Origin of the sequence: Bradyrhizobium cosmicum (assembly GCF_007290395.2) — a bacterium.
GTDB classification, from domain to species: Bacteria; Pseudomonadota; Alphaproteobacteria; order Rhizobiales; family Xanthobacteraceae; genus Bradyrhizobium; species Bradyrhizobium cosmicum.
This window is the reverse complement of sequence record NZ_CP041656.2, coordinates 3,274,337-3,500,167: the sequence shown is the minus strand read 5'-3', so window position 1 is coordinate 3,500,167 and position 225,831 is coordinate 3,274,337. Positions and strand designations below refer to the sequence as shown.

At 64.6% G+C, this 225,831-nt stretch carries 220 protein-coding genes and 4 tRNA genes (1 of these 224 running past the window's edge); 80 read left to right on the top strand and 144 right to left on the bottom strand.

The features are described 5' to 3' along the window. Positions 1–191: 191 nt before the first annotated feature. Genes FNV92_RS16850 through moaC form a run of 4 tightly spaced genes read left to right on the top strand, consistent with a single transcriptional unit; the run spans position 192 to position 4,464 of the window. On the top strand, positions 192–2,087 hold the full coding sequence (locus FNV92_RS16850; RefSeq protein ID WP_143845618.1) for a SurA N-terminal domain-containing protein: 1,896 nt from the start codon (positions 192–194) through the stop codon (positions 2,085–2,087). 14 nt (positions 2,088–2,101) lie between these two features. Next, positions 2,102–3,115, top strand: a complete 1,014-nt coding sequence (gene trpD / locus FNV92_RS16845) for an anthranilate phosphoribosyltransferase (protein WP_143845619.1) — start codon at positions 2,102–2,104, stop codon at positions 3,113–3,115. 7 nt (positions 3,116–3,122) lie between these two features. Next, the gene (gene trpC / locus FNV92_RS16840) at positions 3,123–3,941 is read left to right on the top strand and encodes an indole-3-glycerol phosphate synthase TrpC (RefSeq protein ID WP_143845620.1); all 819 of its coding nucleotides are present in this window, start codon (positions 3,123–3,125) and stop codon (positions 3,939–3,941) included. A 1-nt stretch (position 3,942) separates the two neighbouring features. Continuing rightward, positions 3,943–4,464, top strand: coding sequence for a cyclic pyranopterin monophosphate synthase MoaC (moaC, locus tag FNV92_RS16835; RefSeq protein WP_143845621.1), 522 nt, complete (start codon positions 3,943–3,945; stop codon positions 4,462–4,464). Between the two features lie 7 nt (positions 4,465–4,471). Here the strand turns inward: moaC and FNV92_RS16830 are convergent, their stop codons facing one another. After that, entirely contained in the window at positions 4,472–4,636 is a 165-nt protein-coding gene (locus FNV92_RS16830; protein ID WP_015685852.1) for a Flp family type IVb pilin, read from the bottom strand. Between the two features lie 314 nt (positions 4,637–4,950). Here FNV92_RS16830 and FNV92_RS16825 point away from each other — a divergent pair, with 314 nt between their 5' ends. Next, complete coding sequence (locus FNV92_RS16825; RefSeq protein ID WP_168213684.1) at positions 4,951–7,680, top strand: bifunctional diguanylate cyclase/phosphodiesterase; 2,730 nt, start codon at positions 4,951–4,953, stop codon at positions 7,678–7,680. Between the two features lie 135 nt (positions 7,681–7,815). On the opposite strand, the gene FNV92_RS16820 is transcribed toward FNV92_RS16825, so the two are convergent. Continuing rightward, positions 7,816–9,153: a S41 family peptidase gene (locus FNV92_RS16820; RefSeq protein WP_143845623.1), complete on the bottom strand. Its 1,338-nt coding sequence runs from the start codon at positions 9,151–9,153 to the stop codon at positions 7,816–7,818. Positions 9,154–9,506: 353 nt separating this feature from the next. Here FNV92_RS16820 and FNV92_RS16815 point away from each other — a divergent pair, with 353 nt between their 5' ends. The 8 genes from FNV92_RS16815 (at position 9,507) to FNV92_RS16780 (ending at position 16,155) form a co-directional block, all read left to right on the top strand. Next, a complete protein-coding gene (locus FNV92_RS16815) occupies positions 9,507–10,640 on the top strand; it encodes an alpha-hydroxy acid oxidase (protein WP_143845624.1) in 1,134 nt (377 codons plus the stop codon). An 8-nt stretch (positions 10,641–10,648) separates the two neighbouring features. Continuing rightward, positions 10,649–11,278, top strand: coding sequence for an HAD family hydrolase (locus FNV92_RS16810; protein ID WP_168213685.1), 630 nt, complete (start codon positions 10,649–10,651; stop codon positions 11,276–11,278). A 148-nt stretch (positions 11,279–11,426) separates the two neighbouring features. Continuing rightward, positions 11,427–11,621, top strand: coding sequence for a hypothetical protein (locus FNV92_RS16805; RefSeq protein ID WP_015685847.1), 195 nt, complete (start codon positions 11,427–11,429; stop codon positions 11,619–11,621). Between the two features lie 260 nt (positions 11,622–11,881). Next, the gene (locus FNV92_RS16800) at positions 11,882–13,093 is read left to right on the top strand and encodes a molybdopterin molybdotransferase MoeA (protein WP_143845626.1); all 1,212 of its coding nucleotides are present in this window, start codon (positions 11,882–11,884) and stop codon (positions 13,091–13,093) included. A gap of 176 nt (positions 13,094–13,269) precedes the next feature. Then, positions 13,270–13,971: a transcriptional repressor LexA gene (gene lexA, locus FNV92_RS16795; protein ID WP_014494969.1), complete on the top strand. Its 702-nt coding sequence runs from the start codon at positions 13,270–13,272 to the stop codon at positions 13,969–13,971. A gap of 174 nt (positions 13,972–14,145) precedes the next feature. Beyond that, positions 14,146–14,346 (top strand): hypothetical protein, encoded by a 201-nt coding sequence (locus FNV92_RS16790; RefSeq protein ID WP_143845627.1) that lies wholly within the window; start codon positions 14,146–14,148, stop codon positions 14,344–14,346. Between the two features lie 189 nt (positions 14,347–14,535). Further along, a complete protein-coding gene (locus FNV92_RS16785) occupies positions 14,536–14,964 on the top strand; it encodes a hypothetical protein (RefSeq protein WP_015685844.1) in 429 nt (142 codons plus the stop codon). Between the two features lie 249 nt (positions 14,965–15,213). Beyond that, positions 15,214–16,155, top strand: coding sequence for a GAF domain-containing protein (locus tag FNV92_RS16780; protein WP_143845628.1), 942 nt, complete (start codon positions 15,214–15,216; stop codon positions 16,153–16,155). 9 nt (positions 16,156–16,164) lie between these two features. Here the strand turns inward: FNV92_RS16780 and FNV92_RS16775 are convergent, their stop codons facing one another. The 4 genes from FNV92_RS16775 to FNV92_RS16760 form a co-directional block, all read right to left on the bottom strand. Next, positions 16,165–18,444, bottom strand: coding sequence for a ComEC/Rec2 family competence protein (locus tag FNV92_RS16775; protein WP_168213686.1), 2,280 nt, complete (start codon positions 18,442–18,444; stop codon positions 16,165–16,167). A 95-nt stretch (positions 18,445–18,539) separates the two neighbouring features. Beyond that, complete coding sequence (locus FNV92_RS16770; RefSeq protein ID WP_097668909.1) at positions 18,540–18,773, bottom strand: DUF2171 domain-containing protein; 234 nt, start codon at positions 18,771–18,773, stop codon at positions 18,540–18,542. A gap of 83 nt (positions 18,774–18,856) precedes the next feature. Next, positions 18,857–19,243 (bottom strand): nuclear transport factor 2 family protein, encoded by a 387-nt coding sequence (locus tag FNV92_RS16765; RefSeq protein WP_143845630.1) that lies wholly within the window; start codon positions 19,241–19,243, stop codon positions 18,857–18,859. 9 nt (positions 19,244–19,252) lie between these two features. Further along, positions 19,253–20,932, bottom strand: coding sequence for a glutamine--tRNA ligase/YqeY domain fusion protein (locus FNV92_RS16760; RefSeq protein WP_143845631.1), 1,680 nt, complete (start codon positions 20,930–20,932; stop codon positions 19,253–19,255). Between the two features lie 154 nt (positions 20,933–21,086). Between FNV92_RS16760 and gltX the strand changes: the two genes are divergently transcribed. Both gltX and gltA read left to right on the top strand, forming a co-directional pair. After that, positions 21,087–22,514 (top strand): glutamate--tRNA ligase, encoded by a 1,428-nt coding sequence (gene gltX, locus FNV92_RS16755; RefSeq protein WP_143845632.1) that lies wholly within the window; start codon positions 21,087–21,089, stop codon positions 22,512–22,514. Positions 22,515–22,660: 146 nt separating this feature from the next. Then, entirely contained in the window at positions 22,661–23,965 is a 1,305-nt protein-coding gene (gltA, locus tag FNV92_RS16750; protein ID WP_015685836.1) for a citrate synthase, read from the top strand. 118 nt (positions 23,966–24,083) lie between these two features. Here gltA and lpxB read toward each other — a convergent pair whose 3' ends face one another. Genes lpxB through lpxA form a run of 3 tightly spaced genes read right to left on the bottom strand, consistent with a single transcriptional unit; the run spans position 24,084 to position 26,927 of the window. Continuing rightward, positions 24,084–25,262 carry a lipid-A-disaccharide synthase gene (lpxB, locus tag FNV92_RS16745; protein ID WP_143845633.1) on the bottom strand — a complete coding sequence of 393 codons (1,179 nt, stop codon included), beginning with the start codon at positions 25,260–25,262 and terminating at the stop codon, positions 24,084–24,086. Further along, entirely contained in the window at positions 25,259–26,128 is an 870-nt protein-coding gene (locus FNV92_RS16740) for an LpxI family protein (RefSeq protein WP_143845634.1), read from the bottom strand. Before FNV92_RS16740 ends, lpxB begins: the two co-directional genes overlap by 4 nt. Before the next feature lie 7 nt (positions 26,129–26,135). Next, positions 26,136–26,927, bottom strand: coding sequence for an acyl-ACP--UDP-N-acetylglucosamine O-acyltransferase (lpxA, locus tag FNV92_RS16735; RefSeq protein ID WP_143845635.1), 792 nt, complete (start codon positions 26,925–26,927; stop codon positions 26,136–26,138). 176 nt (positions 26,928–27,103) lie between these two features. On the opposite strand from lpxA, the gene FNV92_RS16730 reads away from it, so the two are divergent. After that, positions 27,104–27,427 carry a KTSC domain-containing protein gene (locus FNV92_RS16730; protein WP_143845636.1) on the top strand — a complete coding sequence of 108 codons (324 nt, stop codon included), beginning with the start codon at positions 27,104–27,106 and terminating at the stop codon, positions 27,425–27,427. A gap of 9 nt (positions 27,428–27,436) precedes the next feature. On the opposite strand, the gene fabZ is transcribed toward FNV92_RS16730, so the two are convergent. From fabZ to FNV92_RS16655, 15 genes are all read right to left on the bottom strand, one after another. Further along, positions 27,437–27,898 carry a 3-hydroxyacyl-ACP dehydratase FabZ gene (gene fabZ, locus FNV92_RS16725; protein WP_008131325.1) on the bottom strand — a complete coding sequence of 154 codons (462 nt, stop codon included), beginning with the start codon at positions 27,896–27,898 and terminating at the stop codon, positions 27,437–27,439. Continuing rightward, on the bottom strand, positions 27,895–28,962 hold the full coding sequence (lpxD, locus tag FNV92_RS16720; protein WP_143845637.1) for a UDP-3-O-(3-hydroxymyristoyl)glucosamine N-acyltransferase: 1,068 nt from the start codon (positions 28,960–28,962) through the stop codon (positions 27,895–27,897). Before lpxD ends, fabZ begins: the two co-directional genes overlap by 4 nt. Before the next feature lie 125 nt (positions 28,963–29,087). Beyond that, on the bottom strand, positions 29,088–31,646 hold the full coding sequence (gene bamA / locus FNV92_RS16715) for an outer membrane protein assembly factor BamA (protein ID WP_143845638.1): 2,559 nt from the start codon (positions 31,644–31,646) through the stop codon (positions 29,088–29,090). Between the two features lie 174 nt (positions 31,647–31,820). Then, positions 31,821–32,972 carry an RIP metalloprotease RseP gene (gene rseP, locus FNV92_RS16710; RefSeq protein WP_015685829.1) on the bottom strand — a complete coding sequence of 384 codons (1,152 nt, stop codon included), beginning with the start codon at positions 32,970–32,972 and terminating at the stop codon, positions 31,821–31,823. Positions 32,973–33,016: 44 nt separating this feature from the next. Further along, on the bottom strand, positions 33,017–34,240 hold the full coding sequence (dxr, locus tag FNV92_RS16705; RefSeq protein ID WP_143845639.1) for a 1-deoxy-D-xylulose-5-phosphate reductoisomerase: 1,224 nt from the start codon (positions 34,238–34,240) through the stop codon (positions 33,017–33,019). Positions 34,241–34,244: 4 nt separating this feature from the next. Beyond that, positions 34,245–35,087, bottom strand: a complete 843-nt coding sequence (locus FNV92_RS16700) for a phosphatidate cytidylyltransferase (RefSeq protein WP_015685827.1) — start codon at positions 35,085–35,087, stop codon at positions 34,245–34,247. Then, complete coding sequence (locus FNV92_RS16695) at positions 35,084–35,842, bottom strand: isoprenyl transferase (RefSeq protein ID WP_143845640.1); 759 nt, start codon at positions 35,840–35,842, stop codon at positions 35,084–35,086. The genes FNV92_RS16700 and FNV92_RS16695 overlap by 4 nt, the downstream gene beginning before the upstream one ends. Positions 35,843–35,852: 10 nt before the next feature. Further along, positions 35,853–36,416 carry a ribosome recycling factor gene (frr, locus tag FNV92_RS16690; RefSeq protein WP_015685825.1) on the bottom strand — a complete coding sequence of 188 codons (564 nt, stop codon included), beginning with the start codon at positions 36,414–36,416 and terminating at the stop codon, positions 35,853–35,855. A 68-nt stretch (positions 36,417–36,484) separates the two neighbouring features. Then, on the bottom strand, positions 36,485–37,201 hold the full coding sequence (gene pyrH, locus FNV92_RS16685; RefSeq protein ID WP_015685824.1) for a UMP kinase: 717 nt from the start codon (positions 37,199–37,201) through the stop codon (positions 36,485–36,487). 60 nt (positions 37,202–37,261) lie between these two features. Beyond that, positions 37,262–38,185, bottom strand: coding sequence for a translation elongation factor Ts (gene tsf / locus FNV92_RS16680; RefSeq protein ID WP_015685823.1), 924 nt, complete (start codon positions 38,183–38,185; stop codon positions 37,262–37,264). Between the two features lie 133 nt (positions 38,186–38,318). Beyond that, on the bottom strand, positions 38,319–39,314 hold the full coding sequence (locus FNV92_RS16675; RefSeq protein ID WP_015685822.1) for a 30S ribosomal protein S2: 996 nt from the start codon (positions 39,312–39,314) through the stop codon (positions 38,319–38,321). A 207-nt stretch (positions 39,315–39,521) separates the two neighbouring features. Then, positions 39,522–42,062: a caspase family protein gene (locus FNV92_RS16670; protein WP_143845641.1), complete on the bottom strand. Its 2,541-nt coding sequence runs from the start codon at positions 42,060–42,062 to the stop codon at positions 39,522–39,524. 222 nt (positions 42,063–42,284) lie between these two features. Further along, positions 42,285–43,055, bottom strand: a complete 771-nt coding sequence (locus FNV92_RS16665; RefSeq protein WP_143845642.1) for a carbonic anhydrase — start codon at positions 43,053–43,055, stop codon at positions 42,285–42,287. Between the two features lie 167 nt (positions 43,056–43,222). Then, entirely contained in the window at positions 43,223–46,726 is a 3,504-nt protein-coding gene (dnaE, locus tag FNV92_RS16660; RefSeq protein ID WP_143845643.1) for a DNA polymerase III subunit alpha, read from the bottom strand. Positions 46,727–47,224: 498 nt separating this feature from the next. Further along, a complete protein-coding gene (locus tag FNV92_RS16655) occupies positions 47,225–47,944 on the bottom strand; it encodes an outer membrane protein (RefSeq protein ID WP_015685818.1) in 720 nt (239 codons plus the stop codon). Between the two features lie 254 nt (positions 47,945–48,198). Here FNV92_RS16655 and FNV92_RS16650 point away from each other — a divergent pair, with 254 nt between their 5' ends. From FNV92_RS16650 to FNV92_RS16635, 4 genes are all read left to right on the top strand, one after another. Further along, on the top strand, positions 48,199–48,519 hold the full coding sequence (locus FNV92_RS16650) for a DUF3551 domain-containing protein (protein ID WP_015685817.1): 321 nt from the start codon (positions 48,199–48,201) through the stop codon (positions 48,517–48,519). A 1-nt stretch (position 48,520) separates the two neighbouring features. Then, complete coding sequence (locus FNV92_RS16645) at positions 48,521–48,772, top strand: DUF3551 domain-containing protein (protein ID WP_143845644.1); 252 nt, start codon at positions 48,521–48,523, stop codon at positions 48,770–48,772. A 159-nt stretch (positions 48,773–48,931) separates the two neighbouring features. Next, positions 48,932–50,167, top strand: coding sequence for an MFS transporter (locus FNV92_RS16640; protein ID WP_143846294.1), 1,236 nt, complete (start codon positions 48,932–48,934; stop codon positions 50,165–50,167). A gap of 53 nt (positions 50,168–50,220) precedes the next feature. Further along, positions 50,221–50,625: a DUF2177 family protein gene (locus tag FNV92_RS16635; protein WP_143845645.1), complete on the top strand. Its 405-nt coding sequence runs from the start codon at positions 50,221–50,223 to the stop codon at positions 50,623–50,625. A gap of 4 nt (positions 50,626–50,629) precedes the next feature. Here FNV92_RS16635 and FNV92_RS16630 read toward each other — a convergent pair whose 3' ends face one another. Both FNV92_RS16630 and FNV92_RS16625 read right to left on the bottom strand, forming a co-directional pair. Next, positions 50,630–51,664 carry an SAM-dependent methyltransferase gene (locus FNV92_RS16630; RefSeq protein ID WP_143845646.1) on the bottom strand — a complete coding sequence of 345 codons (1,035 nt, stop codon included), beginning with the start codon at positions 51,662–51,664 and terminating at the stop codon, positions 50,630–50,632. A gap of 1 nt (position 51,665) precedes the next feature. Further along, the gene (locus tag FNV92_RS16625) at positions 51,666–52,478 is read right to left on the bottom strand and encodes a DUF1295 domain-containing protein (protein ID WP_015685812.1); all 813 of its coding nucleotides are present in this window, start codon (positions 52,476–52,478) and stop codon (positions 51,666–51,668) included. Between the two features lie 261 nt (positions 52,479–52,739). Between FNV92_RS16625 and FNV92_RS16620 the strand changes: the two genes are divergently transcribed. The 3 genes from FNV92_RS16620 to FNV92_RS16610 are packed head-to-tail and all read left to right on the top strand — an operon-like array spanning position 52,740 to position 56,100. Then, entirely contained in the window at positions 52,740–54,083 is a 1,344-nt protein-coding gene (locus FNV92_RS16620) for an NAD(P)/FAD-dependent oxidoreductase (RefSeq protein ID WP_015685811.1), read from the top strand. Continuing rightward, the gene (locus FNV92_RS16615) at positions 54,080–54,892 is read left to right on the top strand and encodes a DUF1365 domain-containing protein (RefSeq protein WP_143845647.1); all 813 of its coding nucleotides are present in this window, start codon (positions 54,080–54,082) and stop codon (positions 54,890–54,892) included. The genes FNV92_RS16620 and FNV92_RS16615 overlap by 4 nt, the downstream gene beginning before the upstream one ends. 17 nt (positions 54,893–54,909) lie before the next feature. Beyond that, positions 54,910–56,100 carry an SAM-dependent methyltransferase gene (locus FNV92_RS16610; RefSeq protein WP_143845648.1) on the top strand — a complete coding sequence of 397 codons (1,191 nt, stop codon included), beginning with the start codon at positions 54,910–54,912 and terminating at the stop codon, positions 56,098–56,100. A 68-nt stretch (positions 56,101–56,168) separates the two neighbouring features. Here FNV92_RS16610 and FNV92_RS16605 read toward each other — a convergent pair whose 3' ends face one another. Continuing rightward, positions 56,169–56,984: an outer membrane protein gene (locus tag FNV92_RS16605; RefSeq protein ID WP_143845649.1), complete on the bottom strand. Its 816-nt coding sequence runs from the start codon at positions 56,982–56,984 to the stop codon at positions 56,169–56,171. A gap of 279 nt (positions 56,985–57,263) precedes the next feature. Here FNV92_RS16605 and FNV92_RS16600 point away from each other — a divergent pair, with 279 nt between their 5' ends. Further along, positions 57,264–57,779 carry a GNAT family N-acetyltransferase gene (locus FNV92_RS16600; protein WP_143845650.1) on the top strand — a complete coding sequence of 172 codons (516 nt, stop codon included), beginning with the start codon at positions 57,264–57,266 and terminating at the stop codon, positions 57,777–57,779. Positions 57,780–57,888: 109 nt separating this feature from the next. On the opposite strand, the gene FNV92_RS16595 is transcribed toward FNV92_RS16600, so the two are convergent. The 3 genes from FNV92_RS16595 to FNV92_RS16585 form a co-directional block, all read right to left on the bottom strand. After that, positions 57,889–58,545 carry a transglutaminase-like domain-containing protein gene (locus FNV92_RS16595; RefSeq protein ID WP_168213687.1) on the bottom strand — a complete coding sequence of 219 codons (657 nt, stop codon included), beginning with the start codon at positions 58,543–58,545 and terminating at the stop codon, positions 57,889–57,891. A 15-nt stretch (positions 58,546–58,560) separates the two neighbouring features. Further along, positions 58,561–58,707 carry a hypothetical protein gene (locus FNV92_RS16590; protein ID WP_168213688.1) on the bottom strand — a complete coding sequence of 49 codons (147 nt, stop codon included), beginning with the start codon at positions 58,705–58,707 and terminating at the stop codon, positions 58,561–58,563. 113 nt (positions 58,708–58,820) lie between these two features. Further along, positions 58,821–59,594, bottom strand: a complete 774-nt coding sequence (locus tag FNV92_RS16585) for a helix-turn-helix transcriptional regulator (protein WP_143845651.1) — start codon at positions 59,592–59,594, stop codon at positions 58,821–58,823. Between the two features lie 108 nt (positions 59,595–59,702). Here FNV92_RS16585 and FNV92_RS16580 point away from each other — a divergent pair, with 108 nt between their 5' ends. Then, positions 59,703–60,782: a quinone oxidoreductase family protein gene (locus FNV92_RS16580; RefSeq protein WP_143845652.1), complete on the top strand. Its 1,080-nt coding sequence runs from the start codon at positions 59,703–59,705 to the stop codon at positions 60,780–60,782. A gap of 129 nt (positions 60,783–60,911) precedes the next feature. On the opposite strand, the gene FNV92_RS16575 is transcribed toward FNV92_RS16580, so the two are convergent. The 11 genes from FNV92_RS16575 to FNV92_RS16525 form a co-directional block, all read right to left on the bottom strand. Further along, positions 60,912–61,616: an ABC transporter ATP-binding protein gene (locus FNV92_RS16575; RefSeq protein WP_041748277.1), complete on the bottom strand. Its 705-nt coding sequence runs from the start codon at positions 61,614–61,616 to the stop codon at positions 60,912–60,914. Between the two features lie 7 nt (positions 61,617–61,623). After that, positions 61,624–62,904, bottom strand: coding sequence for a lipoprotein-releasing ABC transporter permease subunit (locus tag FNV92_RS16570; RefSeq protein ID WP_143845653.1), 1,281 nt, complete (start codon positions 62,902–62,904; stop codon positions 61,624–61,626). A gap of 72 nt (positions 62,905–62,976) precedes the next feature. Beyond that, positions 62,977–64,296 (bottom strand): proline--tRNA ligase, encoded by a 1,320-nt coding sequence (gene proS / locus FNV92_RS16565; RefSeq protein WP_143845654.1) that lies wholly within the window; start codon positions 64,294–64,296, stop codon positions 62,977–62,979. A gap of 151 nt (positions 64,297–64,447) precedes the next feature. Next, positions 64,448–66,010, bottom strand: coding sequence for a copper resistance CopC/CopD family protein (locus tag FNV92_RS16560; RefSeq protein WP_143845655.1), 1,563 nt, complete (start codon positions 66,008–66,010; stop codon positions 64,448–64,450). Continuing rightward, positions 66,010–66,528, bottom strand: coding sequence for a YcnI family copper-binding membrane protein (locus FNV92_RS16555; RefSeq protein WP_168213689.1), 519 nt, complete (start codon positions 66,526–66,528; stop codon positions 66,010–66,012). Before FNV92_RS16555 ends, FNV92_RS16560 begins: the two co-directional genes overlap by 1 nt. Positions 66,529–66,548: 20 nt before the next feature. Continuing rightward, positions 66,549–66,962, bottom strand: a complete 414-nt coding sequence (locus FNV92_RS16550) for a hypothetical protein (RefSeq protein ID WP_244623686.1) — start codon at positions 66,960–66,962, stop codon at positions 66,549–66,551. A gap of 20 nt (positions 66,963–66,982) precedes the next feature. After that, complete coding sequence (locus FNV92_RS16545) at positions 66,983–67,504, bottom strand: copper chaperone PCu(A)C (RefSeq protein ID WP_143845658.1); 522 nt, start codon at positions 67,502–67,504, stop codon at positions 66,983–66,985. A gap of 28 nt (positions 67,505–67,532) precedes the next feature. Further along, positions 67,533–68,030 (bottom strand): TlpA disulfide reductase family protein, encoded by a 498-nt coding sequence (locus FNV92_RS16540; RefSeq protein WP_143845659.1) that lies wholly within the window; start codon positions 68,028–68,030, stop codon positions 67,533–67,535. Then, a complete protein-coding gene (locus FNV92_RS16535; RefSeq protein ID WP_143845660.1) occupies positions 68,027–69,238 on the bottom strand; it encodes a sialidase family protein in 1,212 nt (403 codons plus the stop codon). Before FNV92_RS16535 ends, FNV92_RS16540 begins: the two co-directional genes overlap by 4 nt. Before the next feature lie 26 nt (positions 69,239–69,264). Further along, positions 69,265–71,670 carry a TonB-dependent receptor domain-containing protein gene (locus FNV92_RS16530; protein ID WP_143845661.1) on the bottom strand — a complete coding sequence of 802 codons (2,406 nt, stop codon included), beginning with the start codon at positions 71,668–71,670 and terminating at the stop codon, positions 69,265–69,267. A gap of 96 nt (positions 71,671–71,766) precedes the next feature. Next, a complete protein-coding gene (locus FNV92_RS16525; protein ID WP_186355488.1) occupies positions 71,767–72,141 on the bottom strand; it encodes a DUF2946 family protein in 375 nt (124 codons plus the stop codon). Positions 72,142–72,622: 481 nt separating this feature from the next. On the opposite strand from FNV92_RS16525, the gene FNV92_RS16520 reads away from it, so the two are divergent. The 4 genes from FNV92_RS16520 (at position 72,623) to FNV92_RS16505 (ending at position 76,741) form a co-directional block, all read left to right on the top strand. Further along, the gene (locus tag FNV92_RS16520) at positions 72,623–73,027 is read left to right on the top strand and encodes a globin (protein ID WP_168213690.1); all 405 of its coding nucleotides are present in this window, start codon (positions 72,623–72,625) and stop codon (positions 73,025–73,027) included. 141 nt (positions 73,028–73,168) lie between these two features. Then, positions 73,169–74,191, top strand: coding sequence for a sugar ABC transporter substrate-binding protein (locus FNV92_RS16515; protein WP_015685792.1), 1,023 nt, complete (start codon positions 73,169–73,171; stop codon positions 74,189–74,191). 6 nt (positions 74,192–74,197) lie between these two features. After that, positions 74,198–75,700: a sugar ABC transporter ATP-binding protein gene (locus FNV92_RS16510; RefSeq protein ID WP_143845664.1), complete on the top strand. Its 1,503-nt coding sequence runs from the start codon at positions 74,198–74,200 to the stop codon at positions 75,698–75,700. 12 nt (positions 75,701–75,712) lie between these two features. Further along, positions 75,713–76,741 carry an ABC transporter permease gene (locus FNV92_RS16505; protein WP_143845665.1) on the top strand — a complete coding sequence of 343 codons (1,029 nt, stop codon included), beginning with the start codon at positions 75,713–75,715 and terminating at the stop codon, positions 76,739–76,741. A 180-nt stretch (positions 76,742–76,921) separates the two neighbouring features. On the opposite strand, the gene FNV92_RS34620 is transcribed toward FNV92_RS16505, so the two are convergent. The 3 genes from FNV92_RS34620 to FNV92_RS16495 are packed head-to-tail and all read right to left on the bottom strand — an operon-like array spanning position 76,922 to position 78,194. Further along, complete coding sequence (locus FNV92_RS34620; RefSeq protein ID WP_416377759.1) at positions 76,922–77,011, bottom strand: hypothetical protein; 90 nt, start codon at positions 77,009–77,011, stop codon at positions 76,922–76,924. Positions 77,012–77,067: 56 nt separating this feature from the next. Continuing rightward, positions 77,068–77,754 (bottom strand): L-2-amino-thiazoline-4-carboxylic acid hydrolase, encoded by a 687-nt coding sequence (locus FNV92_RS16500; protein ID WP_168213691.1) that lies wholly within the window; start codon positions 77,752–77,754, stop codon positions 77,068–77,070. Between the two features lie 47 nt (positions 77,755–77,801). After that, the gene (locus FNV92_RS16495; RefSeq protein WP_143845668.1) at positions 77,802–78,194 is read right to left on the bottom strand and encodes a RidA family protein; all 393 of its coding nucleotides are present in this window, start codon (positions 78,192–78,194) and stop codon (positions 77,802–77,804) included. A gap of 129 nt (positions 78,195–78,323) precedes the next feature. On the opposite strand from FNV92_RS16495, the gene FNV92_RS16490 reads away from it, so the two are divergent. Beyond that, on the top strand, positions 78,324–78,950 hold the full coding sequence (locus tag FNV92_RS16490) for a LysR family transcriptional regulator (RefSeq protein WP_143846295.1): 627 nt from the start codon (positions 78,324–78,326) through the stop codon (positions 78,948–78,950). A 204-nt stretch (positions 78,951–79,154) separates the two neighbouring features. Here the strand turns inward: FNV92_RS16490 and FNV92_RS16485 are convergent, their stop codons facing one another. The 6 genes from FNV92_RS16485 to FNV92_RS16460 all read right to left on the bottom strand — a co-directional run bounded on the left by FNV92_RS16485 (position 79,155) and on the right by FNV92_RS16460 (position 83,668). Beyond that, positions 79,155–80,216 carry an ABC transporter substrate-binding protein gene (locus FNV92_RS16485; protein WP_143845669.1) on the bottom strand — a complete coding sequence of 354 codons (1,062 nt, stop codon included), beginning with the start codon at positions 80,214–80,216 and terminating at the stop codon, positions 79,155–79,157. Positions 80,217–80,221: 5 nt separating this feature from the next. Continuing rightward, a complete protein-coding gene (locus FNV92_RS16480; protein ID WP_041748273.1) occupies positions 80,222–80,545 on the bottom strand; it encodes a hypothetical protein in 324 nt (107 codons plus the stop codon). A 3-nt stretch (positions 80,546–80,548) separates the two neighbouring features. Beyond that, on the bottom strand, positions 80,549–81,307 hold the full coding sequence (locus tag FNV92_RS16475; RefSeq protein WP_015685784.1) for an ABC transporter ATP-binding protein: 759 nt from the start codon (positions 81,305–81,307) through the stop codon (positions 80,549–80,551). Continuing rightward, on the bottom strand, positions 81,304–81,885 hold the full coding sequence (locus FNV92_RS16470) for an ABC transporter permease (protein ID WP_244623687.1): 582 nt from the start codon (positions 81,883–81,885) through the stop codon (positions 81,304–81,306). The genes FNV92_RS16475 and FNV92_RS16470 overlap by 4 nt, the downstream gene beginning before the upstream one ends. Positions 81,886–82,109: 224 nt before the next feature. Beyond that, positions 82,110–82,886: an ABC transporter permease gene (locus FNV92_RS16465; RefSeq protein WP_143845671.1), complete on the bottom strand. Its 777-nt coding sequence runs from the start codon at positions 82,884–82,886 to the stop codon at positions 82,110–82,112. Continuing rightward, complete coding sequence (locus FNV92_RS16460; protein ID WP_143845672.1) at positions 82,883–83,668, bottom strand: FadR/GntR family transcriptional regulator; 786 nt, start codon at positions 83,666–83,668, stop codon at positions 82,883–82,885. Before FNV92_RS16460 ends, FNV92_RS16465 begins: the two co-directional genes overlap by 4 nt. Before the next feature lie 149 nt (positions 83,669–83,817). On the opposite strand from FNV92_RS16460, the gene FNV92_RS16455 reads away from it, so the two are divergent. Both FNV92_RS16455 and FNV92_RS16450 read left to right on the top strand, forming a co-directional pair. Further along, the gene (locus FNV92_RS16455; protein ID WP_168213692.1) at positions 83,818–84,945 is read left to right on the top strand and encodes an iron-containing alcohol dehydrogenase; all 1,128 of its coding nucleotides are present in this window, start codon (positions 83,818–83,820) and stop codon (positions 84,943–84,945) included. Positions 84,946–85,157: 212 nt separating this feature from the next. After that, positions 85,158–85,982, top strand: coding sequence for a hypothetical protein (locus tag FNV92_RS16450; RefSeq protein ID WP_244623688.1), 825 nt, complete (start codon positions 85,158–85,160; stop codon positions 85,980–85,982). Positions 85,983–86,121: 139 nt separating this feature from the next. Here the strand turns inward: FNV92_RS16450 and mtnK are convergent, their stop codons facing one another. The 24 genes from mtnK to FNV92_RS16330 all read right to left on the bottom strand — a co-directional run bounded on the left by mtnK (position 86,122) and on the right by FNV92_RS16330 (position 110,248). Then, the gene (mtnK, locus tag FNV92_RS16445) at positions 86,122–87,411 is read right to left on the bottom strand and encodes an S-methyl-5-thioribose kinase (protein WP_143845675.1); all 1,290 of its coding nucleotides are present in this window, start codon (positions 87,409–87,411) and stop codon (positions 86,122–86,124) included. A 33-nt stretch (positions 87,412–87,444) separates the two neighbouring features. Beyond that, a complete protein-coding gene (locus FNV92_RS16440) occupies positions 87,445–87,792 on the bottom strand; it encodes a hypothetical protein (RefSeq protein WP_143845676.1) in 348 nt (115 codons plus the stop codon). Positions 87,793–87,828: 36 nt separating this feature from the next. Next, positions 87,829–88,104, bottom strand: a complete 276-nt coding sequence (locus FNV92_RS16435) for a DUF1467 family protein (RefSeq protein WP_015685776.1) — start codon at positions 88,102–88,104, stop codon at positions 87,829–87,831. 9 nt (positions 88,105–88,113) lie between these two features. Beyond that, positions 88,114–88,518 (bottom strand): methylmalonyl-CoA epimerase, encoded by a 405-nt coding sequence (gene mce, locus FNV92_RS16430; protein ID WP_143845677.1) that lies wholly within the window; start codon positions 88,516–88,518, stop codon positions 88,114–88,116. A gap of 42 nt (positions 88,519–88,560) precedes the next feature. Then, a complete protein-coding gene (locus tag FNV92_RS16425) occupies positions 88,561–90,231 on the bottom strand; it encodes a ribonuclease J (RefSeq protein ID WP_143845678.1) in 1,671 nt (556 codons plus the stop codon). After that, positions 90,231–91,037 carry a biotin--[acetyl-CoA-carboxylase] ligase gene (locus FNV92_RS16420; protein ID WP_143845679.1) on the bottom strand — a complete coding sequence of 269 codons (807 nt, stop codon included), beginning with the start codon at positions 91,035–91,037 and terminating at the stop codon, positions 90,231–90,233. Before FNV92_RS16420 ends, FNV92_RS16425 begins: the two co-directional genes overlap by 1 nt. A gap of 1 nt (position 91,038) precedes the next feature. Next, positions 91,039–92,475: an NADH-quinone oxidoreductase subunit NuoN gene (gene nuoN / locus FNV92_RS16415; protein ID WP_143845680.1), complete on the bottom strand. Its 1,437-nt coding sequence runs from the start codon at positions 92,473–92,475 to the stop codon at positions 91,039–91,041. A 22-nt stretch (positions 92,476–92,497) separates the two neighbouring features. Next, positions 92,498–94,006, bottom strand: coding sequence for an NADH-quinone oxidoreductase subunit M (locus FNV92_RS16410; protein ID WP_015685771.1), 1,509 nt, complete (start codon positions 94,004–94,006; stop codon positions 92,498–92,500). Further along, positions 94,007–96,079, bottom strand: coding sequence for an NADH-quinone oxidoreductase subunit L (nuoL, locus tag FNV92_RS16405; RefSeq protein ID WP_143845681.1), 2,073 nt, complete (start codon positions 96,077–96,079; stop codon positions 94,007–94,009). Positions 96,080–96,087: 8 nt separating this feature from the next. Next, positions 96,088–96,396: an NADH-quinone oxidoreductase subunit NuoK gene (gene nuoK, locus FNV92_RS16400; protein ID WP_015685769.1), complete on the bottom strand. Its 309-nt coding sequence runs from the start codon at positions 96,394–96,396 to the stop codon at positions 96,088–96,090. Continuing rightward, a complete protein-coding gene (locus tag FNV92_RS16395; protein WP_015685768.1) occupies positions 96,393–97,031 on the bottom strand; it encodes an NADH-quinone oxidoreductase subunit J in 639 nt (212 codons plus the stop codon). Before FNV92_RS16395 ends, nuoK begins: the two co-directional genes overlap by 4 nt. A 9-nt stretch (positions 97,032–97,040) precedes the next feature. Next, positions 97,041–97,529 carry an NADH-quinone oxidoreductase subunit NuoI gene (gene nuoI / locus FNV92_RS16390; RefSeq protein ID WP_026232873.1) on the bottom strand — a complete coding sequence of 163 codons (489 nt, stop codon included), beginning with the start codon at positions 97,527–97,529 and terminating at the stop codon, positions 97,041–97,043. Positions 97,530–97,543: 14 nt separating this feature from the next. Beyond that, on the bottom strand, positions 97,544–98,611 hold the full coding sequence (gene nuoH / locus FNV92_RS16385) for an NADH-quinone oxidoreductase subunit NuoH (protein WP_143845682.1): 1,068 nt from the start codon (positions 98,609–98,611) through the stop codon (positions 97,544–97,546). Between the two features lie 4 nt (positions 98,612–98,615). Then, positions 98,616–100,691, bottom strand: coding sequence for an NADH-quinone oxidoreductase subunit NuoG (nuoG, locus tag FNV92_RS16380; RefSeq protein ID WP_143845683.1), 2,076 nt, complete (start codon positions 100,689–100,691; stop codon positions 98,616–98,618). A 5-nt stretch (positions 100,692–100,696) separates the two neighbouring features. Beyond that, positions 100,697–102,022, bottom strand: coding sequence for an NADH-quinone oxidoreductase subunit NuoF (gene nuoF, locus FNV92_RS16375; protein WP_015685765.1), 1,326 nt, complete (start codon positions 102,020–102,022; stop codon positions 100,697–100,699). A 15-nt stretch (positions 102,023–102,037) separates the two neighbouring features. Beyond that, entirely contained in the window at positions 102,038–102,238 is a 201-nt protein-coding gene (locus FNV92_RS16370) for a hypothetical protein (RefSeq protein ID WP_015685764.1), read from the bottom strand. Further along, a complete protein-coding gene (nuoE, locus tag FNV92_RS16365) occupies positions 102,238–102,849 on the bottom strand; it encodes an NADH-quinone oxidoreductase subunit NuoE (protein ID WP_015685763.1) in 612 nt (203 codons plus the stop codon). The genes FNV92_RS16370 and nuoE overlap by 1 nt, the downstream gene beginning before the upstream one ends. Positions 102,850–102,860: 11 nt before the next feature. Then, entirely contained in the window at positions 102,861–103,826 is a 966-nt protein-coding gene (locus FNV92_RS16360; protein ID WP_143846296.1) for an FkbM family methyltransferase, read from the bottom strand. Then, complete coding sequence (locus FNV92_RS16355; RefSeq protein WP_143845684.1) at positions 103,826–105,022, bottom strand: NADH-quinone oxidoreductase subunit D; 1,197 nt, start codon at positions 105,020–105,022, stop codon at positions 103,826–103,828. The genes FNV92_RS16360 and FNV92_RS16355 overlap by 1 nt, the downstream gene beginning before the upstream one ends. A gap of 2 nt (positions 105,023–105,024) precedes the next feature. Beyond that, on the bottom strand, positions 105,025–105,636 hold the full coding sequence (locus FNV92_RS16350; RefSeq protein ID WP_143845685.1) for an NADH-quinone oxidoreductase subunit C: 612 nt from the start codon (positions 105,634–105,636) through the stop codon (positions 105,025–105,027). A gap of 11 nt (positions 105,637–105,647) precedes the next feature. After that, complete coding sequence (locus FNV92_RS16345) at positions 105,648–106,229, bottom strand: NuoB/complex I 20 kDa subunit family protein (RefSeq protein WP_371090238.1); 582 nt, start codon at positions 106,227–106,229, stop codon at positions 105,648–105,650. Further along, entirely contained in the window at positions 106,226–106,591 is a 366-nt protein-coding gene (locus tag FNV92_RS16340) for an NADH-quinone oxidoreductase subunit A (protein ID WP_007603535.1), read from the bottom strand. The genes FNV92_RS16345 and FNV92_RS16340 overlap by 4 nt, the downstream gene beginning before the upstream one ends. Before the next feature lie 689 nt (positions 106,592–107,280). Further along, complete coding sequence (locus FNV92_RS16335) at positions 107,281–109,545, bottom strand: TonB-dependent siderophore receptor (RefSeq protein ID WP_143845687.1); 2,265 nt, start codon at positions 109,543–109,545, stop codon at positions 107,281–107,283. Between the two features lie 187 nt (positions 109,546–109,732). Beyond that, positions 109,733–110,248: a MarR family winged helix-turn-helix transcriptional regulator gene (locus tag FNV92_RS16330; RefSeq protein ID WP_143845688.1), complete on the bottom strand. Its 516-nt coding sequence runs from the start codon at positions 110,246–110,248 to the stop codon at positions 109,733–109,735. A gap of 181 nt (positions 110,249–110,429) precedes the next feature. Here FNV92_RS16330 and FNV92_RS16325 point away from each other — a divergent pair, with 181 nt between their 5' ends. The 6 genes from FNV92_RS16325 (at position 110,430) to pepT (ending at position 115,472) form a co-directional block, all read left to right on the top strand. Further along, positions 110,430–111,620 (top strand): aromatic ring-hydroxylating dioxygenase subunit alpha, encoded by a 1,191-nt coding sequence (locus tag FNV92_RS16325; RefSeq protein ID WP_143845689.1) that lies wholly within the window; start codon positions 110,430–110,432, stop codon positions 111,618–111,620. Positions 111,621–111,682: 62 nt separating this feature from the next. Further along, on the top strand, positions 111,683–112,978 hold the full coding sequence (locus FNV92_RS16320; RefSeq protein ID WP_143845690.1) for a spinster family MFS transporter: 1,296 nt from the start codon (positions 111,683–111,685) through the stop codon (positions 112,976–112,978). 142 nt (positions 112,979–113,120) lie between these two features. Continuing rightward, positions 113,121–113,324 (top strand): hypothetical protein, encoded by a 204-nt coding sequence (locus FNV92_RS16315; RefSeq protein ID WP_015685754.1) that lies wholly within the window; start codon positions 113,121–113,123, stop codon positions 113,322–113,324. Between the two features lie 159 nt (positions 113,325–113,483). Then, positions 113,484–113,560, top strand: a tRNA-Asp gene (locus tag FNV92_RS16310). A gap of 197 nt (positions 113,561–113,757) precedes the next feature. After that, positions 113,758–114,102: an HU family DNA-binding protein gene (locus FNV92_RS16305; protein ID WP_143845691.1), complete on the top strand. Its 345-nt coding sequence runs from the start codon at positions 113,758–113,760 to the stop codon at positions 114,100–114,102. 119 nt (positions 114,103–114,221) lie between these two features. Continuing rightward, on the top strand, positions 114,222–115,472 hold the full coding sequence (gene pepT, locus FNV92_RS16300) for a peptidase T (protein ID WP_143845692.1): 1,251 nt from the start codon (positions 114,222–114,224) through the stop codon (positions 115,470–115,472). Positions 115,473–115,579: 107 nt separating this feature from the next. Here the strand turns inward: pepT and FNV92_RS16295 are convergent, their stop codons facing one another. After that, positions 115,580–116,830, bottom strand: coding sequence for an acyl-CoA dehydrogenase family protein (locus FNV92_RS16295; protein ID WP_143845693.1), 1,251 nt, complete (start codon positions 116,828–116,830; stop codon positions 115,580–115,582). 230 nt (positions 116,831–117,060) lie between these two features. Here FNV92_RS16295 and FNV92_RS16290 point away from each other — a divergent pair, with 230 nt between their 5' ends. The 6 genes from FNV92_RS16290 (at position 117,061) to FNV92_RS16265 (ending at position 125,010) form a co-directional block, all read left to right on the top strand. Next, complete coding sequence (locus FNV92_RS16290) at positions 117,061–118,026, top strand: helix-turn-helix domain-containing protein (RefSeq protein ID WP_143845694.1); 966 nt, start codon at positions 117,061–117,063, stop codon at positions 118,024–118,026. A gap of 192 nt (positions 118,027–118,218) precedes the next feature. Further along, positions 118,219–118,527, top strand: a complete 309-nt coding sequence (locus tag FNV92_RS16285) for a hypothetical protein (RefSeq protein WP_244623689.1) — start codon at positions 118,219–118,221, stop codon at positions 118,525–118,527. 55 nt (positions 118,528–118,582) lie between these two features. Then, positions 118,583–119,857, top strand: coding sequence for a divalent metal ion exporter subunit IhpA (gene ihpA, locus FNV92_RS16280; RefSeq protein ID WP_143845696.1), 1,275 nt, complete (start codon positions 118,583–118,585; stop codon positions 119,855–119,857). Next, complete coding sequence (gene ihpB, locus FNV92_RS16275) at positions 119,854–120,831, top strand: divalent metal ion exporter adaptor subunit IhpB (RefSeq protein ID WP_143845697.1); 978 nt, start codon at positions 119,854–119,856, stop codon at positions 120,829–120,831. Before ihpA ends, ihpB begins: the two co-directional genes overlap by 4 nt. Then, entirely contained in the window at positions 120,824–124,033 is a 3,210-nt protein-coding gene (locus tag FNV92_RS16270; protein WP_143845698.1) for an efflux RND transporter permease subunit, read from the top strand. The genes ihpB and FNV92_RS16270 overlap by 8 nt, the downstream gene beginning before the upstream one ends. Positions 124,034–124,035: 2 nt before the next feature. Then, on the top strand, positions 124,036–125,010 hold the full coding sequence (locus FNV92_RS16265) for a cation diffusion facilitator family transporter (RefSeq protein ID WP_168213693.1): 975 nt from the start codon (positions 124,036–124,038) through the stop codon (positions 125,008–125,010). A gap of 119 nt (positions 125,011–125,129) precedes the next feature. Here FNV92_RS16265 and FNV92_RS16260 read toward each other — a convergent pair whose 3' ends face one another. After that, positions 125,130–125,990, bottom strand: coding sequence for a class I SAM-dependent methyltransferase (locus FNV92_RS16260; protein ID WP_143845699.1), 861 nt, complete (start codon positions 125,988–125,990; stop codon positions 125,130–125,132). A 128-nt stretch (positions 125,991–126,118) separates the two neighbouring features. Between FNV92_RS16260 and FNV92_RS16255 the strand changes: the two genes are divergently transcribed. Further along, positions 126,119–126,195, top strand: a tRNA-Val gene (locus FNV92_RS16255). A 123-nt stretch (positions 126,196–126,318) separates the two neighbouring features. Here the strand turns inward: FNV92_RS16255 and FNV92_RS16250 are convergent. From FNV92_RS16250 to FNV92_RS16225, 6 genes are all read right to left on the bottom strand, one after another. Beyond that, positions 126,319–126,723, bottom strand: a complete 405-nt coding sequence (locus FNV92_RS16250) for a GFA family protein (RefSeq protein WP_143845700.1) — start codon at positions 126,721–126,723, stop codon at positions 126,319–126,321. Positions 126,724–126,785: 62 nt separating this feature from the next. After that, positions 126,786–129,209, bottom strand: a complete 2,424-nt coding sequence (lon, locus tag FNV92_RS16245; protein ID WP_041748872.1) for an endopeptidase La — start codon at positions 129,207–129,209, stop codon at positions 126,786–126,788. Between the two features lie 322 nt (positions 129,210–129,531). Continuing rightward, positions 129,532–130,803, bottom strand: coding sequence for an ATP-dependent Clp protease ATP-binding subunit ClpX (clpX, locus tag FNV92_RS16240; protein WP_015685740.1), 1,272 nt, complete (start codon positions 130,801–130,803; stop codon positions 129,532–129,534). Positions 130,804–131,249: 446 nt separating this feature from the next. Further along, the gene (locus FNV92_RS16235; protein WP_015685739.1) at positions 131,250–131,885 is read right to left on the bottom strand and encodes an ATP-dependent Clp protease proteolytic subunit; all 636 of its coding nucleotides are present in this window, start codon (positions 131,883–131,885) and stop codon (positions 131,250–131,252) included. A 306-nt stretch (positions 131,886–132,191) separates the two neighbouring features. Then, positions 132,192–133,553 (bottom strand): trigger factor, encoded by a 1,362-nt coding sequence (gene tig, locus FNV92_RS16230; RefSeq protein WP_143845701.1) that lies wholly within the window; start codon positions 133,551–133,553, stop codon positions 132,192–132,194. A gap of 175 nt (positions 133,554–133,728) precedes the next feature. Further along, positions 133,729–133,813, bottom strand: a tRNA-Leu gene (locus FNV92_RS16225). 153 nt (positions 133,814–133,966) lie between these two features. Between FNV92_RS16225 and FNV92_RS16220 the strand changes: the two genes are divergently transcribed. Next, on the top strand, positions 133,967–135,283 hold the full coding sequence (locus FNV92_RS16220) for a multicopper oxidase family protein (RefSeq protein ID WP_143845702.1): 1,317 nt from the start codon (positions 133,967–133,969) through the stop codon (positions 135,281–135,283). Between the two features lies 1 nt (position 135,284). Here the strand turns inward: FNV92_RS16220 and FNV92_RS16215 are convergent, their stop codons facing one another. After that, a complete protein-coding gene (locus FNV92_RS16215; protein WP_143845703.1) occupies positions 135,285–135,728 on the bottom strand; it encodes a GNAT family N-acetyltransferase in 444 nt (147 codons plus the stop codon). Further along, complete coding sequence (locus tag FNV92_RS16210; RefSeq protein WP_168213694.1) at positions 135,729–137,228, bottom strand: NAD(P)H-hydrate dehydratase; 1,500 nt, start codon at positions 137,226–137,228, stop codon at positions 135,729–135,731. A gap of 380 nt (positions 137,229–137,608) precedes the next feature. On the opposite strand from FNV92_RS16210, the gene FNV92_RS16205 reads away from it, so the two are divergent. Together FNV92_RS16205 and glnA are read left to right on the top strand one after the other, a co-directional pair. Then, positions 137,609–137,947, top strand: a complete 339-nt coding sequence (locus FNV92_RS16205; protein ID WP_007603495.1) for a P-II family nitrogen regulator — start codon at positions 137,609–137,611, stop codon at positions 137,945–137,947. A 153-nt stretch (positions 137,948–138,100) separates the two neighbouring features. Further along, positions 138,101–139,510 carry a type I glutamate--ammonia ligase gene (gene glnA / locus FNV92_RS16200; RefSeq protein ID WP_143845705.1) on the top strand — a complete coding sequence of 470 codons (1,410 nt, stop codon included), beginning with the start codon at positions 138,101–138,103 and terminating at the stop codon, positions 139,508–139,510. Between the two features lie 69 nt (positions 139,511–139,579). On the opposite strand, the gene FNV92_RS16195 is transcribed toward glnA, so the two are convergent. Beyond that, positions 139,580–139,843, bottom strand: a complete 264-nt coding sequence (locus FNV92_RS16195; RefSeq protein WP_143845706.1) for a tautomerase family protein — start codon at positions 139,841–139,843, stop codon at positions 139,580–139,582. 152 nt (positions 139,844–139,995) lie between these two features. Here FNV92_RS16195 and FNV92_RS16190 point away from each other — a divergent pair, with 152 nt between their 5' ends. Further along, the gene (locus FNV92_RS16190; RefSeq protein WP_143845707.1) at positions 139,996–140,973 is read left to right on the top strand and encodes a GlxA family transcriptional regulator; all 978 of its coding nucleotides are present in this window, start codon (positions 139,996–139,998) and stop codon (positions 140,971–140,973) included. Positions 140,974–141,169: 196 nt separating this feature from the next. Here the strand turns inward: FNV92_RS16190 and FNV92_RS16185 are convergent, their stop codons facing one another. Further along, positions 141,170–141,943 (bottom strand): gamma-glutamyl-gamma-aminobutyrate hydrolase family protein, encoded by a 774-nt coding sequence (locus FNV92_RS16185; RefSeq protein ID WP_143845709.1) that lies wholly within the window; start codon positions 141,941–141,943, stop codon positions 141,170–141,172. Between the two features lie 89 nt (positions 141,944–142,032). Beyond that, the gene (locus FNV92_RS16180) at positions 142,033–142,737 is read right to left on the bottom strand and encodes a hypothetical protein (protein ID WP_143845710.1); all 705 of its coding nucleotides are present in this window, start codon (positions 142,735–142,737) and stop codon (positions 142,033–142,035) included. A 137-nt stretch (positions 142,738–142,874) separates the two neighbouring features. Here FNV92_RS16180 and FNV92_RS16175 point away from each other — a divergent pair, with 137 nt between their 5' ends. Next, on the top strand, positions 142,875–144,005 hold the full coding sequence (locus tag FNV92_RS16175) for an AI-2E family transporter (protein WP_143845711.1): 1,131 nt from the start codon (positions 142,875–142,877) through the stop codon (positions 144,003–144,005). A gap of 26 nt (positions 144,006–144,031) precedes the next feature. Here FNV92_RS16175 and FNV92_RS16170 read toward each other — a convergent pair whose 3' ends face one another. From FNV92_RS16170 to FNV92_RS16145, 6 genes are all read right to left on the bottom strand, one after another. Further along, positions 144,032–144,328, bottom strand: a complete 297-nt coding sequence (locus FNV92_RS16170; RefSeq protein ID WP_143845712.1) for an antibiotic biosynthesis monooxygenase family protein — start codon at positions 144,326–144,328, stop codon at positions 144,032–144,034. A 102-nt stretch (positions 144,329–144,430) separates the two neighbouring features. Continuing rightward, positions 144,431–144,667 carry a hypothetical protein gene (locus tag FNV92_RS16165; protein WP_143845713.1) on the bottom strand — a complete coding sequence of 79 codons (237 nt, stop codon included), beginning with the start codon at positions 144,665–144,667 and terminating at the stop codon, positions 144,431–144,433. A 58-nt stretch (positions 144,668–144,725) separates the two neighbouring features. Beyond that, positions 144,726–145,946 carry a GGDEF domain-containing protein gene (locus tag FNV92_RS16160; RefSeq protein ID WP_015685726.1) on the bottom strand — a complete coding sequence of 407 codons (1,221 nt, stop codon included), beginning with the start codon at positions 145,944–145,946 and terminating at the stop codon, positions 144,726–144,728. A gap of 229 nt (positions 145,947–146,175) precedes the next feature. After that, on the bottom strand, positions 146,176–146,652 hold the full coding sequence (gene rpsI / locus FNV92_RS16155; protein ID WP_015685725.1) for a 30S ribosomal protein S9: 477 nt from the start codon (positions 146,650–146,652) through the stop codon (positions 146,176–146,178). A 2-nt stretch (positions 146,653–146,654) separates the two neighbouring features. Then, positions 146,655–147,119, bottom strand: coding sequence for a 50S ribosomal protein L13 (gene rplM, locus FNV92_RS16150; RefSeq protein WP_015685724.1), 465 nt, complete (start codon positions 147,117–147,119; stop codon positions 146,655–146,657). Between the two features lie 158 nt (positions 147,120–147,277). After that, positions 147,278–147,706, bottom strand: a complete 429-nt coding sequence (locus FNV92_RS16145; RefSeq protein ID WP_018642441.1) for a PaaI family thioesterase — start codon at positions 147,704–147,706, stop codon at positions 147,278–147,280. Between the two features lie 87 nt (positions 147,707–147,793). Between FNV92_RS16145 and FNV92_RS16140 the strand changes: the two genes are divergently transcribed. From FNV92_RS16140 to FNV92_RS16125, 4 genes are all read left to right on the top strand, one after another. Next, positions 147,794–148,618 (top strand): enoyl-CoA hydratase, encoded by an 825-nt coding sequence (locus FNV92_RS16140; protein WP_143845714.1) that lies wholly within the window; start codon positions 147,794–147,796, stop codon positions 148,616–148,618. Between the two features lie 25 nt (positions 148,619–148,643). After that, a complete protein-coding gene (locus FNV92_RS16135) occupies positions 148,644–149,228 on the top strand; it encodes a CoA-binding protein (protein WP_143845715.1) in 585 nt (194 codons plus the stop codon). A gap of 138 nt (positions 149,229–149,366) precedes the next feature. Beyond that, positions 149,367–150,647, top strand: coding sequence for an O-acetylhomoserine aminocarboxypropyltransferase (locus FNV92_RS16130; RefSeq protein WP_015685720.1), 1,281 nt, complete (start codon positions 149,367–149,369; stop codon positions 150,645–150,647). A 119-nt stretch (positions 150,648–150,766) separates the two neighbouring features. Further along, complete coding sequence (locus FNV92_RS16125) at positions 150,767–151,117, top strand: hypothetical protein (RefSeq protein ID WP_143845716.1); 351 nt, start codon at positions 150,767–150,769, stop codon at positions 151,115–151,117. A gap of 24 nt (positions 151,118–151,141) precedes the next feature. Here the strand turns inward: FNV92_RS16125 and FNV92_RS16120 are convergent, their stop codons facing one another. Further along, positions 151,142–152,224 (bottom strand): COX15/CtaA family protein, encoded by a 1,083-nt coding sequence (locus tag FNV92_RS16120; protein ID WP_143845717.1) that lies wholly within the window; start codon positions 152,222–152,224, stop codon positions 151,142–151,144. A 109-nt stretch (positions 152,225–152,333) separates the two neighbouring features. Here FNV92_RS16120 and FNV92_RS16115 point away from each other — a divergent pair, with 109 nt between their 5' ends. After that, complete coding sequence (locus tag FNV92_RS16115) at positions 152,334–152,555, top strand: DUF2842 domain-containing protein (protein WP_015685717.1); 222 nt, start codon at positions 152,334–152,336, stop codon at positions 152,553–152,555. Here FNV92_RS16115 and FNV92_RS16110 read toward each other — a convergent pair. Further along, on the bottom strand, positions 152,545–153,588 hold the full coding sequence (locus FNV92_RS16110; RefSeq protein ID WP_143845718.1) for a polysaccharide deacetylase family protein: 1,044 nt from the start codon (positions 153,586–153,588) through the stop codon (positions 152,545–152,547). The genes FNV92_RS16115 and FNV92_RS16110 overlap by 11 nt on opposite strands. A gap of 130 nt (positions 153,589–153,718) precedes the next feature. On the opposite strand from FNV92_RS16110, the gene FNV92_RS16105 reads away from it, so the two are divergent. Then, on the top strand, positions 153,719–154,900 hold the full coding sequence (locus tag FNV92_RS16105; protein ID WP_015685715.1) for a GNAT family N-acetyltransferase: 1,182 nt from the start codon (positions 153,719–153,721) through the stop codon (positions 154,898–154,900). Between the two features lie 44 nt (positions 154,901–154,944). Here FNV92_RS16105 and FNV92_RS16100 read toward each other — a convergent pair whose 3' ends face one another. Further along, entirely contained in the window at positions 154,945–157,221 is a 2,277-nt protein-coding gene (locus FNV92_RS16100) for a GumC family protein (RefSeq protein WP_143845719.1), read from the bottom strand. A gap of 201 nt (positions 157,222–157,422) precedes the next feature. Between FNV92_RS16100 and FNV92_RS16095 the strand changes: the two genes are divergently transcribed. The 3 genes from FNV92_RS16095 (at position 157,423) to FNV92_RS16085 (ending at position 161,630) form a co-directional block, all read left to right on the top strand. Next, complete coding sequence (locus FNV92_RS16095) at positions 157,423–158,556, top strand: glycosyltransferase family 4 protein (RefSeq protein WP_143845720.1); 1,134 nt, start codon at positions 157,423–157,425, stop codon at positions 158,554–158,556. A gap of 117 nt (positions 158,557–158,673) precedes the next feature. Further along, on the top strand, positions 158,674–160,221 hold the full coding sequence (locus FNV92_RS16090; RefSeq protein ID WP_143846298.1) for an undecaprenyl-phosphate glucose phosphotransferase: 1,548 nt from the start codon (positions 158,674–158,676) through the stop codon (positions 160,219–160,221). Between the two features lie 155 nt (positions 160,222–160,376). Then, the gene (locus tag FNV92_RS16085) at positions 160,377–161,630 is read left to right on the top strand and encodes an O-antigen ligase family protein (RefSeq protein ID WP_168213695.1); all 1,254 of its coding nucleotides are present in this window, start codon (positions 160,377–160,379) and stop codon (positions 161,628–161,630) included. On the opposite strand, the gene FNV92_RS16080 is transcribed toward FNV92_RS16085, so the two are convergent. Further along, positions 161,605–162,075 (bottom strand): MarR family transcriptional regulator, encoded by a 471-nt coding sequence (locus FNV92_RS16080; RefSeq protein ID WP_015685710.1) that lies wholly within the window; start codon positions 162,073–162,075, stop codon positions 161,605–161,607. The genes FNV92_RS16085 and FNV92_RS16080 overlap by 26 nt on opposite strands. A gap of 147 nt (positions 162,076–162,222) precedes the next feature. Between FNV92_RS16080 and FNV92_RS16075 the strand changes: the two genes are divergently transcribed. Beyond that, positions 162,223–163,419 carry an FAD-dependent monooxygenase gene (locus FNV92_RS16075; protein ID WP_143845723.1) on the top strand — a complete coding sequence of 399 codons (1,197 nt, stop codon included), beginning with the start codon at positions 162,223–162,225 and terminating at the stop codon, positions 163,417–163,419. A gap of 152 nt (positions 163,420–163,571) precedes the next feature. On the opposite strand, the gene FNV92_RS16070 is transcribed toward FNV92_RS16075, so the two are convergent. Genes FNV92_RS16070 through FNV92_RS16060 form a run of 3 tightly spaced genes read right to left on the bottom strand, consistent with a single transcriptional unit; the run spans position 163,572 to position 166,406 of the window. Beyond that, entirely contained in the window at positions 163,572–164,750 is a 1,179-nt protein-coding gene (locus tag FNV92_RS16070) for a saccharopine dehydrogenase family protein (protein WP_143845724.1), read from the bottom strand. Between the two features lie 9 nt (positions 164,751–164,759). Beyond that, complete coding sequence (locus FNV92_RS16065) at positions 164,760–165,542, bottom strand: DUF169 domain-containing protein (RefSeq protein WP_143845725.1); 783 nt, start codon at positions 165,540–165,542, stop codon at positions 164,760–164,762. Between the two features lie 60 nt (positions 165,543–165,602). After that, entirely contained in the window at positions 165,603–166,406 is an 804-nt protein-coding gene (locus FNV92_RS16060; RefSeq protein ID WP_244623833.1) for a YdcF family protein, read from the bottom strand. A gap of 144 nt (positions 166,407–166,550) precedes the next feature. Here FNV92_RS16060 and FNV92_RS16055 point away from each other — a divergent pair, with 144 nt between their 5' ends. The 3 genes from FNV92_RS16055 to FNV92_RS16045 all read left to right on the top strand — a co-directional run bounded on the left by FNV92_RS16055 (position 166,551) and on the right by FNV92_RS16045 (position 168,443). Next, positions 166,551–167,492, top strand: coding sequence for an acetamidase/formamidase family protein (locus tag FNV92_RS16055; RefSeq protein WP_143845726.1), 942 nt, complete (start codon positions 166,551–166,553; stop codon positions 167,490–167,492). Positions 167,493–167,692: 200 nt separating this feature from the next. Then, a complete protein-coding gene (locus tag FNV92_RS16050) occupies positions 167,693–167,890 on the top strand; it encodes a hypothetical protein (protein ID WP_007603456.1) in 198 nt (65 codons plus the stop codon). A 73-nt stretch (positions 167,891–167,963) separates the two neighbouring features. Further along, entirely contained in the window at positions 167,964–168,443 is a 480-nt protein-coding gene (locus FNV92_RS16045) for a GcrA family cell cycle regulator (RefSeq protein ID WP_143845727.1), read from the top strand. Positions 168,444–168,733: 290 nt separating this feature from the next. Here the strand turns inward: FNV92_RS16045 and FNV92_RS16040 are convergent, their stop codons facing one another. After that, a complete protein-coding gene (locus FNV92_RS16040) occupies positions 168,734–170,290 on the bottom strand; it encodes a porin (RefSeq protein ID WP_015685703.1) in 1,557 nt (518 codons plus the stop codon). Between the two features lie 406 nt (positions 170,291–170,696). On the opposite strand from FNV92_RS16040, the gene FNV92_RS16035 reads away from it, so the two are divergent. Beyond that, positions 170,697–171,203 carry a MarR family winged helix-turn-helix transcriptional regulator gene (locus FNV92_RS16035; RefSeq protein WP_041748263.1) on the top strand — a complete coding sequence of 169 codons (507 nt, stop codon included), beginning with the start codon at positions 170,697–170,699 and terminating at the stop codon, positions 171,201–171,203. A 15-nt stretch (positions 171,204–171,218) separates the two neighbouring features. Here FNV92_RS16035 and FNV92_RS16030 read toward each other — a convergent pair whose 3' ends face one another. From FNV92_RS16030 to FNV92_RS16020, 3 genes are all read right to left on the bottom strand, one after another. Further along, the gene (locus FNV92_RS16030) at positions 171,219–172,337 is read right to left on the bottom strand and encodes an alpha/beta hydrolase family protein (RefSeq protein WP_143845729.1); all 1,119 of its coding nucleotides are present in this window, start codon (positions 172,335–172,337) and stop codon (positions 171,219–171,221) included. 288 nt (positions 172,338–172,625) lie between these two features. Next, positions 172,626–173,597, bottom strand: a complete 972-nt coding sequence (locus tag FNV92_RS16025) for an SDR family NAD(P)-dependent oxidoreductase (protein WP_143845730.1) — start codon at positions 173,595–173,597, stop codon at positions 172,626–172,628. A 144-nt stretch (positions 173,598–173,741) separates the two neighbouring features. Beyond that, on the bottom strand, positions 173,742–174,650 hold the full coding sequence (locus FNV92_RS16020; RefSeq protein ID WP_143845731.1) for a dihydrodipicolinate synthase family protein: 909 nt from the start codon (positions 174,648–174,650) through the stop codon (positions 173,742–173,744). Positions 174,651–174,990: 340 nt separating this feature from the next. Between FNV92_RS16020 and FNV92_RS16015 the strand changes: the two genes are divergently transcribed. Together FNV92_RS16015 and FNV92_RS16010 are read left to right on the top strand one after the other, a co-directional pair. Further along, positions 174,991–175,230: a hypothetical protein gene (locus FNV92_RS16015; RefSeq protein ID WP_015685698.1), complete on the top strand. Its 240-nt coding sequence runs from the start codon at positions 174,991–174,993 to the stop codon at positions 175,228–175,230. Positions 175,231–175,583: 353 nt separating this feature from the next. Then, on the top strand, positions 175,584–176,354 hold the full coding sequence (locus FNV92_RS16010; RefSeq protein WP_015685697.1) for an EAL domain-containing protein: 771 nt from the start codon (positions 175,584–175,586) through the stop codon (positions 176,352–176,354). 22 nt (positions 176,355–176,376) lie between these two features. On the opposite strand, the gene FNV92_RS16005 is transcribed toward FNV92_RS16010, so the two are convergent. Further along, on the bottom strand, positions 176,377–176,562 hold the full coding sequence (locus tag FNV92_RS16005) for an alpha/beta hydrolase (RefSeq protein WP_244623690.1): 186 nt from the start codon (positions 176,560–176,562) through the stop codon (positions 176,377–176,379). 100 nt (positions 176,563–176,662) lie between these two features. Between FNV92_RS16005 and FNV92_RS16000 the strand changes: the two genes are divergently transcribed. Both FNV92_RS16000 and FNV92_RS15995 read left to right on the top strand, forming a co-directional pair. Next, positions 176,663–176,905, top strand: a complete 243-nt coding sequence (locus FNV92_RS16000) for a hypothetical protein (protein WP_143845733.1) — start codon at positions 176,663–176,665, stop codon at positions 176,903–176,905. Between the two features lie 12 nt (positions 176,906–176,917). Then, positions 176,918–176,995 (top strand) — tRNA-Pro (locus tag FNV92_RS15995). An 81-nt stretch (positions 176,996–177,076) separates the two neighbouring features. Here FNV92_RS15995 and FNV92_RS15990 read toward each other — a convergent pair. From FNV92_RS15990 to FNV92_RS15965, 6 genes are all read right to left on the bottom strand, one after another. Beyond that, positions 177,077–177,655: a MerR family transcriptional regulator gene (locus FNV92_RS15990; RefSeq protein ID WP_015685695.1), complete on the bottom strand. Its 579-nt coding sequence runs from the start codon at positions 177,653–177,655 to the stop codon at positions 177,077–177,079. 26 nt (positions 177,656–177,681) lie between these two features. Continuing rightward, positions 177,682–178,023: an integration host factor subunit alpha gene (locus FNV92_RS15985; RefSeq protein ID WP_173401556.1), complete on the bottom strand. Its 342-nt coding sequence runs from the start codon at positions 178,021–178,023 to the stop codon at positions 177,682–177,684. A 134-nt stretch (positions 178,024–178,157) separates the two neighbouring features. Then, the gene (locus tag FNV92_RS15980) at positions 178,158–179,138 is read right to left on the bottom strand and encodes a beta-ketoacyl-ACP synthase III (protein WP_143845734.1); all 981 of its coding nucleotides are present in this window, start codon (positions 179,136–179,138) and stop codon (positions 178,158–178,160) included. After that, positions 179,135–180,196, bottom strand: a complete 1,062-nt coding sequence (gene plsX, locus FNV92_RS15975; RefSeq protein WP_015685692.1) for a phosphate acyltransferase PlsX — start codon at positions 180,194–180,196, stop codon at positions 179,135–179,137. The genes FNV92_RS15980 and plsX overlap by 4 nt, the downstream gene beginning before the upstream one ends. Before the next feature lie 300 nt (positions 180,197–180,496). Beyond that, complete coding sequence (locus FNV92_RS15970) at positions 180,497–181,066, bottom strand: YceD family protein (protein WP_143845735.1); 570 nt, start codon at positions 181,064–181,066, stop codon at positions 180,497–180,499. After that, positions 181,063–181,614 (bottom strand): ubiquinol-cytochrome C chaperone family protein, encoded by a 552-nt coding sequence (locus tag FNV92_RS15965; protein WP_143845736.1) that lies wholly within the window; start codon positions 181,612–181,614, stop codon positions 181,063–181,065. The genes FNV92_RS15970 and FNV92_RS15965 overlap by 4 nt, the downstream gene beginning before the upstream one ends. 98 nt (positions 181,615–181,712) lie before the next feature. Here FNV92_RS15965 and FNV92_RS15960 point away from each other — a divergent pair, with 98 nt between their 5' ends. Next, entirely contained in the window at positions 181,713–182,198 is a 486-nt protein-coding gene (locus FNV92_RS15960) for an outer membrane protein assembly factor BamE (RefSeq protein WP_168213696.1), read from the top strand. Positions 182,199–182,315: 117 nt separating this feature from the next. After that, positions 182,316–183,341 carry a Bug family tripartite tricarboxylate transporter substrate binding protein gene (locus FNV92_RS15955; RefSeq protein ID WP_015685688.1) on the top strand — a complete coding sequence of 342 codons (1,026 nt, stop codon included), beginning with the start codon at positions 182,316–182,318 and terminating at the stop codon, positions 183,339–183,341. 174 nt (positions 183,342–183,515) lie between these two features. Here the strand turns inward: FNV92_RS15955 and FNV92_RS15950 are convergent, their stop codons facing one another. The 13 genes from FNV92_RS15950 to FNV92_RS15890 form a co-directional block, all read right to left on the bottom strand. Beyond that, positions 183,516–185,636 carry a sodium-translocating pyrophosphatase gene (locus tag FNV92_RS15950; protein WP_041748262.1) on the bottom strand — a complete coding sequence of 707 codons (2,121 nt, stop codon included), beginning with the start codon at positions 185,634–185,636 and terminating at the stop codon, positions 183,516–183,518. Positions 185,637–185,908: 272 nt separating this feature from the next. Next, entirely contained in the window at positions 185,909–186,517 is a 609-nt protein-coding gene (locus FNV92_RS15945) for a hypothetical protein (protein ID WP_143845738.1), read from the bottom strand. 128 nt (positions 186,518–186,645) lie between these two features. Beyond that, entirely contained in the window at positions 186,646–187,635 is a 990-nt protein-coding gene (thiL, locus tag FNV92_RS15940; protein WP_143845739.1) for a thiamine-phosphate kinase, read from the bottom strand. 182 nt (positions 187,636–187,817) lie between these two features. Next, positions 187,818–188,315 carry a transcription antitermination factor NusB gene (gene nusB / locus FNV92_RS15935; RefSeq protein ID WP_143846301.1) on the bottom strand — a complete coding sequence of 166 codons (498 nt, stop codon included), beginning with the start codon at positions 188,313–188,315 and terminating at the stop codon, positions 187,818–187,820. 2 nt (positions 188,316–188,317) lie between these two features. Beyond that, positions 188,318–188,809 carry a 6,7-dimethyl-8-ribityllumazine synthase gene (gene ribH, locus FNV92_RS15930; protein WP_143845740.1) on the bottom strand — a complete coding sequence of 164 codons (492 nt, stop codon included), beginning with the start codon at positions 188,807–188,809 and terminating at the stop codon, positions 188,318–188,320. 61 nt (positions 188,810–188,870) lie between these two features. Next, positions 188,871–189,482: a riboflavin synthase gene (locus FNV92_RS15925; protein ID WP_143846302.1), complete on the bottom strand. Its 612-nt coding sequence runs from the start codon at positions 189,480–189,482 to the stop codon at positions 188,871–188,873. Between the two features lies 1 nt (position 189,483). Next, on the bottom strand, positions 189,484–190,632 hold the full coding sequence (ribD, locus tag FNV92_RS15920) for a bifunctional diaminohydroxyphosphoribosylaminopyrimidine deaminase/5-amino-6-(5-phosphoribosylamino)uracil reductase RibD (protein ID WP_143845741.1): 1,149 nt from the start codon (positions 190,630–190,632) through the stop codon (positions 189,484–189,486). Continuing rightward, a complete protein-coding gene (nrdR, locus tag FNV92_RS15915) occupies positions 190,629–191,111 on the bottom strand; it encodes a transcriptional regulator NrdR (RefSeq protein WP_007603426.1) in 483 nt (160 codons plus the stop codon). Before nrdR ends, ribD begins: the two co-directional genes overlap by 4 nt. A gap of 29 nt (positions 191,112–191,140) precedes the next feature. Further along, positions 191,141–192,439, bottom strand: coding sequence for a serine hydroxymethyltransferase (glyA, locus tag FNV92_RS15910; RefSeq protein ID WP_015685680.1), 1,299 nt, complete (start codon positions 192,437–192,439; stop codon positions 191,141–191,143). A gap of 253 nt (positions 192,440–192,692) precedes the next feature. Next, a complete protein-coding gene (locus FNV92_RS15905) occupies positions 192,693–192,914 on the bottom strand; it encodes a hypothetical protein (RefSeq protein ID WP_015685679.1) in 222 nt (73 codons plus the stop codon). Between the two features lie 37 nt (positions 192,915–192,951). After that, the gene (locus FNV92_RS15900; protein ID WP_015685678.1) at positions 192,952–193,188 is read right to left on the bottom strand and encodes a hypothetical protein; all 237 of its coding nucleotides are present in this window, start codon (positions 193,186–193,188) and stop codon (positions 192,952–192,954) included. A 209-nt stretch (positions 193,189–193,397) separates the two neighbouring features. After that, positions 193,398–193,916 (bottom strand): transcriptional regulator LdtR, encoded by a 519-nt coding sequence (ldtR, locus tag FNV92_RS15895; protein WP_011087797.1) that lies wholly within the window; start codon positions 193,914–193,916, stop codon positions 193,398–193,400. A 501-nt stretch (positions 193,917–194,417) separates the two neighbouring features. Continuing rightward, the gene (locus FNV92_RS15890; protein WP_143845742.1) at positions 194,418–194,909 is read right to left on the bottom strand and encodes a DUF6163 family protein; all 492 of its coding nucleotides are present in this window, start codon (positions 194,907–194,909) and stop codon (positions 194,418–194,420) included. Positions 194,910–195,047: 138 nt separating this feature from the next. Between FNV92_RS15890 and hemB the strand changes: the two genes are divergently transcribed. The 3 genes from hemB (at position 195,048) to FNV92_RS15875 (ending at position 197,691) form a co-directional block, all read left to right on the top strand. Further along, entirely contained in the window at positions 195,048–196,109 is a 1,062-nt protein-coding gene (gene hemB / locus FNV92_RS15885) for a porphobilinogen synthase (RefSeq protein WP_143845743.1), read from the top strand. Positions 196,110–196,235: 126 nt separating this feature from the next. Next, positions 196,236–196,784 carry an RDD family protein gene (locus FNV92_RS15880; protein ID WP_143845744.1) on the top strand — a complete coding sequence of 183 codons (549 nt, stop codon included), beginning with the start codon at positions 196,236–196,238 and terminating at the stop codon, positions 196,782–196,784. A 130-nt stretch (positions 196,785–196,914) separates the two neighbouring features. Continuing rightward, positions 196,915–197,691 carry an arginyltransferase gene (locus FNV92_RS15875; protein WP_041748261.1) on the top strand — a complete coding sequence of 259 codons (777 nt, stop codon included), beginning with the start codon at positions 196,915–196,917 and terminating at the stop codon, positions 197,689–197,691. A 5-nt stretch (positions 197,692–197,696) separates the two neighbouring features. Here the strand turns inward: FNV92_RS15875 and FNV92_RS15870 are convergent, their stop codons facing one another. Further along, complete coding sequence (locus tag FNV92_RS15870; protein ID WP_143845745.1) at positions 197,697–199,061, bottom strand: Nramp family divalent metal transporter; 1,365 nt, start codon at positions 199,059–199,061, stop codon at positions 197,697–197,699. 165 nt (positions 199,062–199,226) lie between these two features. On the opposite strand from FNV92_RS15870, the gene FNV92_RS15865 reads away from it, so the two are divergent. Continuing rightward, a complete protein-coding gene (locus tag FNV92_RS15865; protein ID WP_143845746.1) occupies positions 199,227–200,471 on the top strand; it encodes an MFS transporter in 1,245 nt (414 codons plus the stop codon). A 26-nt stretch (positions 200,472–200,497) separates the two neighbouring features. Here the strand turns inward: FNV92_RS15865 and FNV92_RS15860 are convergent, their stop codons facing one another. Beyond that, a complete protein-coding gene (locus FNV92_RS15860; protein ID WP_143845747.1) occupies positions 200,498–201,757 on the bottom strand; it encodes an adenylate/guanylate cyclase domain-containing protein in 1,260 nt (419 codons plus the stop codon). A 169-nt stretch (positions 201,758–201,926) separates the two neighbouring features. Here FNV92_RS15860 and FNV92_RS15855 point away from each other — a divergent pair, with 169 nt between their 5' ends. Beyond that, entirely contained in the window at positions 201,927–203,084 is a 1,158-nt protein-coding gene (locus tag FNV92_RS15855) for an MFS transporter (RefSeq protein ID WP_143846303.1), read from the top strand. 31 nt (positions 203,085–203,115) lie between these two features. Then, complete coding sequence (locus tag FNV92_RS15850; RefSeq protein WP_015685669.1) at positions 203,116–203,307, top strand: hypothetical protein; 192 nt, start codon at positions 203,116–203,118, stop codon at positions 203,305–203,307. Here FNV92_RS15850 and FNV92_RS15845 read toward each other — a convergent pair. The 3 genes from FNV92_RS15845 to dmeF all read right to left on the bottom strand — a co-directional run bounded on the left by FNV92_RS15845 (position 203,304) and on the right by dmeF (position 206,142). Further along, the gene (locus tag FNV92_RS15845) at positions 203,304–204,182 is read right to left on the bottom strand and encodes a DMT family transporter (RefSeq protein WP_143845748.1); all 879 of its coding nucleotides are present in this window, start codon (positions 204,180–204,182) and stop codon (positions 203,304–203,306) included. The genes FNV92_RS15850 and FNV92_RS15845 overlap by 4 nt on opposite strands. A gap of 82 nt (positions 204,183–204,264) precedes the next feature. After that, on the bottom strand, positions 204,265–205,104 hold the full coding sequence (locus FNV92_RS15840; RefSeq protein ID WP_168213697.1) for an N-acyl homoserine lactonase family protein: 840 nt from the start codon (positions 205,102–205,104) through the stop codon (positions 204,265–204,267). An 87-nt stretch (positions 205,105–205,191) separates the two neighbouring features. Then, on the bottom strand, positions 205,192–206,142 hold the full coding sequence (dmeF, locus tag FNV92_RS15835; protein ID WP_143845749.1) for a CDF family Co(II)/Ni(II) efflux transporter DmeF: 951 nt from the start codon (positions 206,140–206,142) through the stop codon (positions 205,192–205,194). A 199-nt stretch (positions 206,143–206,341) separates the two neighbouring features. Here dmeF and FNV92_RS15830 point away from each other — a divergent pair, with 199 nt between their 5' ends. Together FNV92_RS15830 and chrA are read left to right on the top strand one after the other, a co-directional pair. Further along, on the top strand, positions 206,342–207,160 hold the full coding sequence (locus tag FNV92_RS15830; RefSeq protein WP_143845750.1) for a chromate resistance protein ChrB domain-containing protein: 819 nt from the start codon (positions 206,342–206,344) through the stop codon (positions 207,158–207,160). Beyond that, complete coding sequence (gene chrA, locus FNV92_RS15825) at positions 207,160–208,545, top strand: chromate efflux transporter (RefSeq protein ID WP_143845751.1); 1,386 nt, start codon at positions 207,160–207,162, stop codon at positions 208,543–208,545. The genes FNV92_RS15830 and chrA overlap by 1 nt, the downstream gene beginning before the upstream one ends. 445 nt (positions 208,546–208,990) lie before the next feature. Here chrA and FNV92_RS15820 read toward each other — a convergent pair whose 3' ends face one another. The 13 genes from FNV92_RS15820 to rpoZ all read right to left on the bottom strand — a co-directional run bounded on the left by FNV92_RS15820 (position 208,991) and on the right by rpoZ (position 223,162). Next, a complete protein-coding gene (locus tag FNV92_RS15820; protein WP_143845752.1) occupies positions 208,991–210,535 on the bottom strand; it encodes a GMC family oxidoreductase in 1,545 nt (514 codons plus the stop codon). Positions 210,536–210,539: 4 nt separating this feature from the next. Beyond that, positions 210,540–212,090: an ABC transporter substrate-binding protein gene (locus FNV92_RS15815; protein ID WP_015685661.1), complete on the bottom strand. Its 1,551-nt coding sequence runs from the start codon at positions 212,088–212,090 to the stop codon at positions 210,540–210,542. Between the two features lie 331 nt (positions 212,091–212,421). After that, positions 212,422–214,680: a DNA topoisomerase IV subunit A gene (gene parC, locus FNV92_RS15810; protein ID WP_143845753.1), complete on the bottom strand. Its 2,259-nt coding sequence runs from the start codon at positions 214,678–214,680 to the stop codon at positions 212,422–212,424. Between the two features lie 60 nt (positions 214,681–214,740). Further along, on the bottom strand, positions 214,741–214,962 hold the full coding sequence (locus FNV92_RS15805) for a hypothetical protein (protein ID WP_143846305.1): 222 nt from the start codon (positions 214,960–214,962) through the stop codon (positions 214,741–214,743). A gap of 158 nt (positions 214,963–215,120) precedes the next feature. Then, positions 215,121–215,873, bottom strand: a complete 753-nt coding sequence (recO, locus tag FNV92_RS15800) for a DNA repair protein RecO (RefSeq protein ID WP_143845754.1) — start codon at positions 215,871–215,873, stop codon at positions 215,121–215,123. 39 nt (positions 215,874–215,912) lie between these two features. After that, positions 215,913–216,293: a hypothetical protein gene (locus tag FNV92_RS15795; protein WP_143845755.1), complete on the bottom strand. Its 381-nt coding sequence runs from the start codon at positions 216,291–216,293 to the stop codon at positions 215,913–215,915. Between the two features lie 21 nt (positions 216,294–216,314). Further along, on the bottom strand, positions 216,315–217,241 hold the full coding sequence (gene era / locus FNV92_RS15790) for a GTPase Era (RefSeq protein WP_143845756.1): 927 nt from the start codon (positions 217,239–217,241) through the stop codon (positions 216,315–216,317). After that, on the bottom strand, positions 217,231–218,052 hold the full coding sequence (gene rnc, locus FNV92_RS15785; protein WP_143845757.1) for a ribonuclease III: 822 nt from the start codon (positions 218,050–218,052) through the stop codon (positions 217,231–217,233). Before rnc ends, era begins: the two co-directional genes overlap by 11 nt. Then, the gene (gene lepB / locus FNV92_RS15780; RefSeq protein WP_015685654.1) at positions 218,049–218,813 is read right to left on the bottom strand and encodes a signal peptidase I; all 765 of its coding nucleotides are present in this window, start codon (positions 218,811–218,813) and stop codon (positions 218,049–218,051) included. Before lepB ends, rnc begins: the two co-directional genes overlap by 4 nt. 248 nt (positions 218,814–219,061) lie before the next feature. Then, the gene (acpS, locus tag FNV92_RS15775; protein WP_015685653.1) at positions 219,062–219,481 is read right to left on the bottom strand and encodes a holo-ACP synthase; all 420 of its coding nucleotides are present in this window, start codon (positions 219,479–219,481) and stop codon (positions 219,062–219,064) included. Then, entirely contained in the window at positions 219,478–220,230 is a 753-nt protein-coding gene (locus FNV92_RS15770; protein WP_015685652.1) for a pyridoxine 5'-phosphate synthase, read from the bottom strand. The genes acpS and FNV92_RS15770 overlap by 4 nt, the downstream gene beginning before the upstream one ends. Positions 220,231–220,275: 45 nt before the next feature. Further along, on the bottom strand, positions 220,276–222,561 hold the full coding sequence (locus FNV92_RS15765; RefSeq protein WP_143845758.1) for a RelA/SpoT family protein: 2,286 nt from the start codon (positions 222,559–222,561) through the stop codon (positions 220,276–220,278). A gap of 208 nt (positions 222,562–222,769) precedes the next feature. Continuing rightward, positions 222,770–223,162, bottom strand: coding sequence for a DNA-directed RNA polymerase subunit omega (rpoZ, locus tag FNV92_RS15760; protein ID WP_008133017.1), 393 nt, complete (start codon positions 223,160–223,162; stop codon positions 222,770–222,772). A gap of 327 nt (positions 223,163–223,489) precedes the next feature. On the opposite strand from rpoZ, the gene FNV92_RS15755 reads away from it, so the two are divergent. Together FNV92_RS15755 and FNV92_RS15750 are read left to right on the top strand one after the other, a co-directional pair. Beyond that, complete coding sequence (locus tag FNV92_RS15755) at positions 223,490–224,137, top strand: LabA-like NYN domain-containing protein (protein WP_015685650.1); 648 nt, start codon at positions 223,490–223,492, stop codon at positions 224,135–224,137. After that, complete coding sequence (locus tag FNV92_RS15750; protein WP_143845759.1) at positions 224,118–224,795, top strand: uracil-DNA glycosylase; 678 nt, start codon at positions 224,118–224,120, stop codon at positions 224,793–224,795. Before FNV92_RS15755 ends, FNV92_RS15750 begins: the two co-directional genes overlap by 20 nt. Here the strand turns inward: FNV92_RS15750 and FNV92_RS15745 are convergent. Next, positions 224,792–225,385, bottom strand: a complete 594-nt coding sequence (locus FNV92_RS15745) for a peroxiredoxin (protein ID WP_015685648.1) — start codon at positions 225,383–225,385, stop codon at positions 224,792–224,794. The two genes, FNV92_RS15750 and FNV92_RS15745, sit on opposite strands and share 4 nt — an antisense overlap. A 4-nt stretch (positions 225,386–225,389) precedes the next feature. Next, positions 225,390–225,831, bottom strand: partial view of an SsrA-binding protein SmpB gene (gene smpB / locus FNV92_RS15740; protein WP_015685647.1) — the 3' portion only. It continues 32 nt past the right edge of the window; the window shows 442 of its 474 coding nt (coding positions 33–474); its start codon lies off the right edge, out of view — the gene reads right to left on this strand; the stop codon is at positions 225,390–225,392.

Below are 225,831 nucleotides of genomic sequence, written 5' to 3'. Positions count from 1 at the left end.
CGCTAGCAGAGCTGCCGCGCCAGTTCCAGAGACCAGAGGCCTTTAACCGCAGCTTGAAGCCGCCACATGACCTGAGGTTGCGGGGGGAAAGCCGCCACTTTATGATGATTGATCAATTTGGTGACGCGCTTTTGCGGAATCTGCATTAAGACGCGCTCCCGTTCCCCTTCCTGCCAAACAAGTTGGACCAAATGCTTCGAGGAATGCGCAAGGCCTCATCAAACTGGGTCGGCAAGACCATCATGGCCATCGTGATGGGCGTGTTGATCATCAGTTTCGGCGTCTGGGGAATCGCCGACATCTTCAAGGGCTTTGGGCAGTCCACGGTGGCCAAGGTGGGCGGCACCGAGATTTCGCTGAACGAGTTCCGCCAGATCTACACCGACCGCCTGCAACAGATCGGCCGCCAGGTCGGCCGTCCGCTGACGCCCGACCAGGCCCGTGCCTTCGGCCTCGACCGTCAGGTGCTGCAGCAGACCATCGCCGAAGCCGCGCTCGATGAAGAAGCGCGCCGGCTCGGGCTCGGCCAGTCCGACGAACAGATCCGCCAGTTCATCATGAACGACCCCAACTTCAAGGGTGTCAGCGGCAACTTCGATGCGAACCGATTCCAGGCGGTGATCCGCAATTTCGGCTACACCGAGCAGCGCTACGTTTCCGAGCAGCGGAAGGTGTCGCTGCGCCGCCAGATCACCGGCACCATCGGCGCCGGCCTGGAGCCGCCGAAGGCCATGCTGGACGTGCTGACGCGCTTCCAGAACGAGCAGCGCGCGATCGAATTCGTCAAGCTCGACGCCGCGCAGGCCGGCGCCATCGACGCGCCTTCGCCCGAGGCGCTCGCCGCTTATTTCGAGGATCACAAGGTCCAGTTCCGCGCGCCCGAATACCGCAAGATCTCCTTCGTCGTGGTCTCGCCGGAAGAGATCGGCAAATGGAGCGAAGTCTCCGACGATGACGCCAAGAAGGTGTTCGAGCAGCGCAAGGACCGGCTCGGCACGCCGGAGAAGCGCCAGATCCAGCAACTCGTCTTCCCAACTCTCGCCGAAGCGCAGACCGCGCGCGAGCGTCTTGCAGGCGGGACATCGTTTGAGGACCTCGGCAAGGAGCGTGGGCTCAGCGCCTCCGATGTCGACCTTGGGCTCGTGACCAAATCGTCGCTGGACTCCACGGTCGGGAGCGCGGCTTTCGCGCTGCCTGCAGGTGAGATCAGCCAGCCGATCCAGGGCCCCCTCGGCATCTCGATCGTGAAGGTCGACAAGATCGAGCCTGGCAAGGAGGCGGATTACGGCAGCCTTGCCGGCGACATCAAGCGCGAGATCGCCACCGAGCGGGCGCGCGCCAAGGTCGCCGATCTCCGTGACAAGATGGAAGACGAGCGCGGCGGCGGCTCCAGCGTGATCGACGCGGCCCAGAAGCTCGGCCTCACCGCCGTGACCATCGATGCCGTCGATCGCTCCGGCCGCGCCCCGAACGGCCAGCCGGTCGCCGGCATCCCGCAGGGCCTCGATGTGGTGTCGCAGGCCTTCAACACCGATGTCGGCGTCGACAACGACTCGATCTCGTTCAAGGGCGGCTACGTCTGGTACGACGTGCTCGCCATCACGCCCTCGCGCGATCGCAACCTCGACGAGGTCCGCGACCAGGTCGAGGCGCGCTGGCGCCAAGATCAGATCGCCGCCAAGCTGAAGGCCAAGGCGACCGAGATGGTGCAGAAGCTCGAACAGGGCGGCAAGCTCGCCGACGAAGCCGCCGCGGTCGGCGCCAAGGTCGAGACCGCCAGCGGCATCAAGCGTGACGACTCGCCCGCCGGCGTGCCCGCGACCGTCGTGACGGCCGCGTTCCGCACCGCCAAGGACGGCGTTGGACAGACCGCGGCGGGCAGCGGCGAAGTCGTCGTCTTCCGCGTCACCGACATCGTCGATCCCTCCGTCGATGCCGCATCCGACGCGGTGAAGAAGCTGAAGGACAGTCTCGACCGCGCGCTCACCGACGAGCAGGTCGCTTCCTATGTCAACAAGCTTCAAACCGACATCGGGACCACCATTAATCAGGCCGCCTTCGCGCAGGTGACCGGCGCGAACCAGTGAGTTGAAAGCACGCGATGGACGACCTGAAATCGATCATTGGAAAAGTGGCGACCGGCGCCAGCCTGTCGCGTGACGAAGCGGTCTCCGCCTTCGACGCCATGATGTCCGGCGAGGCCACTCCCTCGCAGATGGGCGGCCTCCTGATGGCGCTGCGGGTGCGCGGCGAGACCGTGGAGGAGATCACCGGCGCGGTCGCGGCGATGCGCTCCAAGATGCTGACGGTGACGGCGCCGCCCGATGCCGTCGACATCGTCGGCACCGGCGGCGACGGCTCCGGCTCGGTCAACGTCTCGACCTGCGCCTCCTTCATCGTCTCGGGCGCCGGCGTGCCGGTGGCCAAGCACGGCAATCGCGCGCTGTCGTCGCGCTCGGGCGCCGCCGACGTGCTGGCCTCGCTCGGGGTCAAGATCGACCTCAGGCCCGATCAGGTCGGCCGCTGCGTGCGTGAATGCGGCATCGGCTTCATGTTCGCCCCTGCCCACCATCCCGCCATGAAGAACGTCGGCCCGACCCGGGTCGAGCTCGCGACGCGCACCATCTTCAATCTGCTCGGCCCCCTGTCGAACCCTGCCGGCGTGAAGCGGCAGATGGTCGGCGTGTTCTCGCGGCAATGGGTTCAGCCGCTGGCGCAGGTGCTCAAGAACCTCGGCTCGGAATCCGCCTGGGTGGTGCACGGCTCCGACGGGCTCGACGAGATCACCCTCACCGGCCCGACCTTCGTCTCCGCGCTCCACAATGGCGAGATCCGGAGTTTCGAGGTGACACCCGAGGAAGCCGGGCTGTCGCGCTGCGAGCCCGGCGCGCTGAAAGGCGGCGATGCCGACGCCAACGCGATCGCGCTGCAGAGCGTGCTCGACGGCAAGCCGAGCCCCTACCGCGATGTGGCGCTGATCAACGCAGCCGCCGCACTGATCGTGGCGGGACGCGCCAGGGACCTCAAGGAAGGCGTCGCCATTGGCACGAAGTCACTCGACAGCGGCGCGGCGAGCGCGCGGCTGAAACATCTGATCGCGGTCTCGAACGGCTGAGCCTGACATGTCGGACATCCTGACCAAGATCGAAGCGTACAAGCGCGACGAAATCGCCGCCGCCAAGCGTGCGCTGCCGCTGTCGGCGGTCGAAGCGAAAGCCAAGGCGCAAGCCGCCCCGCGCGGCTTCGTGCGCGCGATCAAGGCCAAGCACGCCAAGGGCGACTACGCCCTGATCGCAGAGGTGAAGAAGGCCTCACCGTCGAAGGGGCTGATCCGCGCCGATTTCGATCCGCCGCTGCTCGCCAAGGCCTATGAGGCCGGCGGTGCCGCCTGCCTCTCGGTGCTGACCGACACACCCTCGTTCCAGGGTCATCTCGACTTCATGGTGGCGGCGCGCGCGGCGACATCGCTGCCGGTGCTGCGCAAGGATTTCATGTTCGACACCTATCAGGTGGCCGAGGCGCGCGCCCATGGCGCGGACTGCATCCTGATCATCATGGCCGCGCTCGACGATGCAGTTGCCAAAGATCTCGAGGACGCCGCCCTCGCCTACGGCATGGACGTCCTGATCGAGATCCACGACCGCGCCGAGCTCGATCGCGCGCTAAAACTCCGCTCGCCGATGATCGGCGTCAACAACCGCAATCTACGCACCTTCGAGACCACGCTTGCGACCAGCGAGGCGCTGGCGCCCCTGATCCCTGCGGAACGGCTGATGGTCGGCGAGAGCGGCATTTTCACGCCCGCCGACCTCGCCCGGCTCGAGCGCGTCGGCATGTCGACCTTCCTGGTCGGCGAAAGCCTGATGCGGCAGGCCGACGTCACTGCCGCCACGCGCACGCTGCTCGCGCGCGAGACTGCGCGCGCCACGGACACGCACTGACATGGCGCGCAAGCCAGTCAAGCCCAGGACGAAGGCCAACACAAAGCCCCTGTCTGCCCTCACCCATATCGGCGCCTCCGGAGAGGCGCGCATGGTAGACGTCTCGGACAAGCCCGCGACCGAGCGGCTTGCCGTCGCCGAAGGCCGCGTCGTCATGACCAGGGCGACGCTCGACCTCATCGTGTCGGGCAATGCCAAGAAGGGCGACGTGCTCGGCACCGCGCGCATCGCCGGCATCATGGCCGCCAAGCGCACCTCCGAGCTGATCCCGCTCTGTCATCCCCTCGCGCTGTCGAAGGTGACGGTCGACATCGAGCCCGACGCAAAGCTGCCGGGCTGCCTCGTTCGCGCCAGCGTGAAGGTGACTGGGCCGACCGGCGTCGAGATGGAGGCGCTCACGGCCGTATCGGTCGCCTGCCTCACCATCTACGACATGATCAAGGCGGTGGAGCGCGGCGTGCGTATCGAGGGCATCCACCTCGTCGAGAAGCTCGGCGGCAAGTCCGGCCACTACCGCGCCTGATCTTCCCCTACTTCAGCGACGTGCTGATCGACCCGAATTTCGTGCTGAGCCGGGTGCCCATGCCGTTGATGACGGTGATGATCGCCAGCGCGATGCCGGCGGCGATCAGGCCGTATTCGATCGCGGTCGCCCCGGATTCGTCGGCAATGAACTTCTTCAGAATGTTTCTCATGATCGTATCCTCACTGTGTCGTTGGCAGGCATGGTCGCAAATCGCGTGCCACTGCGCGCTTGAGGATCGCCAACAGGTTAGTTGGTTAAGCCTTGGTTGATCGCGGCGAGACCGGCAGAAAGTGTCCTGCAGCACGACGGCTCCCGGCAAATCCTGCACGCCTCTCGTGCCGCGCATCGAGCGCATTTGCGCGCGGCATTTCATATCGCGTTAACCGCGCTTGCTAACTTTGCCTCCACGTCGTGCCCGTAAACCAACGGATGTTATGGGGATCAAGAATTGATCCTGACGTGTGCACGGCAACGATCAACATCATGACGAACTACGGCAGCCGCCTTTTCGACCAGGCCTTCGTGCGCAGCGGCCCGATCCGCTGGCTCGTTGTGGGCGGCACGCTGCTGATCGCGGCCATCGCCATCGGCTCGGTCCTGATGGCGCAGAATTTCCGCGAGCGCGCCCTGCGCAACAGCGAGCGCGAGCTCGAAAAAACCGTGCTGCTGCTGGCTCATCATTTCGATCAGCAATTGCAGGATTTCGCGGTCATCCAGATGGATTTCATCGATCACGTCCGCGCCACCGGCATCCACACCGCGGAGGATTTCCGCAAGCGTCTCTCGGGTCAGGACGTCCACCGGATGCTGCGCTCGAAGATCGAGGCATTGCCCTACATGGGCGGCGTCAATGTCGTGGATGCCGAGGGCAATGTGGTCAACTCGTCGACGACATGGCCGGTGCCGAAGGTCAATGTCGCCGACCGCGCCTACTTCCTGACCTTCCGTTATGACCCCAATGCTCCCGATGTCCTGATCGAGCCGGTGCACAGCCGCATTTCCGGGGCATGGACGATCCTGATCGTCCGCAAGATCGTGGGACCGGGCGGCGAATTCATGGGCGTCGTCGGGCGCGGAATCGAGCCGGCGAACTTCGAGAGGTTTTTCGAGTCCGCCATGCTCGGCGAAGGCGCCACGATTTCGATGCTGCATCGTGACGGTACGCTGCTCGCGCGCTTTCCCCATTCCAGCGAGCTGATGGGGCGCAATTTCAGGAACGGTCCGTTCGAGCAGCAGCGGGTTTTCGGCCTCGACCAATTCGCCGGCCGCTTCATGAGCCCTGTCGATGGCGAGGACCGGCTGATCTCGGCCCGCGCCCTGCCCCATTTCCCGATCCTGATGATGGCCACGACGACACGCGCCGCGGCGCTGACCGACTGGCGCGAGCAGATCGGCCTCCTGATCTCGGTCGCCGGCGCATCTGCGCTCGCCATCGCCGGCGTGCTGATCGCGATCGTGCGCAAGCTGCTCGAGCAGCATCGCGCCTCCCGCGAACGGCTGACGCTGGAAAAGCTGCGCCTCGATCGCGCCGTCAACAACATGACCCAGGGCCTGCTGCTGTTCGACGCCGAGCTGCGCCTCGTGATATGCAACCAGCGCTACATCGAAATGTACGGCCTGTCGGCCGACGTGGTGAAGCCCGGCTGCGGCTTCCACGACATCATCGCCCATCGCAAGGCGACCGGCTCGTTCACCGGCGACACCGACGACTACGTCGCCCGCGTGCTGCGCGACATCCATGTGCGCAACTCCATGGTGGTCGACACCGCCGACGGCCGCTCGATCCACATCCTCAACGAGCCGCTCGCGGACGGCGGCTGGGTGGCGACGCACGAGGACATTACCGAGCGCCGGCGCATCGAGGAGCGCATCACCCATTTGGCCCACTACGACGCGCTGACTGACCTGCCCAACCGCACCATGTTCCACGAGCATCTGCGCGGGGAGCTTGCCGCCATCGGCGACGGCGAAGAGATTGCGGTGCACTACATCGACATCGACGAATTCAAGGGCGTCAACGACGCGCTCGGCCACCTCGTCGGTGACGAGCTGCTAAAGTCGGTCGCCACAAGCCTGAGCCTTTGCGCAGGCCCGGCGGATTTCGTGGCGCGGCTCGGTGGCGACGAATTCGCCATCGTCCAGAGCGCGGTGACGTCACTCGACCAGGTCAACGACCTCGTCGCGCGGGTCTTCGAGGCGATCCGTACGCCGTTCGACTGCATGGGCCATCATCTCACCACCGATGCCAGCATCGGCATCGCGCTGGCGCCGGGACATGGAACGGCGCTGGACCAGATCCTGAAGAACGCGGACATGGCGATGTACGCCGCCAAGGCCGCGGGACGCCGCACCTATCGGTTCTTCGAGCCGGAGATGGACGCCAAGGTCCACGAGCGGCGGCAGCTCGAGATCGACCTGCGCCACGCGATTGCCCAAGGCGGGCTCGAAGGCGGCCTCGAGGTCTACTACCAGCCCTGCCTCAGCCTGAAGGACGACCGCATCACCGGCTGCGAGGCGCTGGTGCGCTGGCGCCATCCCGAGCGCGGCATGGTCTCGCCCGCGGAATTCATCCCGATCGCCGAAGACACCGGCCTGATCAACGAGATCGGCGAGTGGGTGCTGGCAACCGCCTGCCGCGATGCAGCCACCTGGCCCGACGACATCCGCCTCGCCGTCAACGTCTCGCCGGTGCAGTTCAAGAGCGGCACGCTGGCGCTGAAGATCATGTCGGCGCTGGCCTCGTCCGGTCTGCCGGCGAGCCGGCTCGAACTCGAGATCACCGAGGCCGTGCTGATCCGCGACGACGACACCGCGCTTGCAATCCTGCATCAGCTCCGCGCCATCGGCGTGCGCATCGCGCTCGACGATTTCGGCACCGGTTATTCCTCGCTGAGCTATCTGCACCGCTTCCCGTTCGACAAGATCAAGATCGACCGCTGCTTCGTCAACGACATCGCCGGCCCCGACGGCTCCGCCAGTATCGTGCAGGCCGTCGTCAACCTCGCAGCCGCCCGGCGCATGACCACCACGGCCGAGGGTGTCGAGACCGAGGAACAGCAGCGTCTGCTGCGGACGCTCGGCTGCTCCGAGATGCAGGGGTATCTGTTCAGCGCCGCGAAGCCCGCTGACAAGGTGATGGAGCTGTTCGCGCTGCATCGCAGCCGCCTCGCCGAGCGCGACGGCGCGGAAAGCCGCCGCCGCGAGGCCGGCTAGGTCCTGTCCGGGCGCGACGGCCGCGGTGAAGCGACCTTTGCGGCTATACAACCGAGCCGAGACGGCATCCCAAAACGAACTCGCCCGGGAGCGGTCATCCGCTTCCGGGCGATATCTGAAAATCGTCGATAAGATTTAGTTCGGCACAGCCGCCTTCGGCGCGGGCTTCGCAGCGACCGCATTCGCGGTGACGCCGTGCAGGAAGTCGTAGGCCGCGTGCAGGGCCTTGTCGTCCTTCTCTTCTGGCGGAACGTAGGATTGCGAGCCGGTCTGCTCGGTGCCGTCGGCGGCCTGCAGGTGACCCCGCATCTGCGACTCCGCCATCGTGTCCATCCGGCCCTTCAGCTCGGGCGGCACGTCCTGGAGGATCTCGATGTCCGGCGCGATACCCTGGGCCTGGATCGAACGGCCCGACGGCGTGTAATAGCGCGCCGTGGTCAGCGCCAGCGCGCCGTTGCCGGTGCCGAGCGGAATGATGGTCTGCACCGAGCCCTTGCCGAACGAGCGCGTGCCGATGATGGTGGCGCGCTTGTGGTCGTGCAGCGCGCCGGCCACGATCTCCGAAGCCGAGGCCGAGCCGCCATTGACCAGCACCACCAGCGGCTTGCCCTTGATGAGGTCGCCGCCATGCGCGGTGAAGCGCTGGGTCTCCTCCGGATTGCGGCCACGGGTCGAGACGACTTCGCCGCGCTGCAGGAACGCGCTCGACACCGACACGGCCTGATCGAGCAAGCCGCCCGGGTTGTTCCGCAGGTCCATCACGTAGCCGACGAGCTTCTCCTGGGGGATGTCCTTGGAGATCGCGGCGATCGCCTTCTTCAGGCCATCAGTGGTCTGCTCGTTGAACGAGGTGACACGGATATAGCCGATGTCGCCGTTCTCGACGTGGAAGCGGACCGGGCGAACATGGATAATCTCGCGCTTGATCGCGACGTCGAGAGGGGCGTCGGCGCCCTTGCGCACGATGGTGAGCTTGGTCTGGGTGTCGACCGGGCCCTTCATCTTGTTGACCGCTTGCTCGAGCGTCATGCCCTGCACGGCATCGCCGTCGATTTTGCTGATGAGGTCACCGGACATGATGCCGGCCTTGGAGGCTGGCGTGTCGTCGATCGGCGAGACGACCTTGACCAGGCCCTCTTCCATCGTGACCTCGATGCCGAGCCCGCCGAACTCGCCGGAAGTGGTCTCCTGCATCTCGGTCCAGGCCTTGTCGTTCATGTAGCGCGAATGCGGATCGAGCGAGGTCACCATGCCGGTGATGGCGCCTTCGATCAGCTTGGCGTTGTCGGGCTTCTCGACGTAGCTCGCCTTCACCCGCTCGAACACTTCGCCGAACAGATTGAGCTGGGAGTAGGCATCATCCGCGCTTGCCGCCGCCCGTGCCGCCCAGACGCCGCCGTGCGGACTGGCTACCAGAAGGGTCAGACACGCTCCCGTGAGCGCCCCCAAGGGGAAGAGCAGGGATTTCCGCATGGATCAGGTAGCCTTTTTGCTTCGCCGTTCTGGGGCAGTTCACTGGGAGTCCGGAAAGTCACAGGGGCCTTGGAAGTCTCTTGGGCCCGGAAGCCGCCATGCAAATGGCGATCCAGCCCGCTTCTCACAATACCATTCTGGTTTCTTCAAGGCCGGGATACCACGCTGGCTTGCACACCGTAAAAATCCCTTCGCCCGAACCTGAACTTTTGGCAACGTTCCGGGGCCGTTTCGCAAGGCGGGAATCGGTCGGCCCGCCCTCACCTTGCAGCTATGCGAATTTAGGATGGTTTTGGAGGGCCGGACACGATAGGCGGTGACTATAACGCTTCAAATTCTCGGGAGGACAACAAATGAACGACGCGCCCCGCATCCGGCCGGAAAGGAACGTCGAGCTCGGCTCCAGCAACGAGCCGTTCCAGAACCTGCACGAATTCATCCGCAAGGCGCGCGCCAACCTCAACCAGAACGCCTGGGACTATATCGTCGGCGCCGCCGAAACCGAGACCACGATGCGCCGCAACCGCATGGCGCTGGACGAGATCGCCTTCCGACCGCGCGTGCTGCGCGACGTCAGCAAGGTCGACGGCTCGGTCGAGCAGTTCGGCCGCAGGATGCGGCTGCCGGTGGTACTCGCCCCCGTCGGTGCGCTCGAGATCTTCGATCCGGACGGCGCGGCAAGCGTTGCGCGCGCCGCCGGCACTTTCGGTGCGGCGCATATGCTGAGCTCGGTATCCGAGCCCGGCCTGGAGAAGACCGCCGAAGCCGCCCCGGACGCGCTGCGGCTCTACCAGCTCTATGTGCGCGGCGACGACGCCTTCGTCGCCGATGTCGTCAGCCGCAGCGAGAAGAACGGCTACGCCGCCTTCTGCCTGACGGTCGATACCGCCCATTACAGCCGTCGCGAACGTGACATCGCCAAGCGCTATGTTCGCGAAAGCCGCCTGCGTGCCACCGGCGGGGACTACCAGAAGGCCCTGGAGTGGCGGACCGTGAAGATGGTCAAGGACAGATTCAAAATTCCGCTGATCCTCAAGGGCATCGCCACCGCTGAGGACGCCCGGATCGCGGTCGATCACGGCGTCGAGTGGATCTACGTCTCCAATCATGGCGGCCGCCAGCTCGATCACGGCCGCGGCGCCATGCATGTGCTCCCGGAGATCATCGATGCCGTGAAGGGCCGCGCCAAAATCATGGTCGACGGCGGATTCTGCCGTGGCACCGACATCGTCAAGGCGATCGCGGCGGGTGCCGACGTGGTCGGCATCGGCCGGCTGCAATGCTGGGCCTTGGCGGCCAACGGCGAGGCCGGCGTGACGCGGATGCTGGAACTGCTGGAGGACGAGGTGCTGCGCTGCCTCGGCCTGCTCGGCGCCACCTCGTTCGCCGAAGTCGACAAGTCCTGCCTGCATCAGGCCACCGCAACCAATGCGCCGAGCGTGTTCAGCGCGTTCCCGCTGTTCGACCACGATCCGTATCGCTACTGAGTGAAAGGATGCAGGTGAACTCGCTCTCTCCCGGCAGCGCGGACGCGCTTCTGTTCGATCTCGGGCGCGTCGTGCTGGACATCGACTTCTCCAAGGCGATCGCCTGCTGGGCGGGACATGCCGGCTGCCCGCCCGAAGCGATCGTCGCGCGCTATGTGCGCGACGAAGCCTACCGGCTGCACGAGGTCGGCAAGATCAGCGACGAGGACTACTTCGCCTCGCTGCGCTCGTCGCTCGGGATCGGCATCTCGGATGCGCAGTTCCTCGAGGGCTGGAACGCGATCTTCGCCGGCGAGATGCCTGACATCGCCGAGCTGTTGCCGCGCGCGGCGAAGCAGTTGCCGCTCTACGCCTTCTCCAATACCAACCGGCCGCATGTGGACTATTTCTCGAAAGAGTATGCCGGCCTGCTCGACCATTTCCGCGAAGTGTACCTGTCGTCCAGTATCGGCCTGCGCAAGCCGGATGCGGAGGCCTTCGACCATGTCGTGGCGGCAATGGGCGTGCCGGCGAGCCGGATCGTGTTCTTCGACGATCTCGCCGAGAACATCGAGGGAGCCAGGGCATGCGGCCTGACCGCCGTACACGTCACCTCGGCGACGGATGTCGGCAACGCACTGAGGGCGCTCGGGATCTGACGCAGAAGCAAACGGCCAATTCCCCGAACAATTTCAGCTGGCAATGCGGAACCAAAACCCTCTGTGCAATTTTATACGCAGATCCCGGAACGAATGCCCGCTCGCGGACTCATGAGTCTGTTGGGAATTTGGGATCGGACTTATCATCGTGCTGGGCAAAACCTACCTCACCAAGCAGGCCTCCCTGTTGATGAAATTCGCCAGAACCACCTCGGACTCTGACCTCTCCGCAAAACTGATCAGCAAGGCCGCCGACCTGAAAGCCCAGGCCGACCCGATGCCCGACAGGGACCAGGGCGCCGCCGCGCCGGATGTCAGTCCGCGCAGGCAGCCGGGGACGTGATCGACACTGGCCGTGGCACTCGCCCTTCTCGTGCGTGCGATTCTCGTATTTGCCATCGCCACGCTGGTGCCGCTCTGTCTCGCCTCTCGGATCATGCAGCGGCGGAGCTGACGTCTATCCTTCGTTGACGTTCCCCTTCGCCCGCAAGTCAGACGGCGCAGGATAAGTCATCCTGCGCCATCGCTGTTTTGCCTCCGCGCCTGCACTCAGCTAGAACTCTCGCCGCCGATTTGCAGAACGTGCTCGCAGGAGTCTGACCCGTGGCCTTGATGCCGGTTTCCGATGCGCTTGCGTCCGTGCTGGCGGGTGCAGAGCCTCTGGCCGAGGAAGCGGTCGCCCTCGGCCAGGCCTTTCACCGTGTGCTCGCGCGCGATATCGCCGCGCTGCGGACGCAGCCGCCGCAGGCAATGTCGGCGATGGACGGCTATGCGGTGCGCGCGGCCGATGCGGCGAAGATCGATTCCCAACTGAAAGTGATCGGCGAGGTCGCGGCGGGCCGGCCGTTTGCGGGAACGGTCAGCGCCGGCGAAGCGGTGCGGATCTTCACCGGGGGCGTCGTTCCTGATGGTGCCGACGCCGTCGTGATCCAGGAGGATACGGTTGCCGAGGGCAAGCGCGTCACGATCAGGGAAGCCGCCGTGACCGGGCGTCACATCCGTCCCGCCGGCGTCGACTTCTCGGAAGGAGACGTGCTGTTGCGCAAGGGGGCCCGCCTCACCGAGCGCGACCTCGCGCTCGCCGCCGGCATGAATCACCCGCATTTGCCCGTCCGCCGCCGTCCGAAGGTCGCCATCCTCGCCACCGGCGACGAGCTGGTGATGCCGGGCAGCGCGCCGGGTCCCGGCCAGATCGTCTATTCCAACGGCTACGCCCTGCATGCGCTCGCCCGCAGCGAAGGCGCCGACACAATCGACCTCGGTATTGCCGCCGACACGCTTGCAGCGACCACCGCCGGCATCCGGCGCGCCCGCGAGAGTGGCGCCGATATCCTGATCACGACCGGCGGCGCCTCGGTCGGCGACCATGATCTGGTCCAGCAGGCGCTGCGGGACGAAGGCGTCTCGATGGCGTTCTGGAAGATCGCTATGCGGCCGGGCAAGCCGATGATGAACGGCCGGCTCGGGGCGATGCGCGTGATCGGCCTGCCCGGCAACCCCGTGTCATCCTACGTGTGCGGCTTCCTGTTCATGGTACCGCTGATTCGTGCGCTGTCGGGCCGCTCGGTGATTCATCACCGCCGCGAGCGCGCGGTGCTCGGCCGCGACGTCCGCGCCAATGACCAGCGCGAGGATTATCTGCGCGCACGCCTCGAGCTGCGTGATGACGGCACGCTCGCTGCCATTCCCGTCGATGACCAGGATTCCTCGCTGCTTTCGAATCTCGCTGCAGCACAGGCACTTCTCGTGCGCGCGCCGTTCGCGCCGAAGGCCGAATCCGGCGCGCCCTGCGAGGTGTTGCGACTGCCCGTCTGACCGCCTCGTTCGCATGCGTTCCGCGAACTCTGCGGCGTTCACGGTAAATTAAGCAGTTGCGGAACATGTATCGAACATATAGTGTCCGTTCATGATTTGTTTCGAGCATGTAGCGGCTTACTGCTGAATTCAGCGTCTCGGAATCGGACGACATCAACCGGGGGATTTTGGTCGAGATGTTAACGCGCAAACAATACGAGCTTCTGCGATTCATCAGCGAACGGCTGAAGGAAAGCGGCGTGCCGCCCTCCTTCGACGAGATGAAGGACGCGCTCGATCTGCGCTCGAAATCGGGCATCCATCGCTTGATCACCGCGCTCGAGGAGCGCGGCTTCATCCGCCGGCTGCCGAACCGCGCCCGCGCCATCGAGGTGATCAAGCTTCCCGAGCTTCAGGCCGCCGCCGGCAGCCGCCGCGGCTTCACGCCGAGCGTCATCGAGGGCAATCTCGGCAAGGTACGCACCACCTCCAGCCCGCCCGCCGACGAGGGCGAGCGTCCCGTCGCGGTACCGGTCATGGGCCGGATCGCCGCCGGTACGCCGATAGAGGCGTTGCAGACCCGCAGCCACACCATCAGTGTACCGCCTGACATGCTCGGCTCGGGCGAGCATTACGCGCTGGAAGTGCGCGGCGATTCTATGGTCGAGGCCGGCATCCTCGACGGCGACATGGCGCTGATCCAGCGCAACGAGAGCGCCGACACCGGCGATATCGTCGTGGCATTGATTGACGACGAGGAAGCGACGCTCAAGCGCTTCCGCCGCCGCGGCGCCTCGATCGCTCTCGAGCCCGCCAATGCGGCCTATGAAGTGCGCATCCTGCCGCCCAACCGGGTGAAGATCCAGGGCAAGCTGATCGGGCTTTACCGGAAATACTAGACCCGTCCGCGATCAGCGATCGCGGTCAACGACTGGAGCGGACGATTGTCCGCTCCCGCTGGATAGTCCTTCTGGTTTCGCGCAGATTATCCGCCCCCTCCTCCGGCGCTACATCCTCGACACGCCGCACGAAGCACTCATCGCTGTGCGGCCTTGAAGAGTCGAGGAGAAGTCATGCGCAAGATCATCATAAGCGCAGTCACGGCGGCGCTGGTCGCAGCATCAGCGTCGCAGGCCGTTGCCGCACAAGCGCGGCACCACGTCCGCAAGGACAACGCCGTGAGCGAACAAGTCAGAAATGCACGCAACGCGGTGGAGCAGCCGTCGCAGCCGGGCTGGCAGTATTCGGGCTGGTCGGCGCCTGCGGGGCGCTGACACGCGCGGCCGGAATGCACGGCAACAGGCATTGTTCCCAGCGCGGTCGAAAAAGATAATGTGATCGCGGCCTGCGGCGGCGAGCCGCAGATTTGCCTACAACCGGGCAGACGCTTGGTGCTTCCACTCTGATAGAGGCCTCCGCCTCAGAAGAGGCGCGGGCTGCTATCTTGCATGAGGAGCATCCCGATGTGTGACTACAGCCTGCATGCCGTCGCATCGCGTCCCGCGGAAATCGGCGAGACGATCGTCTCGACAACCTTCCGCGGCACCTCGACGCGCGGCTTTGCCTCCGCAGCTGATCCGACCGTTGCGGTCTGCCTGCTGCCGGGAACGGAGCTCGCCTTCGCCGACAACGTCCGCTACGACAATCGCTGGATCTGGACGCGCACCGTAAACTCCCGCGTCGGCAAGTTCGGCAAGATCGATCCACACATTCCCGACCGTCATCATGACGCGATCGAATTCCCCGACGGCAAATACGTGCTGGTGACGCAGCTCGTCGAAGGCCAGCACGCGACCGTGCTGCAACTGCCGGTGACACAGCCCCCTGGCGAGAACAAGCCGCAGTCCAACGCCAACGGCCGACCGACCATCACCCGCCTGCCGATCGGCTAACGCAGCCATCCCCGGCCTTCGAGTCGGGACACGGGATTGAAATCGCCATCGCCGGCCGAGGCCGGCGACACGGATTGGTTTGCGTCTCCAGAACCCGAAACGGCGAAGCCAGCCCACCATCCCTCTCCGCCGCACGAAGTTTGCGCGGTCCTGCCTGAATTTTGAACGTCCGTTCCGCAAGCAAATGGCCGATGCTGTTCCGGTTGGTGTCCCGGCTGGTGTCTTGGCTCTTGGAGGCGGGCACGTTCGATGAAGACCTTCATTCGCGTCGTTGAACTCTGGGTGCCCGACCGGACGCGCATGCGGCTGAAATTCGGCGGCGGCCTCTACAGCGAAGGGCTATCCGCGTTCAAGGCCGCCAGCGAAGATCTGCGTTTCGGGTATGACGAGGGCCTTCCCGGCAAGGCCTGGGCCTGCGGCCATCCCGTGATCCTCACCAAATTCGCGAATTCCTACTTCAAGCGGACGGATCAGGCGCTCGCAGCCGGCCTCACCTGCGGCGTGGCCGTGCCGGTATTCGCCGGCGAATTCCTGCAAGCCGTCATGGTGCTGTTCTGCGGTGACGACGAGGCACATGTCGGCGCAATCGAGCTTTGGCACAACGACGCTCAAATGTCCCACGAGATGGGGCTGGTCGACGGCTATTACGGCGCGGCGGAGATGTTCGAGTTTAACTCCCGCCACACCCGGTTTCCGCGCGGCTTCGGCCTGCCCGGCCGCACCTGGAAAGCCGACCTGCCGCTGATCATCAAGGATTTGCACGACGCCAAGAGCTTCCTGCGCTGGGAGGACGCCGCCAAGGTCGGGATCAATCTCGGTGTCGGCGTGCCCTACCGGACCGGCACCGATCAGACCTGGGTGCTGACCTTCCTCTCGGCCCAGGCCACGCCGATCGCGCGACGCTTCGAGATCTGGGTCCCGAACGAGGCCCGCTCGGCGCTGGTGTTTCGCGCCGGCGATTGCAGCGCTCAGACCGACCTCGCCGCGCTCTATGCGGATAAATCCATCGCTCACGGCGACGGCAGCATCGGCGGCGCCTGGGCCACCGGCATGCCCGCGCTCAATGACGACCTCGCGCATGACGGCTCGATCGCGGCAGCTCAGGCCCGCACAGCTGGGCTGAGCCAGATGGTGGCCCTGCCGGTGATCGGGAGCACGGGGCTCGATGCCGTGCTGGCTTGGTACCTGTAACCCGTCCGATCAGTCCTCGGCCTGCAAGTCCGCCTCCGACGGCGTCGCGTCCCGGTTGCGGGGAGCTGCCGCCTGCGGCGCGAGGCTCGCGCCGAAATCAGCCTCACCGGCGGTCGCCGGCGACCACGGGCGGTCAGTGCCCCTCGCCTTCATCGCCTGAACCGCAAAACCATCCCCTCGCTGTGTCAGTGCGAGCGCGCCCTGGGCCGAAAGACGCTGCCGATCGACCACCATCGCCGCGCAATCCGGGGGCGCGGGCCGAGCCGTCACCACCAGCGCGGCGCGGCTGCAATCGTCCGCAAGCGCATCGATGCGCAATGCCAGCGCGACCAGCCGGCCGTCGGCAAGCGGCGTCACGCAGCCTGACTCGTCGCAGGACACGCCGTCGCTGAGCGAGGCGCCGCCGGCGCCGCGCGGATCGGCGTCGGCCGCCAGCCACTCCTTCAACAGAAAGCTGTCCTTGCTCGCCCGGATCAGATGCAGGTGTCCGTCCCTGCCCCGCACCGCAACGCTCTGGCCGTCACCGGCGATGAGAATGTCAGGTTGCCGAACGGATAGCCCCCAGGCGATCGCGGCCAACAGCAGCAGCCCGCCCGACCAGCGCAGCGGCGTGCGCAGCAGGCCCATCACAATGATCCCGAGGCTGGCCGCGATCAGCGGCGCAATGCCGAAAGCCGGGATGCGGCCGATCGCGCCCGGCAACGCCGCCACCCAGCGCGACACCGCAATCATCCAGTCGATGCCGATCCCCATCAGCCACCAGAACACACCATCGAGTCCGAACGGCGCCGCAATGAGTCCGAGCAGTCCCGCCGGCATCACCAGCGCCGAGACCACCGGCATTGCCCCGAGATTGGCGAGCACACCGTAGGGAGTGACGCGGTGGAAGTGAAAGGCGGCATAGGGCGTGGTCGCAAGCCCCGCGATCAGCGAGGCCAGGAACAGCATCGCAATCTCGCGGCCGCCCCACATCGCGATGCGCGCCGTCGCCGAATGATCGGGCGAGGCAAACAGGTTCGGCATGCCGATCTGCACCAGCGCCACCAGCCCGAGCGTTGCCGCGAACGACATCTGAAAACTGGGATGAACCAGCGACTCCGGCGCCACCGCCAGCACGATCAACGCGGCCACCGCCAGCGTGCGGAAGGTGATGGCGCGCCTATCGACCATCACCGCGATCAGGACCACAGCCGTCATGAAGAACGAGCGCTGCGTCGCGACCTCCGCCCCCGACAGCAGCAGGTAGAACGCGGCTGCGACGAGCGCCGCAGCCGCCGACCACTTCTTGATGGCAAAGCCGACCGCCAGTCCCGGGATCAAGGCGAGCAGTGCACGCACCGCGAAGAAGACCACGCCGGCGACCACGGCCATGTGGTAGCCGGAGATCGAAAGCACGTGACCGAGCCCCGAGATGAACATCGCATCATTCACGGGCGTGGTGATCGCATCGCGCCGACCGGTCAGCAGCGCGGTCGCGATCGCGCGGTTGTCGCCGTCGAGCGTGGCCCGAATGCGGGCGTCGATCGCATCGCGCAGGCCCTGCATGATCGCGGCATAGCGCAGCCGCAGGCCGCCAGCATCAGGCGGCACGGAGGCCGCGATGGCGCCCATCACGAAGCCGGACGCGCCGATGCCCTGAAAGAACATGTCGCGGGAAAAATCGTAGCTGCCAGGGCGCACCGGCGTGATCGGCGGCATCAGCCGCGCCTTCAATTGCACGAAGCTGCCGACCTCGGGCGCGGTGCCCTTGCGCACCGACAGGCGCACGCGCTCGAGCCTGACGTCGCTGCGCTGCGCCTCCATCGCGGTGACGCGCAGCACGAAACGATCGGTGCGTTCGCGGATGTCGCGGGTCTCGACGAAGCCCGACAGCGACACCGAATAGAGCGGTTTTGCCAGCACGGTGTGCGCGATGCGAGCCGTCTTCCAGGTCGCCGCGGCAAGGCCGGCCGCGACCGCTGCGATCATGATCGCAGGCGCAAACAGCCGGCTTCTCCGCAGCAGAACCGCCCCAAGCGTGAGCGCGATGGCCGTCGCGGCAACGACCCAAAGCACGGGCTCATGATCGGCGGCAAAGTACAGCGCGATGCCGCCGCCGAAGGCGACGGGGACCCACGGCAACAGCCGCCCGGCGCCGGCTTCGGCGCGCCCCCATTCGCGCAGCGTCTCGACGAGGGCAGGCCAAAGGCCTGACCCTGCCGGCGCGAGGCCGCCAACCGACGCAGGTCGGCCGACGGGCCAAGTCCCCGCGACACCCTGGGACCGTACTGGCCGGCCCGACTCCGCCATTCCCTGCACCTTGCGATACGCGACGGGGCCAGAGGCTACCGGAACGTGCAGGCGCGCGAATAGCGGTACGGATCAGGAACGGGCGGGCGCGAGCCCTACTTTTCCTCTTCCATCGTCACGGCGACGTCAGCCTTGGCGGACAGCCGCACCTTGTTGCCTTCGACACCGGCGACGAGGCCCTTGTCGATGAAGTGATGGTGGCCCTTGTGGCTGCCCTCGCCGCTGTCCTTCTTGGTCAGCTTGATGCGGTTGCCCTCGATCTTGTCGACGGTGCCGACGTGGACGCCATCGGCGCCGATGACTTCCATATGCTCTGCGATGTTCTGCATGGTGGGATCCTCTTCTGGACCCACACAACGCACGGGGGCGGAGTTCGTTGCTTCGATTGATATGACGATGCCGTGCGCGCCCGTCAGATCAGCGGCGCCTTCGCCGAGGCGTGGTGATTGACGATCTTCCAGTCGCCGTCCTCGCGGATGATGACCCAGCTCATCTTGACGACGAGATCGGGGCGTTCGCCGGCAAGATCGAACGAGATGGTTGCGCCCATGTTGATCAGGTCAGGGCCGGCCTGCGCGGCCCGCACGTCGGTGAAGGTCGCGCTGGGCTTGCGCCAGCGCGGCAGGCCGTTGAAATAGTCGGCGACGCCGTCCCTGCCCCTGTAGAGCTTTGGGTTGGAGCCGAAGAAGAACGCGTTCTTGGCATAGAGCGACGACAGCGCGGCGGCGTCGAGCGTGGCGAAGCCGGCGCACCATTTCGCGATGATGGCGGAAACGATGGCGTCGGCTTCACTGCCCATTGTGGTCCCTCAGCCTTTGGCGACTTCCTTCGCGAACGTGTCGCGCAGACCGATGGTCCTGGAGAATACCGGCTTGCCCGGCGTCGAGTCCTTGTCGCGCACGAAATAGCCCTGACGCTCGAACTGCATCGGCTCGGTTGAATTGCTCTCCGCAACCGATGCCTCGATCCGGGCGTCCGGCAAAATCTCCAGCGACTGCGGATTGAGGTCGGCGGCGAAATTCGACGCGTCCGGGCTCGGATTGGCGAACAACTGGTTGTAGATGCGGATTTCCGCCGGCTTGGACGTCGCCGCAGGCAGCCAGTGCATGGTCGCCTTGACCTTGCGGCCGTCGGGCGCGTTGCCGCCCTTGGTCGCGGGATCGTAGGTGCAGCGCAGCTCCACCACCTCGCCGGCATCGTTCTTGATCACGCCGGTACACTTGACGAAATAGGCGTAGCGCAGCCGCACCTCGTTGCCCGGCGACAGACGGAAGAACTTCTTGGGCGGGTTCTCCATGAAGTCGTCCTGCTCGATATAGAGCTCGCGGCCGAAGGTGATTTTCCGCGTACCCGCCGACGGATCATCCGGGTGATTGATCGCCTCGAGCTCCTCGGTCTGCCCTTCCGGATAGTTCTCGATCACGACCTTGAGCGGCCGCAGCACGCCCATGCGCCGCTGAGACGTGCGGTTCAGCTCCTCGCGGATGCAGAACTCCAGCATGCCGACATCGACCACGCTGTTGGCTTTCGCGACGCCGATGCGCTTGACGAATTCGCGCAACGCTGCCGGCGGCACGCCGCGGCGGCGCATGCCCGCCATGGTCGGCATCCGCGGATCGTCCCAGCCGGCGACATGGCCGTCGCGCACGAGCTGGGTCAGCACGCGCTTGGACAGCAGCGTGTAGGTCAGGTTGAGCCGCGCGAATTCGTACTGATGTGGCTTCGACGGCACCGGCAGTTTCTCGATGAACCAGTCGTAGAGCGGCCGGTGGTCCTCGAACTCCAGCGTGCAGATCGAATGCGTGATGCCTTCAATGGCGTCGGACTGGCCGTGCGCGTAATCGTAGCTCGGATAGATGCTCCACTTGGTCCCGGTGCGCGGATGGTGCGCATGCAGGATGCGGTACAGCACGGGGTCGCGCAAATTTATGTTGCCCGCCGACATGTCGATCTTGGCTCGCAGCACGCGCGCGCCGTTGGGAAATTCGCCTGATTTCATGCGGCGGAACAGGTCGAGATTCTCGTCCACCGAGCGATCGCGGAACGGCGAGTTCTTGCCGGGCTCGGTCAGCGTGCCGCGCGACGTGCGGATCTCCTCCTGGGTCTGGTCGTCGACATAGGCGAGCCCGTCGCGGATCAGCTTCTCGGCCCATTCGTACAGTCGGTCGAAATAGTCCGAGGCGAAGAACAGGTTCTTGCCCCAGTCGAAGCCGAGCCAGCGCACGTCGGCCTGGATGGAATCGATATATTCCTGCTCTTCCTTGACCGGGTTGGTATCGTCGAAGCGCAGATGGCAGCGGCCCGGAAACTCCTGGGCGATGCCGAAATTGAGCGCGATCGACTTGGCGTGGCCGATATGCAGGTAGCCGTTCGGCTCCGGCGGGAACCGGGTCACGATCTCCTTGTATTTGCCCTGATCAAGGTCTGCCTGGATGATGTCGCGAATGAAATCGCGCCCAACCTCAGTCGCCACCGGTTCTGTGCTCATCCTGGAATCCTGTAGGGAAATCAGCGGTCCTTCTGCCAAATCCGCGTGGCTGAGCCAAGGGCTTAAGCAAGGCTTTGGCAGTCCGCTGCCGGGCTTTAGTTATGCTCCGGTCCTGTTATATACCACCGCCTCCAATGCATAGGCCCTGCCAAGAATGACCGATCCCGTCGTCACCCGCTTTGCTCCCTCCCCGACCGGCTTCCTCCATATCGGGGGCGCCCGCACGGCGCTGTTCAACTGGCTCTATGCGAAGAAGCACGGCGGCAAGATGCTGCTCCGGATCGAGGACACCGACCGGGAGCGCTCCACCGAGGCCGCGATCGGCGCGATTTTGGACGGGCTGAAATGGCTGGAGCTCGGCTGGGATGGCGACGTCATCTACCAGTTCAGCCGCGCCGCCCGTCACCGCGAGGTCGCCGAGCAGTTGCTGGCCGACGGCAAGGCCTATCGCTGCTACGCCACCGCGGAGGAGCTCACGGCCATGCGCGAGAAGGCGCGCGCGGAAGGCCGCACCCGTCTCTATGATGGCCTGTGGCGCGACCGCGATCCCGCGACCGCCCCGTCCGACGTCAAGCCGACCATCCGCCTGCGCGCACCGCAGACCGGCGAGACCGTGATCGAGGACCAGGTCCAGGGCCGCGTGGTCTGGCAGAACGAGAACCTCGACGATCTCGTCCTGCTGCGCGGCGATGGCAACCCGACCTACATGCTCGCGGTGGTGGTGGACGACCACGACATGGGCGTCACCCATGTCATTCGCGGCGACGACCATCTGATCAACGCCGCGCGCCAGAAGCAGATCTACGATGCGATGGGCTGGGCGCTGCCGAGCATGTCCCACATCCCCCTGATCCACGGCCCGGACGGCTCGAAGCTCTCCAAGCGGCACGGCGCGCTCGGCGTCGATGCCTACCGCGCCATGGGGTACCTCCCGGCGGCGCTGCGCAACTACCTCGTCCGCCTCGGCTGGAGTCATGGCGACCAGGAGATCTTCTCGACCGAGGAGATGATCGCCGCGTTCGACCTCGCCTCCGTCGGCCGCGCCGCCGCCCGCTTCGATTTCGCCAAGCTGGAAAACCTCAACGGTCACTACATCCGCCACGCCGACGATCAATCACTCGTGAAGATGTTCGAGGACGTGCTCGACCATTTAGTGCCGAGCCGCGACGAGCTTAAAGCCAAGTTAAACGACGGCACGCGGGCTCAGCTCCTCAAGGCGATGCCGGCCCTGAAGGAGCGCGCCAAGACGCTGATCGAGTTGATCGACAGCGCCTATTTCATCTTCGCCGACCGCCCGCTCGAGCTCGATCCCAAGGCGGCCGCGCTGCTGACGGCGGAAAACCGCAAGCTGATCGGCCAGCTTCATTCCGCGCTGGAGAAAGTCGAGACGTGGAGCGGCGCCACCACAGAGGCCGCGCTGCGTGCTTTCGCCGAGGAAAATAGTCTCAAGCTCGGTGCGGTCGCGCAGCCGTTGCGGGCAGCGCTGACGGGGCGGACGACGTCGCCTGGTATATTCGAGGTTCTGGACGTGCTGGGACGCCAGGAGAGCCTGGGCCGGCTTAAGGATCAGTCTACGACGTAAGTAGACCATGCCTGCCATGATCTTGCAGCGCACACAGCAATAATATACCCATCTCCCCCGTACCTTCTGGAATATCCGGCCTGCCCCACCATGTCTTTTGGGGGCTTCCGGGTCCGGCCCGTTTCACCACACATCGGGGACCTCTGATGGACGCAAAAGCAAGCAATAAGACCGCCACGCTGACGGTCGGAAACAAGAACTACGATCTCCCGATCCACAGCGGCAGCGTCGGGCCTGACGTCATCGACATCGGCAAGCTCTACGGCCAGTCCGGTCTGTTCACCTACGATCCCGGCTTCACCTCGACCGCGAGCTGCCAGTCCAAGATCACCTATATTGATGGTGACGCGGGCGTGCTGGAATACCGCGGCTATCCGATCGAGCAGCTCGCCGAGAACGGCGACTTCCTCGAGACCTGCTATCTCCTGCTGTTCGGGGAATTGCCGACCGCCGCGCAGAAGAAGGATTTCGACGACCGCGTGATCCATCACACGATGGTGCACGAGCAGATGGCCCGCTTCTTCCAGGGCTTCCGCCGCGACGCCCATCCGATGGCGATCATGGTGGCCGCGGTCGGCGCGCTCGCCGCGTTCTATCACGACTCCACCGACATCAACGATCCCAAGCAGCGCATGATCGCTTCCATGCGCATGATCGCGAAGATCCCGACGCTGGCGGCGATGGCCTACAAGTACACCGTCGGCCAGCCCTTCGTGTACCCGAAGAACTCGCTCAAGTTCGCCGAGAACTTCCTGCACATGTGCTTCGCCGTGCCGTGCGAGGACTACAAGATGAATCCGGTGCTCGCTGAAGCGCTGGACAAGATCTTCATCCTGCATGCCGACCACGAACAGAACGCCTCGACCTCGACGGTGCGCATCGCCGGCTCCTCCGGCGCCAACCCGTTCGCCTGCATCGCCGCCGGCATCGCCTGCCTCTGGGGCCCGGCGCATGGCGGCGCCAACGAAGCAGCTCTTGCGATGCTCGCCGAGATCGGCACCGTGGACAAGATCCCCGAGTTCATCGCCAAGGTGAAGGACAAGAACAGCGAAGTCCGCCTGATGGGCTTCGGTCACCGCGTCTACAAGAACTACGATCCGCGCGCCAAGATCATGCAGAAGATGTGTCACGCCGTGCTCAAGGAGACCGGCCATGGCGACGACCCGATGCTGAAGGTGGCGCTCGAGCTCGAGCGGATCGCGCTCAGCGACCAGTACTTCATCGACCGCAAGCTGTACCCGAACGTTGACTTCTATTCGGGCATCACGCTGAAGGCGATGGGCTTCCCGGTCTCGATGTTCACCGTGCTGTTCGCGGTCGCCCGCACCGTCGGCTGGATCAGCCAGTGGAGCGAGATGATCGAGGATCCCCAGCAGAAGATCGGCCGTCCGCGCCAGCTCTACACCGGCGTCACCAAGCGCGACTACGTCGCGATCGGAAACCGGAAGTAAGTTCAGGCCTCAGGGCTTCCGAAGCGGCGCCATCTCGCGATGGCGCCGCTTTCGTTTGTAGGGATTGAAGGTGCGCGAAGCTCAGGCTGCCCACCGTCTCGCAACGATAGCGAAATTCCTACCGCCGCCCCTTCCGCATCGTCGCGAGCACGATGTCGGCGGCGAGCAGGCTCGGCGGCTTGTTGCCGGTGGACATGATCGTGTCGAGCTGCGCAAACGCCTCGACCTGCTGCCGGCGTAGCGGGGAATCCGTCAGCACCTCGGACAGCGCCGGTGCGAGCTTCTCCGGCGTGCAGTCCTCCTGCAGAAACTCCGGAATGACCTCCTTGCCGATCACGAGATTGGCAAGGATCACGGAGGAGACCTTGACCGCACGGCGCAGGATGAAGGCTTCGATCGCGCTGACGCGATAGGCCGTCACCATGGGAATGCCTGCCAGGGCGAGCTCCAGCGTCACCGTGCCGGATTTCGCCAGTGCCGCATGCGCGATCCGGAATGCGGCGCGCTTCTCGGTCTCGCCGACCACGATCTGCGGCTTGACCGGCCAGTTTGCCACGCCCTCTCGAATGGTAGCTTCGAGGTGCGGCATGGTCGGGAGCATCAATTCGAACGCGCGGCCTGCGGCCTGGAGCCGTCCAAGTGTAGCGCCGAACGTTTCGAGGTGATGCCTGATCTCGCTGCGGCGGCTGCCGGGCAGCACCAGCAGCACCGGCGGCTCGGCATCACGGCGCTTCTGCTCCTCGGCATTCGGCCGCAGCGACGGCAGCTGCTCGATCAGGGGATGGCCGACATAGCTGCACCGCGGCCCGCCGAGCTTGCGGTATTCCGCCGGCTCGAACGGCAGCAGGCCGAGCACATGGTCGACATAACCGAGCATGGCGCGCGCCCGGCCCGGCCGCCAGGCCCAGACCGAGGGCGAGACGTAATCGACGACAGGGATCGCGGGATTCGTCGCGCGCACGCGGCGGGCGACGCGATGGGTAAAATCGGGGCTGTCGATGATGACGAGCGCGTCGGGCGCGGCCTCCAGCACGGCGTCCGCGGTCTTGCGGATCAGCCGCAGGATTTTCGGCAGTTGCTGGATCACTGCGGCGAAACCGACGATCGACAGCTCCTCAATCGGAAACAGTGTCTCGAGCCCCTCGCGCGCCATGGTGCGGCCGCCGACGCCGACGAACTGTACGCCGTCGCCGAGGCGCTGGCGCAGCACCTTCATCAGCGCCGAGCCGAGCCGGTCGCCGGACTCCTCCGTCGCGATCAGGAAGATCTTCCGCTTGGGATCGCGCGTCTGCGTCACGCCGGCAGACCGATGACGAAGAGATATTTGGCGTCGGCGAACGCGATCATCGCCTGCGGCTCGGCGGCGATGGTGTTGCCGGCGACGACGGCGATTCCGGCAAGGCCGGCCTTGGCGACGCCCTCGAGCGTGCGCGGGCCGATCGTCGGCAGGTCAAAGCGCAGGTCCTGACCACTCTTCGGCGCTTTCACCAGCACGCCCCGTCCGGTGGCGGCGCGGATGCGCCCCTCCTCGCGCAGGCGTGCCACGCGCGCCAGCAGCGCGTCGGTGCCCTCGATGTCCTCGACCGCCACCACATGGCCGTCGATCACGACCGCGGCCTGACCGATGTCGAACGGGCCGAGCGCGGTCAGCACCGCGCGGCCGCGCTCGATGTCCGCCTTGCTGTTGTCGCTCGGCCACGCGCGGCTGATGCAGCCCTCGGGCATCAACAGATCGGGCGCGACATCCTTGATGCCGACCATGCGAAAGCCGCCCTGCTCGAGGATGCGGCCGACGCCGGACAGCAGATGATCGTCACCGCCGCGGAAGGCTCGGATGACGTTGCCGAGCAGCCGCAGCGTTGTGACGTCGAACCGGATCTCGGTCAGCGAAGGCCGCACCAGGGTGCCGATGAAGACCAAGTCGCGGCAGCCCTCCTCGCGGAACAGCCGCATGGCGCGGCCGAGCTGGCCGACCGAAATCCAGCGATGGCGGAATTCTTCCACCCGCGCCGGATCGCAGGCGCCGCGCAGCGGAAACAGCACCGGCGTGATGCCGTGCGCGGCAAGCGAATCGGCGACCGCGAACGGCATCGCACCGCCGCCGGCAATCACGCCGACCGGCGATGAAATATCAGAAGCCGCCGATGTTGCGTCCGCGGCCATCCCGGACTCACTTTGCGATGGCGGGAAGACAGAGCGGGCGTTTGCCCTTGCCGATGAAGCCGAGGATTTCGGCGATCGCCGGATCCTCGCCGGCGAGCGGCCGCACCGCCTCCAGCCGCTCGGCGAACGTGCCCGCACCGTGGAAGAGCTTCTGGTAGAACGCTCGTACGGTCGCAAGCCGCTGCTTGGTGAACTTGCGCCGCTTCATGCCGATCAGGTTGAGGCTCTCCAGCACCGCATACTGGCCGTTGACGAGGCCATACGGGATGACGTCGTCGCGCACGCCGCAGACCCCGCCGACCATCACGTAGGGGCCAATCCGCGTGAACTGATGCACCGCGGACAAGCCACCGATATAGACGGCATCGCCGATCTCGCAGTGGCCGCCGAGCGTCGCCGAGGTCGCGAAGATCACGTTGTTGCCAACCATACAGTCATGACCGACGTGACTGTTGTTCATGAAGTAGCCGTCATTGCCGACGCGCGTTAGCGCGCCGCCCTTGATGGTGCCGACGTTCATCGTCGCGCCTTCGCGGATGGTGCAACCCGAGCCGATTTCGAGCTTTGTCGGCTCGCCCTTGTAGCTGAGATCCTGGGGCGCACCGCCGAGCACCGCGAATGGCGAGATCACGCAGTTGTCGCCGACCGACGTGTGGCCGATGACCGTGACCTGTCCGATCAGCTTGCAGTTCTTTCCGACCACGACATGCGGGCCGATGATGCAATAGGGCCCGATCACGGTGCCCTCGCCGATGACGGCGCCGTCCGCGACCCGTGCGGTGGGATCAATCTTACTCATCAAGCAATCTGACTCATCAAGAAGGTCTGGTTAGGTGTTGAAGTCGCTTGGTTTTCCGGTGGTTAGCGCGACTATGCCCGATCTGTCCAGTGGCGTATCATCTCGGCGTGTTTCAGACGCCGGGTGAACCGGCCTTCGCATCCATTCAACGCGCTCATGTGGAGGTTTAAGTCATCGTGGTCAGGGCTCTGGCAATCCTGCTCGCACAACTCGCGACCGCACCGATCGTGTCGGAGACGGTCGAGACCGGCGAACGCCGTCTTGTCGATCTCGGGACATTCGAGTGCCGCGACATCACCCGCAGCACGGTGCTGCAGCGGGTCTGCTACGACCCTGCGCAGCAGGACCTCATCGTTGCGGTTGGCGGCACCTATGACCGCTATTGCGGCGTGACGGCGGACATGGTCGAGCGCCTGTTGGACGCTTCGTCCATAGGCCGGTTCTTCAACCAGAATCTCAAGCGCGAGGCTGTGTCCGGCCGCTACGACTGCCGGACGTAAGAGGCCGCCTCAGTCCGTGAGCATGGCGCCGACGTCGGCTTCCGCAACGACCTGGCCGTTGACCTTGGCGTCGCCGTGAAACCACCACATCGCCTTGCGGCGGCCGATCGAACGCATGTGATATTCGATGGTGTCGCCGGGCAGCACCGGCTTGCGGAACTTGCACTTGTCGATGGTGAGGAAATACACCGCGCGCGGCTTCTCCGTGCCCTCGACCGAGGTGATGCCGATCACGCCGGCGGTCTGCGCCATCGCCTCGATCATCATCACGCCGGGATAGACCGGGCGTTCCGGGAAATGCCCCTGGAAGGCCGGCTCGTTGAAGGTGACGTTCTTGATGCCGATGCCACTGTAGTCGGCGCGGATGTTGATCACCCGGTCGATCAGCAACATCGGAAAACGGTGCGGCAACGTCCGGAGGATCGCATTTATATCGACCAGCTCGAACTTGATGGGTGATTCCGCCGTCATTCCCGTCCCTCGTTCTTCGGATCGGCCTTGCTGTCGCGTACCAGGCGCTCCACCGCGATAATTTCCTTGAACCACTGCTTGGTCGGCTTGGCAAAAAAGCCACCCCAGCGACCGTTCGGCGGGATGTCGTCCTTGACGCCGCTCATCGCGGTGACCTGGGCCCCGTCGCCGATCTTGAGGTGATTGTTGATGCCGACCTTTGCTCCCAGCGCCACGTTGTCGCCGATCGTCAGGCTGCCCGCGAGCCCGATCTGGGCCGCCAGCAGGCAATTCCGGCCGATCGTCACATTGTGGCCGATCTGGACCTGATTGTCGATTTTGGTGCCCTCCCCGATCACGGTGTCGCGCAGAGATCCGCGATCGATGGTGGTGCCGGCGCCGACTTCCACATTGTTCTGGATCAGCACGCGGCCGGTCTGAGGCACTTTCAGATGGCCCTCGGGGCCGAAGAAGATGAAGCCGTAGCCGTCCTGGCCGATCGAGCAGCCGGGGTGGATGAGCACGTCATTGCCGATCAGCGCACACTGAATGGCCGTACGGGCGCCGACATTGCAGTCCCGTCCGATCTTGACCCCGGGACCAATGACGGCGCCAGCGCCGATCACGGTGCCGCTGCCGATCTCGACATCCGGGCCGATCACGGCCAGGGGATCGACAATGACGTCGTCTTCCAGCCGCGCCGAGGGGTCGATGATGGCCGAGGGCGCAATGCCGGCATTGCCGACCCAGGACTGCGGGCGCAGGGCATCGCCGTGCCATTGCCGGGCGATCCCGACGAAGGCGCGGAACGGCTGCGCCACCCGTAGCACGGCCACGTGCGCGGGCACCTGGGCCTCGAAGCGCGGGCTCACCAGGCAAGCGCCGGCCTTTGTCGCCTTCAGATCGTCGGCATATTTGAGGTTGTCGAAGAACGCCAGGTGCATCGGGCCGGCCTCGTCGAGCGAAGCCAAACCCGTGATGACGTGGTCGCCCCTCGCGGGATCGACCAGTTGCGCCTTGGTCAGCGCGGCGATGTCAGCCAGCGCTGAGGCAGGCGGTTTCTTGAAGAAGGTCGGCTGCGCCATTCCACCCCGTCGCGGTCCGGCTTCGGCATGAAGCGGTCAGGCCGCATCATGCCTCATCTCTTGAAGTGGCACGATCCCTTTCGGAAACCGGCTCCGCTGGTCCGGATCGTGCTGTGCTGATCGAATTAGAACGAGGTGCCGCCGCCGAACCTGAACTCCTGCGTACGGTCGTTCTTGCCCTTGGTGAGCGGCACGGCGTAGTCAAAGCGCAGCGGTCCAAATGGCGACTGCCAGATCAGACCCACACCCACCGACGACCGGACGACATTGCCGTTGTCATACACGAGGCCGGTACAGGTTCCAGCCGTGGGCGGATTGACCGTGGATGGCGTGCAGTTCGAGTTCTTGGTCGTGGTCATCTCGTTGGTCAGGGACCACGTCGTCGGGCCCTGATAGTCGAACAGGCCGCCGGCGTCGGCATAGACCGCGCCCTTCAGACCCACTTCCTTCGGCAGGAACCAGAACGGCATCTGCAACTCGAGCGATGCGCCCCAATATTTGGTGCCGCCAAGCGCGTCCTGCGTACCGAAGGGGTTCATATCGCGCGGGCCGATGCCGTTGGGGGCAAAGCCGCGCACGAGGTTCGGGCCCATCTGGAAGTGATCGAGCATGCGCAGATCCTGGCTGCCGATCTTGTTCAGCATGCCGCCCTGGAGGCGAGCGAGGCCGACGATGTCGGACACCAGCGGAGCATAGTACTTCGCATCAACAACAGTCTTCAGGTAGGAGACGTCGCCGCCCACGCCCGCGAAATCCTGACGGAAGTCGACGAGCAGACCGTCGGTCGGGTTCTTGTTGTTGTCCAGCGTGTTGTAGGTCAGCGTGTAGCCGAGCGCCGAAGTCAGGGTCTTGCCGTTGGCAAGCTCCTTGCGCACCGGCAGCGAGGCTTCACCGTCGCTGTAGCAGCCGAGGCCGTTAGTCCCCGCATTCAGAGGAATGCCCGTGGCGGCCGAGAAAGCCGGGCTTGGATTGAACGCCGGATTCGCCGTCACGCCGTCTGCCAGGAACTGGTTGTTGTTACAGTTCGCCAGATAGCCCGGCAGCTGGATTTCCTGCTGATAGATCGAGTAGCGCAGCTGGAGCGCCAGATCTTCACGCAAGGAGAAACCGAGGCGCGGCGAGAAGCCGAGCGTCTTGGTGCCATAGGAGATGTAGCTGTTGGAGAGTTGCTGGCGCTGATAGAGGTCGAGGCCGAGCGCGACGCGGTAGTCGAGCAGGTACGGCTCGACGAACGACAGCGAATAGCCGCGGGCATACTGGCCGTAGGTCACCGACGCCTTGGCGAACAGGCCGCGGCCGAGCAGGTTGCGCTCGGAGACCGAGACTTCGGCCAGCGCACCGTCGGTCGTGGAGTAACCGCCCGAGACCGAGAAGTCGCCGGTCGATTTCTCTTCGAGATCGACGATCAGGACCACGCGGTCGCTGGATGAGCCGGGCTCGGTCGTGATCTTCACGGTCTTGAAGTAGTCGAGGTTCTTCAGGCGGCGCTCGGCACGGTCGACCAGCGCACGGTTGTAGGCATCGCCCTCGGAGATGTCGAACTCGCGACGGATCACGTAGTCGCGCGTGCGGGTGTTGCCGCGGATGTTGATGCGCTCGATATAGGTGCGCGGGCCTTCGTCGATGTTGAACACGACGGAAACGGTGTGCGCCTCGAAGTTGCGGTCGCCGCCGGGACGGACCACGGCGAAGGCAAAGCCGCGACGCGACGCCTCGATCTGCATCTCCTCGACCGATTTCTCGACCGATTCGACGTTGTAGAGCGCGCCGACATTGACGCGCGAATAGGCGCGCATCGAGGTCGGGTCGAAGTTCGCAATGCTGGAGCGGAAGTCGACGGTGCCGACGCGGTATTGCGAGCCTTCCTCGATCTTGAAGGTGACGTTGAAGCCCTTCTTCTCCGGATCGTATTCGGTGAGCGCGGCCACGACCTGGACGTCGGCAAAACCGTTCTTGAGATAGAAGCGGCGGATCAGGTCGCGGTCGGATTCGACGCGATCCGGATCATAGATGTCGTTGCTGGCGAGGAAGCTCAGCAGGTTCGATTCGTGGGTCCTGATGACGTCGCGCAGGCGGTAGGACGAGAACGCGTTGTTGCCGACGAACTCGATCGACTTGACGCCGGTCTTGGCGCCCTCCTCGACCGTGAAGATCAGGTCGACGCGGTTGTTCGGCTGCTCGATGATTTCGGGCGTGACGCGCACGTCGTAGCGGCCGGATCGGCGATAGATCTCGGCGATTCGCAGCGTGTCGGACTGCACCATGGCGCGGGAGAACGTGCCGCGCGCCTTGGACTGGACCTCGGAGGTGAGCTGCTCGTCCTTGATCTTCTTGTTGCCCTCGAAGGCAACGCGACCGATCACCGGGTTTTCCACCACGGAGACGATGATCTGGCCACCGGCGCCGCGGTTGATTCGCACGTCCTGGAACAGGCCGGTCTCGATCAACGCCTTGAGGCCGTCATCGATGGCGCCCTGATCCAGGCGGCCACCCGGGCCCGGCTTGAAATAGGAGCGGATCGTCTCGACCTCGACACGGCGATTTCCTTCGACGGAAATCGACTGGACGGTCTGAGCGAGCGCAGACGAAGACACAAAAACAGCCCCAACCGGGGCAACCACCGGCGCGCCGAGCATGATCAGGGTTGCGAGCAAGCCACCCCGGAGTCGCAGTCCAAACTTCATTGCGCAACGCGCCCTTATCAGTACCAGACCCAACCCCAACGCTGGTCCGGGAGATTCCCCAAGTTCGAAGCCGCTTGTAGCCAATTTCCTCGGTGCCGCAAACGGCAGCAGACACCGTAATTTCAATTTCATTCCAAGACGTTGCTGATCAGCAACGCCACAAAAAAGCCCCTATCAGGACGCCGCCATCCGCAGGATGTCGTTATAGGTGGCGAACACCATCAGCATCAGCACCAGACCGAGCCCGATCCGGAATCCCATCTCCTGCGTCCGCTCGGACAACGGGCGGCCGCGGACCAGCTCGGCCGCATAGAACATAAGGTGACCACCATCGAGCAGCGGAATCGGGAACAGGTTCAGCAGGCCGATCGACACCGACAGCACTGCGCACAGATTGATCACGAACTGGAACCCGGCGCTGGCCGCCTGCCCCGACATCTTGGCGATGCCGAGCACGCCGCTGACCTCATTGGGATTGCCCTGTCCGACGAACAGCGAGCCCAGGAACTTGAAGGTGCTGGTGATGATGAACCAGACCTGCTCGACCCCGATCTTGAGCGCCTCGCCGACGCCGACCGGCGTGGTCGAGGCCTCGCCGGCCTGAGCCTTGTGTTCGACGCCGAGCACGCCGAGACGGTGGCTGTTGCCGAAGGGATCCTTGCGCTCGAGCAGCGCCGGCGTCGCGGTCAGCGCCACGATGGCGCCGTCCCGCTTGACCTGGAAGGCAAGCGCCGAACCGGCATTCATCGCAACGATTCGCTGCATGTCGGCAAAGCTCTCGATTGGCTTGCCGTCGATCTGCACCACGACGTCGCCGATCTTGAAGCCGGCCGCAGCCGCCGCGCCGTCGGCCACGACACCATCGACGCGCGCGATCGTGCTCGGCTTGCCGTAATACAGCGCCATGCCGGCGAAGATCAGGGCGCCCAGGATGAAATTGGCGATCGGTCCAGCGGCGACGATGGCGGCACGTGGGCCGACCTTCTTGTGGTGGAAGCTGCCGGCGCGCTCCTCGGCCGTCATGGCCGCGAGCGTCTGGGACGATGGCGTCGAGGCCTCGCTCTCGTCCCCGAAGAACTTGACGTAGCCGCCGAGCGGGATCGCCGAGATCTTCCAGCGGGTGCCATGGCGATCGTTGAAACCGACCAGCTCAGGTCCGAAACCGAGCGAAAAGGTTAAGACACGAACGCCCGCCCAGCGCGCGACCAGGAAATGGCCGAGCTCATGGAAGAACACGACGATCGTCAGGACGAACAGGAAGGGAACTGCGTAGCCGAGGAGCCCATGGCTCAACGTATTGAAACTATGGACGAAAAAGTCGATCATCGAATTCCCTCATCCAGCGCCGCAAGGCCCTGGCCCCGAGCCATCTAGGATGCCTTTAAGGCAATTTGAGGCAATAGGGCGGCAGCTCTATTTCGCGCAACATGGTCAACAGAGATTGCATCGTCGGCTGACGTCAGCGGGGTCTGGTTCCCGCCCCGAATCCAGTCGTCCAGCGTCGCCTCGACCAGCCGCGCGATCGCGCCGAACCGGATCTTGCCGGCAATGAAGGCTGCGACCGCGACCTCGTTGGCGGCGTTGTAGACGGTGGTCGCCCCCTTCCCGGTCCGGAGCGAATCGTAGGCGAGGCGCAGGCCGGGGAAGCGCTCGAAATCCGGCGCCTCGAAGGTCAGCTGGCCGATCTTGGCGAGATCCAGCTTGGCGGCGGGTCCCTTGATCCGGTCCGGCCAGCCCAGGCAGTGCGCGATCGGCGTGCGCATGTCAGGGGCGCCGAGCTGGGCCACGACCGAACAATCCGAGAATTCGACCATGCCGTGGATGATCGACTGCGGATGAACCAGCACGTCGATCTCGTCCGGGCTCAGCGCGAACAGGTAGGACGCCTCGATCACTTCGAGGCCCTTGTTCATCATCGAGGCGGAATCGATCGTGATCTTCTGGCCCATGCTCCAGTTCGGATGCTTCAGCGCCTGGGCCAGCGTGGCCTGCTCGATGTCGGCAGGCTTCCAGGTGCGGAACGGGCCGCCGGATGCCGTGATGATGACGCGAACGAGTTCGTCACGATTACCCGAGGCGAGCGCCTGGAACAGCGCATTGTGCTCGGAATCGGCCGGCAGGATGCAGGCGCCCGCTTTCGCTGCGCGCTGCATGAAGAAGTCGCCGGCGCAAACGAGGCATTCCTTGTTGGCCAGCGCGACATGCGCGCCGCGATCGACCGCGGCGAGTGCGGGCTTCAGTCCGGCAGCGCCGCTGACGGCCGCCATCACCCAGTCGGCCGGCCGCGCGCCGGCTTCGATCACCGCGCTTTCACCGGCGCCGCATTCGGTGCTCGTGCCAGCCAATGCAGCCTTCAGCTCGGCAAGCTTGGATGTGTCGGCAATCGCGACGAAACGCGCGGAAAATTCCCTGGCGAGCTTGGCCAGCGCGTCGACATTGCTGTTCGCCGTGAGGGCTTCGACCCGGTAGCGCTCGGGGGAGGCGCGCAGCAGATCCATCGTGCTGTCGCCGATCGAGCCGGTGGCGCCGAGAACCGTGACGCTGCGGACGGCAGACGCCGCAGCCTTGTTGTTACGCAATGGGACCGCGCTCATATCCTCACCAAACCATAAGACCGCTTCCGGCGCTATGCACACCATGGCGGAGGAAGCCGATAATCCATGCCATCAGGATGGCGGCGACAAAACCGTCCAGACGGTCCATGAGACCGCCATGGCCGGGAATCAAGTGACTGGAATCCTTGACATCGAAGCGCCGCTTGACCGCGGATTCGAACAGGTCGCCCAAGGCCGAGACCACCGACAGGATGGCGCTGACGAGCAGCAGCGGAACCGCCTTCCCGAGCCCGCAGGCCGCAAAGCCGCCCGCCACCGCAAGGCTCGCCACGAAGCCGCCGAGTGCGCCGGCCCAGGTCTTCTTCGGGCTTACGCGCGGCCATAGTTTCGGTCCGCCAATGCTGCGGCCGGCGAAATAGCCGCCGATGTCGGTCGCCCACACCACGAGCAGGACGAACATCAGCGCTGAGAAGCCGTTGACGAGGTCCTTCCGCACCAGGATCGAAGCCAGCAGCGCCGCCGCTGCATAGGCAAACCCCGTCGCGGCCCAGACAAACTTGCCGCGCGCGATCAGCGTCACGATCGCGCCGCCGACGCAGCCAACGATGATCGCGGTCTTGAGCGCGCCGAAGGCGACGCAGGCCCCCATCATGGCAATGGTGATCGTCCCTGCCCCGGTCAGCGCGGCCGAGCCGGCGCCCACCACCATCAGCCATTCCGCGAACAGCCCGATCGACACCAGGGTGACGAGCAGCGCCCAGAGCCATCCACCGACATACGCGACCGCAATGGTCAGCGGCGCAAGCACCAGGGCTGCGAGGACCCGCATCACGAGATTGCTCGGGGCCGGCTGCGAGCCCGCCGGTGCCGCGTCGTGTTCGCTCACGAGGCGGTTTTCGCGACGAGACCGCCGAAACGGCGCTCGCGCCTGGCGAATTCGGCGATCGCGCCTTCCAGCGCCGCCTTGTCGAAATCGGGCCAGTGGATCGGCACGAAGACGAGCTCGCTATAGGCGGCCTGCCACATCAGGAAGTTGGACAGGCGCTGCTCGCCGCTGGTGCGGATGATGAGATCGGGATCCGGAATGTCGGGCGCATCGAGATGGGCCCCAAGAGTCTCGGCATCGATCGTGGCAGGATCGCGCTTGCCCTCGGCGACTTCGCGCGCGAGCTTCTGCGCCGCTTTCGCGATCTCCTGCCGCGAGCCGTAGTTGAAGGCGACGACGAGCGTGAGACGCGTGTTGTCGCGCGTCAGTTCCTCGGCCTCGTTGAGGAGCGCGCAGATGTCGCCCTCCAGCCCGTCGCGCTCGCCGATGATGCGGACCTTGACGCCGTCGCGATGCAGGCTCGCCAGATCGTTGCGGATGAAGCGCTTCAAGAGGCCGAAGAGATCGCCGATCTCGCTCGCCGGGCGCGACCAGTTCTCCGACGAGAAGGAGAAGATGGTGAGGTAGCGGATGCCGAGCTCGTGCGAGGCCCGCACCACGCGGCGCAACGCCTCGACGCCGCGGCGATGCCCCTCCGCACGCGGCAAACCACGCGCAGCCGCCCAACGCCCGTTGCCATCCATGATGATGGCGACATGCGCAGGCGCGTCGGACCGGTCGGGTCCTTCGGTGGCAGGCGCGGCGGCGTTGGACATGGAGGCAGCCTTAGACGGTGAGAATTTCTTTTTCCTTGGCGGCCAGCAACTGGTCGATCTCGGTGATGGTGCCGTCGGTCACCTTCTGCACCTCGTCGGCGTGACGCTTCTGGTCGTCCTCGGACATCTCGTGGTTCTTCTCAAGCTTCTTCAGAACGTCGAGGCCGTCGCGGCGGACGTGACGCGCGGCGACCTTGGCGGCTTCCGCGTATTTGTGTGCGACCTTGACGAGTTCCTTGCGACGCTCCTCGTTGAGTTCGGGAATGCGCAGGCGCAGCACCTGGCCTTCGGTGGCCGGTGACAGGCCGAGATTGGAATCGACGATCGCCTTCTCTACCGCCTTGACCATCGACTTGTCCCAGACCTGCACCGAGATCATGCGCGGCTCCGGCACGCTGACGGTGGCGAGCTGGTTGAGCGGCATGTGGCTGCCGTAAGCCTCGACCTGCACGGGGTCGAGCATCGAGCCGGACGCGCGGCCCGTGCGCAGGCCGCCGAGCTCGTGCTTGAGCGACTGAACGGCGCCCTGCATGCGGCGCTTCACTTCGTTGAGGTCGAAATTAGCCGTAGCCATCACGTTTCTCCTTCAAAATCCCGGCGACCTCTCCCGCGCCCTCCCTTTAGAGCGCGCCAGATGAGCCGTCAGCCGGCGACGATGGTTCCGTGGCCGCCGCCACGCAGAATCGCGCCGATCGAACCCGGCTCCGCGATCGAGAACACGATGATAGGCAGCGACGTCTCGCGGGCAAGTGCGAAGGCGGTCGCATCCATCACCTTGTAGCCGCCCTCGATCGCCTGCGAATGCGTCAGCCGGTCGAACCGCGTCGCGGTCGGATCCTTCTTCGGGTCGGCCGAGTAGACGCCGTCGACATTGGTCGCCTTCAGCACCGCCTGGGCGCCGATCTCGGCGGCGCGCAGCACCGCGGTCGTATCGGTGGTGAAGAACGGATTGCCGGTTCCGCCGCCGAGCAGCACGATCCGGCCCTCGGCAAGGTACTTGTGCGCCGCGGTGCGGGTGAACAGCTCGGAGATCTCGGGCATGACGAAGGCCGACAGCGTGCGCGCCGGCGTGCCCTTGCGCTCGATCGCCGATTCCAGCGCGAGGCAGTTCATCATGGTGGCGAGCATGCCCATGGTGTCGCCGGTCGGACGCGACACGCCGCGGGCCGATACCTCGACACCGCGCACGATATTGCCGCCGCCGATCACCACCGCAACCTCGGTGCCGAGTTGGCGGGCGGCGATCAGATCGTCCGCAACCCGGTCCACGGTCGGCTGATCGATGCCGAACCCCTGCTGTCCCGCGAGATATTCGCCGGACAGCTTGATCACCACGCGACGGTAAGCCGGATCAGTCATGAGCACTTTCCTCGTCCGGGCGCCGCTTCCGGCGGCACGCCGGAAGGAACGTTCCGGCGCTTACTTCTTGCCGCTGGCCGCCGCGACCTCGGCCGCGAAGTCGCTTTCCTGCTTCTCGATTCCCTCGCCGAGAGCATAGCGCACGAAGCCCGCAATCTTGATGGCGCCGCCGACCTTGCCTTCGGCTTCCTTCACCGCCTGTGCCACCGACTTGCCGGTGTCGTGGATGAAGGCCTGCTCGAGCAGGCAGACTTCCTTGTAGTAGGTCTTGAGACCGGACTCGACGATCTTCTCGATCACGTTCTCCGGCTTGCCCTGCTGGCGATATTTGTCGGCGAGCACGTCCTTCTCGCGCTTCACGACCGCCGGATCGAGGCCGGTCGGATCGAGCGCGAGCGGGTTGGTGGCGGCGATATGCATCGCGATCTGGCGGCCGAGCGTCGCGAGCTCGTCGGCCTTGCCGGGCGATTCCAGCGCGACGATCACGCCCATCTTGCCGGCGCCCTCGACGACCGCGCCGTGGACGTAGCTCGACACCACGCCCTGGCTCACTTCGAGGGCAGCAGCGCGGCGCAGCGACATGTTCTCGCCGATGGTGGCGATCGCATCATTGATCGCGGCTTCCACCGTGACGTCGCCGACCTTGGCGGCCTTGATCTTCTCGACATCGGCGCCGACGTCGAACGCGACCTGGGCGATCATCTTGACCAGGCCCTGGAACTGACCGTTGCGCGCGACGAAGTCGGTCTCGGAGTTGACCTCGACCACGACACCCTTGTTGCCCTTGGTGAGCGCGCCGATCAGGCCCTCGGCCGCGACGCGGCCCGACTTCTTGGCTGCCTTGGACAGACCCTTCTTGCGGAGCCAGTCCTGCGCCGCTTCCATGTCGCCAGCGGTCTCCGTGAGCGCGGCCTTGCAGTCCATCATGCCCGCGCCGGTCGACTCGCGCAGGTCCTTGACCATCGCAGCTGTGATCGTTGCCATCGTTGAAAATCCTTTTTGCCTGCCGGTTTGCCGCGGCGTGGCATCAAACTGCCCCGCCGCGGTCCATCTCAGGAATTCGCGTCAACTGAAATGGTGCCCGGAGCTTATCCGGCCAACCCATCGCTCTTTTTGACTATTCCGCTTCCGCGGTCAGCGCCTTGGCCTTGGCGACCCAGGCGTCCGCGCGGCTCGGCAGACCGACTTCTTCGCCGATCTTGTGCGCGGTATCGTGGTCGAGCTCGGCGAGCTGCCAGAAGTGGAAGATACCGAGGTCGTTGAACTTCTTCTCGATCGCGCCCGAGACGCCCGGGAGCTTCTTCAGGTCGTCGGCGGTGCCGCGGGGACCTGCGAGGCCCTGGAAGCCACTCGTGGAGGCCGCCGGGAGCTCTTCGACGAGCGGACGGGCCGAGGCACCGACGTCGATGCCCGAATCGCCCTGGGCGCGCGAGATGCCGTCGATCGCCGCCCGGGCGATCAGGTCGCAATACAGCGAGATGGCGCGGCCGGCGTCGTCATTGCCCGGCACCACATAGGTGATGCCCTTCGGATCGGAATTGGTGTCGACGATCGCGGCGACCGGGATGTTGAGCCGCTGGGCTTCCTGGATCGCGATGTCTTCCTTGTTGGTGTCGATCACGAAGATCAGGTCGGGCAGACCGCCCATGTCCTTGATGCCGCCGAGCGAGCGATCGAGCTTGTCGCGCTCGCGCTGAAGCGTCAGGCGCTCCTTCTTCGTGTAGGAATTGGCTTCGCCGCCCGCCAGCACCTCGTCGAGATGACGCAGGCGCTTGATCGAGGCCGAGATCGTCTTCCAGTTGGTCAGCGTGCCGCCGAGCCAGCGCGAATTGACGAAATACTGCGCGCAGCGCTTGGCAGCGTCCGCGACGCCGTCCTGCGCCTGGCGCTTGGTGCCGACGAACAGGATGCGGCCGCCCTTGGCGACGGTGTCGCTCACCGCCTGCAAGGCGGTGTGCAGCAGCGGCACGGTCTGCGCGAGGTCGACGATGTGGATGTTGTTGCGAGCGCCGAAAATGAACGGAGCCATTTTCGGATTCCAGCGGTGAGACTGGTGACCAAAGTGCACGCCAGCTTCGAGCAGCTGACGCATAGTGAAATCGGGTAGTGCCATCGTTCTAATTCTCCGGTTGGTTCCTCCGGAAACGTGTGAGCAAAACGGAGCGTTCTCGCCCCGGCTGCCACCGGACGGCCTTGTGAGCCATGTTTCCGTGTGAGATGGCGCGCTGTATAGCGCCATTTCGGCCAGAAGCAAGGAAATAAGGGCCTTCAGGGCGGTTTTCGCCCGCCGAAGGCCCCATTCCACGATTGCCGCCCTCCACTAGCACCTCGGCTGGTTGGGCGGGCATTTCTTTGCAGCAGGCGGCGGCCCCGCGGGACGCGGCGGAGGTGGCGCCGGACGCGGCGGGGGCGCGACAGCCATCCGGGGCGGTGGCGGCGGTGCCGGCCGGGCGACCGGCGGCGGCGGTGCGGGCCGGGCCATTGGCGGCGGCGCCGGCCTCGCGACAGCCACCGGGGGGGCCGGTCGTGGCGGCGGGGGCGCGGCCATCCTCGGCGGAGGCGCCGACACGCGTGGCGGAGGTGGCGGCGTGGGCCGCGTTACAGCCTGGGGCCGCGGCGGCGGTGCAACGGGTCTTGCCGCCTGAGGCGGTGCTGACGGCTGAGTCTGCGGCCTGATCTGCTCGCGCACAGCGGACGGCGGTGGCGTGACCGGTCTTCCGGATGCGCCCGGAGGCGTGCCGGCGGCGCCCGGCGGAGTTGAGCCACCCGGTTCACGGGTTGCCGCTCTGGCGCGATCCGCAGGCGCTGTGCCGGACGGCGTCTGTGCCACCGGCGGCTTCGGCAGCTGGCCGGGTGCAACGGCCGGGTTTGTGACAGTGGGCGCAGCCGTCGCCGGAGCGGCAGCCGTTGGCACACCGGGGCGACCGGGCGGTGTCGTGCCCGGCGCCGCAGTGGTCGGCGCACCCGGACGCGGCGGAGGTGCGCCGGGCAAGTTCGCCGTCGGCGCGGGCCGACCGCCCGGCAGAGTCCCTGCCCCCGCTGGCGGCGGCGGGCCGCCATGGGCACCCGGAACCGGCAGCGTGTTGGCTTGGGGCAGCCTGGTCGGCGGCGCAGCGGTCGGCGCCGCGCCAGGGACAGTATTCGGGACGGCACCCGGTCCTGCCCCCGGTCCTGCATTTGGTGCGACATTGGCCGGCGTCACCGGCGGTGCCCCGGGCCTTGCCGTCGGCTGCATCGTTGCGCTCGGCGGCATCGGCGCCTTGCCCTGCTGGATCAGCGCCGCGCGCTGTGCGACCGCCTGCGGCACGGCTGGACCGACCGGGTTGGCGCGGCCGGCAACCGCCGGCGCGAGATTGCCAGGTCCCGGTCCGGGTCCTGCCGGTCCTGGCCCCACGCCCGGCGGCGGCGGCAGCGGCGGCCGGTTGATCACGGTGTTGATGACCGTGGTATTGTGGATGTTCTGGTAGATGATGTTGTTCGGCGGCGGCGCGACATAGAGCGGCGGCCTGACGAACACGGGAATCGGCACGAACATTGGCTGCGGCAGCACGAACAGGCCGACCACCGGCAGCGGCGGCTCGAGCACGACGAAATCCGGCGGCGGCGGCGGCAGATAATAGACCGGCGGAGGCGGTGGTGGCGCGAAGCCGAATACGGGATCGCCGAACAGCAGCACCGGACGGTCGATATAGACGATCTCCTCGGGCGGCGGAGGCGGCACGTCATAGTCGATCATCGCGAAGGTCGGCGGCGGCTCGACGGGCGCGGTCAGGATCGCGAGGCGCCGGCGCGCATCGCCTGCATGGGGGCCACGCGGATAGCGGCGCAGATAGGACCAATAGGCCTCCGGCGTGTCGGTACGATAGGTCCGCCGCCAGGTGATCGCCTCGCGGCGCGCCGCGACGATCGCCATCACGCGCTTCGCCATGGGGTCATTGGGGTAGGCGCTGAGAAATTCCTCATAGGCCGGCAGCGTGTCGCGCTCGAGCACAGCTGCATAGGCATCCTGCGCACCGAGATCGCGGATCGGCTTGTTGCGGGTCGCCGCGACCTGGTCCGGCGCGGTCTGCGGCGGGGCGTCGGGTCCGCGCTCGAAGAACGAGAATGGCGCAGAAATCTTCTGCTCGTTCCACGGCACCTGAGCGCCCTTGCTGGCCTCGTTGACGCGCAGGCGGACGCGCTCGAACACCTCAGCGATCGGCAGGCCGCCGGTGCGGATCATCTCCGCGAGCGACTGCGCATAGATGCCGTAAGGCCCGGGCTCCTCCGGCGCCACGGTGCCCGGCGCGGCGTTGAACGCAATCAGCATGTTCGGATCGGGCTCGACCAGCGCCAGCCCGCTGGCGATCGGTTGGCCGCCTTCGATGAAGGGTTGCGCCCGCGCAGCGTCGAGCACGACGATGTTGGCCTTGAGCGGAATGGCAGCGAGCTGACGCAGATAGTCGCTGACGCGCAGGCCTTCGGTCGGAACATCGGTGTCGCGGGTGATGTTGGAATCGACCGGGATGAAATAGTTCTCGCCGGCAAGCTGTACGCCGTATCCGGCCAGATAGACCATCGCGACCGTGCCGGGTCCCGAGGCCTGCGCCTTCTGGATGAAATCGCGAAAACTCTTGCGCATCGTGTCGCCGTCGAGATCGCGTGCGCCGACGACGTCGAAGCCCGCCGCTTGCAGCGTCTGCGCGATCAGCCCGGCGTCGTTCGCGGTCGTCGCCAGTGGCGACTTGGCATAAGCGCCGTTTCCGACCACGAGCGCGATGCGCTTTTCCTGCTGCTGCGCGCGCGCCGACCCCGGCGCGCCCACAGCCAGCACCATGATCGGCAGAAGAAGGCCGATGAAAACTTTGAGCGTCCCACGCATGGCTTGCCTGCCCGCTTCCGTTGTTGAGGTGCCACCGCGCATCAGACGCCCGGCCAGCTGAACGGCGGTTGAACGAAAGGCTGGGATTGAGGCGGCGGGATGGCGCGCTCGACACGAGCACGCCCGGGCAAATTCAGGACGATCGCATTCGAAAACAGCCGGATGACCGGCCTCCGTGGGAAAGAGGCCGGATCACGTGGCCCGGTGCCCCGGACGCCGGGTTCAGGCCTGGGCAAGCAGCTCGACGGTTCCTGTCCTCAATCGATAGATGCCGCCGAGCACCTTGAGCTTGCCCTGCTCGACCGCCGCGTTGAGAATGGGGGCGGCTGATTTGAGCTTGGCGACGTTGTCGATGACATTCTGGCGGATGGCGTTGTCCAGCGCATTTCCGCTTTGCTGGGCAGCGGCCTTCACCGCTGGCGCGATCGCGGAAACGAGCGAGGGGATGTGCCCCGGCAGCGGCTTGTCGTCCTTCAGCGACTTGATGGTCGCGTCGACGGCGCCACAATTGTCATGGCCGAGCACCATGATCAAAGGCGTGCCGAGCACCGCGACGGTGTATTCCATGCTCGCGACGGTTTCATCCCCGGCAAAGTTTCCGGCGACCCGGCAGACGAAGAGATCGCCGCGACCGGTGTCGAAGGCATATTCCGGCGCGATGCGGGAATCGGCGCAGCTCAAAACGGCAGCATACGGATTTTGCCCACCGACCAGTGCCTCGCGCTCATGCGTGAAGTCGTGGCGGCGCGAAACGCCCGAAACGTAGCGCGCATTGCCCTCCATCAGCCGCTTGAGCGCGGCATCGGGCGAGAGCACGTTATCGGGCTTTGGAGGCTGCTTCGTTTCCTTTGCCAAGGCGCCAGTTGCGAAAGCTCCGCCAGCAATGGCCATGCCAAACGCGGCGGCGCCGAACAACATCGCGGACCGCCGCGACGGCACGATGTCTTGGTGCAGAGATTCTTCGAGCCGATCTCCAGAGCATTTGTCGCACATATGACGTTTCCCGGTGTGGAATGAATGGAAGCGTCGCGATGATAGGTACGCCAATGTGAAAAAATCACAAAAAACGCCCCATGCATCTTATGATTGCTGCGGCACGAGACTGCACCGGCCTGCGCCCGCCTGCACATCTTGACGATTCATCCAGATCTTGTCGCGCTTTAGAGCTGCTGCACGTCCACGACGCCCGCGACCGCCTTGATCGCACCCGCGATCTGCGGCGAGACCTTGAAGCGGCCGGGCAGCTTCATCTCCACCTCGGTCTCGAGGTCGAGCATCATCACCAGCGAGACCTCGCCATCGCCGTTGGAGCGCGGCGCGAGACCGGGACTGGCGGTCTTTGGCGCGGCGCCGTTTGAGGCCGCCATGTCGGGTCCGGCCAATCGCTTGGCGATGGAGTCCAGCGGCTTGGTATCGCGCACGAAGATGCGCAGGCCCTTCTGTGTCTTGGCGGCGGCGTCATCCAGCGGCTCGGCGTGCAGCACGCGGGCGCGGACGTCCTCCCCCTGAAGCTCGGCCCCGAGCTGCAGCAGCACGGCGGCACCGGGCTCCAACACGTCGCGATATTGCGCGAGGCCTTCGGAGAACAGCACCGCCTCGAAATGGCCGGTCGGATCGGACAGGCCCATGATGCCCATCTTGTTGCCGGTCTTGGTGCGCCGTTCCATGCGCGACACCACGGTGGCGGCGACCTTGCCGGCGGTCGCGCCGGTCTTCACCGCCCGCGAGAATTCGGCCCAGCTCTGCACCCGCAGCCGCTTCAGCACGGTGGCGTAATCGTCGAGCGGGTGGCCGGACAGGAAGAAGCCGACGGCGTCGTATTCGCGGCGAAGCTTTTCGGCCGGCAGCCACGGCTCGACCTGCGGCAGCATGATCGTCGGCGCGTCGGCGGCGCCGCCGAACATGTCGTTCTGCCCGACGGTCGCCGCTTCATGGGAGCGCTGACAGGCGGCGAGCACGGCATCCGCACCGGCGAACACGCGGGCACGATTCGGCTCCAGCGTGTCGAAGGCGCCGGCGGCCGCGAGACTCTCGATGATGCGCTTGTTGATCGCACGCGGATTGACCCGCGCGGCGAAGTCGGCGAGCGAGGTGAACAGTCCCCGCTTGGTCCGCTCCTCGATGATCTGGTCGATGGCCTGGATGCCGACGCCCTTCAGTGCGGCGAGCGCATAGTAGATGGTCTTGTCGCCGACCTCGAAGGTCGCGCCGGACCGGTTGATGTTCGGCGGCTCGACCTTGATGCCGAGGCGCTGCGCCTCGGCACGGAATTCGGAGAGCTTGTCGGTATTGTTCAGATCCAGCGTCATCGACGCCGCGATGAACTCGACCGGATAATGCGCCTTCATGTAGGCGGTGTGGTAGGACACCAGCGCATAGGCCGCCGCGTGGCTCTTGTTGAAGCCGTAGTCGGCGAATTTGGCGAGCAGCTCGAAGATGGTCTCGGCCTGCCCCTTCGGCACGCCGTTCTTCACCGCACCCGCGACGAAGATGTCGCGCTGCTTGTCCATCTCGGCGCGGATCTTCTTGCCCATGGCGCGGCGCAACAGGTCGGCGTCGCCGAGCGAATAGCCCGACATCACCTGCGCGATCTGCATCACCTGTTCCTGGTAGATGATGACGCCGAACGTCTCCTTGAGAATCTGCTCCAGCACGGGGTGGAGATATTCCGGTTCCTCGTCGCCGTGCTTGCGCGCGCAATAGGTCGGGATGTTCGCCATCGGGCCCGGGCGATACAGCGCGACCAGCGCGATGATGTCCTCGAAACGGTCGGGGCGCATGTCGATCAGCGCGCGCCGCATGCCCTGGCTTTCAACCTGGAACACGCCGACCACGTCGCCGCGCGCCAGCATCTGGTAGCTCTCGGCATCGTCGATCGGCAGCGTGGCGAGATCGACGTGGATGTTGCGCGGCTTGAGCAGCTTGATCGCGACGTCGAGCACGGTCAGCGTCTTCAGGCCGAGGAAGTCGAACTTCACGAGGCCCGCCGGCTCGACCCATTTCATGTTGAACTGGGTCACCGGCATGTCCGACTTGGGATCGCGGTACATCGGCACGAGTTCGCTCAAGGGGCGATCGCCGATCACGATGCCGGCCGCGTGCGTCGAGGCATGGCGGGTCAGGCCTTCGAGGCGCTGCGCGATGTCGAAGGCACGCGCGACCACCGGGTCTTCGTCGCGAAACGCCTGAAGCTTCGGCTCGCTCTCGATCGCGGCCGCCAGCGTCACCGGTGCGGCGGGATTCTGCGGCACCAGCTTGGTCAGCTTGTCGACCTGGCCGTAGGGCATTTGCAGCACGCGACCGACGTCGCGCAGCACGCCACGCGCCTGCAGCGTTCCGAAGGTGATGATCTGAGCGACCTGATCGCGGCCGTAGCGCTCCTGCACGTACTTGATCACCTCGCCGCGGCGATCCTGGCAGAAGTCGATGTCGAAGTCCGGCATCGAGACGCGTTCCGGATTGAGGAAGCGCTCGAACAGCAGGCCGAACTTGATCGGATCGAGATCGGTGATGGTCAGCGCCCAGGCCACCAGCGAGCCTGCGCCGGAGCCGCGGCCCGGCCCGACCGGGATGCCTTGCGACTTCGCCCATTTGATGAAGTCCGACACGATCAGGAAGTAGCCCGCGTACTTCATGCGCATGATGACGTCGAGCTCGAACGCCAGGCGCTTGCTGTAGTCCTCCTCCGTCGTCCCCTGCGACAGGCCGTGCACGCGCAGGCGGTTGGCAAGCCCCTCCTCCGCCTGCCGCTTCAATTCTGCCGCCTCGACCGCGGCGGCATCCGAGCTCGCAGCGGCGCCGACCGTGAAGAACGGCAGGATCGGCTTGCGCGTCATCGGGCGGAACGAGCAGCGCTCGGCGATCTCCACCGTCGAGGCCAGCGCCTCCGGAATGTCGGCGAACAGCACCGCCATCTCGGCGCGGGTCTTGAAGCGGTGATCGGGCGTGAGCTGCACACGATCGGTCTCGGCGATCAGCCGCCCGCCCGCGATACACAGCAGCGCGTCATGCGCCTCGTAATCGTCGGTCGCGGCGAAATACGGCTCGTTGGTAGCAACCAGCGGCAGGCCCTTGGCGTAGGCGATGTCGATCAGGCCGCTTTCGACGCGCCGCTCCTTGTCGATGTTGTGGCGCTGCAATTCGACGTAGAGGCGATCGCCAAACAGATTTGCCAGACGCTCGCAGCGCATGGCGGCAAGCTCGGCGAGTCCCGCCGACAGCGCCAGCGAGATCGGCCCGTCAGGGCCGCCGGTCAGCACGATCAGGCCTTCGGTCTCGCCTTCCATCCAATCGAATTTGATGAACGGTGCGTGGCTGTCAGGCGATTCGAGGAACGCCCGCGAATTCAGCCGCATCAGGCTGCGATAGCCGCGCTCCTGCGCCGCCAGCAGCACCACGCGCGATGGCGGAAGCGCGTTGCGCGCGCTGGGATCTTGGTCGCCGAAATCGATCGCGAGCTCGCAGCCGACGATCGGCTGGATGCCGGAGCCCGCCATCTTGTCGGAGAACTCCAGCGCGCCGAACATGTTGTCGGTATCGGTCAGCGCCAGCGCCGGCTGGTGATCTTTCTTTGCGAGCTCCGCGAGCTTGCCGATCTTGATCGAGCCCTTGAGCAGCGAATAGGCCGAGTGAACGTGAAGGTGGACAAATCCGGCGCTCGGCATGGTCGCGTGACGGCCTCTGGCAGATGAGATGGAGCGGTCGCCGGCTCCAGGGGATCATGAGAGCATTCTGCACCCGCCCGGCCGACTCGCCTGACAATGGTGGGGCGTCACTGCTTCAGAGTCCACGCCCGAGCGGCCGATCAGCCGCGTCGTCCCGCTTTTCCCCAGGCCCGCGCCGTGAAGGGCCTGAGTCGGGTCCATGGCGCCGGTTTACAGGATTGCCGCCCTAGAGCTGCGGAATCACCTGCGCCCAGATTGCGATCATCCCGACGAACAGCGAGATCGAGGCGAGTGCGGCGGCTTCTTCCACGAAAATCTTGAACATGGCTTACTCCATCACCAGAACGGATGCAGAACATTGTTCTCATTTCGTTCCTTGGAGTCAAGCCGCCTGTGCCATCTCAAAATGGGATGGTTAACTCGCTGAATTTACGCAACAAAAAAGCCCCGGCACAAGGCCGGGGCTTTCGACAATCGCTTCTTGCGAAGCGGCGTGTCTTAGTAGCGGGCGACGAGCGGGCCACCGAACTTGTAGTTCAGGCGGACGAGGCCCATGTCGACGTCCTGCTTGATGCGCTCGGTGCCGGCGAAGCCAGCAAAGGTCACGTCCTTGTCGGACAGGAAGATGTGGTTGTACTCGACGCCAACCGACCAGTTCGGGGCGAAGCCGAACTCGAGGCCGGCACCGACCGTGCCACCCCAACGGGTATCGCTGCTCGAAGCGAGCAGCGCACCGGCGGTGCTGGAGATCTCGTACTTGTCGCTGACCACGGCCGCACCGCCCTTGACGTAGAGCAGCACGTTTTGCCAGGCGTAACCGACCTGGCCGGTGATCAGACCGAACGAATCGATCTTGGTGCGGTTGCGGGTGGCGAACAGCGCGCTGGTGTTGTCGCCCGAGAAGTCGGCCCAGTTGCCCTGGCCTTCAACGCCGAACACCCACTGGCCGGACTGCCAGCGATAGCCGACCTGGCCACCGACCGTGCCGCCCGTTGCGTCGTGCGAACCTTCACGGCCGACGCCAACGAAATCCCAGGTGGCGTGCGACGAACCGCCGCCGCCGTTGATGCCGATGTAGAAGCCGCTCCAGTCATAGATCGTGGCGACCATCGCCGGCGCCTTGGTGTAAGGCCGCGCAGCGAGGTCAGCCGCCATCGCCGGCGCAGTCGCGCTGAGCGCAACGAGGCTGACAGCGGCGAGCAACAAATTCTTGTTCATTTGAATCCCGTTCCAGTTTCTTCAGTAGGCCCCCGGGCCGTGGCGTGGTCATAACAGTGATCGACGGAATTGCTGTAACCGCGACGCAACAGTCCCAGCCAAAGGCCGCCGCTGCGTTAATGGATGTTTAGCAGCGCGCGCAGGAAACCCTTTGAAACAAGAGTTTTCATGAGTTCCAATGTCGACTACACGACTTAAACTGCATGCGCGCGTACACACTGACGCACGCACAATCCCGTGATTGGAGAATCGAAATGCGTGGACGAATTGCGCTCCCCATTGTCGCCACATTTTCGCTTGCAATCGCCACATTTGCATTCGCGATGAGTGCGAGCACGCCGGCACGCGCATTCGGGACGCATCACGCATTCTGCCTCACCGGCGATGAATGGCCGGGGCTGAGCAATTGTACGTTCGACACGTATGCGCAGTGTCAGGCGAGTTCCTCGGGCCGCGCGCTCACCTGCATCGCGAATCCCTATTTCGCCGGCCAGAGCGATGATCCCTACGCCTATCAGAATCGTCCGCGCGCACAGGGGCCGGGCTTTTCACCGGGCTATTACCTGCCGCGCTGAGATGCGCCGCGCTGCTCTCATGCTCGTGACCGGGACGCTCCTCGCGAGCGGGCCCGCCGGCGCGCAGACTTACGATCCGAGCTATCCGGTCTGCATGCAGATCTACGGCCCCGTCGGCTATTTCGATTGCCGCTACGCCTCGCTCCCGCAGTGCAGATATCTCGCCGTCGGCCGCTCGGCGAGCTGCGTGGTGAACCCGTATTTTGCGCAGGGCAAGCCGAAGGCACCTCGCCGGTCGAAGCGCATCGACTGAGTTGGCACGTGCCAATCGGGACGCTGATATGCGGCGGCCCTCGCAAGGGTGCTCCGGTGTTGACGCCGTCCGACCCCGGTTTAAGTACGACGGAGAAATCTTGCAGGGGTGGCGACGTTCGCTGGGCTGGTTCCCGTTGACGCCACCAATGCAGGACATATGACGACCTCGCCTCAAGCGACCGCACCCCGCGCAAGCGCGCCATCGGCTCCCCCTCACCTCGCCGTCGTGCTGTTCTCGCTCGCGATGGGCGGCTTTGCGATCGGCACCACCGAATTCGCATCGATGAGCCTGCTGCCGTTTTTCGCCGCCGACCTCGGAATCGACGAGCCGACCGCGGGACACGCGATCAGTGCCTACGCGCTCGGCGTCGTGCTGGGCGCGCCGCTGATCGCCGTGCTCGGTGCGCGCTTTGCCCGGCGGACGCAGTTGCTGGTCCTGATGATCGTGTTCGCGCTGGGCAACGCGCTCACCGCGCTTGCGCCCGGGTTCGGCTGGATGATCGCGGCCCGCTTCCTCTCGGGGCTGCCGCACGGCGCCTATTTCGGCATCGCGGCTTTGGTCGCAGCCTCGCTCGTTCCGCTTGACCGACGCTCGCGGGCGATCGGCCAGGTCATGCTCGGCTTGACCGGTGCCACCATCATCGGCGTGCCCCTGGCAAATCTGATCGGTCAGGCGGTCGGCTGGCGCGCGAGCTTCGGCCTCGTCTCGGTGCTGGCATTGCTCACGGTGCTGCTTTGCGCGCTGTTCGCGCCGCGCGACCAGGCCGGCCGGTCGGATCCGCTGCGTGAGCTTGGCGCGCTCCGAAGCGGCCGCGTCTGGCTCACGCTCGGCATCGGCGCCATCGGCTTCGGCGGCATGTTCGCGGTCTACACTTATCTGGCGACGACACTGATCGAGGTCACCAGGGTCAGCGCCGCGGTGATTCCGTTCTTCCTCGCCATCTTCGGCGTCGGTGCCACGCTCGGCAATCTGTTCGTGCCGCGCTTTGCCGACCGCGCCTTGATGCCGACGGCGGGCGTGATCCTGCTGTTTGCCGCGGTCGCGCTGCTGGTGTTTCCCCTTGTGGCGCACAATCCGTGGCTGCTGGCGGCCGACATCTTCGCGATCGGCGCCAGCGTCTCGCTCGGCGCCATCCTGCAGACCCGGCTGATGGACGTCGCCGGCGACGCGCAGGCGCTCGCAGCGGCGCTGAACCATTCGGCCTTCAACACCGCCAATGCGCTCGGCCCGTTCCTGGGCGGCCTCGCCATTCGCGAGGGGCTGGGCTGGACCTCCACCGGTCCGGTCGGCGCCGCTCTGGCGCTGCTCGGCTTCCTGATCTGGATCGTCGCCTGGCGGGATTCCGGCCGTGGATCGATCGCGGTCGCCCAGGCGGCAATGCTGCCGCGCTGATCCAGCGACCGTCGGTTGGCGTATAGGTTAGCAAGTCAATCTCGGAGCGCTCGATGACCTATTTGATCGGCTACCTCGCCGTGCTGTTGCCTTTTGGCGCAGTCGACGCCATTTGGCTCAGCCTGATGGGGCCTCGCCTCTACAAGCCGACGCTTGGAGACATTCTGCTGACCGATGTCCGCATCGGCCCGGCGATCGCGTTCTATCTGATCTATCCGGTGGGACTTCTGGTCTTCGCCGTCATGCCCGGGTTGAAGTCCGGCTCGCCCGCCGCGGTCGTCGGATATGGCGCGCTGTTCGGCGCCCTCGCCTACGCCACCTACGACCTGACCAACTTCGCAACGCTGCGAAATTGGACGCTTCAGCTCACCATGCTCGACATCGTCTACGGTGCGGCAGCTTCCGCTTTCGCGGCCTTCGTCAGCTTTCTGGTCGTTGGCACATTTTCGAACGCTTGATGCGTCACGCTGAAGGCGACGGCGACAGCAGGTAGTGGCTGACACCCCACTCGCCGCCGCCGGCGTGACGGAACAGGCCGGCTGTGGCGAGGAAGAACAACCGCCATCGCCGCTGCCAGAGGCGCGCGTCCTTGCCGTAGACCTGTCTCAGCACGTCGAAGATCTCCGTGCGATTTCGATCGAAATTGGCCAGCCAGTCCCTCGCTGTCTTCTCATAGTGCCGGCCGTTCCACTGCCACTCCTGATCCACACTGAAGATGTCGCCAAACTGCCGGATCAACCCATGGCTCGGCATGATGCCGCCGGTGAAGAAATGCTGTGCGATCCAGTCCGCCCGGTTCTCAGGCGAGAACCGGTAAGAGCCGGACTTGTGCGTGAAGATGTGCAGGAACAGTTGGCCGCCCGGGCGCAACGCGGCGCGCATGCGCGTCAGCAGCGGCCGCCAGTTGACCATGTGCTCGAACATCTCCACGGAGACGACACGGTCGAAACTGCCCTGGGGCACGAATTCGTTCATGTCGGCGGTGATGACGGAGAGGTTGCGCAGGTTCGCTGCATCGGCCTGACGAAGGATGAAATCTCGCTGCGACGCCGAATTCGAGACCGACGTGATGCGTGAGTGCGGATAGCGCCGCGCCATCCACAACGACAGCGAACCCCAGCCGCACCCCAATTCGAGAATGTCCTGTCCGTCTGCCAGTTGCGCGTGCCCCGCGGTGAGCTCCAGCGCGCGCTCTTCAGCCCGCGCCAGCGTATCGCGATCGTCGGCATAGAAGCAGCAGGAGTATTTGCGCTGCGGGCCGAGGGTCATCTCGAAGAACCGCGCGGGGATCTCGTAATGCTGGGTGTTGGCTTCGGCGGTGTTGATCGCGATCGGCAACGCCGCGATCGCACGTGCGAAGCCGGCATCCGAACCGCCGGGGGATTGCGCCAGGCTGCGCCGGGTGCGTTCGACCAGGCGGCCGATGACCGCTTCGCTGACGCGATCGGGCCAGGGAAGCGCTTCACCCAAATGGATCGCCGTCTCTGTAAGCGTCAAGTCAGCCTCCCGCTTTTGTCTTAGGCGGCCACGGAAAGAATACATTCGTGCTCATTTGGTATCTCCGGAACGCGTCGCCCCTGGCCGCCAGCATGTGCTCCTCGAGCGGCGGAATGCCGGAGACGTAGACCAGCAGCCAGTACATGCAGAGCGGAGCTGCGAGCGCGACGTAGCCCCAGGGATCGTGTCCACCGAGGTCGATGGCGAGGACGGGATAGGCAAGCCAGCCGAGCCATTCGAAGAAATAGTTGGGATGGCGCGACCAGCTCCATAGCCCGACGTCGCAGATCTTTCCCTTGTTCGCTGCGTCATGGCGAAACCGCCGAAGCTGCTCGTCGGCGATCCCTTCGCCTGCGACGGCCACGACGAAAATCAGGATCGCGATCGCGGTTTGCAACGGAGGCACCGGGCCGGGGGCATTCGCCGCGAGCCACATCGCAAACCCTAGCGGAATGCTGACGATCGCCTGCTTCTGCAATAGCCAGAACATGCCCGACGACGCGTGCGCACCCCAGTCGCGGATGAGCTTGGCATAGCGCGGATCGTCGGTGATGCCCCGGGTGCGGCGCGCGATGTGGGATCCGAGCCGGAGCGCCCAGATCGCCGCCATCGCCGCCACGAGGACGCTGTGAAGATGCATCGGTCTGGCCGTCACAGCGCCGGCAAAGCCCACGAGGCCAAGCCCGAACGTCCAGATGGTATCGACCCACCCCGAATTTCGCGTCGCGCGCCAGACCAGCCAGGCAACGGCCATGATGACGGAGAGTGCCGCCGAAACGCAGGCCAGACCGAGAATGAATGTGGAAGCCGTCATTCAGGCCCCCTGGCGCCGGATCGGGGCCGGGCCGTCATGGCGTCTGGCGGATCGTCCATCGTGGGCGCCCTCTCCCCTGGGACCGGTCGACGCCTGCCGTGGCCTGGCCGCTACACTGGTGGTTTGCATACAACCTGATACGCATGCAGACCGGCTTTGGATCATCGAGGATCGACCTGATCCAAAACCGCTTTTCATCCGTAACTGTCTGTGGACGCAAAGATCGGCGATCCGGCGCAGGTAATCACGAGGACGGGGCAGATGCAGGGTGAAATCGGACCGCGGAAGCGGATCGCGGTCGTTGGAACCGGTATCTCCGGAATGTCCGCAGCGTGGCTCCTCAGCCAAAGCCATGACGTGACGGTCTATGAACAGGACGGCCGGCCCGGCGGTCATTCCAACACCGTCGAGGTCAGCACGCCTGATGGAATGGTCCCGGTTGATACCGGGTTCATTGTTTACAACGAGAAGACCTATCCCAATCTCACGGCGCTGTTCTCCCATCTCGATGTGCCGACGCATCCCTCCGAGATGTCGTTCGCCGTCTCCCTCGAAGAAGGCGAGCTGGAATATTCGGGAAGCAGCCTGAACGGGCTGTTCGCCCAACGCAGCAACGTGTTCCGCCCGCGGTTCTGGTCGATGCTTGGCGATCTCTGGCGCTTCTATCGCGAGGCGCCGCGGGATCTGTCGTCCCTCGACGACCTCTCCTCCCTGGAGCAGTATCTCGATGCCGGCACTTATGGCGAGGTCTTCCGCAGCGACCATCTGTTGCCGATGGCGGCCGCGATCTGGTCGTCCTCGCCGAGCCTGATGCTGCAATATCCTGCTGCCTCGTTCATCCGCTTTCACGACAATCATGGCCTGCTGCGCCTGCGCAACCGGCCGCAATGGCGGACGGTCGTCGGCGGCAGCCGGACTTATGTCGATGCGTTGACGCGTCGCTTCAGGGACCGCATCCGCCTTGCCCAGGGCGTCGCGGCGATCCGCAGGCGCCCGGACGGCGTCGAGGTCAGGGATTGCGGCGGCCATGTGGACCATTTCGACGAGGTGGTGATCGCGGCGCATGCCGACCAGGCGCTTGCGCTGCTGGACGAGCCCACCGCAGAGGAGCGGAGCCTGCTCGGGGCATTCCGCTACAGCCAGAACCGCGCGGTCCTCCATAGCGATCCGGTGCTGATGCCGCAGCGCAAGGCGGCCTGGGCGAGCTGGAACTATATCGGCGGCAGAGGCCCCGCGGACACGCCAACCGTGACCTACTGGATGAACGCGCTGCAGCGCCTGCCGACCGCGCAGAATTTGTTCGTGACGCTCAATCCCCTGGTCGAGCCCAGGCAGGTCTTGCACGAGCAATGCTACGAGCACCCGATCTTCGATGCCGAGGCAATGAGCGCACAGCGCCGCTTGTGGTCCCTGCAAGGCCGGGATCGCCTGTGGTTCTGCGGCTCCTATTTCGGCGCCGGCTTCCACGAGGACGGGCTCCAGTCCGGGCTCGCCGTCGCCGAAACACTCGGCGGCGTCAGGCGACCATGGCGTGTTGAAAACGAGTCCGGACGCATCTACATTGACGATGCGAGCTGTCATCAGAGCGGGCGACTTGCCGCATGACGTCTTCTTCGTGCCTATATACCGGTCAGGTTGTTCACCGTCGCTTTCTGCCCCGGGCGCACCGCCTGCGCTACCGGGTGTTCTGGACGCTGCTCGATCTCTGCGAAGTCGACAGCCTTTCAAAAAAGCTGACCTTCTTTTCCCGCAACCGGTTCAATCTCACCAGCTTCCACGATTCCGACCATGGCGATGGCAGCGACCTCCCGCTTCTGAAGCAGGTTCGCGCCCTCCTCCGGCAGGCCGGATGCCAGTCAGACCAGCTCACCATCAAGCTGCTCTGCATGCCCCGCATCCTTGGCTATGGCTTCAACCCGCTGAGCGTTTATTTTTGCAGCAGGCAGGACGGCTCGCTCGAAGCGATCATCTATGAGGTCCACAATACTTTCGGCGAACGACACAGCTATGTGATGCCCGTTCACGGACCTGCCCAAAGTTCGGTCGATGGTGCCGTGCCGGAGATCGTCGAGCAGCATTGCCCCAAGGGGTTCTACGTCTCGCCGTTTCTCGGCATGGACATGTCCTACGGATTTCGCGTCCGGCCCCCGGCCGCGCACGTGGAGGTTTCCATCCGCGGCAAGGAGAACGACAAGACCATCATCGCCGCATCGCTGTCCGGAGCCCGTCGGGAATTGACCGACGGCACCCTGATCAAGGCTTTTACCAGCCACCCGTTACTGACCTTGAAGGTCATCGCGAGCATTCATTGGCATGCGTTGCGGATGGTGCTGAAGGGCTTTCGCTTCCAGCCGCGCCCGCAGGCCGTTCACGGCGCGGCAGAAACTGTCAACAGTCGAGGTATCCAACCTTGAGCTCCGATTCCTCCTTGATGTCCTCCGAAGCCGCCTCCGGGCCCTCGCGGCTCGCCACCTGGATGGTTGAACGGCTGCTCCCACGGGTTCAGTCGGGCCATTTGCGGCTTACTCTGCCGAATGGCCAGCATCTCGATTTGGGCAGACGCGATTTGGGCAGCGACGTCACCATCACGGTGCATCGCTGGCGCGCCCTGCGGCGCATCGGGCTGTCCGGCGAGGCCGGCTTCTCCGATGGCTATATCGCGGGTGACTGGTCGACCAACAACCTTGTCGGCGTACTGGACTTCCTCATTCGAAACGAGACGGCCTTTGCCGGCGTCGCCAGCTCTCGCCCGGCTCGCTTGCTTGACTGGCTCCGGCACCGCGCCAACGAAAACACCAGGACCGGCAGCAAGAAGAACATCGCGGCCCACTACGACCTTGGCAACGAGTTCTACCGCCATTGGCTCGATCAGGGCATGAACTATTCCTCCGCGATCTATGACTCGGAGCTTTCGCTGGAAGCCGCACAGCGAAACAAGCTCGAACGGGTTTCCCGCTATCTCGGTCTCAAGGGCGGCGAGCGGGTTCTCGAAATCGGCTGCGGGTGGGGATCGCTGGCCGAGCATCTCATTCGCGGCTACGACGCCGCGGTCACCGGCGTTACCCTTTCGAAGTCGCAGCTGGACTACGCGCGCAAGCGCCTGGCGGCGGAAATCGAGGCCGGCAAGGCCGCCTTTCACTTCCAGGACTATCGCGACATCGTCGGACGTTTCGATCGAATCGTCTCGATCGAGATGTTCGAGGCTGTCGGCGAACGCTACTGGCCGCTCTATTTCGAAAAGCTGCGGTCGAGCCTCGTCAAAGGCGGCGTTGCCGTGCTGCAGATCATCACCATCGCGCCGTCGCGCTTCGATGCCTATCGCGCGTGTCCGGATTTCATTCAACGCCACATCTTCCCGGGCGGCATGCTGCCGACCGCGGAGATCGTGGAGGAGCATGCCGCCAACGCCATGCTCACGGTTACGGATCGAGAATCTTTCGGTCTGAGCTACGCCCGCACCCTTCGCGACTGGCGCGATCGCTTCCTGGGAGCCTGGCCTGAAATCGAGTCCCTCGGCTTCGACACGAGGTTTCGCCGAATGTGGGAATACTATCTGGCCTATTGCGAAACCGGGTTTCGACACAGCGCCATCGACGTCAGCATCTTCAAGCTGACGCGGTGATGGTCTCAGACGCTCTTCGCCTCCTCCGGCACCGGCGGGCGATACCGCATAAGTTCACACGCGCGACCTTATCGGAATTGATAGCTCAGCCCGATGCGCGCGGTATTGAGACTGATGCGGCCGAAGGCTGCATTGAAGGACGAGGGCAAGGCGCCCGTGGTATCCCCGAGCACGGTCTCGGTCGTGGAGCCGCCGGCCAGGCTCACATGAAGGTATTCGGCCCTTAGCGTCCAGTCGCGCAGAATAGCATATTCCAGGCCCGCGCCGGCTGTCCAACCCGTGGCGACCCTGCTCGACGATCCGGCAAAGCACGACGGATTTCCACCAAAGCAATTGACGTCATAGGCGCCACCGCCAAAGGCGAACGGCGTATTCGTGTCCCAGCTTCCGCTTTGAACGACGCGACCATAGGCAAATCCTCCGGTGCCGTAGACCAGAAGATTGTTCGTCGGCAGATAGCCCAACCGCGCTCTCAGCGTGCCAAACCAGTCGAGCCGTTGCTGGACCGGCGCGTTGAATGGAGCCGTGTAGTAAGGTGCAAAGACCCCGCTGGTCGAGCCGGAGCCGCTCACGCCGGAGCCATCAAAATCCGTCTCCACTCCGATGAGCCAGGCGCTGCTCCACTGGTGATTATAGCCAAGCTGGACGCCGCCCAGGACACCCGAAAAGTCGAACGCGGCAGGCGGTGGCTTGCCACCTGAGCCAAATAGATTGACGGCCTGTGGATCGTTCGGCGCATAGCCGACGCTATTGCTGCCCCACCCCCCACCGATGTTTGCACCGACGTAGACACCATTCCAGTTGCGGACCGGCGCCTCTCCCGCATAGGCCGGCGCCGCGGCGAGCGCAGCGGCGACGACAACACATTTCATCAGCTTCCTCACGACATCCCCTGGAAAGCCGCATGACCATCGGTCACGCGAATCCTCCCTTCATTGATGCTACGGTGACGACGGCGGCGTCTTGGACAATGGCGACCGGACCAGGACGGTGGCGAACGCCGGAGCACACCGCGTTGCGTCATGACGATACCTCGCGAGGGGACCCGCCCTGTTGGTCCAGGGCGCGTCTACGGAACAGCGCGCCAATTGCTTTCCCGCCGCGACTTCTCTATTTTTCAGATGGCTGTTTCTGAAGCGCCCACCGATCGTAGGGGCTGCCCGATGGCCATCACCGTTCGACCAATGACTTTGCAGGAAACTGCGCTGATCATTGAGTATTTCCACACAGCGACGCCGGAGCATCTGGAAATGCTCGGGGTCGACCCGACACGACTGCCACCGGCATCACAATGGCAGCGACTTTACGAGCAAATGTTCGACCGGCCTGTCGAGCAAAGAGGCGGTTTTCTGGTCAGCTGGCTCTCGGACGACACATTCCTGGGGTTCTCGACCGCCGACAAGATTCGCATTGGCCAGCACGCAAATATGCATCTGCACATCACGGATGCCTCGCTACGCAAGCAGGGGATCGGCGTGGAGTGTGTCCGAAGGACCGTCGAACTCTACTTTCAGATTCTTGAGTTGAAGCAACTCTTCTGTGAGCCCAATGCGTTCAATGTGGCTCCGAACCGCACCCTTCAAAAAGCGGGTTTCACCTACGTCAAGACGCACATGACCGTGCCGGGCCCTCTGAACTTCCACCAGGCGGTCAATCGCTGGATGATCGATCGAGGTTGACGGCAGTAACTCGCCATCTCGCTGAATTCGCGAGTGCGCGGCCATGGTCTTCAGGCCCGAGGCGCTAGAGTGGCTTTCGTGCGCCCGCCGCTATCAATTTCGAGATCGCCTATTGCCAGGGCGGATCGTTCAGCGATCGCGCGATCTCGATGGCCCCCTCCTCATCACGCTGCGCCATCTCATCACAGCGCAACAAGGCGGCCTCATCCAAGCTGCGGTCCGGCTCGCGCGCCGCGCGCCACCTATCCCAGGCCGAGGTCTCGATCTTGGCAAGAGCAAGCAGGTCGCGCGCCAGATTGACGCGTGCAAAGAACAGACCGTTGGTCGATCCGTGACCAAGCTGTGCCGGATCGATGATGCCGGTTCTGCATCGTTTCCACGCTTCGATACCCGTAATATAGGCAGTACGAGGCACATCGGTCGGCTCGAAATCGAACTTGAGGAGGTTGCGGTGCAACTCGTCGAGTTGAGCATCAACGAGGATCCAACGCTGCTCGCCCCAAGCCCAGTATTCGCACACCCAATGATCGTGATAGAGATTCCCGGCAAAGTACCTAGCGAAGCCACAGCGTATGCGTGCGGGGATCCCGTGATGCCGCAGAATGGCACACAACATCAGCGAGAAGTCCCTGCATGTCGTCAACACTCTTGACTCGCCAAGCCGGGCGATTGTCAACGGACTCGGATCAATCGACAGAAATTGCTCCAAACGCTGCGCTACGGGCAACGTGGCGCGACTTTGACTTGAGAAGGCCGCCGGGTCCAAACCCTCCCTCTCGATTCAAGCCTCGTGGATCATGAGGCCATGTAAAGTGCGGCACAGCACTGGAATAACCGGCGGCAACGCACCGATCAAATCAGCGTTGCGACCGGGATTGGTGAACGCGCTGTGGCCGGCGTAAACGTCGAGAGTCGCAAGTTCGGTCATTGAGCGAGCCTGTCGGCAGAAGACCCGAAAATCATAACACTCGGTGGCCGCTGAACAACGGGCGGATTCGGCGACTGCGGCCCCATCTCAAGATGCGCGGCCCTCCTCCCTCCTCACACCGGCGTGTAGATCACCAGCTTCAGCGCGGGATCGTCGTTGGCCTGAAAGCTCGTGTGCTCGAAATGCAGCACGCCGAGCGTCGGATGCGACATCGTCTTCAGGCCCGAGGCGGTCGAGCGGATCTCGTGGGCTTCCCACCATTTGACGAATTCCGGGCTGCCCTGCCGCAGCCGCGCCAGCAACTCGGCAAACGCGGGATCGCCGGCCCATACGTCGTGAGTGGTGCGGAACATCGCGACCATGCGCTTGGCGACCTCCGCCCAGCCGGTGCCGTAGGCCTTGCGCGTCTGCTTGTTGGTCATCATCAGCAGCATCGTGTTGCGATCCTGCTCCGGCAGGCGCCCGAACGCGAAGACCTTCTCGGCAGCCTCGTTCCAGGCCAGCACGTCCCAGCGCCGCCCGGTGATGTAGGCCGGATGCGGCAGGCTCTCGACCAGCCGCTGGATCGGCGGCGGCACGATTTCGCGCGTGAACGCGCGCCTGTCGCCGTCGCGCACCAGGGCCTTCAGATGGGCGTGCTCGGTCTTGCTGAGCCGCAGCGCGCGGGCCAGCGCGTCGACGGTGGTGACGGACGGGCTGACGGTGCGGCCCTGCTCGAGCCGGATGTACCAGTCGACGCCGATGCCGGCGAGCTGCGCGACCTCCTCGCGGCGGAGCCCCGCGGTGCGGCGCCGGGTGCCCGCGGGCAGCCCGACCGTCTTCGGAGTCAGCCTTTCGCGGCGGGACCTGAGGAAGTCGCCGAATTCGACGCGGCGTGGGTCGGCCATGATGTCGCTCCCGCGATGGAGGGCCCAAAGGATACTAGGATAATACCAGGCCTTCTTGCCCCTGCAAGGACGGCGCATATCCGCCTTACCCGACCTTGAGGTGAGATCATGAAAGCTGCCGTACTCAAATCCTTTGGATCGCCGCTCGTCATCGAGGACGTTCCCGAACCGACCATCGGCACCGGCGAGGTCATCGTCGAAATGGTCGCCACGCGCGTGCTGTCCTACATGAACGAGGTCTTCAGCGGGGAGCGCAACTATGCGCTCGATCTACCGATCATTCCGGGACCCGGCGGCATCGGACGTGTGCGTGCGCTCGGTCCTGACGCAACCAGGCTAGCCATCGGCGACTGGGTGTTCTGCGACCCGACGGTGCGCTCGCGCGACGACGCGGCAGCACCCGACATCGCCCTGCAAGGCCTCACGGCCGCTGGTCCGGGCGGCATGCGCCTGCAACAGCATTTCCGCCATGGCTCGTTTGCCCAACAGATGCGGGTGCCGACCGAGAACGTTAAACGACTTGGTGCGATCACATCGGAGGAAGCCACCCGATGGTGCGCACTCGGGACGCTGCTGGTGCCCTATGGCGGATTCCTCGCCGCCAACCTTCGGCCGGGCGAGATCGTGCTGGTGAGCGGGGCCACCGGCAATTTCGGCAGTGCGGCCGTATCGGTCGCGCTGGCGATGGGCGCCGCCTGCGTGGTGGCCCCCGGCCGTAACGAGACAATTTTGGCCGATCTCGTCCGCCGTTTCGGCGATCGGGTGACGCCGGTCAAGCTCACCGGCAAGGAAGACGACGACCGCGAGAGCATGAAGCGCGCAGCGCCCGGGCCTATCGACTGCGTGTTCGACATCATGCCGCCCTCGGTCAGCACCACCGTGGTGCGCGCGGCGATCATGACGGTGCGCCCGTATGGCCGCGTCGTACTGATGGGCGGCGTCGGCATGGCGGGCGGCGCCGGTCTTGAGCTGCCTTATCCCTGGATCATGCGCAATTGCAACAGCATCCACGGCGTCTGGATGTATCCGCCGGATGCAGCCGCGCGTCTGATCGCACTGGTACGATCAGGGCTGCTGCGGCTGGAGGAGTACGAGGCGACGGACTTCGACCTCGACCACGCCAACGATGCCGTGGCGCATGCTGCAGCCAACGGCGGACCGTTCAAACTGACGGTGATCCGGCCGTAGCGGCCCGTCCGCGGCGGCGATGCGCCGTCGCCGCGGGTTTGCGCGACATATCAAAGGGCTGGGAGCTGTGCCCCCGCTCCAAGCCGGTCAAAGCCGGCTACTGTGCATGGGGTTGTTTTCGAGTTTTTGCTATTCGAGCTCGACGACCTGGCCGTTCGACAGCGACACGCGGCGGTCCATGCGGCCGGCGAGCTCCATGTTGTGGGTCGCGATCAGCATCGAGACCTGGGTCGCCTTGACGAGTTGCATCAGCGCCTGGAACACGTGGTCCGCGGTGTGTGGGTCGAGGTTGCCGGTCGGCTCGTCCGCGAACAGCACCCGCGGCGCGTTCGCAACGGCTCTCGCGATCGCGACGCGCTGCTGCTCGCCGCCCGACAGCTCGGCCGGGCGATGGGTGATGCGATCGCCGAGGCCGAGATAGCCGAGGATCTCCTTGGCGCGCTTGACGCTCTCGGACTTCTTCAGGCCCCGGATCATCTGCGGCATCATGACGTTCTCCAGCGCCGAGAACTCCGGCAGCAGCCGGTGCGACTGGTAGACGAAGCCGATGTCGGTGCGGCGAAGCTGGGTGCGCTCGATGTCGGGCAGTTGCGAGGTCGGCGCGCCATTGACGTAGACCTCGCCGGAATCGGGGGCTTCGAGCAGCCCCGCGATGTGCAGCAGCGTCGACTTGCCCGAGCCCGACGGCGCCACCAGCGCGACCGATTGGCCGGCCCACAGCGCGAGCTTGGCGCCGTCGAGGATCGTCAGCGGCACCTCGCCCTGCAAGTACTGCCGCTTTATCTCGTGGAGATAAATGACCGGTACATCTTCCGCCCCCTGCTGCTGCTCCATCAGCCCCTCACTCATACCGCAGCGCTTCGACGGGATCGAGGCGCGCGGCGCGCCACGACGGGTAGAGCGTCGCAAGGAACGACAGCGTCAGCGCCATGATAACGACGGCCGTGGTCTCGCCGATGTCGATCTCGGCGGGCAGTTTCGACAGGAAATAAAGCTCCGGCGAGAACAGCTCGGTGCTGGTCAGCCAGGACAGGAATTGCCGGATCGATTCGATGTTCAGGCAGATCAGGAGGCCGACGACGAAGCCGACCAGCGTGCCGACCACGCCGATCGATGCGCCCGTGATCAGGAAGATGCGCATGATCGAGCCCTGCGAGGCCCCCATGGTGCGCAGGATCGCGATGTCGCTCCCCTTGTCCTTCACCAGCATGATCAGGCCGGACACGATGTTGAGCGCCGCGACCAGCACGATCATGGTCAGGATCAGGAACATCACGTTGCGCTCGACCTGGAGCGCGTTGAAGAAGGTCGAGTTGCGCTGCCGCCAGTCGACCAGGAAAACCGGCCGGCCCGCGGCCTCCGTCACCGCCTTGCGGAAGGCGACGATCTGGTCGGGATTGGTGGTGAACACCTCGATCGAGGTGACATCATTGCTGCGGTTGAAATAGGCCTGCGCCTCCGCAAGCGGCATGAACACGAAGCCGAGATCGTATTCGGACATGCCGATCTCGAACACCGCGACGATCTTGTAGGGCTTGATCCGCGGCGTCGTGCCCATCGGCGTGACCGCGCCCTTCGGCGCCACCAGCGTGATGCTGTCGCCCGCATGCAGCGACAGCTGGTCGGCGAGGCGCCGGCCGATCGCGACCCCCTGCCCGTCGTCGAAGCCTTCCAGCGAGCCCTGCTTGATGTTCTTCGCGATCGAGGTGAGGTTGTTGAGGTCGTCGGAGCGGATGCCCCGCACCAGCACGCCCGAGGCATTCCATGGTGAGGACGCCAGCGCCTGGCCGTCCACGACGGGAGCAGCCAGCCGGATGCCCTGAACCTGGCTGAGGCGGTCGGCGACGTCCTTCCAGTCGGTCAGCGGCGATTCCAGCGGCTGCACCAGGATGTGGCCGTTCAGCCCCAGGATCTTGTCGAGCAGCTCCTTGCGGAAGCCGTTCATGACGGCCATCACAATGATCAGCGTCGCCACGCCCAGCATGATGCCGAGGAACGAGAACCCGGCGATGACCGAGATGAATCCCTCCTTGCGGCGTGCGCGCAGATAACGCGCCGACAGCATCCACTCGAAGGGCGCAAAAGGTGCGGTTGGCTTGGTCTCGGTCATGGTTTCATCCATCGCTTGATAATCCCATGATTCGGGGTCAATTGTGGCCGGATTGCCGGCCCATTATCGCGCGATGAACACTATTCAGGCGACCAGCCGGGCCACGACGTCCGCAGGCGACAAATTCTCGCGTGAGCCGTCGCTACGCCGCTTCAGCTCGATCTTGCCGTCGGCAAGTCCCTTCGGCCCGATCATGATCTGCCAGGGAATGCCGATCAGGTCGGCCGCGGCGAATTTGGCGCCGGCGCGCTGGTCGGTGTCGTCGTAGAGCACATCGACGCCCTTGGCGGTGAGTTCGGCGTAGAGCTTCTCACAGGCCGCATCGACCGCGGCATCGCCCTGCTTGAGGTTCAGCACCACGGCGCGGAACGGGGCCACCGCTTCGGGCCATTTGATGCCGGCATCGTCATGGCAGGCCTCGATGATGGCGCCGAGCAGGCGCGAGACGCCGACGCCATAGGAGCCGCCATGGATCGGCACGTCGACGCCGTCAGGGCCCGCCACCAGTGCCTTCATGGCGTCGGAATATTTGGTACCGAAATAGAAGATCTGGCCGACCTCGATGCCGCGGGTGTTCACCCGCTTGTCTTCGGGCACTTCCTGCTCGAAGCGCGCGGCGTCGTGGACGTCCTCGGTGGCAGCGTAGACCGAGGTCCATTGCTTGATGATCGGCGTCAGATCCGCCTCGTAATCGACGTCCTCGCCCGGCACCGGCAGGTCCAGCACGTCGCGATTGATGAAGACACCGGATTCGCCGGTCTCGGCCAGCACGATGAATTCGTGGCTGAGATCTCCGCCGATCGGGCCGGTCTCGGCGCGCATCGGGATCGCCTTCAGTCCCATCCGCGCGAAAGTGCGCAAATAGGCGACGAACATCTTGTTGTAGGCGACGCGCGCTGCAGCCTCGTTGAGGTCGAAAGAATAGGCGTCCTTCATCAGGAACTCACGGCCGCGCATCACGCCGAAACGCGGACGCTGCTCGTCGCGGAATTTCCATTGGATATGATAGAGATTGAGCGGCAGGCTCTTGTAGGACTTGACGTAGGCGCGGAAGATCTCGGTGATCATTTCCTCGTTGGTCGGCCCGTACAGCAGCTCGCGCTTGTGGCGGTCGGCGATGCGCAGCATCTCCGGACCATAGGCGTCGTAGCGCCCGCTCTCACGCCAGAGGTCGGCGAGTTGGAGCGTCGGCATCAAGAGTTCCAGCGCACCGGCGCGGTCCTGCTCCTCGCGCACGATCTGCTCGATCTTCTTCAGCACCCGAAACCCGAGCGGCAGCCAGGCATAGATGCCGGCCGCCTCCTGGCGGATCATGCCGGCACGGAGCATCAGGCGATGCGAGACGATCTCCGCCTCTTTCGGATTTTCCTTCAGAATGGGCAGAAAGAACCGCGACAACCGCATGGCAATACTCTGGGAATCAGTGATCGCCTGCAGTGAAACCGGATTGAGAGCGAAAACACAAGACCGGGAATGAGGAAAAGCCGCTAAGGCGACGGAATTCCTGTCATTTTTCCGTTGGCTTCAGGTTCAGCTTGAGCCGCGACGACACGCCTCAAGGCACCCCAACCTCAAGCTCGTCCTCCAACGTGATCTTCTCGAAATCGTTCACCAGCGCGTCGATCCGAACATGCCACCGCCCGGCAAAGGGCAGCTCGACCTTGCGCACGTGCCAGTAGCTATCCGGCCCCAGCGAGGCGTCCCGCTCCATCGGCTCGACGCCTCGTTCGGGCAGGCTGAGCGTCAGGGTCACCTCCCTTGCCTTGAGCAGCGCCCCTTCGCCGGTCATGAGCTGGAGCACGAAATCGTCGACGCCTGCCTTGCCCGGCGAGACCAGCACCTGGAACATCGCCTTGTCGCCATGGATGTGGATCGCCAGCGGCGTCTCCGGAACGATGGCTCGTGGCGGCGGCGTAAAGCGCCAGCCGGCGACGACGGCGAAGATCGCCAGCGCGATGGCGCATTCCAGCAGGATCACGCGCCTGAGGATCGACGCAGCCTTTTCCCCCCGCGCTAGGGCCGGCGTCAGCCGGAACCGATTGAGTGCGGCAAGTCCCAGCAGCAGGATGACCAGCGCGAGCTTGACCGAGAGGATCTGGCCGTAGCGGGTCTCGACCAGTGCAGACGGCTTTTCGATCTGGACGAACGCGAGCGCGAGTCCGGTCGCGGCCAGCACGCCGACCGCGAGCGCGGCAAGGCGGGAAAAGCGGTTCACGACCGAAAGCGTCGCGACCGTCGGCCTCGACACCAGCGTGGCCAGCGGCACGAGAGCACCGATCCAGATGGTGACGCCGAGGCCATGAAGAAAGATCGCCGGCCGGGTCAGCGCCTCCGGCGGCGCCGTGGCCGCGTGCCCGGTCATGGCGAGCGACAGGCCCACGCCGACCAAGGCGACGATCGCAAGCGCACGCGCGTACCATGCGCCGCGCAGCGCCAGCAGAGCGCACAGCACCGCGGCCATGGCGACCAGCAATGCGGGACCGGCGCTGGTCGCGAATGCGACTTTCCAGGGCGCGGCCGTCGCGAGTGCCGCCAGCGGCAGGCCGAGGAGATCGAGGCCCAACACACCGAGAGAGGCAATTGCGCAGGGAATTCCGATTACGAGCGCCACGCGCGGGACGATCATGCCGGTCATCGCCCACGCGATCCATCTCGCGAAGAACACACCTCCGACGCCGACGAACAGGCCGAGATAAAGGCCAACCCGCGCCAGCCAGATCAGCGCATTCAACCCGCCGTCGGCATTGGCCGGAGGTTGTGTCCCGGTCGGCCTACCGATCGAGAAGATCACCGATCCGGCGATTGGATGGCCATCCTGCGAGATCACGCGATAGCTCAAGACCGCGGTGCCCTGCGGAAGGTCCGGCGGCATCGCAACCGAGATGGTTTCACCCGATGCGCTGACGCGGGCGTCGTCCCGCGCCTTGCCCGCGCCGTCGATCAGTCGGATCGCGCCAGGCGTCACCTCCTCGTTGAAGCGCAGCTCTACCGCCTTCGGCGCGCTCGCAAGCATGCTGCCGCTCGCCGGCTCGGCCGAGACAAGCGCCGCATGCGCCCACACCCCGGTTGCAAAGCCAACAACGAGGAGCAGCGTCGCAAGGGCGGCGGGCAGACGCATCAAGGCTTTGGCAACAGCTTCAGGCCGGGTGCCGGCGAATTGCCTTCGTGCGAATGCTTTGCCCCCTCCACGGGGATCTCAATCCAGCGGCTGACTCCGGTCTCGCATTCCTGCACGACGGGGAAATACAGCGTCGTGTTCGGCTTCAAGCTGCCTGTGAGGAAGCTGCTGATGACGAACTCGTCGTAATTATGGTCCGGCAGCTTGCCGCCGGACCAGGCGACTTCCTTGACACCGGAGGAAAGCTTGTTGCCGTGATAATCGTATTCACCTGCATATTTGCCCTCAACCACATCGACGCTCCAGCCCGCCTTCGGCATCGGCTTCACCGCGATCACGCCTTCCGGAATCTGCACACGGATCTTCACAGTAGGCGAGCCCTTGCAACCGTGCGGGACGGCGAAGACGGCCTTGTAGTACGAGCCGACCGTCGCCTGCCTGGTCTCGAGGGTGATATGCGCCGCGGCAGGCGATGCGGTGAGCGCGGCGATCAGAAACAGGCAGGATCGCTTCGACATGGTCGTCCTCCTCAACGAGGTCACTTGATCAGGATCGGAGATTCGATGCTGACGTGATCGGCCTCGGAGATCGAAATTCCGAGACCCAGCACCCAGCGTCCCGGCGTCAATTGCGCGACCTTCACGTGCCAGCTGTCCTCGCCGTCCCGCAAGGCTTCGACCGGCGCGAGCTTCCTGCCAGTCTGTGCCTCCACGAGCGTCACCGACACGGCCTTGGCCGTGAGCGGCGCTTCATCCGTCGTCTCGAGCTGGATGGCGATCTCGACCGGGCCGGCGCGGCCCGGCGAGACCGTGACATTGGCCATCGCCTTATCGGTGTGCAGATGGGTGAAGAAGCTGTCGTCGTCGGTCGCCGCCGCAAGCGGCGTCACCGCAACCGACAGCAACGCGGCCGCTCCGAGCACGAGGCCCGTGATGGTTCGACGCGAGGTCATGGGAGCCTTGATCGGTTTCATCACATCTTCATTCCCGAATGATCCGGCATTTTCTTCATCATGTGTCCGCCGTCGCCGGGCGCCTGCGCGCCGACACCCTGCACGTCGAGGGAGACGGCGACCTTGCCGGCCTTCTCGAACTGAAGCGTCACCGGGACCTTGTCGCCCTGCTTGAACGCGCCCTTCAGCTCCTGAAGCATCAGATGATAACCGCCGGGGGCGAGCTTCACCGTCTTGCCGGGATCAATGACGAGGCCCTTGTCGAGCGGACGCATCTTCATGACGCCATTGTCGATCGCCATCTCATGGACTTCGGCCTTCCCCGCGATATCGGCGGAAACACTGACCAGCTTATCAGCCGCCGCTCCCTTGTTCTCGATCGTGAGATAGCCACCGGCAACCTTGGCGCCGCCCGGCGTCGCCCGGCTCCACGCCTGCGAGATGACGAGATCACCCGCCTTGACCTCGTCGGCCACTGCTTGTGCAGCGCAGAGCGCCAGTGCGAACGCCGCGAACATCACATCTTTCAAGATCGTCTTCATATCAGTCTTCCCGTTTGCAGATTGAATGTCAGTGTGTGGCGAGTTGTTGCGCCGACCATTTTTCGAGATCGACCATTTCGGCAGAACCTTCGATCGTCGTGATGGTCCCATCCCGTGAAACCAGCATGGTCCTGGGGATGTCGCCCTGCCAGGCAGGATCGATCTCGAACCTCAAACGCTCGACAAAACCGTCATTGAAGATGAAGTTCTCGGTGGACGACAGCCCAGCCTTGTCGAGCATCGATTGCGTCGCCGCCGGCAGGTTCGGCACGAGATCGGCGCTGATCGTGACCACGTCGATTCCCGGATGGTCCTTCGCAAACTGCCCGAGCAGTGGCAGCTCGACCTTGCAGGGTCCACAGGTCACGCCCCAGAAATGCACGAGCGTCGGACGGCCCGCATGCCCCCTGAGAACGCTCTGCCAGGTGCCGCGCTCGAACGGTTTTAGGGCCGGCGCTGCCCCGAGCGCGGCGACCGATGCGATCAGGATACCCAGACCCAAAATGCCTGCAAATCGACGTGTCATGGTTGGTCCTCGATCGCTGTAAGGCGATAGCCGTCCGCCTTCGTCATCCATGACAGATAGGTCTGTCGGCCATTGGAAATCAGCAAGGGATGGTCGGAGGTGTCGGTCGTGCTCGATATCGTCTTCGGCGGCGACCACGTGTCGCCATCGTCGCGCGAAATCGTCATCTGAACCGAAGTCTTCTCGCCGTCGAACTCCTTCCACACCATCACCGTCCCAGCGGGACCCGCGAGCACAAAGGGACGCGTCGGATTACGGCCCGGCTGTCCGATTCCCACGGGCGCAGAGAATGTGCGGCCTTCGTCGCGCGAGTGCGCGTAGAACAATCCCTTCCGCGCCTTCCCATTCGTATACCAGGCGACGTGATAGATTCCGTTCGGTGCAACGGTGAGGCTCGGCCCGTGGTGCGGGCAGGCGTTGATCTGCCAATCGTCGTTGCTGACCCGACGGATTTCCCCCGCTGTCGAGACATCGGTGAATGTCATGACCGCATGATCACGCACGCCGCCGTCAAAAATGTTCCTGAAGATCACGGCTGGTCGCCCCGGCGCCGCGAACGCCAGCCCCAATCGGCAGCATTCGCAGGTGTTGTCGCTCGCTAGGCTGGCCTCTGCGTAGGTAACGCCGCCATCGCGCGACGAGGCAAAGAACAGCCCTGCTCCGTCGTACTTCCGTCCTGCTTCCTTTGCGGGGACACGATTGCGCTTGTCGAGCCAGGCCGCAAAGATCGTCCCGTCCTGATCGAGCGCAAGCGCCTCAAAACGCTGGCTCTCGTTGTTTGCGGTGATGGGCTTCAGCTCGGCAAAGCTCTTCCCACCATCGCCGGAGTGCGTGTAGAGCACTTGGCCGTTGAACGCCTCGTCCCTGAAGATCGAGAATGCCAGGGCAATGCCGCCCTTGCGATCGACCACGATCTTCGGCCGCGCGTCCGGCCCCCAATCGAGATTCAGCCGCGTGGTGGTGACCTGGACGGGGGCCGAGAAACTGCGCCCAGCATCCTGCGAGCTCGCAACCGATACCTGCCCTCCCGCCATCCAGGCAAGCCACAGCTTTCCGTCCGGACCGAACGCAGGCGTCGCCTTGGTTGCGCAGCGCAACGTCGGCTCGTCGCAGGCCGCTTCGGATGCATGCTGACCGTGCATCTGCGCGAACGCAGCGCCCTGCAGGAATGCGAAAGCGACGATCCCGAGCAAGCCGCTTCGGAGCATGGGCCGACACCCTTCGAGAGCCCGGATCATTTGAACGCCACCTTCATACCTGCAACGAACGTGCGCGGCGAGCCTGCAGAGATCGATCCCGTCGTGTTTGCGAGCGTGCTCGCAGGATTTTGAAGGCCGGCTGTCGTCACTGTGTTGGCGATGTTGTTTGCCGACGCGACATAGGTGCGGTCGAACACGTTCCTGACTTCGAGAAACAGGTTCAGGGATCTGAAGGTGTCGGACACAAGGTCGGTCTTGTAGTGGACGTTCAGGTTGACGAGTTCGTACCCCGGCGCCTTCAGCAAATTCGCATTGTCCATGTAGAAGGAATCCTTCCACTGGACCTCGACGAAACCTCCGAGGCCAGCCAGTTGCCCGGTAACCTCATCGTAGCCGATCCGGGCCGTGAGCTCGTTAGGCGAGATGCCGGGGATCTTGTTGCCGGCCCGGTTGAAGCCGAACACCGCGCCATTGGTGATGTTCTCGACATACTCGGTGTAGACCTCGTCGAGATAGGTGTACGCCGCCATGAAGCGCCAGCCCCGATAGAATTTCCAGTCGGCCGCAAGCTCGATGCCGCGGTGCTCCGATCGCGGGGCGTTGAACGTGTAGGATATGCCGGTAATCGGAGTAGCTTGGCTGACGATCTCGTTGCGGAAGAACTCGTAGAAGCCGGTCGCGCTGAGCTTGAGCGTGTTGTTCGGCGTCCAATCGAAACCAAGATCGTAACCAAGGTTCTTCTGAGTCTGGAGCTGGGTGTTGTTGCCTGACAATCCCGTCGGAAGGATGAAAAGATTCGAGACCTGCGGAGTGCCGTAGCCCGAGGCAACGCGTCCTCGGAACAGCCATTCGTTGTTGAGATTATAGAGCAGCGCCAGCTCCGGTGCGGTATTTTGAAACTGCCGGTCCGCCGTCGTGAGCGTCGTCGTGGTGACGCCCGTTGGACCGGCGTACGAATAGGCCGTGTTTGTTCCTTTCAGAACAGTGGTTTCCCAGCCAACGCCCGCAACCGCCGTCAACGAGGTCGTCAGCTTGAGCTCTTCCCGCGCGCGCACGCCATAATTGGTCGTTTCGCTATGGAGATTGCTGGAAAGCCTGCCGAGCGTGGCATTGGCTCCCGGCATCACGTTTCGGGTGTCACTCGATGCCGTCAGTGTATTGTAGAAAGCGCCGAAGAACGCGGTCGACTCCAATCCAAGGATCTCGCCGCGCTTGGTGAGGTCGCTCATGTAATTGTACGACGGAAAGTCGCCGATCGCGCTGGTCGTGCCGGTCGGCTGGCTGATGTTCCTGTCGTCGAAGACGAACTGGTTGCGCCAGGTCGTGGTGTTGTCGAAATCGTGCTCCCACCGGCCGCCGACGATGGTGCGCCGGTCGTTGCGGCCGAGCCCGGCCTGCACGGCCGTCTCCTTGTCGGTTCCGGCAGTCGGGTTGAAGCCGTTGTTGTTCAGCGTGACCGTGCCGCATCCAGCCGCGGCGGTGACGCCGGTCGCGCATCCCTGCTGGAAGGGATTGGTGTAGTACTGGTTCAGCGACTGCCGGATCGGCAGCCGCGTGCTGAGGTCGTTGTTGATGATCTTGACCGTGAAGCGGTCGTCCGGCGTCGCCTTGAGCGTTCCGAGGAAGTTGACGGTCTGCGTATTGAACCAGCTGTTGCCGATATAGCCGTCGCCGCGCGTGTCGCTTGCGAACAGCGAGCCCTCGAAATTCCCGACCTTCTTGCCGGCCGCCAGATAGTTGTTGAGGTAGCCATAGCTTCCGCCGTCGACACCATATTCAACGCCGTCGATCGTGCCGCCCGGCCGCGTCCGGAAGTTCAGCGCGCCGCCGGTTGCGTAATTGCCGTAGAGCGCTGACGAAGGCCCGCGAACGACGTCGATGGCGCCATAGGCGTGCGGATCGATCAGGTCGCTGCGCGACAGGCCGTCCGGCTGGGTTACTGGGAAGCCGTCCTCGAAGATGACGAGATTGCGGATGCCGAAACCGTTCCGGGCATTGGATCCGCGAATCGAGATGCCGAAATCGCGCGGGCCGTTGCCCTGCTTGATCGAAATGCCCGGACTGTCGCGCAGGACATCGCTGACCGAAAACGACGGGCGGTTGTCGAACTGGCTGCGATCTATGGTCGTGGCGGTCTGGCCGGCAGGCGCCTGATTGAGACCATCTCGGGCTGCGCTGGCGGTCACAGCCCTGTTCTGGGTCGGGACGCTGGCGCTCGCGCTCGCGCTCGGCGTAATAGGCCTCGCCGAACGACCGGCCGAAGCAGAGCGAGGCCTCGACGACCGAATGACTGGCTTGGGACGGGCGGCCTGCGGCGCCTCGATCGTCACCGGGGGGAGCGCCTGCGGGGTCGCCTGGGCGAGCGCGTCGGAGGCGATCGAGGACAGCACCCCGCAAAGCACGGGCAAGCTCGCGCTGCCGATCGCACGAATGCGTAACATCACTTGAATTCCTGACATCCGGCACCTTGGGCCGGTCCATTGAACACGACACCGGCGCAGCCAGATCGCGCGCCAATGGCTCGGTTTGTCGCTAGGTCAGGAGGAGTGCGGCGGCGCGCGCGCCTGGGCGCTTGTGCCCTTATGGGCTACGACAGCGGATGCATCCGCCACATGCCACACCACGCGCTCAGCGTGGCGGAAGGGACTGGGGAGCGCCGTGTGCGGCGGCGAATCGAGCGAGGCGTTGGCCTGGGCCAGACAGCAGAGAGCGCATGCCGCGCCATGTGCGGCCGGCGCGCCCCTCTGGTCGCTCGGGCTGCCCTGCTCGCTCGCGCTGTGACAGATGACGCCGGCAGACAGCGGATCGGCCACGGCCTGGCCGGCCGCCAGACAGGCGGCAATCGGCGCCAGCACCTGCATCGCCAAAGCGAGCAGGACCAGGGGGAGGAATTTTTGCAGCCGTGCGCGCATCCGCCGAACCATTCGTTCGTGCGCTAACTAAACACCGCGCCGGGACCTGAGTCGAGGTCAGTTCCACCGGCTTCTTGGTCCAGCGCAAATTTCTCGAAAATTGTGGCCCGGCCGCCCCGCAAGAGAAGACGTCCGGCATTTGAGGCAGATGGGCAAGCCTGCCTCCTCCACAGATTTCTTATATTTGTCATATGGTTACACCTCGGGCCGCCTGATCATTTCGTTAACTGCTCTAATTTTGAACAATCGTTGCCGAAAATGATGACAAGTGAGAAAAGTTGATCTAGCATCCCTCTTGCTCAGGCTAGCCGCGAGGTCAAAGTCTGGTGGTCCAAGTCTCGGGAGGAGCCCCTGGCGCGCAAAACGCAGCGTCGCCCCGTCAATCAAGAGCAAATCTTAGAATCGGGGATAATAGGGTCGACACAATTTTCGAGCGGGGCTAGGGCCCCGCTCTTTTTTTGTCTGGATGGCCAGAGCGCGGATGAATGCTCCTCCCAATATGATCGAACTGAGCTTTGAACGCGCGGCCTCGCGCTGCGCGGATCTCACGCCGCTCGTCTACCAACGCCTGTTCACAGAGCATCCCGAAACGCAGGCGATGTTCCGCTCGCAAGGAAGCGCGCTCGTAAAGGGCTCGATGCTTGCGCTGACGATCGAGGCAATCCTCGATTTCGCCGGCGAGCGTCGCGGGCAGTTCCGGCTGATCGCCTGCGAGGTTGTCTCGCACGACGGCTACGGCACCCCGCGCGAGCTGTTCATCACGTTCTTCGCCGTGATCAGGGATACGCTACGGGAATTGCTCGGTGAACAATGGTCGCCTGCGATCGGCCAGGCCTGGGATACGTTGCTCATTGAGATCGACGCCCTTGCGGGCATTGCAGCGTAGCGCCTTGCGCCGCACCAACGCGAGATGCGGCGATCTCGCGGTTGATTGCAGATTGAGTGGGAACAACTCTTGTGAGAGACTTTCAAAGATCGGTCGCGCAATCAATGACGCGCCGACGACAAGATATTATGGGAGCGAGCGATGTCCGGGACGAAAGATTTCTCGACGACGAGGCGCGATCTTCTTCAGGCGGCAGCAACCGCCGGCGCCGGGGCTGCCATCCTCGGCAGCATGGGGATAAATCCGGCTCTGGCAGCCGAAGTCGGACGAAGCGAGAAGCCGCTGAAGGCGGCCTTCTCCAATGCAGGCCTCCAAGCCACCTGGTGCGCGCAGGGCAAGCAGGCCGCGGAATTCTGGGGCAAGCTGTTCAATGTCGAAGTCACCTGGTTCGACGGCCAGCTCGACGCGGTGAAGCAGCGCGCGGCGATCGACAACATGGCCTCGCAGAAATGGGATTTCGTCGCGATCCAGGCTTTCGGCATCGGCACCCTCACCCAGCCCGTGCAGAAGATGATCGACGCCGGCACGCCCGTCATCGACATGGACACGCTGATTGCGCCGCTCGACCAGATCAACGTCCACTCCTTCCTCGCCCCCGACAACGAGTTCATGGGCGCCTCGGTGACTCAGGCGCTGTGCAACGCGATGGGCGGCAAGGGCAAGATCATCATGACGCAGGGAGCCCTTGGCCACACCGGCGCGCAGGGCCGCGCGAAGGGCTTCAACAACGTGGTCAAGCAATTCCCCGGCATCGAGGTGCTCGACACCCAGCCCGCCGACTGGGACGTCTCGAAGACCGCGCGGCTTTGGGAAACCTATCTGACCAAGTATCCGCAGATCGACGCGGCGTTCTTCCACAATGACGACATGGCGCTGGCCGCCGCCAACATCATGAAGGCGCGGGGCCGCACCAACATCCTGATCGGCGGCGTCGATGCCATGCCGCCGGCGATCCAGGCGGTGAGCGAAGGCCGCATGTTCGCGACCGTGCGCAACCCGTCCTGCCGCATCCACGGCGGCGCCATCATCGCAGGCGTCTCCGCCGTGGTCGGCGGCGAGAAGAGCGGACAGGGCATCCCCAAGAACGTCGTCACCGACGGCCCGGTCGTGACCAAGGCAAACGCCGCCGGGATGCAATGGATGCAGGATCATTTCCTGATCTGAGCATCCATGCCCGAGGTGCGTTCGCCCATCCTGGAACTGCAGGGCATCACGAAGAGCTTCGGCGGCGTCGAAGCGCTTCGTGGTGTCGACTTCGCGCTCTCCCCCGGCGAGATCCATGGTCTCGTCGGCGAGAACGGCGCCGGCAAAAGCACGCTGATGAAGATCATCGCCGGCGTGCATACCGAATTCTCCGGCCGCTTCCTGATCGACGGAAAGGAAATGCATTTCCGCTCGGCGCGCGATGCGCGCGCCGCCGGCATCGCCATGGTGCATCAGGAGCTCTCGGTCGCGCCCGACCTCACGGTCGCCGAGAACGTGTTCCTCGGCAACCAGCCGACCAACGCCCTCGGCCTCGTGCAATGGCGGCGGATGGCGCGAGAGGCCGGCGAACAGCTTGCCCGGCTTGGTCTCGACGTCGATCCGATGAGCCGGCTCGGCGACCTCTCGATCGGGCTGCAGCAGCTGATCGAAATCGCGCGCGTGCTGTTCTCCGGCGCCCGCATCGTCATCCTGGACGAGCCGACCTCCGCCCTCTCCCCGCCCGAGGTCGAGCGGCTGTTCGCAACACTGCGGCGGCTGCGCGAAGAAGGCACGGCCATCGTCTTCATCTCGCATTTCATCGAGGACATCCTGCGCGTGTCCGACACGGTGACCGTGTTCCGCAACGGCCGCAAGGCCGCCGAAACCGCGGCCTCGGCCACCAGCAAGGGCGCACTGATCGAGGCCATGATCGGCCGCGGCGGCGAGGCCCTCGAGCACAGCTACAGCGACGATTTGATGCTGCCGCAGCCGAGCAATAGCTCGGTCGTCCTGAAGGTCGACCAGCTGTCGCTGGCACGCAGCCTGAAGAACATCTCCTTCGAGGCGCGCGCCGGCGAGGTGCTCGGCATCTACGGCTTCATGGGCTGCGGCCAGCAGGAGCTGTCGCGCATCCTGTTCGGCAAGCTGAAGCCGGATGGCGGCACGCTCGCGGTCGAAGGCAAGCCGAGGAGCTTTGCCAGCACGGCGGCGGCGCGGCGCTCGGGCGTGGCGCTGGTGCCGGAGAGCCGGCGCGACATGCTGTTCCACCAGGAGCCGGTCTACAAGAACATCTCGATCAGCATTCTCGATCGCATCTCGTCCCTGCTGCTCAGGCCGGCGCAGGAGCGCGAGATCGCGAAACGCCAGGTCGAGCAGCTGCAGATCAGGCCGCCGGTGGTCGGGCTCGACCTCGGCATGCTCTCCGGCGGCAACCAGCAGAAGGTCGCGCTGGCAAAATGGCTGACCTATCCGCCCAAGCTTCTGGTGCTGTGCGAGCCGACCCGCGGCATGGATGTCGGCGCCAAGAACGACGTCATCAACATCGTCCGCGACCTTCGCGCCAGGGGGCTCGCCGTCATCGTGCTGTCGACCGAGCCGGAAACGGTGCTGTCGCTGGCCGACCGCATCCTCGTCCTCAAGCGCGGCACGCTGGTGCGGGAGTTCAAGAACGAGCCGGTCAGCAAGGACCGCCTGCTGGAAGCGGCGTGACGGAGAAGCACCATGGCGAGCAGTGAGACGGTTCCAGCGGTGGGTCGGAAAGCGCGGGGTCTCGCGCCTTTCCTGCGCTCGCAGATGCGCAACATCGCGCCGTTCCTGACCTTGATCTTCCTGTCCGGATTCTTCGCGCTAGCGAGCCCCTCCTTCGCGACGCTGGACAATCTCGGCAACATCCTCACGCAAGTGTCGGTGACGGGGATCATCGCCGTCGGCCTCACCTTCGTGATCCTGTGCGCGGAGATCGACCTCTCCATCGCCAGCATCGCCAACGTCACCGGCATCGCGGTCGCCTACTTCACGCTGCAGGAATCCTACGTCAACATCGCCAACATCCCGCTGCCCGGCGCGGTCGCGATCCTCATGTCGATCCTGCTCTGCGCGCTGCTCGGCCTGGTCAATGCGCTGGGGCTGACCGTGATCGGCATCCCCTCCTTCATCATGACGCTGGCGATGATGCAGATCGCGGCCGGCGTCTCGGCCCTGCTGGTGCGCGGCCAGATCGCCTACAAGGTGCCGGGCCTGATTACCACGCTCGGCTCCGGCTCGATCGGCGGCATCCCTTGGATCGTCATTGTCGCAGCCATCATGCTGCTCGGCGGCCATCTGGTGCTGACCTACACGCGCTTCGGCCGCTACGTCTACATGGTCGGCGGCAACCGCGAGGCAGCCGAATATTCGGGCCTCAACGTCAAGCTCATACTCGGCGCGGTGATGGTGATCTCGGCGGTGTGCTCCGGCATCGGCGGCATGCTCGGCGTCGCCCATTTCGGCAGCGCGCAACAGAACGAGTTCGACACCTATCTGCTCGACTCCATCGCCGCCGTCGTGGTCGGCGGCACCAGCCTGTTCGGCGGCCGTGGCGGCATCGGCAACACCATCGCCGGCCTGTTCGTGCTCGGCGTGCTCAACAACGGCCTCGACCACGTCAACATCGACAGTTTCCTGAAGATCCTGATCCGCGGCCTGATCCTGCTGGCGGCGCTGGTCATCAACGTCTACGCGCAGCGGCTGCGGGAGAAAGCGGCGGAGTAGACGAGCCCAAGATGATGAATGCGAAAACAACCCCATGCACAGTAGCCGGGAGCAGCGAAATCAACGGCTTGAGGGCGGCGCCGCGAAATTGCTGATTTTTCGAATCTGACTTGACACGTCGGGCAAAACAGGAGCATGATGGCATCATGGCGGCGGCTTCGACGAACGTGCCTGCCTCCGTCATTGCGAGCGCAGCGAAGCAATCCAGCGTCTTTCCGCTGAGGGATTCTGGATTGCTTCGCTGCGCTCGCAATGACGACGTGGCGGCAGCCGGGCCGTCGCCCTTCGAGGGCCGCTGAAGGGGCGGCCACCTCAGAAGGACGGTTCTATTCCGCCGCCAACCGCGAGAAGCGGAAATTGCAGTGGCTGGCGCCGCCCGCCAACGTTTGTGTCCGATGCAGGCGAATGCCTCGCGTGGCATAGGCGTCGAAATCCAGCCCGCAGATGTTCGGCAGGATGTCCTTGTCTCCATGGCGCGCCGCGAGCTTGCAGAAGCCGCAGGCCTTGTAGTCGATGCCGAACTCGAAACTGTCCTGCGAACCCGGCTCGATGAAATCGTAGACGAAATCCTCAGGAAACTCCTTCTGGTGACTCTCGGTAACGCTCACCGCCGCCTGCTGGCGCAGCAAGGCCTGGTTCTCCGGCGACATGAATTGAAGTCCCGCGGCGAGACGTTCCGCTTTGGGCGCGGTCAGCAATTGCGCCTTGTAGGTGTCCCGCTCGATCTCGCCGATCACAGGAACAGGCACGCCGTGCCGCAGCAGCACGCGGCTGATCGCCATAAACCCCGTCAGGCGCATGAAGAAATCGCTCATGCGGCTTGCCGCGCCGCCGACATAAGGCATCTGGGTGAGCACGATCTCGAATTCGTCCATGACCTCCCGCCTGATCCCGTCGATATCCGACAGATGCGTGCGCTCACGGAGCATCGCCCCGGCAAGATCGAGCCGCTCGCGCATAGCGGCTTCCATGGCGCCCCGATGCGTTTCGTAAAAGGGATGGACTTCGGTCATTGGACACCTGACGTGACGAGCCTGTTGCAACATCGGCCATGCCCTCTTCATTGCGCGGCGATCGCCTCGATCTCCAGCAGCCATTTGCTTTCGACGGTCTCGACGACCACGACCGTCAGGGCGGGCTGGTGGTCACCGAGCATCGCGCGCCGGATGGCGCGATTGGCGACGACCTGGCTGCGCTCGGTCAGAAACGTGGTGACCTTGACCAGATGTGCGACGCCAAGGCCTGCGGCCGCGAGCACCTCCCTGACGTTTCGCCAGGCCTGCTCGCACTGCGCCTCGAAACCTTCGGGCACGGAGCCATCCGCTCGTTCAGGGACCTGGCCGCTGATGAACAGCAAACGGCGATGCTGCGTCAGCTCAAGTCCCATGCTGTAGCCGCCGGCGGGCGGGTGGACCGTAGCGGGATTGTGGCTGACGATGTGAGCTGCGGGCATGTGGCTTCTCCGGATTGCGGACCAAACCTATCCGGCGGCATCGCCACGGCGCAAAGCATCATTCCTGCGGTTCAACGCAAGAAAATCTATTGCAAGGACGGGGACCATCGGTGTCAAACTTACGGTGCGATGACTTATGCCCTTCCCCCGCTCAACGCGCTCCGCGCCTTCGAGGCCGCGGCCCGCCATCTCAGCTTCAAGCTCGCCGCGCACGAACTGCACGTGACGCCCGCCGCCGTGGGACAGCAGGTCAAAGCGCTGGAGGCCCGCCTCGGCGTGCAGCTGTTCGAGCGGCTGCACAAGCAGCTGATTCTGACGCCGGCCGGCCAAGCCTATCTGCCCGGGATATCCGAAGGGTTCCGCCATATTGCGGATGCGACCTCACAATTGAAGCCGGCAGGTACGGTGCTGCTGCAACTGGGCGCGCATGGCAGCTTCGACCTGCGCCGCCTCGATCTGGCGGCGTTTCGCAGCATGCATCCGGAGATCGGCTTGCGGGTGCTGCAACCGGCCGGCCTGCACGAATTGGTCGAGGGCAAGGTGGACCTCTTGATCGCCCGGAGTCTCGGCCACCATCCGGGCTATCGCTGTGACCGGGTCAATGAGGGACCAGGCGTCGGTGATTGGCTGATTGCGCCTGAAGGCACCGCGGATTGCCCCGAGATCGTCAGTTTTCGCGCGTGGCTGCGCAGCCTGCCGGTTGAGAAGGCACTCGCAAGCCGCCACCCTCGCCTCGTCGGCATGGCCGGAAGTTGAGACGGCAGCTTGTTGCTGACCTTACGGCCAACCAACAAGCCCACGTGTCATCGAACGTCTGCTTTTCGAGACGTAACGAACGCGTCGCGAGCGTGTGCACAGAGCGGTTGTGACGTTGTGCACCCTGAAAAACGCGTATCTTGGGATGTAAGCAGGAAGTTTGTTGCCGCGCACCTGCTTCAGGGCGCGCGGCAACACTTGGGTTCAGGGCTTGAACACGAAGCCCGGTTTAATTGCCACATCTGCAGGAATGGGCTGCAGATCGGAAAACAGGTCCGGGTAGGTATTCATCACGTTGAGGATGAATTTGGGTTCGATGTGCTTGTTCACGTCGAACACCGACTTGATGACGCCGAGCCGTTGCAGCGTATCCTGCGCCTTCCAAAGCGCGCGATAGTTGTGCGCGGAAATACGGCGATCCACCTGCTGGATGTTGTACTGCATCGCGGTCTCCGCCACGTCGAGCTTCAACCCAGGAATCCAGCGCGTACCGATGGCTGCGGCCTGCTTGGGGTTCTTGCGCATCCACTGGTCGGCCTCCGATACCGCTGCCAGGAATTTCTCGATTGTCGCCCCGTTCTTCTCCACCCAAGGCCGCAGCGCGATATTGAATCCGAGATAAGAAATGACATCACCGCCGCGGATGACCTCGATAGCCCCCGGAACGTCCTTCATGGCAATGACCGGTGCCGGGTCCCAGCACACAAACCCGTCCACGCCCTTGGCAAGCAGCGCCACGCTCATCTCCGGCGGCGGCGTGTTGATCAGCGTCACGTCGGTCGGCGAGAGGCCGGCCTTTTCGAGCAAGCCGAGAATGTACAGATGGTTGATCGTGCCGAATGAGGTCGCTATTTTTTTGCCCTTGAGACTTTTCAAGTCGCCTTTGACGATCCCTGAGTCGCCGTTGGCAATGAGGGCGAGCGTGGCATCGGATCCGAGCTTCGTGGCATTGCCGCTGAAGTTACCGAGGAAAACCAGATCCATGTTGCGTAGAATCGCGCCGATAGCCGGCACGCCAGCTTGCACCATGTCGGTTTCACCTGCCTGCAAGGCATTGAGCGCATCGACGCCGGTTGCGTAGGGGCGAGCGATGGTGACGTCGAGCCCGTACTTTTCGAAAAAGCCGCGCTCCAGCGCAATCGGCAGCGCCAGCATGTCCACGGCTGCCACCATGCCGACCTTGAGTTTTACGGGATCCTTGGCCTGCGCCATTGCAAGTGACGGCAGCAGCAACAAGGCGCAGAGCAGCATCGCAAGTCGTCGCATTTGGGTCATCCCCCTGGTTGAAGCGGCTCGATGCGCGTAACCCAGTAAGGCCGGGCGACGGTCGTCAAGTCCGCTCGTTTCACTCCCCGAACTTCAACGGATTTTTCTTGTGTTCCGGATACCCGGCCGTACGTCTGCATCAGCTGAACGTGGAAACGTTCAGGTTCGAACGGCAGCACGACGAGGATATTCACCTTTTCCGAGCTGCCGGCGAAGTTCGCGATCTTTTGCGGTGCGGCGATGGTCAGCCAAAGCTGCCAGGCCAGATAACCAACCGCCACCACCAAGAGGATGTGCGCCTTTCGCGATCGAAGGGCATCTTTCAACATGGCTCAGGCCGACCGCACGAGTTGAAGAACACGTCCCGACAATTCCTTGAACCGCGCATCATCGTTCAGCGCGTCCCATGATCGCGGTCGTGGCAAGTCCACGGCGATTTCCTCGAGCACACGTCCCTTCGACAGCGCTATCACCCGGTTGGCGAGAAACACGGCTTCCGGGACGTCATGCGTGATGAAGATGACCGTCGACCGCTTCTCCTGCCAGATGCGCGTCAGCTCTTCCTGGAGGGTCATCCGGGTCTGGGCGTCGACGCTCGCGAACGGCTCATCCATCAGCAACACGTCGGGCTCGTTCGCCAGCGCACGCACCACGCCGACACGCTGCTGCATGCCGCCTGATAATTCGGCGGGATAACGCCCGGCCGCCTCGGTCAGTTTGGCGAGCGCCAGATATTCATGCGCGATCTTCTCGCGTTCGACCTTGCGGACGCCGCGCATCTTGGGACCGAACGCGACATTCTCGAGCACGGTTCGCCACGGGAACAAGGCAAAGGATTGAAAAACCACGCCGCGGTCAGGGCCCGGTCCCTTGACCGGACGGCCGCCGACCAAGATCTCACCGCCCGTGTGCGGGATGAAGCCCGCGATCATGTTGAGGATCGTCGTCTTGCCGCAGCCCGAAGGACCGACGATGCAGACGAACTCTCCCTGCTCTACCTTCAGTGACACGTCATGCACGGCGGTGACGTTTGTGCCGGCATAGGGGTCGAAATACGTCTTCGACAGATTGCGGATAGTCAGATCCTTCATCGCGTCACCAGCCCCCACCGCTGTCCTGTCGCCCGCTCGATCGGTGCCAGTATCCAGCTATCGACGATGTACCAGAGGATTCCCAGGATGATCATGCCGAGCAGGATCTCGACGACAGACCCGGAGCGGCGCGCGTCGAACATGAGAAATCCGATACCGCTGGTGCCGACGATAATCTCGGTTGCGATCAGAGCGCGCCAGCCATAGCCGAGCCCGTTGCGCAGGCCAGTCACGATGTTGGGCAGCGCTCCCGGCAACACCACTTCCCACAACATGCGAATGCGCGAGGCACCCAGACTCTGGGCCGCGCGGTGCAGGGTGATGGGGATCGAGCGCACGCCCAGCACCGTGTTCAGGACAACCGGGAAGATCACTGTATAGACGATGACGACCGTGATGGTCGTGAGGCCATAGCCGAACCAGATCACCAGGATCGGCAGCCAGGCGATATCGCCGATGGCCTGAAAGAACAGAAGCAGCGGCCACAGCGCCGTACGCGCACGCTGATTGAGGCCAACCAGGATTCCGAGAGGAATGCCGAGGGCGACGCCCCAAAACGCACCGACGGCCAAGCGCACGATGCTGTCCTGCAAGTACGCCGGAAGGATACCCGTATAAACCAGCGTCCCGAATGAGCGGACGACGTCCGCGGGTCCAGGCAGAAACGCGCGTGGGAATATTTGCAGCTTTGTGACGATCCACCAGGCCGCGACCACCGGAATGAAAGGAACGATGGAAGCGATCGACGGCCAACGCGCTGTCAGGCGAACGCAGTGGCTCCACATCTTGAGTAGAAACTGCTTCATGCGCGCTGCACCATGCCCCAGCGTTCGATGGTGGCGCGCTCGATTGGCGCCAAGACCAGCCGGTCGAGCAGCAGCCAAAGCACGCCGATTACAATCATGCCAAGCACGATCACTTCTGTTCTGTAGAAGTCTCGCGCCACAAACAGCATGTAACCGAGGCCCACGTTGGTGGCGATCATCTCGGCCGCGATCAGCCCACGCCAGGCAAAGCCCAATCCGGTGCGTATGCCAGTGACGATGTTAGGAAGGGCGCCCGGCAGGAGCACTTCGGTCAACATCGCCCATCGTCCCGCACCGAGCGATGCGGCCGCATTGCGCACCTGCAAGGGAATGGTCGATACTCCGAGCAGCGTGTTGTACGTCACGATGAAGAACACGGCATTGAAGATTACAAACGTGATGGCGCCGAAGCCGTAGCCGAACCATAGCGTCGCGATCGGGATCCACGCGATGCCGGCCAGCACCGAGAAAAACCTGAACAGGGGTGTGAGGAAGCTGGAGATCATCGGGCTGACGCCCATGGCGATGCCCAAGGGAATGGCGATCAATAGCGCGAGCACCGTGCCGACGGCGACGCGTAACAGGCTTGCTCCGACGTGTTGAATAAGGGTGCCATCTTCTATTCCCTCAACTCCAGCCTGAATCACAGAGGAGAGGTGAGGAAACAGCCGGGGATTGACGTCGAAGTACGGGATGAAAACAGCCCATAGGATGAGGAGCACTATAAAGGGAGCGCCAAACCAGAATGCCGAAGAGAGCCTGCGCAGCATCATGCTTGCCTCAGGGTGCGGTTGCCGCCTGGCCTGGCGTTCCGCCGAACGGCGCCTGCACTTTTCCTAGACAATTTAGAGTGGGTATAACCAAGAACTCGCTCCATGGCCTTGCGAGCCTTGTCTGCATCACCTTCCTCGATGGCGCGCGCAACGACGGCGTGGTTGGGAATGTTGTCTTCGAACCAACCAGCGACGCTATCAACGGCGACAAGAAACACTGCACTCAGGATCGTGTCGATCGCGCCGCGAAAGCCCTGCAGCACCGGATTGTGCGTGGCGTCCAGAATAGCGAGATGAAAGGCCTTGTCCGCGGCCGTGGCGGCAGCCTGATTGTCCGATGATTCCATCGCCAACAGGGCTGCATTGATCCGCTGCCGGTCCTGCCTGGTGGCGCGGGTCGCAGCGAGCGCAGCGGCGGCTGGCTCAATGATTGAGCGGACTTCCTGAATGGCAAGCAGCAGCTTGCGGTCGAGTTGATCCTCTCCGACCAGCCAGTTCAACACATCGCGATCGAGAAGACTCCAATCGCGCCGCGGCAGCACGTGAGTGCCGTGGCGCGGTCGCACGCTGACGAGTCCCTTCCCTGAAAGCATTTTGATCGCTTCACGAACCACGCCGCGGCCGACGCCAAAGCGGATCTCGAGTTCGTTTTCGGGCGGCAGCACCGCGCCTGCGGGGATGATCTCTTGAGCGATCTCGCGGCCGAGCGTCGTCAGTACCGCGTGGATGCGGCCCGGCTTCAAACGCTTCTCGGTGGATTTGACGCGTTTAGCGCTCGACAATTTTTCGCTCCCGACCGCCGGCTCTTAGGCTGGCTGGCATGTTCACGCCATACACCGATTTTGTTGATCTCGCAATCATCCGATGTTAAATATCGGATGAATAAAAAGTATTGCGACGCAACAATTTCGTCGCCCGGGAGGAGTTGGCTGTGTCGACCATTGGCTATCTGACGACGACAATTTTCGATTACGGTGCCATCAAGAGTCTGCCGACCGAGTTAGCGGCACTCGGAGTTCGTCGACCGCTGCTCGTCACGGATGCCGGCGTGCAGCAGGCAGGCATTGCAGCGCAAGTACTGGCTCACCTCGATCCGACGACCGTTGCGATATTCGCCCGTACGCCCCCGAATCCGACTGAAGAAGCAGTGCTTGAAGGCGTCGTCGCCTACCGCGAAGGCGGCTGCGATGGCGTGATTGCGCTCGGCGGCGGTTCGCCGATCGATCTTGCCAAAGGCGTCGCTTTGGCCGCCACCCATGAGGGGCCACTGGAGCAATATGCGGCTGTCCTTGGCGGCGTCGGCAAGATCACCGAGAAGGTCGCGCCTGTGATCGCTATTCCGACCACTGCAGGAACTGGCAGCGAGGTCGGCCGTGGCGCTTTGATCAATCTGACCAACGGCTCGAAGCTGGCGTTGATCAGTCCATATCTGATACCGAAAAGGGCGATCTGCGATCCTGAACTCACGCTGGGACTGCCGCCGTTGTTGACGGCGGCGACGGGCATCGATGCGCTCACGCACTGCATCGAAACGTTCCTGTCACCACTGGTCAACCCGCCGGCGGAAGCAATCGCGCTCGACGGTGCAAAGCGTGCATGGCGCTTCATCCAGCGCGCTGTGACAAATGGCGCCGACCGCGAGGCGCGTTGGGAAATGATGATGGCGGCACTCGAAGGTGGGCTGACGTTTCAGAAGGGGCTCGGCGCAGTGCACTCGCTATCTCACGCCGCCGGCGCATTGCGCTCGCCGACCCTGCATCACGGTATGCTGAACGGCGTGTTCCTGCCGCACATCCTGCGCTTCAGCGAGCAAAGCGTCGGAAACAAGTACGAAACGCTTAGCGATATATTTGGCATCTCGCGCGAAACGAACCTCGCTGCTGCGGTGTCCGATCTCGTTCAATCGTTAAAGCTGCCGACAACGCTCGGCCAAATGGGCTTTGAAGCTCGGCACATTCCCCAAACAGTCGTCCGGGCATTAGCTGACCACTCGAACGCGACCGCTCCGCGAAAAGCGTCTGCAGAAGAATTTGAGGGCTTGTTGCGTGCGGCGCTCTGAGAGAGCTTGGCTCTTTGGCGCACATCTTTCCGGCGATGCAAGGCCCCGACTGATGTGGTGCGTCATCGGACGCCCCGAGGCAGTGAACATTTTTCCTGATCAACGCGACTAAGCTCAGGATCGCTATCTCAGCGCCAAGGATCGCGAAACAAATGAAGCGCCGAACAATGGCTGTTGTACTCGTTGGCACGCTGCTGGCCGCGACGGCGGCGATGGCGATCCCCGTCACCCCGGATCCTGCCCGGACCAGCGCCGCGGGAAGCATCCATATCGGCTGGCAGCGTACCGAACGATCAAACGGCATGATCGAGCAAGCCTTATGGGCGGTCAGAGACCGTTGCGCCGCGGACACTCTCGGCGAGCGCCTGCTGTGTGCCGCCATCGGGGTTCTGACGCGGGCCGCAGGCCGGACCTTCGAAGGCAAGCTGTCCGACGACATGGGCCTGCCGCTCCCAGGCAGTTGGGCCCTGGTGACCGCGAAGAACTCGCCCACCATCAGGTTCGCGCACGTCGAGACGCCGCTCGATCTGGCGACCGTGCTCGGCTTCTATCGCGGCGATCTCGAAAACAGGGGCTGGGCCGAAAATGACGGCGCGGTGGTCGCGCCTGATCGGGCCGTGGTCGCGTTCACGACGGCCGATGGACCGGCGCTACTGCGCCTGACCCGTCAGGACGGCAGGACCATCGCCGACCTATCGCTGCGCAAACGAGCGGCCGCGGCGGCCCCCCTCCTGCCGAAGCCTGGCCAAGCGTGCCTGATGATCGGCAACGGAACCGATGAAACGGCTGATCTCACCGTCAACGACCAGATCATCAGGCTCGCAGCTCGCTCCGGCGCGACACTGGTGTCGTCAGAGAATGCCGCGGGCGAATTGCCTGATGATCAGAAGCTCGATCTGCCGCCGGGCAAGTACAAGGTCGCCGTCAAGGTCAAGGGTGGCACCGCGCGGAATGGGGAGTTCGAGGTCGCGGCGAACGAGACCTGGGGCCTTTTGGTCGGCACGGACGGCGTTCTGCTGCCGATCCGTCTGTATTGAGCCCCGCGCCTCTCCGCTCGTCATTGCGAGGAGCGAAGCGACGAAGCAATCCGGACTGCCGCAGCGGAAAGATTCTGGATTCCTTCGCAGCGCTCGCAATGACGGTGTGTGGCGGCAAGCTACTCGCTACAAAACTCTGTCAGCCGGACAGTTCCGGCTGCCAGTCCCGCAGCTTTCGCGCAGCGCCAGTGACGTCAGCGATCGTCCGAAATGTCACCGCCTCCACCATCATCGCCCGCGCCAGCCGCGCGGCGCGGGCTTCGCTGACCGCCCGCCGCTTCGGGTCCTCGATCAGCTCGAAATCGATGTTGTGCGCGAGGCCGAAGATGCGGCGGATGATCTTTGCGGCGGCAAAGCCAACGGTGTCGGTGAAGAGGCGCTGCATATAGGCTAGCCGCTCCGTGTCCAGCCGCGCCTCGCCTTTCTCGCCGGCGAAGAGCGAGACCGGATAGGCGTCACCCGCAGCGCCGGCGCGCCAGAGGTCGAGGAATTTGCGGGCGAACTCGTTCCACACCGCTTCGACCGTCCCCAGCACCCAGGCCTCGAATGTCTGCCGCGCGCCGGGCGAGCGCTCGTGACCGGCGGAAGCAAAATAGGCCATCAAGAGGTTCGCCAGCACGGCGCCGACGTCGAAGCCCATCGGGCCGTAGAACGCGAATTCCGGATCGATCACGCGCGTCTGGCTGTCCGTCACCATGATCGAGCCGGTGTGGAGGTCGCCATGGAGCAGCGCCTCGGGGCTGGCCATGAACTTCAGCTTGAGGCGCGAGATCGCGACATGCAACTCCATGTCGTCGCGCAAGCCAGCGGCCAGAGCGTCGAGATACGGCGCGGTCCAGCGGTTCTGCTCGGCGATACGGTAGGGATCGGTGAAGATCAGATCCTCGGTGATCTTGCAGAGCGCATGGTTGCCGGCGAAGGCGGCGATGGCCTGCTTCTTGTCGGCCGCCGAGAGCGCGAGGTCGGAGGTGAAGAACAGGGTTCGCGCCATGAAGGTGGTGATGTCGTCGACGAAACGGGGATATTGCGTGCCCGCGACCAGCCCCCTGCGCATGATGACGTGGGGCTCGAGCAGCTCCATCACTGTCAGCGCCAGCGTCTCGTTGTGGTGCAGCAGCGCCGGCACGAGACCAGGCGCGAGCTCGGCCTGCCGGGACAAGGCCAGGAATTCGTAATGCGCCCGCGACAGCGGCAGCGGCCAGCTTTCGCCGACGAGACGGACGTAAGGCAGCGCCTGCTTGACGGCGACGCCGCCGCGGTCGCCCTTGACGATGAAGACGAGATTGAGATTGCCGTCGCCGACCTCGGTGATCGACCAGGACACCGGTTCAGCGCCGAGAAGCGCCACGAGGTCCGGCACGCCCGCGAGATAGTCCCGCAAGGCGGCCTCATGCAGAATCCGATAATCCCCTGCCCGGTTCCCGGTCATGACGATTCCATCCCATGAATTTGGGCCGGATCGTTACTCCCGCTCCAGGAAGCTCGAGCCGATCTCGGCCTTTCTTTTGATCGGATCGTAATCGCAATAGACGCCATCCGCCACCAGCGTGTAGCTGGCGCTGACGTTGTATTTGTCCAGCTTGACCGAGTTCAGGCCGATGATCGAGGTGCTCTTGCCCCCGTTCCATTTGAACGGTGTCGAGCTCTTGGCCTGCTCGCAGGCCATCACCGCCTCGTTGAAGACGTAGCCCTCGACGAACGCCTTCATCGTCCGAACCTGCACGGCCATCTTCCACTCGAAATAACCGACGGCACCGAGACCGGCGACGATCAGCACCAGAAGCGCGATGACGATCCTCTGAAAAGTCATTCGTTCCCCCCAAAACAACAAAACAATTTCAAGTATCTAGAATGGCATGCCCATCAATTTCGACAGGCGCTCGATCGAGAGATAGCCGGCATGATAGGCGGCGATGCCGATCCCGTAGATGACCGCCGAGATGATGGTGGTCCAGATCAGCTTGCTTCTCATCCGCGTCAGGATAGGCGCGCCGGGATCGGTGCCGGGTGCGCCGGTGCCGTCCTCGTGCTGGCTGCGCACGCCGAACGGCAGCGTCAGGAACAGCGCGATCCACCAGATGACGAAGTAGATCGCAAGTGCAGTCGATATCTGGATGGCCATGGGGCGGCCTTACGCCTGCTCGATTTCGACCAGCGCGCCGGAAAAGTCCTTCGGGTGCAGGAACAGCACCGGCTTGCTGTGGGCGCCGATCTTCGGCACGCCGTCGCCGAGCACCCGGGCGCCCTCCTTCACCAAGGTGTCGCGCGAGGCGATGATGTCGACCACCTCGTAGCAGATGTGGTGGATGCCGCCGTCGGGATTGCGTTCGACGAATTTTGCGATCGGCGACGCCTCGCCGAGCGGCTCGATGAACTCGATCTTGGTGTTGGGGAGCGTCGCGAACACGGTGATGACGCCGTGCTCGGGCAGCGGCACGGCCTCCGAAATCTGGGCGCCGAACGCCGCACCATAGATCCTGGCGGCCTTGACGGCGTCCTTGGTCGCGATCGCGACATGGTTGAGGCGACCCAGCATGCTTCTTCTCCCTCAGCGCATGATCCGAAGACCACGCTTAGTCTATACCGTCAGGACGTGTACCAGACAGGGGGGCTTTTTGCCCCAATGTTCGTTGATCACGGACCGGACAGCGCGTCGCACCGACTCGGCCAGGGCATCCGGATCGCGGCGACGCGCCTTCGGCAGCCCCTCGATGGTGGAGACCACGGCGTCGAACACGATGTCGTCGAAGGGCTCGCCCGCCCGGTTCTTCTCGGGAATGCCGACCAGATCGACCTCGGGATCGTCGACCAGCTCACCCTGCGCATTCATGGCGAAGGCGACGAAGGCACAGCCGGAGAACGCCATGCGGCGGCGCTCGACCACGGCACGGGACTTGGAATCCTCCAGAATCGTGCCGTCCTTGTAGAGACGGCCCGAGGGCACCTCGCCGATCAGGCCGGGATCGCCGGGGCCGAGCTTGACCAGGTCGCCGTTGCGGATGACCAGCACGCGGGGCACGCCGGCGGCGCGCGCGAGCTTGGCATGCTCGTGCAGATGCAGGGCCTCGCCGTGGACGGGGATCAGCAGCTGCGGCCGGACCCAGGAGATCATGTCGCGCAGCTCGTCGCGGCGCGGATGGCCGGAGACGTGGACCAGATGATCGCGATCGGTGATGACCTCGACACCCTGGAGGATCAGGTTGTTGATGATCGCGCCGACGGCCTTCTCGTTGCCGGGAATGGTACGCGAGGAGAAGATCACGCAGTCGCCGCGGTTCAGCGTGATCTCGGGATGGTCGTCATTGGCGATACGCGCCAGCGCGGCGCGGGCCTCGCCCTGGCTGCCGGTGCAGAGCGCCAGCACCTTGTCCTGCGGCAGATGGCCATAGACGTCGGTCGAGCGGAAGTTCTGCACGCCGTCGAGATAACCGGTCTCGCGCGCGACCTGCGACACGCGCTCCATGGCGCGGCCGACCACGACGACCTCGCGATCGGCAGCCCGCGCCGCATCGGCGACGGCCTTGAGGCGCGCGACGTTGGAAGCAAAGGTCGTGACTGCGACACGGCCTTTGGCGGCCTTCACCAGCTCTGTGATGGTCCTGGCGACCTCGGCTTCGGATGGCGAACGGCCGTCTCGCACGGCGTTGGTGGAATCGCCGATCAGGGCAAGCACGCCCTCCTCCCCCAGTTCGCGCAGCCGCTTTTCGTCGGTCGGCCGGCCGATGATCGGGGTCGGGTCGATCTTCCAGTCGCCGGTGTGCAGCACGATGCCGGCGGAGGTGTGGATCGCCAGCGCATGCGACTCTGGAATCGAATGCGCGACCGGAATGAACTCGACGTTGAACGGGCCGATATCGACGCGCCCGCCCGACGGCACCACCGTCACCGGGATCTTCGGCGCGTTGCGCTCGGCCGCAAGCTTGGCCTCGAACAGCGCCGCGCTGAACTGGGTCGCATAGATCGGGCATTTCAGCTTCGGCCAGAGATCGATGATGGCGCCGAAATGGTCCTCATGGGCGTGGGTCAGCACCAGGCCCATCAGAATCTTGCGTTCCTTCTCCAGGAAGCTGATGTCGGGCATGATCAGGTCGATGCCCGGCAGGTGCTCCTCGTCGCCGAAGGAGACGCCGAGATCGACCGCGAGCCAGGACCGCTGCTGGCGGTTGCCGAGGCCGTAGATCGACAAATTCATGCCGATCTCGCCGACGCCGCCAAGCGGCGCAAATACCAGTTCGTCAGGCTTCGCCATCACGCAGCTCCCACGGAGGCGGCCGAACCGAAGAACACCTCACCGGCCGCCACCGGCAGGCGTCGGCCGTCAGCGGTGTGGACGATCAGGCACCCGGTGTCGTCGATGGTGTCGAAAATGCCTTCCAGCGTCGTCGCTCCCGTGTTGATCGCGACCCGCTCGCCAAGGCCGGCCGCACGTTCGAGCCAGAGCTTGCGGATCTCGGCAAAGCCGCGGCCATTGTCCCAGATGCCGCGGAACTCGACCCAGGCATCGGACAACGCCGAGAACAGCTCTTCCGCGCTGATCTGGACGCCGAGGGCGGCCAGGGATACGGCCGGCGTCGGCGTGCCCTCCGGCGCCCCCACGACGTTGGTGCCGATGCCGACAACGATGGCGAGGCGATCACCGATGGCCTCGGCCTCAAGGCCAATGCCGACGAGCTTCCTGCCGTTCGCGAGAACGTCGTTCGGCCATTTCAGGGCGTATCTGGGTCTTTCAGGACCGAGGCGCAACGCGGCCTCGAGGCTGACCTTCTCGAGCGCGGCCTCTTCCGCCAGCCCCGCCGCAAACCCGATGGTTGCGGCAACCGCCGGCGCGACGTCCAGCACCTCGAGCACGCTGGCCGCGAGATTGCCGCGCGGCGAAATCCAGGCGCGCTGGCGCCGGCCCCGGCCGGCGGTCTGCTCCGTCGTCACGAACCACATCGGGCCGCGTTCGCCGGCCCGCGCACGCTCGATCGCATCGGTGTTGGTCGAGCCGGTCCGGTCGAAAGCTGCGAGCTTGTAGCCCGCCTGGAGTGCGCGAGGACCGAGCGCGAATCCCATCCTAAAACAGCGACTTTGCCGCGGCGGAGGCCACGGTCACGACCGGGCCCGCGAACAGCGCGAACAGGATGTTGAACAGGCCAAACACCGCCAGCACCGCCTTCACCTCGATGCGCACCGGATCGACCTGGCCGGCCGGCGCGTCGAAATACATCGTCTTGACGATGGAGAGATAATAGTAGGCGCCGACCACGCTGGTCAGCACGCCGATGACGGCGAGCGTGAACAGATTGGCCTTGATGGCGGCGACGAAGACGTACCACTTGCCGAAGAAGCCGGCGAGCGGCGGCACGCCCGCAAGCGAGAACAGCAGCATCGCGAACATGAAGGCGAGCAGCGGATTGGTCCGCGACAGGCCGGCGAAGTCGCTGATCTGCTCCACGGCCTGGCCGTTGCGCTTCATGGCGAGGATGATCGAGAACGAACCCAGCGTCATCGCGACATAGATCACGATGTACATCACCACGCCCTGCGCGCCTTCCAGCGTGCCGGAAGCGAGGCCGACCAGGGCGAAGCCCATATGGCCGATCGAGGAATAGGCCATCAGGCGCTTGATATTGGTCTGGCCGATCGCGGCGAAGGAGCCGAGCGCCATCGAGGCGATCGCCACGAAAACCAGGATCTGCTGCCACTGCGAGACGATGCCTGGGAACGCGGTCAGGGTGACGCGGGTGAAAACAGCGAGCGCGGCGACCTTCGGCGCGGACGCGAAGAAGGCGGTGACCGGCGTCGGCGCGCCCTCGTACACGTCAGGCGTCCACATGTGGAACGGCACGGCCGAGACCTTGAAGCAGAGGCCGGCGAGCAGGAAGACGAGGCCGAACACCAGGCCGACATTGGAGACGGTCGCGGCCGCGGCGATGCCGGTGAAGCTGACCGTGCCGGTGAAGCCGTAGATCAGCGAGGAGCCGTAGAGCAGCATGCCCGAGGACAACGCGCCGAGCACGAAATACTTCAGGCCGGCTTCGGTCGACTTGGCGTTGGCGCGGTTCGAAGCCGCCACGACGTAGAGCGCGAGCGACATCAGCTCGAGGCCGAGATAGAGCGAGATCAGGTCGCCGGCCGAGATCAGCACCATCATGCCGAGCGTCGAGAGCAGCACCAGGATGGCGTATTCGAAGATGCGGCGCGACGGGTCGGACAGGAACTCGGTCGACAGGATCAGCGTCACGCCCGATCCGATCAGGGCCAGGATCTTCATGAAGCGGGCGAAGTCGTCGACGATGAAGCTGCCGCCGAAGGTCACCTGCTTGCCCGCGGGCACCATGTATTCGAGCACGCCGACCACGACCAGGAGCAGGACCGCGAGCGTCGTGACCGCCTTGGTGGTCTCCTGCCCGCGATAGGCGCCCAGCATCAGCAGTGCCATGGCGCCGATCGCGAGCACGAGTTCGGGCAGCACCGGCGCCAGTTGATAACCTGCAGTCTCAAAGCTCATGGCGATATCCTGACCTGCCTGCTCACGGGAGCAGCGCGGCGGCCTTCACGGCCGTCACAGCGGTGTTGTAATTGTTGACGAGTTGCTGGACCGAGGCCGCCGACATGTCGAGCACCGGCTTCGGCCAGACGCCGAACAGGATCGTCAGCGCGAGCAGCGGGAACAGCGTCACGCACTCACGGAAGGTGAGATCCTTCATGCTCATCAGCGACGGCTTCACCAGCGCCCCGAACACGACCTTGCGGTAGAGCCAAAGCGCGTAGCACGCCGAGAAGATCACGCCGAAGGTGGCGAAGAACGCGGTCGGGATCGAGACCTTGAAGGTGCCGAGCAACGTCATGAATTCGCCGACGAAGCCGGAGGTGCCGGGCAGACCGACATTGGCCATGGTGAAGACCATGAAGGCCAGCGCGTAGAGCGGCATCCGGTTGACGAGGCCGCCATAAGCCGCGATCTCGCGGGTGTGCATGCGGTCGTAGACGACGCCGACGCAGAGGAACAGCGCGCCGGAGACGATGCCGTGCGAGATCATCTGGAACACGCCGCCGGCGACGCCCTGCATGGTGCCGGCGAAGATGCCCATGGTGACGAAGCCCATATGCGCGACCGACGAGTACGCAATCAGCTTCTTCATGTCCTCCTGCATCAGCGCCACCAGCGAGGTGTAGATGATGGCGATCGCCGAGAGGGTGAACATCAGCGGCGCGAAGTCGTGCGAGGCCAGCGGGAACATCGGCAGCGAGAAGCGCAGGAAGCCGTAGCCGCCCATCTTCAGCATGATCGCGGCCAGGACCACCGAGCCGGCTGTCGGCGCCTCAACGTGCGCATCGGGGAGCCAGGTGTGCACCGGCCACATCGGCATCTTCACCGCGAAGGAGGCGAAGAAGGCCAGCCACGCCCAGGTCTGCAAGCTGCGCGGCACGGCGGTGTGCATCAGGGTCGGGATGTCGGTGGTGCCGCCGTTCCAGTACAGCGCCATGATGGCGAGCAGCATCAGCACCGAGCCGAGGAACGTGTAGAGGAAGAACTTGAACGAGGCGTAGACCCGGCGCGGACCGCCCCAGATGCCGATGATCAGGAACATCGGGATCAGGCCACCCTCGAAGAACAGGTAGAACAGCACGAGATCGAGCGCCGAGAAGGTGCCGATCATCAGCGTTTCCAGGATCAGGAACGCCATCATGTATTCGCGGACCCGGCTCGTGACCGACTTCCAGCTCGCGATGATGCAGAACGGCATGATCGCGGTGGTCAGGATCACCAGCGGCAGCGAGATGCCGTCGACGCCCATGTGGTAAGTGATGCCGGTGGCGAGCCAATTCGCCTTCTCGACGAACTGGAAGTCCGGGTTGGACGGATCGAAGCGCAGCACCAGGAGCACCGACACCGCGAAGGTGATCAGCGTGGTCCAGAGCGCGATCCAGCACGAATTGCGCCGCGCCGCCTCGTCGTCGCCGCGGCTGAGATAGACGATCAGCGCACCGACCAGCGGCAGGAACGTCGTGACCGAAAGAATGGGCCAGGTCGTCATTTACTGGCCTCCAAAGCCGAACATGAACCAGGTGATCAGGCCGGCGGCACCGATCAGCATGGCAAAGGCGTAGTGATAGAGATAGCCGGTCTGGAGCTTGACGACGTTGCGGGTGACGTCCAGCACGCGGGCGGAGACGCCATCGGGGCCGAGACCGTCGATGATGAAGCCGTCGCCCTTCTTCCAGAGCTGGTAGCCGATCCACTTCGCCGGACGGACGAAGATGAGGTCGTACAGCTCGTCGAAGTACCATTTGTTGAGCAGGAACTTGTACAGCATCGGCTGCGTGTTCGCGAGCTCGACCGGCAAGTAAGGCCGGCGGATGTAGAACAGGTACGACACCAGGAAGCCCAGCACCATCATCACAGTTGGCAGGAAGGCGATGTGCTCGGGGATGTGGTGCATATCCTCGATGATGTGCGGGTTCATCTTCACGGACTCGCGGAAGAACTCCTCGATGCCGTGACCGGCGAACAGCTCCTTGAACGGCAGACCCGCAACGAAGGAGCCGACCGCTAGCACGCCGATCGGGATCAGCATCCAGATCGGAGCCTCATGCGCGGCCTCGTAGTGATGCTCGTCATGCGGCTCGCCGTGGAAGGTCTTGAAGATCAGACGCCAGGAGTAGAACGAGGTCAGGCCGGCGGCGACGACCGTCATCAGGAAGCCGTAGATCGCAAACGGATTGTGCGAGGCGTAGGCGGCCTCGATGATCGCGTCCTTGGAGAAGTAGCCGGCGGTCAGCGGGAACCCGGTCAGCGCCAGGGTGCCGACCACCATCACCGCATAGGTATAGGGAATCTTCTTCCAGAGGCCGCCCATGTTGCGGATATCCTGCTCGTGGTGCATCGCGTAGATCACCGAGCCGGAGCCCAAGAACAGCAGCGCCTTGAAGAAGGCATGCGTGAACAGATGGAACATGCCGACCGAATAGGCCCCCGCTCCCATCGCCACGAACATGTAGCCGAGCTGCGAACAGGTCGAGTAGGCGACGATGCGCTTGATGTCGTTCTGGACGAGGCCGACGGTCGCCGCGAAGAACGCGGTGGTGGCGCCGAAGAACATCACGACGGCCTGCGCGTTCGGAGCGAGCTCGAACAGCGGCGACAGGCGCGCCACCATGAAGACGCCGGCGGTGACCATGGTCGCGGCGTGGATCAGCGCCGACACCGGCGTCGGGCCTTCCATCGCGTCCGGCAGCCAGGTGTGCAGCAGGAACTGCGCCGACTTGCCCATCGCGCCCATGAACAGGAACAGGCAGGTCAGCGTCAGCGCGTCGGCATGCCAGCCAAACAGGTTGATGGTCTTGCCGGCGAGGCTCGGCGCGGCGTGGAAGATGGTCTCGAAATCCGTCGAGCTCGTCAGGTAGAAGATGGCGAAGATGCCGAGCGCAAAACCGAAGTCGCCGACGCGGTTGACCACGAAGGCCTTGATCGCCGCGGCGTTCGCCGTGGGCTTCTGGTACCAGAATCCGATCAGCAGGTAGCTCGCCAGACCCACGCCTTCCCAGCCGAAGAACAGCTGCACCAGGTTGTCCGCGGTCACCAGCATCAGCATGGCGAAGGTGAACAGGCTGAGATAGCCGAAGAAGCGCGGCCGGTTCGGGTCCTCGTCCATGTAGCCGATGGAATAGAGGTGCACGAGCGAGGACACGGTCGTCACCACCACCAGCATCACTGCGGTGAGCGTGTCGACCCGCAGCGTCCACCAGACCTGGAGGTCGCCCGAGAAGATCCAGGGCAAAAGCTGGATCCTGACATCGTGGTGCATGAAGCCGACATCGACCAGCGTCATCCAGGACAGCGCGGCCGAGACGAAAAGCAGCGCGGTGGTGATCAGCTCGGCCCCGCGCGAGCCCGCCGCCGGCGGCTCGGAGACGTGATGGTCGTCATGGCCGTGATCGTCGTGCCCGTGATCGTCATGAGCGGCCGCCGCATGGGCGTCGCCATGACCGTGGTCGTCGTGATGCTCGACCGTGTCGCCTGAGGGGTTGCGGGCATGCGCGCCGAACAGCGCAATCAGGCCAGCCAGAACGGCGCCCAGCAGAGGCAGAAAAACGATTGCCTGGACCATGACTGAGCTCAGCCCTTCATCAGATTGACGTCCTCAACCGCGATCGAGCCGCGGTTGCGGAAATAGACCACCAGGATGGCGAGACCGATCGCGGCTTCGGCCGCGGCGACGGTCAGGACCAGCAGCGCAAAGACCTGGCCGACGATGTCGCCGAGGAAGGTCGAGAACGCGACGAGGTTGATGTTGACCGCCAGCAGGATCAGCTCGATCGACATCAGGATGACGATGATGTTCTTGCGGTTGAGGAAGATGCCGAGGATCCCGAGCGTGAACAGGATCGCGCCGACCGCCAGGTAATGTCCGAGCCCGATCGTCATTTCACCCACTCCGCCGCGTCGCTGTCCTGGAGCCCCTGCCCCGGCGCCACCTTGCGCATCGCCATCGCCATCTCAGGCGTGCGCGCGTTCTGAACGTTGATATCCTGCCGCTTCACGCTCGCCTTGTGCCGCAGCGTCAGCACGATGGCGCCGATCATGGCGACCAGCAGCACCATGCCCGAGAGCTGGAAGTAGTGAATGTACTTCGTATAGAGCACCAGCCCGAGCGCTTCGGTGTTGCTGACATTGGTCGGGATCGCCGCCGTGATCGTCTTGGCGACGCCGGGGTTGATGACCCAGAAGCCGACGGTGAGCAGCAGTTCGAACAGGAAGATGCCGCCGATCACGAGGCCGACCGGCAGGTACTCGATGAAGCCCTCGCGCAGCTCGAGGAAGTCGACGTCGAGCATCATGATCACGAACAGGAACAGCACAGCGACGGCGCCGACATAGACGACGATCAGGATCATCGCGAGGAATTCGGCGCCCATCAGCACGAACAGGCCGGAGGCGTTGACGAAGGCCAGGATCAGGTACAGCACGGAGTGCACGGGATTGCGCGAGACAATCACCATCACCGCCGAGGCGACGCAGACGCCGGCGAAGAGATAGAAGAACAGCGCGGGAAGGATCATGCTCTCATCTCACCGGTACGGCGCGTCGAGCTCGATCGCTTTTGCGATCTCGCGTTCCCAGCGGTCGCCATTGGCGAGCAGCTTGGCCTTGTCATAGAACAGTTCCTCGCGGGTCTCGGTCGCGAACTCGAAGTTCGGGCCTTCGACGATGGCGTCGACCGGGCAGGCCTCCTGGCAGAGGCCGCAATAGATGCACTTCACCATGTCGATGTCGTAGCGCACGGTGCGGCGGGTGCCGTCGTTGCGGCGCGGGCCGGCCTCGATGGTGATCGCCTGCGCCGGGCAGACCGCTTCGCACAGCTTGCAGGCGATGCAGCGCTCTTCGCCGTTGGGATAGCGGCGCAGCGCATGCTCGCCGCGGAAGCGCGGCGAGATCGGGCCCTTCTCGAAGGGATAGTTCAGCGTCGGCTTCGGCTGGAAGAAATAGCGCATGGCGAGGAAGAACGCCGAGACGAATTCCGACAGCAGAAGCGAGCGCGCAGTGGCGTTGATGTTGATACCCATGATGGCCCTCACTTCGGCGCGATGTCGGCGAAATGCAGCACGCCGGCTACCACGATCACCATCGCCAGCGACAGCGGCAGGAACACCTTCCAGCCGAGGCGCATCAGTTGATCGTAGCGGTAGCGCGGCACGATCGCCTTTGCCATCGCGAACAGGAAGAACATGAAGAAGACTTTGAGCGAGAACCAGATGATCCCCGGCACCCAGTTGAAGGGCGGCAGGTCCACCGGCGGCAGCCAGCCTCCGAGGAACAGGATCGTGGCCATCGCGCACATCGTGACGATCGCGACATACTCGCCGAGCATGAACAGCAGGTACGGAGTCGAGCCGTATTCGACCATGAAGCCGGCGACGAGTTCGGATTCGGCTTCGACGAGGTCGAATGGCGGACGGTTGGTTTCCGCCAGCGCCGAGACATAGAAGATCACGAACATCGGGAACAGCGGCCAGACATACCAGTTCAGGATGGTCAGCTGCGGCAGCCCGATCAGGCTGGCAAGACCGCGAACGTGCTGGGCCTCGACCACGGCCGACAGGTTCAGCGTACCGGCGCAGAGCAGCACCGTGATGATGACGAAGCCGATCGAGACTTCATAGGACACCATCTGCGCCGCCGAGCGCAGCGCCGCCAGGAACGGGTATTTCGAGTTCGACGACCAGCCGGCCATGATGATGCCGTAGATCGACAGCGACGAGATCGCGAAGATGAAGAGGATGCCGACATTGATGTCGGAGATCACCCAGCCGAGATTGGTCGGGATCACCGCCCAGGCCGCGAGCGCGAGCACGCATGAGACCAGGGGAGCAAGGAGAAACACGCCCTTGTTCGCCCCGGCCGGAATGATCGGCTCCTTGAGCACGAACTTGAGCAGGTCGGCGAAGGATTGCAGCAGACCCCAGGGGCCGACCACGTTCGGGCCGCGGCGGATCTGCACCGCCGCCCAGATCTTGCGGTCGGCGAGCAGGATGTAGGCGATCGCGATCAGCAGGACGACGAGCACGAGAACGCTCTCCGCGACCATGATGATCAGCGGCCAGAGGAACCCGGTCCAGAATGCGCTTTCGAAGAATTCCATCAGCTCACTCCGCTGCGGTCAGCATCTGCCCGGAGGCAAGCCGCGAGCATTCCGCCATCACGGCGGACGCACGCGCGATTGGGTTGGTCAAATAGAAGTCCTCGATAACAGGCTTGAACGGCGCCTTCTCGGGCGCGCCGCCCTTCCCCGCCAGCTTCTTGATCTGGTCGGCGGAGCCTGCCTCGATCTGGTCGAGACGGATCAGATGCGGCACGGCCTTGAAGATCGCCTGGCGCAGCGCGGCAAGCGAGTCGTAGCCGAGCTTCTTGCCGAGCGCCTCCGACAGCGCGCGGACGACCGCCCAGTCCTCGCGGGCTTCGCCCGGCGGGAATGCGGCACGTCCCGTCATCTGCACGCGGCCTTCGGTGTTGACGTAGATCGCAGACTTCTCGGTGTAGGCGGCAGCCGGCAGGATCACGTCGGCGCGGTGCGCGCCGCGATCACCATGGGTGCCGATATAGACGACGAAGGTGCCGTCCGGCGCCTTGATCTCGTCGGCGCCGAGCAGGAACAAGAGGTCCAGCGTGCCGAAGGTCGTCATCTGCGCCGCGTTCAGGCCGCCCGCGGTGGCGGAGAAGCCGATATCGAGCGCGCCGACGCGCGAGGCAGTCTCGTGCAGCACGCCAAAGCCGTTCCAGCCGTCCTTGAGCGCGCCGACGTCGAGTGCGAGCTTGGCGGTGGCGGCCAGGATAGCGGCGCCGTCGTGACGCGCGGCGGCGCCTGCGCCAACCAGGATGATCGGGTTCTTGGCGTTCTTCAGCACGTCCATGAAGGAGTGCTTGCCGGCCGCGAGCTCGCCGAGCGTGTCGGTGCCCGCACCAAGATGGTCATAATCGTAAGTCAGGTCGACCTTGGCGCCGATCACGCCGACCTTGAAGCCGCCGGCGCGCCAACGCTTGCGGATGCGGGCGTTGAACACGGCCGCTTCCTTGCGCGGATTGGCGCCGACGATGAGCAGCGCATCGGCCTGCTCGACACCAGCAAGCGTCGGATTGAAGATGTAGGAGGCGCGGCCGAGTGCGGGATCGAAGGCGTCGCCGCCCTGCACCGCCAGATTGCTCGAGCCGTATTTGGACAGCAGGTCCTTCAGCGCGAACATTTCCTCGACACCGGCGAGGTCGCCCGCGATGGCGCCGATGCGCTTGCCGTCGGTGCGCGCCGCTTTCGCAGCGATCGCGGCGAAGGCCTCTTGCCAGCTTGCCGGACGCAGCTTGCCGGCTTCACGGATATAGGGCCGATCGAGGCGCTGGGTACGCAGGCCGTCAATGATGTGGCGGGTCTTGTCCGAGATCCACTCCTCGTTCACGGCCTCGTTGATGCGCGGCAGCACCCGCATCACCTCGCGGCCGCGGGTATCGACACGGATCGCAGATCCCACGCCGTCCATCACGTCGATCGACTGGGTCTTGCCGAGCTCCCACGGGCGCGCGGCAAATGCGTAGGGTTTCGAGGTCAGCGCACCTACCGGGCAGATGTCGACGAGGTTGCCCTGCAATTCCGATGTCAGCGCGTGCTGGAGATAGGTCGTGATCTCCATGTCCTCGCCGCGGCCGGTCGCGCCCATTTCAGGCGCGCCCGCGACTTCCGCCGAGAAGCGGACGCAGCGCGTGCACTGGATGCAGCGGTTCATCGAGGTCTTGACCAGCGCGCCGAGATACTTGTCCTCGACGGCGCGCTTGTTCTCGGCAAAGCGGCTGGTGTCGACACCGTAGCCCATCGCCTGGTCCTGCAGATCGCACTCGCCGCCCTGGTCGCAGATCGGGCAGTCCAGCGGATGGTTGATGAGAAGGAATTCCATCACGCCTTCGCGTGCCTTCTTCACCATCGGCGAACGCGTGGAGATTTCCGGCGGCTCGCCCTTGGGGCCCGGACGGCAGTCGCGCACGCCCCAGGCACAGCTTGCGACCGGCTTTGGGCCGCCCTTCACCTCGACGAGGCACATCCGGCAATTGCCGGCGATCGACAGCCGCTCGTGATAGCAGAAGCGCGGAATCTCGGCGCCGGCCGCTTCGCACGCCTGAAGCAGCGTGTACTCGGCGGGGACATCGATCTCTTTGCCGTCGATGATGAGCTTGGTCATGTCTCTTACTCCGCCGCGACCATGTTCACGGGATCGCGGACGCCGATATCGTCGATGTCGGCCTTATGCGAATACTGGTCGATGCGCGCTTCGATCTCGTGACGGAAATGCGCGATCAAGCCCTGGATCGGCCAGGCCGCCGCATCGCCGAGCGCGCAGATGGTGTGGCCTTCGACCTGTTTTGTCACTTCGAGCAGCATGTCGATCTCGCGCTTGTGGGCGCGGCCGTCGGCCATGCGGGTCAGGACGCGCCACATCCAGCCGGTGCCTTCGCGGCAGGGCGTGCACTGGCCGCAGCTCTCATGCTTGTAGAAATAGGAGATGCGGGCGATGGAGCGGATCAGATCGGTCGACTTGTCCATCACGATGACAGCCGCGGTGCCGAGGCCCGAGCGCAGCTTGCTCAAACTGTCGAAATCCATCGGCGTGTCGATGATCTGCTCGGCCGGCACCATGCGCACCGACGAGCCGCCGGGGATCACGGCCTTGAGGTTGTCCCAGCCGCCGCGGATGCCGCCGCAATGCTTCTCGATCAGCTCACGGAACGGAATGCCCATGGCCTCTTCGACGTTGCAGGGCCGCTCGACATGGCCGGAGATGCAGAACAGCTTGGTGCCGACATTGTTCGGGCGGCCGATGCCGGCGAACCACGCCGCGCCACGCCGGAGAATATCCGGCGCGACCGCGATGGACTCGACATTGTTGACCGTGGTCGGGCAGCCATACAGGCCGACATTCGCCGGGAACGGCGGCTTCAGCCGCGGCTGGCCCTTCTTGCCTTCGAGGCTTTCGAGCAGCGCGGTTTCCTCGCCGCAGATATAGGCGCCGGCGCCGTGCGCGACGTAGATGTCGAACGGCCAGCCATTGACGTTGTCCTTGCCGACCAGCTTGGCCTCATAGGCCTGGTCGATCGCGGCCTGGAGATGCTCGCGCTCGCGGATGAACTCGCCACGGACGTAGATGTAGCAGGCATGCGCATTCATGGCGCAGCTCGCGATCAGGCAGCCCTCGATCAGCAGATGCGGATCGTGCCGCATGATCTCGCGATCCTTGCAGGTGCCGGGCTCGGATTCGTCGGCGTTGACGACGAGATAGCTCGGCCGGCCGTCGGTCGATTCCTTCGGCATGAACGACCATTTCAGGCCGGTCGGGAAGCCGGCGCCACCGCGGCCGCGCAGGCCCGACGCCTTCATCTCGTTGATGATCCAATCGCGGCCCTTGTCGATGATATTCTTGGTGCCATCCCAGGCACCGCGACGCCGCGCGCCCTCGAGCCCCCAATCGTGGAGGCCGTAGAGGTTCTTGAAGATGCGGTCCTTGTCCTCGAGCATATCAGTGCTTTCCGATCAACGAATGGACTGCTTGTAGGCAAGTCCGGCGGCGCAGACGGCGAAGATCAGCGCCCAGAGCAGACTGGTCTCCTGCGTCGCGTTCATGATGAAACGCTGCAGCAGGAACATGAAGGCGGCCGCGACCGCGGCGTGCATGGCGACGAAGCCCCATTTCTTCACGGCCTCGTTCCCTCCAATGGCGGGGAGATCACCCATCAGGTGCTCTCCTTCAGCGTGGTCGGTCCGCCCATAGGCGCCGAGAACTGGCGGCCATTCTGCGGGCCGGGCTTGGGCGGATTGCCCGAAGCGAAGCCGTCGAGCACCTTGCCAAAGCTTTCCTTGGTCAGGTCCTCATAGGTGTCCTTGCCGATCAGCACCATCGGCGCGTTCACGCAGGCACCGAGGCACTCCACCTCTTCCCAGCTGAAATTGCCGTCCTTCGACAGATGGAAGGGTTCGTGATGGATGCGGTGCTCGCAGACGTGGATCAAATCCTCGGCGCCGCGCAGGCGGCACGGCGTGGTGCCGCAGACCTGGACATGGGCCTTCTTGCCGACGGGGGCGAGCTGGAACATCGTGTAGAAGGTCGCGACTTCGAGCACGCGGATATAGGGCATGTCGAGCATGTCGGCGATGACGCGGATCGCGGCTTCCGACACCCAGCCGTCATGCTGCTCCTGCGCCCGCCAGAGGATGGCGATGACCGCGGAGGCCTGCCGGCCGGCCGGATACTTCGCGATCTGCTGCTTGGCGAATGCGAGGTTCTCGTCCGTGAACGCAAAGCTCGCGGGCTGGACTTCCTTCGGTGCTAATCGGCGGACGGACATCTCTCAATCTCTCACTGCATGCGGCGCGCGGTTTTCGCATTCAGGGCATTGATCCTGTCCTGCCAGAATGCGCTTGCGGTGCCGAAAACGTTGTAGCCGACGTGGGTCGAGACCTTGATGCGATCGAGGATCGACAGCTCGGTCACGGTCTCCATACGATTGCTGCGCGGGTCGAACACGATCAGCTTCAGCGGGGTCTGTTCGAGGATGAAGCGCGACACTGCATGAGAGCGGTCGCTGCCGTGCTCCTCGCACATGATGACGCTGTCGGCCTGGAGCAGCCGGGCGCCGCCCTTGATCGCCTCGATCTCCACGCCTTCGACGTCGAGCTTGATCAGATATTTGCCGGTGGCTGCGATCTTGCCGTCGTCGATCAGATTGTCGAGCGCGATGACCGGCACGTCCTCGCCGCCCGCCGAGGCACCACCGGCGATACTGAAGGCCTCGTGCTTGGTGCCGGACAGCCGCGCGGTGCCGCGGGCCGCGCCGATCGCGCATTTCATGGTCTCGAAGCGGTTGCCGTTGACGCGGGCATTGTTGGCGAGCTTCGGATAGTTCTGCCCCGACGGTTCGATCGCAATCGCCTTGTGCGAGCCGAACGGCTTGCTCGAGACCAGCACCGACCAGTAGCCGTAATTGGCGCCGCAATCGAGCAGCGTGTAGTCGACGTCGATCGAGTTCGCGAACAGCAGCTCCAGCTCGTCCTCGTAATTATAAGAGCGGTTGAGCAGCTTGCTCCAGTAGCCGTCGCCATAAGGGAATTCGAACACGGCATCAGGGTTGAGCCTGATCGCGATGTTGCGCTCCGGCAGCGTCTTGCGCAGCAGATTCGCACAGGCGATGTAGCCCATGTGCGAGAAGTGCGACGAGATCTTCGATCCCGTCACCAGCGCCAAGGCAGCCGTCCGCTCCCACAGGTTGGCCCCTTCCAGGGCCCCCGAGGCACGGTCGAACTGGATTGGCGCCTGCTGCCCCATCACCGATCGACCTCTCCGAACACGATGTCGAGCGAGCCGAGGATCGCCGAGACGTCGGCGAGCAGATGGCCGCGGCAGATGTGATCCATCGCCTGCAGATGGGCAAAGCCTGGCGCGCGGATCTTGCACTTGTAGGGCTTGTTGGTGCCGTCGGCGACGAGATAGACGCCGAACTCGCCCTTGGGCGCCTCGACCGCGGCGTAGACTTCGCCGGCCGGCACGTGAACGCCTTCGGTGTAGAGCTTGAAGTGGTGGATCAGCGCTTCCATCGAGCGCTTCATGTCGCCGCGGCGCGGCGGCGCGACCTTGTTGTCGGCGACGACGACGGGGCCCTTCCCGTCCGGCGCGTTCAGCTTCTGAAGGCACTGCTTCATGATGCGCACGGACTGGCGCATCTCTTCCATGCGGATCAGATAGCGGTCGTAGCAGTCGCCGTTCTTGCCGATCGGAATGTCGAAATCCATCTCGGCGTAGCACTCATAGGGCTGCGACTTGCGCAAATCCCAAGCCGCGCCCGAGCCGCGCACCATCACGCCCGAGAAGCCCCACTCCCAGGCTTCCTTCAGCGGCACCACGCCGATATCGACGTTGCGCTGCTTGAAGATGCGGTTGGCGGTGAGCAGGCGGTCGAGGTCGTCCACGACCTTGAGGAACGGATCGCACCAGGCCTCGATGTCGTCGACCAGCTTCTGCGGCAGATCCTGATGCACGCCGCCGACGCGGAAGAAGGCTGCATGCATGCGGCTGCCCGAGGCGCGCTCGTAGAACACCATCAACTTCTCGCGCTCTTCGAAACCCCACAGCGGCGGGGTCAGCGCACCGACGTCCATCGCCTGCGTGGTGACGTTGAGCAGGTGCGAGAGGATGCGGCCGATCTCGCAATAGAGCACGCGGATCAGCTGGCCGCGGCGCGGCACCTCGATGCCGAGCAGCTTTTCGGCGGCGAGGCAGAAGGCATGCTCCTGGTTCATCGGCGCGACGTAGTCGAGCCGGTCGAAATAAGGGATCGCCTGCAGATAGGTCTTCTGCTCGATCAGCTTCTCGGTGCCGCGGTGAAGCAGGCCGATATGGGGATCGACGCGGGCGACGACTTCGCCATCCAATTCGAGCACAAGACGCAGAACGCCGTGCGCCGCCGGATGCTGCGGTCCAAAGTTGATGGTGAAGTTGCGAAGCTGTTCAGGTTGCTCGTTCATGATCAGGCCTTCGGTCCCGCCTTCTCGTCACCGGGAAGCGGATAGTCCGCTCCTTCCCAAGGCGAGAGGAAATCGAACTTGCGGAATTCCTGGTTGAGCTTGACGGGCTCGTACACCACCCGCTTCTCCTGGTCGTCGTAGCGGACCTCGAGGAAGCCGGTGGTCGGGAAATCCTTGCGCAGCGGATGGCCCTCGAAACCGTAATCGGTGAGCAAGCGGCGCATGTCGGGATGGCCGACGAAGATCACGCCATAGAGGTCGTAGGCCTCGCGCTCGAACCAGTCGGCGCCGGGGAACACCTCGATCAGCGACGGCACCTGCGTGGTTTCGTCGGCATGGGCCCGAAGCCGGATCCGCGTGTTCAGCGTCGGGGACAGGAAATGATAGATCACGTCGAAGCGCTTCTCGCGATCCGGATAGTCCACCGCCGTGATGTCGGTGAAGTTGATGAAGCGGCAATTCGGATCGTCGCGGAGGTACTTGACCACCTCGACGATCTTGCTGGCCTCGACGTCAACCGTGAGCTGGTTGAAAGCCACCGCGTGAGCGGTGGCGGCGCCCGGAAGCGCGCTCACGATCGTCTGCCCCAGGGCGTCGAGCTTGGCGTCGTCCATGACCTTAAACCTTAGCGTTCGATGGTGCCGGTACGCCGGATCTTCTTCTGCAGCAGCAGCACGCCGTAGAGCAGCGCTTCCGCCGTGGGCGGGCAGCCCGGCACATAGATGTCGATCGGCACGATGCGGTCGCAGCCGCGCACGACCGAATAGGAATAGTGATAATAGCCGCCGCCATTGGCGCAGGAGCCCATCGAGATGACGTAGCGCGGCTCCGGCATCTGGTCGTAGACCTTGCGCAGCGCAGGCGCCATCTTGTTGGTCAGCGTGCCCGCGACGATCATCACGTCGGACTGGCGCGGCGAGGCCCGCGGCGCAAAGCCGAAGCGCTCGACGTCGTAGCGCGGCATCGACACCTGCATCATCTCGACCGCGCAGCAGGCGAGACCGAAGGTCATCCACATCAGCGAGCCGGTGCGCGCCCAGGTGATGAGGTCGTCGGTCGCGGCGACGAAGAAGCCCTTGTCGGACAGCTCCGAATTGACCTCGAGAAAGAACGGATCATTGGCCCCGACCGGCTTGCCGGTCGACGGATCCAGGATGCCCTTGGGGGCCGGCGCGAGGACCGGACCGGCCGATGGTGCAGGGTTCAATCCCATTCGAGTGCGCCTTTCTTCCATTCGTAGGCGAACCCAACCGTCAGTACGCCGAGGAACACCACCATGGACCAGAAGCCGGTCGCGCCAAGCTTGCCGAACGCCACGGCCCAGGGAAACAGGAACGCCACTTCGAGGTCGAAGATGATGAAGAGAATGGCGACCAGGTAGAAGCGGACGTCGAACTTCATGCGGGCGTCATCGAAGGCATTGAAACCGCACTCATACGCCGACAGCTTTTCCGGATCGGGCTGCTGGAAAGCCACGATGAAAGGCGCGATCAGGAGCACGAGGCCAATCAGGCCCGCGACCCCTATGAAGACGACGAGTGGAAGATAGTTCTGCAGAATGCCGCTCATTGACGAGCCCTTTTTCCCGCAGCCTCGGGACAGCCACGGATTCGTCCAATTTGGAATTGTTCTGAGCCTTAGCGCAGTGCACCAATGGGCGCAAGACACGCTCTTTTTAGGCCCTTTGCCGCCCCCAGAACGGTGGAAACCCCGGAATCACCCGGCGCTGGTATGGAGCAGATCGTCCAACCCAGCAAGGGTCGCCACGGTTTTGCAGGGCAGCACTCCCGAGATAGCGGCGCATAGGCCGAGACAGCTCCTTGCTGCGTATCGCCCGCGGAAAATACCCGGTTCCTTGCGTGCGGCAGCGCACTCAAACGCCGGCGATGAGCCACCCCGGGGCCCCAACTGTCACCGAGGCGACATACTGGCCGCCCCTGCCCCGGAGCTGCACTGCTGAGAGACCGATGACGGTCGCAGCCGCCAGCAGGATTGGTGCAGCGAAGACACGTATCCACAGGCACGAGCGCTCAGACGAGCCATGCACCAGGACGGGACCGGGGCTCGCCTAGCGAATGCGTCGTCCCGCCAGATATGTCTCAGCCCCCCGGGGCGGATCGACCGCGAGCGCGGCGGCTGCGCCTTGGCTTCGGCGCCGCGCGCCGCGCTCGCATGAGCTTCGGGCCGGGGGGCATGGCCCGGGAGCTCATCGATCACGTGGTGGAAGACGAGCGGTGGCTGGTCAGCTCACGCCTCGCCTACCATTTGTAGGAGACGCTGGCGGTGACGCGCCGGCGGTCGCCGTAGAAGCAGGAGGATTCCGAGGCGCAGCTCGCGACATAGATCTTGTCGGTCAGATTGATCACGTTGATGGCCGTGCGCCAGTTCTGCCATTCGTAGTGGACCGCGAGATCGCCGAGCACCACCGCGGGGACCTCGAGTGTGTTGACGGCATCGGCCCAGGAGGAGCCGACATAGCGGACGCCGCCGCCGAAACCGAAGCCTTCGAGCGGTCCGTCCCTGAAGGTGTAGTCCGCCCAGCCCGAGACCAGCAGCTCGGGCGTGTTGGTCGGTGCCTTGCCGATCACCGACGGGTCGATGTCCTTGCTGTTGAAGAGATGGTAGGCCGTGAACGCGCCGATCAGCTTCAGTTCCTTGGTGGCATTGGCCACCGCTTCAAGCTCGATGCCCCGCGAGGTAACCTCGCCGGTCTGGTTCTGCAACGTCACGATGGCGCCCGGCGCGGCGGACGGCACGTTCTGGCGCTTCAGATCGAACAGCGAGGCGGTGAAGTAGCCGTCGAATCCCTTGGGCGCGACCTTCACGCCGATTTCGGCCTGCTGGCCGGTCTCCGGCAGGAATAGCTGGTTTGCGGCGTTGAGGCCGATGATCGGATTGTAGCTGGTCGCATAGGAGATATAGGGCGCAATGCCGTTGTCGAAATTGTAGATCAGCCCTGCCCGCCCGCTGAACTTGCTGTCGTTGCGCTGGCCGACGGTGGCGCCGGTGTCACGGGCAGCCTGCGTGGTCTCGACCCAGTCGTTGCGGCCGCTCAGCACCAGCGTGAAATTGCCGAGCTTCATCTGGTCCTGGAGATAGGTGCCTGCCTGCTTCTGCGTGATCTGGAAGTTGCGGAACGGAGCGGTCGGCAATGGAGTCTCGGCCGCACCGTAAGCGGGATTGAGGACATTGATCGAGGGCACACCGAACCCAAAAGCCTGATAGTCGTCGATCTGGTAGCCCTTCAGGTCGACGCCGAACAGCATTGTGTGCTTCACCGGGCCGGTGTTGAAGCGATACTCCAGCTGGTTGTCGAGATCGGCCTGGTTGGCCGTGTCCTTCGCATACCAATTGTAGCGAGCGAGCGTGGCCGTATTGGCGTTGTCCCAACCGCTGCCGACGTAGCCGCGATATGTCAGGTCGACATGCGCGAAGCGCGCATTCTGCCGGAACGTCACATCGTCGGTGAGATTGCGCTCGAACTGGTAGCCGAGCATCTCCTGCTCGCGCGTGAACTTGTCGACACCGGGATCACCGGCGAAGAAGCTGGTTGGGATCTTGCCGAACGGCGCGCTGGTCACCGTGCCCTTGTAAGGCAGGAAATTGATGCCGCGGGTGTCGGTCTTCGATGCCGAGGCGAGGACCGTGAAGGTGGTGTCGGCATCCGGCTTCCAGGTGAACGACGGCGCGATGAAATAATTGTTGTCGGGCGTGAAATTGACCTGGGTATCACCATTCCTGACCTCGCCGACGACGCGGTAGAACAGCTTGCCGTCCTGTTTGCCATCCTTGGGCTGCGTGGCGACGGGACCGCCGACATCGAAGCCGACATAGGCGTTGCCGAAATTGTTGACACCGGCCTCGATGTACCGGATCGGCTCGGCCGGCGGCAGCTTGCTGATGACGTTGACGATGCCGCTCGGGCTCGAGCCGCCATAGAGCACCGCGGACGGACCGCGCAGCACTTCGATCCGCTCCATGTTGGACGGCGGAAGCCGCCAGCTCGCATAGGCCGTGTAGAACAGCTGCATGCCGTCGAGGAACAATCCGATGTCGTCGGATTTGAAGCCGCGGATCAGCCACCAATCGTTGCGCGTATCGGCGCCGAAGGTGCCGGCGCGCACGCCGGCGGTGTAGCGCAGAGCTTCGTCCAGCTTGGTCGGCTTCTGGTCGCGGATCTGCTCGGCACCGATCACCGAGACGGACTGCGGCGTCTGCATGATCGGCGTATTGGTCTTGGTGCCCGACGAGCTGCGGTTGGCGACGTAGCCGTGCACCGGACCGCGCGGCGTCTCGACGAAGCCGACATTGCGCTGCGGCTGCGGCTTGCTGTTGTTGGCGCTTTGCACCGGGCGCTGCGCGCGGCGCGGCGCGGTCGAGGCGGCGCGGCGGCGCACTTCCGGCGCGGTGACGGTGACCGACGGCAGATTCTGCGCGCCGCTCTGCGTCGACGATTGGGCCAGCGATGCCTGCGGCACCAATACGACAGCGGACGCGGTCGCCAATACGGCTGACCGCAGCATAGCAAGACTGTTCAACGCGCACCCCAAGATGTCTGTCTGCGTGCGTCATGCCGTCGTTCCCCCGACGGCAAGCGCTTGCGGCGACGCTTATGGGAGGGCGCGCAAATTCCCTAATTGAAAAGGTCTTAGAAGGAGTCTTAGAAAGACTCTTGGAAGCGATCCAACATGTCCGGAGATTGCCGCCAGATCAGCGCGAATGCTTTTCGGATTCGAGCAGCTTCTCGGCGGTCGCCGTGAGACGGTCGATCTGCGCCAGCAGCGTCTCGAGCTCGTGCGCGCTCAACTGTTCCAGCAATTGCCGATTGCGATCCTGCGCACCTTCGACGATTACGTCGTGCGCGGCGAGCCCTGCCGGGGTCAGCGAGACCAGCACCTCACGGCTGTCCTTCGGGTTCGCCGATTTCGCGATCAGCTTGCGCGAGACGAGCTCAGCCAGCGCGCGGCTGATCTGTCCCTTGTCCTGACCGACGGCTTCGGCAAGCCGTGCCACGCTCATCGGAGGCCGCCGGCCGAGCGAGGCGACGAGGCCGAACTCGACCGAGGACAATCCGGCGAGGCGCTTGTAGCGCAGGATCGCGCCGCGCTTGAGCAGATTGGCGAGCACCATCAGCCGTGACGACAGCATCACGGTGATCGGCGCCGGCGAATGGCTTTCGTCCGTGTCGGGCGATACGCGCCCGTCCCCGCTCGGTGTCTTACTCATGATCCACCTCTGCCAAGAAAGCCGGGGCGTGCCAAGCCCGGTTGACCGGCGGCGGTGCGACTATCCAAATACAACTCAAAAGTGTCCTTAAGTTCGTTGACATTGTCATCGAATTATTTTTCATTGGGTCAACAAACAAGACGATCGGGCCTCCCTCACGGCCCGTGGCGGGAGGAACAGTATGACGATGACCCAGCGGGATCGCGATCTCGGCACGGCCTATGCGATGAAGCCGGCGAACACGCGCACCGAGCTCACCTCGGTCGTGCGCGGCACGCCGATGGGCGAGCTGCTGCGCCGCTACTGGCATCCGGTCGGACTCGTCAGCGACGCCAACGACACCCCGAAAAAGGTGCGTGCGCTCGGCGAGGATCTGATCCTGTTCCGCGACAAGCATGGCCGGGTCGGCCTGTTGCACGCCCGCTGCTGTCATCGCGGCACCACGCTCTACTATGGCAAGGTCGAGGAGGACGGCATCCGCTGCTGCTATCACGGCTGGAAGTTCGACACCGAGGGCCATTGCCTGGAGCAGCCCTGCGAGCCCGACGGCGGCGCGTTCAAGGACAAGGTGCGCCAGCCCTGGTATCCGGTCGAGGAGCGCTACGGGCTGATCTTCGCCTATATGGGCCCGGCCGAGAAACGCCCGGTGCTGCCGGCTTACGAGTGCCTGGAAAACATGGACGACGGCGAGTTCGTCGAGGCCGACGATTCCTCGATCGGCGGCGGCGGCCCTGCGGTCATCCCCTGCAACTGGCTGCAGCACTTCGAGAACGTGGTCGATCCCTATCACGTGCCGGTGCTGCACGGCTCGTTCTCGGGGCCGCAGTTCACCAACATGATGGCCTCGATGCCGGAGGTGACGTTCGACAAGACGCCGCGCGGCATCGCCGTTCGCTCGATCCGCAAGCAGGACGACGGCAAGGTGTTCTACCGCGTCACCGAAGCGGCGCTGCCCACTCTGCGCGTCGTGCCAAATCCGCGCGTGGCGCAATTTGCCCGCGTCGAGTCGATCGGCTGGACGCTGCCGATCGACGACACGTCCTTCCGCATCTATGTCGCCGGCCGCGTCAAGACATCAGGCGACATCGGCCGGATGCGGTCGAAATTCAACGGCAAGTTCTGGTGGGACATGACGGAGGCCGAGCACCAGCAATTCCCCGGCGACTACGAGGCCCAGGTCGGCCAAGGCGACGTGACCGTGCACTCCGAGGAGCATTTCGGCCAAAGCGACCGCGGCATCCTGATGATCCGGCGCATGCTGGGCGAGCAACTGGAAGCGATGGAAGCCAATCGCGACCCGATCGGCGTCTCATTCGACGCAAGTGCGCCGCCGGTCGAATTCGAAGCAGGGAATTACATCCGCGACGCGTGAAAAAGACAGCTCCAATAAGGGCTGGACCGACAACGATAACAACGACAAATTGGGGGGATGCGATGGTCGATGTGACGTCACAAGTGTCGGTGCCAACGGCCGCCGCGGCAAAGCCACCGGTGCGGCGCTATTACGTGCTGGGCCTGCTCACCATCATCTACGCGCTGAACTTTCTCGACCGCACGATTTTCAACGTCCTGATCGAGCCGATCAAGAAGGAGTTTCAGCTCAGCGACACCATGATGGGCCTGCTCGCGGGCTTCGGCTTCGCGCTGTTCTATTCCCTGCTCGGCATCCCCATCGCGCGCGTCGCCGACCGGCTCAACCGGCGCAACATCGTCGCCATGGCGTTTGCGTTCTGGAGCGCGATGACGGCGCTGTGCGGCGCGGCCTCGAGCGTGACCTCGCTGGCGCTGGCGCGCATCGGCGTCGGCATCGGCGAATCCGCGGGCTCACCCGCCTCGCAGTCGATCGTGGCCGATCTCTTCACCAAGAACGAGCGCCCGCGCGCGCTCGGCATCTACGCAATCGGCACCTATCTCGGCATCTTCCTCGGTTATTTCATCGGCGGCTATGTCAACCAGCACTATGGCTGGCGATCGGCGTTCTATGTCGCGGGCCTGCCGGGTATCCTGCTCGCAATTGTCCTGTGGCTGACGATCTCCGAGCCGAAGCGCGGCGCGATGCAGGAGAGTTTCGTGCCCGAGCCGCTCGGGCCCACGCTGAGCTTCCTGGCCTCGCAACGCAGCTTCATCATCGTGCTGATCGGCTTCTGCCTCACCACCTACACCAATTACGCGACCGCTGCCTGGATCCCGCCGTTCCTCGCCCGCGTGCACCACCTGTCGAGCGCCGAGATCGGCACCTATGCCGGCACCTTCAAGGGGCTCGCCGGCATGGCCGGCACCCTGTTCGGCGGCTTCGTGGTGGCGCAAATCAGCCGCCGCGACGACCGCTGGAAGCTGTGGGCGCCTGCGATCACCTCAGGACTCGCCGGCCCGGTGTTCGCGCTGTGCATGCTGGCGCAGGATTTCGCGATGATGGTCGCCATGCTGGCGCTGACCTCGTTCCTGGTCGGCTTCCATCTCGGCCCGATCTTCGCGATCGCGCAGACCGTGGCCAGGCCGAGCATGCGTGCGCTCGCCTCCGCCCTGATCGCGCTCACCGCCACCTGCTTCGGACAAGGCGTCGGCCCGCTCGCCGTCGGCATGGTCAACGACGCCCTGAAGGGCAGTTATGGCGCGGATGCCGTGCGCTATTCGCTGCTTTCGGCCGCGGTCACGACCGTCCTGGGCGCCCTGCTGTTCGTCTGGGCCGCCCGCACCATCCGGGACGATATCAGCCGGGCCGCCGCTTAAGGCCCACTCCCCCCGCAAGCCTGGCGAAACCAACCGGGCGTAGAAATGAAACCATTTTGCGGAACCCGCGAAACCATCCGGAAACAGATGGTCCTTAAGACATGAGCCCATAGACGGCGGCAAAGCCCGTCGGGAGGCTCACATGAACCACTCCATTCACTCTGCTGATCGTGCGACCCACCTGAAGATCGTGGTGGTGGCGCTGGTTGCCGGCATCGCGGTGGCCGGTTTCGGGATCGCAGCCCGCACCAACGCCGATTACAGCCAGACCGCCCAGTCCACCCACGTGATCAAGGCCGGCAAGCCGGTGGTGGTGACGAGCGCAGGCACGTCCGAGATTCGCTGATACGCCCCCGTTCCGGGTCGATCGATGGCCGCCTCCGAGCGGCCTTTTCGTTTTCCAAAGCAATACTTAGCCGGGGCGCACGCGCGAAGCGCAACGTCCTTGACTTCACCAAGCCCCGCCTTTAAGTCCCCCTCGTTCCGCGCGCTTTGAGCGAACCACGCGGGAGTAGCTCAGTTGGTTAGAGCGCCGGCCTGTCACGCCGGAGGTCGCGGGTTCGAGCCCCGTCTCTCGCGCCATTTTGGCAATCCCTTCATAGTCTTAGCCTGATGTCGCGACACCTGTCGCATCTGCGGCCGGGGTGGACGGACGTTTGCCCCCCGGAATCCGTGACGTAGGCAGCCCGCGCCCGAATCGTCTACCCCTTGCAGGACTTGAGGGATCCCCACGCTTTCCCGGCTTTTCCGGGGCTTCCCCGTCATTGAGGAGGCCAGACATGGTTAAAAAGGATTCGGCTAAAAAGGATTTGGCCAAGAAGGACTCGGCGAAGAAGGCAGCCGCCCCCGCCACCATCACGCTCAAGCACCTCGCCGCGGACATTGCGGACAGCCAGGAGCTCTCGAAGAAGCGCGCCGAGGCCGTCCTGACCGACATGGTCGAGCTGATCACTAGGCACCTGAAGAAGGGCGATCGCGTCCGCATCGTGGGCCTCGGCATCCTCCAGGTCCGCAAGCGCGCCGCCCGCACCGGCCGCAATCCGGCCACTGGCGAAGCCATCCACATCAAGGCCAGCAAGAAGGTCACCTTCCGCCCGGTCAAGGAACTGAAAGAGGCGATCTGAGCGGCTACCTTTCGTTAAGCCTGATCCGCGCCGTTCCGGCCGCAACGCGGCCCGCTTTTCTGCTATACCGCCTGCTTCCCCAAGACCTGCTCCCCCAAGACTCGGCGGTTTGACCAGACATGTCCTCCCTCACCTTCACGCATACCGTGACCGAGCGTTTCCTGCGCTACGTCACCATCGACACCCAGTCCGATCCGGAATCCCCCAGCTCGCCCTCCACCGAGAAGCAGAAGGATCTCGGCCGCGTGCTCGTCACCGAGCTCAGGGAGATCGGCGTCGCCGACGCCCATCTCGACGATTACGGCTACGTCTATGGAACGATCCCGGCCAACACCGACAAGAAGGTGCCGGTGATCTGCTTCTGCTCGCACATGGACACCTCGCCCGACGTCACCGGCAAGGACGTCAAGCCGCAGGTCGTGAAGAACTATCGCGGCGGCGACATCACGCTGCCGGGCGATACCAGCCAGGTGATCCGCTTCGCCGAGCATCCGGCGCTGAAGAACCAGATCGGCAACGACATCATCACCACCGACGGCACCACGCTGCTGGGCGCCGACAACAAGGCCGGCGTCGCCGAGATCATGGATGCCGCGCACTTCTTCATCAACAACCCCGATGTGAAGCACGGCACCATCAAGATCCTGTTCACGCCCGACGAAGAGATCGGCCGCGGCGTCGACAATGTCGACATCAAGAAGCTTGGCGCCGATTTCGGCTACACCATGGACGGCGAGAGCGCGGGCAGCGTCGAGGACGAGACGTTCTCGGCCGACGGCGCCACCATCACCATCAACGGCGTCAGCGCACATCCCGGCTATGCCAAGGGCAAGATGGAGCACGCGATCAAGATCGCGGCCGCCATCGTCGAGCGGCTACCGAAGGAAGGCTGCTCGCCCGAGACGACGTCCGGCAAGCAGGGCTTTCTGCATCCGATCGGCATCGACGGCGCGCTGGAACAGGCAACGCTCTCCTTCATCGTGCGCGACTTCACCGAGGAAGGGCTTAAGGAAAAGGAAGCCATGCTCGAGACCATCGTCAAGGACGTGATGAAGGACTATCCGCGCTCGACCTACAAGTTCGAGGTGCGCGAGCAGTACCGCAACATGAAGCAGGTGATCGATCGTCACCCGCATATCCTCGAATACGCTATCGAGGCGATCCGCCGCGCCGGCCTGCGCCCGATGCGCACCGCGATCCGCGGCGGCACCGACGGCTCGCGCCTGTCCTTCATGGGCCTGCCCTGCCCCAACATCTTCGCCGGCGAGCACGCGTTCCACTCGCGTCTGGAATGGGTCAGCCGTCAGGACATGGAGAAGGCGGTGCAGACGATCGTGCACCTTGCGATGATTTGGGAGGAAAAGGCGTAGCGGCCGGCCCCTTCCCGACGTCCGCGAAGACCCGCGATCTGCCAACCCACAAGGGCCGTTGCGCCAGGCGATAGCGGGCTCTCCCGCTATCGCCTGCGAGCAGAGTCCTAACCCACGCGAGCTGCGGCGAGTGAATCGTAGTCCGGGCTCTTGATCATACCGTGGAGCTGACGCCGACGCGCCCCCATGTTACCGCCATCGTAGAGCGGGAAGCACATGGCGTCGTTCATCAATTCCGCCAGCGGGTGCATGTCGGTGTAGCTGTCAACACCGACCACGCGCATCGCATCGTAAACGACGTCGACGCAGGTCTCCGAACAGAACACCTTGGTCATGACGGCGAGTTCCTGCTCCTGGCCCCCGCTTCTGTCGAACTGCTGGCAAGCTTTCCAGGTCAGATAGCGGCAAGCTTCGATTCGCATCTTCATGTCGGCCAGCATGTAGCCGACCGTGGGGTATTCGATGATCGGATGGGGGCCGGAACGTGCATCATTTCGTGCGAATTCGAGCGCATGGTCAAACGCAGACCGCATGACTCCGACGCATGCCGCTCCGATCAGGGCTGCTGTCCATGCGAAATTGGTCGAGACGATCTTGATGCCATCGCCCGGTTTGCCGATGATGTTATCGGCGGGAACGCGGACATTTTCGAATTTCATTCGGGGCGAAATCGAAGCCCGATGCCCGACGGTGTCGAGCAGCCCCGTGACCTTGACCCCGGGATCGCTGCCCGGAACCATAATGACTGCGAGAGACTCTTGGGCCCCCTTGTTCGGGTTTGTCCGGCACACGACGGCGTAAAGGTGACAATTGTTGCCGTCCCACCCGGTGCCGTTGGTCGTGTAATGTTTCTCTCCGTTAATGACCCATTCGTCGCCGTCGAGTGTGGCGAAGGTCTTCACGCCGAAACGCGGATCGGGGGCGTCGAAGTTTGCGCCTCCGGTCACCTCAGTGAAGGCAAGAGCGGCAAGCCGGGTGCCGTCTTGAATGAAGTCAGGCAAAAATCGTTTCTTTTGCTCCTCGGTCCCGTAAAAGATGATCGGTTTGACGCCCAGACCCGTCCCGAGAAGGGTGCTCGGCACGTTGACGTCGACGGCTGCAAGCTCTTCCGCCGCCAACGCGAAATCGAGCGCGGGGACCTCGGTTCCTCCAAATGCCTTCGGAAAGAGGCCCTTCACAAAGCCTGCATCGACGGCCTTCTTGTGGAATGGACGCGTCGCATAGAAGCGCTCGTCTGGCTTGCCAAACTTGCGAATGGTCGGACGAACGTCCTTCAAGACGGTCGTTGCGAATTCCCTGGCTCCCTTTTGCAGTGCAATCTGGTCTGGACTCAGCGCAAATTCGATACCCGTTGTCATGGCATTCCCCTCGGTTGATGGTGCGGACAGGCCACCAAAAAACCGGAAGACATGTCTTGGTCGGGAGGGACAAATTCATCGTCCTCCAGAGACAGCCCCGTCTTGTCATCGCGACCAGACCAGGAAACAGACAGCCTGGTTCAAAATTTGTGCTTGATTGCAGCATTGGCCGGACTAGCCTTTGATCGTGAATACGACTTCGTGAGGCTCGTTATCGACGGAGTGCCGCGATGCCGTTCTGGACCACGCAGGATCTTCCCCCCGGCCAACAGTTCGGCTTCTGGCGCGAAGTGTTGTGCGAAGCGTTCATTACGCTTGATCCGTCTCGCAAGAGCCAGGGAGCCTTTACCGGGAGCGTCGAGGCGCACGCGGTATCGGATGTGAATGTCACGCGGCTGCTGACGGATGAACACCGGGTCCTCAGGGGCGCCAAGGAAATCCGCAAGACGCCACTCGAGTATTATTTCGTCAACATGCAGATCGAAGGCGATGTTCTCGCAAAGCAGCGGGGACGAGAGGCGCTCGTAAGGCCGGGAGAGTTCTACATCGTGGACTCAACGGAGCCGTACGATCTCGACTATCGATCGAACCTGGAGATCTTTTCCTTCAGAGTGCCTAAGAAGCGGCTCGATCCGCTCTTGAAGGATGCGGCAGGCGCAACGGCCATTCGCGTTTCGAAGGGGAGTCCGACCGGACAATTGGCTGTAGATTTTCTACAGTCGGTCGTTCGGCAGGCTCAGATTCCGCCGGAGGCGCAGGAGACGGTCGCAGATACGATCGCAAAGCTCGTCGCGTTGGCTCTCGGTGGTACGGTGGAGGCTGAGGAAAGCAGACCCTCATGCACCCGGAGAGCCTTTCTGAATGCGATCCTCAAACATATCGATGAGAATCTTTTCGATCCGTCCTTGTCGGTCGAATCCGTTTGCCGAAAATTTCACGTCACGTCCCGCTATCTCCATCGGCTTTTCGAGGCGGAAGAGACGACCTTCGGTGCCACCATCCGGTCGAAGCGGCTCGCACGTTGCGCTGCGGAATTGACCAGTTCAACGGACCAGTCGATTGCCGCCTTGGCCTTCGCCTGCGGATTTAGCGATGTTTCTTACTTCAATCGCGTCTTCAAAAGAGCGTTCGACAAGTCTCCCACCGCGTACCGCCGCGCCAATTTGGGAGTTCAGTCGAAGTCCGGCACACAATAATCGGCGAGAAGGAACCGCTGGGGCCTTTTCCTGTCCGGCGCGTGCGACATCGAGTTCCCCACACGTAACACTATTGCGGGTCGACACTGTTCCGGCCGCCATGCTACCGCAGGCGATCAGCAACCCGAGACCGCAGTGATTTCGATCGGCCGCCGCACCAGCTTTTGGAACCCGCGCAACTGGCGTGGGCTCGTGGCTGTGCTCGTCGCGGTGATGTATCTGCTGTCGGGCGTGCTCCATGGCGCGCACGACATCGATGTCACGAGCCCGTCTGGCGGCTCGGAGATCGCCTCGATCCTCGACGATGGCGCTACCGGTCATGGCGATCACAAGGCGGCCGGCGGCCACCACTGCCATGGCTGCTTCTCGATTGCCGTCGCACAGCCACTGCAGTCCGGAGCGGCGGCCGATATCGTCGCTGCACCGATCGCGCAGCGCGCGCCTGCCCTGATCGGCATTGCGCCCGACACCGACTTCCCGCCTCCCAAGCATCTGACCTGAACTGATCAGCCGGGCGCCCGCGCGCCCCCGATGCTATTGTTCACAGGTCACCTTCATGTCTTGCAGACGGACTGCCGCGCGCCTCGCGTGCGCGATGGCGATTCTCGTTGGCCCCTGGCTGACACAGCCCATTCACGCCCAGACCCTGACGATGCGCGCCGCGCTGTCGCGCGCGCTGGCCGCCAGTCCGCGCCTGACGGCGGCGGAACGCGATGTCGGCATCGCGACAGGCCAGCGCATCCAGGCCGGCGCGCTCCTCAATCCCGAACTGTCCTATGAACAGGACAACTCCCTCGGCTCGGGCATCTACCGCGGCACCAGATCGGCCGAGACCACGCTCCAGATCAGCCAGGCCTTCGAGCTGTTCGGCAAGCGTGACGCGCGGATCGCCGCAGGCGCGGCCGGCATCGAGGTCGCCGCAATTCAGCGCAAGGCCGTCAGGCTTGAGGTGCTGTCGGAGACCGCGATCGCCTTTCTCAGCGTGCTCGGCGCGCAGCGGCGCATCCAGATCCTCGACGAGCAGATCACCGCGATCGACCGGCTGACGCCGCTGCTACGCCGCCGCGTCGAGGCCGGCGCCTCCTCGCCGGCCGAGACCGGCCGCGCCGAGGTCGCCTCCGCCCTGGTGAAGGCCGACCGCGAGCGCTTCAAGGCGACGCTGGCGAGCGCCCGGCGCGAGCTTGCGGTGCTGATGGGCGATCCCTCCGCAAAGTTCGGTGAGGTCTCCGGCCGGCTCGACACCATGGGCAAGCCGCCGACGTTCCAGTCGGTCGTCGCCGCCATCGACGCCAATCCGCAGCTGGTCCGCTGGACCGCGGTGTATGCCCAGCGCAACGCCGAGCTGTTGATGGCGCGGCTCAGGCCTTATCCCGACGTCCGCATCGCCGCCGGCTGGCGCCATTTCAACGAGACCAATGACGATGCGGTGCGGCTCTCCGTCTCGGTGCCGATCCCCGTGTTCGACCGGAACCAGGGCAACATCCTCTCGGCGCAGGAAAGCCTCGCCAAGACCAGGGCCGAGCGCGAGGCCAACCGCAACACGCTGATCGTCATCGCCGGCCGCGCCTACGACTCGCTGCAGGGCTCGCTGCGCGAGCTCGCGGTGCTGCGCGAGACTGCGATCCCCAAGGCAACCGAAGCGGCCGAAGCGATCTCGCAAGGCTACGGCCAGGGCCGCTTCAGCCTGCTCGAAGTGCTCGACGCCCAGGCCAGCGTGTCGCAAGCGCGGCTGCGCGAGCAGGAGGCGCTGCAGAACTTCCACGCCGGCGTCGCCACCATCGAAGGCCTCGTCGGCAATCCCTTCACGCTGGCCCGGGAGGGCGCACGATGAAGATCTCCTCCACCATCCTCGTCGCCATCCTCGCCGCCGCGATCGGCGCTTACGGCTATGCCCTGCTCGCCCCGGCCAGGGTCGCACCGACCGAGCATGCCGCTGACAAGAAGCCCGAGAAGCCGAACGACCATGTCGAGCAGGACGAGCACGGCGCCGACCGCATCCGCATCTCCGACGTCAAGCTGGCGGCTGCCGGCGTCACGCTGGCGGAAGCCGCGAGCGCCACGCTGACCGACACGCTCGCCTTCAACGGCATCTTGCGCGCCAATCAGGAAGCGGTCGTTCAGGTCACACCCCGCTTTCCCGGAATTGCAAAGTCGCTCCAGAAGCGCATCGGCGACAGGGTCGGCAAGGACGATCTGCTCGCCACCATCGAGAGCAACCAGAGCCTCACCGTGTACGAGTTGAAGGCGCCGCTGGCGGGCACCGTCATCGAACGGCAGATATCGCTCGGCGAATATGCCTCCGAGCAGAAGCCGGCCTTCGTCGTCGCCGACCTCTCGAGCATCTGGGTCGACCTGTCGATCTACCGGCAGGACCTGCGGCGCGTGCGCCTCAACGACGAGGTGCTGATCGATCCCGACGACGGGCGCGGCGAGATCAATGGCACGATCTCCTATATGGCGCCGATCGGCAGCAGCGAAACCCAGACCGCGCTGGCCCGCGTGGTGCTGCCAAATCCCGATGGCCGCTTGCGTCCGGGCCTGTTCGTCACGGCGCGGCTGATTCTCGCCGCCCGAAATGTCGCGGTCGCCGTGCGCCGCAGCGCGATCCAGACGCTGGAGAACAGGACCATCGTGTTCGTCCGCGAGGACGGCGACAAGATCGAGGCGCGCCCGGTCGAGCTCGGGGATGCCGATCCGAAATTCGTGGAGATCCGCGCCGGTCTTGCCGCCGGCGAACGCTATGTCGCCGAGAACAGCTTTGTCGTGAAGGCCGAGATGGGCAAGGGAGACGGCGACCATGATTGACGCCCTCCTCGCCTTCTCGGTCCGCCAGCGTTGGCTGGTGGTGCTGCTCGCGATCGCGGCCGGCGCCTTCGGTGCCTGGAATTTCACGCGCCTGCCGATCGACGCCGTCCCTGATGTCACCAACGTCCAGGTCCAGATCAACACGCGGGCACCCGGCCTGTCGCCGCTGGAAGCCGAGCAACGCATCACCTTCCCGATCGAGACCGCGATGGGCGGCCTGCCCAAGCTCGACTACACCCGCTCGATCTCGCGCTACGGGCTGAGCCAGGTCACCGTCGTGTTCCAGGACGGCACCGACATCTACTTCGCGCGGCAGCTCGTGAACGAGCGCATCCAGCAGGCCAAGGATCAGCTTCCTGCTGGCACCGAGGTGGCGATGGGGCCGATCTCGACCGGCCTCGGCGAGATCTACGTCTACTCGGTCGAGGCCAAAGCCGGCGCGAAGTCGCCGACCGGTGCCGAGTTCACGCCGACCGAGCTGCGCACCATCCAGGACTGGATCATCAAGCCGCAGCTGCGCACCGTTCCCGGCGTGGTCGAGGTCAACTCGATCGGCGGCTATGAGCGGCAATTCCACGTGCTGCCGGTACCCGGCCGGCTGATGGCCTACAAGCTCGGCTTCCGCGACATCATGACGGCGCTCGCCGCCAACAACGCCAATGTCGGCGCAGGCTATATCGAGCGCAACGGCGAGCAATATCTCGTGCGCGCGCCCGGCCAGGTCGCCGACATCGCCGACATCCGCGACATCGTGATCGGCTCGCGCGGCGGCGTGCCGGTGCGGATCCGCGACGTCGCCGAGGTCAGCGAGGGCCACGACCTGCGCACCGGTGCGGCGACGACAAACGGCAGCGAGACAGTGCTCGGCACCGCCATGCTGCTGATCGGCGAGAACAGCCGCAGCGTGGCCCAGCGCGTGGCCGCGCGCCTCAAGGAGATCGCGAAATCGCTGCCCGACGGCGTGATCGCGCGCGCGGTCTACGACCGCACGCATCTGGTGGAAGCGACCATCCAGACCGTCGAGAAGAACCTTGTCGAGGGCGCCGCGCTGGTGATCGCGGTGCTGTTCCTGATCCTCGGCAACTTCCGCGCCGCGCTGATCACCGCCTGCGTCATCCCGCTATCGATGCTGTTCACGATCACGGGCATGGTCGAGAGCAAGGTCAGCGCCAACCTGATGAGCCTCGGCGCGATCGATTTCGGCATCATCGTCGACGGCGCGGTCATCATCGTCGAGAATTGCCTGCGCCTGCTCGCCGTCGAACAGCACCGGCGCGGCCGGCTGCTGTCGCTGGAGGAGCGGCTTGACACCATCCGCGCCGGGAGCAGCGAGGTGATTAAACCAAGCCTGTTCGGCACCCTCATCATTGCCGTCGTGTATCTGCCTGTCCTCACCCTGACGGGGACCGAGGGCAAGATGTTCACGCCGATGGCGCTGACCGTGCTGATAGCGCTCGCGGGCGCAGCGCTGCTGTCGGTGACGTTTGTTCCGGCCGCGGTGGCGATCGTCGTCACCGGCAAGGTCTCGGAACAGGAGAACATCTTCATGCGGGCGGCCAAGCGGGTCTATGTGCCGCTGCTCGACCGTGCCATCGAATACCGCCGCAGCGTGGCGCTCGCCGCCGTCCTCATCGTCGCCGGCAGCCTGTTTGCCGCGACGCGCATGGGCGGCGAATTCATCCCGAGCCTGGACGAAGGAGACATCACCATCGAGACCATCCGGATTCCCGGCACCAGCCTGACCCAGAGCGTCGACATGCAACTTCGGCTGGAGAAGGCGGTCAGGCAGGTGCCGGAGGTCGCGACCATCTTCTCCCGGATCGGCACCGCCGAGATCGCCAACGATCCCATGCCGCCGAACGTCGCCGACACCTATGTCACGCTGAAGCCGCGCGACGAATGGCCCGATCCCGCCAAGCCGAAGGACGAGCTGGTCGCCGAGCTCGAACGCGCCGCCAACACCCTGCCCGGCACCGCCTATGGTATGACCCAGCCGATCCAGATGCGTTTCAACGAGCTCATCGCCGGCATCCGCAGCGACGTCGGCGTCAAGATTTTCGGCGACGACCTCGACGTGCTCGCTGGCATCGCCCAGCAGGTCAACGGCGTGGTCCGCGGCATCGAGGGCGCCGCCGACGTCAAGACCGAGCAAATCGCCGGCCTGCCGATCCTCACCGTCAAGCTCGACCGCCCGGCGCTGTCGCGCTACGGGCTCAGCATCGGTGAGGTGCAGAACCTCGTCGAGATCGCGATCGGCGGCAAGCCGGCCGGCAAGCTGTTCGAGGGCGATCGCCGCTTCGACATCGTGGTGCGCCTGCCCGAGAGCCTGCGCGCCGATCCGGACGCGATCAAGTCGCTGCCGATCCCGCTGCCTCCGGGCGAGGATGTGGCGGCCGTCACGAAGACCGCATGGCCGGGCGCGAACGCGCCGCTGCGCTACGTGCCGCTGTCCTCTGTCGCCACGATCGAGGTCGCGCCGGGCCCGAACCAGATCAGCCGCGAGAACGGCAAGCGCCGCGTCGTGGTGATGGCCAATGTCAGGGGGCGCGATCTGCGCTCCTTCGTCGCCGAGACGCAAGGCGCCGTCGCGGAGAAGGTCAAGCTGCCGCCGGGCTACTGGATCGGCTGGGGCGGACAATTTGAGCAACTGGTCTCGGCGACCAAGCGGCTGACGATCGTCGTCCCGGTGGCGCTGCTGCTGGTGTTCCTGCTGCTGTTCATGGGCATGGGATCGGCGGCCGATGCGGCGCTGGTGTTCTCCGGCGTGCCGCTGGCGCTGACCGGCGGCGTCGCGGCGCTACTGCTGCGCGGCATTCCGCTGTCGATCAGCGCCGGCGTCGGATTCATCGCGCTGTCGGGCGTCGCCGTGCTCAACGGCCTCGTCATCATCGCCTTCATCGAGCGGCTGCGCAGCGAGGGGCGGCCGATCGCCGAGGCGGTGCGCGAAGGCGCGCTGACGCGGCTGCGTCCGGTGCTGATGACCGCGCTGGTGGCGTCCCTCGGATTCGTACCGATGGCGCTCGCGACCGGTGCCGGCGCCGAGGTGCAGCGGCCGCTGGCGACCGTGGTGATCGGCGGCATCATCTCCTCGACCGTGCTGACGCTGCTGGTGTTGCCGGCGCTCTATTTGCTGTTCCGCCGTGACGTCACGCGCGAAACGCCTACAATGGCGCCTGATTTGGCCGCATCCAGGGAGCGCTAGCATTGGGCAGCCACGACCATCGCGGTCATGACCACCATGACCATGCCGGCCACGCGCACGATCATGGGCACAGTCATGATCTTGGCCACGGGCATGTCCATGCGCCCGCCAGTTTCGGCAAGGCGTTCGCGATCGGCATCAGTCTCAACACCGCGCTGGTGGTGGCCGAGGCGATCTACGGCTATCTCGGCAACTCCACCGCCCTGCTTGCGGACGCCGGCCACAATCTGTCCGACGTGCTCGGCCTGGTCGTGGCGTGGTGCGCATCGATCGCGGCGCGGCGCGCGCCGAGCGGTCGCTTCACCTACGGCTTTCGCGCTTCCACCATCCTGGCCGCGCTGGCGAACGCGGTGTTCCTGCTGGTCGCCACCGGCGCGATCGGCTGGGAGGCAATTTTGCGTTTGCGCGAGCCGGAGCCGGTCGCGGGCGTGACCGTCATGGTGGTCGCCGGCATCGGTATCCTCATCAACGGCTTCACCGCGCTGCTGTTCGCGCGCGGACGCAAAGACGACATCAACATCGAAGGCGCGTACCTGCACATGGCGGCCGACGCCGCGGTCTCGCTCGGCGTAGTGGTCTCGGCGGCGCTGATCATCTGGACCGGCTGGCTCTGGCTCGATCCCGTCACCAGCCTCGTGATCTGCGCTACCATCCTCTGGAGCACCACCAGCCTGCTGCGCGGCTCCATCGACATGTCGATGGCCGCAGCCCCCAAGGGCACCGATCTCGCCGCGATCAAGCTGTTCCTGCTGGAACGGCCGGGCGTGTCAGCAATCCACGATCTTCACGTCTGGCCGATCTCGACCACCGAGACGGCGCTGACGTGCCATCTCGTGATGCCCGCGGGAGCCGCCGATGCATTCCTGATGGAGACCGCGCAGCTGCTGACGGCGTCGTTCCGCATCGGCCACACCACGCTCCAGATCGAGACGCATCCCGACAATGGCTGCGCGCTGGCGCCGGATGACGTGGTGTAGGCAAGGTCCATCCACATCGTCATTGCGAGGAGCGAAGCGACGAAGCAATCCAGAGAGTCTCCACGGAGGGATTCTGGATTGCTTCGCTCCGCTCGCAATGACGGCGGAGAAAGCGGAGGCTACACCGCCTTCGCCGTCACGATCCAAATCGCGCCCTGCAACGCCACGCTCTGCCCCTTCTGGAACGGCGCGAGCGTCTCTCGGATCGACGCTTTGGCGGCCGCATATGTCTCCGGCGGATGGCCCTGCAGCGCGCGGCTGGCGGGGCCGATCTGGAGCGAGCCTTCGACCGCGGCATCGAGCCCGCCGCCGATGGCGATGTCCATCGCCAGATTATGCGGCTCCATCGCCACGTTGACGAAGCCTGCACCCGTCAGGATGCGCGTCACGCGCTCCTCCGCGGCAAAGGCGAACGGGCCTGGCTCCTCCGGTCCGACCGGCGGCATCTTGGGCACGTGCTTGTAGACCGCCATCAGCGGCGCCATCATCCACGGATTTTCCTTCGGCTCGCGCCAGCAGGCAAAGGCGAGCCGTCCCGACGGCTTCAGCGCACGGCGCAGATTGGTGAAGGACGCGATGGGATCGGCGAAGAACATCACGCCGAAGCGCGAGGCGAGCAGATCAAAGCTCGCCGGCTCGAACGGATACACCGTCGCGTCTGCCAGCACGAAATCGAGCGGCAGCCCTTTTGGCGCAAACGCGCGCGCCTGCGACAGCATCGGCTCGGAGACGTCGAGCCCGAGCGCAAAGCCGTCAGGCGCCACCGCTTTGGCGAACGCGAACGTCGTCGCGCCGGAGCCGCAGCCGACGTCGAGAACGCGTTCCCCCGGCTTCGGCCTCGCGCGGTCGATCAGCACGTCGGCAATGGGTCCGAGCAGTGTTTCCTGTGCCGCATGGCGGTCGGCCCAGCGCTGTCCGCTCGGCCCGTTCCAATAGGCGATCTGGTCGGCGTTTTGCTCGTGTCCGCTTGGCTGTTGCATTGAGGCCCCCTGTCGTTTTGCCGGTCGTGATACCACGCCGGAAGCCCATCAAGCGGTCAAATCAGCGCGGTTTGCGACGCGGCCACCTCTTGCTCCAGCCCCCGCTGGAGCGCTAAAGAGGCGCCGTGGGGCGGTTAGCTCAGCTGGTTAGAGCATCTCGTTTACACCGAGAGGGTCCGCGGTTCGAATCCGTGACCGCCCACCAGCCTTCGCTCGCTTCGCGAGCTTCGGCTCGGCAGGCCAGCCCCAGAGTTCATCGGCGCGAAGCGGGCGAAGGCCGCCACGCCGAAGCCGTCTGACGAAGGCGGGCTTTATCGCAAGCTGAACCTCAATCCCCCGGCCTTCCCGGCAACAGCGGCACCGCGTCGATCCACACCGCGGCCGACTGGCACCAGATATGCCTCACCGGCCGCAATTGGTCGCGCTGGCGGATGCTGCCCCAGCGGATGCCCCAGTCGTCGGCCTGGTCGCCCTCGCCGCTGGTGAACAGCGGGGAACCGCAGTCGCCGCAAAAATGCTGGAAACGCATCCGGCCGTTGTCGCCGCGCTTGCCGTAGACCTTCGGAGTGCCGCCGGTCAGCTTCACGTCGGCCTTGGTGCAGATCGCGGTCACCCGGAACGGCGAACCCGTCAGCGTCTGGCAGTCGCGGCAATGGCAGACCGAGACCGCCTCGGGGTCGATCTCGGCCTCGAAGGTGATCTGCCCGCAATGGCATTGCCCGTCGACCTGCATCGCAACCCTCCCCAAAACAAAAACGGCGCCCGAAGGCGCCGTTTTATCATCTCTTGCTGAACCTAGTGAGCGGTCAGTCCGCCGGCGGCTTCGTCGCCGTCCGGCTTCACCGTCACCTTGGTGTCCTCTTCCCAGACGATCGGCACCGGCTTCTTCACCAGCGCCCTGGCGACGACGTCGTCGAGGCGCGAGACCGGGATGATCTCCATGCCGCCCTTGATCGCATCGGAAATCTCCGTGAGATCCTTGGCGTTGTCCTCGGGGATCAGCACCGTCTTGATGCCGCCGCGAGCAGCGGCAAGCAGCTTCTCCTTCAGGCCGCCGATCGGCAGCACGCGGCCGCGCAGCGTGATCTCGCCGGTCATCGCGACATCGTGGCGGACCGGGATGCCGGTCATGACCGAGATGATCGCGGTGGCCATCGCCACGCCCGCGGACGGACCGTCCTTCGGCGTCGCGCCTTCCGGCACGTGCACGTGGATGTCGCGGCGGTCGAACAGCGGCGGCTCGATGCCGTAGACGATCGCGCGCGAGCGGACATAGGACGCAGCCGCCGAGATCGACTCCTTCATCACGTCGCGCAGATTGCCCGTGACCGTCATCTTGCCCTTGCCGGGCATCATGACGCCTTCGATGGTCAGGAGCTCGCCGCCGACATCGGTCCAGGCAAGGCCGGTGACGATGCCGACCTGCGGCTCGCTCTCGATCTCGCCGTAGCGGTACTTCGGCACGCCCAGAAGCTCTTCGAGAGTCTTCTCGGTGACCTTGACCGACTTCTTCTTGGAGATCATCAGCTCCTTCACCGCCTTGCGGGCGAGTGTAGAGAGCTCACGCTCCAGATTACGCACGCCCGCTTCGCGGGTGTAGCGGCGGATCAGCAGCAGCAGCGCGTCGTCGTCGATCGAGAACTCCTTGGAGTCGAGGCCGTGCTTGGAGACCGCGTTCGGGATCAGGTGCTTGCGCGCGATCTCGACCTTCTCGTTCTCGGTGTAGCCGGCGATCCGGATGATCTCCATGCGGTCCATCAGCGGGCCGGGAATATTGAGCGTATTCGCGGTCGTGATGAACATGACGTTCGACAGATCGTAGTCGACCTCCAGATAGTGGTCGGCAAACGTCCCGTTCTGCTCGGGGTCGAGGACCTCGAGCAAGGCCGAGGACGGATCGCCGCGGAAATCGGCGCCCATCTTGTCGATCTCGTCCAGCAGGAACAGCGGATTGGACGACTTCGCCTTACGCATCGACTGGATGATCTTGCCGGGCATCGAGCCGATATAGGTGCGGCGGTGACCGCGGATCTCGGCCTCGTCGCGCACGCCGCCGAGCGAGACGCGCACGAATTCGCGCCCTGTCGCCTTCGCGATCGACTTGCCGAGCGAGGTCTTGCCGACGCCGGGGGGGCCGACGAGGCACAGGATCGGGCCGGTCAGCTTGTTGGCGCGCGACTGCACCGCGAGATACTCGACGATGCGTTCCTTGACCTTCTCCAGCCCGTAGTGATCGGAGTCCAGAACGGCCTGCGCCGCCCCCAGATCCTTCTTCACCTTGGACTTCTTGTTCCACGGAATCGACAGCAGCCAGTCCAGATAGTTGCGCACGACGGTCGCTTCCGCCGACATCGGCGACATCTGGCGCAGCTTCTTCAATTCATGCTGCGCCTTCTCGCGCGCTTCCTTGGAGAGCTTGGTCTTGGAGATCTTCTCTTCGAGATCGGCGAGCTCGTCGCGACCATCGTCGTCGCCGAGTTCCTTCTGGATCGCCTTCATCTGCTCGTTGAGATAATACTCGCGCTGGGTCTTCTCCATCTGGCGCTTGACGCGCGAGCGGATGCGCTTCTCGACCTGCAGCACCGAGATCTCGCTCTCCATCAGGCCCAGCACCTTCTCCAGGCGCGTGGTGACGGACAGCGTCTCAAGGATGCCCTGGCGGTCGGCGATCTTGACGGCGAGATGCGAGGCAACGGTGTCGGCGAGCTTGGCGAAATCGGTGATCGCCTGCACGACACCGACGACTTCGGCCGAGATCTTCTTGTTGAGCTTCACGTAGCTCTCGAAGTCGGACACGACCGAACGCGACAGCGCTTCCGCCTCGACCGACTTCGCGTCGGTGTCGGCGAGCGCAATTGCGGTCGCTTCATAGTACTCGCTGCGATCGGTGTACTTCTGCACGCGCGCACGCTCGAGCCCTTCGACCAGCACCTTCACGGTGCCGTCGGGAAGCTTCAGGAGTTGCAGCACGCTGGCAAGCGTACCGGTCTCGTAAATGGCATCGGGCGCCGGATCATCGTCCGACGCGTTCTTCTGCGTCGCGAGCATGATCAGCGCATCGTTCTTCATCACCTCTTCGAGCGCGCGGATCGACTTCTCGCGGCCGACGAAGAGCGGAACGATCATGTGCGGGAAGACGACGATGTCGCGCAGCGGCAGCACGGGGTAAGCGTGTGTTTCGCCATGGACAATGGTTGGCCGGGGTTTTGGATTCGTCATGGCCTTTTCCTTTTGCTTTGCCCCCTTGCACGCAGCCCGCATGCTCATGCGCAACCGCCACAAGGTGCCGAGGTGATCCACAAACCAGCCTGCCATTTACGGGGCGGACTGGGCTTGCCGGATCGGAACTGAGGCGAATCTTGAACAGAAGTTTCGCTCGCCGTCGATATTAGGTGGCTATCGAGCGGGGGGGTGTCAAGTCATTGAAAGACGCGCGCCATCAGGCGCTTACGCACGCGAATAAGCGACGCAACACCGGCTGCGGAGGAACTTTCCGCAGCCCTTACTTGATAAGACGATTGGAGCGTTCCAGCGCCGCAAATCAGGCGCTGGCGTTCTCGACGGCGCGATCGGACCGATCGGCGTAGATGTAGAGCGGACGGGCCGTTCCTTCCACGACTTCGCGCGAAATCACGACTTCTTCCACACCTTCGAGGCCCGGCAGGTCGAACATGGTCTCAAGCAGGATCGCCTCGAGGATCGAACGCAGACCACGCGCGCCGGTCTTGCGCTCGATCGCCCTGCGGGCGACCGCGCCAAGCGCCTCGTCGGCGAAGGTCAGCTCGATGTTCTCCATCTCGAACAGCCGCTGGTACTGCTTCACCAGCGCGTTCTTCGGCTCGGTGAGGATCTTCTTCAGCGAGGCCTCGTCGAGGTCCTCGAGCGTCGCCACGACCGGCAGACGGCCGACGAACTCGGGAATGAGGCCGTACTTCAGGAGGTCCTCAGGCTCGACGTGACGGAAGATCTCGCCGGTCCGGCGATCCTCCGGCGCGAGCACCTGGGCCGCAAAGCCGATCGAGGTCGACCGGCCGCGCGCCGAGATGATCTTCTCGAGGCCGGCGAACGCACCGCCGCAGATGAACAGGATGTTGGTGGTATCCACCTGCAGGAATTCCTGCTGCGGATGCTTGCGGCCGCCCTGCGGCGGGACCGAAGCCACCGTGCCTTCCATGATCTTCAGCAGCGCCTGCTGCACGCCCTCACCCGACACGTCGCGTGTGATCGAGGGATTGTCGGACTTGCGGCTGATCTTGTCGATTTCGTCGATGTAGACGATGCCGCGCTGGGCGCGCTCGACATTGTAGTCGGCGGCCTGAAGCAGCTTCAGGATGATGTTCTCGACGTCCTCGCCGACATAGCCGGCTTCGGTCAGCGTCGTCGCGTCAGCCATCGTGAAGGGCACGTCCAGGATGCGGGCGAGCGTCTGCGCGAGCAGCGTCTTGCCCGAACCGGTCGGACCGATCAGCAGGATGTTCGACTTCGCAAGCTCGACGTCGTTGTGCTTGGTCTGGTGATTGAGGCGCTTGTAGTGGTTGTGCACCGCGACCGACAGGACCTTCTTGGCATGGCTCTGGCCGATCACGTAATCGTCCAGCACCTTGCAGATTTCCTTCGGCGTCGGAATGCCGTCGCGCGACTTGACCAGCGAGGATTTGTTTTCCTCGCGGATGATGTCCATGCACAGCTCGACGCACTCGTCGCAGATGAAGACCGTGGGACCCGCGATCAGTTTGCGGACTTCGTGCTGGCTCTTGCCGCAGAACGAGCAATATAGCGTGTTCTTGGAGTCGCTCGTGCCGACCTTACTCATTCATGTCTCCGTCCGCGGTTCGATCTCGTCCGCTCGATCGCCCATTCCGACACAGTAGTCGGCATGGGACTCAAATAGAGCAAATTCCGTACCAAAAAAGACCCTACGCGTTACATCCCGTGCGAATCACGGTCACTCGACTCTCCGCGATCATAGCCGATCATTCGTAGCCAACCATGCTGTCACCCGACTATCAAGAATTCGCTAATCGGGGAGCCGCCGGCTACCCGTGACAATACCGTGATTTCACGTCTTGGCACGGGAGAACTGATCGAAATCGCGGTTACGTGGCCGGATTGCCACGAAAAACAAGCACGAAAGCGGAACTTTCTGCCTGCCGCTGGGCGCAAAATTGCTTTTGCGCCCCCTGCGAACGCGTCCTTAGCATGAACGGCGTCCTGACGATCCCCTGCGATGCCGGGGATCGCTGCTGCATCCCGGTAGTGCTACGGGGTTTTCGGGCCCGCCGGCTCCTCGGCGCGCTTGTCGATGACCCTGTCCACCAGACCGAACTCCTTGGCGTCGTTCGCGGTCAGGAACTTGTCGCGTTCCAGCGCATCCTCGATCGTCTTGTAGGTCTGGCCGGTATGCTTCACGTAGATTTCGTTGAGCCGCTTCTTCAGGTTCAGGATTTCCTGGGCGTGCAGCATGATGTCGGTGGCCTGGCCCTGGAAGCCGCCGGAGGGCTGATGCACCATGATGCGCGCGTTCGGCAGCGAGAAGCGCATGTCCTTCTCGCCGGCGCAGAGCAGTAGCGAGCCCATCGAGGCCGCCTGCCCCGTGCACAGCGTCGAGACCGGCGGGCGGATGAACTGCATGGTGTCGTAGATCGCAAGACCCGACGTCACCACGCCGCCCGGCGAGTTGATGTACATCGAGATTTCCTTCTTCGGATTTTCCGCCTCGAGGAACAGGAGCTGCGCGACGATCAGCGTCGACATGCCGTCCTCGACCGGTCCGGTCAGGAAGATGATGCGCTCCTTCAAAAGGCGCGAGAAAATGTCGTAGGCGCGCTCGCCACGGTTGGTCTGCTCGACCACCATGGGCACGAGGTTCATGTAGGTTTCAACCGGATCGCGCATGAGTCACCTGGGGTTTTAGGAGGACATCGCCAGTCTTGGCTGCCAGGCTTGCTGGACTTGCCGGAAGGCCGATGGACGTCCCGTGATGCAGGAAGTTGGTAGAAGTAGAACGCGTAGGTAAAGGGCGTACCGACAGATATAGCCCAATTCGCGCCAGACAAGTGCGGAGCGAATTAAGGCTTAATCCATCCGGCACTTGAAGCTGATTCTCGCAAAAAGGCCCAGCCAGCCACATGGCTAGCCGGGCCTGATCCTTGATCATCCTTAATAGAAGGCTTTCTTGGGCAAAGGATTGCCTCAAAGCCTTCAGGCAGCGGTCTTTTCCGCCTCGTCGTCCTTGTAGAGGTCGTCGCGCGAGACCTTCTTCTCGGTCACGTTGGCGAGCTCGAGGATGAAGTCGACGACCTTGTCCTCGTAAATCGGTGCACGAAGCTGGGCCAGCGCCTGGGCGTTGCTGCGGTAATAGTCCCAGACTTCCTTCTCGCGGCCGGGCATCGAGCGCGCCCGCTCGATCACGGCGCGACCGACCTCGTCGTCGGTCACGGTGATCTTGTTCTTCTCGCCGATCTCCGAGAGCACGAGGCCGAGCCGCACGCGGCGGTCGGCGATCTTGCGGTACTCTTCCTTGGCGGCGTCTTCAGTGGTGTTCTCGTCGGCAAAGGTCTTGGCCGCGGAGTCCATCTCGGCCCTGACCGAGTTCCACATCAGATTGAACTCCTCGTCGACGAGCGAGGGCGGAGCCTCGAAGCGGTGGGCCTCGTCGAGCTGGTCGAGCAGCGCGCGCTTGACGCGCTGGCGCGTCGCGGTCGCGAACTCGGCGACCAGCCGCTCGCGCGCGGCTTCCTTCAGCTTGTCCAGCGATTCGAGGCCAAGCGTCTTGGCGAACTCGTCGTCGATCGCGATGTCCTGAGGCGCCTCGATCGTCGTTGCAGTGGTCTCGAACTCGGCCGGCTGGCCGGCGAGCTTCTCGCTCATGTAGTTCTTGGGGAACGTCACCTTCAGCGTGCGGGTTTCGCCCGCGCCGATGCCGATGAGCTGCTCCTCGAAGCCCGGAATGAAGGTGTTGGAGCCGATCACGACCTGGATGCCCTCGCCGGTGCCGCCCTCGAAGGCTTCGCCGTTGATGGTGCCCTTGAAGCTGATGGTGACACGGTCGCCCGACTCAGCCTTGGCGCCGTCCGCCTTCGCGGCATAGCCGCGGTTGGAATCGGCGATGCGCTTGATCGCCTCGTCGACGTCGGCGTCGGTCACCTCGGCGACCGGCTTCTCGACCTGGAAGGACTTGAAGTCGGCGAGCGCGATGGCCGGCACCACCTCGATCGCAACCGTGTAGGTCAGATCGGTCTTGCCACTCAGCAGCTCCTCGACCTCGGCCTGCTCGCTCGGCATGGTGATCTTCGGCTCGGTCGCAAGGCGGAAGCCGCGCTCGGAGAACAGCTGCGTGTTGGTGTCGCGGATGGTCTGATCGATGGTCTCGGCCATCACCGAGCGGCCATACACCTTCTTCAGGTGAGAGACCGGCACCTTGCCGGGGCGGAAGCCGTTGATGCGGACCTTGTCCTTGAGGTCGACGAGCTTGGCGCCGGCCTTGGCGTCGAGATCAGACGCGGGAACGCTGATCTTGAACTCGTGCTTCAAACCTTCCGAGAGGGTTTCTGTGACCTGCATGGCGTCCAATCTTCTTCTCGTTCGGCCCCGGCACGCTATCGCGTCGGGACGCTGTCATTAATCGATCCGGCGCGAGGCGAACGCCTCAACGCCGGCGGTTGATCGGACCGCTTCCGCCGGAAACACTCCGTGTGGAAGCAGCCCTTGGGTAATCCGTGCAAACGCTGAAAGCGCTTGGTGCGGGCGGAGGGACTCGAACCCCCACAACTTTCGTCACTGGAACCTAAATCCAGCGCGTCTACCAGTTCCGCCACGCCCGCGTAAATTTGCATCAAGACCGGCCGCGATGCCGCGGGCGGCGGGCTTATAGCATGTGCCCGCCTGTTCGCAGCAAAAAAATGGTCCGATCGATACCTGCTTCAAGTAGGCAGGATGGCTGGACTTATCCAGCGTGGCATGGTCCGGATCGAGCCATGAAACTGCGGCTCTTCGACCCCAACAGGCGCGAGGTTCTGGCCGGACTTGGCGCCTCGCTCGGAGCCTCTGCAACCGGGCTGATGTCCGGCGGCGCAGGCCCGCTGGTGAACGCCCAGGTCGCGCTCCAGGCCCGACTCGCGACCCTGCCTCTGCGGCCAGGTCAGCCGGCTACACCAATCTGGGAGCTGGCCGCCGTAAGCCACACCAGGGGCGTCCGTCTCAGGCGTGGCGACCGCTGCGAAGTGGTCTTCCGCAACGATCTGCCTGTGCCGCTTGCCCCAGTCTGGTACGGCCTGAATGGCCCGGCCGCGGTCGACCCGCTGCGGGGGCGCGCGCCGACAGCGCCGGACACGACCGAAACCTCAATTATTTCAATAGCAAGCGCCGGGACGCTGCTGGCCGACTTCCGCCTTTTCGAGGACAGCCTCAAGCAGCCCGCGCGCCCGCTTGCGATCATCGCCAACGAACCAATCCGGATCGCCGTCGATCGCGACGAGATTCTGCTGATCGAGGAATGGCGCCTGCGGCCGGACGGGACCGCGCTCCCCCCGGGGCACGACCCGAGCGACACGACGCCGCTGTACACAATCAACGGGCAGACTTCATTTGAACTCTCAGCTAGGGCCGGTGAGCGGTTGCGGCTGCGCTTCATCAACGGCTCGCAACGGTCTGTCCTGGCGATCAAATTGGAGAATCATGACGTCCGCGTGGTGGCGCTGGACGGACAACCGGCCGAGCCATTCCCGGCGCGGAGCGGCGCCCTGGTGCTGGCCCCCGGCGCGCGTGCCGACGCCGTGGTGGATGCGGCCGCCTCGGTCCCCTTCCTGCTCCATGACGGCAAGGAGGCGCGCCCCATCGGGAAGCTCACGATATCCGGCGAACCGGAGCGGCGCGCGGCGCTGTTGCCGCCCGAGCGACTCCCGCCGAACGACTTGCCCGAGAAGCTCGACCTGAGAGGCGCCCTGCGGTTCGATGTCGCGCTCGGCGCACCCGACGCCGGCTGGACCCGGCCTGCAGGCTTCTCCGTCGCCTCCGCTCCCGCCTTCCGTACCAAGCCCGGCCGCACCGTCGTGCTGGCCCTCAAGAACCCCGCGCCGGTCACCAGCGTGTTCCACCTGCACGGCCATCACTTCCGTCTGCTCGACCGGCTCGACGACGGCTGGAAGCCCTACTGGCTCGACACGCTCGCCATCGAGCCCGGCCAGACCCAGCGCATCGCGTTCGCCGCGACCTCCCCCGGACGATGGCTGATCGAATCCGTCGTCACCGACTGGGCCGCGCCGCGGCTGGTGCGCTGGTACGCGGTGGAGTGAGTTATCGGCCCGCACGCGTCCAGAGGTAGCGGACGTCGGGCTCCCGCTCCTCGTTCCGCGTTCCGTCGGTCTTTTCGACCAGCGTGAACCCGCGCGCTTCATAGAAGCGCCGCGCTCGCGCGTTGCGCTGGAAGGTCCAGAGCTCGAGCCGTTCGCAAGCCCCCTTGGCAATGTCGAGGAGCTCGGTGCCGACACCGCGGCCGTGGGCGGCGGGAAGCACGTAGAGCTGCTCGATCCAGCCGTCATGGAAGGCGATGAGCCCGCTGAGCTCATCACCGTCGAAGCGTCCCCACACGCGGCACATCGCGAAGACATGCTCGCGGTAGAACCAGCGGTCCTCGTCGGGCGTATATAGCCCGACGAGCCAAGGCATCGCATGGTCAAACGCAATCCGATGGAGCCGCGCTGCCGCGCCCGTATCGGTGAGCGCGAGCTCTCTGATCACTTAGTACTCCACCCCAAGCGCATTATAGATCCGCCGGTGCACGGCCGGCAGCGTCTCCGTCAGGTCTTCCGCGATCAGGCCCGGCCCTGCCTCGCTGCCCGCTTCACCATGCATCCACACACCGATGCTGGCGGCTTCGAAGGCCGGCACGCCTTGCGCCAAAAGCCCGGCGATGATCCCCGCGAGCACGTCGCCGGCGCCGGCGGTGGCAAGCCATGGCGGTGCGTTGGCGGCAACGGTGGCGCGGCCGTCCGGCGCGGCGATCGTGGTGTCAGGCCCCTTCAAGAGCACGACCGCGCCGGAGCGCTCGGCAGCGGCGCGGACGCGTTCCAGCTTCGAGCGGCCCGGATATTTGTTGCTGAGATCGGAGAACAGGCGCGGAAACTCGCCCTCGTGCGGCGTCAGCACCACCGCATTGTCCTGCGAGGACTTGATCGATTCGAACAGGCGCTCGGGGTTCGCGGCAAAGCTCGTCAACGCATCGGCGTCGAGCACGAGATGCCGCTGCGCGCCGAGCGCCGTGTGGACGAAGTCGCAGGTTCGCTCGCCGATGCCGGTGCCGGGACCGATCATGCAGGTGTTGTAGCGCTTGTCGCCGAGCAGCTCGCCGAACTCGATCGCGGTGTCGACGGGGCGAACCATCACCGCTGTCAGTGCGGCCGCATTGATCGCGAGCGCATCGCGCGGGGTGGCCAGCGTCACGAGACCCGCACCGGCCCGCAACGCCGCGCGCGCTGCCATCCGTGCCGCGCCGGTCGCCGCCGCGTCGCCGGAGACCGCGAGCACATGGCCCCGCGCATATTTGTGGCCGTCGATGCGCGGCACCGGAAAGGCGGCGCTCCAGAAATCCGGATCGTTCTCGAAAGTCCGCGGCGCGATCTCGTCCAGCACCTGTGCGTCGATCCCGATGTCGGCGACGCGCACGTGGCCGCAATGCATCCGGCCGGGCATCAGCAGGTGCGCCGGCTTCTTGCGGAAGAAGGTAACGGTCTCGGTGGCATTCACCGCCACGCCCATCACGGCGGCGCTGGTGCCGTTGATGCCGCTCGGCAGGTCGACCGCGAGTACGGGAGCGCCGTTGGCGTTGATCGCCTCGATCATCGCGCGCGCCTCGCCGTCGACCGGACGACTGAGGCCTGCGCCGAACAGCGCGTCGATGATCAGAGCGGGCCGTCCGATCGCCTGGGGATTGAACGGGAGCACCGGATGCTTCCAGCCGCGCGCGGCTGAGGCCGCATCGCCCTGGAGCTGGTCGCGCTCGCACATCAGGATCACCGAGACCTCCCGGCCCTGCGCGGCGAGCTCGGCGGCCGCGACGAAACCGTCGCCGCCGTTGTTGCCGGGGCCCGCCACGATCAGGATCGGCCCCTCCTCCACCAGCGCGTTGGCGGCCTCAGTGACGGCCTGGCCCGCGCTCAGCATCAGCTTGAAGCCGGGGGTGCCTGCCGCGATCGAGAGCTGGTCGGCGCGCGCCATTTCAGCGTTGGTCAGAACTTCCATGCCACTTCCCTGTACAAACGCCTCTTCAACAGGCATCTTCCGTCCCGATCCGACCGACAGAACATCGATCTGCACACAAATCGAACTGTTTGCCTATTTCGTAGTCTTCGGTATTTTGGGCCGGTCGGCTCCACCTATCAGAGTTGCTCGTTAAAAGGCTGATAACGCTCCAATAATCAGGGCATTTGCAACTTGGCATAGACCCTGCTTTCGAGGAAGCCGCTTCGGTTCGTCGTGCTCACTGGCATCTTTCAGGGTGTGGCCGGCCGTTGTTGCCGGACTGGTCAGGGAGTGCGGCATATCGAAGACACGATCGTGCGTGACAAAAGCGCATCCTGACGAAGACGTTGCTATTTGATCGAAAGGCCGGGAGGCGCGCAGTGAAGAAAATCGAAGCCATCATCAAGCCATTCAAGCTCGACGAGGTGAAGGAAGCGCTTCAGGAAGTCGGCCTGCAAGGCATTACCGTCACCGAAGCCAAGGGCTTTGGCCGCCAAAAGGGGCACGCCGAGCTTTATCGCGGCGCGGAATACATCGTCGACTTCCTGCCGAAAGTGAAGATCGAGATCGTGATCGGCGACGATCTGGTCGAACGCGCCATCGACGCAATTCGCCGCGCTGCGCAGACCGGACGGATCGGCGACGGCAAGATTTTCGTCTCCAACATCGAAGAGGCGATCCGCATCCGAACCGGCGAATCCGGGCTGGACGCTATCTGAGCCGGGTGCTATCCCGCAGCTTGCGACACTGTGAAAAGAAATAAGGCTGCTTCGGCGGCCTGATTTCGTTTGTGCGGTCGCGCGCGAACTCGCCAAACGCGAGAATAATCTTGCTCACCTGGAAACCGACCCGCAGAGCCAAAAGGGGTATGCATGAAGACCGCCAAAGACGTCCTGAAATCGATCAAGGACAACGACGTTAAGTACGTCGACCTGCGCTTCACCGATCCGCGCGGCAAGTGGCAGCATGTGACGTTCGACGTCGGCATGATCGACGACGATATCTTCGCCGAAGGGACGATGTTCGACGGCTCCTCGATCGCCGGCTGGAAGGCGATCAACGAGTCCGACATGTGCCTGATGCCCGATCCGGTGACCGCGACGATCGATCCGTTCTTCGCCGAGACCACCATGGTCATCACCTGCGACGTGCTCGAGCCGACCACCGGCGAGGCCTACAACCGCGACCCCCGCGGCATCGCCAAGAAGGCGGAAGCCATGGTGAAGTCGATGGGCGTGGGCGACAGCGTGTTCGTCGGTCCCGAGGCCGAATTCTTCGTGTTCGACGACGTCCGCTTCTCCAGCGGCCCCTACAACACCGGCTTCCGTCTCGACTCCTCCGAGCTGCCGACCAACTCCGACACCGAATATGAAGGCGGCAATCTCGGCCACCGCATCCGCACCAAGGGCGGCTACTTCCCGGTCCCGCCGCAGGACTCGGTGCAGGACATGCGCTCGGAAATGCTCGGCGCCATGGCCAAGATGGGCGTCAAGGTCGAGAAGCACCATCACGAGGTCGCTTCGGCCCAGCACGAGCTCGGCATGAAGTTCGACACGCTGACGCTGATGGCCGACCACATGCAGATCTACAAGTACTGCATCCATCAGGTCGCGCACATCTACGGCAAGACCGCCACCTTCATGCCGAAGCCGATCTACGGCGACAACGGCTCGGGCATGCACGTGCACCAGTCGATCTGGAAGGACGGCAAGCCGGTCTTCGCCGGCAACAAGTACGCCGACCTGTCGGAGACCTGCCTCCACTACATCGGCGGCATCATCAAGCACGCCAAGGCGATCAACGCCTTCACCAACCCGTCGACCAACTCCTACAAGCGTCTGGTCCCGGGCTATGAAGCTCCCGTGCTGCTCGCCTATTCCGCGCGCAACCGCTCGGCCTCCTGCCGCATCCCCTACACGGCGAATCCGAAGGCCAAGCGTGTCGAGGTGCGTTTCCCCGATCCGCTCGCCAATCCCTATCTCGGCTTCGCATCGATGCTGATGGCCGGCCTCGACGGCATCAAGAACAAGATCGATCCGGGTCCGGCGATGGACAAGGACCTCTATGACCTGCCGAAGGAAGAACTGAAACAGATCCCGACCGTCTGCGGCTCGCTCCGCGAGGCGCTGGAAAATCTCGACAAGGACCGCGGCTTCCTCAAGAACGGCGGCGTGTTCGACGACGACTTCATCGACGCTTACATCGAGCTGAAGATGACCGAAGTCGCCCGCTTCGAAATGACCCCGCACCCGGTCGAATTCGACATGTACTATTCGGGCTAAGCCGCCCGAACAGAACGCGACAAGCAAGGGGCGCTCCGCGAGGAGCGCCCCTTCGTTTTGGGCGCGAACCTACATCTTCGGCTTGGCGATCCGCACCCCGTCCGCCCCGATCGGGCCGAACGTACCGGCGATGATTTCCGGCGTCGGCTGCATGCCGCCGAGCGACCAGTGCGAGGGCTCCTGCTCCTCGATCCTGACCCAGACGTTGCGGCGGAACTCCGGGCTGCCCTGCCCTTCGACCTCGACCATGAGGTCGGTGACGCGCTCGAGCAGTGTCTTCTTCTGCGCGGCATCCAGGATGCCGCGGACGGTGGAAATGGTGATGTAGGGCATATCTCTCTCCAATCGTGTCGTGTGACGATGGCGCGAATTTGGACCTGATGCTCCCGACAAGGCAGTGGCAGATAAGCCAGAGATCGGGCAATTTCCGCCACGCGGCGCGCACACCGATCGGATACGATCGCTGTCAGCCGCTTGGAGGTCCCATGAAGCTCGCAGTTCTGGCGCTGGAAGGTTGCATGCAGTCGGCGATCGCCGGCGTCGCCGACGTGCTGTCGCTCGCCAATCACGTGATGCAGCAGAGCGGCGCGAAATCCCGCTTCGCCTGGCAGACGCTGTCGCTCGACGGCAAGGCCGTGCGCGCCGGCGGCGGCCAGATGGTCGCGGTCGATGGCGCGATTGGCAAGCGCGCCAGCTTCGATGCGATCCTCGTCCCCGGCAATCTGGTCGATCACGTCACGGCCGCGCGCCTGCAACCGCAATATGCCCGGGCCGGCGCCTGGCTGCGGCAACAACATGCCAACGGCCGGCTGATCGGAGCGTTTTGCAGCGGCGTCTTCCTGCTGGCCGGTGCCGGCTTGCTCGATCACCGCCGCGCCACCATCACCTGGTGGCTGCAGGGCGAGCTGCGGCAGCGCCATCCTGCCATCGACCTTGCCGCCGACGCCGTCATCACCATGGCGGATCGCATCGTCTGTGCGGCCGGACCGATGTCGTGGGTCGACCTCCTGCTCAGGCTGATCGAACTGGTCGAAGGCAAGGAGATCGCAAAGCTCTGCGCGGACTACGTCGTCATCGACACCGCGCAGCGCACCCAATCGATCTTCATGCCGGTCGGCTATCTGCTCTCACAGGACCCGCTGCTGACCCGGGCCGATCTCCTGGTCCGGCGTACCGGCAAGAGACCGATGACGGTCAAGCGTCTCGCGGGCGCGCTCGGCCTCAGCGAGCGCACACTGAACCGGAAGTTTCAGGAACTCACGCGTGAGCCGCCGCAGGCCTTCATCACGCGCCGCCGCGTCGAGCATGCCCGCACACTGCTCGAGACGACGACGCAGCCGGTCAAGACGATCGCACGCGCGGCCGGCTACGAGGACGAGAGCAGCTTTCGCAAGGCGTTCCGCAAGTTGACCTTGATGTCGCCGCAGGCCTATCGCGCGCGACGCCTGGACCCGGCGGCGTAAGACCGGCCCCGTCACTTATCCGGAAAATTCACCCCGATCTCCGTCACGACAGGTGTAAACTTCACCAGCGCAGCGTTGTCGGAGGCAGCCTTGACGCCCTCGCCGGAGAGCGACCTGGGCGCGCCGGCGTTCTTGCCGGAACGGGGGGAACGGTGGTCGCGCTGAAATAGCGCCTTCGTCCCGGCGTGCAATCCGACTACGCCGCCGCGCGCTGCTTCGCCACCAGGGCTTCGCCGAACGCTTCGAACAGCTTGCGGTTGATCGGATTGCGCTGCGGGTCGTACTCGGCGTGCCATTGCACGCCGAGCGCGAAGGTCGGGGCTTCCGCGATGCGGATCGCCTCGATGGTGCCGTCCTCGGCAACGCCTTCGATCAGCACGCGCTTGCCGGGATCGAGAATGCCCTGGCCGTGCAGCGAATTGACGCGAATTTTCTCGCAGCCGAGCAGCTGCGCGAACGCGCCGCCCGGCGTGAGATCGACGTCGTGGCGGTCGGCGAACACCACGGTCGGATCGGGATGGATCTCGCCGTTCTCGAGCCTCGGCATCCGGTGGTTCATGCGGCCCGGGATTTCGCGGATCTCCGGATGCAGCGAGCCGCCGAAGGCGACGTTCATCTCCTGCAATCCGCGGCAGATGCCGAACAGCGGAATGCCGCGGGCGACGCAGGCGACCGAGAGCGCCAGCGCGACCTCGTCGCGGTGGATGTCATAGGGCTCGTGCGCCGCACAGGGATCGACATTGAAACGGGTCGGATGAACGTTGGCGCGGGCGCCGGTCAGCACGATGCCGTCGACGGTGTCGAGCAGCGCGCTGATGTCGGTTATGTCGGGCGCGCCCGCGAACATCAACGGCAGGCCGCCGGAAACCTCGGCCACGGCGCGCAGATTGCGCTCGCCGACCATCTGGACCTGAAATCGATTTTCGACGCGATGGGCGTTCCCGATCACGCCGACGACCGGCTTTCTCATCTTCCGTTCCGACCTCCCAGTAAGAAGATTCTCCAAACATGCCCTTGGCATGGCACAAATTCAACATTGGGCTACGCGGGACGGCAATGCTATTTTCGCGCAAACGCCTCCCGGGCCTCGGTCTCGCTTCCTACGGGCAGGCCGGCGGCCTTCAGCGCGGTTGCCGCCAGCTCGCCCGGCGCGGTCAGCCAGGGCAGTTTCGCCTCGATTCCGCGGGTCACCGGCTCCCCGAATACGCCACCGAAATCGATCGGCCAAAGCCCGTTGGGCACCACCTCGGCGGTGAGCCCGCGCATGGCGTAGCCGTCACCCAAAACCGCATCGGCATGGTCGCCGGCGACAAGGCGCGCGGTCCCGGGGTCTGCAGGATCGCCAAAGCTCACGAGCACGGGGACGAGGTCCCCCTGCACCGGGACCACTCCAGTCTGCCGGTTGAGCTCGTTGAACGAGACTCGGTTGCCGCGCGCGGCGCCGTAGGCGCGGAGCGCGACATAGTTGATATCATCGAGGTCGAGCTTGGCGTCCTGCCGGTGCGCCAGCAATGCCACCAGGTTCTTTCCATGGCCGAGGTCGACGAACACGGCCTCCCCGCGCATCGTGGTGCGGCCGCCACGGCTGTAGCCGCGGTCGGGTACGACGGCCAGAATACCGGACCCGGTCCTGATCCCGCTCGGCGTCGTCACCTCGACCGTAAGGCGATATTTGTGGCCGGGCCGGTTGATCCGGATCTGGTCGCCGATCACGAGCACGGCGAGAAGCCCGAGCAGACCGGCCCACTTGCTGATGAAACTCAAGCCGCCCCCACCTGTTCTCTCCTCATCGCTCTGCACCGTTCCAACCGCAGCGTCAAACCAGCGCGTTGACGCGGTCTTGATCCGAAGCGCGTTTGTCGAGAGAGTGCGGCGGCTGCAGCCGCCGAAAAGGACTCGATGTGACGATTTCAAGAGATGAACGGCCCTCGACACGCAACGACCTGGCTTGGGCGATCTCGGTCGGCGGCATCGGTGTCGTGCTTTTCACCGCGCTGCTGGTGTTCACCTGGTATTTTGCCGCCACACTGCTGCTGATCTTCGCCGGTCTTCTGTTCGGCGTCGCCCTCAATGCACTGACCAACGCGCTCGGCCGCCGCGTGCACCTGCCGCATACGGCTCGGCTCGCGATCGTCTGCGTCGTGCTGGCCTTGATGCTGGCGGGTGTCGCCTATCTCGGCGGCGCCACCATCGCCGAACAGGCTTCGCTGCTCAGCAAGACCATCAAGTCGCAGATCACAAACGTGAAGTCCTTCCTCGACAGCCACGGCGTCGACACCAGCTTCTTCGATCTCGGCAGCGCCGCTCCCGCCTCGGACGCGACACCGACGGAGCCCAGCCCCTCGACCGGCGCCCCGCCAAAGAACGGATTGTCCGGCGCAGGCGCCCTCGCCTCCAGCGGCGGGGCGATCGTGAGCCAGACCTTCAAGCTGCTGCTCGGCACCATCAGCGCCGTCGGCAATATCTTCATCGTGCTGTTTCTCGGGCTGGCCTTCGCCGCACAGCCCAGCATCTATCACGACGGGCTGCTGTTTCTTGCGCCCGCAAGACATCGCACCCGCGTCGCCCTGATCATCGACCGCATCAGCGAGACGCTGGAGCGCTGGCTGATCGCGCAGATCGTCGTGATGATCGCGGTCGGCGTCGTGACCTGGATCGGGCTTGCCCTGATCGGCATCCCCGGCTCGTTCATCCTGGGGATCCAGGCCGGATTGCTCGCCTTCATCCCGACGGTCGGCGCCATCATCGCCGGCGTCATCGTCGTGCTGGCGAGCCTCGCCTCAGGCTGGGTCGCAGCGCTGTCGGCCTTCCTGCTGTTCCTCGGCGTCCACGCCATGGAAAGCTATGTGCTGACGCCATTGCTCCAGCGTCAGGCACTCGACATCCCGCCGGCCACGCTGTTCGCGTTCCAGATCCTGCTCGGTGTCGTGTTCGGAATCTGGGGCCTTGCGCTGGCGCTGCCGCTGGTCGCCATCGCCAAGGTCATGATCGACCATTTCAAGACGTATGAGGCGCCGCCTCTGGCGGCGTGATGCGACGTAACGCGTGGTGAAGCCGCTCAGGTCGTCAGCACGGTCTCAGTGTGCTCGACCTCCGGGGGCGAGGCAAAATACTGGCCGACGAGGCCCCGCCATTCGGTGAAATTCTCGGAGCCGCGGAAATCGACGGTGTGGTTTTCCAGCGTCTCCCACTTCACCATCAGCCGGTAGCGCTGCGGCTTTTCGATCGACTTGTGCAGCTCGAAGCCGTGAAACCCCTTGGAGCGGCCGAAGGCGGCCTTGGCCTTGGCGACGGCGACCTCGAAATCCTTCTCGCTGCCCGGCTTGACGTCGATTTGCGCAATCTCGGTGATCATCGGTTTCCGCCCTCTTCTGTTTGATGGGCGTGTCTACCGCAGCCGGCGACAAAGAAAAAGGCGCCGAAACGGCGCCCTGATCGGCCCAAAATGCGTACGCTCTCAGGCAAACAGCAGAACGATTCCCGCCACGACCAGCGCGCAGCCGCCAAACAGCGCGAACGGCCAATAGCTGCGGCCTTGCGTGTATCGCCCTTGGGCGCGGCGCTCGGTGATCAGCGCACGCTCATATTCGTCCGCCGTGGAGAACAGGCAGGCGAAACCGCCGCGTGCCAAGGTCGCTGCGGCTTCGAGCGACATCAGGGCAGCCTGCGGATTCTGTCGACGGATCGATTCCATGACCGCAATGGTAGGGATCGATTGGTAAACAGGTGATTACCGCAAGGCCGCTTGGTCCTCAGGCCGTGACCGGGCGCGTCTGCGGCACACCTGTCCGCGCGGCGGTCTGGCGGCGCCAGGTCTCCAGCGACAGCGGCAGCTCCTCGGCCGCCTCGACGCGGTTACGGCCGCCACGCTTGGCCTGGTAGAGGGCGGTGTCGGCCGAAGCCAGCAGCACCTCGAGCTCGGTGCCGGCCGGACCGCCCGCGACGCCGATGCTGACGGTGGTGTCGACCGGGCCTTCATCGACCACGACGCCCGAGGTCTCGAACGCTTCGCGCACGCGTTCGGCGACCAGCACGCCCTCCTCCAGCGAACAAGGCAAGAGCGCTGCGAACTCCTCGCCGCCGATGCGACCCGACATATCGGTGATGCGCAGGTTATTCACCACGACGGTCGAGAACAGCTTCAGCATCTCGTCGCCGGCGGGATGGCCGAAGCGATCGTTGATCGACTTGAAATGGTCGATGTCGAAGATCATCACGGTCACGGGACGACCGGCCTTGGCCTCGCGCTCGATCACACGGCCGCAGGCTTCCGAGAAGCCGCGGCGGTTGAGCATGCCGGTCAGGGGATCGGTCGATGCGGCGGTCCGGTGCGCCGTCACCGTGCGCTCCGACACCAGCATGAAGATCACGAACACGGTGCCGACCGCATAGAGGATCAGCTCGACCGCGAACACGGTGACCCAGATGCTGCCGGAGAAGCCGGCATCGTTGGGACGCAGGAAGCTGCCGAGCAGGATCGGCAGCATCAACACGCAGCCGTGCATCACCGGCACCACGAAGGCCGGCCAGCGCCGTTGCAGGCTCTTGCGCCGCTCGACCCAGAGCTCGCTCGCGGTCAGCGCCGCGTAGACCGAGACGATGCCGGCGCCGACGATCATGCGCAGCATCGAGGCCGCGGGATCGAGCAGCGTGACGGCCGCGGCCCAGGCTAGCGCGCCGACGAGGAGACCCGGCCAGTTCGGCTTGCGGCCGTGGAAGACGCGCGCCGCGTTCCACACCATGCCGCAGGCAACGAAGCCGACCGCGTTCAGCGCGAGATAGAGATGCGGGCCGAGCTTGTCGCCGGCCGCGGTCCATAGCGCGACCGAAGCCGCGCCCAGCAGATATGCGGTGCCCCACCATTTCAGCGCGGGACTGTTTTCCTGCCTGCCGAAAAACACCATCATGGCCCCGAGCAGTGCGGCAACCATGGTGGCAACCAAATAGAGCGTGATGCTATCGAGCGACATCATGTCGGCCCCCTCTTAGACATAGCAGTTACGCGATCGGCCCAGCCGACTTGCGCGCCCTTCCAGATGCGACGCTATGTCCGGCGGGTTCGAATCAGGTTTTCGCGCGTGCCCAAGTTTTCAGGAAACTCGCTATCAATTTGCGTACAAACGAACAGCAAAAAGGGCGCTGAAATCAGCGCCCTTTTGCATCTCATTGAAGCCGCTTTCGCGGCGAATGTGACCGAAGCGATTAACGCTTCGAGAACTGGAAGGACCGGCGAGCCTTGGCCTTGCCGTACTTCTTGCGCTCGACCACGCGCGAGTCGCGGGTGAGGAAGCCGCCCTTCTTGAGCACGCCGCGCAGCTCCGGCTCGAAATAGGTCAGCGCCTTGGAGATGCCGTGACGGACCGCGCCGGCCTGGCCGGACAGACCGCCGCCGGCGACGGTGCAGACCACGTCGTACTGGCCGGCACGCGCGGCCACGACGAACGGCTGCTCGATCATCATGCGCAGCACGGGACGGGCGAAATAGACCTCGACCTCACGCGCGTTGACCGTGACCTTGCCGGCGCCCGGCTTGATCCAGACGCGGGCGACCGCGTCCTTGCGCTTGCCGGTGGCGTAGGCGCGGTTGAACTTGTCGACCTTCTTCTCGTGCTTGGGCGCATCGGGCGCCGCCGTCTTGAGCTGCGAGAGCTGGTCGAGCGACTGAATGGATTCGGCCATGATTATGCGGCCCTCGTGTTCTTGCGGTTCAACTTGGCGATGTCGAGCTTCTCGGGCGTCTGCGCCTCGTGCGGATGATCGGCACCGCCGTAGACACGCAGATTGCCCATCTGGACGCGACCGAGCGGACCACGCGGGATCATGCGCTCGACGGCCTTCTCGAGCACGCGCTCGGGATGCTTGCCCTCGAGGATCTGGCGCGCAGTGCGCTCCTTGACGTGGCCGACATAGCCGGTGTGCTTGTAGTAAGTCTTCTGCTCGCGCTTGCGACCGGTGAGGACCGCATGCTGCGCGTTGATGATGATGACGTTGTCGCCGCAATCAACGTGCGGGGTGTAGGTCGGGAGGTGCTTGCCGCGCAGGCGCATGGCGACGATGGTGGCGAGGCGGCCGACGACCAGACCCTTGGCGTCGATCAGCACCCACTTCTTCGTCACCTCAGCCGGCTTTGCCGAAAAGGTTTTCATATCGGAGTTTCCGTGGACGGGAGATATCGGCGCGAACACCGCGCCAGACTGCGCGGTTTTCTAGAGAAGAGAGGCGCAACGGTCAATGCCCCGCGACGGAAATTAGATGATAAAAATCAATATCTTACAAATACGGTGCTATAATACCTTCAAAAAGCTCAAACATTTGGAATGGAATAGGTCGAGGTGACATGGGCGATCGGATCGGGTGAGGTGCCGGACAAGAGGTTCACCTCCCCGACCGCCAGCCGCTTGCCGAGCTTGAGCAACCGGGCCTCCGCGAGCACATCCTGCCCGGGCTGGCCTTTGCGCAGGAAGTTGATGTTCAAATTGGTGGTCACGGCGAGCCCGATCGGGCCGATCGCGGACAGGAGCACCACATACATCGCGAAATCAGCCAGCGCCATCAACGTCGGCCCGGACACGGTTCCGCCCGGACGCAGCATCCTTTCGCTGTAGCGCTGGCGCAAAAGGCAGGTCTGGCCGTCCGCGCTCTCGATCGTGATGTCATCGCCGCTGAAGGCCTGGGGAAACTCGTCGCGGAGAAACTGCTCGACTTCCGCCACGCTCATTTTCGCTAACGCCATGCTACGCCTCACCCTCGCTTCACGTTCCCTGTTACATTAAGTTGTCTGCGTCATCCAATTGCAATCATTCAAACGGAAATCGCGTCAATGCCCGTCCAGGCCGCCCGCGCCCCCTCCCCGCAACCGCCGATTTTGCTCCGCGAAACAATCGGCAGCATTGCGATCCTGACGCTCAACCGTCCGGCCGCGCGCAACAGTCTGTCGGCGGCGATGATTGCAGCCCTGCATGCCGAGCTCGACGAGATCCACGACGACAAGGCGGTCCGCGGCGTCGTGATCGCCGCCAACGGCCCCGCCTTCTCCGCCGGCCACGACATGAAGGAACTGACCGCCCGCCGCACCGACCCCGATCGCGGCCGCGCCTTCTTTGCCGAGATGATGACCGCCTGCAGCGCGATGATGCAGGCCATCGTGCGCCTGCCGAAGCCCGTCGTCGCGGCCGTCCAGGGCATCGCAACCGCGGCCGGCTGCCAGCTCGTGGCGAGCTGCGATCTCGCGATTGCATCCGAGGCTGCGAGCTTCGCCACGCCGGGCGTCGACATCGGCCTGTTCTGCTCGACGCCGATGGTGGCGCTGTCGCGCAACGTGCCGCGCAAGCAGGCGATGGAGATGCTGCTCACGGGTGAGCCGGTCCCGGCCGCGCGCGCCCGCGAGATCGGCCTCGTCAATCGCGTGGTCGCGGCCGGCACCGAGCGCGACGCCGCGATTGCGCTGGCAGAAAAGGTCGCACTGAAATCAGCCTACACGGTCAAGCTCGGCAAGGAAGCGTTCTATCGCCAGGCCGAGATGAACCTCGCGGACGCCTATCGCTACGCGGCAGAGGTGATGACCGAGAACATGATGGCGCGCGACGCCGAGGAAGGCATCAAGGCCTTCATCGAGAAGCGGACGCCGACATGGCGGGATGAGTGACACCGTCAACGAGAAAAGACGAGCAATGAACCACGACGCCTATCCCGACAATTACATCCGCGGCATCCTCAACAGCGTGAAGTCGATCGCGATGGTCGGCGCCTCGCCGGTCAATGTGCGGCCGAGCTATTTCGCATTCAAATATCTGGCGCAGCGCGGCTACGACATGATCCCGGTCAATCCCGGCCATGTCGGCAAGGAGCTGCTCGGCAAACCCTTCGTCGCCTCGCTGTCCGACATCGGCCGGCCCATCGACATGATCGACATCTTCCGCAACTCCAGCCACATCATGCCTGTCATCGAAGAGGCGCTCACGCTCGATCCGCTGCCGAAGGTGATTTGGATGCAGCTCGGTGCACGCGACGACGCGGCGGCGGCGAAAGCGGAATCGGTCGGGATCAAGGTCGTGATGAACCGCTGCCCCAAGATCGAATATGGCCGTTTGTCGTCCGAGATCTCCTGGATGGGCGTGAATTCGCGCACGCTGAGTTCCAAGCGCGCGCCGGCGCCGACGCAGGGCATGCGCCTGTCCCTCAATCGGATGAGTGTCGGCGGCGGCGATACCGCGGCATCGGATCGCGCCGCCAAGAACAAGAGCGAGCAAAGCTGACGCAGTTGCGAAGGATTCGTTTCGCGAACGCGGCAATGCGTAGCACGATTGCGCTGATGTGAAGCGGCGCCTTGACGGCGGGCGCGGCGCCGATCAGCATGCCGCGCCATTTCAGACCATGAGAACAGGACGCCCCCAATGAGCGATCGCCTTCCGGGATTTTCCACCCTTGCCGTGCATGCCGGTGCACAGCCCGATCCCACCACCGGTGCGCGCGCGACTCCGATTTATCAAACGACGTCTTTCGTCTTCAACGACGCCGACCACGCCGCCTCGCTGTTCGGCCTGCAGGCGTTCGGCAACATCTATACCCGCATCGGCAATCCCACCAACGCGGTGCTGGAGGAGCGCGTTGCCGCGCTCGAAGGCGGCACCGCGGCGCTCGCGGTCGCCTCGGGCCATGCCGCACAGGTCGTGGTGCTGCAGCAACTGCTCCAGCCCGGCGACGAATTCATCGCAGCGCGCAAGCTCTATGGCGGCTCGATCAACCAGTTCACGCACGCGTTCAAGAGCTTTGGCTGGAACGTGGTGTGGGCAGATACCGACGACATCGCGAGCTTCGAGCGCGCGGTGACGCCACGCACCAAAGCCATTTTCATCGAGTCGATCGCCAATCCCGGCGGCAGCATCACCGACATCGAGGCCGTCTCGACGGTGGCGCGCAAGGCGGGCGTGCCGCTGATCGTCGACAACACGCTGGCATCGCCCTATCTGATCCGCCCGATCGACCACGGCGCCGACATCGTCGTGCACTCGCTGACCAAGTTTCTCGGCGGCCACGGCAATTCGCTCGGCGGCATCATCGTCGATGCCGGCACGTTCGACTGGTCCACGGGCGGCAAATATCCGATGCTGTCCGAGCCGCGGCCGGAATATCACGGCATCAAGCTGCAGGAGACGTTCGGCAATTTCGCCTTCGCGATCGCCTGCCGCGTTCTCGGCCTGCGCGACCTCGGTCCCGCGCTGTCGCCCTTCAACGCCTTCATGATCCTCACCGGCATCGAGACGCTGCCGCTGCGCATGCAGAGGCACTGCGACAACGCCAAGGCCGTCGCCGAATTCCTCGCGGGCCATCCGGCGGTGGCCTCGGTCAGCTATGCCGGCCTTCCCAGCGACAAGTACCACCAGCTCGCGCGCAAATACGCGCCGAAGGGTGCGGGCGCGGTGTTCACCTTCAGCCTGAAGGGCGGTTACGATGCGGGCGTCAGCCTGGTGTCGAAACTGCAGTTGTTCTCGCACCTGGCCAATGTCGGCGACACCCGCTCGCTGGTGATCCATCCGGCCTCGACCACGCATAGCCAGCTCGACGACGCCGCCAAGATCAAGTCCGGCGCCGGCCCCGATGTGGTCAGGCTCTCGATCGGCATCGAGGACAAGGAAGATCTGATCGCGGATCTGGAACAGGCGCTGGGCGCGTAGTTGTTGCCACCGGGGCGGTACAAACAGCCGTCCCGGAATCGCGCCGCCAGTTAACAGTCATTAACCATATTGGCCGCATACATCGTTCTTGGATCGCCCCTTTTGATTCGGAGCCGACGATGCTGCGCTGGATGGTGCCTGCCCTGGCGGTGATGCTGACGGTCTCGAGCGCGCTCGCCGCCGATCTGCCGGCCACACCGAAGCGCCGGGCCGCGGTTGCGGCTGCGCCGCAGGAGCCGCCAAAGGTCTATGTCGAGACCGATCCGGATGCGCTGATCTCTCCGGCCTATGGGATCGGCAGCTACATCCGCAATCTGCCGGGCACCCCGCTCCTGCCCGGCTCGCACACGCTGCCGGGTTATTACGGCCGCCCCTGGGACTACGACTATCAGGGCGCGTATTACGGCGGGAAGCAGGTCGATTATTTCTGGCGCCTGCCCTACGCGTGCGGTATGTACGGCTACTGCTGACCTGATCGGCCGGGCTGATGGTGATCAGCCGGGCTGACCGACCGGAACCGCGCGCGGCTGCGCCTCCGTGGACTGCCGCGACGCAAGCCGTTCCACCTGCATGACCGCGAGCGTCAGCACTGCGATCCCCACCGCCTGATGCGAAAGCGCGAGGTCTATCGGCACCTGGTTGAGCAGCGTGAGGATGCCGAGCACCGCCTGCAGGCTCACCGCCGCGAACAGCCAGAGCGCGCCGGTGGCAGCCAGACCCGCGCGCGAGCGCACCGCGTCGATAGCGTGCAGTGCCGCCAGCGCAAACAGCGCATAGGCCGTCATGCGGTGCTCGAACTGCACCGTCAGCACATTGTCGAACATGTTGCGCCACCACGGCGTCTCGAACCACAGCCGCTCGGCGGAGGGAATGAACGCGCCGTCGATCTGCGGCCAGGTATTGTAGGCACGCCCGGCGCGCAGCCCCGCGACCAGCGCGCCGAAATAGATCTGCACGAAGGTCACGACGAGAAGCAGCGCGCTGGTGAAGCGCAGCCGCGCGGGTGCGGCGATCTGCGGCCGCTCTTTGAGCCGCCGCACCGTCCAGACGATGCCGGCGAAGATCAGCAGCGCCAGCAGCAGATGGGTCGCCAGCCGATATTGCGACACCTCGACCCGTTCCGTCAGGCCCGAGGCCACCATCCACCAGCCGACCGCGCCCTGGAGGCCGCCGAGCGCGAACAGCAACCACAGCCGCCGTTTCAAGTCACCGGAGAGGCCGCCGCGCCACAGGAAGAACAGGAACGGCAGGAGATAGGCGACGCCGATGAAGCGGCCGAGCAGCCGGTGGCTCCATTCCCACCAGAAGATCTGCTTGAACTCGGGCAGGCTCATGCCCGCGTTGAGCTCGCGATATTGCGGGATCTTCTTGTAGGCTTCGAACGCCTCGGCCCACTGCGCCTCCGAGAGCGGAGGAACGCTGCCCGTGACCGGCTTCCACTCGACGATCGAGAGCCCGGATTCCGTCAGCCGCGTCGCGCCGCCGACCAGCACCATCAGCGCGATCAGCGCGGCCACCGAGATCAGCCACCAGCGCACGGCGCGATGCGGGTTGTTGGAGGCGGAAATCGTCGTCATTCGGGAGCGAAACCAGGACTTGGGCTAATGAGGCTTGAACCGGACTGCGTGCCCCTTATAGTCCCCCGCTCCCGCAGCGCAAGTTACGCGAAAGCCGCAGCATTCCATCATGACGATCCGCACCCGCAAGTTCCTCGGCGCCATCCTGCTCCTGGTGCTCGCCACCGTCTGGGCCCTGCTCGGCATGGCGCTGGCGCAGATGCCGTGGATCGCCGAGTCCGGCTGGCGGCAGGCGATCTATTACGTGGTGGTCGGCATGGGTTGGGTCTTGCCGGCGATGCCGATCGTGAGCTGGATGCAGCGCCCCGACCGTATCAAATCTAGCTCGTGAGACTGCCGGTCGGTTTCACCGGCGCAAAGGCAACACCCGATACCAGCACGCGCAGCATGCGCAGCGAGCGCACGCGGCCGCCCCAGGAAATCCGCGGCAGCGCGCGCAGATTGGTGCGGCCCTCCGCGTCCACGATGCCTGGGATCGCCGACACCGCGCTGGCAAAGCCGGCCTCCTCGGCCATCACGACATGGCTGCGCCGGAACGAGGCACGATCGCCGAACGGAAACGCCAGATGCCGGATCTCGCGGTGGAAGGCTGCTTCCGCTACTGCTTTGCCCATCGTCAACTCGCGCAGCGCGGCTGTGTCCTTCATGTTGGCGAGGACGGGATAGTTCACGGTCGCGCTGCCGACGGTGACGAGCGGATCTGCCGCCAGTCTCGCCAGATCCTCCCAATCCATCGACGCCGCGCGTGAAAGCGCGGCAAGGTCGATCCGATAGCGCGTACACAGATCGGCGATCGCGGCCGACACATCCGCCGGCGGCAGCGCGCGCAGCCAGCTCTCGAGATGCGAAAACAGCGCCTGCTTCTCGGCATTGCCAGTGACGACGAAGCGCTGCTCCTTCTGGCCCATCATCAGGCTGATGCGGCTCTCGCGCGCGATCACCTGCTCGAGCCCGAGCCACCAGGCTTCTCCGACGCCATCGGGAAACGCGGTCGGCACATAGATCGTGAACGGCACGGCGTGACGCACCAGCACTGGATAGGCAAAGCTGATGAGATCCTTGTTCGCGCCGTCGAAGGTGAGCGCAACGAAGCGCCGCTTCTCCGGCAGTGTCACCGCGCGACGGCAGACTTCGTCCATGCCGACAAAATCGTACCGCCACCGCTTCAGAGCCCGGATGGCGCGGTCGAGGAATTGCGGCGTGATCTCGTGCTCGCGCAGCGGCTGGAACGCGCCGCGCCGCCGCGGCCGCACGTGCGTAAAGCGTAGGATGGCGCCGGCCCCCCGACTGCGCAACGCCGCCTGTCCGGTGAACCAGGCCAGTTCAAGCCGCAACCGCTCCAGCCATCTGTCGTCGGATGACAATATCCCGCCTTCGCGTTCGCCGTCGGCCCGTCTTGCTTGCTCATTGTCCTTACCTTTTGTTGACATTTCTTTGCAAAGGTCGGCCACAGGCCGAATTACGTAAATTTTCGTTTCTCGACAGGTTTCGTGAATGACCATGGCTGCGGCGATGCAAAGCCGGACGGCAGAATCGCCAGCGCGGTCAAAAGCGAGCCGGATCGCGCATGTCGACATCGTCGGAGATCTCGGCGAGGCCGAAGCCGTCTGGCGCGCTTTCGAGGAGTGCGGCCACCTCTTCACGCCCTATCAGCGCTTCGACCTGCTCGGCCCCTGGCAACAGCTGGTCGGCGGCCGCGACAGCGCCCGTCCCTTCATCGTGATTGCCCGCGACGCCGATCGCCGGCCGCTCGTGCTGCTGCCGCTCTCGCTGCGCCCGAGCCACGGCGTGCGCACCGCCTGCTTCATGGGCGGCAAGCACACCACCTTCAACATGGGCCTGTGGAACGCCGAGTTCGCGGCAGAGGCAGGCGCGGCCGATCTCGACGCGCTGCTTGCGCCGCTGCGCGAGCATGCCGACGTGCTGTCGCTGACGCAGCAGCCGCTGCGCTGGAACGACCAGCAGAACCCGTTTGCGGCTCTCCCGCGCCAGAGCGCGATCAACGGCTGCCCGCTGCTGGTGATGGAGCCCGGCGGTCCGCCAGCATCGCGCATCAGCAATTCCTTCCGCCGCCGCCTCAAGAGCAAGGAGAAGAAGCTCCAGGCGCTTGCCGGCTATCGCTATCACCTCGCCACCACGGACGCGGACGTCATCCGCCTGCTCGACTGGTTCTTCCGCGTCAAGCCGGCGCGGATGGCCGAGCAGAAGCTGCCCAACGTCTTCGCCGAGCCCGGCGTCGAGCAGTTCATCCGCAGCGCCTGCCTGGCGCCGCGCGGCGAAGGCCGCGTCATCGACATCCATGCGCTCGAATGCGACGACGAGGTGATCGCGATCTTCGCCGGCGTCGCCGACGGCCAGCGCTTCTCGATGATGTTCAACACCTACACGATGTCCGAGCACGCCCGCTACAGCCCCGGGCTGATCCTGATGCGCTACATCATCGATCGCTACGCCGAGCGCGGCTACCGCTCGCTCGACCTCGGCATCGGCTCGGACGAGTACAAGCGAATGTTCTGCAAGGACGACGAAGCCATCTTCGACAGCTTCGTTCCGCTGACCTCCCGCGGCAAGCTCGCGGCGATGGCGATGTCGTCATTGAGCCACGGCAAACGGCTGGTGAAGCAGAACCAGGTGCTGCTCGACCTCGCGCAGCGACTGCGGCGAGCGTTCGGGTAGCTATCCGCGCCGTTGAATCCACCCAAGCATGAAAAGAGCAGGAACTACGCCGCCACGACGCGGGGCGCTTCCACTGCATTCGACGGTTGCACCGGCTTGAGCAGCATCGTCACCTCGCTGAAGCCGACGGCGCTGAGTTGCTCGCACATCAACGTGCGCGCATCCGGCGTCATCGACGCATCGGGCACCACGACGGCGCGGGCATTCGTCGTCAGCAGTTCCGCCGGAAGGTCCGAGGCGCTGCCGGCGTCGAGCAGCACATAGTCGTAGGCCCGAAGCAGCGCGTCGACCCCCAGTGTCACCCGCGGCGATTGCAGCAGGCTGCGATCGAAGCCGGGACGCCCGGCCATGACCAGATGCAACCGCGAAAGCTTGTCCCTTGTGATCACCTGCGCGAACGAGGCCTCGCCCTGCATCAGTTCGGCAAGGCCGGGCGAGGAGGCATCCACGGACACGGCCGCGATCGTCGGCGAGGAAGCAGCGAGATCGACCACGACGACACGGGCCTCACGCGCCAGATGCCGGGCGAGCGTCAACGCCGAGAGCGTGATGGCCTCACCCGATGCGGTGCCGAGCACCGTGATTTTCTTGGCTAACGGACCAGCGGCACGCACGCGCTCGGCCACTCGCTCGATCTCGTCGAATTCAGTGACGTCGGCATCGGCTATCATCTCCGGCTGGAGCGGAGCAGGCTCTGCCATGGCCGGATAATCAATATGCTCGACCACCGGCAGCACAGCCGGCTCCTGACGAACCGGTGCCTGTGGTGGTACCTGCGCCTGCGCCGGGGCGGACACCGCCACCGCACGCGGCGCGGTCTGGCGCAACAGCTCGCCGGTGACGACGACGCCGGACGAAAGCAGCAGCGTCGCGATCGTCACGATCAGCACGATCGGCAGCTTCTTCGGATAGGCCGGCGTGTTCGAGACGATGGCGCGCGAGATAATGCGGCCATCCGTCGGCGCGGTGTCGATGGTCTCGCGGGTATTGGCCTCGCGATATTTGGCAAGATAGGTCTCGAGCAGGTCGCGCTGCGACTTGGCCTCGCGCTCGAGCGCACGGAGCTGCACGTCCTGGCCGTTGGTCGACGTCGCCTGCTTCTTCAGCTGCTCCAGACTCAACGTCAATTCCTGCACACGTCCGTTAGCAAAGCGTGCGTCGTTTTCCAGCGAACGGGCGATCTTGGCCGCCTCATCGCGAATCTGGGTGTCTAGATCGGCGAGCTGCGCCTTCAATTCCTTGATGCGCGGATGATTGCCGAGCAGCGTGGACGACTGCTCGGCAAGCTGGGCTCGCAACGCCACCCGCTGCTGGGACGGCGTGCGCATCGATTCCGAGTTCAGCACTTCCGACGATTCGATCGGCTTGCCGCTCTGAAGCATCTCGCGAATCAGCCGCGCCTTGGATTCCGCATCCGCCTTCATCGAGCGCGCGTTGTTGAGCTGGGTGTTGACCTCGCCCATCTGCTGGTTCGACAGCGTGGTATTGTTGGTGCCGACGAACAGGCTCGACTTCGAGCGGAAATCCTCCACCCGCGCCTCGGCCTCGGAGACCTTCTTGCGCAAGCTGTCGATCTCGCCGGAGAGCCATTGACTCGCGTTCTTGGCCTGATCCTGACGGACATTCTGCTGCAGCACCAGATAACCGTCGGCGATCGAATTGGCGACGCGCGCGGCGAGATCGGGATCGGCCGACTGGAATTCGACGACGATCACGCGCGACTTGTCGACGGCATAGGCCTGGAGCCGATCGTAATAGGCGTCGAGCACGCGCTCTTCCGGCGTCATCGAGAACGGGTCGCGGCCGATGCCGATCATCGCCGCCAGCGACTTCAGCGGCGAAACGCCCTGGAGCACCGGATCGAACTCGGGCCGTTCCGCAAGCTTGTTCTTCTTGATGATCTCGCGCGCGAGATCGCGCGACAGCACGAGCTGCACCTGACTGGTGACGGCCTCGGGGTCGAGCGCCTGCCGCTCTTCGGTGCGGTCGCTGTTCGGACGCAGGAACACGTTCTCGCGGCCGTCGATCAGGATGCGGGTTTCAGACTTGTAGCGCGGCGTGACGAGATTGACGACCGCGACGGACGCGACCAGCGCGAGCACCGTCGGCACGATGATCCAGCGGCGCTTGCGGCCCAGCGCCGCGCCGAGCGCGTGCAGGTCGATGTCGCCGGATTCGCCTTGTGCCTGGGTTGTCGCAACGCGCGCAGGCTTTACTTCATCCTTGGCTTCAACCTCGGGCGCGGTTTCGGCTTTGGGCTTCGAGACAGCCCGCTCGACCACTGCCTTGTCCTTGCCGGCACGCCAGAACGCTAAACGCATCGAACACTCCCGCAGGGCAACGCTGCGACTCTACCTCAACCGCGGCGATTACACTCCATTAAGGTTGCTGCTGGGTTAATCGCGTCACGCCGCGAGCGGCGCGCACGGTGCCGACACCATTTGTTAACCACGAGGGCTCTTAATCCAGCTCGATATTTCGATAATTGTTCGCGCATTCGCGGTCGAGCGCTGGTTCTGATCATGCCCCCCTCTCCCGACCGGCCGCTCCGCATCCTGCACGCCGTGCGCGCTCCCGTAGGCGGCATCTTCCGGCACATCCTGGACCTTGCCAACGGTCAGGTCGATCGCGGCCATCACGTCGGAATTCTCGCCGACAGCCTCACAGGCGGCGAGCGCGCGGAAAAGGCGCTGGCCGAGCTCGCGCCACGGCTGAAGCTCGGCGTGCACCGGCTGGCGATTCGCCGCGAACCGTCGCCCGATGATTTTCTGGTGTGGCTGCGGATGCGACGCCTGATCGGCGAGCTCAAACCCGACGTCATGCACGGCCACGGCGCCAAGGCCGGCGCCTTCGTCCGGTTGCGGCGTCGCTCCGACGATACCATCCGCATCTACACCCCGCATGGCGGCTCACTGCACTATCCGCTGCACACATTGAAGGGCGAGTTTTATGCACGCCTCGAACGCACGCTGATGGATGCGACCGACCTGTTCCTGTTCGAGAGCGCCTTTGCCCGCGACACCTATCAACGCATCGTCGGCACGCCCAAGGGCGTGGTGCATTGCGTCTTCAACGGCGTGACGCCGGAGGAATTCGAGCCCGTCGTCCTCGCCGACGATGCCACCGACCTCGCTTATGTCGGCGAGTTCAGGCACATCAAGGGCGCGGATCTGCTGGTCGATGCCGTGGCCCGACTGCACGAAGGCGGCAGGAAGGTCACGCTCACGCTCGGCGGCGACGGTGAGGAAATGGCGGCGCTCAAGGCGCAGGTCGAGAAGCTCGGCCTCTCGAGCGCCATCCGTTTCATCGGCCACGTCAAGGCGCGCTACGGCTTCTCCAAGGGGCGGCTGCTGGTCGTCCCCTCGCGTGGCGATTCCATGCCCTATGTCGTGATCGAGGCCGGGGCTGCCGGCATTCCCATGATCGCCGCCCGCGTCGGCGGCATCCCCGAAATCTTCGGACCGGAAAGCCCGGCCCTGTTCGCGGCGAGTAACGCCGAGGCCATGGCGGAAGCGATCGCGGCCGCACTCGACGATCCCAAAGGAACCGCACAGCGCGCCTCCTCCCTGCGGGAGCGCATCTCCGCCCATTTCTCCCAGCAGACCATGGTCGAGGGCGTGCTCGCGGGTTATCGCGACGCATTTGCCAATCATTAACCATTCTTAAGGCCGCTTTAGAGAATCTTCCGATTTGTCCGATAATCGATGGCCTGGGGATGCTCGCCCGGGGCGCAAAGTTGCGGCCCGCGGGTTTTTGGAATGGACGGGACGCCCGTGGAACCGCTCAACGCACGCTCGATGCTGGATGCCGCGACCACCGCCGCAGCCAGACCGGCTGACCAACCCTTCGTCGAACGCCGCCGCCGGCTCTCGCCCGCAGCGCTCGAAATCGTCAACCAGAAGGTCGCCCGGGCCTATTCGCCGATCGTGATCACCGGCTTCGTGCGCGTGGTCGACTTCGCACTGCTCAGCCTGGTCGGCATCGCACTCTATGCCGGCTATGTCATGCCGCTCGTCGGCTTCAGCTGGACTTATCCTGCGCAGATCGTCGCCGTTGCGGTCGCCGCCGTAATCTGCTTCCAGGCCGCCGACATCTATCAGGTGCAGTTGTTCCGCGGACAGCTCCGGCAGATGACCCGGATGATCTCGTCCTGGTCATTCGTCTTCCTGCTGTTCATCGGCATTTCCTTCTTTGCCAAGTTCGGCACCGAAGTCTCGCGGCTGTGGCTTGCCGCGTTCTACGTCCTTGGGCTCACCGCACTCATCTGCGAACGCCTGATCCTGCGCTCGCTGGTGCGAGGCTGGGCACGTCAGGGCCGGCTCGACCGCCGCACCATCATCGTCGGCTCCGACAGCAACGGCGAGCAGCTGGTCGAGGCTCTGAAGGCGCAGGAAGATTCCGACATCCACGTGCTCGGCGTGTTCGACGACCGCAACGACAGTCGCGCACTCGACACCTGCGCCGGCGCGCGCAAGCTCGGCAAGGTCGACGACATCGTCGAATTCGCACGCCGCACCCGTGTCGATCTCGTGCTGTTCGCACTGCCGATCTCCGCGGAGACGCGCATCCTGGAGATGCTGAAGAAGCTCTGGGTGCTGCCGGTGGACATCCGCCTGTCCGCGCACACCAACAAGCTGCGCTTCCGTCCCCGCTCCTATTCCTATCTCGGCGAGGTGCCGACGCTCGACGTGTTCGAGGCGCCGATCACCGACTGGGATCTGGTGATGAAATGGCTGTTCGACCGTATCGTCGGCGGCATCGCGCTGCTCGCGGCCCTGCCGGTGATGGCACTGGTGGCACTGGCGGTGAAGCTCGACAGTCCCGGCCCGGTGCTGTTCCGCCAGAAGCGCTTCGGCTTCAACAACGAGCGCATCGACGTCTACAAGTTCCGCTCGATGCACCACCATCAGGCTGACCCGACGGCTTCGAAGGTCGTGACCAGGAACGATCCGCGCGTCACCCGCGTCGGCCGTTTCATCCGCAAGACAAGCCTTGACGAGCTGCCGCAGCTCTTCAACGTGGTATTCTTCGGCAATCTCTCCCTGGTCGGCCCGCGCCCGCATGCGGTGCAGGGCAAGCTGCAAAGCCGCCTGTTCGACGAAGCCGTCGACGGCTATTTTGCCCGCCACCGCGTCAAGCCCGGTATCACCGGCTGGGCCCAGATCAACGGCTGGCGCGGCGAGATCGACAATCAGGAGAAGATCCAGAAGCGCGTCGAGTTCGATCTCTATTACATCGAAAACTGGTCGGTGCTGTTCGACCTCGTCATTCTCCTGAAGACGCCAATCTCGCTGCTGACCAAGAACGAGAACGCGTATTGAGTTTCCGTCATGCCCCGGCTTGACCGGGGCATCCAGTACGCCGCGGCGCCAACCGCTTTCTCCAATGCGCGCCGCGGATACTGGATCGCCCGGTCAAGCCGGGCGATGACAGCTGAGTTTGTCGCGTACAAGTTGCGTGAGCATGTGAGCGTATAATGGCGTATGCGGCAACAGCCGGGGACATGAATGCAGCGGTTCGCGCTGCGCCCGGCGTGCTGGCCCTGCAGCGCGCGCTGGTGTGGCTGGTCGGCGCTTCCGGCGCGATCGTCTTCATCGAGCCGAGCCCCTACGAGATCGTGACGCTGCTCGCCACCGTCACCTTCTTTGCTACCGGTCTGCGCCTGCGGCTCGCGCTGATGCCGCTGGTGCTGATGCTGATCCTGCTCAATGTCGGCTACACCATCAGCGCGATCCCGCTGTACGAGCAGCCCGAGGTGGTGAGCTGGATCGCGACGTCCTGGTACATGGCCGTGACTGTGGTGTTCTTCGCCATGGTCACGTCCGAAGACACGACGGCCCGGCTCGACATGCTCCGCCGCGGTCTCGTGGTCGGCGCGATGGTCGCCTCGCTGGCGGCCGTCGCCGGCTACTTCCACCTGGTCCCAGGCGGCGACGATCTCCTCACGCTCTACGGACGCGCGCGCGGCACGTTCAAGGACCCGAACGTGCTCGGCGCCTTCCTGATCCTGCCCGCGCTGTTCGCGCTCCAGAGCGTGGTCTCAGACAGGCTCGGCAAGGCGCTCCGCAATGTCGTCGCGTTCGGCATCATGTCGCTGGCGATCCTGCTCGCGTTTTCCCGCGCGGCCTGGGGCGGGCTGGTGCTGACCTCCGTATGCATGCTGGCGCTGATGGTGCTGACCAGCCGTACCAACACGCAGCGTTCGCGCATCATCATCATGGCGATCGTCGCCGCGGTGCTGGGCCTCGCGCTGATTGCGGTGCTGATGTCGTTCGATTCCACCGCCGAGATGTTCAAGCAGCGCGCGAGCTTCGACCAGAGCTACGACGAAGGCCGCTTCGGGCGGTTCGGCCGGCACATCCTGGGTGCGGAGATGGCGCTCGACCTGCCGTTCGGCATCGGCCCGCTGCAATTCCACCGCTTCTTCCCCGAGGATACCCACAACTCCTACCTCAACGCCTTCATGTCCGGCGGCTGGATCTCCGGCGTCTGCTATCCCGCGCTGGTCTTCACCACCGTGATCACAGGCATCAGGCACATCTTCGTCCGTGTGCCCTGGCAGCGCGCCTATCTCGCCGTCTTCTCCGCCTTCATCGGCACCGTCGGCGAAAGCTTCGTGATCGACACCGACCACTGGCGGCATTTCTGGATGATGCTCGGCGCCATGTGGGGCATGATCGCGGCCGCACAGGCCTACAGGAAGACTAGCGACGAAGCTTCTTCAGCTTGAGGTCGGGCCGCTTCTCCGGCGGCGTGTCGAGCAATCCCTTGAGCGCTTCGGTCGCCGCAAGCACGCCTTTGTAGCCCTCGGCCGCGAAACGCAGCAGCAGGCGCAGTTCCTCGTCGGAATAGGCGCCAAAAACCTTCTCCATCGCCTGCTGCATCGGCACGTAGAGCTGGCCGATCTTCATCGCCTGCTCCGGCACGACCGCGATGAAGACCTTGCGGCGATCCTTCTCGTCCCGCTCGCGGCGCACCAGCCCCGCTTTCTCGAGTCGGTCGACGACCCCGGTGATGGCACCGGTCGTCAGCCCCGTGACCTCGGCCAGCCGGCCTGCGGTGACGCGGCCCTCGAGATAGAGAATGTCCATGCATTCGAGGTCGGAATTGGCAATTCCGGCAACATTCGCAACGGTCTGGCCATAGAGCACGCCCTGCGCCGACGACCGGCGCATCGCCTCCTCGAGCTCCTGCAACAGCGCAGCGCGCGCCTTCGTCCTTGACAAGGTCGGCCTCATATCTTAGGCGATATATATCTTAGTCGCTAAGAGATTTAGCGACCGTAATTTCTCCTAGCACCACGGAAACGTCGGGAGCAAGCCATGTCCTACCGTCCTCGCAAGGCCCTGATCATCGGCGCCGGCATCGCCGGGCCCGTCACCGCGATCTTGCTGCGCCGCGCCGGCATCGACTCTGCGATCTACGAAGCGTGGCCCTACGCCAAGGGAACTGGCGGCGGCCTTCAGATCGCGCCGAACGGCATGCACGTACTGGACGAGATCGGGCTTGCGGACCAGGTGATTGGCCGCGGCTCGATCGCGGAATCCTTCGACTTCTATTCGCAAGGCGGCGAGCGGCTCGGCTCGATCAACCGCGACATGGCGCGGCGCTTCGGCCAGCCGGCGGTCAACGTGTGCCGCGCCACGCTGAACGAAATCCTGATCGACAAGGCCTGGAGCGCGTGCGTCTCGCTGTATTTCGACAAACGCCTGATCAAGATCGAGGACCGCGGCGACCAGCCGATCATCGCTTACTTCGCCGACGGCACCACCGCCGAGGGCGACTTCCTGATCGGTGCCGACGGCGTGCACTCGATCACGCGGCGCCAGGTCGTGCCGGACGGGCCGCAACCGTTCAACACCGGCCTGATCGGATTCGGCGGCTTCGTGCCGCATGCCGTGCTCGACGGCAGGCCGATCGGCCCGAACGTCGAGACCACGTTCGGCCAGAGCGGCTTCTTCGGCTACGGCTATTGCAGCCCGGATCCGAGCGACGGCGTGATGTGGTGGAGCACGCAGCCCGCGCACGGCATGGACGCGGCGATGTTCCGAGCGCTGGACCGGGCGACGCTGAAGCAGCATCTGCGCGGCTTCCACCGCGGCTGGCACGATCCGATCCCCGCCATCATCGAGGCCGCCGAGAACATCGTGGTCACCGACACGCTCGACGTCGCGACCCTGCCGACCTGGTCGCGCAAGCGTTCGCTGCTGATCGGCGACGCCGCGCATGCGACCAGCCCCCATGCCGGTCAAGGCGCCTCGCTCGCGCTCGAGGATGCGATGCGGCTCGCCCGCCTGATGCAGCAGGGCCAGGAACTCGGCGCCACCTTCCAGGCCTTCGAAGCCGAGCGGCGCCCGCGCACCGAAAAGATCGTCGCCATCGCCCGCCGCAACGGCAACAGCAAGCGCGAGTTCAGCGCCACCGGCGCCTGGGTCCGCAATCAGATGCTGAAATGGCTGTTGCCGCTGGGCTCGAAGAGCATGGAGTTCATGTACGCGTATGACGCGCGGGCGGTGTAATTTCTTTCTCTCCCTCCGTTCTTACGGGGAGAGGGGCTGCTTCCGATAGTGGACTCGCGGAGAGTCCCCCTCACCGGCCGCGCTCTGGCGCGCAATTGCGCTGCCGAGCGCGTCGGCCTTCCCCGCAAGCGGGGCGAGGCGAAGAAAGCGCCTTACGCTTCCACCTCAAACGTCAGCCCCGCATTCTCCACCAGCCGCTTGATCAGCTTGTGCTGCATCGCCGCGCCTGGTGTCCAGAAGCCGGCCGGAACGTCCGTCGCGTCGCGCAGCATGCACATCGCGCACTCGGAGATCATCTTCGAGGTCGAGCCGTAGCCGGGATCGCGGTCGCCGGTGACACCGGCGCGGACCATGCGGCCGTCCGGTGCGATCGCGACGTAGAGCAGATCGAAGCGGCCGTTCTCGCGCTCTTCCTTCGAAGGCCCCTCGCCCGGCTTCGGTGCGTCCGGGCCGGTCTTGCCCGCATTGGCGGCCATCACGCGCCTGGCGTTGTCCTCGCCCTTCTCGCCCGGACCGGTCAGGACCATTTCGTCGTAGACGAACTCGCGGCCGTAGGGAAAGCCCATCAGCATGTTGGAGCGGTGGACGTTGCGGGTGTTGATCAGCGCCATCATGAACGGCGCGGCCCAGGATTGCAGGTCTTCCTCGAAGAAGGGCTTGTTGCCCTTCGGCTGCTTCGGGCCGGTGAAGCCGGGCGTCAGCGCGAACGGATCGTTCAGGATCGCAACGAGGCTGAGATCCTTGGCCACGGCATCGAAAGTCGCCTTCGCGCTCGCGGCGGTGCCGCCGGAGAGCGTGCCGCGCATGTCGCGCACGCGCCCTTTCACGCGCGCGGCCGGCGCGCCGAAGACCCGCTTGGCCTCTTCCTGCACGAAGAACGTGCCGAGCTCGAACGGTACGGAATCGTAGCCGCAGGAGAACACGATGCGCGCGCCGCTCTCCTTGGCTTCCGCCTCGTATTTGTCGATCATCTGCCGCATCCAGATCGGCTCGCCGCACAGATCGAAATAATCCGTGCCGGTGGTGACGCAGGCAGCCAGCAGTTCCTCACCATAGAGCTGGTATGGGCCGACGGTGGTGATCACCGACATCGTCTGTTCCGCCATCGCCTTCAGCGAGGCCGCGTCCGACGCATCCGCGACGATCAGCGGCGTATTCCCGGGAGCGCCGACCGCATCGCGCACCGATTTGAGCTTGCCGAGGCTGCGGCCTGCCATCGCCCATTTGAGTGCGTTGTCGCCCTTGTAACGCTGAGTGAGATATTCGGCGACGAGTTGGCCGGTGAAACCGGTCGCACCGTAGACGACGATGTCGAATTTCGCAGAGCTCATGATCGGCCTTTACTTCTTCGCGTAGCTCACGCCCATGCCGGCACGGACGTCGCTTTGAATACCATAGGGTGGGATCGGATAGCGCAGACCGTTCCTTGCGAGCGCCCTCATGCCCTCGACCGCCTTGGCGAGATGTTCCGGCTTCAAGGCCATCAGCATCTCCTCGTCCGGCACGCCGCCATAGCGCCGTTCCGCATAGCATGGCAAGGACAGGCTGGGCTCGCCGGATTTGAGGGCCCGTCCCCAGGAATCCGCGCAGGCGGTCTCGCCGACCACGCCCCATTCGAACTTCTTGTAGCCGGTGTATTGAAGCCCGTTGATCAGGATGATCATCTGCCCCGGCGTCGCATAGACGAGGCAGATGTCGGGCGGATCGAGCCGGCCGCTCGCGAGCGGACTGACCGCCAGCGCTTGATACTGCCCGAACGGAACCACATCGAGCGCCTCCTGGCGCTTGCGCGCGTCTTCCGCCGTGCCGTGCCAGACGCCGACATAGTTTTCGCCGGCGAGCCATTTTTCGTCTTGGGGGCTGAGGCCGATCACCGCGCGGCACTGCGCACCGACGAGATCGTCGCCGGTGATACCGACTGTCCAGCCGAGCCGCGAGGCCATGCTGACGATCTGGTCGGTGGTGTGAACCGCATTGGGCCGCCGGATCTTCGGGATCGCCTCCATCTCCGAGACGCGCGCGAACAGCTTCATGCCTGTTACCGTCGTCTTCAGCCGCAGCAGGCTGTTGAGATCGGCGACGAGGCCGGCGAGATCGATCTTCTCTGCACTCTGCTGCTGCATGGCGTCCTCCCCGCCGGCGGTCGGGCGCCGGTGCTGTGTTCTTGTTATGCGGCTCTCGTTCTAGTCCTTGCCCGGTCGGGGAAGCAACTCGTCGGTCCGGCCCATCAGATGGTACACCAGAAGACCGATCCATTCGCGCACGGCGACCTCGGTCTTTTCGAGACCATCCTTGCCGGCATTGGTGAACGTGAAGAGCTCGTCGCGGCCTCCCATCCGCCAGTCGACGGGATAGGGCTCGACGTTAAATCCGGCCTTGCGGAAGATTCCCATCGAGCGTGGCATGTGGAAGGCCGAGGTGACGAGCAGCCAGCGCTCTCCCGGCTTCGGCGTCACCAATTGCTTCGTGAACACCGCGTTCTCCCAGGTGTTGCGGGAATCGCGTTCGAGGATCAGCCGCTCCTTCGGGATGCCCAGGTTTTCCAGGATCGGTGCGGAGTAGTCGGCTTCCTTCGCATCCGTCGAGACCAGGTTCGCCGAGCCTCCGGTGAAGACGATGCGCGCGTTCGGATAGCGGCGCGCGAGCTCGGCCGGCGCGAGCAGGCGATCGGCCGCGTACGCGACCACCGGCGTACGATGTGCCGCCGACAGATCGGTGTCGACGGAGCCGCCGAGCACGATGATGCCGTCCGGCGCGCCGCGCGAGGGGTCCCACGCAGGAAAGCGCGACTCCAGCGGGTACAGCAGGAGATTTCCGAGGGGCGAGAACGCGGACAATGCCAGCAGGACCAGCGTGGTCACGGCCAGCTTGCGGCCGAGAGCCGCGTAGCGCGTCAGCATCAGCAGCAGCGACAGGATTCCGAGCTCGACCAGCAGATTGATCGGCAGCAGCGCACTGCCAAGGGTCTTGGAAAGAACGAAATACAGGGGCGCCTCGCTGGAATGATCGTACCGGGCTTGACCGGCCGGTCCATCTTCAGAAATCCTTTGAAAGAGGATCGATCGCCCGGTCAAGCCCGGGCATAACAGGTTCTCATGACGAGTTCTGATGAAACCGATTGGACGCGGCAAATGACCCACCACCACCTGCATTCCAGCCCCGAGACCTGCCATTGGGGCTTTTTCGAAGCCGCGCTCAAGCCCGTCCTCACCGTCAAGAGCGGCGACGAGGTAACGGTCGACACCATCAGCGGCGGCCCGGACATGCTGCCCGACCGCAACAGGTTTCATATTCCGCCGGAGATGCACGAGGTTCATGCCAAGAACGAGCGCATGCTGCCCGGCCACATCCTCACCGGCCCGATCGCGGTCGAGGGTGCCGAGCCCGGCGACGTGCTCGCGATCGAGATCCTCGACGTCCAGCTCCGGCAGGATTGGGGCTGGAACATGATCAAGCCGCTCTCGGGCACGCTGCCCGACGATTTCCACGAGACGCGCATCCTCAACATCCCGCTCGACCGCACGCGCATGGTCGGCCGCATGCCGTGGGGTTTGGACCTGCCGCTCAAGCCGTTCTTCGGCGTGATGGGCGTGTCGCCGCCCCCTGGCTGGGGCCGCATCTCCTCGCTCATTCCGCGCGCGATGGGCGGCAATCTCGACAACAAGGAGCTCGGCGCCGGTGCGACCCTGTACCTGCCGGTGTTCGTCCCGGGCGCGCTCTTCTCCTGCGGCGACGGCCACGGCGTACAGGGCGACGGCGAGGTCTGCGTCACCGCGATCGAGACCGCGCTCCAGGGCCGCTTCCGCCTGACGCTGCGCAAGGACCTGCGCTTCGACTATCCCCGCGCCGAGACGGCGACGCACTACATGACCATGGCCATGGATCCCGACCTCGACCAATGCGCGGTGCGCGCGCTGCGCGACATGATCGTGCTGCTCGGCGAGAGGCGAAACCTGTCGCGCGAAGACGCCTACACGCTGTGCAGCCTCGCGGCCGATCTGCGGGTGACCCAGACCGTCAACGGCTCCAAGGGCATCCATTGCATGATCGAAAAGGCGATCGTGCACGGCTGAGCCAGCCCGCCTTCCCTGACCTGACGACGCCACGCCGCCGCCCGGCCCCCCGGGCGGCGCGCCGCGTCGTGTCTAATTTCATGGGTGATTCCAACGGGATGAGCGTCGATCCGGGCCGGTATTTGACTTCTGCCCCCAAATCTAAATAGAGTCTTAATCGTTACTTTTATGTACCTGAGTATGAGGCTAGCGTTCGGACCATGGCCACCGAAAAAGCCGAGACTGACCGCATTCCCGTAACCCTGGCGCTCTCGACCATCACCTACCTGGAGAAGTTGGTGAGACAGGGCACCCACGGCACCAGCGTTCCCGGCGTCGCACGTACCTTGATCGAGGAAGGCATCCGTCTCGCCATCAAGGACGGCCTTTTGTCGATTCGCGACAACGGCAGGACGTGAGCGCGCGCCGGACGTGAGGCGGACGGATCTCGCAAAGGCGGATGGCCGACATCTGCAACCTGGGACCGTTACAATGCCTGTTCTCTCACCGACCTGGACCAACGAACGAATCGAGCTTTTGAAGCAGCACTTCGAGGCCGGCCTCTCCTGCCGCGAGATCGCCGCCGACATCGGCGTCAGCCGCAACGCCGTGATCGGCAAGCTGTCGCGGCTGAACCTCACGCGCGGCCGGACCGTCGACGACCGCAAGGTTCAGGACAGAGGCTCCGCGCCGGCGCGCGCCCTGCGCGCCGTGCCGCGCCTGCAATACCAGATGCTCGCCACGATCTACGGCGAGACCGATGCGCCGGTGGTCGCAGGTCCCATCGACGACGCCAATCGCTGCTCGCTGCTGGAGCTATCCGAGAACCGCTGCCGCTGGCCGATCTCGACACCGGGCGCGGAGGATTTCTGCTTCTGCGGCAATAGCGCACCCGACAGTCAGCCCTACTGCGCCGGCCACAGCCGCCTCGCCTATCGGCCGAACTCCCGCGTTCGCGTGATGCGCGGTTGAAGAATTCTTTCCGCAAACAGAAAAACCTCCGGCAGGGCACTACCGGAGGTTTCTGGAGGTCATAGCATCAAGCTAAGAGCCGCAACTTTCGTAATCGGCTGACAAGATATATAGCTGATCAACTCAGGTAAGTAAATAAGTTTGCAGGCGATCGGACTCGCATGGCTCGTCTTCGCCGCCTGCAACGCCTGCCGGATTTTCCGAACGCCGCATCTGAACGAACGCCGCATCTGAAAAAGGCCCCGGCGGTGTCCCGCCGGTGCCTGGTCAGATCCGAAAGAACCTTCGGCTTACCAGTTGCGCTGGGCGCGCAGCAGCAGGCTGTAGGTGTCCTGATCCTTCAGCTCGTAGGTCGCCGCAGGCTTGGCGACGCCCGTCAGTGCACCGGTCGTGATCACGCCGGAATACTTCTGGTCGAGGTGGCTGTAGGTGAAGTCAGCCGAGAAGGTCAGGTTCTTCACCGGGGTCCAGCGGGTGATGACGCCCACCTGGCCGATGTTGAAGTCCGGGTTGCAGGTGCCGGTCAGGGTCGCGAACGCGGCGCTGCCGCAGATCATGTTCTTGGCCGTACCGCTGTAGTTGACCGCGGCCCACGCGCCGTAGAGCGCCGTGTTCCAGTACGGGCTCCAGTTGTGGGTGTAGGCACCACGGAAGCCGTAGGTCTTGGTCAGCTCGAGGTTGCCGCCGGGGCCGAACACCGCGTCAGACACGCCGGCAAAGCCGATGCTCTGATACGCGCCGCTCGAGCTGCCGAACATCGAGTAGCTGGTCGCAGCCAGCTCCTGGAAGTTGTAGCGGCTCGCGCCCTCGGTGTAGACGCCCGAGACGTTGATCACGTCGCCGGCACCGGTCGGGATGTTCTTGATCTGCAGAGCGAGCTGAACGGCCCAGCCCCACTTGTCTTCCGGATGCCCCGTGACTTCGGTCGCGCCGTAATAGGCGACATGGTTGTCATGCGCGGCAACCGACGCCTGGAACAGGCCCCAGGCCTGGTCGACGCGAACCGCACCGACGATGTCGGGCGCGCGGGTGCCGCCGAGATCGTTGGAGCCATAGGCACCGCCGAGAACGCCGGTGGTGGACATGCCCGCGGTGTTCCAGATGTTGGTCTGGAAGACCTGCGTCTGGTCCTGCGCCGAGATCGTCGCCGTCACGCCCTGACCGAAGTCAGCGGTATAGGTGGCCTGGACGACGCCGTTGGTGGTGCCGCTGCCGCCGACCAGCTGGTCGAAGTTGTTGCCGGGATAGTTGATCCAGGGCGCGTCGAACTGCGACACGGCCTTACCCAGGGTGAAGCCGGCGAACTGGATGAAGGCGTAGTAGACGCCGAGCGAGCCGCCCGAGAGGTTGCCGTCGGTGCCGTTGACGTTGCCGCCGCTGGACCCGGTGAGGCCGTTGCCGGCCGCGTTGAGGCCGATCGTGCCGCTGTACTGGGTCCCGCCGGTGCCCGAACCGGTGCCGCCGTAGTTGCCGGTCGTCCAGGTGAAGACCGCGTCGAAGTAGGTGCGGACGACGCCGTACTCGGTCGCGGTGCGCGTGTCGATGTTGAGATCTTCACGAGCGCGCATCGAGTAGTAATTCGTCAGGCGGTTGTTGGCCGCGAACACGCCGTTGTACTGGGCGCTGTAGTTGCCGCCGGCATTGAGCGCGACTTCAGCACGCAGATAGCCGCCAAGCTTGATGCAGGTGTCGCTGCCCGGGATGTAGTAGAAGCCCGCGCCATACAGCGTGCAGATCTTGACGTACTCGACCGCCTTGGCCTTGACCGGAAGATCGGCCGCCTGGGCTCCACCGACGGCGATCAGACCCGCCGCAGTGCCGAGCAAAAGGCTCTTCACCACTTTCATTTAAAACCTCCAAGTTGCTCATTTTGCGGAGACTGGACCGTGAGGCCCCCCAGATCCCCGTCTCTTCAAATCCGCTCGGCCGCTGTGCGCTTTCGGACACACCCGCTTGGACGCGAGGGACGTGAGCGAACCACCTGCAACGGGACGATCGAGAACCCCCCACCGTCACGAGCAATATGCCTGCGCCGTTCCGCTAATCAAAATAGTTTATTAGGTCAGTTATGTGGTTTCACTAAAGCTGTGCCCCCCGCGCAACACTGCGAGTCGGGGCAGTATGCTGAGCAAATCATCTTTGTAGTTTTAGTGACAAAATTACCCTGCTCTGCACTTGCGTCAGAGCAGACTTGCGTGGACTATGACCTTGCACGACGCCGGCCGGAATGAATCTGTTGACGGGAGTGACGCTGTGTCAGCGACGAGGAAAGAAGGGGCGCGCCTCCGCTCCATCGGCAATCTGGATATCATCAGGCGTTTCACCTGGGAGATATCGTCGATCAACATGCATCTGGAGGAGCTGCGCCAGTTCTGGGCGAGGACGCTGGGCATCAGCGGTCCGCAATGGCTGATCCTGATGGCGATTTCCGACCTCGACAAGGATGACGGCGTGCCCGTCAACGTGGTCTCCAAGCTGCTCCACGTCGATCCGTCCTTCGTCACCACCCAGTCCAAGCTGCTGGAGAAGAAGGCCCTGCTGCGCCGGCGGCCCTCGCCGACCGACGCCCGCGTGGTCCGCCTGTCGCTGGCCGACAAGACCCAGAAGCACATCGCGAGCCTCAACGAACAGTACAAGTCGATTCGCGAATTCGTCTTCCAGGAGTTCGACGAGGAAGAGCTCGCGGAATTCACCACCAAGCTCGCGACGCTGAAGACCCGGCTCGAAAAAGCCTGCGTCAGGATATCCCTGGACTACTAAAGCCGCAGGCGGCGCTCAGCTCCGCCGCCCCATGCCGCCCAGCTGCGATTCCAGCCAGTCGAAGATGTATTCGTTGGCAAGACTCGGATTGTCCGCGTGAGCCTGCGCCGCGCCGGTCTCCGCCGCGGTGAACACCTTCAGCACGATATCCGAGCTGCCGGGCCGCGACTTCTGCACGATCTGGCGCGCCCGGTCGGCCTTGAGCCAGCCGTCCTCGCCGAGGGTGATCAGCACCGGACAGTCGACACTCGAGGCCATCAGCGGCGCCGACGGCACCGGGACGATGCTGAGGTCGCTCATGGCAAAGCGGCTGGCGAAGAAGGACCGCTCATGCAGGTCCCAGAGGCCGCCGTCGCAGACCGCTGCGGCGAGCCGCGGCTCCTGCAAAACCGCACGTGCGACGAAGGAGGAGCCCCACCCGTCCGCGACGATCCCGATGCGATTGAAATCGACGTCGTCGCGCGTTTCCAGGTAATCCATGACGCTGCCGATCGAGCTCTCGAGATCGCGGCGCTGCAGCAGCGTGTCGGTATAATCGTCGCGCTGGTCGCCGAGCAGGTCCAGCGCCAGCATCGACAAACCGCGCTCGCGCGCATGCGGCGCGAGCTTGAACAGGAACTCCTCCTTGCGATGCCCTGGCTCGCCGATGCAGATCACGGTCGGAGCCCGCCTGCTCGCCGAAGGCGCGGGCAGGAAATAGCCTTGCAGGGCGTGTCCGTCGTCGGACCAGGGAATCGTGACGACATCGCCGGCCGGATCGCGCGCGGACAGGAAGCGGCGGGCGCATTCCTGCATCGCCAGCACCGCGACCCAGCGGCGCTCGTCGGCCTGGTCGAGCGGCATCGCGGCCGCGCCGTAGTAGTTCATCGCCCGCAGCCAGTTGCGCTGCGCGGTCGCCATATGGCCCTCCGCGAACGCCGCCTCGGCGCGCTGCCGGTTGGCGCGCGCCAGCTTCTTCCACTCACGGTGCCAGGAATGCTCGTCGCCGCGCTTGAGCTGCCGCGCGATCATCAGGCATTCTGCGATCGTGGCGCCGCCCTCCTGGGCCGCGGTGAGGAGCCGCGTGAACTCAGCGGAGATATCCTCTCTCTCCGGGCAAAGGGTCCAGTCGTCGGAGAGGCATGCGGGTATCATCGGGGCTACGCTTTATGATGGCGTTACCACTGACTGACTAAACTATTTCAGTTCGCCAACCAAGCGACCGTGCGCCGAATGAGACCCGTTTGACATCACCATCGCTTGAACAATGCTGGAGCGCTGGTGATGTCGCATGCGTGACATTCCAATTCGTCATAAGGCCTTGAAGACTGGCAAGAGGTGGCACGCAAAAATACCGCTCCGCCTCTTGCCATGATGATCGTCATACCTATGTCAGCGCGCTGTTATTGACAGCCTCAGCCAAGCCGATTCAGCCAAACCGGCTCAACCGAGTCGCCAGCCGACCTCCTGCGTAAAACTTTCGTAGAAGGAACGGTCATAGGCCTGCTCCGGCGTAGCACGAACGCGCTCGTCGAGGCGCTTGGCGTCCTCGCCGACGAGAATGCGCCAGCGCTCGGCCTTCACGCCGTCGAGGATGATCTTCGCGGCCTGCGCCGCGGTGGTCGGCGCATCCTCCAGGAAGCTGCGGGCGCGCTCGGCGAACACCGCCTGGATGTCCTCGTCCGACATCTTGTCGGCATCCGGCACGCCGGCCGCGACCATGCGCTTGCGGGTCAGCGCGCACTCGTCGGCATTGAGGCGCTCCGATCCGTCGGCACTCTGCACCTTGCGCGAATTCGAGACGATCGAGGTGCCGATGTGCCCTGGCATCACCACCGAGCATTTGACATGCGGCGCGTGCAGGCGGAGGTCGTTGATCAGCGCTTCGGTAAATCCCTTCACCGCGAACTTGGCCGAGCTGTAGGCGGTGTGCGCCTGCCCCATGCCGATCGAGGCCCAGAAGCCGTTGACGCTGGCCGTGTTGACGATGTGAGCCTCGTCGGCCGCCACCAGCATCGGCAGGAAGGTGCACACGCCGAGATAGACGCCGCCCCAGCAGATGTTGAAGGTGCGCTCCCACTGCTCGCGCGTGTTGGTGAACAGGCTGCCGCCGCCGCCGATGCCGGCATTGTTGAACAACAGATGGATCCTGTCGGTCTTCTGCTGCTCGGCAAGCTCGTCGCGGAAGCGCTTGAGGTGATCCTCGATCGAGACGTCGGCGACATGGGTCGTGACGCGCAGACCCTGCGGCAGCTTCTCGACCTCGCAGAGCCGCTTGGTCTCGGCCATCGCGGCCTCCGAGACGTCGCACATCGCGACGTTGCAACCCTCGGCAACGAGCTGCCGTGCGAGCTCGCGGCCCATTCCCGTGCCGCCGCCGGTGATGACGGCGATCTTTCCTGCAAAATCCTTCATGGGACTTTCGGCCCCTCCCCTTGTCGGTATGTTTCTTCAGAGCTGGCGCCGCTGGCGCGAGCACGCGCAAAATGTAGCAGCGCCGCATCCGCAGGTAAAAGCGGATCGGCGCTGCGTTCGACATCGGTTATTTCGGCGCGCGGACTATTCCGCCGCTTCGACGCGGTGTCCGCTCAAGGCACCGAGCGCTTCCAGCGCCTTGCGGGTTGCGGCCTGCTGCGCGGGTGATGCCTCCGGCATCGGCGCGCGCGGATACGTCTTCGGCAAGCCCTGGAGCGTCTGGGCGTAGCGCGTGCAGGCCGGCAGATTGTCGGCAATGATCGCGTTCCACAGCGTCAGCAGCTTCTTGTGCAGCTCGAGCGCGCGCGGATGATCGCCCGCCTTCACCGCATCCCACAGCGCAACGGACGCATGCGGCGCCGCGGTCAGGATCGCGGCGATCGAGCCATGGGCGCCGAGCGTGTAGGACGGATACATCAGCGCATCGACGGCGCTGTAGATCAGCTTGTCCGGCGCCATCATCATGAGGTCGGCGAACAGCTTGAGATCGCCCGCGCTCTGCTTGACGCCGACCACCAGCGGCACCTCGGTCATGATCCGCGTCAGCAGCGCCGGCGACAGATACGACCACGGCACCACGTTGTAGATGATGATGGGCATGCCGGTCTCATCGGCCATCGCGCGGAAATGCGCCACCATCGCCTCGTCGTCCGGCTTGAACAGATAGTGCACCGGCGTGACCTGGAGCGCCGCGACGTTCATGTCGCGCACCAGCCTGCCGCGGCGGATCGCATCGCGCGTGGAGTCCACGATGATGCCGGCGATGACGGGGATGCGCCCGTTCACCGCCTCCACCGTCGCCGCCATCAGGTCGCGGTATTCCGCGTGATCGAGCGTGTGGCCCTCGCCGGTTGAGCCGCCGGCGGCGACACCGTGCGCGCCCGCACCGATCATCCAGTCGACCTGGGGCGCCACGAGCTTGTAATCAATCTCGCCGTCTTTCCGGAACGGCGTCGTCATCGGCGGGATCACGCCGGTCGGTCGTATCTTCATGGTCTGCCCTCGCGTTTCCTTTGGTCCTGCGGCGGTCCCGCTCTTTTGACGAGTATCCGCACGTTAGCGAGCGTATCGGCTGCGCAGGCGTTGTGAAGGGGCCGTTCGCGCGGCGCAGCCCCCCACATTGCTCATCTCTGCGCTCGTTGCCCGTGATTTCCTGGGAGTTCCCCGTAGTTGCCCGGCTTCGGTTTAGGGGCAATTTTTTTACAATCCGAATCGTCAAATGGGATTGGACGCCGGGCCGATTCGGATAGGACGGCGTGTTGTTCGCGTCACAGACTCTGGCACTCCGCTTGCATCTTCTTCGTGGTCAGAAACTACCAATGAGGTGACTGGAATGTTCGTGACCGTCGTTGCCGTGCTCTGCCGGCTAAGCGCAGCCAGCTCAGGCAGTTGCGTCGAGGAAATCGTGACCGACAGCAACATGACGCCCGAGATTTCGATGATGCAGTGTGCGGTCGGCGCACAGGCACCGCTTGCGAAATGGATGGGCGAGCATCCGATCTATCACGCCAACTGGCGCCTCGAGCGCTACAAATGCGTGCCGGGTCACTACGAGATCAAGGGCCACGCGTAAGCGGCCCCGCAAAACTACTGATCTGAGGAAACGCCCGGGGGCCGCCTTGTCCCTCCGTTGTAGGCTCTCCGAACAGCGCCGCCTGATTGAGGCCATGCGCTCCGTGACTACGATCACATCTCCCGCCGCGCCACCGCGCAGATAATCATTGCGCGCGCAGCCCCTCCCACGTCGACCTCAGCGCCGGCTCGTTCCACCATGTCGAAAGCCGCCGAAGGGATAGACACACGCCTTCCGGCGGGAACCAAGACGGATTCCAAGACCAACAATTGTTGGTTGGAGCGCCGCGAACGTAGTCGCACCGATCGTTAATCACTCGCACCTATCGTGCCGCCTCGACGAAGGAGAGATCGATGGCAGCGGTCTGCAAGGGGTGCGGTGACGGCGAAGGACTGCCGTTCGACTTCAAGATGGCGTATCAACCGATCGTCGCAATGAACGAGCAGCGTGTCTGGGGCTATGAAGCATTGGTGCGCGGTCCGAATGGCGAAAGTGCACACAGCGTCCTGAGCCAACTGACTGAGGATCAACTTTATCGCTTCGACCAGGCTGCCAGGGTCATGGCGATTGAAACAGCCGGACAGCTGTTTGACGATCCGCAAGCCCGGCTGTCCATCAACTTCATGCCCAATGCGGTCTACGAGCCACAGGCGTGCATCCAGAAATCCCTCGCGGCGGCACGCCGGTCGAACTTCCCGGCCGCGAACCTCATGTTCGAGTTCACCGAGAACGAACGCATGGCTGACCCTGCGCACGTCGAGCGCATCGTGCAGGCCTACAAGAAGCTCGGATTTCTCACCGCGCTCGACGATTTCGGCGCCGGCTATGCCGGGCTCAGTCTGCTGGCGAGGCTCCAGCCCGACCTCATCAAGGTCGACATGGAGCTTTTGCGCGACATCCACTTGAGCCGCTCGAAGCAGGTTATCGTTGCCGGCATAGCTTCGATGGCGCGCGAACTTGATATCAAGGTCCTCGCCGAAGGCGTGGAAAGCGAAGCCGAACTCACCGTGCTCCGGGCAGCCGGGATCGATCTCTTCCAGGGCTATTATTTTGCCAAGCCGGGGTTCATGAGTTTGCCGAACGTAGCGGCGTTTTCTCACGCGACCGTGGCCCTCGTCGGCTGACAGTCGCTGCGCCGACGCCCTCTCAAGCTATCGCACGCATGATCAGCGCACGCGCGCGCCGCCCCTCCGGCGTCGGCATCAGCGCATAATTGTGCGGCTGGTCTCGCGACAGATGCAGCTCGACCGGCACGCCCACCGCCCGCGCCCGCTCCGCAAGATCGACGCTATCGGGGTAAAGCAGGTCGCGCGTGCCTGCGAAGATCGTCATCGGCGCGAGTCAATCGCTGCGAGCCGAGCCGGAAGCTGCTCTAGCAGGCGCTGGGATCGGAGCTGGGATAGCGGGGTGATGCGGCTGGCAGGATGACATCATGCCACTGTTTTGCCCGACGGGTCAACCAGAATTCGGAAAAACATCAATCGGCATCGGAAAAGCATCATCCGGCAATGGCATCGCTACTGTGCATGGGGTTGTTTTCGACATTTTGATGCGCTGGCTTCCCACGGCAGCCACCCGCCGCGCTTTTCATCGCTTCGTGGGCAGTTCCGGGGCTGTGGGCGGGGACGCCAAAATGCTGCGACCTCGCCTTGCGCATCGCGCCGATCCTAGCTAATGGAACGACGTTCGGAGCGTGGCGCAGCCCGGTTAGCGCACTAGTCTGGGAGACTAGGGGTCGGAGGTTCAAATCCTCTCGCTCCGACCATTTTTCTCAAAGCATCGGTCGGGTGGCTTAACGGTCGGGATAGGCCCGCTGCGGACGCTGCCCCATGTTCGACGGTCGCTCTCAACCCTCGCCCAGAGCCTGATCCAGCATTTCCCTGCAGGCAACGAGGTCGGCAAGCGCCCGTGCCAGCCGCTCGCGGTCCAGTGCGCTGGGGCCGGCGGGTGCGGCCGGGGTGCCGCCCTTGCGGAAGGTGGTGAGGATGTCCTCGTCGTCGACCTCAGTGAAGCGGAAGTCGATGCCTTCCTCTTCGTCGCCCTGGTAATCGTCCTCGTCGGCCTCGGTGACGCCCTTGATGGGCGACTCCTCCTCGGGCTCCATCAGGCTCGCCCCGATGGCATCCTCGATGGCGCCGAACGAGACCGCGGCCGAGCTGTCGGCAAGGCCCTGCACCGATTTGACGCCGTGCTCCTTGAGGATCCGCTGCACACCGCGGATGGTGTAGCCCTCCCCGTAGAGCAGACGGCGGATACCCTTGAGCAGGTCGACATCGTCGGGGCGGTAATAGCGGCGTCCGCCGCTGCGCTTCATCGGCTTGATCTGGGAGAATCGGGTCTCCCAGAACCGCAGCACATGCTGCGGAATGTCGAGTTCCTGCGCTACTTCGCTGATGGTTCGGAACGCATCCGGCGCCTTGTCCAAATGCCTAATCCTTCGCGCGAGGCGGCTTACGCCTCGGGTTGAGCCTTGGTGGCGTCGCCATTGGCCCGATGCTGGCCATTGATCCGCTGCTTCAGGATCGCCGACGGCTTGAACACCATCACCCGCCGCGGCGAAATCGGCACCTCGGTGCCGGTCTTCGGGTTACGGCCGATACGCTGACCCTTCTTGCGCACCATGAAGGAGCCGAACGAGGACAGTTTCACCGTCTCGCCCTTCTCGAGGCAGTCGGTGATCTCCTTCAGCACGAGTTCCACGAACGCAGACGATTCCGTCCGCGACAGCCCCACCTTCTGGTAGACGGCCTCGCAGAGATCAACACGCGTTACGGTTTTACTTTGATCAGTCATCGCCCTGCCCCACATCACGGCGAACAATTGTTGTCTGAAATTATGAGGTTACGATACGGCGGTCAACAGCGCTCATCAATGCAGACGCATCGATAATGGGTGCTGATTCCGGCAAAATTTGATCGATTGCGGCGCTACCAGCGCACCAGGGCCGAACCCCAGGTGAAGCCGCCGCCCATCGCCTCCATCAGGACCGCGTCGCCACGCTTGATGCGGCCGTCCTTTCGCGCCACCGACAGGGCCAGCGGGATCGAGGCGGCCGAGGTGTTGCCGTGACGGTCCACCGTCAGCACCACCTTCTCCGGCGCGATGTGCAGCTTGTGAGCGGAGGCGTCGATGATTCGCTTGTTGGCCTGGTGCGGCACGAACCAGTCGATGCTGTCGGCATTGAGCCCGGTCGCCTCGAAGGCGTCGACGATCACGTCGGTGATCATGCCGACCGCATGCTTGAAGACCTCGCGGCCCTCCATGCGCAGATGGCCGACGGTCTGGGTCGAGGACGGCCCGCCGTCGACGAACAGTTTTGCCTTGTGCCGGCCGTCGGAGCGCAAATGCGTGGTCACGACGCCGCGGTCGGTCGCCGCATTGCCGGGCTGCTCCTGCGCCTCCAGCACGACCGCGCCGGCACCGTCGCCGAATAGCACGCAGGTGCCGCGATCATTCCAGTCGAGGATGCGCGAGAAGGTCTCCGCGCCGATCACCAGCGCGCGCTTGAAGGCGCCGGTGCGCAGGAAATTGTCGGCCGTGGCGAGCGCGAACACGAAGCCGGAGCACACCGCCTGCAGGTCGAACGCCGCGCCATGGTTGATGCCGAGCCCGTGCTGCACGGCGACCGCAGTCGCCGGGAAAGTGTTGTCGGGCGTCGAGGTCGCCAGCACGATCAGGTCGATCGACTGGGCGTCGAGGCCGGCATCGGTGAGCGCGGCCTGCGCCGCCTTGATCGCCAGATGCGAGGTGAACTCGCCCTCGGCCGCGATATGCCGTTCGCGAATGCCGGTGCGCTGCACGATCCACTCGTCGGACGTGTCGATGCGCGCCGCCAATTGGGCGTTGGTCACCACCTGCTCCGGCAGATAAGAGCCGCAGCCCAGCACGACCGAACGAATTTGAGTCACGAAACATCCTCCGGCGCGGGCTGCACGAAATTGAGTGCACCACCCTCGCGGTTGAGCATCTGATTGATCTTGTTCAGGAGATCGTAGTGAGCCATCTCATAGCCAACATCGATCGCATAGGCAAAGCCTTCGGCGCTGGTTCCGCCATGGCTCTTGACCACCAATCCGTTCAAACCCAGGAACACGCCGCCGTTGGACTTGCTCGGGTCCATCTTGTTGCGCAGGGCCTGGAAGGCGCTGCGCGCAAAGACATAGCCAAGCCTGGACAGCCAGCTCCGCTGGATCTCGTTGCGGAGCAATTCCGCCATCTGCCGCGCGGTTCCCTCGGCGGCCTTGAGCGCAATGTTGCCACTGAAACCTTCGGTGACGATCACGTCGGCCAGCCCCTTGCCGATGCCGTCGCCCTCGATGAAGCCGACATAGTCGAGCTCCGGCAGGTTACGCGCACGCAGGATCTCGCTGGCTTCGCGGATCTCCTCGTGCCCCTTGATCTCCTCGGCCCCGATGTTGAGCAGGCCGACCGTGGGCCGTTTCTTGTCGAACAGCACGCTGGCCATCGCAGCGCCCATGACCGCGAGCGACACCAGATGGTGGGCGTCACCGCCGATGGTCGCGCCGAGGTCGAGCACGACGGACTCGCCGCGCTTGGTCGGCCATATCCCCGTGATCGCCGGACGGTCGATGCCCTTCAGCGTGCGCAGGTGGAAGCGCGACATCGCCATCAGCGCGCCGGTATTGCCGGCGGAGACCGCGACATCCGCCTCGCCCTGCTTCACCGCGTCGATCGCAAGCCACATCGAGGAGGTCCTGCGACCGCGCCGCAGCGCCTGGCTCGGCTTGTCCGAGCCGCTGACCGCGACATCGGTATGGATGATCTTCGAGACCGCCTTGAGCTGGGGATGCCGATCGAGCTCGGGCTCGATCTTGGCGCGGTCCCCGACCAGCAGGAACTCGGTGTCGCGATGCCTGCCGAGCGAGATGGCAGCGCCCGGAATGACCACGGCGGCGCCGGAGTCGCCCCCCATGGCGTCGAGCGCAATGCGAACCTTGCTTGGCATAAAAGTCCTGGAAAACCTGATCTGGTGCGGTCTTGAACGAGCGGGCCGCGGGAATGGATGCGCCATGGACATGGCGACCGGTCAGGCGCCACGCCGCGCCCCGACCGGGGCGCGACAATAGCGTTTTGCTATCCCGAAACAACCTCTTGCCCCCAGCCTTTTGCATGCCGGGCGATTTGTCAGCGCAGACCTGATTTCAAGAGAAACACATGAAAATCAGATAGATAACCCGACCTTTCAAACTTCTCCTGCAAGCGCCTCGCGCTCCGTAGCAAAGCGGGTGCAGCGGGGAATGCCCAGCTATTTGCCCTTCTTGCTGTCCTGAAGCGCCTTCAGCGCCGCGAACGGATGGTCCTCCGGATCGGGGGCGATGACTTCGGCCTCGAACACGGCCCCCTCCTTGCGCGGGTAGGGATTGACCGCCAGGAACAGCGCGTCGGTCGCGATCCGGCCAAGGTCGATGATTCCATTGCGGATCGCTTCTGGGGGATCGACCACCTCCGGCGGCTCCGCGCCGTCCTCGCCCTCCTCGATCAGGTCGGACATCTTCCGAACCTCGGCTTCGGGGGCGAACACCAGGTCCACCTTCTCGTCGATCTCGCTCTCGATCGGGTCGAGGGTGACCACGCAGGTCTGGCCGATCCGGGCGCGGACGTGGCCGGTGACCTCGAATCGGCCGCCGCTCCTGGGCACGACGTCAAAGGCGGCCTCGGCGGAGAGGACCTCCCGCAGCCCTCCGACCTCGGCGATGGCCTGCAGTTCGTCGGCCGATGCCTTGAGCTTGCGATGCAGGCCGGTGTCGGGGATCTGCACGACGCTGACGGGAGACCGCCAGGGATCGGGTACGGATTCGGCGTTCGGTCGGCTCATCGCGTCATGTCCTCGGTCAGCGCTGGGGGAAACCTGAAGGAGGCGCTCAGCAGGGCTGCTTCATCGGCCCGGCCAAGATCGGCCTCGGTGGCCCGGGCGTAGGCCGCGAGCTGCCGCGCCTGGTCGAGGCCATCCCCGTTCAAGATATTCCTGCAAATGGCCGACGCCAGCGCCTCGCTGCCGCTTTCCGCGGCCTGGTCGTAGGCCTGCATGCGGCCGTAAAAGGCCTCGCCGAAGGCTCGCATCCGCTTCGGCACGGTCTGGTCGCCCACCCCCATCTCGCGCAGGTTGTCGTCCATGTCCTCGCAGAAGCGGTCGAACAGCGCTTGCGACAGCTCGGTGGCGCCTTGAGCCGTGCGCAGGCGGCGCAGCAGCAGCCAGAGATGGAGCAGCAACAGGTCGAAACGCCCGTTAACCGTATCGGGTACCCCCAAGTCGCGGTAAAATATGGGTTCTCGCGCCTGCGTCACGATCATGCCATAGATGGCTTCAATGGTGCCGCGCGGGGCTTGCCGGGGTTTCCTGAAGTGATTGAACGGCCAAACCATTGTGGGTTCCGCAAGCGGGCGTGCGCGTGTTGCAATTGCAGCCTCCGCCCGGTACTTCAGCGCCTCGCGCGACGCAAGGGGACGGAATCAGTTCCGCTATGACGATAACGAACCAGATCAGCCGGCGCGCGGACAAGCTGCGCGGCTTTCAAGCACGCTGGCGCGGCCTGCGCCTGTTCGCGGCCATGGCGGCCGTCGGCGTTGCTCTTGCGGGCTGCACCGGCGAGCAGTTCCAGAAGGGTTACATCCTGCCGCCTGGCGCCCTGGAGCAGATTCCGATCGGCGCGAGCCAGGATCAGGTGCTGATCGTGATGGGCACGCCCTCCACGGTCGCAACCCTCGACGGTGAGGTGTTCTACTATATCTCGCAGCGCTCGGAGCGCGTGGTCGCCTTCATGAACCAGAAGGTGGTCGACCAGCGCGTCATCGCCGTCTACTTCGACAAGAATCGGCGTGTGCGCCGGCTGGCGAATTACGGCCTCCAGGACGGCAAGATCTTCGACTTCATCAGCCGGACCACCGCGACGTCGGGCCAGGAGATGAGTTACCTCGCGCCGCTGTTCAAGCTGCTCAGCTTTAACTGAGCATTCAGCCTGCGGCGTCGTGCCGCCCTCCGCGCGGCACTTGTCGTCGCGTGCGACTTGCCGTTGAGCGTCGGGTTCCATACGCTCCCTGCAAAGCAAAAAGCAGGGAGTGGATTCGTGCCCAACAAACTACCCAAGAAACTCGAGACAAAATTTCTGTCCCGCCGTCAGGTGCTCACCGGCGCCGCTGGCCTCTCGGCCGCTGCGATCCTGCCGCGATCGAGCCTGGCGGACTGGAAGCCGACCGAAACGGTCCGCATTATCGTACCGGCTGCGGCCGGCGGCTCCACCGACGTCATGGGCCGGCTTCTCGCCGCGCATCTGCAAACCGCCTGGGGCCAGTCGGCTGTCGTGGAAAACCGCTCCGGCGGCGGCGGCACGATCGGCACCGCCGAAGTGGTCCGCGCCAAGCCGGACGGCCAGACCATCCTGGTCGGCAATCCTGGTCCGAACGCGATCGCCTACAGCATCTTCAAGAACCTCACCTACAAGCCGGACCAGCTCCAGCCGGTGTCCAACATGATCCGGATCCCGAACATCGTCTCGGCGCATCCGAAGACCGGCATCAAATCCATCGCCGAGCTGATCGCGTATCTGAAGGCCAATCCGGACAAGCTCAGCTACGCCTCCTCCGGCGTCGGCCAGAGCCCTCACCTCACCGGCGCCTGGTTCCTCCAGCTCACCGGCTTGAAGATGACGCACATCCCGTTCCGCGGCGCCGGTCCCGCGCTCCAGGCCGCGCTCGCGGGCGACATCCAGATCCTGTTCGACAATCTCTATCCGAGCTTGCCGCAGGTGCAGAACGGCACCCTCACCGGCCTCTGCGTCACGACGCCCGAGCGCAGCGACCTCGCGAAGGATTTGCCGACCATGCGCGAGAGCGCGCCGGAGCTGGCCAATTTCGACGTGTCGTCCTGGTTCTCGGTGTTCCTGCCGAAGGGTGTTCAGCCGGCCGTGCTCGAGGCGCTCAACCTTCAGGTCAAGGCAATGCTGGAGCGCGACGACATCAAGAAGAACATCGCCGCCATGGGCGCTCGCGCCGACTACAGCACACCGGAGCAGTTCTCCGCCTTCGTGGACGCCGAGACGAAGAAGTTCGCCGGCATCATCCAGAAGGAAGGGCTGCAGATGGACGTGCAGTAGGTCTCTCCTCCGTGATTGCGAGGAGCGCAGCGACGAAGCAATCCAGACTGTCTCCGTGGAAAGATTCTGGATTGCTTCGCTGCGCTCGCAATGACGCGGTGAGAGCGTCAAACCCGTCAATCAAAAACCCCGCGGCTCACGCCGCGGGGTTTTGTCTTTGGTCGTCGGCGCCGCTCAGTGCGCCAGGATCGCCAGCAGCAGCAGGGCCACGATGTTGGTGATCTTGATCATCGGGTTCACCGCAGGTCCCGCTGTGTCCTTGTAGGGATCGCCGACGGTGTCGCCGGTGACGGCGGATTTGTGGGCATCAGAGCCCTTGCCGCCGTAATGGCCGTCCTCGATGTACTTCTTGGCGTTGTCCCAGGCGCCGCCGCCCGATGTCATCGAGATCGCGACGAACAGGCCCGTCACGATCACGCCGAGCAGCATCGCGCCGACAGCGGAGAACGCCGCCGACTTGCCGGCCGCGCCGCCGCCCGCGATGACGTAAATCAGGAAGTAGACGACGATCGGCGACAGCACCGGCAGCAGCGAGGGGATGATCATCTCCTTGATCGCCGCCTTGGTCAGCAGGTCGACCGCCCGGCCGTAGTCGGGCTTGTCGGTACCCTGCATGATGCCCGGCTTCTCGCGGAACTGCCGGCGCACCTCCTCGACGATCGCGCTTGCCGCGCGGCCGACCGCCGTCATGCCCATCGCACCGAACAGGTACGGCAGCAAGCCACCGAACAGCAGGCCCACGACCACATAGGGATTGTTCAGCGAGAAGTCCGGATTGACGCCCTTGAAGTAGACGTGGTTTGCGGAGTCCGCGATGAAGAACTTCAGGTCCTGGTTATAGGCGGCGAACAACACCAGCGCGCCGAGACCGGCCGAGCCGATCGCGTAACCCTTGGTCACCGCCTTGGTCGTGTTGCCGACCGCGTCGAGCGCATCGGTCGACTTGCGCACCTCCTTCGGCAGGCCCGCCATCTCGGCAATGCCGCCGGCATTGTCGGTGACAGGGCCGAAGGCATCGAGCGCGACGATCATGCCGGCCAGCGCCAGCATGGTGGCGGTCGCGATCGCGATACCGAACAGGCCGGCAAGGCTGTAGGTGACCAGGATGCCGGCGATGATGACGAGCGCGGGCAACGCGGTCGCCTCCATCGAGATCGCCAGACCCTGGATCACGTTGGTGCCGTGGCCGGTCACCGACGCCGCCGCGATCGACTTCACCGGCCGATAGTCGGTACCGGTGTAGTATTCGGTGATCCAGATGATCAGCGCGGTGACGACGAGACCGACGATGCCGCACTCGAGCAGCGCCATGCCGGTATAGTCGACACCGTCGAGCTTGCCGAAGCCGATCAGGGCGTAGATCACCCCGGCGATGCCGACCAGCGACAGAACGCCGGTGGCAATCAGGCCCTTGTAGAGCGCACCCATGATCGACTGGCTCGGCCCGAGCTTGACGAAGAAAGTGCCGATGATCGAGGTGATGATGCAGATGCCGCCGATCGCAAGCGGCAGCGTCATCATGCTCATGAGGATCGGCGTCTTGGCGAAGAAGATCGCCGCGAGCACCATGGTGGCGACCGCGGTCACCGCATAGGTCTCGAACAGATCGGCGGCCATGCCGGCGCAGTCGCCGACATTGTCACCGACGTTGTCGGCGATGGTGGCCGGGTTGCGCGGATCGTCCTCCGGGATGCCGGCCTCGACCTTGCCGACGAGGTCGCCGCCGACATCCGCACCCTTGGTGAAGATGCCGCCGCCTAGACGGGCGAAGATCGAGATCAGCGAGGCGCCGAAGCCGAGCGCCACCAGGGCGTCGACCACGACACGGCTATCGGGCGCAAGCTTCAGCGAGTGCACCAAGAAGCCGAAATAGAGCGTCACGCCGAGCAAAGCCAGACCCGCCACCAGCATACCGGTGATGGCGCCTGCCTTGAAGGCGAGCTCGAGGCCGCCGGCGAGCGAGGTGATCGCCGCCTGGGCGGTCCGCACATTGGCGCGGACCGAGACGTTCATGCCGATGAAGCCAGCCGCCCCCGACAGGATGGCGCCGATGGCAAAACCGATCGCGACATAAAGACCGAGGAAGTAGACGAGCAGCACGAAGATGACGATGCCGACGATACCGATCGTGGTGTACTGGCGCCGGAGATACGCCTGTGCGCCTTCGCGCACCGCTGCCGCAATCTCCTGCATGCGCGGCGAACCCGCGTCCGCACTCAACACCGAAGACGTCGCCCAGATCGCGTAGACGACGGAAAGCACTCCGCAGAGCACTATCAACCATAATGCTGTCATGTGATTTTCTGCCTCAGATCCTTGATGTGTCCCCGGCGCCTTTTGTTGTCCGTCTTGCGGTGCGGCGCCTTGATTTTGAACAACCCCGCCTCTTTCGCTAAAGAGGTGGCGTTAGTCGGCCACAAGCTTGCCAAAATCGCATTGAGGGTGCAACGCCGGAAGCGGCCGAAAAGGCGAACTCGGCAGGTATTTAGGTCGTAGACGCCCGCTCCGCGGAAATCCCTCCAGGCGCCTCTTCGACACGGCGATGAGCGCCCGTCCCTGCCTCCGCCTCAGGCGGCGGACCTGACGGGATGACGGGAGGTCGATGCCATTTCCAGGGTCTGCCCCTCGGCTGTCGAGCGCCGGTTGAATATCTTGACGTCGTAGACGCCGCCACTGGGGCCGGTCTCCAGCGTAACCGAAATGACCTGCTCGGGTTTGAGGATGCCGATCGTCACATCCTGATCGGGCAGAATGAGCGTCGCCTGCTCATTGACCAGCACCACCACAAGATGGCCCTTCATCATGTTGGTCTTCGCCAACCCGCGCAGCTGGCCGTGATAAGGCTCCCGGGTCCAGGCCGACGGCAGGCCGGGATCAACCACGACATGGATGTTATTGGTATCGGGGTGCAAGGTGAGCACCATCTTCGACTGCTCGGGCTTCCATTGCATCGACATCGACGGCATGGTTTTCCAGAGACAATTGAACGCCGCGCACTCGTTCGGCAGCTTGTCGTGGATCGTGCAGCCCCGGCCGGGCTTGCAATGCGAGCACCACTTGCCGGCGGCCTTGCCGAGCTCGACCACGTTGTAGACCTTGCAACAGAGCGTGCAGCTTCCGCACTCCCTCCCGGGGACAGCCTGTGCCTCGCTCGCACTCGAAACGGCCGCCGTCATCGAATCAAACCCTTGGCTGCTTGTGCATCAAGGGCGCTGATACATCGGCTTGCTTACGCCGGGGTTGCGACAACAACCGGCGACCGGACAACGCTGAAAGGCGGATGGGGGTCGAGGCGGATTTGAATTCAGAAGTGACTGTAGGACAGGCGCGTCAGGGCCAGTTCCTGGCCGTGCCCGTCGAGAAAGCGCGGCCGCTCATCGCCCGCGACGATCGTGCCGATCGCCGTGACGACCACGCCCGCTGCCCGCCCTGCGGCAATCAGCGCATCGCTGTGCGCCGGCGGCACCGTGCACAGCACCTCGTAATCGTCGCCCCCGGCAAGCAGCGTCTCAACACAAACGACGTTGCGCGCGATCAGCCCGGCCGCCGCGGCAGACAGGGGCACGTTCGCCACCTCGACCGTGGCCGAGACACCGGACGCCGCACAGAGCTTGGTCAGGTCGCCGGCGAGCCCGTCGGAGACATCCATCGCGGCCGAGGCATGCTCGCGTACGGCCTGCGCCAGAACGTTGCGGGGCTGCGGAACACGATAGCGCGAGACCAGTGCCTCTCTTGCGGTGGGGTCGGACGCGAGCGCCGCCGCCGCCGCGCCGCCGGTGAGCACGTCGAGACCGAGCGCCGCATCACCGATCGTTCCCGTCACCAGGATGCGGTCGCCCGGCTTGGCACCGGTGCGGCCGACCGTCCGCCCGTTCGGGACGCGGCCGAAAGCCGTGATCGAGATCATTTGCGGTCCCGGCGTCGACACCGTGTCGCCGCCAAGCAGCGGACAAGCGAAGGTCCTGGTATCCTCGCCGAGGGCATCCGCGAACGGTCCGAGCCAGGCGTCTTCCTTGCTGCGCAGCGCCAGTGTCAGGACGAAGCCGGCGGGCACCGCGCCCTTGGCGGCGAGATCGGACAGGTTCACCCGCAGCGCCTTGCGCGCGATGCTGTCGGGCGGGTCGGTGGCAAGATAGTGCACGCCCTCGACGATGGCGTCGGTGGTGACCACGATGTCGTCGCCGGATGAAGACAGGACCGCGGCATCATCGACAAGCCCGAACGCGCCGGGATCGGTCGCCAGCGGCTTGAAATAGCGCGCGATGAGGGAGTCTTCGGCGGAGCCCTGTGTCACGGTAGTGGACCCGTCATCCTGAGGTGCGAGCCCTTGCGAGCCTCGAAGGATGCACGGCCGAGGTCCCACCTCAGCGGCACGCCGTCGTCCTTCGAGGCCTCCGCTTCGCTCCGGCACCTCCAGCGACAATGGCTTCGCCATTGCGCGGGGATGACGGCTACGGCGGAAGTCAGCGTCACAACTTACCCCCGCCCGAACTCGTCGCCGCGAAACTGACGGCCGATCTGGTCGAGCACGGCGTTGACCATGCCGGTCTCCTCGCGGTCGACGAAAGCGTTGGCGACATCGACATATTCGGAGACGACGACACGGCCCGGCACGTCCTTGCGGTATTGCAGCTCATAGGCCCCTGCCCGCAGCACGGCGCGCAGGATCGCCTCGATCCGCTTCAACGGCCAGCCCTGCGACAGCGCCTCGTCGATCAGGGGATCGAGCTTCTTCTGGTCGCGCACGACGCCGGAGACGACATCACGGAAGAAGGCGGCCTCCGCCGGCAGATAGGTGTCGCCCTCGACTTCATTGCCGAGCCAGTGGCTCTCGAACTCTGCGAAGATGTCGTTGATGCCGGCGCCGGCGATGTCCATCTGGTACAGCGCCTGCACGGCCGCGAGCCGCGCCGCGCCGCGCCGGTTCGCTTTCTTCTCGGTGCCAGCCGGCGGTTTTTTGCTGTGATCGGCCATCATCAAGCCCGCGCCAGCCGGCGCTTGATGCGCAGCATCGCGATCGCCGCGCGCGCGGCATCGCCGCCCTTGTTGAGCTCGCTTGCGCGCGCCCGCGCCCAGGCCTGGTCCTCGTTGTTGACGGTGAGGATGCCGTTGCCGAGCGGCAGCTTGCGCGCCACCGCAAGATCCATCAACGCACGGGAGGATTCCTGCGAGACGATCTCGAAATGAATGGTGTCGCCACGGATCACGCAGCCAAGCGCGATCGCCGCGTCATAGGGCTTGCCGTTGGCGGCAGCCGCATCGGCGGCGATGGCGATCGCCGCCGGAATCTCCAGCGCACCGGGAACGGTGATGACGTCATGGGTCAGGCCGGCCGCCTTCAACTCGGCCACCGCGCCGTCCAGAAGCGCGTCCTGGAGATCGTCGTAGAACCGTGCCTCGACAATGAGCGCGCGCGCGCCGGAAATGTCAGTCTGGTCCTTCAGGGGTGCGCGCCGCGCGTCTGCCATCGTTCAATCCGTTTCACAGGGGTTGGCGCTATGTAGTCGCCGCAGGCGGGTAAGCCAAGTTTTAAACTGTCATTTCCGTCAGCCGCGCCGCGTAGCGGGCCATCAGATCGACCTCGATATTGACCTCGGCTCCCGCCTTCCAGCCGCCGATCGTGGTCACCGTCAACGTATGCGGGATGATCAATACGGAAAAGGTCGTGTCTTTCACCGTATTCACCGTGAGCGAGACGCCGTCGAGCGTGATCGAGCCCTTGATGGCGATGAAGCGCGCCAGCTCCCGGGTCGTCGACAGCTCGAACCGCGCCATGTCGGGCAGGTCCTCGCGGCTGACGATGGTGGCGATGCCGTCGGCGTGGCCGGCGACGATGTGGCCGCCGAGCTCGTCGCCGATCTTGAGCGCGCGCTCGAGATTGAGCTTCGTGCCGAGCTTCCAGTGCTTGGCCGTCGTCAGCGCCAGCGTCTCGGCGGCGGCATCGACGTCGAACCAGGTTCTGCCACCTTCGACGCCGGAGGCAACCACCGTGAGGCAGACGCCGTTGTTGGCGATCGAGGCGCCGTCGGCGATGGTGGCTTGGTCATAGTGGCAGGCGATGCGCAGACGGTGCAATTGCCCCTGCGCCGTTGGCGTGAAGCCGATGACCTCGCCGATGTCGGTGACAATGCCGGTGAACATGTTAGGCGCGCTCATAGATGGTGAGAGTATCCTTGTCGAATGTCTCGCTAGCATGAACCTTGTAGGCCTGCGACTGCGTGATTTTCGACAGGGGCAATGCATCGAGCGCATCGACGCCGTCTGGCCCGACTGCTTCCGCTCCACGGAACAGCCAGATTTCGTCGACGAGGTCGGCCGCTATGAACGATGCTGCGACCCGGCTGCCGCCCTCGACCATCAGCCGCGTGATGCCCTTCCCGGCCAGCGCATGAAGCACAGACGGAAGATCGAGCCCGGAAGCGCTCCGGTGCGGTATGCGGATGATCTGCGCGCCGGCAGCGCCAAGGCGGGTCGCGGCGGCGGCTTCGGCGAGTTCGGAGCTGACGACCCAGAGCGGCGTTTCGCGCGCAGAACGGACCAGCTGGCTCGTGGCCGGAACGCGCAGACTCTGGTCGAGCACGATCCGCACCGGAGAACGCGCTTCCATGCCCGGCAGGCGGCAGTTGAGCTGCGGATCATCCGCCAGCACCGTGCCGATGCCGACCAGGATGGCGTCGCATTGTGCGCGCAGGAGGTGCACACGGTTGCGTACCGCTTCCCCCGTAATCGCGAGCGGTTTGCCGCCGGCCGCGCCGATCTTGCCATCGGGCGAGACCGCGAGCTTCAGGATCACATGCGGGCGCTTGTCGCGGATGCGGCGGAAATGGCCGGAATGATCGAATGCAGCTTCGGCCGCGCACAGCCCCACATCCACCGTGATGCCGGCGGCGCGCAGCCGCGCATGGCCCTGGCCCGCGACTTCCGGATTGGGATCCTCGATCGCCGCCACCACCCGCTTGATGCCGGCGGCGATCACCGCATCGGCGCAGGGCGGCGACTTGCCGAAATGCGAGCACGGCTCGAGCGTGACGTAGAGCGTGGCGCCGCGCGCCGCTTCGCCGGCCCGCCGCAAGGCTTCGGGCTCGCCGTGCGGCCGCCCGCCCGGCTGGGTCCAGCCGCGGCCGACGATGATTCCGTCTTTCACGATGACCGCGCCGACGGCCGGATTGGGCCAGGTCCGCCCCTGCCCGCGCCGGCCGAGCGCAAGGGCCAGCTCCATGAAACGGCGATCGGCGTCCTTGGCCTCACGAGCCTTCTGCGCGAACTGATCCTCCAGGATGCGGAAGATCATTTGCGGATCGCGGCGAGCCGCGCTTCCTCCTCACCGGAGAGCTCGCCGAGCACGTCGGCGAAATCCTTGGCCTCGCGGAAATTGCGGTAGACGGAGGCGAAGCGCACATAGGCGACGTCGTCGAGCGTGCGCAGATGCTCCATCACGGTCTCGCCGATCACCTCGGAGGAGATTTCGGCCTCGCCACCGGTCTCGAGCTCGCGCACGATGGTGGAGACCATCTTCTCCACCCGCTCCGGCTCGACCTGCCGCTTGCGCAGGGAGATCGACACCGAGCGCATCAGCTTGTCGCGGTCGAACGGCACGCGGCGGCCGTTACGCTTGATCACCGTGAGCTCGCGCAATTGCACGCGCTCGAAGGTGGTGAAGCGGAAATTGCAGGCGACACACACGCGCCGCCTGCGGATGACGGAAGAGTCCTCGGTCGGACGCGAGTCCTTTACCTGCGTATCGAGACTGTTGCAGTTCGGGCAGCGCATCCGTTGTACCTTAACCGGTTTTCTTGGCCTTACTGATAGATCGGGAACCGGTCGGTGAGCGCCTTGACCCGTTCCTTGATCGCGGCCTCGACCAGCGGCGCCTTGCCGTCGTCGGACTGTGCGATCGCGTTAAGGACCTCGGCGATCATGCCGCCGACCTGCTGGAATTCGGCGACGCCGAAACCGCGGGTCGTCGCCGCCGGCGTGCCGAGCCGAATACCGGAGGTGACGAACGGCGACTGGGGATCGAACGGAATGCCGTTCTTGTTGCAGGTGATGGCGGCGCGAACCAGCGCCTTCTCCGAGACGTTGCCCTTCAGCGCCTTCGGCCTGAGGTCAACCAGCATCAGATGGTTGTCGGTGCCGCCCGAGACAATATCGAAGCCGTGGCTCTTCAGCGTCTCGGCCAGCGCCTTGGCGTTCTCGACAACGTTCTTGGCATAGACCTTGAAGTCCGGACGCAGCGCCTCGCCGAAGGCGACCGCCTTCGCCGCGATCACATGCATCAGCGGGCCGCCCTGCAGGCCCGGGAAGATCGCCGAGTTGAACTTCTTGGTCAGCGCCTCGTCATTCCACAGCATCAGGCCGCCGCGCGGACCGCGCAGAGATTTGTGCGTCGTCGTGGTGGTGATGTGGGCGTGCGGCACCGGCGAAGCATGCACGCCGCCGGCGACGAGGCCCGCGAAATGCGCCATGTCGACCAGCAGGTAAGCGCCGACGCTGTCGGCGATCTCGCGAAAACGCTTGAAATCCCAGGGACGCGAATAGGCCGAGCCGCCGGCGACGATCAGCTTCGGCTTGACCTCTTCGGCCTGCTTGGCGACCGCGTCCATGTCGATGATCTGGTCCTCGCGGCGCACGGTGTAGTGCGCGGCCTTGAACCACTTGCCGCTCATGTTGACGGGCGAGCCGTGGGTGAGATGGCCGCCGGCCGCAAGATCGAGGCCCATGAAGGTATCGCCGGGCTGGAGCAGCGCCAGGAACACCGCCTGGTTCATCTGGCTGCCGGAGTTCGGCTGCACATTGGCGAAATTGGCGCCGAACAGCTTCTTGGCGCGATCGATCGCGAGGTTCTCGGCGACGTCGACCCACTCACAACCGCCGTAATAGCGCGCGCCCGGATAACCCTCTGCGTACTTGTTGGTCATCACCGAACCCTGCGCTTCCAGCACGGCACGGCTGACGATGTTCTCGGAGGCGATCAGCTCGACCTCATGGCGCTGCCGGCCGAGTTCGCCCTTGATGGCGGCGGCGATTTCCGGGTCGGCCTGGTCGAGCGTGGCGGTGAAAAACGAGTCGGGCGCGGAGGCGGTTTTGGCGAGGGTCATCTTGCGAATATCTCCACCGCCGCAGCCTCTTGGCGGGCTGCGGACGGGTCTGGTGTGGCGATCGGAAGCGGCGTGCGCGATCTACCACATTGCCCGCAACAGGCCAAGTAGTTGCGGGTCGGACCTGATATTTATGCAAGATATGGTGGGATGGAAGAACGGTTCTCTGAAACCGCCCCCATTCCGAAGAGCCCAAATGGTCCGGTTTGGACCCTAAGGGCCGTGCGCGCCGGGCCGGTAACGACCGGGTGCCCTACAGCCCGGTATACCCCGCCTTCACGGGATCGACGCTGCCGTCGAGCTGGCGCAGATAGGTCAGGCCGCACACAGTCAACCTGTGGGTGTCCTTTTCGCCCGCTTCAATCAAGGTATTGAGGTAGTTCGTCACCTTGGTCCTCGCCTCTGCGCTCGCCGCGGAGGTGCGGTTGGCGAGCAGGTCATAGGTCTGCATGATGCGGTCGATGGCAGCTTCCATGGCACCCTCTGCTTCGCTGGAATTCTGGGAGTTTCGATCAGGCAACCGCGCGGGCCCCGGACTGGGCCTCGAACCGGCCAATCGCCTTGTTCGCGAGCCTGATCTTGTTGAGTTCGCCATGCTGGAGCAGCTTGACGATGATCTCGAGCAGCCGTTCGTTCGTGACGAGTGTGTCGGGAATTGCGCCAGAGCGGCGGAGGTAATTCGCGGCGATAGCATAGGCATCGCTCACGAGCTCGACGTTCATAGCCTGCAACCCGCGTTCGACCAGCATCGCATCCTCCGATCCGGAGAGATAACCGCGAGGCAGGGAACTGGTTCCGCCGGGTCGTCGATTTTTTCGCAACCGCGAGACGACAAAACGCACCGGTCCGGGACAAGCCGGGCCGGCGCGCTTGGGGAAGTGAGGCACGTTTGGCAGATATTTTCGGGAGGGCTGCCGGTCTTGTTATGGGCCGGCTTGGCCTTGATCCCCGGAAAAACTCAGAGCCGATACAGGATCTGGTCGGTCCAGAACCGCTCGAGGCGGTGCAGCGACTTGTTGAGGGTCGAGAACTCCTCGCCGGAGATGCCGCCGACCTGTTCAACGGTCTTGACGTGCTTTTGGTAGAGCGAGTCGACGATGCGGCGAACTTCCTGGCCCTGCGGGGTCAGGCGGATGCGGACCGAGCGGCGATCAACGCGCGAGCGCTGATGGTCGAGGAAGCCGAGCTCGACGAGCTTCTTCAGATTGTAGGAGACGTTGGAGCCTAGGTAGTAACCGCGCGTGCGCAGTTCGCCCGCGGTCAGCTCCTTGTCGCCGATGTTGTAGAGCAGGAGCGCCTGCACCGAATTGATGTCCGCGCGACCGCGGCGATCGAACTCGTCCTTGATCACGTCGAGGAGCCGGCGATGCAGCCGCTCCACCAGAGTCAAAGCTTCCAGATAGAGCGACTGCACCGAACCCTGCTGGCCGGAGACGCGCTCTGCGGTATCTGCCGCAGTTGCGACGGCTTTCATCATGACACTTCCCCTGTTGTCGTTTTTATCGACACTTATTCGACGAAACTTTTGTCCCGTCTGATAGGTGCAACTTAAGGGGGCCGTTTGAAGATCGGCTTAAATAAGAGAATAAAGAGATCATGAATTTAAGACAGTGAATTGCGGATTAAGCCTGTGCCACAAGGGCTTTTCGCAACAGTCTGTTGACCCTCGCAAGGTCCTGTTCACCCTCCGTCCGCCCCGGTTGTCGCATTCCAGAACAGCCCCGCCCCGTTTCGAAACGCGCGCGTAACAGCTGTGGCGGAACGGGCTGGTTAGCGAAAAGTTACGGCAAATTTTACGCAACCAGCGGTCAACCAAGTCGCTACGACACGACTCTCGTGTCCCGGACAAGCGCAGCAAAGCGGAGCGCAGATCCGGGACCCAGAATCCCCAAATGAGATTGTGAAGAGATGGGCCGCGGCTCTGCAGCGCATCACTACGTGCTGCGCAGCGTCCGGGGCATGAGAGTGCCCGTGCCTGCTATGGCGGCCGTTCGCGCGCGGCCATCCAGGCGAGCGCGAGATAGGCGGCGAGCATGAAGACTTCGACGCCGACCACGATCAGGCTGCCACCATAGATGCCCGGGAACATCAGCTCGATCACCGCCATCGACACTACGGTCGTCAGCCACACCACCGCGCCCCAGGGCGTCGCCAGCCACAGGCCGACCGCGGCGACGAGCTCGATCACGGCGAAGTAGATGGTCGAGGCCTGCCAGGCCATCGACTGGTTCTCGAACGCCTCGTCCTCGCCGCCGACGAAGCCGGTCACCTGGGCCCAATGATAGAGGCCCTTCAGGATCGAGAGCAGCGCCATCACCCGCAGGAACAGCACCAGCCGGCGCGTCCAGACATTGTCGTCGGACTCCTGGCGCTCCGACGAGATCGCCGCCACTGACATTGCGTTGTCCCGGGCATTGTCCCTGGCATTGGCGCCGTCGCGGGCCGCGTCGCGGGTGGAGATATCGGACATGGCCCCCTTCTGGCTGGTTCGCCCCGCAAAATCAATCGGCTGCCGAGGTGACTGCAATCCTGCCTTGCGGCAGGTCAAGCGGCGGTGACGGGAACCATGCGAGCTGGTATAAGAATAATTCCAGCCGGAGGAAGAGTGATGGCGATCAAATACGGACGTCCGATCGAATTGCGCGAGGTTTCGCGCGGGACCGGCGCGGGAGCTTCCCCTGCCCTCGATCTAACCATCCGTCCGCGCCGCAACCGCAAGGCCGAATGGGCGCGGCGCATGGTGCGTGAGAACGTGCTCACCACCGACGATCTGATCTGGCCGCTGTTCCTGATCGACGGCAACAACAGGCGCGAGCCGATCGCCTCGATGCCGGGCGTCGACCGCCTCAGCGTCGACCAGGCCGTGCGCGAGGCCGAGCGCGCCATGAAGCTCACCATTCCCTGCATCGCGCTGTTTCCCTACACCGACCCGTCCCTCCGCGACGAGGAAGGCTCGGAAGCGACAAATCCGAACAATTTGGTTTGCCAGGCGGTGCGCGCGATCAAGAAGGAGTTTCCCGAGATCGGCGTCCTCTGCGACGTCGCGCTCGATCCCTTCACCAGCCACGGCCACGATGGCCTGATCACCGACGGCAAGATCCTGAACGACGAGACGGTCGCCGTGCTGGTGCGTCAGGCGCTGGTGCAGGCCGAAGCCGGCTGCGACATCATCGCGCCCTCCGACATGATGGACGGCCGCGTCGCCGCGATCCGCGAAGGCCTGGACCGCTCAGGTCTCCTCGACGTGCAGATCATGGCCTATGCGGCCAAATACGCCTCCGCCTTCTACGGCCCGTTCCGCGACGCTATCGGCTCGGCCAAGACGCTCACCGGCGACAAGCGCACTTACCAGATGGACAGCGCCAACACCGACGAAGCCCTGCGCGAGGTCGAGCTCGACATCGCCGAAGGTGCCGACATGGTGATGGTGAAGCCGGGCATGCCCTATCTCGACGTGGTCCGCCGCGTGAAGGACACGTTCGCGATGCCGACCTTCGCCTACCAGGTGTCCGGCGAATACGCGATGATCGCGGCGGCCGCCAACAACGGCTGGCTCGACGGCGAGCGCGCGATGATGGAGAGCCTGCTCGCCTTCAAGCGCGCCGGCGCCGACGGCGTGCTCAGCTATTTCGCGCCGAAGGCGGCGGAGAAGCTGCGGGCGCAGGGGTAGGCTCAAGCGGTCTCGCACCGCCCCCGAATCGCCGGAATATTTCGGCTAGCTAATCCCAGCGCCCTTGGCACGGGGATGGCTTGTTCCCATGTCCTGCCACGGGAGTTTTCCCTGGGAGGACGGACCATGTCGTATTCGGACTCGGGCAATTCAGGCAATGCCTGGCGCAATAACGGCGGGGTGCAGCCGCACGCCTATGATCCCTATCTGCATCCGGAGCTGTTCCGCGGCGTCGCGACGCGGCGGGTGTTCGCCTTCCTGGTCGACATGGTCGTGATCTCCGTGCCGGTGATCCTCGGATACCTCTTCATCGCCCTGTTCGGGGTGGTCACACTCGGCATCGGCTGGGCGCTCTTCTGGCTGGCCTGGCCCGCGTCCGTGATCTGGGCCATCGTCTATTACGGCGCCTGCATCGGCGGTCCGTCGTCGGCGACGATCGGCATGCGCCTGATGGATCTCGAATTGCGCACCTGGTACGGCGCTCCGGGCTATTTTGTGCTCGGCGCCACCCACGCCGTGCTGTTCTGGGTGACGGTCTCGTTCCTGTCGCCCTTCGTGGTGCTGGTCGGCCTGTTCAATGGCCGCCGGCGCCTGCTGCACGATTTCGTGCTGGGAACGGTCATCGTCAACAATTCGGTCCGGGCGCCCGTGTCTCAGGCGGCAAGGACCTATTGAGAACCCAGTGATCAAGGACCTATCAACCAGGACACGCTAAGCTGACTGATCTGATCTGCCGAGCGGACCAATTGACCAGGGGCTTTCGTAGCGCGATGCTGACACCCACTTCGGAGGCCCACGACGTCCCTTGACCCAGCACTCGCGCGACACCCCACAATTTTACCTTACGGCGCCATCGCCCTGCCCGTATCTGCCGGGCCGGCATGAGCGCAAGGTGTTTACGCACCTGGTGGGCGAGCGCGCCGGCGACCTCAACGACCTCCTGACCCATGGCGGATTCCGCCGCAGCCAGTCGATCGCCTACCGGCCCGCCTGCGACCAGTGCCGCGCCTGCGTCTCGGTCCGGGTCGTCGCCAACGAGTTTCGGCCATCCCGCAACTTCCGCAAGGTGATCGCGCGCAATGCCGACATCATCGGCGAGCAGCGCAGCGCGGTGCCGACCTCGGAACAATATTCGGTGTTTCGCGCCTATCTCGACTCCCGGCACCGCCACGGCGGCATGGCCGACATGACCGTGCTCGACTACGCCATGATGGTCGAGGACAGCCATGTCGAGACCCGCATCATCGAGTATCGTAAGCGCGGCCCCGACAGCGGCATCACCGGCCGCGGCGAGCAGCTGATCGCAGTGGCGCTGACCGACGTGCTCAGCGACGGCCTGTCGATGGTCTATTCGTTCTTCGAGCCGAACCAGGTCAGCCGCTCGATGGGCACCTTCATGATCCTCGATCACATCGCCCGGGCGCGGCGTCAGGGCCTTCCTTACGTCTATCTCGGCTATTGGATCGAAGGCTCCAAGAAGATGGACTACAAGGCCCGCTTCCTGCCGCAGCAGCGCCTCGCGCCATCAGGCTGGCTGCGCATCGACGCGCAGGGCGATGCGTCGTCCGAGCCGCAGGATTAGATCGCTCACCCGAACAACGTATCCACCAGCAGCTTCAAATTCAGAACCACGATGATGCCCGCGACGATCCACGCGATCGCGGCGACCCACGTGGGAATCACGAACTGGCCCATCTTGCGGCGGTCCGAGACGAAGCGCACCAGCGGGATGACGGCGAAGGGCAACTGCATCGACAGCACGACCTGGCTGAACACGAGCAGATCCGCCGTGCCGCGCTCGCCGTAGATCGCAGTGACGACGATCACCGGAATGATGGCGATGCCGCGCGTCAGCAGGCGGCGCGCCCAGCTCGGCAGGCGCAAATCGAGAAAGCCTTCCATCACGATCTGGCCGGCAAGCGTCGCAGTCACCGTCGAGTTGAGGCCCGAGGCGAGCAGCGCCACCGCGAACAACGTCGAGGCGATGCCGAGTCCGAGCAGCGGCGAGAGCAGCTCGAACGCCTGGCCGATCTCGGCGACGTCCGAATGTCCGCTCTTGTGGAAGGTCGCGGCGGCGACCACGAGGATCGCGGCGTTGATGAACAGCGCCAGCATCAGGGCAATGGTCGAGTCCGTCGTCGCCCATTTGATCGCCTCGCGCCGACCGGTGTCGTTGCGCTCATAGGCACGCGTCTGCACGATCGAGGAGTGCAGATAGAGATTATGCGGCATCACGGTCGCGCCGATAATGCCGATCGCGATGTAGAGCATCTCCGGATTGATGAAGATCTCGGTCTTCGGCATGAAGCCGCGCAGGACCTCCGCGACCGGCGGCGCCGCGGCCACGATCTGGACCGCGAAGCAGACCGCGATCACGGCGAGCAGCGCCATCACGAAGGCTTCGAGGAAGCGGAAGCCGCGGTTCATCAGGAGCAGCAGCAGGAAGGCATCCAGCGCAGCGATCAGCGCACCACCGATCAGGGGAATGCCGAACAGCAGCTTCAGCGCGATCGCGGTGCCGATGACTTCGGCGAGATCGCAGGCGATGATCGCCGCCTCGCAGGCGAGCCAGAGCAGGAAGTTCGTGGCCGGCGAATACGTCGCGCGGCAGGCCTGCGCGAGATCGCGGTCGGTGACGATGCCGAGCCGCGCCGCCAGCGACTGCAGCAGGATCGCCATCAAGTTCGAGAGCAGGATGACCGAGAGCAGCGTGTAGCCGAACTTCGAGCCGCCGGCGAGGTCGGTCGCCCAGTTGCCGGGGTCCATGTAGCCGACCGACACCAGATAGCCCGGCCCGACGAAGGCGAGCAGCCGGCGCCACCACACGCCCGCAATCGGGAGTGCGACCGAGCCGTTCACCTCGGCAAGGCTCTTGGTGGTCGGCGCATCCGTGCGCCAGCCGGCGGCATCTCGGGGGAGGTTTTGGGTCAAATCGGGCGATCGAGCATCCATGCGGGAAGAATACCGAAGTCGAACTTTATTGCAACTCATTTGCAACTGCATCTAGCCGCACAGGTTCCCCTCGCGATCGTCATTCGCCGCCTTGTCGGGAAGCGGGTGGGTTGCTGCGGCCGGCGGCGGATAGTGGCGCCCATCCGACTTTGCAGGAAATGAGCCATGTCAAATCCCCCGCGCCTTCCCGACACATTCAGCCGCCTGGCCTGGTCCAATCTGGCGGCACAGTCGGCCGAGCAGATCGCGCTGGCTGCGGCTCCCATCGTCGCGGTGCTGACGCTTGGGGTCGCCGAAGGCCAGACCGGGCTGCTCCAGACCGCGCTCACCCTGCCCTTCGTCCTGTTCGCGATCCCGGCCGGCCTGCTGGCCGACCGGATCTCGCGCCGCTCGCTGATGGCCGGCGCCGAGGCGCTCCGCGCGGCGGCGCTGGCGGCCATCGTGGTGCTGCTCGCGCTCGGCGCGCTCAATCTGCCGCTGCTGGCGTTGCTCGGCTTTGCAGCCGTGTGCGGCACTGTCGTCTACAGCGTGGCTGCACCGGCGCTGGTGCCGTCGCTGGTGAGCGCGGAGCTTCTGCCGGCCGCCAATGCGCGGATTGAGCTTGCACGTACCATCGCCTTCGCCAGTGGTCCTGCGCTCGGCGGTGCGCTGGTCGGCTGGTGGGGTGCGAGCCCGGCCTTCGGCTTTGCCGCCGCGCTCTCGGCCATTGCCGTGGTGCTGCTCTCCGGTATCTACGAGCCCGCGCGGACGCCTGCGCCGCGGCGTCATCCAGTCCAGGACATTCGCGAGGGCGCGGCCTTCGTGTTCCACCATCCGTTGCTGCGACCGGTGTTCATCACCCAGTTCATCTTCAATACCGGTTGGTTCCTGCAGGTCGCGGTGTTCGTGCCCTACGCCGTGCGTCATCTCGGCCTGACCGCCGCCGGCGTCGGCACCGTGCTGACGATGTACGGCGTCGGCATGGTGATCGGCGCGCTACTGGCGACCCGCGTGATGACGCGCATCGCGTTCGGCACGGTGGTCGGCCTCGGCCCCGTCACGGGATTTGTCGCCGCATTGGTGATGGCACTGACGGTGCTGGTCCCCTCGCCTTGGCTCGCGGCCTTAAGCGTCTTCCTGCTCGGGGTCGGACCGATCCTGTGGGTGATCTCAACCACCACGCTTCGCCAGTCCGTGACACCGCCGCGCCTGCTTGGGCGCGTCTCCGCCATCAACATCATGAGCTATGGCGCCCGCCCGCTCGGCTCGGCCCTCGGCGCCATCGTCGGCGGCGTCTGGAGCGCGGAAGCGTGCCTCTATCTCGCGGCGGCCGTGTTCGGCGTGCAGGCGCTGGTGATCTGGCTGTCACCGGCGGTTGCGCTGGATCGGCAACCGGCGATGGTGGGGGATGAGGCCGTGGCGCGGTGTTAGCCGAGGCGTCATTGCGACAGTCGGGTCTAATTCGCCAGATAGCGTTCGTAGCTCCCCGTCACCGGCTCGCTGACGTCGACCTCGGGATCGAGCGTGTAGAGATCCTGGGCGCGGCCGATGCCGCGCAGCGCGAAGCGACCTGTGGAAACGAGATAGCGGCGGCCGGCGGCGTCGAGGCCCTTGTAGAACTCGGCCGAGGCCAGCAACTCGCGATCGACCGAGCGGCTCATCGAGGCGATGCGGCTCACTTCGTTGACGGTCGGCCCCACCACCGTGAAGTCGAGCCGGTCCTCGCTGCCGATATTGCCGTAGAAGACCTCGCCGACATGCAGGCCGATATAGGCGGACGTGGTGGGACGGCCGGCAGCCTCCCGCCGCTTGTTCAGCGCCGCGACGTTCTGACGGGACAGATGCTCGGCCCGCAGCGCGGCGCGTCGGGCATCCGCCATGTCGTCACCGGTGAACATCGCCAGCACGCCGTCGCCGATCAGCTTCAGCACGTCGCCGCCGGCATCGTGGATCGCATCGATCACGGCCTGCGCATAGTCGTTGAGGAACGGGATGATCTCGTCCGGGCCGATGCTCTCGCTGATCCCGGTCGAACCGCGCAAATCCGAATACCAGAGCACGGCGTTGATGCGCTCGGTGACGCCGCGCGAGATTCGCCCGCGCAGAACCTGTTCGGATGCATCGCGACCGAGATAGACGCGCCCGAGCGTGCGCGCGATGTCCATCTGCTGCGCCGACTTGATTGCGAGCCCCAGCACCGGCACGAGATCGCGCAGCGCGGCAAGCTCGCCCTCGCCGAAGCCTTCAGGGCGGCGCGTGGTCCAGCAGGAGTAGAGGCAGTCCATCAGGCCGAGCGCGCCGTTCTCGCCGAAGCGGTGCACGAAGGCGAGATAGTGCGTGTGGCCTTTCTCGGCGAGCTCGCCGATCTGCGAAAAATCCATCGACGGCGCGTCGGCGAGATCGATCACCATCTCGTCCTGGCCGTGCTCGAGCATGTGGAAGAACACCGAACGGCGCCAGCTCTGCGCGGCGTCGCCCTCGGCGGTCGAGCCGTATTCGAACGCGTCGCTCTCGTTGCTGGGACGGTCGCTCCAGCGGAAGCCGCGGCCCTCATAGATCGGATGCAGCGTGTCGATGACGACGAGCCCGCGCGAGAGTTCCAAGCCTTCGGCGCGGCATCGCTCGCAAAAGCCGCGCAGCAGCTCGATTTCGGGCAGGCCCGTAAGGCCCTGGCCGGTCAGCCAGTTCATCAGCGCAAGGCGCGAGGTCAATTGCATGCGCGCTATTATGGCGTGCATTCGTGACGAGCGAAAGGCCGAGCGCGAACCGCGCGCCACCAAGGCTCCCGCCCGCAGCAGGTCGAATATGCCGCAGGCGCGGTTGACGCGCCGGTGCCGCAGGCAGCAAATGCTGGCCGATGACACCGCCGACCAGAAACACTGGCCTATGAGCCAGCGCCAGCTTCCGATCATCCTCGCGCTCGGCACCACGCAGACCCTGGCCTGGGCCTCCAGTTACTATCTGCCGGCTTTGCTCGCCGATCCCATGGCGCGTGACCTCGGCGTCTCCTCCAACTGGATCTTCGGCGCGTTCTCGGCCTCGCTCGTGATCTCCGCGATGCTCGGCCCGCGCATCGGGCGGCAGATTGATCTCGTCGGCGGGCGGCAGGTGCTGTCGGCCTCGAACTTGATCATCGCAGCTGGCCTAGCGCTGCTCGGCGTCTCGCAGTCCGTGGTGGTGATGGCGATCGCCTGGCTCGTGCTCGGCATCGGCATGGCGATGGGGCTCTACGATGCCGCCTTCGCCGCGCTCGGCCGCATCTATGGCACCGAGGCGCGCCGGTCCATCACCGGCATCACGCTGATGGCGGGCTTTGCCTCCACCGTCGGCTGGCCGCTCACCGCCTGGGGCCTGTCCCATATCGGCTGGCGCGACACCTGTTTCGCCTGGGCCGCCGCCAATATCCTGATCGGCCTGCCACTCAACTTCTTCATGCTGCCGGCGATCAAGGGCGCGAAACAGGCCGCAGCCTTGGCCGACAAGCCGCATGTGCCGCTCGACCGCACCATGATCCTGCTCGCCTTCATCTTCGCCGCGGTCTGGACCGTCACCGGCGCGATGGCCGCGCATTTCCCTCGGATCCTGGAGACGACGGGCGCGACGCCGGTCGAGGCGATCGCCGCCGGCGCGCTGATCGGCCCGGCGCAAGTCAGCGCCCGCATCCTCGAAGCCGGCTTCCTCAGCCGCTTCCATCCGCTGTGGTCGACGCGGCTCGCCTGCCTCACCCATCCGCTCGGCGCCGTGGTCGTGGCGATCTTCGGCGGCGCCGCGGCGAGCGCGTTTGCGCTGTTCCACGGCTCCGGCAACGGTATCCTGACCATCGCGCGCGGCACGCTGCCGCTCTCGATCTTTGGCCCGAAGGATTTCGGCTATCGCCTCGGCATCATCGGCGCGCCGGCGCGAATGGCGCAGGCGGTGGCGCCGCTGGCCTTCGGCCTGCTGATCGATGTCATGGGCGCCAGGGTGCTGATAGTCTCGTCCGCGCTCAGCCTCTCAGCACTGGCCGCCCTGTTCCTGATCCGCACCGGGCCGCGGCCGGATTGACCGGCCTGCGGCTTTCGCGCACAAGCGAGCCATGACCGAAGACAACCGCCCGCCCCGCGACTTGAAAGGCCTCCTGCGCTGGGCGACCACCCCGCCGCAGGCCTGGGGCGTCTATCTCCTCGCCATCATCCTGGTCTGGCTGGTCTCGTTCTATGCCGGTTCGCTGCGGCCGAAGAAGGCACCGGACGTGAGCCCGCCGCCGGTCGCGGCACCGCGCAGCTAAGCCGGCTTCGCTTCGCCGGTCGCAATCCAGATTCCGGCGAACACCGCGATCAAGCCGATCAGAAGATTTGGCGTGATCGGCTCGCCGATCAGCAGCGCGGCGAGCAAGGTGGCGGCGATCGGGTTGACCGTCATCGTATTGGCAACGCGGGTCGGCGTTGCCCGCGCCAGTGCCATGACCCAGAGGATGAAGGCGAGCGCACCGCCGCCAATGCCCAGATAAATGCCGGCAATCCACTGCCCCATCGTGAAGTGATCAAGCGCGGCAAAGCTGCCCTTCACGAAACCCGCCAGCACCAGCACGGCGGCGCCCGCACCCATGCCGACCGTTAGAAAGCCGAGCGGACTCGAGCGCTGCATCAGGGGGCGCGATAATACATTGTAGAACGCCATGCAGAACACGGCACCGGTCATGATCAGCTCGCCGCGCCAGGCGCCGGGCGGGCTTCTCGCCAGGCCCGCGGCCAGCGCCGCTGCCACGCCGAGCACCGCGATGCCGACACCGATGATCTTGCGCGCCGTCAGCCGCTCGACGCCGAGGATCGCGCCGACCACCATGGTGTGGAGAGGCAGCGTCGCCAGCGCGAGACTGGCGCGCGCGGCGGTCGTGTAGGATACCGCGACGTTGTAGAGGATGAAGAACAGGCCGAAAAAACAGATGCCGAGCAGCGCCACGGCCGGCAAGTCGGATCGCTGCGGCCAGCGCACGCCGAGGAGCAGCGCGCACGGCAGGAGGCAGAAAAATCCGATCCCCCAGCGCAGGATCGCAAGCAGGACCGGGTCTGCGCCGCCGACGAGATAGCGCGTGACAGCTGCAGCGGAACCGCCAAGGCTGCTCGACGCCAGCGCGATCGCGACCCCGGCCCATTCCGCCACAATTGTCTCCCGTCTCGGAGCTTGTTGCGGGCCCTAGCACGCTGCTGCTGCCACCATCATGGCAGCAGTAGCGGAGCCAGGCTCAGTCGTAAAACTCCGGCGCCATCTTCTGGCTGTCGCGCTGGGCCTTGTCGTGGTTGATCCAGAGCTGCGCCTTCTCCTTGTCGAGCGTGTCGGCGATCTTCTGCATCGAGGCCGTGCTCAGCTCCTTGTTGGCGTTCATGCTGGGCACGCGGCGGTTGTCCCAATTATCCCTGAAGTGGACGGCGTCGCCTGACAGCACCACCGCGCCGGTCTTCGGCAACTTCACCAGCAGCGACTGGTGTCCCGGCGTATGGCCGGGCGTCGACAGGATGGTCACGCTTCCGTCGCCGAACACGTCCTTGTCGCCCGCGAGCAGCTCGACCGGATGCGACGGCTTGAAGCGCGGCTCGTTGTTGGCGCCGGGCCAGTCATATTCGGCCTTCTGCACATAAAGCATGGCCTGCGGGAACAGCTCGACATTGCCGGTATGATCCGGATGCGTGTGCGAGACCGCCATTGACTTGACGTCATCCGGCTTGAGGCCGAGCTGTTCGAGCTGGGCTTGAAGCGTCTTCGGCCGGCGCCAGGTCACGGCCTTCGGATCGGCGGGCGCAAGGCCATTGGGCATGGAAGCGACGGAATCGGCGATGCCGGTGTCCCACAGGAACCAGCCCTTGCCGTGCTTGATCAGGTAGCAGGTGTCGACGAAGTCCATCGTCTTGCCTTCGTTCAGTCCCGGCGTCCAGCGCGAGATGTCCCCGGCGGTGCCCTCCCCGCAATTGAGGACGTAGAGCTTTTCGACGCCGGCCTTCTCCGATTGCGCGACGGCCGCCTCAGCGGACAGTGCGAGCGCGGCGAAGGCGAGAGCAAAGTTCATCGTTATGAGCTTGGGCAGCATCCCTGGTCCCTCCCTGCAGCGTCCTGTTTGGCTGCGACAGGGGGTCAACCCCGGCCACGCCGCGGAATTCCGCCTCCCCCGATCACGTCAATGCGGACAGGTCTCTACCTCGACCGTGACGTGGCTCAGCCCCTTCAAACCGGCGAGCCGCCGCTTGTAGACGGCCGGCTGTTGCGGCGTGTCCGACACCACCGAGACCAGCACGGCACAATGACCGGGGCCGACCTGCCACAGATGCAGGTCGGTGACGCGGTCGTCGCCGGCCTCGATCCGCGCGCGAATGACGCGCTCCAGCTTCTCGTCGGCGCGCACGTCGAGCAGCACAGCGCCCGATGTCCTGATCAGGCCGAACGCCCAGCTCGCGATCACGACGCTGCCGATCAGGCCGACCGCGGGGTCGGCCCAGACCCATCCCGAATACATCGCGACGGCGAGCGCGCCGATCGCCAGCACCGACGTCGCGGCATCCGCCATGACATGAACATAGGCCGCACGAAGATTGTTGTCGTGATGGCCGTGATGATCGTGGTCATGATCATCGTGGTCATCATGGCCATGATCATGACCGTGATGGTGATCATGGCTGTCGCGGAGCAGCCACGCGCTGGCGAGGTTGACGCAGAGCCCGAGCACGGCCACTGCGATCGCCTCGCCGTAGACGATCGGCACCGGGGTGAACAGCCGCAGCACGCTCTCATAGGCGATCTCGACCGCGATCAGGCCGAGAATGATCGCGCTGGAGAAGGCGGCGAGATCGCCGAACTTGCCGGTGCCGAAGGTGAAATGCGAATTCCCCAGATGCCGCCGCGCGAAGCGGTAGGCGAAGGCGGCGATGCCGAGCGCCGCCGCATGCGTGCCCATGTGCCAGCCGTCGGCCAAGAGCGCCATCGAGCCGAACAGCGAGCCGGCGACGATCTCGCCGACCATCATGACCAGCGTCAGGGCGACGACGAGCCAGGTCCGCCGCTCGTTCTCGTCGTGCTTGTCGCCGAGGAAGGCGTGGTCATGGGTCCATTGCTCGATGGAATGGGAATGCATCAGGTCAGGCTCCGGGAATAGATTGCTCTGCCTAATATAGGCCGCGGCAGCCGAACTTTCTAACGCCCATTGCCCAGGAAACCGGCGATTGACAGGCCCGTTCGGTTTCGCTGTAATGCCGCTCATGGGGATTTGAGCGATCTCCCCACGAGGCGACATGCCCAAGTATCGCGTCCCCCGGTTTATGTGAGGACGCATCATGTCAACATTCACGACCATATCATCCGACAAATTGACCCGGCTGATCGGCACGGCGAACGCCCCTGTCCTGATCGACGTGCGCACGGACCAGGATTTTGCAGCCGACCCCAGGCTGATCCCCGGCTCGATCAAGCTCAGCCACGACAATGTCTCCGACTGGGGCGGCGAGCTTTCCGGCCGCTCCGCCATCGTCGCCTGCCTGCGCGGCGCAAAGCTCGCACAGGGCACCGCGGCCTGGCTGCGGCAGCTCGGCGTGCAGGCCGAGACGCTGGAGGGCGGCTTCGAGGCCTGGAAGGACGCCAGGCTGCCGCTGATCGACGCGTCAAAACTGCCGCCGCGCGATGCCAGGGGGCGCACCGTCTGGGTGACGCGCGCAAGGCCGAAGGTCGACCGTATCGCCTGCCCATGGCTGATCCGCCGCTTCGTCGACCCCAACGCGGTGTTCCTGTACGTGGCGCCGTCCGAGGTGGTTGCCGTCGGCGAGCGGTTCGGCGCGGCCCCCTTCGACATCGAGAACGTATTCTGGAGTCACCGCGGCGAGCTCTGCACCTTCGACGTCATGATCGAGGAGTTCGGAATTGCGACGCCGGCCCTGCTCCGGCTGGCGACGCTGGTGCGCGGCGCCGACACCGCGCGGCCCGACCTTGCGCCGGAAGCGCCCGGCCTGCTCGCGGCCTCGCTCGGGCTGTCGCGGATGTACGATGACGACCTCGAACAGCTCGAAGCCGGCATGCTGCTCTACGACGCCTTCTATCGCTGGTGCCGCGATGCCACCGGCGAGACCCACAACTGGCCGACCAACAAGGTGAAGGCGTGATGGACATCCGCGTCGATCAAAAGGGAGCTGATGCCGGTCATGGCATCAGCTTCAGTGAAGCCTTTCGCGTCTGGCTCCGCGTCGCCTGCCTGAGTTTCGGCGGGCCCGCGGGCCAGATCGCGGTGATGCACCGCATCCTGGTCGAGGAGAAGAACTGGATCTCCGAAGCCCGCTTCCTGCATGCGCTGAACTATTGCATGCTGCTGCCGGGACCGGAGGCGCAGCAGCTCGCCACCTATATCGGCTGGCTGATGCACCGCACCGCCGGCGGTCTGATGGCGGGCGGGCTGTTCATCCTGCCCGGCATCATCGCCATCATGGGGCTCAGCTACATCTACGCGGCTTTCGGCAACGTCAGCTTTGTCGAAGCCTTGTTCTTCGGCCTGAAGGCCGCCGTGCTCACCATCGTCGTCGAGGCCGTGGTGCGCGTCGGCAAGCGCGCGCTGAAGAACCGCATCATGATCGCGCTGGCCGCGATCGCCTTCGTCGCGATCTTCTTCTTCGCCGTCCCCTTCCCGGTCATCATCATCGCCGCCGGCCTGATCGGCTATTTCGGTGCGAAGAGCGGACGTCCGGAATTCGCCGGTGGCGGCCACGGCGGCGGTACCAGCACCGCGGCGATCGACAGCATGCTCGGCGACGCCGTGCCCGAGCACGTGCGGCCCGACACCGGACGCACGATTCGAGTCGGCGCATTATGGCTGGCGCTCTGGCTCGTGCCCGTGCTCACGCTGATCCTGGCGCTCGGGCAGGCCAGCGTGTTCAGCCAGATCGCACTGTTCTTCTCGAAGATGGCGCTGGTCACCTTCGGCGGCGCTTATGCGGTGCTGGCCTACGTCGCCCAGCAGGCGGTCGAGCATTATCACTGGCTGAAGCCGCACGAGATGCTCGACGGCCTCGGCATGGCCGAGACCACGCCCGGCCCGCTCATCATGGTGCTCCAGTTCGTGGGCTTCATGGCGGCCTTCCGCGACCCCGGCAGCCTGTCTCCGATGCTGGCTGCGACGCTCGGCGGCCTGCTCGCGACCTGGGTCACCTTCACGCCCTGCTTCCTCTGGATCTTCGTCGGCGCCCCCTACATCGAGCGCCTGCGCGGCAACAAGGGTTTGGCCGGCGCGCTGAGTGCAATCACCGCCGCCGTCGTCGGCGTGATCCTCAACCTCTCGATCTGGTTCGCGCTACACACGCTGTTCCGCGAGACCGTGCCGGTGCACGCGTTTCCGCTGAACTTCGACATGCCGGTGCTGACCAGCGTCGATGTGCCGGCGCTGCTGTTGTCGATCGCGGCGGCAATCGCGATCTTCAGGTTCAAGCTGGGGATGCTGACGGTGCTGGCGGGCAGTTGCGTAGCCGGCGTGGCGCTAAGGTTGGCGGGCGTGATCTAGGACATATTCCGGCGTCCGGCTTGCTATCGGAAGGCGATGTTGAAGCCGACAGGTCTACATGTCGGCCTTGGCCCACAAGCCGACGACGACGCCGAAATAGGGGACACCGTTAAAACCATTCGCGCAGGGAAGGCCGGGCGATCCGGCGAACCTGTGGTCCACCCCGTGTGCGTTTTTTCGGCGCACGGACTTGCGGGTGCCAGCCGGCGCCCGGCCTTCCCTGCACCCTTGTCACGATGAGGGTGAGACGAGAAGCAAAACTCGGGCGTATCAGCCGCGAGAACGCGATGGTGTGTCTGCTGTATGAGACGTGAATTGGAACGACGACATCGCCACTTGCTTCGTCATTGCGAGCGCAGCGAAGCAATCCAGAATCTTGCCGCGGAGAGACTCTGGATTGCTTCGCTGCGCTCGCAATGACGAGGAGGCACTCGGTGCTCGCGCCCTACCGCATCATCATCCGCGCGATCGCCTCGCCGATCACCACCGTCGTGAAATGCGTGTTCGCCCGGCAGTCCGACGGCATGATCGAGGCGTCGGCGACGCGCAGGCCCGAGATGCCCTTCACGGTGCCGTCCGGATTGACCACGCCGTCAGCGTCGTTGACGCCGGTCATGCGGCAACTGCCGGCGGCGTGCTGGATGTCGCCGGTCTCACGGCGCAGCAGCGCATCGAGCTCGTGATCCGGCAGCGCGGCTGCCTGCGGCAGCGTCAGATCGGTGTCGGTGAGCCTGATCCAGTCGGCGATGCCTGATAGCGCTGGCTGGGAGGTGATCACGGCGAGCCGCTTCACCGCGTCCATCATGCGCAGCATGTCGCGGGGATCGGCCAGCATGTTCTCGTCGACAACGGGATCGATCGTAGGGTCCGTCGAGGCCAGCTTGAGCGTGCCGCGCGAATAGGCATTGAACAGCCCGGCGCCGATGGCTCCGGAAACGCCGATGCCACGGTGGTTGAAGGCGATCAGGATCATGTCGCGCTTGCCGCCATTGGCGAGGCCCGAGGAATAGGTCACGCAGCAATTGGTGTGGCGGGTGTCGGGATTGGTCGGCCGCAAATTTTCGTGGAGCTGAATGGTCGCGCGAAACAGCGGGTGGTCGAAGAAGTGCTTGCCGACCGGCAAGTCACGCTCCACCGCAATCCCCATCGCTTTCAGCTCGTCGGCCGGCCCGACACCCGAACGCAGCAGGATCGCGGGACTGTGGATGGCACCGGCGCACAGCACGATCTGGCGCGCGCTGATGTCGTGGGTACCCTGCCCCTCGATGTGGACCCGGAGGCCGGTCGCACGGCCGTCGCTGATCAGCACGCGATCGACCAGCGCATGCCCGCGGATCTCCAGATTGGCACGACCGCGCGCGGGTTCGAGATAGCCCTCGTTGGTGGTGATGCGGCGCAAATTGCGGCTGTTGATGGGATAGCAGGCGACTCCCTCGCCGTCCGGGCCGTTGACGTCGTCGCACCAGGGATAGCCGCTCGCCAGCGCCGCATCGCGCAGGCCGCGATCGATCGGGCCCCATATCTCCGGCGGAGCACGATCGACCGGCAGCGGTCCGCCGCGGCCGTGGCCTTCGGCGTCGCCGAACTCAAGATCGTCCTCGATCACCGAGAACAGCGGCATCACGTCCTTGGCCGACCAGCCGGTGCAGCCATTGGCGGCCCATTCGTCGAAGGCATCGGCGACGCCGCGGATGGCGATCTGGCCGTTCATCATCGATGAGCCGCCGAGCCCCTTGCCGCGCCAGTAGAAGCGCGGCTCCTGCTCCGCCACACGGCGCGTCAGCAGATGCGGCCACTGCCACTTCTCCTGATATTCGCGCTTGTGGATGATCGGGATCGGGTTCGGCGTCCTGACTTCCCAGGGCGCCTCGTCGGCGCGCCAGTCCAGACCCGCTTCGAGCAGCAGGACACGCCGTGCGGGATCCTCGGAGAGCCGTGCCGCAACGGCGGCGCCGGCAGAGCCGCCGCCGACAACAATGACATCGTACATCGCGTTACTTCTCAACGTTCCAGAACACCGGGATGGCGGACGGTATCAGACCACGCAGAGTGGCGCGATAGGCCGCGGGCTGCGCGAACTGGCCCCACGGGATCGCGGGCGCCTGATCGTACATGATGGACTGGATTTCGCCGGCGATCTTCTTGCGATCCTCCTCGGCGGGCGCCTTGGCGAACGCCTCCATCAAGGGCGTGATGCGCGCATCGCATTGCCAGCCGGTGAAGTCGGCGCAGTTGAAGGCGACCATGACGTTGGTCAGCGGCGAACCAAGGTCAAAACCGCCGGCGTGAACGCCATAGACGCTCCAGCCCTCCTTCTTGGCACGGCGCGCCAGCACGCTCGCCCAGTCCATCACCTGCAGATCGACGTTGAAGCCGGCCAGCTTCAGCCGCTCGGCCAGCACCTGCGCGGAGACGCGCGGGGCTTCGAGATCGTTGGCCTCCATCACGACGACGGGCTCGCCGGCATATTTCGTCGCCTTCAGCGCGGCCTTCGCCGCCTCGATCGACGGCTTGGCGGCCGCTTCCGTGCCGGCCTTGCTGTCATAGGTGGTGCCACAGGTGAAGAAGGTGGCGCAGGGCGTGGCGTATTTGGCATCGAGACCGAGCGCGTCCAGCACCTCGCGCTGATCGACCAGCTTCCACAGCACGCGCCGGATCGCGGGATCATCGAACGGCTTCGATGCGGCGTTGAGGCGATAGGCGCCCGCGAACATGTTGCCGCCGGTGAAGTTGACCAGCTTCACGCGGGCGTTCTTCTCCAATTGCGGCAACAGGTCGAACGGCGCGTATTGCATGAAGTCGACCTCGCCAGCCTGGAGCGCGGACGCGGCGGTCGAACCGTCAGGAATGACACGGATCTCAAGGGTGTCGACGTTGACGCGCTTGCCCCCGGCGAGGAAATCGGCGGGCTCCGAGCGCGGCACATAGTCGGCGAACTTCTTCAGGATCATGCGATCGCCGGTGCGGTGATCGGCCTTGCTGTAAACGAACGGGCCAGAGCCGATGATTTCGGTGATGCGTTGGTCGCCGGGCGTTTTGGCAATACGCTCGGGCATCATGAAGGCGACCGGGCTGACGGGATTGCCCAGCGCGTCGATGACGAGGCCCGAGGGCTCCTTCAACGTCAGCACGAAGGTCTTCGCGTCGGTCGGCTCCAGCGACGCCGTGATCGCGAAGATGCGACGGCCGAGCGCGCTGCGGGTGCCCCAGCGGCGCAGCGACGCGACGCAATCGGCCGCCGTCACCGGCTGGCCGTCGTGCCACTTCAGGCCGTCGCGCAACGTGAAGCTGTAGGTCAAACCATCGGCCGAGACTTTCCAGTCCTGCACCATCTGCGGCTTGATTTCGCCTTTGGAATCCTTCGCAAACAGAGTGTCGAACACCATGTAGCCAAACGTGCGCGTAATGTAGGCAGTCGAGAAGTGCGGATCGAGCGTGACGATCTCCGCCTCGAGCACAGCGACGAGATTTCCCGCCGCATGCGCCGGCGCCGCGACAATCGCGAGCCCGAGCAGCGCCGGAATGAAAGTCTTCAATTTGAACATTGATGCCTTTTTGGGGTTTGACGAGTCGTTTGCAGTCGCCAGGAAAAAGCAATGTTCGTGCCCATGCGGCATAAGCACGTATGCGCTCACGACTATCTGCCACGCGTTTGCGTGCAAAGAGATACGAGTTGGGGAGCGAGCCTACTACCTCTCGTCATTGCGAGCGCAGCAAAGCAATCCAGAGTCTTTCCGGAGAGGCAGTCTGGATTGCTTCGCTGCGCTCGCAATGACGATGTGGAGGCAGATGTGCGTACACTGCGCGCAGCGTGGGTCGCGGCTCAGCGCCGCAACGCCAAGAGCGTTGCAGCGCGTCCGGGACACGAGAGCCGCCCTACCCGATCACCTTGCCGAACTTGTTCGACTTCGGGAAACCCTTCGGCGGCAGGCGGCCGGCGTCGGCGCGGCTGCCTTTCCACTCCGCGAGCTCCTTCATGGTCGCGGAGAATTCGCGCCCCGCGGAGTCTTTCCAGGTCAGGCCCGCCTTGGCGTCGAACACCGCAATGTCGGACAGGCCGCCGTCCTTGTACTTCTGCAGGCGGACGCCGCGGCCGCGCGCCATCTCCGGCACCTGGTCGAGCGGGAAGATCAGCATCTTGCGGTTCTCGCCGATGACCGCGACGGTGTCACCGATCACCTCGGTGACCGCGCGCGCCTCGTTCGGCATGTCGACGTTGAGGACCTGCTTGCCCTTCTTGGTGGTGCCGACGCAATCGTCCTCGTTGACGACGAAGCCCTGGCCTTCGTGGCTCGCGACCAGGAATTTGCGTCCGCCCTTGTTGACGAACAGCGCAACCGGCGCGGCCTCCTGCTCGAGGTCGATGAACAGCCGGATCGGCTCGCCGTGACCGCGGCCGCCCGGCAGCTTTGCGACATCGAGCGAGTAGAATTTTCCGTTGGTCGCGAACAGCAGCAGCTTCGAGGTCGTCTCCGCGAAGAACGCGAAGCCGAGCTTGTCGTCCTGCTTGAAGGTCAGGCCGGAGAGATCCTCGACATGGCCCTTCATGGTGCGAATCCAGCCCTTGTCGGACACGACGACGGTGACCGGTTCGCGCTCGACGAGGGCTTCCTCCATCGCCGCGAGATCGTGCTCGGGTGCATCCGCAAAAGTGGAGCGGCGCTTGCCGAGCGGCGTCTTCGGCCCGAACATGTCGCGGACCTTGCCGACCTGCTCGCTGACCTTCTTCCACTGCTCCGGCTCGGACGCGAGCACCGCGTTGATGCCCTTGAGTTCGTTGCGGAGATTCTTGTCCTCGGTGCGGATCTCCATCTCCTCGAGCTTGCGCAACGAACGGAGCCGCATGTTGAGAATGGATTCAGCCTGAACTTCGGTGAGCTTGAACGCCTTGATCAGCGCCGGCTTCGGCTCATCCTCGGTGCGGATGATCCTGATCACCTCGTCGATGTTGAGATAGGCAATCAGAAGCCCGCCGAGGACTTCCAGCCGGTTCTCGATCTGCGTCTTGCGATAATTGGTGCGGCGGATCAGCACGTCGCGCAGATGATCGAGCCATTCGCGCAGGCACTCTGCGAGGCCCACCACCTTCGGGACGCGGCCCTTCAGCAGCACGTTGAGGTTCAGCGGAATCTTGTTTTCGAGCTCGGTCAGCCGGAACAACGATTCCATCATCAGGGCAGGATCGACGTTCTTCGACTTCGGCTCGATGACGAGGCGGACGTCTTCGGCCGACTCGTCCCTGACATCCCCGACCAGCGGCAGCTTCTTCTGGTCCAGCAACTCGGCAATCTTCTCGACGAGGCGCGACTTCTGCACCAGGAAAGGGATCTCGGTGACGACGACGACCCAGGTGCCGCGCGTGCCCTCTTCCTGCTCCCACCGGGCGCGAACGCGGAACGAGCCGCGGCCGGTCGTGTAGGCTTCCGCAATGGCCTGCTTGGAATCGACGATGATGCCGCCGGTCGGGAAGTCCGGGCCCTTCACCCACTTCAACAGTGCCTTCGACTTCGCGTCGGGCTTCTCGATCAGATGCAGCGCGGCCTCGCAAAGTTCGGCGGCATTGTGCGGCGGGATCGAGGTCGCCATGCCGACCGCGATGCCCTGCGCGCCGTTGGCGAGCAGGTTCGGGAAGCCGCCCGGCAGAACCACCGGCTCCTTGGACTGGCCGTCGTAGTTGGGACGGAATTCGACCCCGTCCTCATCGATGCCGTCGAGCAGAAGCCGCGCGACGTCGGTCATGCGCGCTTCGGTGTAGCGGTAGGCGGCGGGATTATCGCCGTCGATATTGCCGAAATTGCCCTGGCCGTCGACCAGCGGGTAGCGCGAGGAGAAGTCCTGCGCGAGGCGCACCATGGCGTCGTAGATCGCCTGGTCGCCATGCGGATGGAACGAGCCCATCACGTCGCCGACGATCTTGGCGGATTTCTTGAAGGCCGTGCCGGGGTCGAGCCTGAGCAGGCGCATGCCGTAGAGAATGCGCCGGTGCACCGGCTTCAGGCCGTCGCGCGCGTCCGGCAGCGCACGGTGCATGATGGTCGAGAGCGCGTACGCAAGATAGCGCTCTTCCAGCGCTTCACGCAGCGGCACGTCGTGAATTTCGGCCGGTTCTTCCGGCGGAACGATTCGTTTTCCCATGCCGCCCGGTTAAACCGTGGAAGCGAATCGGGCAAGGATCGATTGGTTCCCTGTGGGCTTCTATTGCCCCGCCCAGCCGGCTGTGAAGGTCTGCTGGGTCTTGGCCTGCGCGGTCACGGGCGCATTGGTCAGGCAACGCCGGGCCACCTCGATCTCGGCCTCCGTTGCGCCCTTGGACCGCGCCCATGTCTCTGCGGCCGCGGCGGAATATTTCGCCACATAGTACCGCACGACCGTGCAGGATGCCCGGCGAAACACGCCGGATTGCGGTTCGGCGGCCATGGCATCCGGCGCGAACGCAAGCAGCGCCACCGAGAAGGCAAATCCCCTGATCAACCTTTAGGCCGTCCCCGTGATGGAACCTGCCGGGCCAACTCGACCTGCCGGCTTTCGTTCCCGGGGGGCGCCATGTTCCATGACAGGGCAGAGCCGCCGTGAAGTCATGGCGCCGGAAGCGCCGCCTTGGCCTGCTGACGTGTCAGGGCATTGATGAAGCCGGCCCGCGCGTCGGAATGGCCCTGCCCCCGCGGCTCCAGCACGTGGCGCAGCAGGAACAGGCCGGTGAGCCGGAAGCCGTCCTGCAGATCCTCATCGGTAAGTTCGCCCTGCACTTCGCCTTGGCGCAGGAACGGCGGCAGACGCAAGAGGCGGTCGCGCCACGGCTCGCCCGCACCGCGTGACACCGCACCACCGGATTTTGGCGAGACATAGATCAGGTCCGTGGTCTCCCCGGTCACGGCGCAATTGTCCAGCGCCAGCCCGAAGCCGAGTTCGGCCAGCATCGCCAGCTCGAAATGGATCACGTGCACGGCGGCGCTGCCGATATCGTCGAAATCATCGAGCGAATGTTCGAGCATCGCAAACATCTCTTTGTGCGGATCGCGTTCGGGCAGCAGCCGCGCAATCGAGGCCAGATGGGTGACACCGTAGACGCCGTGGGAGGCCCCCAGCAGCGTCGCCGCGCGCAGCTTCAGGCCTTCAATCGCATAGGTACCGAGATGCTCGTCGAGCCGCGCCCGCCACACCACGCTGACGCTATTGCCGGGCTGCAGCAGCGGCCGCATCCGCGAGCCGGCGCCGCCGCGGACCAGGCCAAGATGCCGTCCATGCGCGCGGGTCAGCAGCTCGACGATGGCGCTGCTCTCGCCATGCCGCCGCACGCCCAGCACGATGCCTTCGTCGGTCCATTCCATCGAAGCAAGTGTAGCGCATTTACCGCACCGCGCGAAACCTCACGCGTTGAACCAGCCCTTCGCATCCCCGCTGAAGGAGAAATACAGGCCCATCGCCGTCAGCACGCAGGAGACGATCTCGATGGCGCTGTCGAGCTCCATCCCCTTCTCGCCGATGATCTGGCCGAGCGAGATCACCGACAGCGCCAGGGCTGCCGCCAGCACCCAGCGCGGCCAGTTCTTGCGCCAATGCGCCGCCAGCCAGACGAAGTAGACCAGCAGCAGGATCATGCAGCCGGCGAGCAAGGTCGCCGTCATGATCATCTGCTCGGTCATCTCGGCATTGGGCGTGCGGTCCTGCACCGCGACCGAGAGGGCATCCAGCATCAACGATGCATAGAGCAGCGCTTCGAAGCGCCGGACGTTGCTGGGTACGCTCATCGGGGACCGATCTTTTCTTGGTTATTCCCTGGGAAATTCCAGGCCCATCTCGCGATAGCGATCGGGATCGTCGCCCCAGTTCTCGCGCACCTTCACGAACAGGAACAGATGCACCGGCACGCCCAGGATTTCGCCGATCTCCTTGCGCGAGTCCGCACCGATCGATTTGATGGTCGCGCCGCCCGCGCCGAGCACGATCTTGCGCTGGCTCTCGCGCTCGACGAAGATCGTCTGCTCGATGCGCACCGACTTGTCCTTGCGCTCCTCCCACTTGTCGGTCTCGACCGTGGACTGGTAGGGCAGTTCCTGGTGCAGCTTGCGATAGATCTTCTCGCGGGTGATCTCGGCCGCGAGCTGCCGCATCGGCGCATCCGACATCTGGTCCTCGGGATAGAGGAACGGGCCCGGCGGCACCATCTCGGCAAGCGTCTGCCTGAGGTCGTCGACGCCGTCGCCCGAGATCGCCGCGATCATGAAAGTCTTGGCGAAGGCCATACGCTCGTTGGCGGCCTGCGCCAGCGCCAGCAGCTTCTCGCGCTGGACCAGATCGACCTTGTTGATCACCAGAATCTTCTCGTGATTGACGCTCGCGACCTTGGTGAGGATCGCCTCGGCTTCCTCGTCGATGCCGGCCTTGGCGTCGATCAGCACACAGACGAGATCGGCATCATGCGCCCCGCTCCAGGCGGTCGAGACCATGGCGCGGTCGAGCCTTCGCTTGGGCAGGAAGATGCCGGGCGTGTCGACCAGGATGATCTGCGCGTTGTTCTCGATCACGATGCCGCGGATCAGCGCGCGCGTGGTCTGCACCTTGCGCGAGACGATTGTCACCTTGGCCCCAACCAGCGCATTGACCAGCGTGGATTTGCCGACATTCGGCGCGCCAATGAGCGCGACGAAGCCGCAGCGCGTCGCGGCAGGCGTCTCACCGCTTGCTTCAGCCGTCATTGCCGCCGCCAACACCTTCACGTTCGATCATCACCGAGGCCGCCACCTTCTCTGCCGCACGCTTGCTGCCGCCAATGCCTTCGGCCGGCGCCAATCCCGGTAAGTCCACCGCGACGCGGAACTGCGGATCGTGATGCGGGCCGGTGCGCTCGACCTCGCGATAGACCGGCGTCGGCAATCCCTTGCCCTGCGCCCATTCCTGCAGCACGGTCTTGGGATCGCGCAACGGACGCCGCGGCTTGTGCATGCGCTCGGTCCAGTTCCGCTTGACGAAGTCGGACGCCGCCGCGTGGCCGCCGTCGAGGAAGATGGCGCCGATCACGGCCTCGCAGATGTCGCCGAGGATGGACTTGCGCAGACGTCCGTCGGCGGCGGGGCCGACCGAACCGAGCTTGATGTCGTCGAGCAGACCGAGCGACTTGGCGACATCGGCGCAGCTTTCCTTGCGCACGAGCTCGGCAAGTCGCTTGGACAGCTCGCCTTCGTCGGCGTTCGGGAAGGCGTGATAGAGCATGTCGGAAACGACGAGCCCGAGCACGTGGTCGCCGAGGAATTCGAGCCGCTGGTAGCTGTCGCCGCGCTTGCGCCCGGACTTCAGCGCCGAGACATGCGTGATCGCCTGGATCAACTGGTTCGGATCCGCAAAGCTGTAACCAATGCGCGCCTCGAGCGCTGCATTCGCGTCAGTCGCCTTGACCTTGGCCTTGCGTACCCGCTTCTTCTTCGCAGGCGTCTTCGATGCAGCTTCGCCCTCAGGGACGGCTTGCGCCTCGATCGGCTGGCTTGCGATATCCTTGGCTTCGTCTTTCATCGGACGATTTTGAAGAAGCGATTCCAGCGCACCGCCCACGGCCAGCGCCAGAACATCCAGGCGTGCTCGCCTTCGGCGATGGAGAAGAAGATCATCTGGGCACGGCCGATCAGGTTTTCCTGCGGCACGTAGCCGACCTGGCCGAGGAAGCGGCTGTCGGTGGAGTTGTCGCGGTTGTCACCCATCATGAAAAAATGGCCGGGTGGCACGTTGTAGACGTTGGTGTTGTCCATGTAGCCGTTGTCGGCGCAGTCCAGCGTCTCATAGGACACGCCGTTGGGCAGCGTCTCCTTCCAGCGTTTCACGCGAGAGATGCCGCCACCTTCGGAGCCGCAGGGATCCTCGCCGACGAACTCGCTCATGCGCTGCCGCTCGACCGGGGTGTCGTTGATGTAGAGCAGCCCGTCCTTCATCTGGACGCGATCGCCGGGAAGGCCGATGACGCGCTTGATGTAGTCGGTGGAATCGTCCTTCGGCAGCCGGAACACCACGATGTCGCCGCGGTTCGGATCGGAGCCCCAGATCCGCCCCGAAAACAGCGGCGGCGAGAACGGGATCGAGTAGTGGCTGTAGCCGTAGGAGTATTTCGAAACGAACAGATAGTCGCCGACCAGCAGCGTCGCCTTCATCGAACCGGACGGAATGTTGAACGGCTGGAACAGGAACGTGCGGATCACCAGCGCGATCAGGAGAGCGTGGATCACGACCCGGATCGTCTCGCCGACGCCGCTCTCGGTTTTTGTTCCTGAAGTCACGCTCATTGCTCTCTCAATTCCGGCCGGCGGTCACAGAGCGCCCTCCTCCCGCGAACAGCCCATCGCTCGCGGCCCAAGGAGATTGTCCTGATTCTGATAGTGAGGGCCAATTCCGGCGTAAAGCCGAATTCGCCCAGCCTGATTTGCGTCGGCGGACTTTTAGACGGTTGTCGGGAGCCACGCAATCAAGGATCGCGTCAAAACTTCGTAAGATATTGATCTCTAATACGAATTATAAAATGGCCTGTTGATTGTCAGGGCTTGGCCCGCGGCACGGCGGAAATGACGACGAACGCCTGTGCCAGCGGCCAGTCATCGGTGATCGACAGGTCGATCCTCGCCTCGAACCCCTCCGGCGTCAGGGCCTGGAGCCGGGCGAGCGCCCCGCCCGTCAATTGCATGGTCGGCCGGCCCCCCGGCAGGTTGACCACGCCCATGTCCCGCCACCAGACTCCGCGCCGGATGCCAGTGCCGAGCGCCTTGGAGCAGGCCTCCTTGGCGGCAAAGCGCTTGGCGTAGGTCGCGACCACCATCTTCTCGTTCTTGGCCCGGCGCTCCGCCTTGGCGCGCTCGGCCGCGGTGAAGATGCGGTCGAGGAAGCGCTCGCCATGGCGCTCGATCACCTTGCCGACGCGGGTGATGTCGATCAGGTCGGAGCCGATGCCGATGATCATGCCCGGCTCCGGCCGCGCTCCATCGCCGCGCGCATGCTGCGGACGGTCTCGGCGAGGCCGACGAACAAGGCTTCGCCGATCATGTAGTAGCCGATGTTGAGCTCCATGATCTCAGGCAGCGCCGCGATGCTCTCCGCCGTCACGTAGTCGAGCCCGTGGCCGGCGTGCACTTCCAGCCCGGCGTCCTTCGCCAGCTTCACGCCCGCCACGATCCGCTTCCACTCCGCATCGGCCTTGCCGGTGTGGCCGTCGACCACGGCGTCGCACCAGGCGCCGGTGTGGATCTCGATCACGGGCGCGCGCAGCCGCGCCGCCATCTCGATCTGTGCGGGATCGGCGGCGATGAACAGCGAAACGCGGATGCCGGCATCGTTCAGCCGCGCGATATAGGGCGCGAGCGCATTGTGCTGGCCGACCACGTCGAGCCCGCCTTCCGTCGTCACCTCCTGCCGGCGCTCGGGCACCAGGCACACCGCATGCGGCCTGGTGGCGAGCGAGATCCGCATCATGTCGTCGGTCGCCGCCATCTCGAAATTGAGCGGCTTGGAGATCTCGGCCTTGAGCCGCGCCATGTCCTCGTCGCGGATGTGCCGGCGATCCTCGCGCAAGTGGGCAGTGATGCCGTCAGCGCCGGCCTCGATCGCAAGCAGCGCCGCGCGCACCGGATCGGGATTGCGGCCGCCGCGCGCATTACGCAGGGTCGCGACATGGTCGACATTGACGCCGAGGCGGAGCGGAGAAGCGGGCATTTCAGGACTCACGGAATCAGGGGAGCAGACGCATGCGAGATGCGTCTATCCATTAACACGTTCGACGCGGGCAACGACCGCCTTCGCGCGCAGTTGGGCGAGGATCGCGCTCAAATGCTTGAGATCGTAGACTTCGAGATCGATCGTCGTCTCCGTGAAGTCAGGCGAGCGGCGCTGCATGCTGATGTTGTCGATGTTGCCGTCATGCTCGGCGATCACGGTCGCGATCTGCGCCAGCGCGCCGGGCTCGTTGACGTTCTCGACTCTGATCCGGGCCGGAAAGCGCTGCGGCACGGAGTCCTCGATGTCCCAGCGCACGTCGAGCCAGCGCTCCGGCTCTTCCTCGAAATCCTTCAGGGCCGGCGCCTGGATCGGATAGATCGTGATGCCCTCGCCCGGCGTGACGATGCCGACGATGCGGTCGCCGGGCACGGCGCCGCCATTCGGCGCGAACTTCACCGGCAGGTCGGAATTGATGCCGCCGATCGGGATCGCGACCGGGCTGCGCGGAGGCTCAGACGATTTCTCCTTGAGCTTGGCGGCGAGCCCCTTCTTGACGCCGTAGCGCGCGACGCGCTCCTCCTTGTAGTCGGGATACATCGCCCGCGCGACGTGGGAGGCCTTGATCTCGCCACGTCCGACCGCTGCCATGACGTCCTCGATCGAGGTGCGCGCGAGCCGCGGCAGCGCCCCCTTGAGCTTGTCGTCGGCGTATTCGATCTTGGCGCGCTCGAACAGGCGCTCCACGATGCGCCGGCCGAGACCGACATATTGGTCGCGCACGGCGGTGCGCGTGGCGCGGCGGATCGCGGCCCGGGCCTTGCCGGTGACCGCCAGCGTCTCCCAGGCCGAGGGCGGCGCCGCTTGCGCTTCAGAGGTCAGCACCTCGACCTCGTCGCCGTTCTGCAGCTCGGAGGACAGCGGCGCGAACTTGCCGTTGATCTTGCAGCCGACCGCGCTGTTGCCGACGTCGGTATGCACGGCATAGGCGAAGTCGATCACGTTGGCATGGCGCGGCAGCGCGATCAGCTTGCCCTTCGGCGTGAAGCAGAACACCTGGTCGTGGAACAGCTCGAGCTTGGTATGTTCGAGGAATTCCTCGGGGTTGGCGCTCTCGGAGAGGATGCCGATGGTATGGCGCAGCCAGGCAAACGCGTTGGACTCGCGCTTGAGGAATTCGGTCGGCGAGCCCGCGCCTTCCTTGTAGAACGCGTGCGCGGCGATGCCGCGCTCGGCAATCTGGTCCATCTCCTCGGTGCGGATCTGGAGCTCGACGCGCTGGTTGCCGGGACCGATCACGGTGGTGTGGATCGAGCGGTAGTCGTTCTGCTTCGGCGTCGAGATGTAGTCCTTGAAGCGGCCCGGCACGACCGGCCAGGTGGTGTGGACGATGCCGAGCGCGCGATAGCAGGACTCGATGTCGTTGACGACGACGCGAAAGCCGAAGATGTCGGACAATTGCTCGAAGCCGATCGACTTGCGCTCCATCTTGGTCCAGATCGAGAATGGCTTCTTGCGGCGGCCGTAGACCCGCGCACCGAGGCCGCGGTGGCGCAGATTGTTGGAGAGCTGGTCCTCGATCTCGCCGATCAGATTGCGGTTGCGCTCGGCAAGCGCGTCGAGGCGCTGCATCACCACCGTATAGGCTTCGGGATCGAGCGTGCGGAAGGACAGATCCTCCAGCTCCTCGCGCATTTCCTGCATGCCCATGCGCCCCGCCAGCGGCGCATAGATATCGAGCGTCTCCTCGGCGATGCGGCGGCGCGATTCCGTCGGCACGAAATCCAGGGTGCGCATGTTGTGCAGGCGGTCGGCAAGCTTGACCAGAAGCACACGGACATCGTCAGCAATGGCCAGCAACAATTTGCGCAGGTTCTCGGCCTGCTTGGCCTCGCGCGACACCAGCTCAAGGCGCTTCAGCTTGGTCAGGCCCTCGACCAGCGCTCCGATCTCGGGGCCGAAGATCTGGTCGATCTCGGCCCGCGTCGCCTCGGTGTCCTCGATCGTGTCGTGCAGCAGCGCGGCCACGATGGTGGCATCGTCGAGCTTCAGGTCGGTGAGAATCGCTGCCACTTCGAGCGGATGCGAGAAATACGGATCGCCCGAGGCGCGGGTCTGCGAACCATGCGCCTTCATGGCGTAGACATAGGCCCGGTTCAGCAGGTCTTCGTTGGTATTCGGATTGTAGGACCTGACGCGCTCGACGAGGTCATATTGACGCATCATGCGCGCACGCGGCTTGGCCGGGCGGGCCACCGGCGCAGTCGGGGCCACGGCAACCGATTCGGTTGCGGCCATCATCTGCGTTGGTCTGTGGCGCCGATACACCATTCTGTCCTGCCTTCAAACGGACCATGAGACGGCCCGTTGCATACATCTTAGCTCCGATCGCGCGCGCGTCCGATCAATTCGGTGAAAGGTGCGCAGCGCGAACCGGCAACGCTATGGTAACCACGAAAACGCCAACAAAAGCAAAGGCCCGAACACGGGTTCGGGCCTTTGATAAGATCACAAGAAGTCGACGACTGCGATGGACGATTTACTCGTCCTCCTCGGGCTGCTCTTCCGGCGGCGCGAGGCCCTCGAGGCCCTTCAGGAGTTCCTCTTCGGTCATGCGCTCAACAGCAACTTCGGTATCATCCGCATCGACGCTGGCGCCGGCGGAACCGATCAACGGCACCGTGTCGGGCTCGGGCTCGTCAACCTCGACGAACTTCTGGAGCGAGTGCACCAGCTCCTCGCGGAGGTCCTCCGGCGAAATGGTCGTGTCAGCAATTTCGCGCAAAGACACAACAGGGTTCTTGTCGTTATCGCGGTCAACCGTTAGTTGTGAACCGGACGAGATCATGCGGGCACGGTGGGCGGCCAGCAGGACCAGGTCAAACCGGTTGTCGACCTTGTCGATACAATCTTCTACGGTGACGCGAGCCATGGACAGTCGCTCCGTTGTGGGTGGGACGAAATATGTGGATGATCGGGGCTAGTTATAGGGGCCGGGGCGGTTTCGCAAGGCCAATTTGTGATTTGGCCTCGCCAAACGGCTCTGCTACCCCCACATTGGGGCTGGGATGGGTGGTTTCCCGGGCTGCCATTGAAGGCGGCGCCGGGTGTATGAAAGTCCGTCATAACTATACCTTGATTGCACCGGCTTCTCCGGTTTTGCGGTTTCGACGGGTTTCGGCGGCACTCTGAAGTGCGCGGCTTGCTGCCGCGCGCCAACAATAAACGATTAATCACGAACTCTACGCGAGCAAACTGAATGTCACCTTCCTCTACCGACAAGATCGCGCTCTTCATCGACGGAGCCAATCTTTACGCAACGGCGAAAACTCTAGGCTTCGACATCGACTACAAGCGCCTGCTGAAGGAATTTCAGAGCCGCGGGACGCTGTTGCGGGCGTTCTACTACACCGCGATCATCGAGGATCAGGAATACTCCTCGATCCGTCCACTGATCGACTGGCTGGACTACAATGGCTACACCGTCGTCACCAAGGCGACCAAGGAGTTCATCGACGCCTCCGGCCGCCGCAAGGTCAAGGGCAACATGGACATCGAGCTCGCCGTGGACGCCATGGAGCTCGCCGAACACATCGACCAGATGGTGCTGTTCTCGGGTGACGGCGACTTCCGCTCCCTGGTCGAGGCCGTCCAGCGCCGCGGCGTGCGGGTCACCGTGATCTCCACCATCGCGAGCCAGCCGCCGATGATCGCCGACGAGCTGCGCCGCCAGGCCGACGTCTTCACCGATCTCGTCGAGCTGCAATCCAAGCTCGGCCGCGACCCGTCTGAACGCCCCGCCCCGCGCGACCGCAGCGAGCGCGGCGAGGGACGCCACCACGCCCCGCAATTCCTCCAGCGCGCGACCACGATGGCGCCGAGGGGCGATGACGACTTCGAGGAGTGAGGCGGCCCGGTCAAGCCACCAGGCCTCCCCCACCCTCGTCCCCGACCGCGACTGTCCGCTCTGTCCGCGCCTGGTCGCCTTTCGCAAGGCGAACCGCGCGCGGGAGCCGTTATGGCACAATGCGCCCGTCCCGCCCTTCGGCGACATCAAGGCGCGCCTCCTGATCGTCGGCCTTGCGCCGGGCATGCAGGGCGCCAACCGCACCGGCCGCCCTTTCACCGGCGACTATGCCGGCGACTTGCTCTACGCCACGCTGCTCGAATACGGCTTTGCCGAGGGCACGTATCACGCGCGCCCGGACGACGGCCTGAAGCTGGTCGACTGCCGCATCGCCAATGCCGTGCATTGCGTACCGCCGCAGAACAAGCCGCTGCCGGTCGAGATCAACACCTGCCGCCAGTTCCTCGTCGCGAATCTCGAGACGATGCCGAAGCTGCGCGCGATCGTCGCGCTCGGGCGGATTGCGCACGACAGCGTGCTCAAGCCGCTGAAGCTGAAGGCCTCGCAGGCCCCCTTCGGCCATGGCGCGGTGCATCAGGCCGGCGCGTTCAGGCTCTACGACAGCTATCACTGCTCGCGCTACAACACGAACACGCGCGTGCTGACGACGGACATGTTCCGCAGCGTATTCGCCAGGATCAAGGCCGACCTCGATTAGGCCTTGGCGGAATCGTTGGCCGGATTGGCCTTCAGCCAGTCCAGCACATCGCCGGCATTCCGGTCTGGCGGAAACACCGGGTAGAACACATGCGTGATCCTGGCGTCGTCGATGATCAGCGCGAGGCGCTTGATCAAGGTCAGGCCCGCGACCTCCATCGTCGGCAGATTGAGCGCGCGCGTCAGCGCCAGCTTCTCGTCCGACAGCACGGGGAACGGCAGATGCAGCCGCGAGGCCATCTCGGTCTGGTAGGCATTGCTCTGGGTCGACAGACCGAACACGTGCGAGGCTCCGGCGGCCTTCAGCTCGGCGAACAGATCGCGAAACGCGCAAGTCTGCGGCGTACAACCGCGCGCACCCGGGATCATGTCCCAATCGTCGACCAGCGCGATCTTGCCGGGCTCGCCGGTGCGCGGATAGGCGAACACCACGGTCCGGCCGCGCAGCGCCGACAGCGTCACTGACGTGTCGTCCGTGGCAAGCAGGCTGATCGCCGGCAGCGCCATGCCTTCGAGATGCGCCGCACCGCCGTCATCGGCGGGCGCGGGAATCTGGCTCCAATCGACCTCGAGCAGGTTCCGTTGATTCATCTCGTTATCCCCTCGCCCGCATCAGCCGGCCCTTCTCCCGGCTCCAGTCGCGCTTCTTCTCGGTCTCGCGCTTGTCGTGCAGCTTCTTGCCCTTTGCAACCGCCAGCTGCAATTTGGCGCGACCTCTCTCATTGAAATAGAGCTTGAGCGGAATCAGCGTCATGCCCTCGCGATCGACCGCCCCCATCAGCTTGTTGATCTGCCGGCGATGCAGCAGCAGCTTCCGCGGTCGCTTGGGCTCGTGATTGAAGCGGTTGCCCTGGAGATATTCGGGGATGGTGGCGTTGATCAGCCAGATCTCGCCGTTCTTGGAATCGGCATAGGATTCCGCGATCGTACTCTTGCCGTTTCGGATCGACTTGACCTCTGTGCCGGTCAGCGCGATGCCCGCCTCGATCGTATCCTCGATGGCGTAGTTGAAGCGGGCCTTGCGGTTTTCCGCCATG

Excerpts from the sequence above, each read along its gene's own strand:
- nuoN (WP_143845680.1), bottom strand. The coding sequence starts at position 92,475 with ATGAGCTTTGAGACTGCAGGTTATCAACTGGCGCCGGTGCTGCCCGAA.
- FNV92_RS16560 (WP_143845655.1), bottom strand. The coding sequence starts at position 66,010 with ATGCGTCTGCCCGCCGCCCTTGCGACGCTGCTCCTCGTTGTTGGCTTT.
- FNV92_RS16160 (WP_015685726.1), bottom strand. The coding sequence starts at position 145,946 with ATGATGTCGCTCGATAGCATCACGCTCTATTTGGTTGCCACCATGGTT.
- FNV92_RS16440 (WP_143845676.1), bottom strand. The coding sequence starts at position 87,792 with ATGACTTTTCAGAGGATCGTCATCGCGCTTCTGGTGCTGATCGTCGCC.
- FNV92_RS15890 (WP_143845742.1), bottom strand. The coding sequence starts at position 194,909 with ATGTCCGATATCTCCACCCGCGACGCGGCCCGCGACGGCGCCAATGCC.
- FNV92_RS15945 (WP_143845738.1), bottom strand. The coding sequence starts at position 186,517 with ATGACGGCGGCCGTTTCGAGTGCGAGCGAGGCACAGGCTGTCCCCGGG.
- FNV92_RS16790 (WP_143845627.1), top strand. The coding sequence starts at position 14,146 with ATGCGCAAGATCATCATAAGCGCAGTCACGGCGGCGCTGGTCGCAGCA.
- FNV92_RS16570 (WP_143845653.1), bottom strand. The coding sequence starts at position 62,904 with ATGGATGAAACCATGACCGAGACCAAGCCAACCGCACCTTTTGCGCCC.
- FNV92_RS16190 (WP_143845707.1), top strand. The coding sequence starts at position 139,996 with ATGAAGCTCGCAGTTCTGGCGCTGGAAGGTTGCATGCAGTCGGCGATC.
- FNV92_RS16650 (WP_015685817.1), top strand. The coding sequence starts at position 48,199 with ATGCGTGGACGAATTGCGCTCCCCATTGTCGCCACATTTTCGCTTGCA.
- fabZ (WP_008131325.1), bottom strand. The coding sequence starts at position 27,898 with ATGACGGCGGAATCACCCATCAAGTTCGAGCTGGTCGATATAAATGCG.
- lon (WP_041748872.1), bottom strand. The coding sequence starts at position 129,209 with ATGACGAATCCAAAACCCCGGCCAACCATTGTCCATGGCGAAACACAC.
- mtnK (WP_143845675.1), bottom strand. The coding sequence starts at position 87,411 with ATGACCGGGAACCGGGCAGGGGATTATCGGATTCTGCATGAGGCCGCC.
- FNV92_RS15900 (WP_015685678.1), bottom strand. The coding sequence starts at position 193,188 with ATGCTGGTCGAACGCGGGTTGCAGGCTATGAACGTCGAGCTCGTGAGC.
- FNV92_RS16485 (WP_143845669.1), bottom strand. The coding sequence starts at position 80,216 with ATGCGACGACTTGCGATGCTGCTCTGCGCCTTGTTGCTGCTGCCGTCA.
- FNV92_RS16580 (WP_143845652.1), top strand. The coding sequence starts at position 59,703 with ATGAAAGCTGCCGTACTCAAATCCTTTGGATCGCCGCTCGTCATCGAG.
- FNV92_RS15855 (WP_143846303.1), top strand. The coding sequence starts at position 201,927 with ATGAGCCAGCGCCAGCTTCCGATCATCCTCGCGCTCGGCACCACGCAG.
- ihpB (WP_143845697.1), top strand. The coding sequence starts at position 119,854 with ATGAAGATCTCCTCCACCATCCTCGTCGCCATCCTCGCCGCCGCGATC.
- FNV92_RS16530 (WP_143845661.1), bottom strand. The coding sequence starts at position 71,670 with ATGTTACGCATTCGTGCGATCGGCAGCGCGAGCTTGCCCGTGCTTTGC.
- FNV92_RS16770 (WP_097668909.1), bottom strand. The coding sequence starts at position 18,773 with ATGCAGAACATCGCAGAGCATATGGAAGTCATCGGCGCCGATGGCGTC.
- FNV92_RS16315 (WP_015685754.1), top strand. The coding sequence starts at position 113,121 with ATGAACCACTCCATTCACTCTGCTGATCGTGCGACCCACCTGAAGATC.
- FNV92_RS16425 (WP_143845678.1), bottom strand. The coding sequence starts at position 90,231 with ATGGCGAAGCCTGACGAACTGGTATTTGCGCCGCTTGGCGGCGTCGGC.
- FNV92_RS16370 (WP_015685764.1), bottom strand. The coding sequence starts at position 102,238 with ATGGGTGATCTCCCCGCCATTGGAGGGAACGAGGCCGTGAAGAAATGG.
- trpC (WP_143845620.1), top strand. The coding sequence starts at position 3,123 with ATGTCGGACATCCTGACCAAGATCGAAGCGTACAAGCGCGACGAAATC.
- tsf (WP_015685823.1), bottom strand. The coding sequence starts at position 38,185 with ATGGCAACGATCACAGCTGCGATGGTCAAGGACCTGCGCGAGTCGACC.
- FNV92_RS16340 (WP_007603535.1), bottom strand. The coding sequence starts at position 106,591 with ATGAGCGGCATTCTGCAGAACTATCTTCCACTCGTCGTCTTCATAGGG.
- frr (WP_015685825.1), bottom strand. The coding sequence starts at position 36,416 with ATGGCTACGGCTAATTTCGACCTCAACGAAGTGAAGCGCCGCATGCAG.
- FNV92_RS16450 (WP_244623688.1), top strand. The coding sequence starts at position 85,158 with ATGGCGATCCCCGTCACCCCGGATCCTGCCCGGACCAGCGCCGCGGGA.
- FNV92_RS16655 (WP_015685818.1), bottom strand. The coding sequence starts at position 47,944 with ATGAACAAGAATTTGTTGCTCGCCGCTGTCAGCCTCGTTGCGCTCAGC.
- dnaE (WP_143845643.1), bottom strand. The coding sequence starts at position 46,726 with ATGCCGAGCGCCGGATTTGTCCACCTTCACGTTCACTCGGCCTATTCG.
- ihpA (WP_143845696.1), top strand. The coding sequence starts at position 118,583 with ATGTCTTGCAGACGGACTGCCGCGCGCCTCGCGTGCGCGATGGCGATT.
- FNV92_RS16235 (WP_015685739.1), bottom strand. The coding sequence starts at position 131,885 with ATGCGCGATCCGGTTGAAACCTACATGAACCTCGTGCCCATGGTGGTC.
- FNV92_RS16410 (WP_015685771.1), bottom strand. The coding sequence starts at position 94,006 with ATGACGACCTGGCCCATTCTTTCGGTCACGACGTTCCTGCCGCTGGTC.
- FNV92_RS16520 (WP_168213690.1), top strand. The coding sequence starts at position 72,623 with ATGAATGCTCCTCCCAATATGATCGAACTGAGCTTTGAACGCGCGGCC.
- era (WP_143845756.1), bottom strand. The coding sequence starts at position 217,241 with ATGACGGCTGAAGCAAGCGGTGAGACGCCTGCCGCGACGCGCTGCGGC.
- FNV92_RS15950 (WP_041748262.1), bottom strand. The coding sequence starts at position 185,636 with ATGACAGCATTATGGTTGATAGTGCTCTGCGGAGTGCTTTCCGTCGTC.
- FNV92_RS16135 (WP_143845715.1), top strand. The coding sequence starts at position 148,644 with ATGAACCACGACGCCTATCCCGACAATTACATCCGCGGCATCCTCAAC.
- nuoE (WP_015685763.1), bottom strand. The coding sequence starts at position 102,849 with ATGTCCGTCCGCCGATTAGCACCGAAGGAAGTCCAGCCCGCGAGCTTT.
- FNV92_RS16850 (WP_143845618.1), top strand. The coding sequence starts at position 192 with ATGCTTCGAGGAATGCGCAAGGCCTCATCAAACTGGGTCGGCAAGACC.
- nuoF (WP_015685765.1), bottom strand. The coding sequence starts at position 102,022 with ATGCTCGAGGACAAGGACCGCATCTTCAAGAACCTCTACGGCCTCCAC.
- FNV92_RS16050 (WP_007603456.1), top strand. The coding sequence starts at position 167,693 with ATGGCCACCGAAAAAGCCGAGACTGACCGCATTCCCGTAACCCTGGCG.
- FNV92_RS16105 (WP_015685715.1), top strand. The coding sequence starts at position 153,719 with ATGACCATGGCTGCGGCGATGCAAAGCCGGACGGCAGAATCGCCAGCG.
- FNV92_RS15850 (WP_015685669.1), top strand. The coding sequence starts at position 203,116 with ATGACCGAAGACAACCGCCCGCCCCGCGACTTGAAAGGCCTCCTGCGC.
- FNV92_RS16350 (WP_143845685.1), bottom strand. The coding sequence starts at position 105,636 with ATGGACGACGCCAAGCTCGACGCCCTGGGGCAGACGATCGTGAGCGCG.
- FNV92_RS15840 (WP_168213697.1), bottom strand. The coding sequence starts at position 205,104 with ATGCTGCCCAAGCTCATAACGATGAACTTTGCTCTCGCCTTCGCCGCG.
- nrdR (WP_007603426.1), bottom strand. The coding sequence starts at position 191,111 with ATGCGCTGCCCGAACTGCAACAGTCTCGATACGCAGGTAAAGGACTCG.
- FNV92_RS16075 (WP_143845723.1), top strand. The coding sequence starts at position 162,223 with ATGTCCTACCGTCCTCGCAAGGCCCTGATCATCGGCGCCGGCATCGCC.
- FNV92_RS15820 (WP_143845752.1), bottom strand. The coding sequence starts at position 210,535 with ATGTACGATGTCATTGTTGTCGGCGGCGGCTCTGCCGGCGCCGCCGTT.
- rpoZ (WP_008133017.1), bottom strand. The coding sequence starts at position 223,162 with ATGGCTCGCGTCACCGTAGAAGATTGTATCGACAAGGTCGACAACCGG.
- FNV92_RS16825 (WP_168213684.1), top strand. The coding sequence starts at position 4,951 with ATGACGAACTACGGCAGCCGCCTTTTCGACCAGGCCTTCGTGCGCAGC.
- rpsI (WP_015685725.1), bottom strand. The coding sequence starts at position 146,652 with ATGGCCGAATCCATTCAGTCGCTCGACCAGCTCTCGCAGCTCAAGACG.
- FNV92_RS16080 (WP_015685710.1), bottom strand. The coding sequence starts at position 162,075 with ATGCGCCGGTCGTCGGCGCAGGGCGTGCTCTATGGCCAGACCGTTGCG.
- FNV92_RS16760 (WP_143845631.1), bottom strand. The coding sequence starts at position 20,932 with ATGAGCACAGAACCGGTGGCGACTGAGGTTGGGCGCGATTTCATTCGC.
- FNV92_RS16040 (WP_015685703.1), bottom strand. The coding sequence starts at position 170,290 with ATGAAAGTGGTGAAGAGCCTTTTGCTCGGCACTGCGGCGGGTCTGATC.
- glyA (WP_015685680.1), bottom strand. The coding sequence starts at position 192,439 with ATGACCCTCGCCAAAACCGCCTCCGCGCCCGACTCGTTTTTCACCGCC.
- lexA (WP_014494969.1), top strand. The coding sequence starts at position 13,270 with ATGTTAACGCGCAAACAATACGAGCTTCTGCGATTCATCAGCGAACGG.
- FNV92_RS15925 (WP_143846302.1), bottom strand. The coding sequence starts at position 189,482 with ATGTTCACCGGCATTGTCACCGACATCGGCGAGGTCATCGGCTTCACG.
- tig (WP_143845701.1), bottom strand. The coding sequence starts at position 133,553 with ATGCAGGTCACAGAAACCCTCTCGGAAGGTTTGAAGCACGAGTTCAAG.
- FNV92_RS16635 (WP_143845645.1), top strand. The coding sequence starts at position 50,221 with ATGACCTATTTGATCGGCTACCTCGCCGTGCTGTTGCCTTTTGGCGCA.
- FNV92_RS16195 (WP_143845706.1), bottom strand. The coding sequence starts at position 139,843 with ATGCCCTACATCACCATTTCCACCGTCCGCGGCATCCTGGATGCCGCG.
- FNV92_RS16615 (WP_143845647.1), top strand. The coding sequence starts at position 54,080 with ATGACGTCTTCTTCGTGCCTATATACCGGTCAGGTTGTTCACCGTCGC.
- FNV92_RS16290 (WP_143845694.1), top strand. The coding sequence starts at position 117,061 with ATGCCGTTCTGGACCACGCAGGATCTTCCCCCCGGCCAACAGTTCGGC.
- parC (WP_143845753.1), bottom strand. The coding sequence starts at position 214,680 with ATGGGAAAACGAATCGTTCCGCCGGAAGAACCGGCCGAAATTCACGAC.
- glnA (WP_143845705.1), top strand. The coding sequence starts at position 138,101 with ATGAAGACCGCCAAAGACGTCCTGAAATCGATCAAGGACAACGACGTT.
- FNV92_RS16085 (WP_168213695.1), top strand. The coding sequence starts at position 160,377 with ATGGCGTATGCGGCAACAGCCGGGGACATGAATGCAGCGGTTCGCGCT.
- bamA (WP_143845638.1), bottom strand. The coding sequence starts at position 31,646 with ATGAAGTTTGGACTGCGACTCCGGGGTGGCTTGCTCGCAACCCTGATC.
- FNV92_RS15960 (WP_168213696.1), top strand. The coding sequence starts at position 181,713 with ATGACGATAACGAACCAGATCAGCCGGCGCGCGGACAAGCTGCGCGGC.
- ldtR (WP_011087797.1), bottom strand. The coding sequence starts at position 193,916 with ATGATGAAAGCCGTCGCAACTGCGGCAGATACCGCAGAGCGCGTCTCC.
- FNV92_RS16820 (WP_143845623.1), bottom strand. The coding sequence starts at position 9,153 with ATGCGGAAATCCCTGCTCTTCCCCTTGGGGGCGCTCACGGGAGCGTGT.
- FNV92_RS16830 (WP_015685852.1), bottom strand. The coding sequence starts at position 4,636 with ATGAGAAACATTCTGAAGAAGTTCATTGCCGACGAATCCGGGGCGACC.
- hemB (WP_143845743.1), top strand. The coding sequence starts at position 195,048 with ATGGCGATCAAATACGGACGTCCGATCGAATTGCGCGAGGTTTCGCGC.
- FNV92_RS16810 (WP_168213685.1), top strand. The coding sequence starts at position 10,649 with ATGCAGGTGAACTCGCTCTCTCCCGGCAGCGCGGACGCGCTTCTGTTC.
- FNV92_RS15795 (WP_143845755.1), bottom strand. The coding sequence starts at position 216,293 with ATGAGCGTACCCAGCAACGTCCGGCGCTTCGAAGCGCTGCTCTATGCA.
- nuoG (WP_143845683.1), bottom strand. The coding sequence starts at position 100,691 with ATGACCAAGCTCATCATCGACGGCAAAGAGATCGATGTCCCCGCCGAG.
- FNV92_RS15865 (WP_143845746.1), top strand. The coding sequence starts at position 199,227 with ATGTCAAATCCCCCGCGCCTTCCCGACACATTCAGCCGCCTGGCCTGG.
- FNV92_RS16395 (WP_015685768.1), bottom strand. The coding sequence starts at position 97,031 with ATGATCCTTCCCGCGCTGTTCTTCTATCTCTTCGCCGGCGTCTGCGTC.
- moaC (WP_143845621.1), top strand. The coding sequence starts at position 3,943 with ATGGCGCGCAAGCCAGTCAAGCCCAGGACGAAGGCCAACACAAAGCCC.
- nuoH (WP_143845682.1), bottom strand. The coding sequence starts at position 98,611 with ATGGAATTCTTCGAAAGCGCATTCTGGACCGGGTTCCTCTGGCCGCTG.
- FNV92_RS15870 (WP_143845745.1), bottom strand. The coding sequence starts at position 199,061 with ATGGATGCTCGATCGCCCGATTTGACCCAAAACCTCCCCCGAGATGCC.
- FNV92_RS16025 (WP_143845730.1), bottom strand. The coding sequence starts at position 173,597 with ATGAAGGATTTTGCAGGAAAGATCGCCGTCATCACCGGCGGCGGCACG.
- FNV92_RS16675 (WP_015685822.1), bottom strand. The coding sequence starts at position 39,314 with ATGGCACTACCCGATTTCACTATGCGTCAGCTGCTCGAAGCTGGCGTG.
- FNV92_RS16550 (WP_244623686.1), bottom strand. The coding sequence starts at position 66,962 with ATGACCTCGCGTCGAACCATCACGGGCCTCGTGCTCGGAGCGGCCGCG.
- FNV92_RS16535 (WP_143845660.1), bottom strand. The coding sequence starts at position 69,238 with ATGCTCCGAAGCGGCTTGCTCGGGATCGTCGCTTTCGCATTCCTGCAG.
- FNV92_RS16765 (WP_143845630.1), bottom strand. The coding sequence starts at position 19,243 with ATGGGCAGTGAAGCCGACGCCATCGTTTCCGCCATCATCGCGAAATGG.
- FNV92_RS16585 (WP_143845651.1), bottom strand. The coding sequence starts at position 59,594 with ATGGCCGACCCACGCCGCGTCGAATTCGGCGACTTCCTCAGGTCCCGC.
- FNV92_RS15860 (WP_143845747.1), bottom strand. The coding sequence starts at position 201,757 with ATGCAATTGACCTCGCGCCTTGCGCTGATGAACTGGCTGACCGGCCAG.
- FNV92_RS16775 (WP_168213686.1), bottom strand. The coding sequence starts at position 18,444 with ATGGCGGAGTCGGGCCGGCCAGTACGGTCCCAGGGTGTCGCGGGGACT.
- lpxD (WP_143845637.1), bottom strand. The coding sequence starts at position 28,962 with ATGGCGCAGCCGACCTTCTTCAAGAAACCGCCTGCCTCAGCGCTGGCT.
- FNV92_RS16695 (WP_143845640.1), bottom strand. The coding sequence starts at position 35,842 with ATGTCCAACGCCGCCGCGCCTGCCACCGAAGGACCCGACCGGTCCGAC.
- FNV92_RS16065 (WP_143845725.1), bottom strand. The coding sequence starts at position 165,542 with ATGCAGCAGCAGAGTGCAGAGAAGATCGATCTCGCCGGCCTCGTCGCC.
- proS (WP_143845654.1), bottom strand. The coding sequence starts at position 64,296 with ATGCGGTTGTCGCGGTTCTTTCTGCCCATTCTGAAGGAAAATCCGAAA.
- FNV92_RS15755 (WP_015685650.1), top strand. The coding sequence starts at position 223,490 with ATGTCACCTTCCTCTACCGACAAGATCGCGCTCTTCATCGACGGAGCC.
- FNV92_RS16165 (WP_143845713.1), bottom strand. The coding sequence starts at position 144,667 with ATGGAATCGATCCGTCGACAGAATCCGCAGGCTGCCCTGATGTCGCTC.
- FNV92_RS16020 (WP_143845731.1), bottom strand. The coding sequence starts at position 174,650 with ATGAAGATACGACCGACCGGCGTGATCCCGCCGATGACGACGCCGTTC.
- dxr (WP_143845639.1), bottom strand. The coding sequence starts at position 34,240 with ATGAGCGCGGTCCCATTGCGTAACAACAAGGCTGCGGCGTCTGCCGTC.
- FNV92_RS16115 (WP_015685717.1), top strand. The coding sequence starts at position 152,334 with ATGACGATCCGCACCCGCAAGTTCCTCGGCGCCATCCTGCTCCTGGTG.
- FNV92_RS16100 (WP_143845719.1), bottom strand. The coding sequence starts at position 157,221 with ATGCGTTTAGCGTTCTGGCGTGCCGGCAAGGACAAGGCAGTGGTCGAG.
- FNV92_RS16030 (WP_143845729.1), bottom strand. The coding sequence starts at position 172,337 with ATGATACCCGCATGCCTCTCCGACGACTGGACCCTTTGCCCGGAGAGA.
- FNV92_RS16015 (WP_015685698.1), top strand. The coding sequence starts at position 174,991 with ATGTTCGTGACCGTCGTTGCCGTGCTCTGCCGGCTAAGCGCAGCCAGC.
- nuoK (WP_015685769.1), bottom strand. The coding sequence starts at position 96,396 with ATGACGATCGGGCTCGGACATTACCTGGCGGTCGGCGCGATCCTGTTC.
- FNV92_RS16120 (WP_143845717.1), bottom strand. The coding sequence starts at position 152,224 with ATGACGACGATTTCCGCCTCCAACAACCCGCATCGCGCCGTGCGCTGG.
- FNV92_RS16260 (WP_143845699.1), bottom strand. The coding sequence starts at position 125,990 with ATGCAACAGCCAAGCGGACACGAGCAAAACGCCGACCAGATCGCCTAT.
- FNV92_RS16510 (WP_143845664.1), top strand. The coding sequence starts at position 74,198 with ATGCCCGAGGTGCGTTCGCCCATCCTGGAACTGCAGGGCATCACGAAG.
- FNV92_RS15765 (WP_143845758.1), bottom strand. The coding sequence starts at position 222,561 with ATGGTGTATCGGCGCCACAGACCAACGCAGATGATGGCCGCAACCGAA.
- FNV92_RS16525 (WP_186355488.1), bottom strand. The coding sequence starts at position 72,141 with ATGCGCGCACGGCTGCAAAAATTCCTCCCCCTGGTCCTGCTCGCTTTG.
- trpD (WP_143845619.1), top strand. The coding sequence starts at position 2,102 with ATGGACGACCTGAAATCGATCATTGGAAAAGTGGCGACCGGCGCCAGC.
- FNV92_RS16505 (WP_143845665.1), top strand. The coding sequence starts at position 75,713 with ATGGCGAGCAGTGAGACGGTTCCAGCGGTGGGTCGGAAAGCGCGGGGT.
- rseP (WP_015685829.1), bottom strand. The coding sequence starts at position 32,972 with ATGATCGACTTTTTCGTCCATAGTTTCAATACGTTGAGCCATGGGCTC.
- FNV92_RS16330 (WP_143845688.1), bottom strand. The coding sequence starts at position 110,248 with ATGAGTAAGACACCGAGCGGGGACGGGCGCGTATCGCCCGACACGGAC.
- rnc (WP_143845757.1), bottom strand. The coding sequence starts at position 218,052 with ATGAAAGACGAAGCCAAGGATATCGCAAGCCAGCCGATCGAGGCGCAA.
- FNV92_RS16590 (WP_168213688.1), bottom strand. The coding sequence starts at position 58,707 with ATGACCGAACTTGCGACTCTCGACGTTTACGCCGGCCACAGCGCGTTC.
- gltX (WP_143845632.1), top strand. The coding sequence starts at position 21,087 with ATGACCGATCCCGTCGTCACCCGCTTTGCTCCCTCCCCGACCGGCTTC.
- ribD (WP_143845741.1), bottom strand. The coding sequence starts at position 190,632 with ATGATCTTCCGCATCCTGGAGGATCAGTTCGCGCAGAAGGCTCGTGAG.
- FNV92_RS15830 (WP_143845750.1), top strand. The coding sequence starts at position 206,342 with ATGTCAACATTCACGACCATATCATCCGACAAATTGACCCGGCTGATC.
- FNV92_RS16620 (WP_015685811.1), top strand. The coding sequence starts at position 52,740 with ATGCAGGGTGAAATCGGACCGCGGAAGCGGATCGCGGTCGTTGGAACC.
- FNV92_RS16000 (WP_143845733.1), top strand. The coding sequence starts at position 176,663 with ATGCCACTGTTTTGCCCGACGGGTCAACCAGAATTCGGAAAAACATCA.
- nusB (WP_143846301.1), bottom strand. The coding sequence starts at position 188,315 with ATGGCCGATCACAGCAAAAAACCGCCGGCTGGCACCGAGAAGAAAGCG.
- FNV92_RS16465 (WP_143845671.1), bottom strand. The coding sequence starts at position 82,886 with ATGATGCTGCGCAGGCTCTCTTCGGCATTCTGGTTTGGCGCTCCCTTT.
- FNV92_RS15815 (WP_015685661.1), bottom strand. The coding sequence starts at position 212,090 with ATGTTCAAATTGAAGACTTTCATTCCGGCGCTGCTCGGGCTCGCGATT.
- FNV92_RS16045 (WP_143845727.1), top strand. The coding sequence starts at position 167,964 with ATGCCTGTTCTCTCACCGACCTGGACCAACGAACGAATCGAGCTTTTG.
- FNV92_RS16010 (WP_015685697.1), top strand. The coding sequence starts at position 175,584 with ATGGCAGCGGTCTGCAAGGGGTGCGGTGACGGCGAAGGACTGCCGTTC.
- FNV92_RS16785 (WP_015685844.1), top strand. The coding sequence starts at position 14,536 with ATGTGTGACTACAGCCTGCATGCCGTCGCATCGCGTCCCGCGGAAATC.
- pepT (WP_143845692.1), top strand. The coding sequence starts at position 114,222 with ATGTCCTCCCTCACCTTCACGCATACCGTGACCGAGCGTTTCCTGCGC.
- FNV92_RS16740 (WP_143845634.1), bottom strand. The coding sequence starts at position 26,128 with ATGGCCGCGGACGCAACATCGGCGGCTTCTGATATTTCATCGCCGGTC.
- FNV92_RS16600 (WP_143845650.1), top strand. The coding sequence starts at position 57,264 with ATGGCCATCACCGTTCGACCAATGACTTTGCAGGAAACTGCGCTGATC.
- FNV92_RS16320 (WP_143845690.1), top strand. The coding sequence starts at position 111,683 with ATGGTCGATGTGACGTCACAAGTGTCGGTGCCAACGGCCGCCGCGGCA.
- FNV92_RS16335 (WP_143845687.1), bottom strand. The coding sequence starts at position 109,545 with ATGCTGCGGTCAGCCGTATTGGCGACCGCGTCCGCTGTCGTATTGGTG.
- ribH (WP_143845740.1), bottom strand. The coding sequence starts at position 188,809 with ATGGCAGACGCGCGGCGCGCACCCCTGAAGGACCAGACTGACATTTCC.
- FNV92_RS16515 (WP_015685792.1), top strand. The coding sequence starts at position 73,169 with ATGTCCGGGACGAAAGATTTCTCGACGACGAGGCGCGATCTTCTTCAG.
- FNV92_RS16125 (WP_143845716.1), top strand. The coding sequence starts at position 150,767 with ATGCTGCGCTGGATGGTGCCTGCCCTGGCGGTGATGCTGACGGTCTCG.
- gltA (WP_015685836.1), top strand. The coding sequence starts at position 22,661 with ATGGACGCAAAAGCAAGCAATAAGACCGCCACGCTGACGGTCGGAAAC.
- FNV92_RS15970 (WP_143845735.1), bottom strand. The coding sequence starts at position 181,066 with ATGAGCCGACCGAACGCCGAATCCGTACCCGATCCCTGGCGGTCTCCC.
- FNV92_RS16545 (WP_143845658.1), bottom strand. The coding sequence starts at position 67,504 with ATGAAGACGATCTTGAAAGATGTGATGTTCGCGGCGTTCGCACTGGCG.
- FNV92_RS16490 (WP_143846295.1), top strand. The coding sequence starts at position 78,324 with ATGACTTATGCCCTTCCCCCGCTCAACGCGCTCCGCGCCTTCGAGGCC.
- FNV92_RS15905 (WP_015685679.1), bottom strand. The coding sequence starts at position 192,914 with ATGGAAGCTGCCATCGACCGCATCATGCAGACCTATGACCTGCTCGCC.
- FNV92_RS16185 (WP_143845709.1), bottom strand. The coding sequence starts at position 141,943 with ATGAGAAAGCCGGTCGTCGGCGTGATCGGGAACGCCCATCGCGTCGAA.
- FNV92_RS16480 (WP_041748273.1), bottom strand. The coding sequence starts at position 80,545 with ATGTTGAAAGATGCCCTTCGATCGCGAAAGGCGCACATCCTCTTGGTG.
- FNV92_RS16625 (WP_015685812.1), bottom strand. The coding sequence starts at position 52,478 with ATGACGGCTTCCACATTCATTCTCGGTCTGGCCTGCGTTTCGGCGGCA.
- FNV92_RS16270 (WP_143845698.1), top strand. The coding sequence starts at position 120,824 with ATGATTGACGCCCTCCTCGCCTTCTCGGTCCGCCAGCGTTGGCTGGTG.
- FNV92_RS15770 (WP_015685652.1), bottom strand. The coding sequence starts at position 220,230 with ATGCCCGCTTCTCCGCTCCGCCTCGGCGTCAATGTCGACCATGTCGCG.
- FNV92_RS16670 (WP_143845641.1), bottom strand. The coding sequence starts at position 42,062 with ATGCGTGGGACGCTCAAAGTTTTCATCGGCCTTCTTCTGCCGATCATG.
- FNV92_RS16070 (WP_143845724.1), bottom strand. The coding sequence starts at position 164,750 with ATGAGCTCTGCGAAATTCGACATCGTCGTCTACGGTGCGACCGGTTTC.
- FNV92_RS16095 (WP_143845720.1), top strand. The coding sequence starts at position 157,423 with ATGCCCCCCTCTCCCGACCGGCCGCTCCGCATCCTGCACGCCGTGCGC.
- rplM (WP_015685724.1), bottom strand. The coding sequence starts at position 147,119 with ATGAAAACCTTTTCGGCAAAGCCGGCTGAGGTGACGAAGAAGTGGGTG.
- FNV92_RS16610 (WP_143845648.1), top strand. The coding sequence starts at position 54,910 with ATGTCCTCCGAAGCCGCCTCCGGGCCCTCGCGGCTCGCCACCTGGATG.
- FNV92_RS16355 (WP_143845684.1), bottom strand. The coding sequence starts at position 105,022 with ATGAACGAGCAACCTGAACAGCTTCGCAACTTCACCATCAACTTTGGA.
- lpxA (WP_143845635.1), bottom strand. The coding sequence starts at position 26,927 with ATGAGTAAGATTGATCCCACCGCACGGGTCGCGGACGGCGCCGTCATC.
- acpS (WP_015685653.1), bottom strand. The coding sequence starts at position 219,481 with ATGATCATCGGCATCGGCTCCGACCTGATCGACATCACCCGCGTCGGC.
- FNV92_RS16220 (WP_143845702.1), top strand. The coding sequence starts at position 133,967 with ATGAAACTGCGGCTCTTCGACCCCAACAGGCGCGAGGTTCTGGCCGGA.
- FNV92_RS16815 (WP_143845624.1), top strand. The coding sequence starts at position 9,507 with ATGAACGACGCGCCCCGCATCCGGCCGGAAAGGAACGTCGAGCTCGGC.
- FNV92_RS16645 (WP_143845644.1), top strand. The coding sequence starts at position 48,521 with ATGCGCCGCGCTGCTCTCATGCTCGTGACCGGGACGCTCCTCGCGAGC.
- clpX (WP_015685740.1), bottom strand. The coding sequence starts at position 130,803 with ATGAGTAAGGTCGGCACGAGCGACTCCAAGAACACGCTATATTGCTCG.
- FNV92_RS16435 (WP_015685776.1), bottom strand. The coding sequence starts at position 88,104 with ATGGCCATCCAGATATCGACTGCACTTGCGATCTACTTCGTCATCTGG.
- FNV92_RS16140 (WP_143845714.1), top strand. The coding sequence starts at position 147,794 with ATGCCCGTCCAGGCCGCCCGCGCCCCCTCCCCGCAACCGCCGATTTTG.
- FNV92_RS16305 (WP_143845691.1), top strand. The coding sequence starts at position 113,758 with ATGGTTAAAAAGGATTCGGCTAAAAAGGATTTGGCCAAGAAGGACTCG.
- plsX (WP_015685692.1), bottom strand. The coding sequence starts at position 180,196 with ATGCCAAGCAAGGTTCGCATTGCGCTCGACGCCATGGGGGGCGACTCC.
- FNV92_RS16495 (WP_143845668.1), bottom strand. The coding sequence starts at position 78,194 with ATGCCCGCAGCTCACATCGTCAGCCACAATCCCGCTACGGTCCACCCG.
- FNV92_RS16005 (WP_244623690.1), bottom strand. The coding sequence starts at position 176,562 with ATGACGATCTTCGCAGGCACGCGCGACCTGCTTTACCCCGATAGCGTC.
- FNV92_RS16210 (WP_168213694.1), bottom strand. The coding sequence starts at position 137,228 with ATGGAAGTTCTGACCAACGCTGAAATGGCGCGCGCCGACCAGCTCTCG.
- FNV92_RS16130 (WP_015685720.1), top strand. The coding sequence starts at position 149,367 with ATGAGCGATCGCCTTCCGGGATTTTCCACCCTTGCCGTGCATGCCGGT.
- FNV92_RS16145 (WP_018642441.1), bottom strand. The coding sequence starts at position 147,706 with ATGGCGTTAGCGAAAATGAGCGTGGCGGAAGTCGAGCAGTTTCTCCGC.
- FNV92_RS16575 (WP_041748277.1), bottom strand. The coding sequence starts at position 61,616 with ATGGAGCAGCAGCAGGGGGCGGAAGATGTACCGGTCATTTATCTCCAC.
- FNV92_RS16055 (WP_143845726.1), top strand. The coding sequence starts at position 166,551 with ATGACCCACCACCACCTGCATTCCAGCCCCGAGACCTGCCATTGGGGC.
- lepB (WP_015685654.1), bottom strand. The coding sequence starts at position 218,813 with ATGAGCGTGACTTCAGGAACAAAAACCGAGAGCGGCGTCGGCGAGACG.
- nuoL (WP_143845681.1), bottom strand. The coding sequence starts at position 96,079 with ATGGTCCAGGCAATCGTTTTTCTGCCTCTGCTGGGCGCCGTTCTGGCT.
- FNV92_RS15880 (WP_143845744.1), top strand. The coding sequence starts at position 196,236 with ATGTCGTATTCGGACTCGGGCAATTCAGGCAATGCCTGGCGCAATAAC.
- FNV92_RS15745 (WP_015685648.1), bottom strand. The coding sequence starts at position 225,385 with ATGAATCAACGGAACCTGCTCGAGGTCGATTGGAGCCAGATTCCCGCG.
- FNV92_RS16780 (WP_143845628.1), top strand. The coding sequence starts at position 15,214 with ATGAAGACCTTCATTCGCGTCGTTGAACTCTGGGTGCCCGACCGGACG.
- mce (WP_143845677.1), bottom strand. The coding sequence starts at position 88,518 with ATGCTGGGTCGCCTCAACCATGTCGCGATCGCGACCAAGGACGCCGTC.
- FNV92_RS16325 (WP_143845689.1), top strand. The coding sequence starts at position 110,430 with ATGACGATGACCCAGCGGGATCGCGATCTCGGCACGGCCTATGCGATG.
- FNV92_RS16540 (WP_143845659.1), bottom strand. The coding sequence starts at position 68,030 with ATGACACGTCGATTTGCAGGCATTTTGGGTCTGGGTATCCTGATCGCA.
- FNV92_RS15965 (WP_143845736.1), bottom strand. The coding sequence starts at position 181,614 with ATGGTTTGGCCGTTCAATCACTTCAGGAAACCCCGGCAAGCCCCGCGC.
- chrA (WP_143845751.1), top strand. The coding sequence starts at position 207,160 with ATGGACATCCGCGTCGATCAAAAGGGAGCTGATGCCGGTCATGGCATC.
- FNV92_RS15750 (WP_143845759.1), top strand. The coding sequence starts at position 224,118 with ATGACGACTTCGAGGAGTGAGGCGGCCCGGTCAAGCCACCAGGCCTCC.
- FNV92_RS16360 (WP_143846296.1), bottom strand. The coding sequence starts at position 103,826 with ATGGGGCAGCAGGCGCCAATCCAGTTCGACCGTGCCTCGGGGGCCCTG.
- FNV92_RS15805 (WP_143846305.1), bottom strand. The coding sequence starts at position 214,962 with ATGGCCGCCGAACCGCAATCCGGCGTGTTTCGCCGGGCATCCTGCACG.
- FNV92_RS16295 (WP_143845693.1), bottom strand. The coding sequence starts at position 116,830 with ATGACAACGGGTATCGAATTTGCGCTGAGTCCAGACCAGATTGCACTG.
- FNV92_RS16500 (WP_168213691.1), bottom strand. The coding sequence starts at position 77,754 with ATGACCGAAGTCCATCCCTTTTACGAAACGCATCGGGGCGCCATGGAA.
- dmeF (WP_143845749.1), bottom strand. The coding sequence starts at position 206,142 with ATGCATTCCCATTCCATCGAGCAATGGACCCATGACCACGCCTTCCTC.
- FNV92_RS16250 (WP_143845700.1), bottom strand. The coding sequence starts at position 126,723 with ATGCAGGTCGACGGGCAATGCCATTGCGGGCAGATCACCTTCGAGGCC.
- pyrH (WP_015685824.1), bottom strand. The coding sequence starts at position 37,201 with ATGACTGATCCGGCTTACCGTCGCGTGGTGATCAAGCTGTCCGGCGAA.
- FNV92_RS15985 (WP_173401556.1), bottom strand. The coding sequence starts at position 178,023 with ATGACTGATCAAAGTAAAACCGTAACGCGTGTTGATCTCTGCGAGGCC.
- FNV92_RS16640 (WP_143846294.1), top strand. The coding sequence starts at position 48,932 with ATGACGACCTCGCCTCAAGCGACCGCACCCCGCGCAAGCGCGCCATCG.
- FNV92_RS16170 (WP_143845712.1), bottom strand. The coding sequence starts at position 144,328 with ATGATCACCGAGATTGCGCAAATCGACGTCAAGCCGGGCAGCGAGAAG.
- FNV92_RS16555 (WP_168213689.1), bottom strand. The coding sequence starts at position 66,528 with ATGTCGAAGCGATCCTGCCTGTTTCTGATCGCCGCGCTCACCGCATCG.
- FNV92_RS16420 (WP_143845679.1), bottom strand. The coding sequence starts at position 91,037 with ATGGGATTCGCGCTCGGTCCTCGCGCACTCCAGGCGGGCTACAAGCTC.
- FNV92_RS16475 (WP_015685784.1), bottom strand. The coding sequence starts at position 81,307 with ATGAAGGATCTGACTATCCGCAATCTGTCGAAGACGTATTTCGACCCC.
- recO (WP_143845754.1), bottom strand. The coding sequence starts at position 215,873 with ATGGAATGGACCGACGAAGGCATCGTGCTGGGCGTGCGGCGGCATGGC.
- FNV92_RS16665 (WP_143845642.1), bottom strand. The coding sequence starts at position 43,055 with ATGTGCGACAAATGCTCTGGAGATCGGCTCGAAGAATCTCTGCACCAA.